The sequence below is a fragment of the Kitasatospora sp. NPDC004615 genome (assembly GCF_042873545.1).
Taxonomy (GTDB): domain Bacteria; phylum Actinomycetota; class Actinomycetes; order Streptomycetales; family Streptomycetaceae; genus Kitasatospora.
This window is the reverse complement of sequence record NZ_JBIALQ010000013.1, coordinates 1-181,863: the sequence shown is the minus strand read 5'-3', so window position 1 is coordinate 181,863 and position 181,863 is coordinate 1. Positions and strand designations below refer to the sequence as shown.

Sequence of the window (181,863 nt, the reverse complement as noted above, 5' to 3'; positions counted from 1 at the left end):
CTGTACGTCGCGGCGGGCATCTCCGGCGCGATCCAGCACCGCGCCGGCATGCAGACCTCGAAGACCATCGTCGCGGTCAACAAGGACCCCGAGGCGCCGATCTTCGAACTCGTCGACTACGGCGTCGTCGGCGACCTGTTCGCCGTCCTGCCCCAGCTCACCGCCGAGGTCAAGGCCCGCAAGGGCTGACCTGTCGAGGCTGAACTGCGGCGCGGCCCCCGGGAGTTGATCCCGGGGGCCGCGCCCTTTTCGGGTGGGGCCGGGTGTCAGCGGCCGGCGAGGGTGCGCACGAAGCGGTTGGCGTCGATGGTGCCGAGGCCGGACGCCAGGTCGTAGCCCTTGACGGCCTTGTAACCGGTCACGCCGTTCCAGGAGTTGTCGCTCTCGGAGACGTCGGTGATGCCGCTCCACTGCGGGGGCAGCGCGGCCATCGCGTACAGGCGCGGGTTGAGCTGGCCGAGGCGGTGCCCGGCGAGCTGGTTGGCGAGCGCCACGATGCCCGAGAAGATCGGGGTGGCCTCGCTGGTGCCGCCGGTCAGGTGCCAGCCGACCCGGGTCGGGTCGTAGGACTCGTACGTCCAGGCGGCGCCGTCCACGGCCGCGCTCATCGAGATGTCCGGGGTGCCGCGGTGGTTGCCGGTCACGTTCGCCACGCCCGCCTGGTACCAGGGGCGGTCGAAGACGCCGGAGGCGCCGCCGCCGGCCGCGCCGTAGTCGTCGTGCCAGACCTTGTCCGGGGCGGTGCGGTTGCCGTTGTTGTCCAGGGTCAGCTGGGTGCCGCCGATCGAGGTGATCAGCGGGTCCGAGGACGGCCAGGAGTTGACCCGGTACGGGTACAGGTCGGTGCCGTTCTCCATCGCGTCGGTGGCGCCGTTGTCGCCGGAGGCGCCCAGGACGGTGACGCCCTTCGCGGCGGCGAACTTGAAGGCGTACCGCAGGCTCTCGATGGACTTGAAGTCGCCCTTGTCGAAGCCCGGGAAGGTGTTCTCGGTGGCGCCGAAGCTCTGCGAGATCACGTCCACGTCGCGGTGCTGCATGATCGACTTCTCGGCGTCCATCATCTCCGGCAGGCCGGTGACGCCCTCGGTCTCCGCGACGCCGGTCTCCACCAGCACGATGTGCGCGTCCGGGGCGACGGCGTGCGCGTACTCGACGTCCAGGGTGGTCTCACCGGCCCAGCCGGTGTGGTCCGGGTTGGACGGGTCGAACACCGGGACGTTGCCCCACTTGACCACCTCGACCTGGGTGTCCGGGATGCCCCACTGCTTGTCGAACACCTCCAGGTCGTGCTGGATGGTCGGCGAGCCGAACGAGTCGACGATCACGATGGTGCGGCCCTTGCCCGTGACGCCCTGCTGGTACAGCGGGTTCAGGTTGTAGGCCTGGCGGTACTGGAGCGGCGAGTAGCAGTGGATGCCGATCTGCGACACGCAGTCCGACGTCGATATCGGCGCGGTCCGGCCGACCGCGTCGATGTGCCCGGCCGAGGCGGGGCGCAGGTGGAAGGCGGCCGGAAGGTGCAGGTCGGCCGCCGTCCGGGCGGTCGCGGTGGCGCCGGTCAGGGCGGTGGCCCCGACGGCGAGCAGCGCGGCGGCACGCAGCGCGTTCGAGCGTCGGGGACCCGCGGTGGCGGGGTGCATGCCCAAGGAGACTCCTCGAAGAGACGGTTCCCGGCCGTACCGGTCGGGGCGACCCCTATCCCACCGGGCCCGGCGGGGCCGGGCCATAGTCCGAGACGGGCGGTCGGGATGGTTCCGATCGGCCACCGGATTCGGTAAAGGAAGTGGAGAGAATCGGTAACGCCCCAGCTCAGCACGGGCGATGACGCGCCGCCAGGCGAACGGCGCCGCAGGTGTACTCCGGCGGCCCCGGCTCGTAGAGTCGGGCGGCATGGGACAGCTGAAGGCACTGGGCGATGTGTACGGGGTGACGGCATGGGGCTGCTGACGGCGCTGGACGGCGGGTACGGCGACCGCGCGGACGCGGTGGTGGTGGACGGGCGGGCGCTGTCCCGGGAGGAACTGCTGGGTGCTGCCGGGGCGGTCGCCGAACGGGTCGCCGGGGCACCCGCGCTGGCCGTGCTCGCCCGGCCCGAGGCGGAGACGGTGGTGGCCGTGGTCGGCGGACTGCTGGCCGGCGTCCCCGTGGTGCCGCTGCCGCCCGACTCCGGGCCGCTGGAACGCGCCCACATCCTGCGCGACAGCGCCGCCACCCTGCTGGCGGGCACCCGGCTGCCCGAGGACACCGAAGGGCTGACGGCCCTTCCGGTCCGGCTCGACGACCGGCCGGGCGGGACGTGGCGGCCCGCCGCCGACGACCCCGACCGGACCGCGTTCGTGCTCTACACCTCCGGCACCACCGGCGCCCCCAAGGGCGCGCTGATCCCGCACCGCGCCGTCGCCGCCGGACTCGACGGACTCGCCGACGCCTGGCAGTGGAACGCCGACGACACCCTCGTCCACGGCCTGCCGCTGTTCCACGTGCACGGCCTGGTGCTCGGCGTGCTCGGCGCACTGCGCACCGGCAGCCGCCTGGTGCACACCGGCCGGCCCACCCCCGCCGGGTATGCCGCCGCCCGCGGCAGCCTCTACTTCGGCGTCCCCACCGTCTGGTCGCGGATCGCCGCCGACACCGGCGCCGCCCGCGAGCTGGCCGCCGCCCGGCTGCTGGTCTCCGGCAGCGCCCCCCTGCCCGTCCCCGTCTTCGAACAGCTGCGGCGGCTCACCGGCCAGGCCCCCGCCGAGCGGTACGGCATGACCGAGACGCTGATCACCGTCGCCACCCGCGCCGACGGCGAACGGCGGCCCGGCGCGGTCGGCGTGCCCCTGCCCGGCGTCCGCACCCGCCTGATCGGCGAGGGCGGGCAGCCGCTGCCGCACGACGGCGAGAGCGTCGGCGACCTCCAGATCCAGGGCCCCACGCTGTTCGACGGGTATCTCGGACGGCCGGAGGCGACGGCCGAGGCGTGGACCGCCGACGGCTGGTTCCACACCGGCGACGTCGCCGTGGTCGAACCCGACGGCTTCCACCGGATCGTCGGCCGCGCCTCCGTCGACCTGATCAAGAGCGGCGGCTACCGGATCGGCGCGGGCGAGGTGGAAGCCGCGCTGCGCGACCACCCCGGCGTCGCGGACGCCGCCGTGGTGGGCGCCCCCGACGAGGACCTCGGGCAGGTGGTGGTCGCGTACGTGGTCGCCGGGCGGACCGACCTGGCGGAGGGCGAGCTGGTCGACTTCGTGGCGCGGCGGCTGTCCGTGCACAAGCGCCCCCGGCGCGTGGTGCTGGTCGACGACCTGCCGCGCAACGCCATGGGCAAGGTGCTGAAGAAGCGGCTGCTCGAACCGGACGCGTAGGGCCTGTCCGGCCGGTCCTTTCAGGGCGGCGGGGAGTGGGTACCACTGGGATGGCGTGGGGGCCCGGGCCCCGCGCTGCCCGGCGGACCGGCCGGGCGGCCACGGAGGGGCAGGGATACTGTGATCGTCTGGGTCAATGGGGCATTCGGTGCGGGCAAGACCACCGCCTGCCGGGAGCTGACCGGGCTGCTGCCCGGAAGCGTGCTGTTCGAGCCGGACACCGTCGGGACGCTGCTGCGCGCCACCCTGCCGCCCGGCCGCCTTGCCGAGGTGACCGACCCGCAGGAGCTGCCCGCGTGGCGGCGACTGGTCGCCGAGACCGCCGCCGCGCTGGCCGAGGAGGCGACCGGCCCCGTACTCGTCCCGATGACGCTGCTGCGCCAGGAACACCGCGACGAGATCTTCGGCTCGCTGGCCGGGCGCGGCCTCCCCGTCCACCACGTCGTCCTCGACCCCGTCGAAACGATTCTGCGGGCCCGGATCGGCACCGGGGACGCGGCTCTTCGGGTGCGCAGCCGGGAGGCGCTGCCCGCGTACCTGATCGCGCGGGGCTGGCTGGCCGGGGACGCACGGATGATCGACAACAGCCTGCTGACACCGCAACAGACCGCCGAGCGGATCGCCGAAGTGGTGCGCAGCGGCGCCGCGCGCTGTCCGATCGTGCGCACCGAGGGCGGGAGCGGAGACACCGTCGCCGCCGCCGTCCTGCTGTTCGACGACCGGGACCGGGTGCTGCTGGTCGACCCCGCGTACAAACCGCACTGGGAGTTCCCCGGCGGCGTCGTCGAACGCGGCGAATCACCGACCGCGGCAGCCGTTCGGGAGGCGGCGGAGGAACTCGGCCTGCGACTGCGCCCCGAGGAACTGCTCCTGCTCGCCGTCGACTGGGAACCCGGGGCGGGCGGCGGCCGCGGCGGCCTGCGGCTGGTCTACGACGGCGGGCGGCTCGGTCCGTCCGAGGTGCTGCGGCTGCGCCTGCCGACCGGGGAGCTCCGGGACTGGCACTTCGCCACACTGCGGGAAGCCGCGGAGATGCTGCCGGCCACTCGGCTGCGCCGGCTCGTTGCCGCGCTGGAGGCGCGCGCGGAAGGCGAGTTGCGGTACCTGGAGGGCGGGCGGCGGGCGGCGACGGGGGCTGCGCCCGCGCGATGAGAGGCCTCGCGGGGCGGCTGCCGGCGGGTTCGGCGGGCGCTCGGGGGGCGGAGGCCGGGACTGCGCGTTGACGGGTCGGGCAGGGGTGGGGGCTGGGAGGATGCGGGCATGCCGTTCACGTTGAGTCATGTCGCGGCCGTGCTGCCCGGGTTGCGGAGTGCCCGTCGGAAGGGGGCGCTGGTGGCGGCCGGGCTGGTGGCCGGGGCGATGGCGCCCGATGTGCCGTTCTTCGCCGAGTCGGTGCTGCCCGGGGTGTACCGGCACGGCGATCTGACGCACCGGTGGTGGGCCGCCGGGACGCTCGATGTGGCGATCGGGGCCGGGCTGGTCGCCGCCTGGTACGGGGCATGGCGGGGCCCGGTCGGCGAGGCCGTTCCCGGGGCGTGGACGGACGTCGTGCCCGAGGGGCGCCCGGCGGCGGGCGAACTCGCGCTCGCCGCCGGGGCGGTGGCGGCCGGCGCGGTCAGCCACCTGGTCTGGGACGCGTTCACCCACCACGGCCGGGCCGGCGTCCGGGTGCTGCCCGTGCTGGAACGGCGGGTCGGCGGCGTTCCGCTGTACACCGGCCTGCAGTACGGGACTTCACTGCTCGGCCTCGCCCTGCTGGCCCGGCACGCCGGGCCCTGGCGCTCCGCCGACCGCCGCACCGCCGGGCTGCTCACCGCCGCGACGCTGCTGGGTGCGATCGAGCGGGTGCGGCGTGGCGAGCGCGGCGTCGTGGACGAGGCGTGCTTCGGTGGCGGCGCGGGGCTGGCGGTCGGGGCGGCGCTGTTGGGTGCGGCGCGGGGCTGCGAGGTGGCGGGCAGGGGCGTGCAAGTACCGTGACTGCGCATGACCGAAGCCGAGATCGAGATCAACGAGGGCCTGGTTCGCGAGCTGCTGCGGGAGCAGCATCCGGATCTTGCCGGGTTGCCCATTCGTGAGGTGGCGGGTGGGTGGGGCAATCAGATGTGGCGGCTCGGGGGTGAGTTGGCGGTTCGGGTGCAGCGGATGGACAGCGGTCCGGAGTCGCAGCTGAAGGAGCGGCGGTGGTTGCCGGGTCTCGCCGCGCGGTTGCCGTTGCCGATTCCGGTGCCTGTGCGGGACGGGGTGCCGTCGGGGCGGTTTCCGAAGATCTGGACCGTCATGACGTGGGTGGAGGGCACGCCGCTGGATCACGGCGTGATTACCCGGGGCGATCACGCGGCTGATGCGCTGGCGGGCTTCCTGAAGGCGTTGCACGTGGCGGCGCCGGCGGAGGCGCCGGGGTCGTCGGACCGTGGGGGGCACCCGGCGGAGTGCACGCAGGGGTTCGAGTACTTCCTGGGGGCGGTGGATCTCGGCGGCCGGTTCGCCGAGGGCGAGGTCCGGGCGGTGTGGGAGGACGCGGTTGCGGCTCCGGGGTGGGACGGGCCGCGGGTGTGGGTGCACGGTGATCTGCATCCGGCGAACGTCGTTGTCGCGGACGGGACGCTGGCGGGCGTCGTCGACTTCGGGGATGTCTTCGCGGGGGATCCGGCCTGGGACCTCGCGGCGGCCTGGCTGTTGCTTCCGGAGGGTGGGGCTTCGCGGTTCTTCGACAGGTACGGGCAGGCGGACGAGGGGTCGGTCCGGCGGGCGCGTGGGCTGGCCGCGATGAAGAGTCTGTTCCTGATGCTGATGGGGCAGAACGGGGATCGCGGCCTGCCCGGCGGGAAGTCGAACTGGGGGCCGGCGGGGCGGGCGGCGCTCGACCGTGTCCTGCGGGGGCTTTGACGCCGGCACAGGTCGATGGACGGGGGCCGAACTGGAGCGGTCCCTCGGCAAGTTGTGAGGTGGGCCGCCGCCCGGGTGGGCCGCCGCCCGGGAGGGTGTCCGGGCGGCGGGGGAGGGGTTATTCGCCGGGCTGGGGGAGGTAGCCGTGGTCGGAGAGGTGGGCGCCGATCATGCGGTACGTCTCGGGGTCGTCGGGGGTGAGGGCGGCGAGGCCGTCGACGTACCGGTTGTACATGCAGAACGCGGCGGCGATCAGCACGGTGTCGTGGATGGTCGCGTCGTCCGCGCCGACGGCCCGGGCGGCGGCGATGTCCTGCTCGGTGACGGACAGTCCGCTCTCGGCGACCTTGCCGGCGAGCTGGAGAAGCGCCCGCATCAGGTCGGAGACGGGGGCGGTGGCCAGGTCGTTCTGGACGGCGTCGACCAGGGCGTAGTCGCCGTCCAGGCGGTGCGCGGCGGTGGCGCCGTGGGCGGCCGCGCAGTAGCGGGTGCAGTTGAGCGAGGAGACGTAGGCGGCGATCAGTTCGCGTTCGCCGACGGACAGCGGGGATTCGCCGCGCAGGATCTGTTCGGCGAGCTCGCTCAGGCGGAGGCCGGACGCGGGGTTGAAGGAGAGCAGGCCCCGGATTCCGGGGTGGGGGGCGGGGAGCTCGATATGCGGCATGGCCCTTACTGAACCGGTTCGGGAGGTCCTTGGCAAGCCCTTGACCTGCGGTTGTGCCGTCACAGCGGGTAGGCGGCGGGCCGGTTGGGGGCGCGTCCTCCGGCCGTCGTCCGGCTGTCTTCCAGCTGCTGTTCGGCCGGTGTTCGGCAAGGGCGGGTCCTGGCCGGAGAGCCGGGTGGGCAGATTAGGATGGGCGACCGTGACTGACACCGGTAGCACCCAGGACCTGGACCCCGTCGAGCCGGTCGCGGCCCTTGCCGACGACGCCGGTGACGGACCGTTGGACGCCGTGGCGGACGAGCCGTCGGAGCCGTCGGACGAGCCGTCGGATTCGTCGGACGAGGCGTTGGACGTTGCGTCGGCGGAGAGCGTGAGCACCGACGCGGAGGCGGACGCCGAGAAGACGGCGCTGCTCGACGAGGTGTGGGACGTGGTCGTGGTCGGCGCCGGACCGGCCGGATCGTCGGCGGCGTACGCGGCCGCGACCCGGGGCCGGCGGGTGCTGCTGCTCGACAAGGCCGAGCACCCCCGTTACAAGACCTGCGGCGGCGGCATCATCGGCCCGTCCCGGGACTCGCTGCCGCCGGACTTCAAGCTCCCGCTGCAGGACCGGATCTCGGCCGTCACCTTCGCGCTGAACGGCAAGTGGACCCGCACCCGGCGCTCGAAGCGGATGCTGTTCGGCGTGGTCAACCGCGACGAGTTCGACCTGCGCCTGGTGCAGGCCGCCGAGCAGGCCGGCGCGGTGCTGCTCACCGGCGTCACCGCGACCGGCGTCGAGCAGCAGGGCGGCGACAGCCGCACCGTGTTCGTGACGCTGGCCGACGGCCGTCGGGTGGAGGCCCGCGCGGTGGTCGGCGCGGACGGCTCCGCCAGCCGGATCGGCCGTCACGTCGGCGTCAGCTTCGACCAGATCGACCTGGGCCTGGAGGCGGAGATCCCCGTCCCCGACGCGGTCTCCCGCGAGTGGGCCGGCCGGATCCACCTGGACTGGGGCCCGCTGCCCGGCTCGTACGGGTGGGTGTTCCCGAAGACCGACTCCGGAACGCTGACGGTCGGCGTGATCTCGGCGCGCGGGCAGGGCGAGCAGACCAAGCAGTACCTGGCGGACTACATCCGGCGGCTCGGCCTGTCCGGGTTCAAGCCGCTGGTGGAGTCCGGGCACCTGACGCGCTGCCGGGCCGAGGACTCGCCGCTGTCCCGCGGCCGGGTGCTGGTGGCCGGCGACGCCGCCGGGCTGCTGGAGCCGTGGACCCGCGAGGGCATCTCGTACGCGCTGCGCTCGGGCCGGCTGGCCGGTGAGTGGGCCGTGCAGGTCGCCGAGGCGAACGGGGCGGCGGACGTGCGGCGGCAGGCGCTCAACTACTCGTTCGCGATCAAGGCGGGCCTGGGCGTGGAGATGCGGGCCGGCAAGATCATGCTGGACTCGTTCGAGAAGCGGCCGCACATGTTCCACCTGGCGGTCTCGCTGATCAACCCGGCCTGGCGGGCGTTCGCGCGGACCACGCAGGGTCACACGACGTTCGCGCAGATCATGCGGGACCACCGGGCGGCGCGGAAGTTGGCGTCGGTCGCGGGACGTTGAGGACACGCGTCCGCAGATTGACGTGGTCCTGGGTCCGCCCGGGGAGGGGAGAGCCCTTCCTCGGGCGGATCTTTCTGTCGGGCGCCTTCCGTTTCGCGCAGTTCCCCGCGCCCCTGGCGGGGCGCGGGGGGTCGGGGACGGGGCGAAGCCTCAGGAAGCGAAGAGGTCGGCGCGGTCCTCGCCGAGGTGGGCCCGCAGGGTAGCCAGGGCGCGCATGCTCTGGGTCTTCACCACGGAGTTGCTGACCCCCACCATCTCGGCGGTGGCTTCGACGGTGTGGTCCTCCCAGTAGCGCAGCAGCACGATCGCCCGGTCCCTGGGGGTGAGCAGCGCGAGAGCGTCGATCAGGGTGAGCCGGATGTCCGCCGAGGCGCCGTGGTGGCCGGTGTCGGGGGCCCGGTCGGGGATCTGATCGACGGCCACCTCGCCGGTGCTGCGCAGGCGCTTGTGGTCGAGCAGGCTGTTGAGCAGGACCTTGCGTGCGTAGCCGAACGGGTCGAGGTCCCGGCGGGTGATCCGCGGCCAGGCGAGGTACATCTTGGTCAGCGTCGTCTGGGTGAGGTCCTGTGCCAGGTGCCAGTCGCGGCACATCAGGTAGGCGATCTGGCGCAGCCTGACCGCCCCGGCCTCGGCGAACGCGGTGAACTCTGCTTCTTTCCGCACCAGTGATGCTCCCCGATCGTGCGTGCGATGGATTCCCGGCAGGGAGTGCGGCCCCGGAGGCCCGGGGCCGCACTGGGGCAGGTCAGCCGATCTGCGGGAGTGCCGGGAAGCGGGCGGCCGCGGCCGCGCCCTGGGCGGGGGTCATCATGTTGTGGAAAGCGGGGTTTCCGGCCAGTTCGGCGGCGGCCTCCTCGGTGAGCGGGACGACCCCGGGCAGGTTCGCCTTGCCGTCCCAGGCCAGGCAGCTGGCCATCTGCACGGTGACGGCGGTGCCGTCGGCGTGGCGGACGGTGACCACGGTGTTCTGGATGCAGTTGTCGTCCACGTGCTGGACCCGGACCTGCTGGCCGTACTTGTCCCGGTGGCAGCCGTCGCTGGTCGAGCACTTGGCGTCGGGGGACGCGGTGCCGACGAAGACCCGCATCATGCCCAGGCCCTTGGGAGTCCGGACGTTGACCTGGGCGAGCGGGACGTCGGCGGCGTACTTGTCGTGCGCCTCGGTGGCGTCATTCGCCGCGTATCCGCTGGTCTCCAGGCCGGCGGGCAGCGAGTCCAGCACCGTCGAGAGCACGGCCGCGCCGCTCACCCGGACCAGGGCGCCGGACGCCGCCGGCGACGGGGTCGAGGCCGCGGAGGCGGCCAGGGCGGGCGCGCCGCCGGCCGCCGGGCCGACCAGCCCGTTCCCGCCACCGGCGCCGTGCAACTGGCCGCCGACCAGCACGGCGACGGCCGCCATCGCCAGCGCCGACCCGGCCACCTGCCCGACCGTCCGCACCCGGCGGGCACGGCGGCCCTTCCTGGTCGCCTCCGCCACCACGTCACCCAGGGGCGGCGGCGTCAGCGCGGTCAGTTCGTCACTCAGGTCCGTACGGAAGTCCTTCATTCTCTGACTCACCTTCTGTCGTCATCTGCGCACGCCGGCCATGCGGACCCGCTCGAACGCGGCTCTGAGCTCTACACGGGTGCGGGGATGCGCGCGGTCACACGAAGGAGCTGCCGTTACCCAACCGTGATGTACCGGAAGGGAGTTGACGACGGGATCCGCCGGTTGTCGGTGCCGGCTGGCAGCATCCTCGGCATGGGACTCGACGTGATGGTGGGGGCGCTGGTCGGCGCCGAGGACGACGTGGCGGAGTGGTTCCGCGCGGAGTGCGTGACGATCCGCGCCGTGCTGGAGCGCGAGGGCCTGCCGACCTGGCAGGAGCCGGAGGCGGGGCCGCGGTTCAGCGACCGCGTGTGGGGGTACTCGGGGCTGCACACGCTGCGCCGCGTCGCGGCCCACCTGGCCGCGAAGGGGCAGCTGCCCGAGCCGCTGGCGGAGGACGAACGCGCCACCGACGACCGGGAGTTGGAGGAGGCGTACTACGACATCCCGGACGACCCGGCCGGCCCGTTCGACCACCTGATCCACCACTCCGACTGCGAGGGCTACTACGTGCCCGTCGACTTCGGGCCGGTGCTGATCGACGAGGAGCTGTCCGGCGGGATGCTCGGGTCCTCGGTGCGGCTGCTGGCGGAGCTGAAGGTGGTGGCCGCTGCGCTCGGTCTGCCCGAGGAGCTCGACCCGCACTCGGACGAGGTCACCGCCGTGCTCGACGGCGAGGACCCGGCGCCCGAGGGCTGGAGGCGCTACGGCACCGAGTCGTTCATCTGCCTCCTGCTGATGCGGGCGGCCCGGCACTCGGTGGAGACCGGCGCGGTCATGGCGTTCTGCTGACGAGGTCTCAGGGCCCGAGGAGCTGTTCGGCGAGCGGGCTGCGCGCGTACAGCACCCGGCGGCCGTGCCGGGCGCGGGTGACCAGGCGGGTGGCGTGCAGGACGGAGAGGTGCTGGCTGACGGCGCCCGGGGTGACGCCCAGCCGGACGGCCAACTCGGTGGTGGCGGTGGGTTCTTGGAGCAGCGTGAGCAGGCGGGCCTTGGGCGTGCCGAGCAGCTGTTCCAGGGCCTGCGGCGCGGGCGGCGGGTCGGCGGGGCCGGTCAGGTTGCCCTGGCCGCGCGCCAGGTAGCTGATCGACGGAGTGAGGTCGGGGCCGATCGCGGTGATCGCGCCGCGCGCGAAGCAGGTCGGCAGCAGGGCCAGGCCGCGCCGGTCCACCACGATGTCCAGGTCGCCGTAGCCCCAGTTCCGGTCGATGGTCAGCACCCCGTCCGTCCAGTGCAGCCGGTGGTCGAGGTCGGCGAACAGGCCGGCCGCGCCGCGTTCGGCCAGCACCCGGGCGCGGTGCACGATGTCGGCGTGCAGCACCGAGCGGGCGCGCGGCCACCAGTTGGGCTCCAGCACCCGCGTCCAGTACTGCTCCAGGGCGTCCGCGATCAGTTGGATCAGCTCCGCCGGGCGGTCGTCGTAGGCGGCCAGCAGCGGCGGTATAGCGCGGTCGTGCGGCAGGAAGGTGATCTCCAACTCGCGCCGCAGCCGGGCCGGTTCGAAGGAGCGGACGACGGCCAGCTCGGCCGCGAAGTCCGGGAACGGGACGCTCGGGCGGGGCGTCATGAAGTCCGGCACGTACTTGTTGCTCGCCACCAGGGCGCGCAGCAGCGGCGCCGCCGGCAGTGCCTCGAAGGCCGGGCGCATCGCCTCGAACGCGGCCCCGTGCGGGTACTGGCCCGGGTGCGTCCACATCCGCAGGCTGAGCACCGTCTCCTGGAGCGGCGAGCAGGTGAAGTACGTGCCGGCCAGATCGGCCAGGCCCAGCCGGAACCGCAACGTCATGGTGTGCCCCCGTCCGGGCCGTGGATTCAGACCCGGGCTAAATCAATACCATGAGCGCTCCGTACCCGGTCTGATCGGATCATGACCGCCACTGAAGTCGCGGCCGACGAGGCCGCGTTGCCCAGCCATGCCCCCAGCCGGTTCGCCCGGCTGCTGCCCCAGGACCCGGTGCTGCGCCGGCTGTCCGTGATCACCCTGATCAACACGGCCGGCAACGGCCTGTCGATGACCCTGTCGGTGCTGTTCTTCACCCGCATCCTCGGGTTCGGGGTCGCGCAGGTCGGCGTGGTGCTGACCGTCGCCGGGGCGTTCGGGCTGGCGGCGGGCATGCCGGCGGGCTGGCTGTCCGACCGGTTCGGGCCCAAGCCCGTGCTGGTGGTGCTGCTGGTGGCGCAGGGGGTGTGCTCGGTCGGGTACGTGCTGGTGCACGACCTGGCGGTGTTCGCGGTGCTGGCCTGCCTGGTGGCCGCCACCGACCGGGGCGGCATGGCAGTGCGCGGCGCGCTGTTCGCCGAGGTGCTGCCGCAGGACGGCCGGGTGGCGGGCCGGGCGTACCTGCGCTCGGTCACCAACATCGGCATCGGGCTGGGCACCGTCGCCGCCGCTGCGGTGCTCCAACTCGACAGCCGGGGCGCGTACTTGACGGCGCTGCTGTTCGACGGCGTGACGTACGGCGTGATCGCGGTGATGTACCTGCTGATGGTGCCCGTCCCGCGGCGCAGCGCCGAGCAGGCCGCGCAGGCGAAGGCCGAGGGCGGGATGCTGGCGGTGCTGCGGGACGGGCGCTACCTGGCGGCGACCGGCCTGAACGCGGTGATCACGCTGCAGTTCGTGATGATCGAGGTCGGCGTGCCGCTGTGGGTGGTGCGGGAGACCGACGCGCCGCGCTGGATGGCGGCCGGCGCGCTGCTGGTCAACACCGTGCTGGTGATCGCCCTTCAGGTGCGGGCCACCCGGGGCACCGAGGAGATCGGCGCGGCCGCCCGGGTCTTCCGGCGCGGCGCGCTGCTGGTGGCCGGCTCCTGCGCGGTGCTGGCGCTGGCCGCGGGCCTGCCCGGCTGGGTGGCGGCGCTGGTGATCTCGGCCGGCGTCGGACTCCAGGCGCTCGGCGAGGTGTACAGCCAGGCCGGTGCGTGGGCGCTGGGCTACGACCTGGCGAAGGAGCACTCGCAGGGCGCCTACCAGGGCGTGTTCAACACCGGCATGTCGGGCGCGATGATGTTCGGCCCGGTGCTGATCACCTCGGTGGTGATCGCCAACGGGACGGTCGGCTGGCTGCTGCTGGGCGCGCTGTTCGCCGCGGCGGGCTTCGGGATGACGCTGGTGGTGCGGCGGCGCTGAGTTCTTTCCGGGGCTGCGGCGGCGCGGGTGACGGTTCGTCGAGGAACGTCACCCGCGCCGTTCGTCGTCCTAGCAGCTCAGGTTGGAGCCGGTCGGGACGCCGAGGATGGCGGAGAAGCTGGTGTAGGCGTTGATCCGGCTCTGCACCTGCGCGGGGTTGCCGCCGTTGCACTCCAGCGAGCCGTTGATGGAGCGGATGGTCTCGCCGAAGCCCTTGCCGTTGACCATGGCGTTGTGCGCGGTCATGGTGCCCGGGCCGTTCTGCGTCATCCAGTACCAGATGCCGGTCTTCCAGGCGACGGCCGCGTCGGTCTGCACCAGGTTCGGGTTGTTCAGCAGGTCGATGCCGAGCGCGTCGCCCGCCGCCTTGTAGTTGAAGTTCCAGCTCAGCTGGATCGGCCCGCGCCCGTAGTAGGCGGCCTGGCCGGCCGGGCAGCCGTAGGGCTGGGTGGTGTCGCAGTAGTGCGGGTAGTTGGCGGTGTTCTGCTCGACGACGTACACCAGCCCGCCGGTCTCGTGGCTGATGTTGGCGAGGAAGGCCGCCGCCTCCTGCTTCTTCACGGTGTCGGAGCCGGTGCCCGCGAACGCCGGGTAGGCGCTCAGCGCCGCGACCAGCCCGCTGTACGTGTAGAACGGGTTCCGGCTCGGGAACATCTGGTTGAACTGGGCCTCGGAGACCACGAACCCGCCCGGGTTGGGCGTCGTCGTGGTCGGGCTCGGGGACGGCGTGTCGGTGGCGCAGTTGGACGGGCTCCAGTACCAGGTGGAGATCGTCGGGTCGTAGCCCGGGTTGTCGTGGGTGGCGACGTAGAACTGGCCGTTGGGCACGTACTTGACCACCGTGCCGGTGGTGTACTGGGTGCCCGCGACCCAGATCTGGAAGGCGCAGACCGTGCCGGTGGGGTTCGGGCTCGGGCTCGCGGTGCCGCCGGTCTGGCTCTGGCTCGGGCTCGGCGTGGTGCCGCCGCCGGTGCCGCAGGCGCCCTGGTCGGCCCAGACTCCGCTGCCGGCGGTGCTCGGGGTCTCGCCCTGGGTCCACCACTTGGCGTTCCAGTTGTGGCCGTTGTACGAGGCGGTCATGCCACCGGTGTACACCTGCGAGGCCGCGTACGGGGTGGCGCAGGCGGTGGCCGCGGTGGAGGAGGCGGGCACCATGACGGCGAGTCCGGTGGCGGCCAGGGCGCCGGTCAGCAGGGCGGCGATCCGGCCGCGGGTGTTGCGCGGGCGGCGGCGGTGAAAGACGGTTCGGGTGGTTCGGATGGGGGACATCGGCCACTCCTTGTGGGGGGAACGAGCGGTGTGCCGAGCACTCAACCCAGGTTGACGGTTAACAGTCAATAGGTCTAGACCTTAAGAGAGTTGAGGGTGTGTACGCACCTGATACTGGCCAGCGGGGGCGCTGTCGTGCCAGGGTGCAGGCGGATACCGTCCGACCCACCCTCAGCCGGAAGGCAGACCAGCCCAGATGACCAGCGAAGCGCCCCTCCTGCGCCGCAGCACCGCCGACGCCGTCGCCACCCTCGAACTCGACTCCCCGCACAACCGCAACGCGCTCTCCACCCGGCTGATGGCCGAACTCACCCAGGGCCTCGCCGACGCCGCCGCCGACCCCGACGTCCGCGCCGTCGTCCTCGGCCACACCGGGCGGGTGTTCTGCGCCGGCGCCGACCTCTCCGAGGCCACCGGCGACGACCCCACCGTCGGACCGCGCGGCCTGGTCGCCCTGCAGCGCGCCATCGTCGACTGCCCCAAGCCCGTCATCGCCCGCCTCGACGGCCACGTCCGGGCCGGCGGACTCGGCCTGGTCGGCGCCTGCGACCTCGCCGTCGCCGGACCCGACTGCACCTTCGCCTTCACCGAGGCCCGCCTCGGCCTCGCCCCCGCCGTCATCTCGCTGCCGCTGCGCCCGAAGCTGGAGCCGCGCGCCGCCGCCCGCTACTACCTCACCGGCGAGACCTTCGACTCCGCCGAGGCCGCCAGGATCGGCCTGGTCACCGAGGCCACCGACGACACCGGCGCCGCGCTGAAGACCATCCTGGACGCGCTGCGGCTGTGCTCGCCGCAGGGCCTCGCGGAGTCCAAGTACCTTGCCAACGCCGCCGTCCGGGAGTCCTTCGAGCGGCACACCGAGGAGCTGGTCGCCCAGTCCGCGCGGCTGTTCGGCTCCGAGGAGGCGCAGGAGGGCATGCGGGCGTTCCTGGAGAAGCGGCCGGCGCGCTGGGTGCGCTGAGCCTTCTGGTCGGGCCGAGTCGGCCGGGTGCGCTGAGCTGGCGGTACGTCGGAAGTTACCGGCCGGTGTGAGTTTGGTCCCGTTGCCCGTCGCGGGCCGCCACCGGCCGATACGGTGAGCGCATGTCGATCGTCCGCGCGCTGCTGGGGTCCGTCCGCGAGAGGTCGCGCCGGGCGGCCGGGCGCGCGGTGCACCGCGGCTGGCGCTGGGTGCAGGACGCCGGCGCCGTCAGCAACCGCAACCCCGGGCCGTACCGGTTCGGGGAGCTCGGTGACGGCACCAAGCTGGCGTTCCCGCTCGGCACGGTGTTCAACGAACAGTGGATCACCATCGGCCCGTTCTCCATCATCGGCGAACGCGTCACCATCTCGGCCGGCTTCCTGCCCGGGCTCGACCTCGGCCCCGAGCCGATCGTCCGGATCGGCGGCGGCTGCGTGATCGGCCGCGGCAGCCACATCGTCGGGCACCAGCAGATCGTGCTCGGTGACGACGTGTGGACCGGCCCGAACGTCTACATCACCGACCAGGCGCACGAGTACCGCGACACCGAACTGCCGATCGGCAAGCAGTGGCCGCGCAACGAGCCCGTCTCGATCGGCGCCGGCTCCTGGATCGGCACCGGCGCGGTGATCCTGCCCGGCGCCCGGCTCGGCCGCAACGTGGTGGTCGCCGCCAACTCCGTGGTCTCCGGCGAGGTCCCCGACTTCGCGGTGGTGGCCGGCGCCCCCGCCCGCCAGGTCCGCACCTGGGACCCGGAAGCCGGCTGGCAGCCCCCCCTCCGCCACGAGGCCCCCCGCCCCGTCCCCGACGGCGTCACCGCCGAACAGCTCCGCGCCCTGGTCGGCTGGGACCTCCGCCTGCCCGGCGAGAGCGCCGCCCCCGAGGCATAACCGTCGGATGTGAACGGGCGGGCCGGGGCCGGGAGCTGACTCCGGTGGGTGGCACGGGCTGCAACGACTGTCACAGGTGGACAACACCGGCAACCGGCAGGGCCGGATCGGTGTGGTGAGTGCTGTCGAGTGGGGCAGGATGCTCCCTCGTGGATCTTGGGTCGCTGCCACGGCAACCAGTACGTGGTGAAGCTCGACCCGAAGGGCGCGCTGCAGAGCGTCGCGCAAGCTCTACAAGCCCTGACCGGAGGCCAATTGACGGGACGGCGGTCCGTGCGCGTGGGGGCGTGCGGGCCGCCTGTCCACTTCTCCCGCAGGTGCGGGCCCAGTACGGTGATGGGTGGCTTCGAGCGGAAGGACGGCCATGCCCGACACCGGTGCCCCAGCGGCATGCCGAGGCCTGATCCTGGACTTCGTGGGCGTGCTGACACCCGACCCGGCGCCGATGCTCCGCCGGTGGAGCCTGAGCCAGGGGCTGGACGCGGACGCCTGGCGCCGGACGCTCACCACCCACCCGGTGGTGAAGGAGCTGTACGCCGAACTCGAGGTCGGCCGGCTGAGCCAGTCCGAGTGGAACCGGCTGACCGCACCGATCCTGGGACTCACCGAGCACGAGAACCTCATGGGCCGGGCCTGGGAACGTGTCTCGCCGGCCACCGAGATGATCGAACTGGCTGCGGCGGCCCGGGAGGCCGGCCGCACCGTGGCGATGCTGTCCAACAGCTTCGGCCTCGACCCGTTCGACCCCTACGCGGCGTGCGGGGTCCGGGACTTGTTCGACGTGACCGTGATCTCCGAACTCGAAGGCCTCGCCAAACCCGACCCCGCCATCTACCGGCTGGTGCTCGACCGGATGGGCCTGCCCGCCGAGAGCTGCGTCTTCGTCGACGACCACCCGGCGAACCTGCCGCCGGCGCAGGAGCTGGGCATCGCCACCGTGCTGGCCGACGGCCGACCGGACACCCTCGCACGGATCTCGGAACTGCTGGGCCTCGCCGCCGCGGCCTGTTAATACGAGAGGGACGGCGGCCGCCCGCTCGTCGAGTTCCCGAGCCGCCGGAACCGACTCCGCGCTGTCCGGCTCAGGCCCCAGGGTGCCCAGCACCCCGTCGTGCGGTGGCGACGGCATGCAGGTTGCGTACGAGGAGAGCAGCCGGGCGGGAACCGTCTTCGAAGATACCCAGGACATTGTTGAGCGTCGGGAACTCTACGATCTGCTCAGGGCCCAGGCATTGTCTTCGGCGACGTCTGAGGCCGTGAGCGACAGAGGGCCCCCTCGTGGGGGCTGTGTCGCGGAGGTGTTCAGCGGCGGCCGAGGGCGTGGAAGGACCAGCCGGCCGTCCGCCAGCGGTTCGCGTCGAGGGTGCCGCGGGCGTCGAGGACGGTGGCTACCGCGATGTGCTTGATGACGTCGGACGGGTTTTGGGCGGCGTACTGGGGCCAGTCGGTCAGGTGGAGCAGCAGGTCGGCGTCGGTGAGGGCGTGGACCGGGTCGTCGGTGCAGGCGAGTTGGGGGTGGGCGCGGCGGGCGTTCTCGAGGGCGGCCGGGTCGTGGATGGTGATTTCGGCGCCGGCTCGCTGGAGGGCGTCGGCGACGGCGAGGGCGGGGGAGTCGCGGGTGTCGTCGGTGCCGGGTTTGAACGAGGCTCCCCAGATGGCGATCCGTCGGCCGGTCACGGTGCCGTCGAGGAGTTCGTGGGCGAGTGCGACGGTGCGTTCGCGGCGGTGCTGGTTGATGGAGGCGACCTCGCGGAGCAGGCCGGTGTCGGTGCCGAGTTCTTCGGCGCGGTGGGTGAATCCGGCGAGATCCTTGGGTAGGCAGCCGCCGCCGTAGCCGAGGCCGGGGCGCATGCCCGCGGGGCCGATCCGGGGGTCGTGGCCGAGGGCGTGGGCCAGGTGGCGGACGTCGGCGCCGGTGTGTTCGCAGAGTTCTGCCATCAGGTTGATGAAGGAGATCTTGGTGGCGAGGAAGGCGTTGGCGGCGCCTTTGATCAGTTCGGCGGTGGGCAGGTCGGTGACGACAAGTGGCGTTCCGGTGGCCAGGATGTCGGCGTGGACGGCGCGGAAGCGGGCTTCGCCGGTGGTGTCGCCGTCCTCGAGGCCGAGGACGATGCGGTCCGGCCGGAGGGTGTCCTGGACGGCGCGGGATTCGCGCAGGAACTCCGGTGACCAGGCCAGGCGGGCCCGGACCCCGTCGCGGAGGTGCTCGTCCAGGAGGTGCCGGAGCTGCGTGGCGGTGCCGACGGGGACGGTGGACCGGCCGATGATCAGTGCGCCGTCGTCGAGCAGGGGGGCCAGGTGGCGGACGGCGGTGCGGAGTTGGGTGAGGTCGTAGGCGCTGCTGCCGGTCTGCTGCGGGGTGCCGACGTCCAGGAAGTGGAGGTCGGCGAAGGCGGCGGCCTCGGTGCAGGAGGTGGTGAAGCGGAGGTTGCCGGCGGCGGTGTGTTTGGTGAGCAGGTCGTTCAGGCCGGGTTCGACGAACGGGGCCCGGCCCTGGTTCAGGGCGGCGACCTTGGCGGGGTCGGTGTCCATGCCGAGGACCTGGTGGCCGAGTTCGGCCAGTGCGGCCGCGTGGGTCGCGCCGAGGTAGCCGCAGCCGATCACGGTGAGCTTCATGGAGGTGTCCTTCCGGGAGGGCGGGACACCAGGCAAGCGCGGTGGCGGCGGGTTCGGGGAGGGCTCGCAAGGGGGCTCACAACTCGCGGAAGCGGCCCACCGTGAGCGGGACGGAACTACCCTCGGTGGATCCGGCGTCGGGTACCGGGTGTACGAACTCCCGTACTTGGCCAGGTGCGACGTCCGCGCCGAGCCGCACTGGACGAAGGGGATGCCGTGGCGTCGACCACCCGCCGGGCCAAGCCGCCCAACGACGCGCTGGCCCGGATGATCGGCGAGTGCGCGGGGGCCAGCAACAAGTCGCTGGCCCACCGGGTGAACCAGCTCGCTCTCGAGGCCGGGATGGCCACCAGCTACACGCACACCTCGGTCGCGAACTGGTGCCGTCGCGGGATGGTCCCCGACTGGCCGGTGCCCAGGCTGCTGGCCCAGGCGATCGGCGAACGGCTCGGCCGGCCCGTGGAGTTGGCGGAGATCGGGATGGCGGGGGCGCAGACACCGGACGTCTCGGTGGGGTTGGATTTCCGGCGAGAGCCCGCCGAGGCCGTCCGCGCCGCCGTCCTGTTCTGGAGTTCCGTGAACCGCCGTGACTTCCTCGCCGGAACGGGCTTCGCCGTCTCCGCGTTCACCACCCCGGTCACCCGCTGGCTGGTCACCCCCGCCGACGAGGACGCGGCGCACCGCGGCCGCGGCCGGGTCGGGGTCGCCGACCTCGCGGAACTGCGGGAGGCCGCCGCCGACGCCCGACGGTGGGACTCCCGGTACGGCGGCGGGAGTTGGAAGGCCAACTCCGTCACCGCCTGCCTGCGGGAACGGGCCGTCCCGCTGCTGAACGGCTCGTTCGATGACCAGGTCGGCCGTCAACTGTTCGCGGTGACGGCCGAGTTGTCCCGGCTGGCCGGCTGGACCGCGTTCGACACCGGGCAGCACGACGCGGCCCAGCGGCACTTCATCCAGGCCCTCCGCCTGGCCCGGGCCGGCGGTGACGTCCAGCTCGGCTGCTACGTCCTCACCACGATGGCGATGCAGACACTGCTGCGGGGCTTCGCCGGCGAGGCCATCGACATGACCCAGGGCGCCTACCAGCGGGCCAAGGGCACGGCCGCCCCCAGGGTGCTGGCGTTCACCAAGCTGATCGAGGCCAGGGCCCATGCCCGCGAGAACGACGCCAAGGCCGCCTCGGCCGCCCTGGCCGCGTCCGAGAACCTGCTCGACCGGGCGCGCGACGGTGCCGAGGAGCCCGACTGGATCGACTTCTACCAGCACGCCCGGCTCTCGGCCGACGCCGTGGAAGTGTTCCGGGACCTGCGCAACCCCCGGGCCGCGCTGGCCTGGAACGACCGGGCCGCCGCCATGCCGACCGGGACGTTCACTCGCTCCGTCGGCATGCGCCTGGCGATCGTCGGGACCGCGCACCTCCAGGCCAGGGACGTCGACCAGGGCCTCGCCCTCGGCCACCGCGCCGTCGACGTCCTCGGCGCGGTGCGATCCGCCCGGGCCCTGGACTACGTCCGCGAGTTCAACGCCGCCCTCGGCCCCTGGCAGCGGGAGCCCGCTGTCAGGGACTTTCTGCGACGGAGCCGCTCCGAGCTGGGTGTGGCGGCCTGATGCGGCGGGCCGTCAGGGGGTGCGGTGGTGGCGGGTTGTGAGGGAGAGGAGGCCGGCGACGGCGGAGGTGGTGGCGACGGTGAGGAGGGCGAGGGGGAGGGAGGTGGCGTCGGCGAGGAAGCCGATGACCGGGGGGCCGAGGAGCATGCCGGCGTAGCCGAGGGTGGATGCGGTGGCGACGCCCTGGGGGCCGGCCGCGGCGCCGGCCCGGGCGATGGCGAGGGGGAAGATGTTGGCCAGGCCGAGGCCGACCAGGACGAAGCCGGCCAGGGCGGCGGGGACGGACGGGGCGAGGGCGGCGGTGGTCATGCCCGCGCCGGCGGCGAGGCCGCCGAAGAGGACGACCCGGGTGGGGCCGAGGCGTTCGGTGAGCCAGGTGCCGGAGAGGCGGCCCGCCGTCATGGCGAAGGCGAAGGCCGCGTAGCCGGCGGCGGCCAGGGCGGCGCTCGCGTGGACGTCGTCGGTGAGGTGGAGGGTGGCCCAGTCGGCGAGTGCGCCCTCGCCGTACGCGTCGCACAGGGCGGTGAGGCCGAGGAGCAGGACGAGCAGGCGAGCACGGCCGAGCTGACGGGAGGGGGAGGCGGAAGGGGCGGAGGCGGGGCGCGGGCGGGCGGCCGGGGCGCGGAGCAGGGCGGTGCCGGCGATGGCGGTGACGGCCAGGCCGAGGGCGCCGGCCAGGGCGAGCGACCAGGCGGTGCTCACGGAGCCGGCGAGCAGGCCGCCGGCTCCGGCGCCGAGCAGTCCGCCGAGGCTGTAGCCGGCGTGGAAGCTCGGCATGACGGGCCGTCGGAGTTCGGTGACCAGGTCGACGGCGGCGCTGTTCATCGCCACGTTGGCGGCGCCGTATCCGGCGCCGAACAGCAGCAGGACGGCGCCGAGGGCGAGCACCGAGTGGGTGTGCGCGGGCAGGGCGACGGCGAGGGAGAGGACACCGAGGGAGGCGACGGTGACGGGGCGGGAGCCGAAGCGCAGGCAGAGCCGGCCGACCAGGGCCATGGTGGCGACCGCGCCGGCCGAGATGCAGAGCAGGGCGAGGCCCAGTGCGCTGTGGGTGGCGGAGACCTGGGCGCGGATGTCGGGGATGCGGACCACCCAGGCGGCGAACAGGAAGCCGTCGACGGCGAAGAAGGCGGTGAGGGCGAGGCGTGCCGCCGACCAGGTCGAGCTGCGGCCGGACGGAGAGCCAAGGGAGGAGGAGCGGGCTTCTGTTTTGTTCAGTAGCGGCACAAAGTCAGAATAGGGGAGTGCCGCACACACCTTCAAGCCCGAACCGGAGCCCCGCCGTGAGCACCCCGCGCCGCACCGCCCCCGACCGCGGCCGTACCCTGCTCGGCCCGGCGCTGCGCCTGATCCACACCGGCCAGGCCCCCACCCGCTCCGCGCTCACCGGCGCCCTCGACGTCACCCGCGCCACCGCAGGCGCGGTCACCGCCGAACTCGAGGCGCTCGGCCTGATCAGCGTCGACTCCCGCCCGGCCGGCGGCGGCCGCGGCCGCCCCTCGCACCGGCTCGCGATCGCCGACCCCGGCCCCGCCGTGCTCGCCGCCCAGCTGCACGCCGACGGCGTCTCCGCCGCGCTCGCGGGCCTCGGCGGCCGGCTGCTGGAGGCCGTCCACCTGCCGCTGCCCGCCGACACCTCGCCCGCCCGTCTGCTCGGTGCGGCCGCCGAGGCGGGCGCGCGGCTCGCCCGGGGCAGCCGCCGCCGGGTCCTCGGCTTCGCCCTCGCGCTGCCCAACCCCGTCACCGAGCCCGACGGCACCGCGTTGGCCGCGCTGCACTTCGACTGGCCGTCCGGCACCCCCGTCGCCGAGCTGTTCGCCGAACAGGTGGCCGGCGCGGACCTCGGGCCGCGCGCCCGTACCGCGCTCCCGACCGCCGTCGCCAATGACGCCAACCTGGCCGCGCTCGCCGAACACCGGCACGGCGCCGGCCAGGGCGCCCGGCACCTGCTGCTGGTCACCTCCGGGCACCGCGGCGTCGGCGGCGCGCTGGTCCTCGACGGCCGCCTGCACACCGGCAGTTCGGGCCTCGCCCTGGAGGTCGGCCACCTCACCGTCGACCCGCTCGGCCGGCCCTGCCCGTGCGGCAACCGCGGCTGCCTGAACGCCGAGACCGACACCGACGCGCTGTTCGCCGCCGCCAAGCGCCGCCCCGACCCGGGCAGGCCGCTGCTCGCGCAGGCCCGCGAACTGGCCCACGACCCGGAGGCCGCCGATGCCGTCGACCACCTGGTGGAGCGCCTCGGCCTGGGCCTGGCCGGGCTGGTCAACATCCTCAACCCCGACCGGATCGTGCTCAGCGGCCTGCACCAGGAGCTGCTGGCGGCCGCCCCCGACCGGCTCGCCGCCGTGGTCGCCGAACGCTGCCTGTGGGGGCGCAGCGGACGGGTGCCGATCGTCCCCGCGCAGGTCGTGCACGCCGGGCTGGTCGGGGCCGCCGAACTCGCCTGGGAGCCCTACCTGGAGGACCCGCAGGCCGTGGCAACCCCCTGAAGGCATCCGGAAACGCGAACGGCGCGGGCTGACGGAGAGTCAACCCGCGCCGTCCGGCGCACTACTGGGACGTCACTTGCCGAAGCGGAGCTTCCAAGGGGCGACGGCCGATTCCAGCTGCACGCCCAGGCTCATCTTCGACATGCCCTCGACCCGCTCCTCGAAGCGGATCGGCACCTCGGCGATGCGCATGCCGCGCTGGACCACGCGGTAGTTCATCTCGACCTGGAACGAGTAGCCGTTGGAACGCACGGACTGCAGGTCGACCTTGCGCAGCGCCTGCGCCTCCCAGGCCTTGAAGCCCGCGGTGGCGTCCTTGACCTTCAGACGCAGGATCGCGTTGACGTAGAAGTTCGCCCAGGCGGACAGCGCCTTGCGGTGCCACGGCCACTCGGACGCGGTGGAGCCGCCGGGGACGTAGCGCGAGCCCAGCACGACGGAGGCGTCGGTGGTGGTGAGCTTCTCCACCATCGCGGGGATCGCGGTGTGCGGGTGCGACAGGTCGGCGTCCATCTGGATCACGATGTCGGCGCCGTTCTCCAGCGCCTGCGTCATGCCCGCGATGTAGGCCCGGCCCAGGCCGTCCTTGTCGGTGCGGTGCAGCACGGTGAGCGTGCCGCCCGACTCGGCGCCCAGCTTGTCCGCGACGTCGCCGGTGCCGTCGGGGGAATTGTCGTCCACTACCAGAACGTGCAGGTTCGGCATGCCGAGCTCGCCCAACCGACCTACCAGGATCGGGAGGTTCTCCCGCTCGTTGTACGTCGGAACAACCACAACAACCTTCGGGTGGGCCTCAGCCATGTTTCTTCTATCCTCGATACGGTTATGAGAGCCGGATGCGGCAGTCTAGCGTTGATCCCCGCACGTACGTTCCGGGGGGCCGGTCCGGCCAGCGCCCGGGAGCCGCACGGGAATCGCGCACGGTGACCGCCTCCGGGAATCGGTGCGCCCGCTCGCCCGTTCACGGGGCATGAGCGACAACACCCAGGCCGATCCCGCCGAACCGCTGCGCTACGCCGCCTTCACCGCCGACCCCGCCGGCGGCAACCCCGCCGGTGTGGTGCTGGACGCCTCCGCGCTGAGCGATGAGCGGCAACTGGCCCTCGCCGCGGAGCTGGGCTACTCCGAGACGGCGTTCCTCACCGAGGTGCCCGACCAGCCGCGCACCCGCACCGTCCGCTACTTCAGTCCGCTGACGGAGGTGCCGTTCTGCGGGCACGCCACCATCGCCGCGGCGGTGGCGCTGGGTGAACGGATCGGCCCCGGCGAGCTGTTGTTCGAGACCAAGGCCGGTCCGGTGCCGGTCGAGGTGGCGCGCACCGGGTCCGGAGAGTTCACGGCGACGTTGACGAGTGTTCCGCCGCACGTCGAGGAGGTCGCCCCGGAGGACGTTCTGGAGGCGCTCGACGCGCTCGGCTGGCAGGCCGAGGAGCTGGATGAGAAGCTGCCGCCGATGATCGCGTACGCCGGCGCCCGGCACCTGGTGCTGGCCGCCGCGACCAGGGCCCGGCTGGCCGACCTCGACTACGACTTCGACGCGCTGGCCGCGCTGATGCGCCGGCTCGACCTGGTGACCCTTCAGCTGGTCTGGGAGCAGGACGCCACCACCTTCCACGTCCGCGACCCGTTCCCGGTCGGCGGCATCGTGGAGGACCCGGCGACCGGCGCGGCCGCCGCCGCGTTCGGCGCCTACCTGCGCCACCTGCGGCAGTTGGGCGCCGCCCGGCTGACGCTGCACCAGGGCGAGGACCTCGGCCGGCCCGGCCTGCTGACCGTCGAACTGGCCGCCGGGGACACCCGGGTGCGGGTCACCGGCCGGGCGGTGCGCATCCCCTGAAAGTCCCTCGCCCCGGCGGTGGTTCAGCCGGCGTCGGGGCCGAGGTGGGTGCGGGCCAGGTCGAGCAGCGGCGGGCCGTAGTCCGGGTGCGCGAGGGCGTGCGCGAACTGGGCGAGCAGATAGGCGTGCGGGTTGCCGGTGTCGTACCAGCGGCCCTCGATGACCTGGCCGTACACGGCGCGGCGGGACGCGTACGCGTTCAGCGCGTCGGTGAGGTACAGCTCGCCGACCGGGTCGGCCCGGAACCGCCGGTGCTGCTCGCGCAGTTCGTCCACCACACCGGGCGTCAGCACGTAGCCGCCGATCGCCGCGTAGTGCGACGGGGCGACGGCCGGGTCGGGCTTCTCCACCAGGCCGGTGATCCGCAGCGCGCCGTCGCCCAGGTCCTCCTTGACCACCGGGACGCCGTAGCGGTGCGACTCGGCCGGGTTCATCGGCATCAGCGCGAGCACCGGGGCGCTGGTCTTCTCGTGCGCGGCCATCAACTGGCGGGCGCGCGGCACCGGGGACACGAACACGTCGTCCGGCCACAGCACCAGGAACGGCTCGTCGCCGAAGTCGCGGGCCGCGTTCAGCACCGGGGTGCCGTTGCCGTATGGGCCGTGTTGGAACAGGTAGGTGATGTGGCCGCGCCGGGACAGGTCCGCGACGTCCTCCACCGCGTCGGCGTACGCGTCCTTGCCGGCCGCGCGCAGCTGGGCGACCAGCGACGGGTTGGGGCGGAAGTGGTCCTGGATCAGCGACTTGTCGCCGGACACCACGATGGTGATGTCGGTGATGCCGGAGTCGATCAACTCCCGCACCGTGTGCTCGATCACCGGCCGGTCGCCGACCGGCAGCATCTCCTTCGGGGTGGCCTTGGTGAGCGGGAGCAGCCGGGAGCCGAGGCCGGCCGCGGGGATGACGGCTCGGCGGAGGGTGGCACGCATGAGGCCTCTTCTCGTTCCTGTGCGGTCGCGGACGGCACCGACCGTACCAACGCAGTCGCGCTGGGTGACGGCCCCGTACTGCGGCGGGAGTAGGTGTGTCTGCTCCGCGGGGCCGATGGTGCAGGCCGGAGGCGCCGCTAGCCTTCCGGTATGGGAGAAGTTCGGCAGCCGTGGGTGCCCGTCTGGGTGCGGGCCGGCAAGGCGGGATGGCCGGTGGCGGCCGCCGTCGTGGTGACGGTGGTCCAGGTGGCCGGGACGACGGTCGCCGCCCGGCACCAGAGCGCGCGGCTGCCGCTGGACACCTGGGGATACCTGCTGCTGGCGCTCGGCCCGGCGCTGCTGGTACTGCGGGCGCGGTACCCGGCGTTCACCGTCGCCGCCGTGGCGGCCGTGACCGCGGCCTACCTGTGGGCCGGATACCCGTACGGGCCGGCCTTCGTGGCGCTGGTGGTGGCGTTCTTCTCGGCCGTGCAGCGCGGCCGGCGACGGGCCGCCTGGCTGAGCGCCGGCGCGTTCTACCTGCTGCACCTGCTGCTGAGCTACGTCGTACCGGCGTCCTGGCTGCGGGCGCCGGCCCGCGAGGCGGTGGGCTGGCAGGAGCTCGGCGTCACCGCCTGGCTGCTGCTGGTCTTCGTCGGCGCCGAACTGGCCCGGTTCCGGCGCGAGCAGATCGCCGCCGTGCGGGCCGCCGAGGAGGAGGCCAGGGCGCGCCGCAGCGACGAGGAACGGCTGCGGATGGCACGGGAGTTGCACGACATCCTGGCGCACTCGATCTCGCTGATCCACCTCCAGGCGGGCGTCGCCCTGGAACTGCTGGACGCCCGCCCCGAGCAGGCCAGGGACGCGCTCACCACCATCAAGGCGACCAGCAAGGAGGCGCTCGGCGAAGTCCGCCAGGTGCTCGGCACGCTGCGCACCCCCGGGGCCGCCGCGCCGCGCACCCCCGCCCCCGGCCTGGAACGGCTGGACGAACTGGTCGCGCAGGCCGGCCACGCGGGCCTCGCCGTCACCGTCCGCACCGAAGGCCGGGCCGCTTCGCTCGGCGCGGGCCTCGGACTCGCCGCGTTCCGGATCGTCCAGGAGGCGCTGACCAACGTGCTGCGGCACTCCACCGCCCGCACCGCCGATGTTCAACTCTCCTGGAAGCCGGACGGGTTGGAGCTGACCGTCACCGACCCCGGACCGCCCGGCGGCGGCGACGCGGGCGGCAGCGGCACCGGCCTGATCGGCATGCGCGAACGCGCCGCCGCGTTCGGCGGCACCGTGGACGCCGGCCCGCACGGCACCGGCGGCTGGCAGGTCCGGGCCCGGCTGCCGCTCGTCACGAACGGAGTCGAAGCGTGATCAAGGTGCTGCTCGCCGACGACCAGCGGCTGGTCCGGGCCGGATTCCGGGCCCTGCTGGACGCCCAGGACGACCTCGAGGTGGTCGGCGAGGCCGACGACGGCGAACAGGCCGTCGCCCGGGCCGCCGAACTGCGCCCCGACGTCGTCCTGATGGACATCCGGATGCCCCGGCTGGACGGCCTCGCCGCGACCCGCCGGATCTGCGCCGACCCCGAACTGGCGGCCGTGCGGGTGGTCGTGCTGACCACCTTCGAACTCGACGAGTACGTCTTCGAGGCGCTGCGGGCCGGCGCCGCGGGCTTCCTGGTCAAGGACACCGAACCCGGCGAACTGCTGCGCGCCGTCCGGGTCGCCGCGTCCGGCGACGCGCTGCTCTCCCCGGGCGTCACCCGCCGCCTGATCGGCGAGTTCGCCGCCCGCTCCAAGGAACCGTCCACCGCCCGCCTCGACGTCCTCACCGAACGCGAACGCGAAGTGCTCGCCCTGGTCGGACTCGGCCTCACCAACGAGGACATCGCCCGCCGCCTGGTGGTCAGCCCGCTTACCGCGAAGACCCACGTCAGCCGCACCATGGTCAAACTCGGCGTCCGCGACCGCGCCCAACTCGTCGTCGCCGCCTACGAATCGGGCCTGGTCCGGCCCGGCTGGCTGGGGTAGTCCCCCGGGAGTAGCGGGGGTGCCGCCCGGTGGGGGACGCGGCGGGGGTGGCCGCGGCGGGACGGTGGAGGGGTGGCCGGGGATCCCGGCCCGCTCTCCAGGAGGTGAGTTCCGATGGTCGGACTGCTGGCCGATGGATACGGGCACTGGCCCGGGCCGTGGGTGCTGGTGTTCCCGTTCTTCTGGCTGCTGGTCGTGGTGCTCGTGGTGCTGGCGCTGCGCCGGGTGGTGTGGCGGCGCCGCGGCTGGTGGGGCGGCGGCTCCTTCGAGCACGCCCCGCTCGCGGTGCTCGGACGGCGCTACGCGCAGGGCGAGATCGACGCCGAGGAGTACCGGGAGCGCCGCGCCGTCCTGACCGAGGGGCAGGACACGCCGGGGGTGAAGCGATGAGCGGGGGTGAAGCGACGGGCGCCGCCGCCCGGGTCGAGCAGGCCGTGAAGGAGTACGGCGCGGGGGAGACCCGGGTGCGGGCCCTGGACGGGGTGAGCGTCGAGTTTGCCGCCGCCCGGTTCACCGCCGTGATGGGCCCCTCCGGCTCCGGCAAATCGACACTCATGCACTGCGCGGCCGGGCTGGACACGCTCAGCGGCGGCCGCGCCTGGCTCGGCGACACCGAACTGTCCGCGCTCGGCGACCGGGAACTGACACTGCTGCGCCGGGAACGGATCGGCTTCGTCTTCCAGGCGTTCAATCTGGTGCCGACCCTGACCGTGCGGGAGAACATCACCCTGCCGCTCGACCTCGGCGCCACCGCGCCCGACCCCGACTGGCTGGACACCCTGATCGAGGTGGTCGGCCTCGGCGACCGCCTGCACCACCGCCCCAGCCAGCTCTCCGGCGGCCAGCAGCAGCGCGTCGCCGTCGCCCGGGCGCTCGCCGGACGCCCGCAGGTGGTGTTCGCCGACGAGCCCACCGGCAACCTGGACTCCCGCAGCGGCGGCGAAGTCCTCGGCCTGCTGCGCTCCGCCGTCGACACCATGCACCAGTCGGTGGTGATGGTCACCCACGACCCGGCCGCCGCCGCGTACGCCGACACCGTGCTGTTCCTCGCCGACGGCCGCCTCGTCGACACCATGCGACAGCCCAGCGCCGAACGGGTCCTGGACCGGATGAAGGCCTTCGACGGCCGCCGGGCCGAGGCGGGCGCCCGGTGAACGCGAGCGTCCGACTTGGCGCGCGCTCACTGCTCGCCCACCGCCGTCGCCTGGTCGGCACCGTGCTGTCGATCGTCCTCGGCGTCGCCTTCCTGACCGGCACGATGGTCCTCGGCGACACCCTGCGCGCCAACTTCGACACCCTGTTCGCCGACGCCAACGCCGGCACCGACGCCGTCGTCCGCAGCGCCGACTCGCTCGACGCCACCGGCGTCCCCGGCGGCGTCCGCGCCCCCCTCGACGACTCGCTGACGGCCAAGCTGCGCGCCATTCCGGGTGTGAGCGCCGCCGAAGGGTCCGTCCAGGGCGCCGGCCAGCTCATCGGCGCCGACGGCAAACCGATCGGCGGCCAGGGCCCGCCCACCTGGGCCGGCAACTGGATCGCCGACCCGAAACTCAACCCCTACCGGCTCGCCGAAGGCCGCGCCCCCGCAGCCCCCGGCGAAGCCGTGATCAACCGGGGCGCCGCCAAGGCCGGCCACCTGCACGTCGGCGACACCACCGTGCTGCGCACCCCCGACCCGGTGCGGATCACCGTGGTCGGCATCGCCACCTTCGGCGCCGACGCCGACGGCATGGGCCCCAGCACCTTCACCGCGCTCACCCTCGCCGACGCCCAGGCCCACCTGACACCCAAGGGCAGCGGCCAGGTCTCCAGCATCCGGCTCCGGTCCGACAGCCTGAGCCAGCGCCAACTGGTGGACCGGGTAAGGCCGTTGCTGCCCGGCGGCGTCGAGGCGCTGACCGGCGCGGACGCCACCGCGCAGTCAACGGCGGACGTCTCCGGACGCTTCCTCGGACTGTTCACCACCCTGCTACTGGTATTCGCCGGCATCGCCCTGCTGGTCGCCACCTTCACCATCCACAACACCTTCGCCATCGTCACCGCCCAGCGCACCCGCGAGAACGCCCTGCTGCGCGCCCTCGGCGCGAGCCGGCGACAGGTGCTCGGCACCACCCTCGGCGAAGCGCTCGCGATCGGACTGCTGGCCTCCGCACTCGGCCTGCTCGGCGGCTTCGGCGTCGCCGCCGGCCTCAAGGCGCTGTTCGCGGCGATCGGCTTCACCCTGCCCACCGGCGGCACCGTCATCAAGGCCGCCACCATCGTCCTGCCGCTGCTGGTCGGCACCCTGGTCGCGGCCGGCTCCGCACTCGCCCCCGCCCTGCGGGCCGCCCGCACCGCCCCGCTCGCCGCGCTGCGCGACACCGCCGTGGACGAGGCCGCCACCGGCCGAAGTGCCCTGGTGCGTGTGGTTGTCGGTGCGCTGCTGGTGGCCGGCGGACTGCCCGCGCTGATCCTCGGCGCGACCCGCGGACCGTCGCTGGCGCTGACCGTCGGCGGCGCGCTCGCCCTGCTGCTGGGCACCGTGGTGCTCGGCCCCGTTGCCGCCGCGTTCGCCGTCCGGGTGCTCGGCGCGCCGCTGGCCCGGCTGCGCGGCGTCACCGGCGCGCTGGCCCGCCGCAACGCCGCCCGCAACCCCAAGCGGACCGCCGCCACCGCCAGCGCGCTGATGGTCGGGGTCGCCGTGGTCACCCTGTTCACGGTGTTCGGCGCCTCCGTACAGGCCACCCTGGACGACACCGTCTCCCGGTCCTTCGCCGGCGACCTCGCCGTCACCGCCCCCGCCGCCGGGGCCGGCGGCAGCGGCGTCTCCCCGAAGCTGGCGCCGGCGCTGGCCGCCCTGCCGGAGGTCCGCGCGGCCGCCGGCCTCGGCCAGGGCGTGGCCCAAGTCGACGGCCACGGCAAGCAGTTGGACGTCGCCGACCCCGCCCAGCTGACGCAGGTCACCGACCTCGGACGGATCGACGGCTCGCTCGCCGACCTCGGCACCGACGGCCTCGCCGTCTCCCGCACCGAGGCCGCCGCCCGCGGCTGGCAGCTCGGCACCGTCGTCCCGATGCGGTTCGCCGACGGCCCCGCCACCTTCACCGTCCGCGCCCTGTACCGCGGCGGGGGCGTCACCGGCGACTACCTGATCAGCCGCGCGGCCTGGCAGCCGCACCGCGTCCAGGACTCCGACAGCCTGGTCGCCGTCGCGCTGAAGCCCGGCGTGAGCCTGGACGCCGGAAAGGCCGCGATCGCCCGGGTGGCCGACTCCTACGGCAACCCGCAGGTGCAGACCCGCGCCGAGTACGCCGCGAGCTCCGCGTCCGGCGTCGACATGATGCTCTCCGTGGTCTACGCCCTGCTCGCGCTCGCCGTGCTGATCGCCCTGCTCGGCATCGCCAACACGCTCACCCTGGCCGTCCACGAACGCATCCGCGAACTCGGCCTGCTGAGGGCCGTCGGCCAGACCCGGGCGCAGCTGCGGGCCATGGTGCGCTGGGAGTCGGTGCTGGTCGCCGCGTTCGGCACGGCCGGCGGGCTGGGGCTGGGCGCGCTGCTCGGCTGGGCGCTCACCCGGGCCGCGGACAGCGCCGGCACCGGCTCGTTCGCGCTGCCCGCCGGGCGGCTCGCGATCGTCGCGCTGGTCGGCCTGGCGGCCGGGGCCCTGGCCGGACTGCGGCCCGCCGCCCGGGCCGCCCGGTTGGACATTCTGGGGGCGGTGGCCGCCTCATGACCCGTCGCCGGCTTCGGAGTTGATCGTTTCGTACGCGGCGGCCCCGGTTTCCCCATAAGTGGAAGCTGGGGCCGCCGTAATCGTCACTTATCGTAGTCGCCTGTTACAGTTAGTGGGTATCCGGCGGATGCGAGGAGAGTGCGATGACCGCGACGAGTGTTCCCACTCTGGATGTGGACCGGTCCGACCCCGAGTACCGGGCCTGGCTGAAGGAGGCGGTCCGCCGCGTCCAGGCCGACGCCAACCGCTCCGCCGACACCCACCTGCTGCGCTTCCCGCTGCCCGCCGAGTGGGGCATCGACCTGTACCTGAAGGACGAGTCCACCCACCCCACCGGCAGCCTCAAGCACCGCCTCGCCCGCTCGCTGTTCCTGTACGCCCTGTGCAACGGCTGGATCCGCCCCGGCAAGCCCGTCATCGAGGCGTCCAGCGGCTCCACCGCCGTCTCCGAGGCGTACTTCGCGCAGCTGATCGGCGTCCCGTTCATCGCCGTGATGGCCCGCTCCACCAGCCGCGCCAAGATCGAACTGATCGAGTTCCACGGCGGCCGCTGCCACCTGGTCGACAACGCCTGCGAGGTGTACGAGGCCGCCGCCGGCCTCGCCGCCGAGACCGGCGGCCACTACATCGACCAGTTCACCTACGCCGAGCGGGCCACCGACTGGCGCGGCAACAACAACATCGCCGAATCCGTCTTCGCCCAGCTCCGGATGGAACCGCACCCCGAACCCGCCTGGATCGTCGCCACCGCCGGCACCGGCGGCACCTCCGCCACCATCGCCCGGTACGTGCACTACATGCAGTACGACACCCGGATCTGCGTCGCCGACCCGGAGAACTCCTGCTTCTTCGACGGCTGGGTGCACCGCGACCCCGACGCCACCGTCTCCACCTCCTCCCGGATCGAGGGCATCGGCCGCCCCCGGATGGAACCGTCCTTCGTGCCCGGCGCGATCGACCGGATGATGCGCGTCCCCGACGCCGCGTCCGTCGCCGCCATCCACCTGCTGGAGGCCGTCCTCGGCAAGAAGGCCGGCGCCTCCACCGGCACCGGCCTGTACAGCGCGCTCAAAATCGTCGCCGAGATGCGCGCCGACGGCCGCACCGGCAGCGTCGTCACCCTGATCTGCGACCCCGGCGACCGCTACCTCGACAAGTACTACTCCGCCCAGTGGCTCGCCGCCGAACGCATCGACCCCGGGCCGCACCGCGCCGCCCTGGAGGCGTTCCTCGCGGGCGGCGACTGGGCGGACGGCTGAGGGTTCGTCACTTGGTTTTGCGCTCGGTCAGGACCAGGGCGGCGACGGCGATCATGACCGCGGCCGTCGCGAAGTGGATCGTGAACGCGGTCAGGGCGCTGCCGTGGTGGGTCAGGATGGTGGTCGCGTCGCCGATCGGGACGAGCGCCGTGACCAGCATCGCCCAGCCCGAGGCCCGGCGCTGCCCGAGCAGCAGCAGCGCCAGCGGGACGAGGCCGGAGACCACGTCGCGGATGCCCTTGGTGATCAGGAACATCGCCGCGTCGCCGTGCGGCCACGCCGGGAGGCCGAAGCTCGGGGCGGTGGACTCCGGGGCGAGGATGTAGCTGAGGCCGAACCAGAGCGGGAACAGGCCGAGCAGCACCGTGCCGACGGTGGCGACGTGGACCCTCGTGCTGATGGTGGTTGCGGACATGGCGGTTCCCCCTGGCTTTGCTCGTGAAGTGGGCTGCGCTGCCTGCCTGTTAGCGGCGCTAGCGATGTGAACAACGCTAGACCGGCGGTCCGTCAGTTGTCTAGCGCTGCTAGGATTTCGGGCATGGCTATCAAGGAACGCAGGGCGCGCGAACGCGCCGAACGCGAACAGCTGATCGTCCGGGCCGCCCGCGAACTCGCCGAAACCGAAGGCTGGGACGCCGTCACCACCCGCCGCCTCGCCGAACGCATCGAATACAGCCAGCCCGTCCTGTACAGCCACTTCGCCGGCAAGGACGCGATCGTCGCCGCCGTCGCCGTCGAAGGCTGCGCCGAACTCGCCGTCCAACTCCGCGCCGCAGCAGCCGACTTGGACGACCCCCGGGCCGCGTTCGCCGCCGTCGCCCGCGCGTACCTGGCGTTCGCCGCCGCCAACCCCGCGCTCTACGACGCCATCTTCACCATGGCCAACCCCCTGCCCTTCGGCACCCCCGACGCACCCGCCGCCCTGCACGAAGCCTTCGCCGCCATCGCCGACCCCGCCACCGCGAGCGCCACCGCCGCCGGCCTCGACCCCGCCGGCTACACCGAACTCGCCTGGTCCACCCTCCACGGCATGGCCACCCTCGCCCGCGGCGGCCGACTCCGCCCCGAACTCGACGACAGCCGGATGGCCGCCTTCACCGCCGTCTTCTGACCTTCCGCCGGGTGCAACCGCCCCGCCGCGCAGCCCGTCCGTCCTGGCGGGCGGGCGCGACGGGCGCGGCCCCGAGAGGGAGACACGCCGTGAACCTGCTGGGACGCCCCGCCACCGCCACCCTGGGCACGGCCCTCGCCGCCGCCACCACGGTGGTCACCGTCCGCACCATCGCCCACAACTGGATGGGCTGCACCACCCACCTCGACCCCGGCAGCCGCACCACCCTCCTGCTCTTCACCCCCCTCTGCTTCGCCCTCCTGACCGCCGCCGGCGCCGTCACCGGCCTCCTCTCCCGCGGCATCCGCCGCCACCTCGAAGACCCCGAACTCCTCCGCCTCGCCGCCGTCACCCTCGGCATCGCCGCCACCGCCCTCGCCATCGCCACCCTGCTGACGGGCGCGGGCACGAACGGCTGCTTCCCGGCGCCGTAGGCATGACGGACCGACCAAGCGAATGGCACGCGCAGGCATCGTGTGCTGACGGACAGTCAGCGATAGGGTGATGGGTCGGTGTTGTGTCAGCGGAGGAGACAAGCATGAGCAACGCATGGCACGTTGACCTGTCCGCACCGTTCGCCAGGCGGCTGGGGAAGTCGGCCGCAGAGCTGGGCTCCTCCGACGGCCGCGACGAATGCCCGGACATCTGGCAACTCGCCAACGGCGACATCGCCGTCATCGGGGCGGACGTGACCGAGGCCTACCGCGCCAGGCTGCCCGAAGGCGTCCTGGTCGGCGAGGGCGAACGCCTGGTCGTCATCCCCGGTGCGATGCTCGCTGCCGCGAAGCCGGACATCCCGGATGCCTGAGCTTCGCGCCCCGGCGCTGAACCCCGAGAACGGGTGCCGGCTCACCAGGGAGGAGTATCGGCGAGACTTCCGGGAGCGGGATGCGGAGATCCGGGGGCGGGACTCCTGGAAGCTCGAACGGCGCCAGTACTTCGAGGAGCAGAACAGCCCGAGCCGGGACGCGCTGCGGCGTGGCGACTGGGCGGGCGCGCTGCGGCTGTTGGAGGAGCGGCGCGGCGCGCTGGAGGCGATCGGGCGGGAGGACGAGGAGCGCGGATCGTTCTTCCACCGGGTCCGAGTGGTCGAGCGGCCGCTGACCGGCTACCTGCAATGGGAGCTGCACTCGCTGCGGATGCGCGCCGAGTGCGGGGAGCGCGTGCGTATCGTGCCGGCCGAGGAGTTGGCGGAGGACTCCGGCCCGCTGCCCGAGATCGTCGTGCTCGGCGGCCGCACCCTGTACCAGGTGCTGTACACGGCAATGGGCGGGCCGGACGGCGCGATCCGCTGGGTCGCGCCCGAACTCGTCGGCGAATGGCAGGAGTTCATCCGGACGCTGTACCGCCAGGGGGAAGATGTTGCGTCCTGGTTCGCCCGCGAAGTGGCACCCCTGGCGCCGCCTCGCGCGGAGGAGGTGTAGACGATCGACGGGCACAGCGGCGGCGGGCCGCGCAACGAGCTGTCGGGGAACGCGCACCAGGCCGTCCAGGTGGGGACGGTGAGCGGTGGCATTCACCTGCACGGCGGTCCGGAGCCCGAGCATGCTGCCCCCACGCCACGCCAACTCCCGGCGGACGTCCGGGGATTCGTCAACCGGACCGCGGAACTGCGCGAGCTGGACGCGGTATTGGCCGGCCACGACGCACCGGTGTGTGTCATCGCGGGTACCGCCGGGGCCGGGAAGACCTCGCTCGCGCTGCGCTGGGCGCACCGGGCGCGGGACCGGTTCCCGGACGGGCAGCTGTACGTCAATCTGCGCGGCTACGACCCCGGACGGCCCCTCACCGCCCGGGAGGCGCTGGACCGGTTCCTGGTCTCGCTCGGCGTCCCTGGCGCGTCCGTCCCGCCGGACCAGGACGCGGCTGCCGCGCTCTACCGGTCCCTGCTGGCCGAACGCCGGGTGCTGGTGGTGCTGGACAATGCCGCCACCGTCGCCCAGGTCCGGCCGTTGCTGCCCGGCAGTGCGGGCTGCCTGGTGATCGTCACCAGCCGCAGCCGACTGTCCGGGCTCGCCGTGCGCGACGGCGCGTGCCGCCTCACCCTGGGCACCTTTCCCGAGCCGGAGGCGGTCGCGCTGCTGCGTGCCGTCACCGCCGACCACCGGCCGGCGGACGACCCCGCCGAACTCGCCGAGCTCGCCCGGCTGTGCGCCCAACTCCCGCTCGCCCTGCGGATCGCGGCCGAGCGCGCCGCCAGCCTGCCGCATCTGGGGCTGGACGACCTGATCGCCGACCTGCGGGACGAATCCGCGCTGTGGGACGTCCTGAGCGTCGGCGACGAGGAGGACAGCGACGCCGTCCGCACCGTCTTCGCCTGGTCCTACCGCGCCCTGCCCGAGCCGACTGCCCGGCTGTTTCGGCGGCTGGGCCTGCACCCGGGGCCGGAGTTCGGGCTGCACGCCGCCGCCGCGCTGGCTGAACTGACCACCGCTCGGGCCCGGCAGCTCCTGGACACCCTGGTCGGCGCGCACCTCGTCGAACAGACCGCCCCTGACCGGTACCAGTTCCACGACCTGCTGCGCGCCTACGCCACCGACCAGGCCCAGCAGGAGGAGTCGCCCGCGCAGCGACAGGACGCGCTCCGGCGGGTGCTCGACTGGTACCTGCACACCGCCGACGCGGCCCAGCAGTGGCTGAGCCCGGCCGAGGCCCGGCTCCCGCTCGATCCGCCGGCGGACGGTGTGCAGCCGCTGACCTTCGCCGACCACAACGCCGCCGCGGACTGGGCCGAGCGGGACCGGACCAACCTCCTGCACGCCGTCCGCACTGCCGCCGCGGCCGGATTCGACCGCCGCACCTGGCAGTTGGCCGCCGCACTCTTCAACGCGCCCGCCCCCTCCGCGCCGGGCGCCGACTGGATTCCGGCCGGCCGCCTCGGCCTGGCAGCGGCCGACCGATTGCAGGACCGGTCCGCGAAGGCCCTGCTGCTCATCGACCTCGGGATAGCCCACACCCGGGTCAACCGCCTCGACGCCGCCGAGGCGCACCACCGTGACGCCCTCGCGCTCTTCCGCGAGCTGGGCGACCGCGGCAACGAGGCCCACGCCCTCAACCTGCTCGGCCTGGGCCACCTGCGGCGGCGTCAACTCGACGAAGCGGCCGCCCACTTCGACCAGGCCATCGCCGCGTTCCGGCAGCTCGGCGAGACCCACTGGGAGACCACCGCCCTCGCCAACCTGGCCGGCACCCACCACCACGCCGGGCGGCCCGAACTGGCCCGGGCCGCCGCCGAACAAGCCCTCGCCGCACACCGCGCCTCGGGCGACCGACGCGCGGAGGGAAACGCCCTGCGCCTGCTCGGCGAGATCCTGCGCGAACAGGGCGCCCTGGCCGCCTCGTTGACGGCGGCCCAGGGCGCGGTCGAGATCGCACTTGTCCTGCGCAACCACCGGCTGGAGGCGTTCTGGCTGATCACCCTCGGAGACAGCCAACAGGCCGTCGGCCAGTACGCCGAAGCGCTCGACTCCTACCACCGCTCCGCCGTCCTGTACCGCCGTCTCGGCGACCGCAGCCGTGAGGCCCTCGCCTGGCATGGCGCCGGACAGACCAAACTCCACCTCGACCGCCCCGACGAGGCCGCCGCCTTCTTCCGCCGCGCCGCCACCACCCACCACGAACTCGGCGACCCCTGGCACGAATCCCGCAGCCTCGACGGACTGGCCCACGCCCTGCACGGCCTCGACGCGGAAGCCGCTCGCCGCCACTGGACCGCCGCGCTCGCTCTGCTGGCCGGCTACCGCGACCCGCGAGCGGTACGGCAGCGGGAGCGGATCGAACGCGCCCTCGCGAGCTGAGGGCCGGTCCGGTGGGTCAGTGGTTCTACTGACCGGAGCCGTCAGGTGAGCCGGACTCGGCGATGGTCCGCAGTTGTGCCTTGGCCTCTTCGGCCTGGCGGGTCTTTCGGCGGTTCCAGGCGCGCTTGGCGACGGCTCCGCCGGCTATCAGGACGGCCACTGCCACGGTGCCGACGGCGCCATCTTTGACGCCCTTCGCGTGGCTCTTGCCGGCAGCGTTCTTCTCGATGATCTCGATCAACTTGTCGACGCCGCCCGCGCGCTTCGCCTCCATCACGATGTCCTGATATTTGCCCAGGTTGCTCATTGCGCATCCTTCCGAAGCCGCTTTCGTCGCCTGCCCGTTGCGTCGGTGCGTCCGGGAGGTGACAGCAATCATGCCGGGCGCGGTGCCAGGCCGACGTGGGTGGCCAGGGTTTCGGTGAAGGTGGTGGTGAGGCGGTCGGGGCGGGTGCGGGTGTAGGCGGCGAGGGGGCGGTGGATCGGGGGGTGGGGGCGGAGGACGGCGGCGTCGAGGGTGGGGGGGAGGATGGTGGCGGGGACGAGGGCGGGGCCTAGGCCGGCGGCGGCGAGCATGGGGGCGGCGGCGGTCTGTTCGGTGCGGACGGCGGGGTGGGGGAGGAAGCCGGCGCGGGCGCAGGACTGGTCGAGGAGTTCGGCGAGGCCGTGGCCGGGGGCGTAGTGGACCCAGGCGCGGTCGGCGAGGGCGGCGAGGGGGAGGGTGCCGTCCGGGGGGTTGGCGAGCGGGTCGTCGGTGGGGAGGACGAGGGCGAACTCCTCGATGCCCAACTCCCGTACGGGGCCGTCCCAGTCGGTGGGTACCGGGCCGATGGCGAGGTCCGCGCCGCCGGCGGCCATCGCGGCGCGCAGCAGGTCGGCGTGCGGGTATTCGCGCAGGCGGATGCGGACGGTGGGGTGCTGGCGGCGCCAGGCGCGCAGGACCGGCGGGAGGATGCCGAGGGCGATCGAGTGGACGGTGGCGACCTCGAGTTCGCCGTCCTCCAGGCCGGCGGTGCGGCGGGCCGCGGCGTGCAGGCGCTGGGCGTCGGCGAGGACGGCGCGGGCGTGCGGCAGGACGGACCGGCCGAGTGGGGTGGGGCGGACGGCGCGCGGGAGTCGTTCGAGGAGGGGGCCGCCGAGGGCGGATTCCAGGGCCCGGACCTGATGGGAGAGGGCGGGCTGGGTGACGTGGAGGTGTTCGGCGGCTCGGGTGAAGGAGCCGGTGTCGACCACGGTGACCAGGTATTCGAGCTGCCGGAGCGTTGCTGCCATGCACGCAGTTTATGGGTGGGGTGAAGAACAAGCCTTGGACCTATCGGCGCAGGTCCGGGAGGGTGAAGGAGTCCCAACCGAGCTGATAGGAGCTCCGCACATGTCTGAAGGTCTTACTGGTCGTCGCGTCGTCGTGGTCGGTGCCGGTTCGCGCACCGGCCGGCTGCTCGCGCACGCCGCCTCCGCCGCCGGGGCGGAACTCGTGCTCGCCGGGCCCGATCCGCGGAAGCTGGAGTGGACGGCGGGTGAGCTGGCCGGCCCGTCCACCGTGGTGCCCGTCGATCTGGCGGACGAGGCGTCGATCGAGGCGCTGGCGGCCCGGGCCGGGCGGGTCGACCACCTGGTGTCCACGGCCGCGATGCCCGCCAACGGGCCCCTCGAAGAGCTCGAACTCGCGGACATCCGGCGGGCGTTCGACGCGAAGGTGATCGGTCCGATGCTGCTGGCCAAGCACCTGGCGGGGCAGTTCGCCGAGGACGGGTCGCTGACGTTCTTCTCCGGTGTCGCCGCCTGGCGTCCCGCGCCCGCCCGGACGGTGATGGCCACCACCAACGGGGCGCTGGCGTTCCTGGTGCAGGCCCTCGCGGTGGAGCTCGCCCCGGTGCGGGTGAACGCCGTCTCGCCGGGCATCGTCGACAGCGGCTCCTGGGACGGTCTCGGGGCGGGGAAGGAGGACTTCCTGAAGGGAGTTGCCACCCGTAACCCGGCCCGCCGGGTCGGCACCCCGGAGGACCTGGTCAAGGCCGTGCTGTACGCCATCGACAGCCCGTACGTCACCGGCACCGTCCTGCACGTGGACGGCGGCGGCCGGCTGGTCTGAACGCCTGGGCGGAGAACTCAGGACGGGAGGTCGGCGGGGACCAGGAGTTGCAGGTCCTCGGTGGTGGGGTCGGTGAGGTGGGCGACCCGGGAGGCGTGGCGTTCGATCATGCTCTCGAAGACCTGGCGGGCGGTGCGGCCGTTGCCGAAACCGACGCCGCGGTCGAGGGTGGTGAAGTGGGCGTGCAGGGCGGCCTCGGTGGCCGCGTCGAGGTGGTACTCGTGCTCGGTGGCCTGGGCGCGGGCGATGTCGAGGAGCTCGTCGGCGGTGTAGTCGGGGAAGGTGACGGTGCGGGAGAAACGGGACGACAGGCCGGGGTTGGCGGCGAGGAAGCGCTCCATCTCGGCGGTGTAGCCCGCCACGATGATCACCACCTCGTCGCGGTGGTCCTCCATCAGCTTCACCAGGGTGTCGATCGCCTCCCGGCCGAAGTCCCGCCCGCCGTCCTCGGGGGCCAGCGCGTACGCCTCGTCGATGAACAGCACCCCGCCGCGCGCCTTGTCGAACGCGGCGGCGGTGCGGATCGCGGTGGAGCCGATGTGCTCGCCGACCAGGTCGAGGCGGGCCACCTCCACCAGGTGGCCGCGCTGGAGGACGCCGAGTGATGCCAGGATCTCGCCGTACAGGCGGGCGACGGTGGTCTTGCCGGTGCCGGGGGAGCCCGTGAAGACCAGGTGCCGGCGCGGCGACGGGGCCTTCAGGCCCGCGCGCTGCCGGGCCCGGCCGACCGAGATCATGTCGATCAGGGTCCGCACCTCCTGCTTGACCGTCGCCAGGCCGACCAGGGAGTCCAGTTCGGCCAGCGCCTCCTCGGCCGGACGGCAGTCCGGGATGGGGGCGATCACGGCGAGGGCGGGGCCAACGGACGAGGACGAGGTCAGGACGGCGGGCGCCAGCGTCGCCAGCGGGGGAGCGGCCGGTTCGGCGGGGCGCGGGGCGGGCAGTGGCGCGGCGTCGTCCGAGGTGCAGCCCTCGGCGACCGGGCCGGGCTCGGAGAACTCGAAGCCGGCCCGGGCGTTGCGCTCCGCCCGGCAGCGCACCAGCTTCGTCCGGCAGCCGTCGATCACGTGGAAGCCGAACCCGCCGCCCTGCGACACCCGCACGGTGTCGAACTCGCCGCGCCCCTGCGCCGACACGTACACCCCGGCCTCGCTCGCGCCGCGCACGGTGCACTCGCGCAGCACCGGGTCCGCGCCCTTGGTGACGATCACACCGGTGGCGACGTCCGCGATCTCGCAGTCCGTCAGCAGGCCGCCCGAGCCGTGGTCGCGGAACCACAGGCCGGTGCCCGCGCCCTGGATCCGGCAGCCCGACAGGTCCGCGCTCGCCCCGCCCGAGACCGAGACCGCCGAGGAGCGGATCGCCGTGAACGAGCAGTCGCGGGCCGAGGCGGACGAACCCTGGTCGAGGACGAACAGCGCGTCCGGCAGATCGTCGAGGGAGCAGTCGGCGAGCTCCAGGGCCGCGCCGTCGCTCACCCACAGCGCCGGGTAGTCGCCCTGCGCGGAGTGGAAGCGGCTGCTCTCCGCGAGCACCTTCGTCCCGCCGTCCCACACCGACAGCGCGCCCCGCCCGAACGCGTGCACCGTCACCTGCCGCAACGTCAGCTTGGCGCCGCCGCGCAGGTCCGCCGCGTTCTCCGGCACCTCGTGCACCCGGCAGGACGTCAGCTCCAGCTCCGCACCGGTGTCCAGGCTCAGCCCGTTGCCGGACACCCGCTGCACCGTGCAGTCCGTCAGCCGCCCCACCGCCTGCGCCTCGGCCTGCACGCCCGAACCGCGCACCTCGTACACCTGGCAGCCGATCAGCTCCGCCAGCGACCCCGGGTCGGCCAGCAGCACACCCGCGCCGCCCGTGTGGTGCACCCGCAGCCGCTCCGCGCGCAGCTTCGAACCCGACAGCACCGCCAGACCGCTCTGGCCCGCCGCCGAGATCTCGCAGTCCACCAAGTCCGCATCGGCCTGCGCACGCAGCCGGACACCCAGACCGGACGGGTTCTCCACCGTGCAGTTGACCAACTGCGCGCGGGCGCCGTCGGCGAGCTCCACGCCCACCGCGGAGGACGTCTCGATCCGGCAGTCCGCCAGCACCGCGCCGTCCGCGCGGGCCAGCAGCACCGCCGGGATCGAACGGTCGGAACCCTCGATGGTCAGGCCGCGGATCGTCGCGCCCGCCGTCACCGTCAACGCCGTGCCGCCGCGCACCGCGCTCTCCGGCGGCGAGATCCGCACACTGCCGGGACCATGCTCGGCGACCAGCGTCACCGGCTTGTCGACCAGCACCGCCTCGCGGAAGGTCCCCGCCCGCACCGTCAGGGTGTCACCCGGCTCGGCCACTTCCAGGGCCTCGCGGAGCGTCGCGTACTCCCCGCTGCGCCGCCGCCACCGGGAGGCGCTGTCCTGCGTGACCCGGACCCTGAGCTCACCCATGACGATCTGTCATCCCCGCCTTCGTCGAGTGCGTGCGAGACGCTGCGCGATCACCCCCACCGTAGCGCGAGAGGCCGACCGGGCCGTCGCCCGGTTCAACGAATGAGCCGGGGGGTGGTTCCGGGTGCCCGTCAGCGGCGGTCCGGCAGCGGGGCCTCCACCGCCTCCAGGACCTCCACCTCGTCGCCGACCGTCAGCGTTCCCAGCACCTCGGCGGTCTCTGCGGCGGGGGTGGGGCGGACCGGGATCAGGTTCTGGCCGAACACCAGCTTCTGGCCGAACCGGTGGTGCCGGCCCAGCGCGCGCAGCGGCTCCGGGCCGCGACGCTCACCCGACTCCTGGTCGGTGGTGGTCACCACGCAGCGGGCGCACGGCTTCGCCACCCGGAACTCCAGGCCGCCGACCCGGACCCGGCGCCAGCCGTCCTCCGCCCACGGCTCGGTGCCGGACACCACCAGGTTCGGCCGGAACCGTTCCATCGGCAGCGCCGCGCCCTTCCGTTCGTCGCCCGGGTGGTCCTCGGCGATCCGGGCGTTCAGCTCGGCCAGCGAGGCGCTGGTGGTCAGCAGCAGCGGGTAGCCGTCCGCCATCGACACCGTCTCGTCCGGCCCCGCGTACTTCGGGTTGATCGGACGGGACACCTCCGGGCGGTCCAGGTGCACCAGCCGCACCTCGCCGAGCTTCGCGGGCAGGTGCTCGGCCAGCCAGGCGGACGTCTCCTTCGCGGCGGTGGCGGCGGAGAAACGGGTGCCGAAGACCTCGACGGTCGCCTCGGGTGCACCAGTGCTGAGGGACGGCGCGAGGAGAGTGTGGGCGTCACCGTCCGGGGCGGTCAGGGTGAGTGACGTGCCATCAGCGGACGGGACGGGGCGGAACTGGCCGATCGACGGCTCGTCGCGCTGGGTGAGGGCGACGCCCTCCGCGTCCACGAGCATCCAGCGACGGTCACCGGCCAGACCCCAGGGCTGCACCTCGGCGGAGGACGGGCTGAGGCGGTACATGGACTTGACGGGGTACACGTGGAGGGACGCGAGGGTTGGCATGCGGCCCATCCTGCCAGAGGCCGTCCGGGGAGCGAGGGCCGGTCGGTGGACGGACCTGACCGGCGTTCCCGTCCCCCTTCGCGCAGTTCCCCGCGCCCTTGACGGGACGCGGGGAACGAGTGCGATTCGTCCGGCCCTCGAGGGCGCGGGGATTCAGTAAGAACTACTTGCTATGAGACCTTGCCCCTGTGGGGAGGGGTGTTGCCCGTCAGCCTGCCTGGGGGTACTGGCGGTACTGGGGGTACTGCTGCGGCGGGTTGGGCTGGGCCGGGCGCAGGGTGTTGCCGCCGAACGACTGGTCGCCGAAGCTCTGCTGCTGGGCGACCGGCTGGGCGCCGAACTGCTGCTGGCTGCCGAACTGCGAGGGGGCGAACTGCTGGCCGCCGCCGAACTGCTGGGCCTGGCCGCCGAACTGCTGCTGGGGGGCGAAGCTCTGCGGCGCGGTGGCGAAGGTGTTCGCCGGGGCCGGCTGCGGGTAGGCCGGGGCGGCCGGGCGCTGGCTGGGCATGAACGGCTGCGGCGGCACGGGCGCGGCCGCGTACCCGGGCTGCACCGGGATGTGCGGGGCGGGCACCGGGCTGCTGCTCGGGCCGGGGCCGAGGGCGAGGCGGGCCGGGGGCAGAGCGGGCAGGTTCGACGCGGGGGAGTCGAAGCCGCTGCCGAGCCCGCCGGTGAAGCCGGCGCCGTAGGCGGTGGACCAGGTGGGGGCCGCGTTGGCCGGGGGCACGTTGATGGGTGCGATCTGCGGGATGCCACGCTCTGCGACCAGGCTGTCGTAGATGGGCGTGCCGGAGGAGGAGGAGAAGGACGGAGAGGGGTAGCCGACTCCGTCGTAGGAGCGGGGCGAGGTCATGGGGCCTACCGTAAGCCCACAACATGCCTGCTGAGGAGAGCGGGAGGGCCCGGAGTTCACATGTTTACGGACTCTTCGCGAGCCGAAATCGGACAATCCCGGAGCTAGTCGGGCGAACGGGTTCGGCTCATTTCGGCCATCCCAGACGTATGGTCCGTGCGCGATCTCATCGGGCGGCGCGGGGGCGGAGGGGTCGGGTACCGGTGAGCTTCTGCCAGCGGCCGCAGGCTGCTTCGAATGCCTGTTCGGCTTCGGTGATGGCGGGGTCGGCGTCCTGCTCGGCGCGGATCTCGTCCAGCCGCTCGCGGGCCCGGTCCACCTCGGCGGTGTCGGCGCGGACCTCGGTCAGGGCGGCCTCGGCGGCGGGAAGTTGCGCCTCGCGTTCCAGCCGGGCGGTCTTCGCGCGGGCCACGCCGTCGCGTGCGGCGATGACGAAGGCGCGGATCTTCTCCTCGGCGAACTCGCTGTGTGCGAACGGCAGTTCGCGTTGGGCGCCGTCGGGGAGCACCAGGTGGAGGTGGCTGGCGCCGGCCGTGTGGTCGGCGTGCAGCAGGACGGCGTCGAGGGCGTGATCGGCGGTGCAGCCGTTGGTGGTCAGCACCAGCTTGTGCTCGAACAGGCGCAGCGAGCCGAGCGTTTTCGCCCTCGGTGCCGCGGCCGGGGTCGCGCAGCCGGTCGACCTCGGCCTGGGCCGCGACGACCCGGGAGCGGTGCGTGGCGGCGGCCCGGGCGGCGCCGTCGCGGGCGGTGGAGACGGTGCGGCGGGAGGCGCGCCGGACCGCGCAGAGATGGCTGCGGTGGGTGCCGAGATCGCGCCGGTGGTCGGCGTATCGCGCCTCGAACGCGTAGCGCCACGCGCCCGGGTACTGGAGCCAGCGCCACAGCACGGCCGCGGCCGCCACCGCCGCGATCACGAGCAGCCAGCCGAGTGTGCCCATCGAGCCCTCCCCGTACGGTGGTTGACGCCCCCGACTGCCACGGGGACGACGGGGATCACTATCGGCACCGGGCCGGGGCAGTCAAACGGCGAGGGGGCGGGGCGGCGGGTTCCGGACAGGCTTCGGCCCGGGCGGCGGGTGTGCCGCCCGGGCCGGGTGGTGCGGGGGTGTGCGGGGGCGTGCGTGGCTCAGCGGGCGACCTTCGCGGCGGTGGCCTGGACGGGGAAGCCCGGGCGGCCGGTCAGTTCGCTGGTGCAGTGCGCGCAGCGGGTGGCGGCGGCCGGGACGGTGCTGAGGCACTCGGGGCAGTCGGCCTTGGCCACCGGGGCGTCCTTGACCGGGTTGAACCGGTTCTGGAGCTTGGCGACGGGCAGCACGACGGCGAAGTAGATGACGGCGGCGACCAGCACGAAGCTGATCATCGCCTGGAGGAAGGCGCCGTACGGGAAGGTGACGTCGGCGACGGTGAACGCCTCCTTGCTGAAGTCGCCGACCGCGCCGGAGGCGACACCGACCAGCGGGGTCAGGAAGGCTGCGACGAAACCGGTGACGACGGCGGTGAACGCGGCGCCGATGACGATGCCGACCGCGAGGTCGACCACGTTGCCGCGCAGCAGGAAGCTGCGGAATCCCTTGAACATGCCTGCCATCCTGGCGGGCCAACCTCCGGGCGGTCCAACCGAGTTCACCTGATCCGACGAATCCGCCGAACCGGCTTGCGAGACCCGCTCAGGTGTTGCCCGGCGATGCGCGGACGCCGCACGGCGATGCGCCGACGCCGCACGGCGGAGCTCAGACGCCGCCCAGTGCCGCCCGGACCTCCGGTGCGAAGGACTGCACCCGCACCACCGCGTCGGCGACCCGGCGGACGGTGGCGGCGCTCATGTGCGACCACAGCGGGACGGTCAGCACCGAGTCGGCGAGCCGGTCGGTGCGCGGCAGTTCCTCCGCCTGGCCGAGGTGGGCGTAGGCGCGCTGCCGGTGGACGGGCGGGTGGAAGTAGCGGCGGGTGTCGATGCCCTCGGCCTTCAGCGCGGCGGCCAGCTCACGGCTGTTCAAACCGAACGCACCGGCGTCGAGGATCAGCGTGAGGTCCTTGAAGGTGGAGGTGTCGCCGTCCTCCGGCAGGGCGAGCCGCAGGCCGGGCAGGCCGGCGGTGGCGCGGGCGAACTCGGCGACCAGCGTGCCGCGGTGGGCGACCCGGGCGGGCAGGCCGGCCAGCCAGGTCAGGCCGACGGCGGCGTGCAGTTCGCTCATCCGGGCGTTCAGGCCGGGGAACAGGGTGTCGTAGTCGCCGGGGTTGCCGTAGTCGCGGGCGGTGCGCAGGGTGGCGGCGAGTGCCGCGTCGCGGGTGGCGACCAGGCCGCCCTCGCCGGCCACCGCGACCTTGGTCGGGCTCATCGAGAACACCTCGGCCAGGCCGAAGTTGCCGACCGGCACGCCGCGCCGGGCCGAGCCGAGGCCGTGCGCGGCGTCGTACACCAGCGGGACGCCGGCCGTGTCGGCGATCCGTTGCAGCTCCTCGGTCTGGCAGGGCGTCCCGTACACGTGGGTGGCCATCATCGCGGCGGGCGCGTCGGCGGCCTTCAGCCGGGCCTCGGCGTCCGCCGGGTCGAGGGTGATGTCCTGCTCGCGGGCCTCGGCGAACAGCGGGGTGCCGCCCGCCCAGTGCGCGGCGTGCGCGGTGGCGGAGAAGGTGAAGCCGGGCATCAGTACCGGGCGGTGGCCGCCGACCCCGGCGGCCTGCAGGACGAGCATCAGGCCGGCCGTGCAGTTCGACACCGCCACCACGTGCGGTACGCCCAGCAACTCGGCCACCTGCTCCTCCAGTTGGCGGACGGTGGGCCCGTTGGTGAGCATCCCCGAGTCGAGCACCTCGGCGAGCTTGCCGAGCAGCCGTTCACGGTCGGGCACCCGGACGCGGGTCAGCGGCAGGCCGTCGGGGAAGGCCGGGGCACCGTCGAGGACGGCGGGGCGCAGTTGGTCGGTGGTCATGTGGTCGATCCCCCCTGGGTTCGGTACGGGTCCGGTGCGCCGACGGCGACCGGAGGTTCGGGCCCCGGGCCGCAGCCCCACTGGCCTGGCTGCACCCGCCACACCGGCGGGCGCCGTCTGCGCGCCACCCGGCCGGAGCCGGCCGGCCGCGGGATCGCCAGCAGCACCAGGACCAGCGGCAGCACCTGCACCCGCTCGCGGGACAGGATGCCCATGTTGTTGATGGTGGAGAACGCCCAGCAGAACAGCAGGGTGTACACCACCGCGAAGGCGACGTACGAGCGCTGGACGAACAGCTTCGGGATCCGGGCGAGTTGCGGCCAGGCCCGGACGAACATCACCAGCAGCGCGAAGCACTCCACCGACTGGATCAGGTTCTGGATGTTCGACGCCTCGAACGGGAACGGCCGGAACAGCACGCTGATCACCGACATCGGCAGCCGCGCCGGGTTCAGGCTGAACGCGGGTGCCGGGTCCTCCGCCGTCGCGGCGTTGATCACCGAGGACCCCTGCGAGGTGCGCCGCGAGGTCTCCGACAGCACCTGGTTGACGGCGTCCCCGCCGGTGCCGCTGGTGCCGAAGAACGTCGACACCTGTTGCAGCATCAGCATCACGCCGACGCCCAGCACCGCCACCGTCAGCACCGTGCGCAGCGGCCCCAGCGCGGACACCTGCTGCGGCCGCTTGCGCAGCACGTACGCGACGGTGAGCCCGGCGCCCGCCAGCACCGTGACGTGCGGGCGGACCATCGCGGTGCCCAGCGAGCCCAGCGCGATGCACACGAACGCGCCGAAACGGCGGTCCAGCAGGCGGGCCACGCCGTACGTGGTCAGGCCCAGGCAGAACATCATCCAGGCGTCCTTGCCGATGCTGGACGGCCAGAACAGCAGCGAGGGCAGGAAGAACACCAGCTTCGCGTAGCGCCGCGAATCGGCCTCCGGGAAGGCGATCTGCAACGCCCGCCAGAAGAACAGCAGCCCCCAGAAGCCCAGCCAGGAGAACACCAGGAACCCGCCGACCAGGGTCGGGCCGGTGATCGCGTAGACCACCCCGGTGACGATGATGACGAAGCCGGTGCCCGCGACCTTCATGCCCAGGTCGTAGTGCAGCCCGCCGAGCAGGTCGGTGGTGGTCAGGTACTGGGCGAGGTCCGAGCCCTTCTGGTCGTACATCTTGGCGTCCGCCGCGCCGCCGTACAGCACGAACGCCATCAGGTAGCGCGGGAACGCGCAGGCCAGCTTGGCGCCCATCGCGATGATCAGCAGCTTGAAGACGCCGCGTTCGGGATTGTTCGCCGCGATCCGGGCCAGGATCGGGGTGCCGATCGCCATCAGCGCCGGCGCGACCAGCAGCGCCCCCCAGGTGTCGTACGTGGTGTGCACCATCGCCAGCACGAACACCGTCACGTAGCCCATCACCAGCGCCCAGGCGAGCGCCGTGAGCCGACCGCGCCGCACCGCGTCGCGCAGCCGGAGGAGCGGCCGGGGAGGGCCGACGGGGGGCGGCGCGGGCATCAGAAGACCTCCAGGTCGCCGAGGCTGAACCGCCAGTCGGCGAGGGTGCGTTCGGCGGGCAGCGGCCCGGTCGGGGTGCGGGCGGCCAGCACCATGCCGGTGCGCGGCGCCGTCAGGCAGCCCGCCCGCAGGCCCGCCTCCGCCGCCTCGGTGCCCGGCGCCAGGTGGGTCGCCGCGTGGTCGCAGCCGGACGCGGCGGCGGCGCGCAGCAGCCCGGCGGCCGCCGCCCGGTCGCCGGGGCGGACGATCAGCTCGGCGAGGGTGAACTCAGCCAGCGGGCCGCGCCGCCGGGGCCGGCCGAACGCCAGCCCGACCAGCTCGCCTCCGCGCTCCACCGTCACCACCCGGTAGTCCAGGCCCGGCGCGGCCCCGTACCGCCAGGCCAGGTACCGGGCGGTGCGCGCCGTGCGCAGCCGCGGCTCGGCGGCGTCCGCCAGCTCCCGTTCCGCCAGCAGCTCCGGCAGCCGCGGGTCCGGGAACGCGAACCAGTCGGCGGCGGTGGGCAGTTCGCAGCGCGGCGGCCCCGACGGGCCCGGGCGGCGGGCCAGTGCCGCCCGCGCGCCCCGGGCGAACGACAGCGGCCGGGCCACCCGCAGCGCCACCGGCACCCGGCCCAGCTCCCGCCAGCCCATCCGCAGGTAGCCCGGCAGGCTGTTGGCGTTCGGCGTGTTGAACACCAACTCGGCCTCACCGGCGACCTGTTCGAGCAGCTCCATGGTCAGCCGGCGGAAGATCCCGCGCTTCTGGAAGTCCGGATGCGTCGCGGTGTCCACCGGCCGTACCGCCGCCACCTCGCGGCCCCGCGCACCCCGCCACGACCAGCGCAGGAACAGCCGCACGCCCACGATCCGCCCGTCCGGTGCGACGGCCACCAGCCCCGGACTCGGCCCGAACGGGTTCGCCCGGTGCTTCCAGTCGAAGAACTCGGCGCTGCGCCGCCCCGTCGGGCCGCCCGCCAGCGAAGCCGTCAGCAGCTCCAGGACCATCGGCACATCCGCCGACTCCAGCCCGCGGTACGTCAGTTCACCGCTCACGTCGTGCTCGTCCCCTCCGGACTCAGCGGGCCAGCACCCGTGCGTAGACCCGCTCGATCGCCCGCTGCGCGCCCGCCACGTCGAAGGACTTCGACCGCTCCCGGGCGGCTGCGCCCATTCGCGCCCGCAGCCCGGGATCGGCCGCCAACTCCTTTAAAGCAGTGGCCAGTTCGGCCGGGTCGCCGGGCGGCACCAGGCGGCCCTCGACGCCGTCGTCCAGCACCTCCGGCATGCCGCCGACCCTGGTCACCACCGACGGCAGGCCGCTGGTCATCGCCTCCATCAGCGCCACCGGCAGGCCCTCCTGCCGCGAGCTCAGGCAGAACACGTCCAAGCCCGGCAGCAGCGCCGGCACGTCCCCCCGGGAGCCCGCGAACAGCACGCCCTCGCCCGCCCGTTCGCGCAGCTGCGCCTCCAGCGGGCCCGAACCGACCAGCACCAGCCGGGAGTTCGGGTGCTCGCGGCGCAGCAGGGCGAACGCGGCCAGCAGTGTGGCCTGGTCCTTCTTCGCCGTCAGGTTGCCGACCGTGCCGATCACCAACGCGTCCTCGGGCAGGCCGAGTCCGGCCCGGGCCGCGCGGCGGGCGGCCGGGCCCGACGGGGCGTCGCCGAGGTCCGGGCCGTGGTGCACCACCGTCAGCCAGTCGCCCGGGCGTCGGCGCTCGATGCCCGCCGCCACCGCGTGCGAGACGGCGATCACCGCGTCGTTGCGCCCGTACGTGAGCGCGTTCGCCCAGCGGGTCGGCAGCCGGTAGCGCTCCCACAGGTTGTGCTCGGTGTGGACGAGCTTCCGACGGCCCGGCAGCAGCCGGGCCGCGACCGCCGGCACCGGCATATGGGTGTGCACCAGGTCGTACCGGCGCTCCGCGAGCAGCGCCCGCAGCCGCAGTGGCCAGCGCCGGGCCGGCGCCGCGCCCAGGCAGTGCACCGGGACGCCGGCCGCCGCCAGCGCGGGCACCAGCGCGTCCTTGTGCGGCAGCACGTACGCCACCTCGATCGCGTAGCGCGAACGGTCCGCGTGGCGCGCGCAGTTGACCAGCAGCTGCTCCGCGCCGCCCCGGCCCAGGCCCTTGGCCAGCCAGAGCACCCGGGCCGGCCGCCCCGTCACCGCTCCTCGCCCAGGCGCAGCTGCAGGGTGGTCTCCACCGGTTCCTCCGGCGGCAGTTCGGCCGGCCGGCGGCCCCAACTCGTCGCGCCGTCCCGGCGGTCCGGGCCCTCGCCGTACACCGGCGCGCCCGGACGCGGGTCGGCGGGCCGCTGGTGCTCGCCCGCGCGGCGCTGCGGCTCCACCCGGGGCGGCGGTTCGGCGCGGCGCTGCTGCTCGGGGACGGGCGGGGCGGTCTTCGCTGCGGCCTTCCCAGTGGCCTTCCCGGCGGTCTTTTCCGCGGGCGCGGCCTTCGTGGCGGGCCGGCCCGGCCTCGGGGTGCGCTTGCGCCGCCCTGTGGTGCCCTCGGCGCCCAGCAGTGCCACGCCCGCCACCGGCACGCCCGTGCGGGCCAGCAGCTCGGAGACCCGGTCCGCCTCCTCCGGGCGGACGTTGCCCGCCATCACCGTCACCAGCACGGTGTCCGCGTGCTGCACCAGGTCGTAGGCGTCGTTGGCGTGCAGCAGCGGCGAGGAGTCGATCAGCACCACGTCCGCGTGCCGGCGGGCCAGCTTCAGCACCTCCCCGGCGCGCAGCACCAGCGCCGCCGGGTACGCGGTGGTGTTGCCGCCGGTGATCAGCGCCACGCCCGACACGTTGGTGCGGCGGATCAGGTCCACCAGGTTCGGCAGCTGCTCGCCCGACAGCAGCTCGGCCATGCCGGGGCCCTCGTCCGCCCCGAACTGGCCGCGCAGGCCCGGCTGGCGGAAGTCGCAGTCCAGCACCAGGACTTGGCGTCCGGTCTCGGCGAGCGTCGCCGCCAGATTGGCCACCGTGGTGGTCCGCCCGTCCCCGGAGCGCCCCGACATCACCAGCACCACCGGCGCCGGGCCGGTGGCCTGCCGGGCCCGCCGGTCGTCCGGGTCCAGACCGCCCTGGCCGAGCTGCACCGACAGTTCACGCGGGCCGGTCAGCAGCAGGGTGGAGCGCAGCGAGCGGTACGCCTCGGTCGCCGGATCCTCCGGTCGGGCCGTCACCAGCGGCTCGCGCAGCCGGCGCAGGCGCCGCGACAGCCGGGGGATCTCGCCGATCACCGGCAGGTTGAACGCCTCCTCGACGCCGTCGCGGGTGCGCAGCCGGGTGTCCATCCGGGACAGCATCAGCGCCGCCACCACGCCGAGCGCCAGGCCCAGCACCACCGCCAGGACGAGGCGGACGCTGCGGGTCGGCGAGGTCAGCAGGTTGCCGCCGAGCTCCTTCGCGTCGATCGACCCCCACTGCTGGATCGCGTCGGTCTGGCTGTAGTTCTGCAGGTCGGCGATCGCGCCCAGGGTCTTGGTCAGCGCCGCCGTCGCGGTGGACAGCTGCGGCTGAAGCTTGGCCTGATCGGTCGCATTCGCACGGCTGAACTGCTTCTGCAGATCGTCGAGTTGCTGCTGCTGGGCGTCGGCCTGGGCGCGCAGCCGCTTGATCGACTCGTCGGCGCTCTTCTTCGACTCCTGGCCGTAGCCGGTGATGGTGGCCTCCGACAGCGCCGCCGCCAGGTCCGCGCAGGACTGCTGGGTCGGGCCGGTGGTGGTGAACACCAGCATCTGGGTGGACGCGGCCGCCACCGTACGGCGCGCCGACAGGCCCGCGACGTCCGTGATGTGCAGCTTCTGCGCCGCCGCCGTGGTCACTGCCGAGCCCTGCGCGTACGACAGCACCTGGTCGGCCCGGACGGTGTCCGCCGCGCCCGCGACGGGAGTTATCGCCACCTTGCACTGCCACTTGCCGTTGTCCACCGTGTCACCGGTCGGCGTCAGCACGAATCCCACGATCAGCGCGGCGACCGTACAGCCGGCCAGCAGCCGCCAGTACCGCCGCAGAACGGTGAACAGATTTGCCGGTTCCACCGGTTGGTTCCCCTCGCCTCGTCCCGACGCCCGCGCCCCCGCCCGACGGGCGGTCCATGCGGCTGCGGCCGCGCACAGTTGGACGGTCCCCCCAGACCACATCCCCTGGCGAACGATGCTTCCCGGCCCGGACCTGCGGCGCAAGCACTTTGGCGATTCCGGTGCCAAGCTGTGGACGTATTCCGGACGCCCGCAGGCGAGGTGACGAATCGTCAGATTCGGTGAAGGGTTGGTGGGGGAGCGAACCGTCCGCCCCGCGTCAGGTCAGTGCGCGTTCGTAGAACTCGACCATCCGGGCGGAGACCTGCTGGAGCGTGAACCTGGTCAGGAAACGCGCCCGGGCCGCCTTCGCCCGCACCAGCGCCTCGCCGCGCCCGTCCAGCGTCCGCAGCAGCGCGGCCGCCAGCTCGCCGGGCCGCTGCGGGGGCACCAGCAGCGCGTAGTCCTCCGAGCCGACCGTCTCGCGCAGCGCCGGGACGTCCGCGCACACCAGCGGCACCCCGACGCCCATCGCCTCCATCGCCGCGCTGCCCAGCCCCTCCCAGCGCGAGGGCACCGCGCACGCGTCCGCCGCGGCCATCAGGTCGAACACGTCGTCCCGCGGCCCCAGGAACCGCACCCCCGACGTCCGGGCGGCCAGCTCCTCCAGCCGGGCCGTCTCGGCACCCCGGCTGCCGGCCAGCAGCAGCACCGCGTCCGCGCGTGCCGCGCGCACCGCGGGCCAGGCGGAGAGCAGTACGTCCAGGCCCTTCTGGTACTGCTGCCGGGCCGCCGCCAGCACCACCGGCACCTCCTCGTCCAGCCCCAACTCCGCCCGCACCGCCGCCCGCCGCTGCGGCGTCACCGAGCCGAGCAGCAGCGGGTCGCGGCCGCGCGGCACCACGTCGATCCGGCGGCGCGGCACCAGCAGGCGGGCCGCCATCGCGTCCGCGACGTGATCGGTCAGCGCGTGGAAGCGGCGCACGCCCTGCGCGGTCAGCGCGTCCACGCCCTGCGCGGCCCGCACCTTCCACGGGCTCAGACCGCGGGCCCGCAGATGCTCCGGCCCGTACGCCGAGTTCACCAGGCTGGAGACCACCGGCACCCGCGCCGCGAGCGCCGCCGGGCGGCCCAGCACGTCCGACTCGTACAGCGTGGTGTGCACCAGGTCCGGCCGGCGGCGGCGGAACTCGGCGCGCAGCGCGGCCAGTCGGGCCGGACGCGAGCCGCGCAGCACCGGCACCGGTTCGGCGCCCGCCGCCCGCAGCTCGGCCTGGAACCCGCCCGGCGACTCCTTCAGGAACGCCACCTGCAACTCCACGCCCGCCCGCACCAGCAACGGGGCCATCGCCGCCAGGCCCTGCTCGGCGCCACCCACCCGGCTCACACTGTCGATCACGTACACCACGCGCACCGCAGCAACCCCCTCGCCAAGGCCACCCCCTGACCGCCGCTCAGCATCCCAGCCCAGCCGGGCCCGCGTCCGCGAAACCGGTCAGCTGGCCGCCGGCGGGGCGGTGGTGGGCATGCCGGTCAGGGCGAGGCCGAGCAGGCGGCCGGCCTGTTCCGGGGTGCCGTGCTCGCGCCTCCACGCGGCGGCGCTCCGGTGGACGAGTTCCTCGCCGGCAACCTTCCGGCGCTGCGCGAGCTCGCCGACGGCCGGTCTGTGTGAGCCCCCCGCGAGCTGCGCCGTCGTGCTGGTGTGCATACTTACCGGACGATTATTCGTACGTAGAGGTGATGGTGCGGTGAAACTGGCTGAAGCGCTCGCACAGCGCGCGGCTGCGGTGCGGCAGGTGGAGCAGTTGCGGGCCCGAGTCGTCGGCAGCGCCCGCTACCAGGAGGGCGAGGAGCCGGCCGAGAACGCCGCCGAGATCCTGGCCCAGGCCGCAGAGGTGCTGGACGAACTGGAGCTGCTGATCCGCCGGATCAACCGCACCAACGCCACCGTGATCGTCGAAGGCGGCGGCACCCTCACCGACGCCCTCGCCCGCCGCGACGTCCTGCGCCTGCGCCACTCGGTCCTCACCTCCGCCGCCGACGCCGCCTCCGGCCGCGACCAGCGCGGAGCCGTCCGGCAGCTGCGGTCCGAACTCCGGATCCTGTCCGCCCTCCCGGTCGCCGAACTCCGCGCCCAGGCAGACCTGCTGGCCAAGGAGATCCGCGAGGTGGACACCTTGATCCAGCGCACCAACTGGGAGATCGACCTGATCGAGGACTGACCTCCCCACAGACCGGGTGTGGGAAGCAGGTAGTCGTGGAGGCGTGCACACACCGCGGCCGGCGGTTCATCCGGCCCTGGCGCGCGAAGAGCAGCGCAGGGGTTCGATTCCTCACCAACACCGCAGCTCAGCAACGCGCACAAGTGACAGAGCACACCGAACAGCTCACCACCACCGTGCAGATCCACGACGAGGGCGGGACCGGGGCGCCCCACACCCAGAACGAGGGCCGTGCCGCACCGTGGCACGGCCCTCGCGCACTGACCAACTCACATCAGGTGGCGCGCAGTTGGGTGAACTCGGCCCGCCGGCCCGAGGCGTCTCGGTAGGGTCGGGCGCATGGCCGAGCCGCGCGTTCTGCACGTGATCACCGATCCGCGCGCCCGGGGCGCGCAGCGTCTCGCCCGCGATCTGCATGCCGAACTGGTGCGTCGCGGCCAGGCGTCCGAGTTGGTCGCGCTGCACCCGCACCCGGACGCCGGCCCCGCCGACCCCGTCGCCGTGCTGGGGCCGTCCCGCCACCACCCGGCCACCTTGCGTGCGCTGCGGCGGGCCGCCCGCCGGGCCGACGTGGTGGTGGCGCACGGGTCGTCCACCCTGCAGGCGTGTGCGCTCGGGCTGCTGGCCGCCCGCACCCCGTTCGTCTACGTCAACATCGGCGACCCCCGGCACTGGACGTCAACTCCGGCCCGCCGTCTGCGAGTCGGCGCGTTCCTGCACCGGGCCGCCGCCGTCGCCGCGATCTCCCCGCATGCCGTGGAGCTGTTGCGCACCCGCTTCCGGCTGTCCGCCAACCGGCTGCACGTGCTGCCCAACGCCCGACCCGCCGACCGGTTCCCGCCCCCGGCCGGCCCGGCCGAGAAGGCCGCCGCCCGCGAGGCCCTCGGGCTGCCCGCCGGTGGCCCGCTGATCGCCTGGGTCGGCGCCCTCAGCCCGGAGAAGCGCCCGGACCTCGCCCTCGCCGCCCACGCCCAACTCCCCGAGGACGTCCACCTCGCGCTCGCCGGCGAAGGCCCGCTCCGCGAACGCCTCACCGCCGAAGCCGGCCCCCGAACCCACCTGCTCGGCCCGCTCGCCGACCCCGCCCCGCTCTACCGGGCCGCCGACCTGCTGCTGCTCACCAGCGACTCCGAGGGCGTCCCGGGCGTCCTGATCGAAGCCGCCCTCGCCGCCCTCCCGGCCGTCGCCACCGACGTCGGCTGGGTCTCCGACATCGTCCGCGACGGCCGGACCGGCCTGCTCACACCCCCGAACGACCCGTCCGCCACCGCCGAAGCCCTCCGCACCCTCCTCGCCACCGACCGCACCCCGTACGGCCAGGCCGCCCGCGAACACGCCCTCACCCACTTCGACCTCACGACCGTCGCCACCCGCTGGCAGCACCTCCTGCGCCAAGTCGCCGACGGTGCCTGACGATCGGGTGTCTCCGGCCGCGGCTACGCTGCCGACCGGCAGGATTCCGATGGAGGGAGTACGTTCGATGGTCCGCACCAGCCCGTCCCGTCCGCTCGATGTCGAGGCGCTGTTCCCCGAGGTGGCGCCGCTGCGGCGAGAGGCGGTGCGGCTGCATCCCAGGCGCGGGGAGCCGGGGCCGTGGGAGAGTTCGCTGGGCGGCCCGGTGCGGTGGCCGCGTGCCGAGCCGTGGCCGCACTGCACGGATGAGCACCCGCGTACCGCGTACGCGCCGCCGCGCGGTGCGGGGCCCGTTCCGCTGGTGCCGGTGGTGCAACTGCTCGCCGCCGACGTGCCCGAACTGCCGTTCCCGGACGGCACGGACGTGCTCCAGGTGCTGTGGTGCCCGTTCGACCACGAGGAGGGCTACGCGCCGCGGCCACAGGTGTACTGGTGGGACGGCTCACGCGCCGACCTCGAACCCGCCGACCCGCCCCGGCCCGACGGCGCTCCCCACAGCTACCTGCCCGACCCGTGCGTGCTGCACCCCGAACGCATCACCGAGTACCCCTCCTGGGACCTGCCGGAACACCTCCACGACGCACTGGAGGAGCGGTTCGAGCAGGTCGAGGAGGAGACCGGCTGGTCGTACGAGTACCACCTGTCGGTGCCTGACGGGACCAAGGCCGGCGGCTACCCCACCTGGAGCCAGGACCCGGACTGGCCGCACTGCCCCAGCTGCGAGCGCCGGATGGACCACCTGCTGTCCGTAGGCAGCGCCGAGTTCGACGGCGAGAGCTGGCGCACCTGGCTCGCGGTCGAGGACACCCCGGCCGCCGGAACCGTCTGGGAACTGCCGTACGACGAACGGCGGTTGATCCAGAGCGCCGCCGACCTGCTGCTCGGCGACATGGGCAGCCTGCACCTGTTCGCCTGCCCGCACTGCCCCGACCGCCCGTACGCCCACCGGGCCAGCGCGTAGACCTCGCGAACGGCGCCCACCGCGCCCACCCGGCCTACGCGTCGGCCCTGCGGTGGGCCTTGGCCCGGTCGAGCCGGTAGTAGAGCGGGTACTCCTCGGGACGGATCCACGCGAACTCGCCGACCTTGCGCGCCATGCCCGAGGCTGCAAGTGCGGCGGCCACCACGGCGACCGGGGTGCCGAACAGCACCGGGAGGAAGAACGCGGGGCCGTGGGTGAGGCCCATCACGAGCGCGTTCTCCAGGAAGAACACAGCCCCCGCCACCAGGGACGCCCGCACCGCCCACCGCCTGGTGCGCGCACCCTTTCGGCTCGCGGCAAGCGACACCCCGCCCACCAGCCCCGGCAACGCCCCCGTGACCAGCCCGAACGCAACGGTCGCGAGCCCGAATCGGAGCCCGAAATACCTTCCGAAGAACATGCCGATGAACACGTAGGGCACAACGCCCACCGCCGCACCCAGCCCGGTGGCCTGCCAGACAACCGTCGACCTGCGAAGCACGCCGCCCACCCCCTTCGACGGTGGACTGTATACGAAACACCTGACGGCCGGTAAGGGGGTCCCCGGGACGGCGGGACAGGAGTTCGGAGGGCGACCGGCGTCAACCGGCAGGCCCGGCCGCGCAGTTCCTCGGGGCCCGGGGCCGAACGCGCACGACCGCTGACGACCGGCGCCCCGCCGCCCATACTGGGCACAGGCCGAGGGGCGGGGGAGGATCCGATGGCGGGGCTGATCGTCGCGGGGCTGGTGGTGCTGCTGCTGGCGCGGCTGAGTGTGAAGCGGGTGGGGGCGAACGAGCGCGGGGTGGTGTTCCGGCTCGGCAAGGTGCGTGAGCGGACGTTGCGGCCGGGGCTGACTCTGCTGGTGCCGTTCGCCGACCAGTTGCAGCGCGTCGATGTGTCCGACACCTGCGTGGCGGTGCCGTTCCAGGGGCGGACCAAGGACGGCCAACGGGCGAGCGTCGAGGCGGCGTTGACCTTCCGGGTGGCGGATCCGGTGGCGGCGATCGTCGAGGTGCGGAACTACGGCGTGGCGATCTGCCACCTCGCGCTGGTGGTGCTGCGCACCGAGGCCGAGCAGCGCACCTTCGACGAACTGGCCACCGCGCGCGAGGAGCTGCGACTCGCGCTGCTGCGTGAGGTCAAGCCCGCCGCGGCCGGTTGGGGCGTGGAGCTGGACCGCGTCGAGGTAAAAAGTGTCACGCACGCGAAGCCTTCTGCACCCGAACCGACCTTGCCCTGAGCGGAGTTCACCCCTGCCGGAAAGCGCCGCTGTGTAACAGCGGTGTAAGCGGACGGAAACCGGAGGAACCGTCCGACAACCGGACGCGTGGTGACGCATGCCCGCCCACCGGCGGACCGCGCACCACGCCCCCACAGGAGCCTCCGATGAACCTTCACAAGCCCGCTGCCCTCGCTCTGTTGGCCTGCTCCGTCCTCGCCCTGACGGCCTGTGACCCGGACACCACCGCCAACCCGGCGCCCGCCACCAGCTCCGCCGCGAGCAACCCGGCCGGCCAGCCGTCCGCCACCGCCTCGGGCTCCACCGAAGGCTCCGGCGGCAAGTCCTCCGCCCCGGGCGCCAAGCCGGCCGCCGACATCCGCATCTGCGGCAACTCCGAGAAGGAGAGCGACGTCAAGGCGGAGCTGACCCTCGACCGGAGCGCCGACCCGCGGATCACCGGCGTCATCAAGCTCACCAACACCACCGGCACGGAGTGCGTCGTCTACGGCAAGCCCGATCTGCGCACCGACCACACCGCGCAGTTCCAGAAGCTCGCCAGCGGCGTCCTCGGCTCCGGCACCTTCGCCACCGACAAGGCCAACGGCACCGTGCTGCACCCCAACGTGCCGATCTACCAGGCCGTCACCTGGCTCGCCTCGCCGCCCGTCGCCCCGAACGCGTCCTGCACCACCGGCTCGCTGTTGGTGCTGGTCCGCAACGAGGGCGTGCTCAGCCTCCCCATGCCGGTCAAGGACGCCCGGTACTGCCCGATGAAGGAGGAGGGCTCCGACCAGGTCCAGATCGGCGTCCCGCAGACCTCCGAGGCCGACGCCAAGGCCCAGCTGCGCGCCCTCGGCAAGTGACCCGGGGCCGCCAGTAGCCGGGTTCCGGTGGGCGGGTGTGCGGGGGCGCCGCCCGCCCGCCGGGAACCGGCCGGTCTCCCCGGCGCCCGTCTCTCCAGCGTCCGTCGCCCAGCGTCCGTCTCCCCAACGTTCGTCTCTGCGACGCCAGTTCGAGCGGCGCTGCTCCGTTCCGGCGAATTCGGCCGACCGGCGCCGGATCGCCTGGCCCGTGCCCGGGTGGGCTGCCACGCTGCCCTGGTGAAGCCGCTGTTGAGAACCACCGTCCTGATCGCCGTCGCCGGGGGCCTGGTCGCCGCCCCGGCCGCCGCCGCCCACGCCGTGTCCGCCTATCCGGCCACACCGTACGGCCTGACCGGGAAGCAGCTGATGGCACCCGGTCAGTACCTCGCCGCCGCCCAGCAGCCAAGGCCGGCCAACCACCACGGGGCACCCCCGGCCGCCCGACCGGACGCGCCCGCGCAGCAGCAGGCCCCGGCCAGCGGGCCGCAAGCCAGCGGGCCGAAGGCCGCCCGTACTCACGAGGCCGTCGAGTTCTTCTGGTACAACTGCTCGCACTCCGCCCGGCTGGAGTCCCCGCTCACCAACTGGGCCGCCAGGCATCAGTCGGACGTGAAGCTGCGCCGCGTCCCGGCGATCTGGGTGGGCAGCCCGGACGAGGCCGAACAGCGCGCCCACGCACGGCTGTTCTACACCCTGGACCGGCTCGGCGAGGTGGACCGCCAGCAGGCCGCCGTGTTCCGCGCCGTCCGCGACGAGCACGCCGATCTGACCACCGAGCAGCGCGCCACTCAGTGGGCGGCCGCGCACGGCATGGACGCTGCCAAGTTCCGTTCGGCCTATCACTCCCCCGAGGTGGACCGGGCCGTGGAGCAGGCGCCCAAGCTGTTCTCCGACTACCAGGTCAACGAACTGCCCACTGTGGTGGTCGACGGCAACGGCCGCACGTCGCCCGCCCGGGCCGGCGGCGTGGAGAACGTACCCGCCGCGCTCGACCAACTGGTCGCCGACGGGAACGCCGGCCACTGACCGACCGGAACCCCGGCCACTGACCGACCGGAGCCCCGGCCACTGATCGAGGTGAACTCCGCTGCCCAGCAGGGAAGTTCGGCCCGAAACCATCGACAACCCGTCGACAACCCGTCGACAACCGGCCTGAGCTGGCGCAATCTTCACGGAACCCGCCCGCCGCCCCCACACTGTGTGCCATGGTGGTCGCCGGGCCGCCCGGACCGTCTCGTCCGCCCGGCTCCGACACAGTCGACACAGACACCGGGCGCGGCCGCACCGCGCCCGGAGAGGGCGGGAGTCCGTGGGGGGACAGCGCGCACAGGTCATCGACGACCGCGAGGGCGAACCGGCACCTCCCGGCGTCGCGATCCCGGCCGGGCCACCGCCCGAACTGGTCTTCAAACGCCGGCTGCGCCCCGTCCAGGTCGCCCACGAGCTGTGGGCGGCAAGGGAGTTGGTGCGCGCGCTGGCCGAACGCGACCTGCGGGCCCGGTACAAGCAGGCGGTGCTCGGCTTCGCCTGGGCGGTGCTCACCCCGCTCGCGCTGTGCGCCATCTTCACCCTGGTGTTCCACCGTGCCGTCAAGATCGAGACCGGCGCCGCCCCGTACACGCTGTTCGCCTATGTCGGCCTGATCGTCTGGCAGTTCTTTAGCAACACGATGAACCAGGGCGCGCTCAGCCTGGCCAACAACCTCAGCCTGCTGAACAAGGTGTACTGCCCGCGCGAGGTGTTCCCGCTCGCCACCATGCTGGTCGCCACGGTGGACATGGTGATCGGCGTCGGCGTGCTCGCGCTGATGTTCCTGGTGTTCTGGACCGCCCCCGCCGCGACCTTCCTGTGGGCGCTGCCGCTGCTGCTGATCCAGTTCGCGTTCACCTACGGCATCGCGCTGATCCTCTCGGTGGCCGTGGTATACCTGCGCGACGTCCGCCACCTGCTGCCGATCATCACCCAGATGGGAGTGTTCGCCACCCCCGTCGCCTACCCGCTGGCCAAGATCCCGCACCGGCTGCAGGAGATCTACGTCGGCGTCAACCCGCTCGGCGCGGTCATCGAGGGCTACCGGAAGGCACTGCTGTACGGCGAGGCACCGGACGCCCGGATGACGCTGATCGCGGCGGTCAGTTCGCTGGTGTTCCTGGTCGGCGGGTACCTGTTCTTCAAGAAGCTGGAAACGGGGATCGCCGATGTCGCGTGACTACCCACTGGGCACCATCCGCACCGAACAGGTCTGGAAGCGCTTCCGCGCCGACCAGCAGCGGATGCTGCTGCGCGACCGGGTCGAACAGGCCGCCCGCCGGCTGCGCGGCGACCGTGGCGAGGACTGGCGCTGGGCGCTGCGCGACATCAACCTGCACATCGAACCCGGCGAGTCCGTCGGCCTGATCGGCTCCAACGGGTCAGGAAAGTCAACCCTGTTGAAGATGCTCACCCGGGTCATGTACCCGTACGCGGGCGTCATCGACGTGCGCGGCCGGATCGGCGCCCTGATCGAGATCCGGGCCGGCATCCACCCCGACCTGACGGGCCGGGAGAACATCTACCTGTTCGGCGCGCTGCTCGGCCTCAAGCGCCGCGAGGTCGCCGGACGCTTCGACGACATCGTCGAGTTCGCCCGGCTCGGCGGTGCCATCGACCGGCAGGTGAAGTTCTACTCGTCGGGCATGCAGATGCGCCTCGGCTTCGCGGTCGCCGCGTACCTGGAGCCGCACGTCCTGCTGGTCGACGAAGTCCTCGCCGTCGGCGACGCCGTCTTCCAGCAGCGCTGCCTGGACCGGATGCGTGAAGTCGCCGAACAGGGCACCACCATCGTCTTCGTCTCGCACGACCTCCCCGCCGTCCAGTCGATCTGCCGGCGCGGCGTCTGGCTGGAACAGGGCACCGTCCGGGTGGACGCCGGCATCAAGGACGCGCTGGCCGGCTACCGCGACTCCATCGAGGCCCAGTCCGAGGCCACCGCCCGGGTCGGTGAGCCGCTGCAGCTGCTGAAGTACGAGGTGCGCGGCGAGGACGGCGAGGAGAACCTGCACACCGACGAGCCCGTCACCGTCGAACTCACCCTCGGCGGCGACTACCGCGGCGACGCCACCCTGCACCTCGGCGTCAGCGAGGGCACCTCCAGCCCGATCTTCCAGATCAGCCACGAGATCCGGCTGGCCGGCGGCGACCACCGGGTGGCCTGCGTCATCCCCCGGCTGCCGCTGCCGCGCGGCCGCTACACCCTGTGGACCGGCGTCTACTCGATCGGCAAGACCGACGGGGGCACCCTGATGAGCTGGCACTCCGCCGGCCAGTTCGACGTGTTCGGCCCGATGCTGGACACCCCGCCGCGCGCGGTCGTGCTCGCCGCGCCGGTCTTCGTACCGCACCAGTGGGAGGAGTGACCGTGCGTTCGGTCCGTGTCCTGGTCCACCTCAACAACCTGGCCCTCGGCGGAGCCCAGCTCAACGCCGTCGACATCGCCCGCACCCTGCGCGACCGCGGCCACCAACCCGTCCTGTTCGCCCAGGGAGTCGACGGCCCCGCGCCACTCGTCGAACTCGCGGCCGAACACGACCTCGACCTCGTCGTCGCCGGTGATCCCGACACCCCGCACGCGGTCATCCGCGCCCGCCTGAGCCGCCTCGCCGACGAACACGGCTCCCAACTCGTCCACGCCTGGGAGGTCCGGGCCGCCCGCAACGCCTACTTCGGCCCCGGCCGACAGGGGCGCCTGCCGATCGTCACCACCTTCTACGGCATCCGGATGCTCCGCGGCATGCCCCGCCACCAGCCCCTGGTCCTCGGCCTCGGTGCACTGATGGGCGACGCGCGGGCCTTCGGGCACCGCGACCTGCGACTCATCGAACCCCCCGTCAACACCGTCCTCGACGCCCCCGGATCCGTCCCCGGCTCCCCCTTCCGCGCCGAAGTCGGCGCCGGGGACGGCCAGTTGCTGCTGTGCATCGTCACCCGCCTGGTCTCCGGCCTGGAGAAGGACGCCGGCGTCCGCCGCACCATGGCCGCCGTCCGCCTGCTCGACGACCCGTCCCTCGTCCTCGCCGTCGTCGGCGGCGGCCCCAGCGAGGAGCCGCTGCGCGCCGAAGCCGCCCGCCTCAACACCGAACTCGGCCGCGAGGCCATCGTCTTCACCGGCCAGCGCTCCGACCCCCGCCCCGCCTACGAGGCCGCCGACCTCGTCCTCGGCATGGGCGGCTCCGCGCTGCGCGGCCTGGCCTTCGCCAAGCCCGTCATCGTCCACGGCGCGAACGGCTACACCGCCATCCACGAACCCGGCCCCCTGGTCGAACCCCACGCCTCCCGCTGCATGTACGGCCACGGCGACGGCCCCGCCGACTCCAAGGCCCTCGCCGCCCAGATCCGCGTCCTGGCCGACTCCCCGGATCGCCGCGCCGAGCTCGGCAGTTGGGGCCGCGACTGGGTGGTCGGCCGGTTCTCCCTCGACCACGTCTCCACCGCCTTCGAGGAGATCTACCGCGAACTCCTCCGCCAACCCCCCGGCCGCACCCCCTGGCTCCGTGACCTCGAGCAGATGACCCGCTACGAGTACGTGAAGCCGACGGCCCGGCGGTTGCTCACGCGGTAACGTCCGGCCGCAGCAGGAGGGTGACGAAGCCGAAGCCGTCGCGGTACTCGGTCAGCCACTGGTGGCGGTGGCGGGTGGCGGCGGCGAGGGCCTGGTCGCGGTCGGGGCCCGGGGGTTGGTCGAGGGCCCAGTCGGTGAGGGAGCCGGTCCAGGACCATTCGTAGGTGTCGAGCTCTTCGCGGGTGGAGGTGTGTCCGGCGATCGGCCACCAGCCGGCGGTGCGGAGGGTGGCGAGGACGCCGGACAGGTCGGTGAGGTCGTCGCCGAAGAACTCGCGTGCGTGGTCGGTAGGTTGGCCGTCCTCCCAGTAGCACTCGCCGAGCAGCAGGGTGCCGCCCGGGGCGAGCAGCGGGCGGACGGCTTCGAGGGTCGGCAGCAGGCCGCCGAAGGCGTACGTCGCGCCGACCGAGAGGACGGCGTCGAAGGAATCGGCGGCCTCGAACTCCCGTACGTCGGCGTGGTGCAGGGCGAGACGGCCCTCGACGCCCGCGCGTTCGGCGGCCCGCCGGCCGTCGTCGAGGGCGGCCGGGTCGGTGTCCACGCCGATGGCCTGCAGGTTGGGGTGCATGGTCAACGCCCGTACCAGCCAAGCGGCTTCGCCGCAGCCGAGGTCGAGGGCCGAGCTGTTCGGGCAGCGCCGCAGCTGGCGTTCCAGCAGGCGGTGCACCGACGCGTCCGACAGCGGGGCGGCCACGGGGTGGTCGCGGTGGGCGATGCGTCCGATCTCCTGACGTTCCATCAGTCCATCCTGCCCTCGGCGCGCTGCGGGTGCGGGTACGTCCGGCCCTTCCAGGCCGCGCCGCGTCCGCGCCAGTGCTGGACGGCGGAGTCGACCGTCATCAGCAGGTACAGCAGCGCGGTGAACGGCAGCAGTGGGGCCTCCGTCACCGGACGGCCGTAGTAGCGCAGCATCGGCGCGTACGTGCCCGCCATCACCGCCCACGCGGCGAACCCGGCGCCGGCCGTCCACCGGAAGCCCGCGAGCAGGCCGGTCACGGCGGCGACCGGCGGCACCAGGTAGATCAGCGTCAGGCCGAGCACCGTGCCGAGCAACAGCAGTGGGGAGTAACGGAGTTGGGCGTACGCGCTGCGGGAGACCATCCGCCACAGCGGCGACAGCCCGGGGTAGGGGCGGACGGAGTCGACCCGGTCGGCGAGCCCCAGCCAGGTGCGGCCGCCGGTGCGCTTGACCGCGCGGGCGAGCGACACGTCGTCGATCACCGCGCCCCGGATCGCCGCCACCCCGCCCGCCCGTTCGAGCGCCCGGCGGCGCACCAGCGAACAGCCGCCGGCCGCGGCGGCGGTGCGGGAGGCGGGGCGGTTGGAGCGGCGGAACGGGTACAGCTGCGCGAAGAAGTACACGAACGCCGGGACGATCAGCCGCTCCCAGCCGGACGCCACCCGCAGGCGGGCCATCTGCGACACCAGGTCCAGGCCGTGCCCCTCGCCCGCCGCGACCAGCGCCCGCAGGGAGCCGGGCCGGTGCGCGATGTCGGCGTCCGTCAGCAGTAGCCACTCGGCGTGGCCCGCGTGCTCGACGCCGTGCCGCAACGCCCACAACTTGCCCGTCCAGCCCTCGGGGAGAGGTGGGGGAGTGGTCACCTCCAGCGCGAGCCCCGGACCGGCCGCCGCCAGCGCGAGCGCCAACTCGGCCGTGCCGTCGGTGCTGTGGTCATTCACGAGGACCACCCGGGCCCGGCCTGGGTACTGCTGCGCCAGCAGCGTCGGAAGGGAGAGCGGCAGCACGCCGGCCTCGTCGCGGGCCGGCACCACGGCCACCACGTCAGGCCACCGCGACGGCTCCGGACCCCCGGGCGGCAACCGCTGATCGGTCCGCCAGAACCCGCCGTGACACACCGCCAGCCACACCCACGCCGCCAGCGCCACCACCGACACCCACCACAGGACGGTCACCCCGGCAGTCTGCCCCACCAGCGGCGGGGCGACCCCGAGGCGCGACGGGCTGCGACGGGCTGCCGCGAGGCCGCGGGGCGCGGGCAGGTGGGTGTCCCGGCGGGGTGTTGCGGGGATCGGCGGGTGGCAGCCGGTCGGCGACAGGGGGGCGGTGCGGTCGAGGGTCCGACCGGGCAGCGATCGGCGCGGGCGCCGTCGTGGCCGGGGGCAGGGCCGGCAGCGCGATCGGTCGGTGGTGCGCGACGCCCGGAGGGTCAGACGCGGGCGCCGATCAGGATCTCGCCCTGCGGGTAGTTGAGGGCGGCGGTCTGCAACGCGGCCGGGCGGCCGGAGTGCAGGACGGTGAGGGTGCCGGCGCCCGGGGCACCGGGTGAGACGCGGCGCAGCGCCTGGGCGGCGACGGCGTCGGCGGAGCCGTGGAAGCGGGCGGGGGCGGCCAGCGCGGAGGCGATGCGGTCGTCGACGAGCTCGTAGTGGGTGCAGCCGAGGACGACGTCGGTGGTCGAGGCGGGGGTGCGGGCCGCGGCGTAGGCGATCGCGGCGGCAATGGCGTCCTCGTCGGCGTGCTCGACGGCCTCGGCCAGGCCGGGGCAGGCCACCTCGTGGACCTCGGTGGCGTCGCCGCCGAATTCGGCGATCAGGCCGCGCTGGTAGGCGCTGCCGGTGGTGGCGGGGGTGGCCCAGATGGCGACCACGCCGCCCGCCGCGGTGGCCGGCTTGATCGCGGGGACGGTGCCGATCACCGGCAGTTCGGGCTCGAACTCGGCGCGCAGCCGGGCGAGCGCGTGCACGGTCGCGGTGTTGCAGGCGACCACCAGCGCGTCGGGCCGGTGGGCGACGGCGGCGCGGGCGCAGGCGAGGGCGTGCTCGGTGATGTCCTCGGGGGTGCGGGGGCCCCACGGCATGCCATCGGGGTCGCAGGAGATGACCAGGTCCGCGTCGGGCCGCAGGCGGCGCAGCGCGGCGGTGGCGGCGAGCAGTCCGATTCCGGAGTCCACGAGGGCGATCTTCACGAGCAACGACTCTACTCCCTGACCGGCACGGACCCCGGCCCGGCCAGTGGGGGGCCACCTGCATCGCGCACAGGGGCCGAGGCCCGCCCGCCGCCCGCGTTTGCGGCAGGCCGGAACCCGTCTGCACGATGGCCCGGCAGAGGAGGAGTGCGCCATGAGCAGCGAATCCGAGACCGGTGCCATCCCGGCCTACGTGTACGCCACCTACATCCGGGCCACCCCGGAGCAGGTGTGGAAAGCGCTTACCGACCCCGAGCTGACGGCCCGCTTCTGGGGCCACGCCAACGTCTCCGACTGGCAGGCCGGATCCACCTGGGAGCACCGCCGCACCGACGGCTCCGGTACGGCCGACGTCACGGGCCATGTGCTGGTGGCCGAGCCGCCGACCCGGCTGGTGCTCACCTTCGAGGACCGGCCGGACCTGTTCATCGACCAGGCCGCCACCGTCACCTTCCTGATCGAGCCGGGCCGGGACATCGTCCGGCTGACCGTCACCCACGAGAAGCTGCGCGACCGCACCGCGCTGCGGGCGATCTCGCACGGCTGGCCGGCTGTCCTGGCGAACCTGAAGTCGCTGCTGGAGACGGGAGAGCCCCTGCCGCAGGAGCCGTGGGAGATGGCCCCGGGCGGGAGCTGACCCCGGATCTGCTCCGTCCGGCTGACGTGCGGGGCGGCGCGGCCGGGTCGGGTTCTCGCCGGATGCACCGTGCTCGCCGCGCTGCTGCTGCGCGACCGCGCGTGACGGCCCGGTCGGTACCGAGGCGAACCGTTACGCCTGGGCGCCCAGCAGGCGCTGAACTGCCGGCTCCAGGCCCGACAGGATGGTGTCGAAACGGCGGGTCGAGGTGGTGGAGTCCACCTGGAGACGGCTGATCCGCAGCGGGTGGGCCGGCAGCCGGGGGCCCAGGCGGTGGTCGGACAGGAAGCCCAGCCGGTAGCCGAGCTGGCGCAGCACCGCGTCCGCCCGCTCGTCGAATCCGCCGTCCGGGTAAGCGAACGCCGACGGGGCCTCGCCCAGCCAGTGGGTCAGCGCCCGGTGCGCGCCCGCGATCTCCGCGTGCACCGTGGCCTCGTCGCAGCGCCGCAGCGACGGGTGCCCGAGGGTGTGGTTGCCCACCGTGACGTCCGCCTCGCGCAGCGCCCGCAGGTCCTCCGGGTGCAGCTGCTCCTGGGCCGGCGGGCGGCGGGACGCGGAGACCCGCAGCTCGGCCAGGCTGCGGCGGCGATCCGGGTCGGGCAGCGCCTTGAGCAGCGCCAGCACCCGCGCCGGGTCCCCGCCGCGGGGCAGCAGCCGGGCCCGGCCGCCGTGCCGGGCCAGGAACGCCGCCTCGTGCCACCAGAACGGCTGCTCGGTGCCGACCACCTCGGCGATCACGAACGCGGCCGCCGGGATCCGGCGCGCCACCAGCTCCGGCAGGGCGTGCCGCAGCACGGTGCGGTCCGGGTCGTCGAAGGTCACCAGCACCGAGCGCGGTGGCAGCGGCCGGCACTCGGCCAGCGAACGCTCCACGTCCTGCACCGACACCGGGGTGGCCAGCCGTCGGAGCCGGTCGAGCTGGGCGCCGAACGACCGTGGATCGGTGATGCCGTGATAGGCGAGCACGGCCAGCCGCTGCGCGGCCCTGGCCCGGAACAACGGCTGGGCCGGGCTGAACCGCAGCCAGCTGCTCCGGTCCCGGGGCTGGTCCGGCGCGGCGGCGGGCGCGGCGACGGCGGGTACGGCGGCAGGCTGGGGCTGGTCCGGCGCGGCGGCGGGCGCAGCGACGGCGGGTACGGCGGCAGGCTGGGGCGGGGCGCAGACGGCGGCGGCGGTGGTGGCGGTGGCGGTGGCGGTGGCGGTGGCGTACGGCACGGTTCCCCCCTCGGTCGCCGGCATGCGGCGTGGCGGTACCGTCGGCAGGCGGAGCCCGGCCTCCGACCCCGGGAACGGCGGCTCCGCTCCCGAGTGATCTAGCCCGCGGCGGGTACTCCCAATCCCGCTCGTCGGACGGCTCCTGGATCGCTCAATGTAGTGGAGACCACCGAAGTGGCGGGATGGTTGTACGGCGGACGGCGAGATTTCGCGGGCGCCCCGGAACGGCCGACCGGAACCGTCCGAACGGCAGCGCGGAACCGTTCGGACGGCGGACGGGGGAGTCGGCCCGTCGACCCTTGCGGGACCGGGCCGTGCCCCCTGACCAGGGCCCAAAGGCCGTGGCCCGGTGTGCGGGGCCGGGTTACCGTGGAGGGCATGGCAGACACCCCAAGTGATCGCGCCGCTACGCGCTGGTCCACCGTGTTCGGCGGCTGCGCCCTGCGCCGCCACCAGTTGCTGCTGTCCCTGGTCGGCGCGGGCTGCGTGGTGCTCGGCATCCTGGTCGCCGTGCTGGTCCCGGAGAGCGACGGCCCCGGCTGGGTGATGGCGGTGGCCGGCTGCCTGGCCACCGGGGTGCTGCTGCTCGCCCGGGTCGGCCTGGCGCTGCTGCGGCCCGGCCGCGACGCCGCGTCCTGACGCCCCGCGCCGCGTGCTGACACCCCACACCGGGTGCTGACACCCCGCGCCTGACCCCCCGGCGACCGGCTCCCGGAAGGGGCGAACCGGCCGGGCGACCGGAAAGTGTCGGCCAAACGGACAGTGCCGGTCAGATCGACTGATTTTCGGCTTACCTACGCACTTCTTTCACGTTTCCCCAGCAGTGACACCACACTTCCCCCTACTGTGAAACGCATCGCCCGCGCAAGCCGCGGGCCGGGGGAGTTTCACCAGGGGTCGGTGCGGGGGCACCGCGAGGGGGGACGTCATGGCGAGCACCGCCGGCGACGCCACAGGCATCAGGACGAAGGTCAAACAGCAGCTGGCCCGCGCGGCCGGCCGCGCTCCCGGCGAGGGCGCCACCGTCCTCATCTACCACCGGATCGGCGGCGGCACCACCGACGAGCTCGACCTCGCCACCGCCGACTTCACCGCCCAGGCCGACCTGCTCGCCGAGCTCCCGCCCGGCCGCGTGGTCCCGCTGGACACCGCCGCCGACCGGCTCGACGCCGGCCTGCGCACCCCCAGCACCGTCCTCACCTTCGACGACGGCTTCGCCGACACCTACGACACCGCCTGGCCGATCCTTCGGGAACGCGGCCTGCCGTTCACCGTCTACCTGGCCAGCGGCATGGTCGGAGGCCCGATGCGCTGGGAGGGCTCCACCGCCAAAGGCGCCCCCGCCACCGGGCTGAGCTGGGAGCAACTGCGCGAGATGGCCGCGTCCGGGCTGTGCACCGTCGCCAACCACACCCGCAGCCACGCCCGTCCCGCGCTGCTCACCACCAGCGAACTCGACGCCTGCGGCGACGACGTCGAGGAACACCTCGGCACCCGCCCGCGCCACTTCGCCTACACCTGGGGCACGCCCGTCCCGCACATGGAGGCCGCGCTGCGGGCCCGGTTCCGCACCAGCGCCACCGGCCGGGTCGGGCGCAACCTGCCCGGGGGCGACCCGGTCCGCTTCCACCGCGTCCCGGTCCGCCGCACCGACCCGATCGACTTCTTCCGGGCCAAGCTCTACGGCCGGCTGGTCCCCGAACGGGCCTACGCCCGGATCGTCGCCACCGCGAAGGCGGTGGGCGTCCGTGCCTGAGCCCTTGTGGCTACGGGGCGAGGGCGGGCGGCCGCTGCGGGTCGCCCACCTCACCACCGTCGACATGTCGCTGCACCTGCTGCTGGCCACCGAACTGGCTGTCGACGTCGAACACGGCCTGGCGACGTACGGCCTCAGCGCCCCCGGCCCCTACCGGCAGCGGGTCGAGCAACTCGGCGTCCACTACCGGCCGTTGCCCTCGCTCACCCGCGCCTGGCAGCCCGCCGCCGACCTCGCCGCCGCCCGCGAACTGCTCGCCGCGCTGCGCGAGATCCGGCCCGACGTGCTGCACACCCACAACCCGAAGACCGGCGTCCTCGGCCGCGTCCTCGGGCGGCTCGCCCGGGTGCCGGTCGTCGTCAACACCTGCCACGGACTCTGGGCGCAGGCCCACGACCCGCTCGCCAAGCGGTTGCTGGTGCTCGGCGCCGAAGCGTTCGCCGCCCGGTTCTCGCACGCCGAGCTGTACCAGAACGCCGAGGACCACCGCACCCTCGCCCGCTGGGGCGTCCCCGCCCGGCGCGCCCGGGTGGTCGGCAACGGCGTCGACCTCGACCGCTTCCCCGCGCCCGGGCCGGAACGGGACGTGCTGCGCGCAGCGGTAAGGGAGCAGCTGGGCGTACGGGACGACGAACTGCTGGTCGGCGGAGTCGGCCGGCGGGTCGCCGAGAAGGGCATCCGCGAATACGCCGAAGCCGCCCGGGCACTGGCCGGCAAGGCCCGCTTCGTGTGGATCGGACCGGACGACCCCGACAAGCCCGACGCGCTGCGCGCCGCCGAAGCCGGACTCGAATTCCTCGGCAGCCGCGACGACATGCCCGCCGTGTACGCCGCGCTCGACGTCTTCGTCCTCCCCTCCTACCGGGAAGGGTTCTCCCGCTCCGGCATGGAAGCCGCCGCCAGCGGCCTGCCCATGGTGCTCAGCGACATCCGCGGCTGCCGCGAGATCGGCACCCACGACCAGCACCTGCTGCTCGCCCCCGCCGCCGACGCCGCCGCCCTCACCGACGCGCTCGACCGGCTCCTCACCGAGCCGCACCTGCGGACCCGCCTGGGCACGGCGGCCCGCCGCCGCGCCCTCGAACAGTTCGACCAGCGCACCGTCGCCCGGATCTCCCTGGAGACCTACGCCGCCGTCGCCCACCGGCGCGGCCTGCCCTGGACCACTGACTGACCCGGCGCCACCCGCACCACGTTCACCGCCTTGCCCCGAGCGCCACCGTCACGCGCGCCAGCAGCCCGGCGCGCCCACCACCAGCCCCGGCAGGGGCCCACCACACCACCACGCAGCAACCCACTGGGGGAGAAATGAAGCGAGGGGGGGACCTCGCGGTCACCGCACTGGCCGGGATCATCGCCGTCCCGCTCGGCCTGGTGATCGCCCTCCTGATCCGCGCCACCATGGGCGGACCGGTGATCTTCCGGCAGACCCGCTCCGGCCGCCACGGCCAGGAGTTCCGCATCCTCAAGTTCCGCACCATGCGCGACAAGCGCCACCCGGACGAGCCCGATGCCCCGCGCATCACCCGCCTCGGCGCGCTGCTGCGGAAGACCAGCCTCGACGAACTCCCACAACTGTGGAACGTCGTCCGCGGCGACATGGGCGTCATCGGCCCCCGCCCCACCCTGCCCGAACAGGTCGTCCACTACTCACCCCGGCAACGCGGCCGTCTCGCGCTGCGCCCCGGCCTCACCGGCTGGGCGCAGATCCGCGGCCGCAACTCGATCAGCTGGCCCGAACGGATCGAACTCGACCTCTGGTACATCGAACACCGCACCCTGCTGCTCGACCTGCGCATCCTGGTCGGCACCGCCAGGATGCTGCTGCGTCCCACCGGCATCACCGCGGCCGGCGGCGTCAACCCGGGCTTCCCGATCCCCGCCGAGGCGCCTGCCCCGGCCGCGCCGCGGGTGGTGCTGCCGCGACAGGCCACCGCGGCCGCGCCCCGGCTGGCCCGGGAGGAGCTGCGCGGCTGACAAAAACGATTCGGCGTGTGCGGCCGGGCGGCAGCGGCTCACCCCGCGGCCGTCCGGTCTGCCGTATGGTCCGGGGCAGTCGGTGCGAGTGGAAGCGGGGCGGGATGCTGTGGATCGCGGGTGCGGGTGGGGTCGGCCGGGAGGCGCTGGACGTCGCGATCGCGGCGGGTGTGCCCGTCGCCGGGTTCCTGGACGACCGGCTGGCGGGTGAGCGGGTGCGCGGGCTGCCCGTTCGCAAGCCCGGTGAACTCCCCTCCGGGGCACCGTACTTGATCGGGATCGCCGATCCGGCGGTGCGGGCCCGGCTGGCCCTGCTGCTGGACGCGGCGGGCGGCAGCCCGGCCACCCTGGTGCACCCGCGGGCGATCGTCGCGCCGGAGACCGAACTCGCCGCCGGCTGCCTGGTGATGGGCGGCGCGCACGTCTCCAGCAGCGTCGTCCTCGGCGCGCACAGCCAGGTCCACTACAACGCCACCGTCGGCCACGACGCCCGCCTCGGTGCCCGCGTCACCGTCTACCCGGGCGCGAACGTCTCCGGCGCCGTCCTGCTGCACGACGACGCCACCGTCGGCTCGGGCGCCGTCGTCCTCCAGGGCCACGCCGTCGGCCCCGCCGCGTTCGTCGGCGCGGGGGCCGTCGTCACCCGCGACGTGCCGGCGCGCACCACCGTGATCGGCGCCCCGGCCCGGCCGATGCCCTGATCGGCGCCGGTTAGGCTCCTGGGCATGGGAATTCCTGTGTTTCTGGCCGAGCTGCGCGAACTGGTGGGCCACCGGCCGCTGTGGCTGTCCGGGGTCGGTGTGGTGCCGGTGGACGAGGACGGGCGGGTGCTGCTCGGGCGGCGGGCGGACAACGGGGAGTGGTCGCTGGTCGGGGGGATCGTCGATCCGGGGGAGCAGCCCGCGGACGCGGCGGTGCGGGAGTGCCTGGAGGAGACGGGCGTGACGGTGCTGCCGGAGGCGCTGACCTCGGTGACCGTCTCGCCGGTGATCCAGTATCCGAACGGGGACCACGCCCAGTACCTGGAACTGACCTTCCGCTGCCGCCCGTTGGCGGGGGAGGCGCGGGTGAACGACGACGAATCGCTCGAGGTCGGCTGGTTCCACCCGGACGCGCTGCCCGAGCTGGACGCGTCCGCACGCAAACGGATCGAGCTGGCGCTGGCCGGAAACAGCACGGCGTACTTCGAACTGGGCGAATCCTGACCGGCTGACCGCCGTGCCCCCGGAGCGCGCAACGGCGCACCCCGGGGCGGCAGTTCGCGCCGGGCGGCGGCTCAGGGCGTCCGGAACCAGGCCGCGGTGCGGTGCAGGCCCTCCGACAGCGGGACGGGCCGTATGTCGGGGAACAGCTCACGCAGGCGGGAGTTGTCGGCCTGGGAATCCCGGACGTCCCCCGGCCGGGGATCGACGTGCTCGGCGGCGACCGGCTCGCCCAGCGCCTCACCGAGCAGGGCAATCAGCTCCAGCAGGGTGGTGCGGGTGCCGAACGCCAGGTTGACCGGATCGGCGCTGACCACCCGGCGTAGCACCGCCTCGGCGAGCACCTGCGCGACCGTGCCGACATAGGTGAAGTCGCGGCTCTGCATACCGTCCCCGTGGACCGTCACCGGCCGGCCGCGCAGCGCCGCGTCGAGGAAGGCCGGGACGACGGCGGCGTACGCGTGGCCGGCGGGCTGGAGCGGGCCGAAGACGTTGAAGAAACGCAGCGGGAGCACGCCCAGGCCGTAGCAGTGGTGGTAGGCCCCGAGATACGCCTCGGTGGCGAGCTTGGAGACCGCGTAGGGGCTCATCGGCGCGGTGCGCATCGACTCGCGCTTGGGCAACTCGCGGTTGGCGCCGTACACCGAGGACGAGGACGCCGCCGCCACGTACAGCCCGCCGGCCCGGCGGGCCGCCTCCAGCACCTCCAGCGTGCCGGTGGCATTGGCGTGGTGGCTGGCCAGCGGCGCCGCCACCGAGCGCGGCACCGAGGGCAGCGCCGCCAGGTGCACCACCGCGTCCGCCCCCGTGAACGCCGCGTCCAGCAGCGCCGGATCGAGGATGGTGCCCTCGAACAGCGTGACGTCCACCCCCGCCAGGTTGGCCTTGCTGCCGGTGGACAGGTCGTCCACCACCCGGACCTCCGACACCTCCGGACGGGCCGTCAACTCCCGGGCCAGATTGGCCCCGATGAACCCGGCCCCGCCGGTGATCACCACTCGCATCGCCGCACACCACCCCTCCGCCGGGCCCCGGGGATCCCCCCACCGGGCCGATGCGCCGACTCTAGCCGCGCGTCCGGGCCCACCGGGCCGAAAACCCGGTCACTCGTACCCAAACCGTCCCATCGGCCACAATCCCGTACGACGACCGGCCGAGAACGGGCAGCCGCACGGCGGGTTTCAGCGCTTCGGGCGCCGCCCGGCCTCCTCCGCCGCGTTCAGCACCGCCGCCAGATCGCCGCCGGCCGTCGCGGTCGCCACCGCCGCCACCGCGCCCTCCACGAACGGCGCGTCCGCGAACCGCACCGGGAACGGCAGGAGGTGCTCGTCGGCCTCGCTCAGCAGCGCCAGCACCGTGTCGACCGCGCTCTCCAGGTCGCACAGCACCACCACGCCGTGGCCCTGGTCGACCCGCCGGGCCGCCGTCGCCACCAGCACCGCGCTGGTGCCCAGACCGTCCGCGATCGAGCCGCCGGTCGCCACCACCGGCGCCGGATCGCCCGACTCCGCCACCGCCAGGGCCAGCGCCCGCACCGCGTCCGCCACCTCGTGGCTGTGCGAGACCAGCACCACGCCGACCCGCCCGTGCCCGGCCGGCCGCGACGGCCGCGGCACCGTGGGCGTCGGGGCGGGCAGCGTGCCGGTCGCGGTGCCCGCCGCCGGGGCGGACGGCGCGGTGGTGATCGGGATGACGTCGGCGCGGCTGCCGTCCCGCTGGTCCATCGGCTGCTCCCCGGTGTGTGGCTGACTGATCGCCACTCATCCCTACCTCGAACGGGCCCCCGTGGCCTGCCTTTAGCACAGGTGTCGGCCGGACACGGCCGGATCGGACCATCTCGACCACCCGCGGGGCAGACCCGGAGCGATCCGCCGAACCCGCCGCCCGCGATGGCTAGGCTGGCCGCTCGAACACCGACAGAGACCGACACGGGTCGGCTGTCGGCACAGATCGGCAAGGGCCGGTACGGCAGCGGAGGGAGCACCACCATGGCGGCACGGGCGGCGGACCGGCGCAAGATCGAGCTGGATGTGAGCGGAGCCGAGTGGCAGTCCGCGAACGACGACCCGAACGGTGTGCAGATCGCCTTCGTCGACGGCTACATCGCGATGCGCAACGGCGCGGAGCCGGACGGCCCGGCGCTGATCTTCACCCCCGCCGAATGGCGGGCCTTCGTCCTCGGCGCGCGGGACGGCGAATTCGACCCCAACCGGCAGACCCAGGGCTGACGGCGGCCGACGAGGGCGCCGGCACCCCGCGCGGTGGCCGAACTCGGCGCCCACCGGGCCGAATTCGGCCCCCCCGGTGTCGAATTCGGCCGCACGCGGGCAGATTTCGGCCGTTTCGGAGGTGACCGGTACGCCCGGACTGCCCTGATCCGCACCCGTCGAAACCGCTCGCGAAGGTGACGAGCGGGCATACTCCGATGTTACAAAAGAGTTCTGATGGGCCGAAACTTGTTGACTGTCCGACAAGCCTGCCAGAGAGTAAGAGCAGGCAGACGCCGTGCCGACCGCCCCCACGCGGTCTGGCACGGCGCCCGCTTGTGCTGCCCGTCACCGGCGCCGATGACGGGCCCTCCCACCCAGAACCGCACAGAGTGCGGCAGCCGTCGCGACGGGAGCGAGCCCGACCGGGAAGAGCTACTCCCCGGCAGGGCCAAAACCCGGATTCCGCACGCCCCCACGCGGCGGTGATCCGGGCAAGGTCCGCGAACGCGACGGCGGGAGGGCCCCCGCGGACCTGGCTCGGTGTTTCCTATGGCTTTTGTGTGCCGCTTCCCCCGGTCCGTCCGCCGCTCCGACGCTTGCCGCGTCGCGCAGGCTCCCCGCAGCGGCGAAGAGTTGGAAGACCGATTGAATCAGCAAATGGTGCTTGTGAGTTCACACGACTGACGTTCACACGACCGCGTGCGCAGTGAGGGAATGCGCGCAAGGCACGCTGCGACAAGCCGCACCCTGTGGATCTCGCCCGGGGCGGCCGTCGTGCTGAACCGAACGTAGCCCGGACGGTTGCTCAGAGTCAACATTGGTCCCTGAGCGTAGATCCCGGCCTGATCGCGGACCCACTCACCTGCCCCCGCCCACCGGGCACGTACGATGGGCCCATGTCATTTCTCCGCCGTCGCTCCGGACAGCCCGCCGGCCCGGACTTCGACGTCCTGGCGATGGACCCGGGCGACTGGCCCGGCCTGTTCGGGGCCATGATCATGGCCGGTCCGGACGGATCCTGCCAAGGCATTTTCCTGCGCTACGACCTGCTCGGTGGCCGCGGCCCCGCGATGCTGATCGGCAACGTCCCGCAGGGGTCACCCGCCCGCGAGAGCGAGGACGGCGTGCCCTTCGAGGTCCGGCAGCTGCTCGCCGCCCTGGAGAACGACGAGCCGGTGGACTTCGTCTCCGCCGAGGACTTCCCGGTCATGCTCGGCGACGACCTGCTGATCGTCCGGAAGGTCAAGGTCAGCGAAGGGCGCCTGTACTGCTCCCAGTTCGGGCGCAGCGACGACGTCCAGGTCACCATCGCCTCCTGGGACCGGCCGATTTCGGACGACCTCTACCAGCTCCTGAAGCCGCTTCCGGCGGAGATGTTCCAGCAGGACTAGGCGCGCGATGCCCCGGCCACTGCTGCTCACCCGCCGCCTGCACGTGGACCTCCGGCGCACCGCCGGCGCGGCCTGTCCGGCGTCCTGACCCTTCCCGAGTCCAGGACCGCCCGACCGACCACGCCCGCCCGGAGGACCGCCGCCATGCCCCGCACCCCCGCGCACACCCCCGCCGTCGCCGCCGGAAGCCCGACCGACGCCGCACGCGGAACCGATTCTGCGAACAGCCGGGACGAGACCGCCCTCGAACGGGCCCTCGGCCGGCTGCCCCGGGTGGTCGACCTGCTCGCCGCCCGCGCCGCCGAACACGACCGCGACGGCACCTTCCCGTACCAGGGCATCGAAGCCGTCCACGAAGCCGGGCTGCTCACCCTGACCGTCGGCCACCGCTACGGCGGACCCGGCGCCGGACTCGCCGACACCGTACGGGTGTTGGCCCGGCTCGGCCGAGGCGACGCGTCCGTCGCGCTGCTCACCGCGCACACCCTGCTGCACCACGCCGAACAGGCCGCGGGCGCGCCCTGGCCCGCCGCGCTCTACCGGCGGCTGCTCACCGAATCCCGCCGCGGCCCCGCCCTGGTCGGCACCCTGCGCGCCGCCCCCGGCCGGCCGCCCGCCGTCACCGCCCACTGGCACGGCGACGCCTGGCGACTCAGCGGCCGCGCCGCGCAGTGTCCCGGCGCCGAAGCGCTCGCCTGGCTCGCCGTCGAAGCCCGCACCGAGGAACAGCGGCCCCGCACCGGCCTGTTCCTGATCCGCGCCGACAGCCCCGGACTCGAGATAGACCCCGCCGCCGACCAGCTCGGCCTGCGCGCCGCCGCCGGCCACGACGTCCTGCTGGACGGCGCCCGGGTCGGCACCGACGCCGTCCTGCTGCCCCGCACCCCCGCCCCGGCCGGCCACCCGCCGGCCGCCGCCCGGCGTCAACTGGCCCTCGCCGCGGTCCTGCTGGGCACCGCCCGGGCCGCCCTCGACTGGTCCGCCGGACACCTGCGCGGCAGCGCCGCCCACCGCCGCCCGATCGGCGAACTCGACGCCCGGCTCACCGGCGCCGAGGAACTCGTGTACGGCCTCGCCACCCGCATCGACGCCGACCCGGCCGCCGCCGGGCGCGCCCCCGCCGTCCAGCTGCTGGCGGCCCGCACCGCCGCCGACACCGCCCAGCAGGCACTCGCCCTCACCGGCAGCGCCGGCCTCGACCGCCGCCACCCGCTGGAGCGCCACCTGCGCGACACCCTCGGCCTGCGCACCCAACTGCCCGCCGAGGACGCCGTCCTCGACGCCCTCGGCGAAGCCCTGTTGGGGACGGCTTAGCGGGTACCGACCGCCGCGCGGACCGCGCGGCGGGCCAGGGACGCGTCGTCGTAGAGCCGGCGGATCATGATCCGCTGCTCCTCGCCCGCGCCCGGGAGGTCGTGCATCCGGAGCTCCCGCATCAGTACCAGCGTCAGGTTGACCAGGAACGCGTCCCGGGCCAGCGTGCCGCCGGACTGGGCGAGTTGGCTGATCTGGCGGCGGGCCGCGGTGTCGCCCGACAGGACGCTCCACAGCACCGCCAGGTCGTAGCCCGGCAGGTACCAGCCGGCCTGTTCCCAGTCGAGCAGGACCGGGCCGGACGGGGCCAGCAGCACGTTGCCCAGCAGCGCGTCGCCGTGGCAGAGCTGGCGCGGGACGGAGGACAGCCCGTGCAGCAGGCCGCGCAGGTCGCCCGCGTCGCGGTCGGTCAGCAGGCCGAGCGAGTGGAAGCGGGCGATCTCCGTCTGGTAGTCCAGCGGCTGGTCGAACACGTCCGTCGGCGGCCGCCACAGGTTCAGCGTGCGTACCGCGCCGAGCACCGCGCGCACCTCGCCCGGCGTCGGCGCGTTCGCCGGGTGCCGCTCGCGGGCCGCCGGACGGCCCGGGACCCGCTCCAGCACCAGTACGCAGCGGTCGTGGTCGGCCGCCACCAGGCGCGGCAGCCGGACCGGCGGGCGGTGTCGCACGAACGCCCGGTACACCGCCACCTCGTGGTGGAACCGGTCCATCAGCTGTGCCGCCTGCGGGCCGCGCAGCGCCCCCGGCGCCAGGCACTTGGCCACCACCGGGGCCCGGCCGATGGTGCCCGCGACCAGGATGTGCCGGCTGCCCTCCCGCAGCACCTGCCGGGGCAGGAACGCGGGACATATCCGCGCGACGTTGGCGAGCACCGCACGCACCGCCGGGGTCTGCAGCGCGGCCGGATCCACCCGGTCCACGAACGCCTCGACGCCCCGCCCGGGCATCGGACGGCCGAGCCGGCCCGTCTGCTCCGGCATCGGACGGGTCACCAGGGTGGTGCGCCCGCGCGGGTCGCGCAGCTCCACGGTGCGCGGCACGGGACGGCCCGCACCGGCGGTCGGGGGGCGCAGACCGGAGCGTGGCGGGCGCGCGGCCGCGCCGTCCACCCCGATCGGGGCGGTCGGTCGAGTACCGGTGCTGGCTGTGGAGTACATGGGCGGGTGAGGGTCCTTCCTTGACCGGCGGCAAAGCTTCACGGGGCCCGGACACGACTGCGGTCGGGCCGCCGGGTGGGGAGCGGGCGCCGGGCACGGAGCCGGACCCGGCGAACCGTCCGCACCCTGGGGAAATGCGTCCGATCCGACCGTCCGTGCCATGCCCGGTGCCCCCGCGCCACCCGGTTGCGCCACCCCCTGAACCACGCGGCTGGGACCGGCTCCTGACCGGCCGTCGGGTCGACATCCGGGCCGGTCGGGGGCCGTTCCGACGCGAAGTCGGGGTGGCGCATACCTACCTGACACCCGATCGGCACTGGCACGCCACATAGCGGACCCTGGCGAACCCTGGCGAATGGTCGCTTGGCATGTGACAGAGCCACTAGGGTCGTGAGCCAGCCGATGAACCTGGGGGCTCATTTGAGCAGGGGGCCGAACAGCAGACTGGCCGACCACTTCGCACTGACCGGCTGGTCGAAGGGCGAACTGGCACGGTTGGTCAACCGGCGGGGTGCCGCACTGGGCGAGCAGCAGCTGTCCACCGACACCTCCCGGGTCCGGCGCTGGATCGAGCAGGGCGAAATCCCGCGCGACCCGGTGCCGAGGGTGCTGGCGGCAGTGTTCACCGAGCGGCTCGGCCGTGTCGTCACCACTGAGGACTTAGGTCTCGAACGGCACCGATCCGCCAGGTCCGGCAGCACGGCACCACCGCCGACGGAACCCGGGGCACCGGATCGGACGGCCGCGGTCCTCACCGAGTTCACGGGAATGGACCTCATGCTGAACAGACGCGGACTGGTCGGCGCCTCCGCAGCCCTCGCGGCGGGCGCGGTCATCGCCGACAACCTGCACGACTGGCTCACCGGCGGCGCGGCCGCCGAAGCCGCCAGCGGCCCCCGCACCCGGAGCCCCGGCCCCGTGGCCGACGTCTACGAAGCCGGCCCGGTCGGCGAGGAGGAAGTCACCGCCCTCGAACGCTCGGTCGAGGTGTTCCGCGCCTGGGACGCCTCCCGCGGCGGCGGACTCCAGCGCAAGGCCGTGGTCGGCCAGCTCAACGAAGTCGGCGGCCTGCTCACCCACGGCCACCCCGCCGCCCTGGAACGCCGGCTCTGGACGGTCGCCGCCAACCTCGCCGTACTGGCCGGCTGGATGTCCCACGACGTCGGACTCGAACCCACCGCCCAGCGCTACTTCGTGATCGCCGCCCAGGCCGCCCGGGAGGCCGAAGACCGCCCCCGGGCCGCCGAGGCCGTCTCCCGCGCCGCCCGCCAGATGCTCCACCTCGGACGCGCCGACGAGGCACTCGAACTCATGCAGCTCGCCCGGGCCGGCACCCGCCCCGCCGACGGCGCACTGCCCCGCACCCGCGCCATGCTGTGCACCGTCGAAGCCTGGGCGCACGCCTCGCTCGGCCGCTCCGACGCCACCCGCCGGACCCTCGGCGAGGCCGAACACCTCTTCGTCCAGGAGGCCGACCGGCCCGCCCCCGGCTGGATGCAGCTGTTCGACGAGGCCGAAATGCACGGCATGCAGGCGCTCGTTCACCGCACCCTCGCCGAACACGACGCAGGCGCCGTCCCGTTGGCCGTCCACCACGCGCAAGAGGCCGTCCGGCTGCGGCAGAAGACCGGCCGGGAACGCTCCGCGCTGCTCGACCGGATCACGCTGGCCTCCGCGCACTGGATCGCCGGCGAACCCGAGGCGGCCGTGACGCAGGCGAACAGCGTCCTCGACGGGATCGACCAGACCTCCTCCAAGCGCACCTGGGACCGCCTCCGCGAGATGGACCGGCTCGCCGAACGCCATCAGGGCCTGCCGGCCGTCGCCGAACTGCGCGAACGGATCCGCGACGCACTGCCCGCGCCCCGGGACCCCCGGCCGATCTGAGCCGCCGGTGCGTGACGGGCGCGTGACAAGTGCGTGGCACGCGCCCGGCGCGCGGACCCCACGTCCGGAACCGGTCGATCCGGTACGGACGGAACCGGCTCGGACTGGCCGTACCTGCGGAAATCCGTTGCCCTGTGTGCGGATCGTCCCCCCAGGCGGTAACCTTCGGTGATTCCGGCGCCCGGGCGCCTGAGCTGTGCCAACCGACCCCGGCGACGGAAATCCCGTTGCCTTGACGACCGCCGCAACGGATGCTGACCTCATGTTCGAGCCAGTGATAGCGCCCAGCGCCAGCCTCCTCGGCCTCCTCCAGAGAGGCCGCGGGGACGGGCAGCTGCATGCGTTGGCCGCAGACCGCGACGAGGCGATCACCGCCGTCGAGAGCTGCGTGACCAACGACCCCCGCGCCGACTGGCAGGTCGAGAACCGCTCCTTGTACTACGCGCGGCTCTACATGGAGTTGGAGGCCCCCCTCACCGGCCTCGAACTCCACCTCACCTCCCCCGAGGACGCCACCGACACCGACGAGGCCCGCACCGGCCTCGCCCTGGCCGTACTCGGCCACCTCGCCGGCTACGGCCGCCGCGACGCCCTCGACCTGCTGCGCGCCTACACCACCACCGGGACCAACTGGGCCTGGGCCCTCGACGAACTCGCCCTGCGCGACACCGACGAGGCGCTGCTCGCCCTGGCTCCCGCCGTCCTGCGCCGCTTCCCGGCCGGTCCGGAGGGCGACGCCGAACTGCGCGAAGCCATCCGCGCCGCGTACGAGCCACGGGTCTGGCGGCTGTGGGCCGTCCACCACCCGCGGATCGCCACCGCGAGCGAGCAGTCCCCCTTCGACCTGTGGCAGCGGCAACTCAACCGCCCCGGCGTCACGCCCGGTTGGTCCACCGCCGACGTCCTCGCCTGGGCCGACCAGGGCGAAGGCCGCGAACCCGGCGCCCTCGCCCGGCGCGCCGCCGCGGCCGCCCGCTGCCTCACCGCCGTCGTCCGACCCGAGGACGCGGCACTGCTGCACGAGGCCGCCGCCGGTGGCCCCGCCGGCGCCCGCTGCGCCGCCCTCCGGCACCTGGTCGAACAACGCGACCCGGCCGCCGCCGAATACATCGAGACCGCCGCCGCCGACCTGGACCACCGGATCGTCGCCACCTCGCTGGAACTGCTCGGGCGGATGCGAGGTCCCGAGGCGCTCAAGCACGCCCGCCGCTGGGCCGACCCGGCGACCGGCAGTGCCGACAGCGCCCTCGGCCAGGCCGCCGTCCGCCTCCTCGCCGACGCCGGCGAAGCGTGCGACGCACCGCTGGTGGTCGCCGCACTCCACCAATGGATCTCGCTGAACGGTGTCACCGGCACCGCCCTCGGCAGCCTCGTCGACGGCATCGGCCGACTGCGCGCCGCCGCCGCCGTGCCGGCCCTGCGGCACGTCTACGGCGAAGCGGCCTCCTCCGAACTGCGCGGCCGGGCCGCCCAGGCACTCGCCGTCACCGACCCGTACTTCGGGGAGGGCCCGGCCGTCGAATGCCTGTGGGACTGCGAGGAATCCACCCGGGAGCTCGCCGCCACCCACGTCACCACCACCGGTGACGCCCGCGTCCTCGAACGTCTGCGCCGACTCGCCGCCGACCCCGCCGAGGAAGCCGAGGTCCATGCCGCCGTTCGCGGCCGTCTGACGGCCCGCGACCGGTAGAGTCACGCCCATGCAGCGACCGCGAGCTCCGCGCCACGCCCTGACCGCCCTCCTCACCGCAGGGATGCTCCTCGGGGCGGCCGGCGGCGCCGCCGCCCACGTCGAGGTCAACACCTCGACCGCGCAGGCGCTCAGCGTCGATGCCACCGTCACCTTCTCCGCCGAGGGCGAGTCCTCCACGGCGGGCATCACCGACCTCAAGGTCACGCTGCCCGCCGGGCTCGCCCCCGCCGACATCACCTCCGTCAAGACCCCCGACGGCTGGGCATTCACCCCCACCGCCGACGGCTGGACGGTCGCCGGGCCGGCCCTCGCGCCCGGCGCGGCCGCGGAGTTCTCCGTGAAGGTGCGTCAACTCCCCGCCGCCACTTCGGTGGTGTTCAAGACCCTGGTCGACTACTCCGACGGTCACACCGACCGGTGGATCGAACTCCCGCAGGGCGACAGCAAGCCGGAACACCCGGCCCCCGTCCTCGCCCTCCGCCCGGCCGCCGCCGGAGCCACCCCGCTTCCGGCTGCCGCGACGCCTTCGGCCGCTGCCAGCGACTCCGCCGCGCCGTCCGCCACTGCGCCGTCCGCCACCGCGCCGTCCTCTGCCGCGCCGTCGGTGTCCGTCACCGCCTCGGGCACGCCCGTCGCGTCCGAGAAGGACACCGAGAGCATCACCACGATCGTCCTCGGCGGCCTCGCCGCGGTCGTGGTGCTCGGCACGCTGATCGCCTTCGCGGTGCGCCGCAGGTCCTCCCGCCGCGACAAGTAGCTGTCGCGCACGGCCGCACTGATGGACTGGTCACTGCTCACCGACGCCTGCGGACCGGCGGACCACCTACCGGCGCTACTCGAACGCTTCGCCGCCGACCCGGCCGCCCGCTGGCCGGAGTTGATGGACCACCTGTGCCCGCAGCTGGACACCGCGTACCCGGCGAGCTGGGCGGCGCTGCCCCGCCTGGCGCAGATCGCGGCCGCCCACGACGGGACGACGCATGCGGTGCCGGTACTGTCGGCGGCCGGGGCGATCGCCTCCTGCGCGCCCGGGCCCGGGACGGTCGGCGGCCCGCTGGACGAATTCGCCACCCCGCTGGGCGAGTTGCACCGGCTCGCCACCGGAGCGCTGAGCCGGGCCGCCGACCAGGAGCAGTACGTGCTGCTGCTCTCCTGCCTGCTCTCCTTCGAGGGCGTGGAGGTCTGGGACCGATGCCTGGACGGCCTGCACACCGGTGAGTACGAGGCCTGCTGTCCCTGGTGCGGCCTGCTGCTGGAGGTGGAGCTCGGGACGGATCTCCCGTACTGCGCCGACGCCGAGTACTCGCTGCCCGGAGAGCCCGAGCGGGTGCCGCTGCGGCCGGCCGGGCCGGACCGACTCGGCGTCCCGGCCGCCCAGTTGTATGCGCGGGCGGTCGCGGACGGCTGGGTGGAGGTGGCGCGGGCGGTGCTGCGGTTGTTCGGGAGCTCGGCCTGTCCGGACTGTGGGACGGAGTTCGTGGTGGCGGTGCAGGTGGCGGCTGCGCGGGGGTTCGGGGTTGTGGTCAGGCCGGTTTGAGGTGGGGGAGGGTGCGGACGTGGGGGGAGAGGAGGGGGAGGAGGGTCAGGGTGGCCTGGGTGAGGGCGGCTGTGGTGGCTAGCAGGTGGGGGCTGTAGTGGGTGGCGAGGGGGCCGCAGGCGAGCTGGCCGAGGGGGATGGCGAGGTAGGAGAAGACGTCGGCGTGGGAGGAGACGCGGGACAGGAGGTCGGGTGGGAGGTGTTCCTGGAGTGAGGTGTCCCAGGCGGTGGTGGCGAGGGCGCTGCCGAGGCCGGCGGTGAGGGCGGCGGCGAGGAACCAGGGGGTGGGGGCGTGCAGGCCGAGGGCGAGGAGGGGCAACGGGAGGGTCAGGCCGGCGAGTTGGCCGGCGGCGAGCAGGCGGGGGAGGGCGAGCCGGTAGAGGGCGGCGCCCGCCAGCAGGAGGCCGGTGCCACGGGCGGCGAGCAGGGTGCCCCAGAGGGCGGGGCCGGAGAGCTGTGGGCCGAGGATCTGCCACGGGCCGGTGAGCAGCAGGTTGGTCGCGCAGTAGGACCAGGTCGTCCACCAGATCCAGCGGGTGCGCCGGAAGGCCGTCCAGCCTTCGCGCAACTCCGGTAGCAGGGATGCCCGTTGGGCGCGGATCCGGCCGGCCGGGAGGCGGGCGAGGCAGAGCGCGGCGGGCAGGTAGCTGAGGGCGTCGCCCGCCACCGCCCAGCCGGCGCCCACGCCCGCCACGAGGAGTCCGGCCAGTGCCGGGCCGAGTACCTTGCTGCCGTTGGCGGCGATGCCCAATAGGGCGTTCGCGGGCCGCAGTTGCTCACGTGGGACGAGTTCGGGCAGCACGCCGACCAGCGCGGGCGAGGTGAACGCGGTGAGCAGGCCGTTGAGGAACTCGAGGGTGGCGATCGGGCCGAGCGCGTAGTGGCCGGTCAGCAGCAGTGCCGCGACCAGGCCCTGGGTGAGGCCGGCCCCGAGGTGGGTGGCGAGTAGGACGGTGCGGCGCGGGAGGCGGTCGGCGATCGCGCCGCCCAGCAGCAGGAACGCCAGCAGGGGGAGCGTCCGCAGCGCGAGGACGATGCCCAGATCGGTGGCTCGGCCGGAGCCGTCGAGCACCGCGAACGCCAGTGCCACCGGCGCCATCGCGCTGCCGAGCAGGGAGATCGCGCGGCCCGCGAAGAACCAGCGGAAACCGGGGTGGTGAAGGAGTGGTGGAAGCACCCGCAGAGTGTGCGAGGCCGCACCGCCGGGCCTCTATCGTTTCGGCGACCGACGAAAGCTGAGGAAGGGGCGGACGTTCGCCATGGTGATGCTGCGACTGGACTCGCTGGCGCTGTCACGTTCCCGGTTCGCGCTGTCGCCGTTCGCCGAGACGCTCGCCGCGATCGTCCAACTCGCCCGCCCCGCAGCGGATTCGTGGCATCCGGAGTGGCACGCCCGGCATCGCGTCGAGTTCCACGCCCGGCTGCGGGCGGACCCGTACGCGCGGGGGCTGGTCGGGCTGATCTCGGCCACGAAGTGGCTTCCCGAGCATCTGGTGGTGCCGCCCGGCGGCGGGATGGAGACCACCCTGGAGTCCGAACTCGCCGAGGCGGCGCGGGTGCCGGACGAGGCGGTGCGGGAGAGCCTGCGGCTGTCGCTGGCGCACAGCTGGGAGAGCGACCGGCACCTGGACTGGCTCACCGGACGCCAACACGGCGCGCGGGTCGCCGAGTTGTTCCGCGCGGTCTGGGACACCCACCTCGCCGCCGAGTGGCCGGCCCGCCGGGCCGTCCTGCAGCGCGACGTCACCCACCGGGCCGGACTGCTCGCCGCGCACGGCTGGCCGCGCGCCCTGCACCTGATGAGCCGACGCACCGCGTGGGTCGGCGCCGACGCCATCCGGTTCAGCGACCGGCCCGGCCCGGACCAGGTGGTCGGGCCGGACGGGATGCTGTTCGTCCCGGTCAGCTCCCGCAGCAGCTCCTGGCTGTGCCATGCACCCGGCCGCCCGCACGCCCTGGTCTACCCCGCCCGCGGAACGGGCGTACCCGGCCCCGCCGCCGCCGGTGACCAGGCCCTCGCCCGGCTGGTCGGCGCCGGCCGCGCGGCGATCCTCCGCCACCTCGACATTCCCGCCACCACCAGCGAACTCGCCACCCTGATGGGCCAGTCCGTCGGCACCGTCGGCGGCCACCTCGCCGTCCTGCGCGACACCGCCCTGGTCGACCGCACCCGCCTCGGCCGCCGCGTCCTCTACCACCGCACCCCGCTCGGCGACCACCTCGCGGACGGGCAGCCGGGACTGTGACGGGCCGTCAGGGCGTCTGTGCCCGATCCAGCCTGGCCAGGTGGGCCACCAGCAGGTGTTCCTTGCGGAGCAGCCGTTCGCGCTCCTCGGCGGGAAGGCCGGCGAGCGCATCGGTCAGCACGCGCCCGCGCGGGACGAAGACCAGCGCGGTGGAGTACACCCGGCAACCGGCACACCAGCCGAGCCGGACGCAGCGCTCGTAGCCGGACGACTCGGGCGGGTGGAGCCGGTACAGGTACGAGCGGACGGGGGCGTCGCAGTCACCGCACAGGTAGCGGTCCCCGTCGCGGCGGGGCTCCCAGGGGTGGACCTTCAGCCAGTACGGGCGGCGGCCGGGCGCTCTTCAAGTCGTCGTCATGGCGGGCATCTTCGCACAGCGCGAGGATGCCCGTCCGTGCCGGCGGGCCGCACCAGGAGCGGGGTGGCGGGACGTCAGGCGACGCAGAACTCGTTGCCCTCGGGGTCGAGCATGATCCACCAGTGGCCGACCGGGCCCTGGTCGTGTTCCTTGACGCGCTTGGCGCCGAGGGACTCCAGGCGCTCGACCGTGGGTTCGAGTCGGCCGTCGGAGTGGATGTCGAGGTGGAGGCGGTTCTTGGTGGACTTGGCTTCGGGGACGTCCTGGAAGAGGATGCGCCGGCCCTTGCCGATGCCGCTGACGGGGTCGTGCGGGTCGTCGGGGTGGCGGACGGCGGAGAAGCCGCGGAACTGCTTGCGGCCGTCCGGGAGTTCGAGCACGGCGGCGGCGGGGAGGCGGCCGGCGGCGAGCAGGGAGTCGATCAGCGCGGTGGGGTCCTCGACCTCGTACTCGAGGGCGGCGGCCCAGAACTCGGCGATGGCGGAGGCGTCGGCGCTGTCAACGACCAGTTTCCAAGCGAGTGTCATGGCACCGCATCAAATCGCACACCTGATCGAACCACAAGTAATGCAGGTGGCGGCGGCGTGTCGGGCGGGCAGTGTGCGCTGCTCAGGTGAATTGCCTGGCCGATCAGGGCGACGCGGATCGCGGCGGGCGCGAACCGGTGGTGCGCGCTCTAGCTTCGCGACTGGGCGGACGGGCCCGGTCCGGGCCCCAGGTGTCCGCGAACAGCTCGGACAAGGAGAGGCAGTGCACATCACCAGGAAGGCCGCCGCCACCCTCGCGGCGGCGGTCTCACTCGCAGGCGTCGTCGTCCTCGGAGGCGGTCCGGCGAGGGCCGAGGGCGAGTCGTTCAGCAAGTCCGTCCAGGCCGCGAGCGACGGCACCAACCTGGACGAGTACCTCGGAGCCGCCTTCTTGACCCGGGACTCCGAACTCGGCTACCAGGACTGGACGTTCACCAAGGTCGCCGAGACGTCCGACGGCCTGGGCGTCTACACCATCAAGGGCGGCCACTACGGGAAGTGCATCGCGGACGCAGGCGACGGGAACTCCGTGACCCAACTGGTCTGCGACCCGGACGACGAGTACCAGAAGTGGGTGGTCGACACCGACCGGGAGCGCAGCACCATCGCCAGCAACGAGGACCCGGAGATGGTCCTTCAGGCCAACGGGGAGGACCAGTCCGTGACCATCGCGCCGGCCGACGGCCGACTGCACCAGTGGTGGATGCTCTACGACAAGTAGCGCGCACGGACGCGCACGGAAAAGGGGCGGGCCGCCCGGTTGTTCCGGGGCCCGCCCCTTCCGGGGTGGTGGCAGGTCAGTGCACCGAGCCCGCGTCCGGGGCGAGGACGCCCGCGGTGACCAGGCCGATGATGGTGATGCCGAGCAGGACGCGGTAGATCACGAACGGCATGAAGCTGTTGTGCGAGATGTACTTCAGGAACCAGGAGATCGCCGCGTAGCCGACCGCGAAGGCGATCACGGTGGCCAGAATGGTCGGCCCCCAGGCAGGTGCCGGGCCCTCGCCGATCTTGAAGAGTTCGAGCGTGCCGGAGGCCAGCACCGCCGGGATGGCCAGCAGGAACGAGTACCGGGCGGCCGCCTCGCGGCTGTAGCCGAGGAACAGGCCGGCGCTGATCGTGCCGCCCGAGCGGGAGACGCCCGGGATCAGCGCCAGCGACTGCGCGGCGCCGTACATCAGCGCGTGCGGGAAGGTCAGCGAGCTGATCGGGCGGGCGTTGCGGACCGCGCGCGAGCGGTCGGCGACGGCGAGGATCAGACCGAACACGATCAGCGTGGTGCCGATCAGCCGCAGGTCGCGCAGCGTGGTCTCGATGGTGTCCTGGAACAGCTTGCCGATGATGCCGATCGGCAGCGTGCCGACGATCACGTACCAGCCGAGCTTCGCGTTCTGGTCCCGCCGCCACTCGGCCCGGAACAGCGACAGCGTCCACGCCTTGATGATCGCGCCGATGTCGCGGCGGAAGTAGATCAGCACCGCGGACTCGGTACCCAGCTGCGTCACCGCCGTGAACGCCGCGCCCGGGTCGTCCCAGCCCGCGAGGGCCGAGAACACCCGCAGGTGCGCGCTGGAGGAGACCGGCAGGAACTCGGTCAGACCCTGTACGAGACCGAGCACGGCCCCGTGGAACCAGTCGATCACCGGACAAACCCCGCGGATATCGATCGGTGGTTCAGCATGGCGTCAGTCCTGTTCGCTCGTGAGATGGCCCGGCGGCGGCTCGGGGGCTCGGACCGGTGTGGCCCGGACAATAGGGGCTCCAGGTGTCGCGGACCTTTCCTCCGGGTGTCTGGAGGGGTTCGACGCTCGGCGGGTGAGGACGGGCGGGGGGGCGTCGTGGTGCCCAAACCTCCGGGTGCGGCAGCAGAGTTCGAGGCCGGCGCATTTGATGGGGACTCATGCCGGGGGCAGAATGCTCCGAAACACGGGGGGATCGAATGGTCCGGACAACGCGCCGCAGCCTGGGCATCGCCCTGGCCGCGCTGCTGCTCACCGGCTCGACCGGCTGCACGCCGAAGTGGACGGGAACGCACCGTCTGACCATTCTCTTCGACGACCGGAGAGCGCTTGCCGACCGGCCCGTGCAGCTGGTGGTGGCCGGACTGTCGTCGGGCCAGGCAGTGACCGTCACCGCAGAGGCCGAGGACCAGGCCGGCATCGGCTGGCGGTCCACCGCCGTCTACCTCGCCGACGGCCGGGGCGAGGTCCACCTCGAGGGCGACGCGCCCATCAGGGGCTCCTACCACCATGCCGACGGGATGGGCCTGTTCTGGTCGATGCTGCCGACCAACGGCAGCGCCAACACCGTGTTCAGCCCGCCGGCACCCGCCGCCGACGACGCGGCCGCCCTCCCGGTCCGGATCACCGCCGTCGCCGACGACGGAGTCACCGGCGAATTCACCGTGCTCCGCCGTTGGACCGCCGACGGCGTCACCCGCACCGAACTGAACCCCGCCACCGACCACGTGGCCGGCACCCTCTACCTGCCGCCCGCCGGAACGCCCGCCAAATCCCCCGTCCTGCTGCTCGGCGGCTCCGAGGGCGGCAACTCGGGCGTCGCCGCCGCCGCGCTGCTCGCCTCGCACGGCCACCCCGCGCTGGCCGTCGCCTACTTCGGCCTGCCCGGACTGCCGGACACCCTGCAGAACATCCCCGTCGAGTACGCCGTCGGCGCCGCCCGGCTGCTGGCCGAGCGGGCCGGCAGCCGCGACATCACGGTGGAGGGCAACTCGCGCGGCAGCGAGCTCGCGCTGCTGGTGGCCGGCCAACTGCCCGACCTGGTACGGCGGGTGATGGTGTACGCGCCGTCCGCCGAGGTCAACGCCGGGCTGCCGGACGGGGCGGCCTGGACGCTGAACGGGGCGCCCGTTCCGGCCGGCCCGATCGCGCTGGACCGGACCCCCGCGTCCATCCTGGCCGTTGCCGGCGAGCGCGACCGGCTCTGGCCGTCGCCCCGGTGGGCGCTCCAGCTCGGCACCCCGACCGCCGCCGCGCCGAACCGGCAGGCCGTGCTCCACGCCGGTGCCGGACACGCGGTCGCCGGCATCCCGTACCTGCCCACCGGGAGCACCGTGGCCCCCGTCGTCGGTTCGCCGATCGACCTCGGGGGCGACGCTGCCGCGAACCAGGCTGCGCACATGCAGGCCTGGCCGAACTTCCTGGCGTTCCTGGACTCCTGACGCCCGCCCGGTCAGGCCGGGTGGCTCGCCGCCCAGTCGGCGCGGGTCAGCTCGTAGACCACGTCGCCGTGCTCGCTGCCCGGGATCGGGTCCGGCCAGTCCTCGAAGAACGTGCGGACGTGGCGCAGTCCGGCCCGCTCAAGTACCCGGCGGGACGCGGAGTTCACCGCCATGGTGGTGCCCACCACCCGTTCCGCCTTCAGCTCGGTGAACGCTGCGCGCACCAGGGCGACGGCCGCCTCCGTCGCGTACCCCCGGCCCCAGGCGGCGGGCAGCAGGCGGTAGCCGATCTCCAGTCCGCCGGACGGGCCGGTCTCCAGCCCCACCGAGTGGGCCGGGCGCAGGGCGGCCCAGCCGAGGAAGCTCTCCGTTCCGGTGGCCAGCGCCCAGCAGCCGAGGCCGGCCGGCAGTCGGTCGTACTCGTCGAGCACCGCCGGGAGTACCTGCTCGGCGACCTGCGCCGCGGGCATCGGGCGGCCGTCCTCCAGGTGCCGCATCACCTCCGGGTCGCCGCACAGCGCGGTGACGGCGGGGAGGTCGGCGGGGGAGAGGCGACGGAGAGTCAGCCGGTCGGTGCGCAGGCGGATGTCCATCGGGCGAGCAGATCACCCGGGCGCGGGCGCGGCAAACGCTTTTCCGGGTGCGGGCGGGAACAGTCGAGCGAAGCAGACCAACCCACCGATCGACCGGACTGTCCCTGACCACCATCGACCTGCTCGCCTGGCCCACGATCCACCGCTGACGTCATCAGCCCGGCTCTCGGCCGAACCCAACTGAAAGGCGGAGGCCGGTTCGTAGATTACGCCAGCGACCGAAGGGACCCGACGCAGCCAATTTTGTGCGCACGAAGAACACTTCGAAGGCGCTGCCGGACAATCATCGTTTACACGAACCCGTAAATTCTTCGCGTAAAGGACCTGTCCGCAGCCGGCGGCCCACAAGTTGTATCAAGGGAGTGAGTCATGAGTACTCAGGTGAAGGCATTCGGGTTCGGCATGCCGTGGGAATCGTTGTACGGATACAGTCAGGCCACTCAGGTCGGTGACACGGTTTATGTGTCGGGGCAGCTGTCCCATGACCGTCACGGCACTTTCGTGGGTGCCGACGACTTCGAACTGCAGGTCCGCACCACGCTGGAGAATCTGGACCTGGTACTGAAGCAGTTCGGGGCCGAGCGCAGCCAGATAGTAGAGACCACGGTTCTGGTGCGAAACCTGCGCGAGAACTTCGACACGACAGCACGCCTCCACGCCGAGTACTTCGGGGAGCACCGTCCCACCAGCACGGTCATGGGCGTTTCCGACTTGGCGCTGCCGGACCAACTCGTGGAGATCGGCGCGCTCGTGCGTCTCGATGTGAAGCCGTAGGTGAGGAGTCCGGCTCGATTCATTCGGTGAGCTCTTGTCATCCTGACTGCTGAACACGAATGAGTGATGCCGGGGAGCGGTGAGCGTGGCGCCCCGGCTCGAAGGCGACTTCGCAACTCGCTGCATGGCGACCGGGGTGTGGAAGCACTCATCAGTTCGAATCTCGTATCCTCCGCCTTCGCCCGCCAGGGCAAACGAAAGGCCCCGACTCAGTGGTCGGGGCCTTCTTCGTGTTCCGGGCTCAGCTCGCAGTGGCGTGCTCGGGTTCGCCCACGGCCTGCAGCCTTCGTGCCCGCTTGGCCGCGGGGATGGAGGCGAGCAGTGCGGTGACGGTCAGGAACCAGAAGGTGCTGGTGTAGCCGTTGTCGCGGGGGAACGGGTGGGTGGCCGTGATCCCGGAGGACAGGATGCCGGCCGCGACCGCGCTGCCGATCGCGCCGCCGATGGTGCGGATGTTGGCGTTCAAGCCGCTGGCCGCGCCGGTCTGGACACCGTTCACCTGCCCGAGGGCCTCACCGCCCGTCCGCTGACAGACCCCGTCCCGCTCTACCCCTGGCACGCCGTCTGGAACACCACCACCACGAACCCCGCCGTCAACCAGGCCCTGGAACTCACCCACACCTACGCCCGAACCCACCACTGGCACCGCCCCCCGGCCACCGACTGGTGGCTCCCGCAGCCGGACTGCAACGCACTGCGAGCCACCGGCTGACCAGCAGTGGCTCCACAGCCCCCTTGGGCGGAGTGCCTGAATGACTCAGCCTGCGACAGGCCGTTCGCCGCCGACCGTCGCCGAATTCGTCCAGCGCCTTCTGGAGTTCGGTGAGACGGTGGCGGATGCGCAGGGCGTCCGGCCAGGGAGACGAGGGCGGCGTCGGCGGTGCACGGTCCCGGGTCAGGGTGAGGGAGAAGAGCGATGAGGCGAACGGGCAGGTCGCGGTGATGACCGGGGGACAGAAGGCTGGTCGGCGTCGGGGCCGCGGTGCCGCGCTGACGTTCGTGGAGCACGTGGGCCCGAACGGGGTGCTCGTCCGCCGGGGATCGCGGCGCCACCGCAAGCACCAGGGGCCGGCCGCCGGATCGACGTGGTGGGCGCCCGCGGCGCGCGGATGGTGGATCGCCGTCCTGTTCGCCGTCGGGTCGCTGCTGTTCGCGGTCGGCTCGATCCCGGGGTACGCCAATGCGTTCGGGTCGTCGCGCGGCGACGCGATCACCTACTTCGTCGGTTCGCTGTTCTTCACCACGGCTTCGTTCCTCTGTTACCGGGAGGCAGTCGACGCCTCGTTACCGGCGCAGAATCCTCGCCGCCGACGCTTCTTCGTCGTCCAGCCCGGCCGGATCGACTGGTGGGCCACCGCGGTCCAACTTCTCGGGACCGTCTACTTCAACGTCAGCACCGCGCTCGCCATGGCCAACAACCTCTCCGCGCAGGCGGCACACCGGCATGTGTGGCGGCCCGACGCGATCGGCTCGGTCTGCTTCCTGGTGGCCAGCGCGCTCGCCTGGTACGAGGCCTGCCACGGGTGGCTGGCCTGGCGCCCCCGAACCTGGGCCTGGTGGATCACGCTGGTCAATCTGATCGGCTCCATCGCGTTCGGAGTCTCCGCCGTGGCCGGCTGGGTCAGCCCGGTGACCGGCCAGGTTCACAACCTCGACCGGGCGAACACGCAGACACTGATCGGCGCGGTGTGCTTCTTGATCGGCGCGGTGCTGCTGTTGCCCGAGCGCACCGAGGAAGCCGCCTGAGTGTCCGTACCCGTCTCAGGGTTGAACCATCTGGGGGCGCACGAGTAACAGCGCCGGGTGAACAGGACCTCGTCACGGACGGCCCGGCGGGCCGCCGCACGGCAACGCCGAGAGGATCGAACAATGCGCCTGAAGTGACGTGAACGGTGAAATGCCGCGAGAGAGAGGGTGTCCATGACCGGTACCAGCAGTCGAGCCGGACAGCCGGCCCGCCGGAGGATCACGAGTGGGCTCTCGAAAGTGTTCGCACTCAACCCGGCGGGCCTGAACTGGCCGCGGGCGGTGATGTTCCTCGATGTCGCGCTGGTGCCGCTGGTCGTCTTCTGGGCGATCGGGTACGAGCAGTACTTGCTCAGCGCGGTTTTCGGCCTGTTGCTCGCAGCGCTGGACGACCCGGGCGGCAGTTACCGGGGCCGGGTGTCGCACATCGCCGTCTTCGCCCTGATCGGTGCGGGGGTGACCGCGCTCGGGTTCGGCATCGGCGGGGACGCCTGGGGCTGGCTGGTGCTCGCGGCCTTCGTGGTCACCCTCGTGGCCGGCCTGGCGGTCGCGTACGGGACGCGAAGGTTCGTCACCGCCATGCTCCTCAACCTCTGGTTCATCATCACCCTCGGCGCCGCCTCCAGCTTCCATCAGCACGCGCGCATCACCAGCTACACCTGGGCCCAGACGGTTGCCTGGGCAGGTGGCTCGGCGTTGTGGATCGTCGTCACGTTCGCCGGATGGTTGATTCAGGGACGCGTGGACAGGCCCCAGCCGGTGACGGAATTCCCGGGCGACACCTCGCGCCGGAAACTGACGCGGCCGCTGATCATGTTCGCGGTGATCCGCGCCCTGGCCATCGCCGGCACTGTCGCGCTCGCCTTCGGGCTGGACCTGTCGCACGGCTACTGGATGCCGATCGCTGCCATGGTCGCGATGAAGCCGAATCTGGAGCAGGCCACGCTGGTCTCTGCGCAGCGGCTGACCGGCGCGTCGATCGGCGCGGTCGCGGCTGCGCTGCTGCTGTTGATTCCCACCAGCGAGCACGGGCTGCGATTCTTCGCCGTCCTACGCGGACTCGAAGTGGTCGCACTCGTACTGCTGGTGCACGGCGCGGCGATTCGCTTCTGGAACTACGCGCTCTACTGCGCGGCCATCGCCGCGGGCGTTCTCGTTCTGGTGGACCTCCCGCAGCCCTCCGACTACGCCGCCGAGGGCTACCGGGTGCTGTGGACGTTCTGCGGCGTCGGAATCAGCCTGCTCGTCATGCTGCTCGCGGGCCTGCTGGCCAAACGCACCCACAGAGCGACGTCCCGGTCGGCCGGTTGACGGGCGGCCGGGCGTGAAGGATCAAGGCGACTCGGCCGCCCTGAGCACAGGTGGTGGTGCGGCCGCCGCGCGGTTGAACAGGTAGGCGCAGAGGAAGACGCCGGTCACGACCAGCAGGGCGCCGGTGAGTTCGTAGAAGCCGGGCAGGCGGTGCTGCCACAGGAGGTTGAACACCACGCCGAAGACGGCCTCCATTCCGATGATCGGGCCCATGATCGTCGTGGGCAGGCGTTTCGTTGCCGCGCTCCAGAACCAGGTGGCGCACCAGGAGCCGAGGAGCGCCAGCGCGGCGCACCAGCCCAGGTACGGCCAGAAGGTGCCGGGGTCGGCGAATGGCGAGGGGCCGCTGCCGGATCGGGCCAGCGGGATCAGGAGGGTGGATCCGCAGAACGCACCGAGGCCGATGCTGGCGGTCCACACCGCGTTGTCGACGGGCACCTTGGCGCGCTTGAGGATGATTCCGTTGACGATGACGAAGTAGGCCCAGGCCAGGCAGGCCGCGAAGCCGAGGGCGATCCCGATCAGGATGTGGTTCGCGGAGCCGCCGGCCCGGTCGGCCGCGGAGCCGCGGTCGACCAGGAGCAGACCGCCGGAGACGATGAGGGTCGGCAGCAGGAGCCGTCGCCAACTCAGCGCCTTCTCGAAGACATTGGAGGCCAGGGCGACCATCGCGGGGATCAGGCCCGTCAGGGTGGACGCGAGGACTCCGCCGCCGATCGTGGCGGACAGGGACAGCAGCAGGTAGAAGCCGATGTATCCGACCACGCCCAGGTGCATGGCCTTCAGGAAGCTCCGCGCCCCCATCCTCCGTGCCTTGCCGAGGTTGAGCGCCAGGACGGCCATCGACATCAGGCCGAAGACCGCGTACCTGCCCACCACCAGGTAGTAGATGTTGACCGGGGCGATGGCGGCGGGCCCGAGGAAGGTGAATCCCCACAGGGCGGTCGCGGCCAGTGCCGCCGGGAGGCCGATCGAGTAGTTGGGTGCCTTAACGGGAATCACCTGCGGGGGCCTTCGGCGAACGGTCGGTGAGCTGGTCGCCGATCGCCTGGATCCGGTCGACCAGGAATTCGATGTCGGCCACTGTCGTCCTGTGGTTGTTGTTGGCGACTCGGATGACGAACTTCCCGTCGATGACGGTGTGCGAGGGCATCGCCAAGCCACCGACCTGGAGCCGTGACAGTATCTCCCGGTTGACCCGGTCGAGTTGGTCCGCCTCGGCGTCCGGCCAGACGTAGCGCAGGCAGGCGATGTTCAGCAGGCTGCGGGAGACGACCTCCAAACTGCTTGAGGCGTCGGCCAGCTGCGTCAGGTGGGAGATCTGCTCGATGTTGCCCGAGATCGCCTCGGCAAAGGCGTCGAGGCCGTGTGTCCTGAGCGCGAACCAGACCTTCAGTGCCCGGAAACGCCTGGACTGCTCGATGCTCCGGTCGGAGAACGCGACTTCGTACGCCGCGGGGCCGCGGTCGGTCCGGCTGATGTAGTCCGCGTTCGAGCTGAAGGCCGCTTCGAGGCCGTCCGGCCGGTTGACCAGGACGCAGCTGGCGTCGAACGGCAGATAGAGCCACTTGTGGAGATCGAAGACGAGCGAGTCCGCCTGGTTCAGGCATGCCAGCAGCCGTCGGTGGGTCGGCAGCAGATAGGCGAACGCGCCGAAGGCGCCGTCGAGATGGAGCCAGAGCCCCTCCTCGCGGGTGACGGCCACCAACTCTTCCAGGGGGTCGATGGCACCGGTGTTGACGGTGCCGACGTTTCCGACCACGCACAGCGGATGGAACCCCGCCTCGCGGTCGCGCCGGATCGCGTCGCGCAGCGCGGCCGGGTCGATCCTGAAGTCCCGGTCGACCGGAATCTGGCGGAAGAACTCCCGTCCGATTCCCAGGAGTTCGGCCGCCTTCTCGAACGAGTGGTGCGTCTCGACGGATCCGTAGACGGTGAGCTGCGGACCGCCGAGGTTGCCGTGGCGACGGATGTCCCAACTCCCGCCGGCCTGGCGCGCGGCGGCGAGGGCGATGATCTGACCCATCGAACAGCCGCTGGTCAGCACCCCGGAGGCTTCGGCGGGCCAGTCGAAGGCCTGCTTGAGCCATTCGATCACCTGCCGCTCGACCAGCATCGCCGCGTTCTCGCCCGAACCGAGCGTGCAGTTGATGACGGAGGCGAGCAGATCGGCGTAGGCGGCGATGGGCACGCCGGAGCCGTTGGCCCAGCCCCAGAAGCGCGGATGGATGTTGCCGCGTGGATACGGCAGGATCGACTCGCAGAACTCCTCGTACACGGTGGCCATCGGCGTACCGCTGCGCGGCAGTTCGGTGTCGAGGGCCGTGCGGACCTTGTCGGGCACGGGCTGCCAGACCGGGCGGTCACGGACACCCTCGAGGTAGTCGGCCATGTCGTCGATCATCCGCTTGCCGAGGTCCCGGAACTCCTGCCAGTCGGCGGGATCGAGGTTGCCCATCAGTGGTTTCCTCCCTCGATGAAGGCAGTGAAGCGTTCCGGGTGGTAGAGCGCGTGCATCGGGTGCGGCTCGCCGCGGAGCGAGGCGAGGACGGCGCGGCCGATCGCGGGCGCCTGGGCGAAACCGCCGGTGTTGTGGCCGCCGTTGATGATGAACAGGCGCTCGCTCACCGTGGTTTCGGCGTGGTAGAGGCCGAGCGAGGTCGCGGTCCAGGGGCGGACGCAGAACTTGAAAGCGTAGTTCTCGGCCGGGTCGGAGGATTCCGGCAGTTCGGCCCGGTCGGGGAACAGCCGCTCGATGGTGTCGCGGATGCCCTCCCGCATCGCCGCGAGCTGCCGTTCGTCGATGCCGTCCGTCGTGGTGCCGACGTACCCGTAGCCGGAGCCGACGATCAGGATCTCCTGGCCGTCGCTGTCCACGGCGACCGTGACGTTGGCGTCCTCGGTCACGTGTCCCTTGCGGGCGACCTTGAGCGAGTGCGTCAGGTCGATGCCCTTGTTGCTGATCCGGATCCAACCGCCCAGCACACCGTGGATCCGCCCCTCGCACGGAGATCCGGCGAGCAGTTCCTGTCCCTCGAATCCCGGCGAGGCCACGACGTGTGCGGTCTCGGGAACGGGCCGGTCGCAGGCGAATCCGGTGAGCCGCCCGGCGTCGTCCCGCCGTACGCCGCGGACCGGGGTGTTCCAGTGGAAGACGGCGCCCCGGGCTTCGAGCTGCGCGATGATCTTCCCGGCGAACTTGTGGACGTTCACCGTGAATCCGGGTACCAGCAGGCCACCGGCCAGCTCCCCGTCCTGGACGGGCCGGGCCAGACCGGGGAAGTCACGGGCGACCTCGGCAGGCGTCAACTCGCGGCGCACGGCGCCGATCCGGCGGTGGCGGGCCAGCGCGGCCTCGAGCCCGCGCGGGTCGGAGTAGAGCCGCAGGATGTCCTCGGCGAACACCGCGTCCTCGAAGAGGTCGGGGTGGTCGCCGCGTAACCGGTTCCAGCCGTGGAAGGCCTCCGCGGTGAAGGCGAAGATGTCCTCGTTGTAGGCCCGCGCGAGCCAGGCGGGAACGCGCTGGAACTCCTCGATCCAGGCCCGTTCCGAAGTCGGCAGGGCGGAGCCGCTCTTGGCCAGCCAGCCGTTCTCGGTGACCGGTGCCCGGAACCAGGACGGGGCGCTGCCGTGGAAGTCCTGGTTGTTGTAGCTGTCCATCTCGGTGAAGGTGAACATCCGGGCATCGTCGCCCGCGTGGGTGCAGCCGTACTGCCGCCAGTCCTTGCTTCCGGGTGACGGGGACTTGTCGAGCACGGTGACGTGGTAGCCGTTGTCGGTCAGCTCCAGCGCGGTGACCAGGTTGACGATCCCGGCGCCGATCAGGACGACCTCACGGTTCTGCGGATCGCCGCCGACGGAAGGCCGGCCGAGGGCGAACTGCTGCTCGCAGCGTCGCAGAGCCGTGGCCAGGGCGTCCAAGTCGGTGTCGTTCTGCTGGAATTCGGTGATGCCGGGCAGCCGGGTCGCTCCCGGTATGCCGATCACATAGGAGAGGAACTTGGGGCCGGGAACGGACTCCGACCACAGGCGCAGTGCCGAGTCATCGGGCCGTCGAGGTGTGATCAGGGCATCGGCACCGTGCTGGATGGCGCAGTCGACCACCCGTTCGTCCGACGCGAGCGACAACTCCGGTGCGTGGACGATGTTTCCGGACTTCAGGAAGTCCGAACCCTCGAGCCCTGAAGTGACTGTGGCCATCAGGACCTTGGTCACGAGAAGAACCTTTCGTCGTTGGAGGGAAGAGACCACTTCTGCATGACAAGTCGGGGCCCGGAGTCGTCGATCGTGATGCCGGTGCCGATCCACCCGTCCTGGAAGGCGAGTTCCAGCTCTGTGGTGGACGCCAGAGCGACGGCCTGCGCCGGACCGGCGGCCTCGGGCCAGCCGGCCGGGGTGGACCGGTAGAACAGGAACCTGAGTTTTCCGCCGAACTTCTCCACCAGCCGGATCGGCCGGAAGCCCGTCTCGATCAGCGAACGGATCCCGTGCGGGTTGCGCGGTGAGCTGGTGGCGAAGAGATGGCGGACGTCGGTGGCCACCAGATCGGCCAGGGCCCGGGTGTTCAGCAGCCGGGCCAGTCGGTGTCCGCGCCAGTCGGGCAGGACGGCGATGGTGTCCCAGTGCGCGACCCGGTCGTACTCGGTGGCCGGGAGCGCGGTGTCCTTGGCGAGGTTGAACTCGCGATCACGCGGAAAATAGACCATCCGGTACGCGACCGTTTCGCCGTCGTGGGAGACGCCGTAGCAATGGCCGCCGTCCGCGAGGCAGTAGGAGATGAACTCCTCCGTACTGGGCTGGAAAATCGTCTGGTCGGCCAGGCCCGCGCGGATGCGTTCCTGCAGATCGAGGATGAGCCCGAGATCCCCGGGGCCGAGCCGGTGGACCTCAAACATTGCGGCGCCCCGCAGCGGAGACGAAGGCGGAGATCAACGGGTCCGCACCGCCGGCCGGGTCCGGTGCCGCGGGCAGCTCCGGATGCCAGAGCACGCCCACCACCCAGCTGTCGCCCGTGAACTCGATGGCCTCGACGAGCGAGTCGTCGGAATGCGCGGTCGCCCGCCACCGCGGATCGGCCCGCTCGGGCATCGCCAGCCCTTGATGGTGGTAGGAGGTGACCAGCAGGGAGCGCTCCCCGTACGCCCGCGCCACCTCACCGCCGGCGACGAGCTCGACCCGGTGCCGCGAGGATTCGGCGACCGAGAGCCGGTGGGAGACGCTGCCGTCGGTCTCGTCGGGGATGTGCGGGATCAGCCGGTTCCCGGCCGCGACATGGAGGACCTGGCAGCCGCGGCAGATCCCGAGCGTCGGCATCCCGGCGTCGAGGGCCAACTCGACCAGCCGGAGCTCGAACGCGTCGCGCTCGGGGTGGTAGTCGTACCCCTCCTGCCGGGGCGTTCCGGCAGCGTGGGCGGGATCGATGTCCTCGCCGCCGGTGAGCAGCAGACCGTCCAGCGCGGACAGGATCGGTTCGCACAGCTTCTCGTCGCCGAACGGGATGATGATCGGCACACCGCCTGCGCGCGCGACCTGTTCGACGTATGCCTGGTGGACAGCGTGGCTCTGTACCGACCTGCGTAAGCGCGCGGTGATGCCGATTCTGGGTCGCACGACCCGCCCCCATGAGCTCGCATAAATGACTGAACACGGTCACGGGGGATGCTAGCTGACGCCGACTCGGCCGCACCAGATCAACCGGACGTCTCCCGGTGCCGGCCGCGCATCCCGCCCGGGACGTCCGGCGGAAGGGTACTCAACCCGCCGTCCGGCCCGACGCGACGAAGCAGCGCAGTGCGCTCGGTGACGTCTGCGGCTCCGCCCGGGTCAGCTGCCGCCGCCCAGTCGCCGGGCCAGCACCCGGCCGCGTTCGGCCTGCACTGCTCCGGCCTTCCCGGCCGCGTAGCGGAGCAGGCCGAACGGGGCGTGCAGCCGCAGTCGATCGAGCACCAGGGAGCCGTCGGCGCCTCGGGCGGTGACGGCGAAGCGGTAGTCCATCCGCACACCACCCGGGCTGACCACCTCGCCGCTGACCGTCGCCTCGTCCGGCAGCCCGGCGTCGTCGATGCGCAGGGTGACCCGGATGACGTTGTCGTGCTGGATCAGTCCGAGGAACCGGAAGCGTTCAACGGCCACGTAGTGCGTGACCCCGTCCTCGTGCTGCACGTCCCGCACGTCCACGAGCAGCGGGGAGAGCCCGATGTAGTTCTTGGGATCCGCCAGATGGGCAAGCACGGCGGCGGGCGGCGCCGCGATGTCGTAGCTGTGGCTCAGTTCGGTGCTGGGCACGTCCACCCCCGTCCGGTCCGGGTCCGATGTTTCCGAGTCCGGCTCGTGGACCGGGAACGATCGGGCTCGGCAGTGTGCGATGCCGTGCAGGTTGTCACAGGCGTCGCGGCGGTCTCCGACAGGGAGCACCCGCCCCACGATCATCCTCGACCGCGTACGCGACATGCCAGTCGCGGTCCGGAGGCACCGCCCCGGGACAAGCCAACGGGCCGACGGCAGGCGCGCGTTCATTGGTGAGCCCTGATGTCAGGGCTTGGTGCCGACCGCTCCCGCCAGGGTGACCATGAGCTCGACCGCCTCGTGGTCGGTGAGTCCTTGCTCGCGGCACAGGGAGCGCCAGGTCGAGAACGCCGCGGCGTGGCCGATCACCGCCCGGCGGGTCGGATTCCCGGTTTCCGGCCAGGCGGCGGCCAGGACCTCGACGTAGTGCCTGGTGGTTTCCGCCCGGGCCTCGCGAGGGCTTCCTCGGCTCCATCGGCGTCGCCTTCAAATTGTGGGGCGCCGACACCGGAGGGGCTGTCTCCGTGGTCGAGCACCCGTTCCCGGTCGGGGCGCTGGTGCCGCCGCACCTGCACACCCGGGAGGACGAGTACTCGATCGTCCTCGAGGGCGAGATCGGCTTCCGTTCCGGCGACCGCGAAGCCGTCCTGGGCTCCGGCGGCTACATCACCAAGCCGCGCGGGGAACTCCACACGATGTGGAACGCCGGCCCCGTCCCGGCCCGAATGATCGAGATCATCAGTCCGGCCGGATTCGAGCACTTCTTCCGCGAGCTGGCCGAAATGTTCGCCGACGGGCCGCCGCGGACGGAGGACGCGATCCCGGCGCTCGCCGCCAAGTACGGGCTCCGGTTCGGGCGGCCCGACTGGCTGCCCGACGTCATCTCGCGCTTCGGCCTGACGCCGCCGCCCGGCGTCTGACTCGTTCCGGCGTCTGACTCGTTCCGGCGTCTGACACGTTCCGGCGTCGCCGAGCCGGGCGCCGTCGATCGGGCGTCAGTCGGAGTGGCTCCAGGTCGCCATCTGGTCCCGGAAGGTCGGGCAGCTGACGATGTCCGACTGGCCGCACTGGAGGGCATGGGTCAGGAGTTGGTGGGCGTGGTCGAGATCGATCATGCGCTGCTCGATCTCGGCGACCTTGGCGCGGATCATCGCCTGCCGCCGCGGCTGGTCCTGCTGGAACTCTCTGACCTCGGCCAGGCTCAGGCCGGCTTGCTGGAACTTGCGCAGCAGCGTGATTCGCTCTGCGGCCTGTGGCGGATAGCGTCGCTGCCCGCTCTGGCGTTCGGGTGCGGGCAGCAGGCCGTGGCGTTCCCAGAACCGGATGGCCGACGCGGGGACACCGGTGATCTCGGCAAGTTGACCGATCGTCATGCGCATGCTCCGCCGATCCTCTCTCTCCGCCGTCGCGCCGGTCCGGCGCTTGACTTGAACCTTAGTTCAAGTCGCAGAGTGGCCGGCACGTGCAGCGGTGGCGAACCGGACACCGCCGAAAGGGAATTGGGAGATGGAGAGAGATGGCAGACACGGCAGAGATGAAGGGCCGGGCTCACCAGCTCATTGAGGCTGCTCGGCAGCTCTTCGTGGCGGGGGTGATGTCGTACTCCGGGCACGCCAACCTGAGCGTCAGGCTCGACGCCGACCGCTTTCTGCTGACCCCCGGCTTCGTCCGCGACCTGGAGCCCCACCAGTTGGCGACCGTCGGTCTCGACGGGCAGGTCCTGGAGGGAGAACTGCGGTCCGTCAGCGCCGAGATCATCACCATGCACAGCGTCGTCTACCGCGCTCGTCCGCAGGTGGGCGCGATCATCCACACCCACTCGCCCGCCGCGACGGCCTTCGCGGTGGCCCACCGGCCGCTGCCGTGCCGCACCGAACCGATGCTGCGCTTCGGACAGCCCGAGGACGTACCGGTGGTGCCCTGGGGACCGCGCGGGTCGGACGTGTCGGTCCGGGGTATTGCCGAGGTCCTGGAACGGCGGCCGACGACAGCCGCAGTCCTGCTGGCCAACCACGGGCTGCTGGTGTTCGGCCCGGACGCGGTGGCGGCCGGCCACCTTGTGGTGGCGATCGAGGAGAGCGCACAGGCCGAGATCGCCGCGGCGGCGATCGGCGGGGCCGTGGACTTCCCCGAGGGCGCCCTGGAGGCTGTCCGGGCCTCGATCGCACGGGTCTCGTCATGACCGACCACACCTTCGCCGAGCGTTCCGAAGCCCTGCGTGCTCGTTACCGCACGACGCTCGGAGCCGTCCCGCGCGCAGTGGAGGACCGTCTGCGGGTGGCCCAGGCCTTCGGCCGGCTGACGACGGAGGAGGCGTTCACGACCCTGCGCCACATCGTCCTGGCCGACAGTCCTCTCGGCGGTCGTGTGCAACAGCTGGTCCACTTCGGGCAGTTGCTGGCTCTCGGCCGACCCGAACCGGCCCGGATCCACGCCCGGGGAGCACTCCACGCGGGCGCCGGAATCGCCGACCTCATCGGAGTCGCCGAGACCGCGCTCATCACCTCGGGCACGCCGGCCTACGCGCTCGGTATCGAGATCGTCGTCGAACTCTTGCAGGAGGAGGGCGAGGGCGAGGGCGGCCAGGTCGTGCCGGGCCTCGTCTGATTTGCTAGTACCTCTCTGAACGGAGCACCACCACATGACACTTGTGCACCTGCACCCCGCCGTCGCCGAGGCCTTTCCCGGCGCTCGGATCGCGCTCATCACCGCGCGCGGCATTCGTGGGACGGAGCCGTGGCCCGGCACCGTCGCTGCGCTGGAGAGGTTGGAGGGTGAACTCGCCGGTGGCGACTGGCAGCCGGCCGGTGAGGGGGATGCGCGGATCGACGTCTGGCATGCCGCGTACCGGGCGTTCGGGACCAATCCGCGGCGGATTCGGCCGAGTGTGGATGCGCTGGGGCGGCGGATGGCCAAGCAGGGGGTGCTGCCTCGGATCAACCCCGCCGTGGACTCGTACAACGTGGTGTCCGTCCGGCACGGGCTGCCGGCGGGGGCGTTCGACCTGGCGGCGGTGGAGGGCGAGGTGGTGATCGGATTCGCCGACGGGAGCGAGGAGTTCACGCCGCTCGGGGAGCCGGAGACGGTGGAGCGGCCGAAGGCCGGTGAGGTGATCTACCGGGATGCGGCGGGCGTCCTCACGCGCCACTGGAACCACCGCGACGCGCACCGCACCCGGGTCACGGAGCACGCGGTCGACGCGGTGTTCATGCTGGAGACGCTGCAGCCGGACGGGGAGCAGTTGGTGCTGGCGGCAACGGAGTTGGAGGAGCTGCTGGCGGCGCACAGTGCGGCGGTGACGGTGCGGTACCTCGACCCGGGGGTGGCCCGGGTCGAGGTCTGAGGCGTCGGCAGGCGGCGTCAGCGGGCGGTCAAGGCGGCTGCCCGCTCCGGGTGTTGGTCCCGCCAGGTCTCCAGGGCGTGCTGGACGGCTTCGGCGACGCAGGTTCGGACCGGGGTGTTGCCGAGGACGTCGCGGCAGGCGTCTTCGAACTCGGGGGTGTCCAGCTTCACCGAGACGATCGCTGTCAGCCGGGCGTCGGCGCCGAGTACGGCCGTCACGGCGTCGCGGAAGCCCTCCAGGTGGGTGCCGCCGCGGGTGCGACGGGAGTTGGCGAACTGCGCGATCCGCGGCTCGCCGTCACCGGCCGGGGCGAGGGCGATCTCCATCGACCCGCCCATGCGGTCGTCCTCGCGTTCGACGACGATCGCCTCGGCCGGGTCGGCGCCGAGGTGGGCGAGGAACTCCCGGGCGCCGTCCGGGGCGTGGAAGCGTTCGGTGTGCGGTGCGTCGCCGCGTTCGTCGGTCAGGACCAGGTCCAAGGCACGGTTCACTGCCGCGAGTTCGCGGAATCGCGCGGCCAGGGCGGAGCGGTCGAACACCACCGTCTCGAAGATCGTCGGGTCGGGCCGGAGGGTGATGGTGGTGGAGGCGCCCTCGGCCTGGCCGGTCGGGTGGGGCGGGGTGGTCTGCTCGCCGCAGGCGTACTCCTGGTGGATCGTCACCCCGTCGCGCTGTTCCTCCGCCATCAGCCGGTCGCTGAGCGCGTTGACCACGAACAGGCCGACTCCGAACGAGCCGGCGAGGCAACCGGTCCAGTTCCGGGGAGCAAGTGCCATCGTCGTCAACTGCCGTTCCAAGCTTGACGCGTAGCCGCCGTCGTGGGTGACCCGCACGCTTCCGTCGGCCAGCAGGACGACCTCCACCCGGTGTGCGTTCCCTCGCAGTACCTCGTCGATGGCCAACCCCACCACTTCGTGCACCAGGTTGTGCAGGCCCCGTTCGCCGGTCGAGCCGATGTACATCCCGGGCCGTTTCCGGACGGCCTCCACGCCCTCCAGCACCACGATCTGACTGGCGTCGTACGCATGCGTCACGGTGTCCCCTCCGATGTGCTCAGGCAGTGCCCCAACTCTAGGGGAAATCCGGGAAAACACCAGGTCAGGGCTGGTGTGGCGAAGCCTCGCAAGCAGCGCTGAAGGGGGGTTCGGCGGGGCCCCGCCGCCACGGTCGCGGGTGGGGGCGGGAGGGGCGTGCGGGTGTCGCGGAGGGCGGGGAAGGGGTGTTTTCGGGCGGGCGCGGCGCGGCGAATTCGAGGAATTTTTCGGCGGCGCCGGGCCGTCAGGTGAAGGCCTCCACCCGGACGCCCGCCGTGGCGAGCGCGCCCCTTACCCGCCAGGCGAGTTGTGCGGCGCCGGGGGTGTCGCCGTGGACGCAGAGCGAGCGGGCCTGGACGGCGATGGGCTCGCCGCCGACGGCGGTGACGGTGCCGTCGCGGGCGATGCCGACGGCGCGGGAGATGACGGCCTCGGGGTCGTGGACGACGGCGTCGGGGTCGCGGCGCGGGACGAGGGTGCCGGCCCAGGTGTAGGCGCGGTCGGCGAACGCCTCGGTGACGACGGGGAGGCCCACGCCCTCGGCGACGGCCAGCAGGCGGGAGCCGGGCAGGCCGAGCAGCGGCAGCGGGCCGTCGCAGATCGCGCCGGACCGCAGGACGCCCGAAACCACGGCCTCCGCCTGCTCGTTGTCGTGGACGACCCGGTTGTAGAGGGCGCCGTGCGGCTTGACGTACGACACCCGGGAGCCGGCTGCGCGGGCGAACACCTGGAGGGCGCCGATCTGGTACGCGATCTCGTCGGCGAGTTCCTCCGGCGGGACGTCCATCGCGCGGCGGCCGAACCCGGCGAGGTCGCGGTAGGAGACCTGGGCGCCGATCCGCACCCCGCGTTCGGCGGCCAGGGCGCAGACCCGGCGCATGGTGGACGGGTCACCGGCGTGGAAGCCGCAGGCGACGTTGGCGCTGGTGACCACGGACAGCAGGGCCTCGTCGTCGGTGAGGCTCCAGCGGCCGAAGCCCTCGCCGAGGTCCGCATTGAGATCGATCGCCGTTTCGGCCACTTCGCCTCGTCCGCCCTTTCCCGCACGGTCCGACCCGGGGCCCCGGGTGTCCGCTCCTGGGGGTGATCGTAGGGCCTGACCGTTTCGGCGGTGGTGGCTGCCGGGCTTCGGGTGACAGGTTTTACCCGGCAGTTCCCGGGCCGTGCCGCGCTCGCCACCCACTCGGGTGCAACGCGGTCGGGGGAGCGTTCGGCGGCGCGAATTGACGCCCGGGTCGGCAGAACGAACAGAGCCGGAGCGTCAGTCGCGCGGCCAGGGGCGGCCCTGGATCTTCTCGATGTCGCGGTTGAAGCGTTCCAGTACCTCGGCGAACTCGGCGAGGTCCTCGGCCGTCCACTCGTCGACCACCTTGGCCAGCCCTCGGATGGTCCAGTCGCGGTCGCGGTGGAGGCGGCGCAGCCCCTCCTCGGTGATGCGCAGCTTGCGGGCCATCCCGCCGTCCGGGTCGGGGATCCGGTCGACCAGGCCGGAGCGCAGCATCGCGGCGGTCTGCCGGTTGACGGTCGAAGTGTCCAGGCCGAACGCCTCGGCGAGCTGGCCGATGGTGAGCGGGCCCTCGGTCTCGATCCGGCTGAGCAGGGTGTACGCGCTGCGGTCGAGGCTGTCCGGGCTGCCGGAGGTGCGGGTGGTGGCGAGCACCTGGTGGCGGTTGAGCAGCATCATTTCCCGCTCGATCAGGGCGAGTTCCTTGGTGTGCGGCATGCTCCTCCGTCCGGTGCGTCGCTCTTTGGCAGCATATCCCGCATGGGTTCTATGTGTATGGTACACATGATGTGCATCATGCATATGAAGCAGTCGGAGTAACCGAAGAGATGAGAAGAACCCCATGAGTCAGGCACGCACCGGCCCCGTCGTCGGAGTGCTCGCCGGCGCGGGCATCGTGGTCTCGCTGATGCAGACCCTGGTCGTCCCGCTGATCCCCCAACTGCCGGACCTGCTCCACACCTCCGCCGCCAACGCGTCCTGGGCGATCACCGCCACCCTGCTGGCCGGTGCCGTCGCCACCCCGGTGCTCGGCCGACTCGGCGACATGTACGGCAAGCGCAAGGTGCTGCTGATCAGCCTCACCCTGCTCGTCATCGGCTCGCTGATCTGCGGCTTCAGCAACGCGCTCGCGCCGATGGTGATCGGCCGCGCCCTGCAGGGCATCGGCGCGGGCGTCATCCCGCTCGGCATCAGCATCATGCGCGACGAACTGCCGCCGCAGAAGCTCGGCTCGTCCATGGCGCTGATGAGCTCCTCGCTCGGCATCGGCGGCGCGTTCGGCCTGCCGCTGTCCGCCGTCATCGCCCAGCACGCCAGCTGGCACGCCCTGTTCTGGATCTCCGCCGCGCTCGGCGTGCTGATCGCCGGCGCCGTCGTCGCGCTCGTCCCCGAATCCCCGGTGCGCTCCGGTGGACGCTTCGACGTGGTCGGCACGATCGGCCTCGCCATCGGCCTGGTCGCCCTGCTGCTCGCCGTCTCCAAGGGCAGCGACTGGGGCTGGGCGTCCGGCACCACCCTCGGCATGTTCGCCGTCGCGGCCGTCGTGCTCCCCGTCTGGGGCTGGTGGGAACTGCGCACCGAACAGCCGCTGGTCGACCTGCGCACCAGCGCCCGCCGCCAGGTGCTGATGACCAACCTCGCCTCCGTGGTGATCGGCTTCGCGATGTACGCGATGAGCCTGGTCTCCCCGCAGCTGCTTCAGCTGCCCACCAGCACCGGCTACGGCCTCGGCCAGTCGATGGTCGCCGCCGGCCTGTGGATGGCGCCCGCCGGCCTGGTGATGATGCTGCTGTCGCCGATCTCCGCGAAGCTCTCGCGGGCCAAGGGGCCCAAGGTCTCGCTGCTGGTCGGCGCCGTGATCATCACCGCGGGTTACCTCGCCGCGCTCGGACTGATGGGCCACGCCTGGGGCGTCCTGGTGTTCTCCTGCCTGATCAGCGGCGGCATCGCGTTCGCATACGCGGCCATGCCCGCGCTGATCATGGGGGCCGTGCCGGCCTCGGAGACCGCCGCCGCGAACGGGCTCAACGCACTGATGCGGTCGATCGGTACGTCCACGTCGTCCGCCGTCATCGGTGTGGTGCTGGCGCACATGACGACCAACTTCCACGGGCGCACGCTGCCGTCGGAGGGTGGCTTCCGGACCGCGTTCCTGATCGGCGCCGGGGCGGCCGTGCTGGCCGCGCTGGTCACCCTCGCCATCCCGGGCATGCGCAAGGCGGCGACGCTGAGGGCCGTACCTGCGGAGCCGGCCGTCGCGGAGGGTGCCACGAAGTAGGCGCGAAGCGCGACAGGCGTACGCTCCGTCCGCAAGGCCGTGATCGGGTGCAGGTCACTGCCCTGCGTCGCGGCCTTGCGATTGGGCGGAGCTTCTCGACGCCTCTGGAAACCCCAAACCCCGCCGCCCGGAATCCTGAGCTGCGGGGCTTCGTGGCGCGCGGGCGGTCACACGTTGCCGAAGTGGCCGGTCCTGACGGCGTCGATGAAGGACGACCAGGTGTCGGCCGGGAGACCAGGGCGGGGCCCTTTGCTGTTTCTGGGATCTTCCGGCGTGCTGATCGACCGCGCAGTCGGGTTGCCGGAGCCAGGCCCCCGATGCCAACGGCCGGGCGCGCCCCGGGAGTTGCTCGCAATCGCCGCATCGGAAAAGCGAAGCCCCCGGCGAGCTTGTCGGGGGCTCAACTGCGGTGTGGGTTCGACAAGTTGGTGTCAGGCGATTCCGAACTTCCCGCTTCCCGCCGCTTCAGCGAAAGCAGCCCAGGCAGTGGGGGAGACAGTGAGAACGGGCCCGTTCGGGTCCTTGCTGTCCCGGACGAGAACCACGCCGTGCGACTCTGCCAGGTTGATGGCGGGTTGGACGCAGTCCCCGCCGTTGCTGTCGCTGTATGACGCGCTCTTGAAGTAGGCGAGGCGACGAAGCGATGGAGCGCCAGTTCGCTGCATGGGATTGACCAGTCCTTCCATGACGCTACGGATCAGGGCGGCCGAGTCGGCAACGGAGAGTGCACTGCCGCGAAGCCGATCATAGGCCCGTGAGAAGCGGTTGATTTTCCCTGGGATCGGTGGTGAAGTGCCCGCTGTTCAGGCTCTCCGAGTAGAGGTGTCGCTCGCCGTCCGACATGGTGAGGAGCGTGAACGACGAAGCGGCCGGAGTGCGTTCTCCGAGTTCGAGCGGAGCAATCTGAACGACAATGTTCGGGCGGCGCATCAGGTCCCGCAGATGTGCGAGCTGCCGGTGCATCACCTGTGGCCCGCCGACTGTCCTGCGGATCGCGGCCTCGTCCAGGATCATCACCAGGCGTGGCCCGTCATCGGCGAGGAACCGCTCTTGACGGGTCAGTCGCGCCGCCACCTTCTCCGCTATGACGGTGGGGTCGGGATCGACTTCCCCGCGCCGGAACAGGGCCTCCGCGTAGTCGCGGTGCTGGCCCGGACCTGGGACCAGCGCAATCGAGTACTTCAGCACTTCCACCGCCAGGCGCTCGCGTCCGGCGTACACCCGGAACCACTTGGGATGGATCTCTCCCTCCTGGTACCAGCTCACCCGGTGGTACGCGTCGATCAACAGGCCGTCGGTGCCGAGCAGCTGGCTGAGTCGCTCAACCATGTCGATGCTCGGTACGCGCTCGCCCTTCTCGAAGCGGGATACGAGTGACGCGTCACAGTTCACCTTCCGCGACAACTCCGCGATGCTCAGGCCGGCCTTGGCGCGGAAGTGCTCCAGGAGCCATCCGAAGCCGGCTTGGGTCATGTTGGGCTGGGGCGTGCTGGTGCTGCGCTCGAATGCCCGTCTGGCCAACTCGCTTCTCTTCCTCTGCTCCTGACAGTGCATCACTGTCACGGGTCCCACCCTGTTCACCGTACCTGTTCCTGTCGATGCTGGTTACACACCGACGACAGGACGGAGACAGGCGGTGACCATCATGCATACCTACAGGCTCGCGCTTGTCCCCAACCTGGCGATGCGGGAGCTGCGAGGCGACCTCTCGCCGAGGGAGTTCGCCACGAAGATTCGCAGGGCCGGTCGGGAGATCGGCGAGCAGGTGTCGTGCGACGCGCGCTACGTCGGGCGGTTGGAGGCCGGTGAGATCCGCTGTCCCTACTACGTCTACCGGCGGGTGTTCCGGCACATGTGGCCGGACAGGTCGCTGGCGGACCTCGGGTTCGTCCCGCGCGGGGCGGCTCGCCGCCGTCCGCCGGTGAAGCCGGAGCCGGAGCCTCCTGTGACCCGGCCCCCTGTACAGCCCGCCCCAGCGCCCGCGCCACGGAGCTGAGGCGGGCGACCAGCCCACCCGATGAGTCGCCCGGGTGCCCGTCGCCGACCACTCCCGGGTGCGCAGCGATGGGGCCGCTCACCCGGCTCGCTCCCGGGTGGGCGGCTGTGGAACGGTCGGCTGTCCGCGTGGTGCCCGTCCGTGCTGAGGGGCACGGGGCGACACGGCAGGAGCGGGCGTCCCGCACTTCTCGCCCGCCCACCGCGACCTGGTATGGCGGGCGATCCGGCCCGATCCGGACGGCATCCTGGTCCCAGCCGGCGTGCTCATCGCCGAATCGACGGATGGCGTGGTCCTGACCGTGGCCGACGACCACCGGAACCGCGTGCTCGTGCTCGACCCGGACCACTGGGCCGACCTGTGCGACGCCGTCAAGTCCGGCCTGCTGGACGGGGTGCTCGGGGGCCGCATCATGTGCGAGGACCCGAACCGCCCCCTGAACCCCGCGACGGCGGCGCCCGTGAGCGGCCCTGCCATCAGCACGTCCGCCCTCGGGCTGCTCAGTGCCTGACACCGAGCAACCCGGGGCGCGGTTGCCCCAGTTGGGTGGGTCCGTCCCTGGTCGTGCTCTCACCGTGGCAGTAGGGTGCGCGGATGGTGACCCATGAGCGTGAGATCAAGGAACCCGTCGATCTGTGCCTGCCCGGCGGGGAGCTCAATCCCGCTGCGGTCGGGTGGTCCCGGACCCCGCTGCACCGGGGCAACTTGCGTGGGTGGGGGCGTACGAAGCGGTTCGAGTACTGGTGCGTCACCACGTCGACGCATCTGGTCGCGCTGACCGTCAGCGACCTCGACTTCCTGACGCTCGATGCCGTGCACTTCCTGGCCTGGGACGAGCACGGTGTGCTGGAGGACCACGAACGCACCGCGCTCGCCCCCGGGTTGCCGCTGCGGCGGACTGCCATGCCCGAGGGGATCGCCGGGGCCGGGGGTCCGTACGGTGCGGACCTGACGGTCGGGCCGGAGCGGCCCAGCCGGCGCCAGGTCCGAGTGGCGATCCGTCACGAGGCGAGCGGCACCCGATTGTCGGCCCGGGTGCTCACCGCCGACCTGCGGACGCTCGAAGTGGACCTGCTGGTCGCGCTGCCCGACGGTCACGAGACGATGTCCGTGGTCGTTCCGTGGGACGGAAAGCGCTTCCAGTACACGTCCAAGCACACTGCCCGTCCCGCCACCGGCACCGTCCGGCTGGGCGGTCGCACATACGCGTTCGACGAGGACGCCTGGGGTGTGCTCGACCACGGGCGGGGCCGCTGGCCGCGTTCGCTCGGCTGGAACTGGGGCGCCGCGTCCGGCCGTACGGACGGGCATGTGGTCGGCCTCCAGTTCGGCGGGCAGTGGACGGCGGGGACGGGCTCCACCGAGAACGCGCTGTGCGTGGACGGCCGGCTCAGCAAGATCGGCACCGAACTCGACTGGCAGTACGACCCGGCGGACCTGCTCGCGCCCTGGCGGATCAGCACCCCCGGCAGCGACCAGGTGGAGCTGACCTTCACGCCCTTCCATGACCGGCGGGTCCGCACCGAGGCCGGTCTGCTCGCCAACCGCACCGACCAGTGCTTCGGCCACTACAACGGCAGCATCCGCACCGACGACGGCCAACGAGTCGCGGTGGACGGCCTGTTGGGGTGGGCGGAGGACGTCCGGATGCGCTGGTGACGGCCGCGCCGCCGGGAAAACCACTGTTCGGCGGGCCGGCACGGGTGATAGACAACCGCGCGTGGAAAACAATCCTGACTTCGCCGGTCCCGCCTTCGCCGATGTGCTGCGCCTGATCGACGACCGCTCGGCGGCCTTCCGCGCCGCGATCGCCGCCGCGCCGTCCCTCGACGCGCCGGTGCCCTCCTGCCCGGGGTGGACGCTGCGCGACCTCGTCCAGCACATCGGTGAGGGCCGCCGCGCCTGGGCCGCGACGATCGCGGCCGGGCCGGCGGCCACCGCGAAGCTGGCGCCGCTCGGCGAGGCGACGGCGCCCGAGGAGCGCGAGGCACTGGTCGGCTGGCTCGCCGAGTCCACCGAGCTGCTGCTGGACGCGCTGCGCGAGGCCGGCCCCGGCCGGGTCTGCTGGGGTTGGTGGGGCAAGTCGCAGACCCCGCTGACCAGCCGTGCCGTGGCCCGGCGCCAGCTGCACGAGATCACCGTGCACACCTGGGACGCGCAGTTCACCATCGGCGCGGCCGAGCCGCTGCCCGCCGAGGTCGCGGTCGACACGGTGGAGGAGTTCCTCTCCACCGTGTGCACCACGACGGAGGCCTGGCCGCACGAGCCCGCCACCGCCGACTACCACGCCACCGAGGGCCGCTCCTGGCGCAACCAGGTCTCCGCCGACGGCGCCGTGCTCGTGCCCGTCCCGGCGGACGCCACGGGCACCGCCACCGCCGAGGGCCCGGCGAGCGACATGGCGCTCATGCTCTACGGCCGCCTCCCGCTGGAGAGTGTGAAGCTCGGCGGCGAACGCCGGGTCTTCGACCAGCTGGTGGAGTGGGACCCGGAGCGCTGATGCCCGACGGCCCGCCCCCCACGTCACGCGGAGGGCGGGCCGACGGTTGCCTGACGCGGCACTAGTCGCGGAGGGCGGCCCAGCCCGTGTCCGGGGCGGTGTCGAGCAGGGTCTCGCGGTGGATCGTTGCCATGAACGGGTGCTCCTCGCAGCGGAGTTGGTGGTCAGCTCGCGGCGGGGACCAGGCAGAACGGGTGGCCCTCGGGGTCGGTGAGGACCACCCATTCGCCGTCGCCGGGCTGGAACTCGGGGCGGGCGGCGCCGAGTTCGAGCAGTTCGGTGACGGCGCGGTCGAGGCCGGTGACGGTGAAGTCGAGGTGCAGGTACTTGGCGCCCTCGGGCCATTCCGGGGCGTGGTAGCCCGGGACGTGGACGAAGGCCAGTCCGGGACCGTCGGGGCCGGCCGAGAGGGCGGCGAACTCCGGGCCGTTGTCGGTGAGTTCCCAGCCGGTGGCGTGGCGGTAGAAGGCGGCGAGCGCCATCGGGTCGGCGCAGTCGATCGAGATGGTGGCGAGCTTGGTAAGGGCGGACATCGGGAGACTCCTCGGGGAAGGGACGAAGCCACTGCGGCTCCGGTGACGAGCCTCGCCCACCCCGTCCGTCCGAGTCTTGAAGATCCTTGCGGGCGACGGTCGTTGTCAGTACCGGCGGGTACGGTGCGGCAGTGCTCTCCCTCCAACCCGTCGCGGCCGGGCCCGACTTCGACATCAGCGCCGTCGCCTGCCGCAGCGACCACACCAGGTGGTCGCCGCCCGAGGTGCACGGCGGGCACCGGGTGGTGCTGGTCCGGCGCGGCCGGTTCCGGCGCCGGACCGACGGGACGGGCGCCGACCTCGACCCGAGCCTCGGCTACCTGGGCGTCCCCGGCGAGGAGGAGTCGTTCGCGCACCCGGCGGGCGGCGACGACTGCACGGCGATCAGCGTCACCCCCACGCTCTGGCACGCAACGGCGGGGGAGACCCGCGCGGGCGCGTTCTACGTAGACCCGCCGCTCGACCTCGCGCACCGCCGGGTGCTGCTCGCCGCCCGCTCGGGTGACGTCGACTTCGCCGTCACCGAACAGCTGCTCGCCCTGCTGGCGAACGCCGTCACCCGGACGGCGACCGGGCCGGCGCCCTGCACGGACAGCCGGCCGGCCGCCGCGAAGGACCGGGCGCTGGTCGCGGCCGCCCGGGAGGCGATCGCCGCCGACCACCCGGCGTCCGGCACGCTGCTCGGACTGGCCGAGCTGCTCGGCGCGTCCCCGTACCGGCTGAGCCGGGCGTTCCCGCGCGAGCTCGGCGTCACCGTCACCCACTACCGCCACCGGGTCCGCCTGGCCCGCGCGCTCGACCGCCTGGAGGCCGGCGAGACCAGCCTCGGCACCCTCGCCGCCGACCTCGGCTACGCCGACCAGGCACACCTCACCCGCACCGCCCGCCACCACCTCGGCCACACCCCGACCGCGCTGCGCCGCCTGCTGGCGGCGCCGCGTACGGGCTAGGCCTGGTCGGTGTCGTCCGGGTACAGGGCGATGTGGTCCGCGGCGAGGTCGGCGGCGACCCGGTGTTCCATGCCGAGGGCGGCGAGGAACTTGGCGGGCAGCTGGACGCGGCCGGTGCGGTCGAGCATGACGTATTCGCGTTCGCTGACGGTCTCCTGGCCGTGCTCGTCGGTGACGGTGCGGCGGAGGACTTCGCTGCTGGTGCGGCCGTCGCGGATGGCGACCGTGCGGCGGACTTCGCCGGCGACCATCGGGTCGTGGGTGACGACGACGACGGTGGTGCCGAGTTCGCGGTTGACGGTGCGGAACGCTTCGAAGATGCCGACGGCGGTCTCGGAGTCGAGTTCGCCGGTGGGTTCGTCGGCGAGCAGCACGGCGGGGTCGTTGGCGAGTGCGACGGCGATGGCGACGCGCTGCTGCTGGCCGCCGGAGAGTTCGGCGGGGCGGCGGTGGCCCAGTTCGGCGATGTCCAGGGCCTCCAGGAGTTCGGTGACGCGGCCGCGCCGGCGTTTGGCGGCGCGGTGGCCGGAGCGGAGCTCCATCGGCAGGGCGACGTTCTGGGCGGCGGTGAGGAAGGGCAGCAGGTTGCGTGCGGTCTGCTGCCAGATGAAGCCGACCACCTCGCGGCGGTAGCTCAGCCGGTCCTTGGGGGTCATGGTGAGGAGGTCGCGGCCGGCGACGGTGGCGTTGCCCGCGGTGGGGGTGTCCAGTCCGGCGAGCACGTTCAGCAGGGTGGATTTGCCGCTGCCGGAGGCGCCGACGAGGGCTACGAGGTCGCCCTGGTCGACGGTGAGGTCGAGGCCTTGGAGGGCTTGGACCTCGATGCCGTCGGTGCTGAAGATCCGGACCAGTCGTTCGCAGTTGATCGCGACGTCGGTTCGGACGGTCCGGGGTGCGGAGGCGGCCAGGGCCTTGGTGCGGAGCTCGTCCAGGCTCGGGGGCGGAGTGCTCATTGGGTGTCTCCCGCTCGTAGCTCGGTGGTGATCTGGCGGCGGGCGGTGACGGCGGCCTCGGCCAGCACCGCGAGGGCGGCCAGCAGGGCCAGCCCGACGGCCTGTTGAAGGATCGGTGCGGCGGTGAGCCGCAGCCCGGTGGGGGTGTCGGCGCCGACGAGTGGGGCGAGGTCGACGGCGGGGCCGAGCAGCAGGACGCCGCACACCGCCGTGAGTGCCCCGCCGAGGGCGGCGACCAGGGACTGCGGCAGTGCCTCGGTGAGGATCAGCGCCAGCCCCTGCCGGGGCCGCAGGCCCATGGTGCGCAGCCGGGCCAGGGTCGCGGCCCGTTCGGGTCCGGCGCGGAACAGCGTGAGCAGGACGGAGAGCACCGCGAACAGGGCGGTGGCGGCGACCGAGACCCAGAACATCCGCTCGGCGGAGGCCTGCAGCGGGTCGCCGCCGAGCTCCGCGATCTCGGCGGTGCGGGTCCGCACCGTGTGGCCCGGCTGGTCGCCGGCGGCCGGCGGCCCGAGATACTGGGCGGCCAGGGCGCGCACCGCCGCGTCGTCGATGTTTCCGATCGCCAGCCACTTCCTCGGGGCACCGAACCGGGGCAGCAGGTCCTTGGCCCGGTCGAGCGGCAGCACCACGGTGGTGTTCTCGGCGCCGTTGAAGGCGGGGGTGCCGTCGGCGACGGCGACGGTGTGGATCGTGACCGCCTCGCCGCCCGCCAGCCGGAGGTTGAAGGTGCCGTTCGGCAGGTCGCTGCTGACCAGGGCGGGCATCGAATTGTCCGGTTGGTCGGTGAAGATCGCCGGGTCGAACCGGCCCCGCCCGGCGACGTCGGCGAGTTTCGCGTACCGGACGGGGTCGGCCACCACCACGTTGACCCGGACCAAACCGCCGTTGCCGAAGGTCAGCGTCACGTCGTCGTCGGTCCAGACCGGCAGCGAGACGTCCACGCCGGGCAGCCGGTCGGCGGCGGAGAGGAAGGCGTCCGACAGTCCGGCGAGCGTCCCGGCACCGACCGAGACGTCACCGCCGATGCTGTACCGGGCGACCTCGGCGCGCTTGGTGGCCATCGAGGTCAGCACGGTGGCGCCGATCGCGCCGCAGGTCACCGCCAGCACCAGGGCGAGCAGCGGCAGTGCCGAGGGGCGCGATCGGCCGTTGCCGCGGGCGGCGCGGGCCAGGCCGAGGAAGGCGATCGCGCCGGGCCGCCGCCCGGCCCAGCGGGCCAGCAGTCCGATCATGGCGGGCTGGATCCGGGCCAGCAGCAGCGCGCCGGTCAGCGCGAGCAGCAGCGGCGCGGCCACCAGCAGCAGGTCCACCCCTTCGCCGGCCGGGGCCACCCCGCGCCGGACGACCTGGGTGACGGCGGCCGCGGTGGTGGCCAGCACGGCGAGTTCGGCCATCAGGCGGCGGCGTCCGGAGAAGCCGCTGCCGGCCTTGTCGCGGAGCAGCAGCGCCGCCCGGACCGGGAAGGCCAGCAGGGCGAGCAGGGTCACCGAGCCGGCCGCGACGGCGGCGGGCAGCCAGCGCGGGGTGGGCAGCAGGGTGAAGGCGAGCAGCGCGCCGAGTGCGGCGGCGGGCAGCACGGTCAGCGAGCCTTCGCCGAGCAGCCGCCGGCACGTGCCGCGGATCGAGGCGCCGCGGGCCCGCAGCAGCCGCAGTTCCGCGGTGCGCCGTTCGGCGGTCAGCGCCGCCGCGAGGCAGAGCACCACGGCGGCGACCCCGGCCGCGCCGGCGGGGCCGACCTCGGTGAGCGAGTCGATGGCGCGCTGCCGCCCCCAGGCGTTGTCGATCATGGTGCGCAGCGGGCTGGTGACGCGGAGGTTGATCCGTCCGAGGCCGTTGGTCAGCTTGATGGAGACCGGGCCCTGGGTGACGGAGGCGAGGTCGAAGGAGGTCTGCTGGAGCCGGTCGGCCCGCAGCGCGTCCACCCGCACGGGCAGCCGCCAGTAGTCCTCGCTGCCGTGGCCCCACTCGCCGATCCGGGACATGTTCTCCGAACCGGTCAGCGCGACGGCGTACCAGTACTTCTCCGGGGGCTGGCCGGGGCCGCCGGGGGTGTAGTTCGTGCAGGCCGCGACCGCGCAGCCGAACCGGTCCCAGAACGGGTCAGACGGGTTGTCGACGGTGTAGAAGCCGACCACCCGGATCTGTGACGCGTTCGGCGGCACGGAGATGCGGTCCGTGATCGACTTGGTGCCGTCGAGCACCATGCCGAGCTTGACCCCGACGGTCTCGGCGGCGGACGCCGACAGCGCGACCGGGATCGGCCCGCCGTCCGGCGGGCTGTCCGGCCACTGGCCCGCGGTCAGCTTCAGGTGCTCGCGCGCCCCGTGCTGGTACTGCAGGGCGAACTCCGGCGGGACGCCCTCGGGGCGGATCAGCGCGGGGTCGGGCAGCCTGCGCGGCTGGGCGCCCCGGCGTCCGTACACCGGGCCGCTCGGGTCGAGCGGGAGCACCGGGCCGATGGCGGCGGCGATCTGCTCCGCGGTGGAGTCCAGCAGCTGCGGGGTGTCGCCGCTGTTCGGGACGGCGGCGGTGACCTGCACGCTGGTGGCGGTCGGGCCGACCGTGCGCAGGTAGCTCTGCAGCGCGCCGTCCGCCCCGCGGTCCTGCGCCCGGGGCAGGGCCGCGGACAGGAAGACCACGGTGAACGCCAGGGCGGCGGTGAGCAGGGCGCCCAGGGGCGCGGCGCGCAGCCGGGTACGGATCCAGGGGGCCGGGGTGCTCATTTGTCCTCCACGAACCGGAGCCGGGCGGCCATGTCGCGACGGCTGCCGACCAGGAAGGCGGACAGCAGCGGCAGGGCGGCGGTCCCGGCCGCCAGGGCGAGCACCTGGCCGAGCGGCAGCCCGACCAGGACTTCGGGCATTGGGGGGCGGGCCGCGGGGGTGAGGACCACCAGCGGCACCACCAGGTGGGCCAGCGCGGCTCCGAGCAGCAGCCCGACGCCGGTGCCGATGCCGACCAGGACGACCTGTTCGGCGGCGGCGGTCCGGCGCAGCAGCCGCGGCGGCGTGCCGAGGGCCATCAGCACCGCCGACTCGCCGGCCCGTTCGCTCGCCGAGGCGGCCGCGGCGGCGACGAAGCCGATGGTGGCGAGGACGGCGGCGGCCAGCGCCAGCGCTGCCAGCGCGCTCTGCGGGGCGGCGCTCAGCGGGTCGCCGGAGCGGGCGGCGGCGTCCTCCTCGCGGAGGGTCAGCTGCTGGGCGGTCGGTCCGGCGCGCAGGGCGGCGGCGGCCTCGGCGGGGGTACGGTCGCCGGGGCCGGTGGCGGGCAGCCACCACTCGGAGACGGGCGGGACCTCGGCGCCGTGGTCGGTCAGCCAGCGGTGGGTGCCGGCCAGGTCGAGCAGCAGGCCGGTGTCGCCGTACACGGGCAGCGCCTCGACCTGGCCGGTGATCCGCACCGGCATGCTGGTGCTGCCGAGCTGGACCTTGATCAGGTCGCCGACCTTGGCGCCGGAGTCCGTCAGGTACGTGCGGGTGGCCAGGGCCTTGACCTCCGGGCCGGACGGGGTGGCGCCGGGGGCGAGCACCAGGGCGCGCTTGCTTTCGTTCACGCCCTCGCCCCGGACCGGGGTGTACGCGACGGTCACCAGCCGGTCCTCGGCGCCGTCGCCGGTCACCGTCACCGGGGTGCCGGTGCCGCTCCAGGTGCCGGGGGGCGTAGGAACGGGCGTGGCCGGTCCGGTCGCGGTGTCGGAGACGGCCAGCCGGCGGATCGTCACCTCGCTGGCGGAGTCCTTGCTGTTGGTGCCGTACGTCAGCTCGAAGCCGGTCAGGCTGAGCGGCGCGGCGGCTGAGCCGAGCGGGGCGGCGGTCAGCGCGTCCAGGTCGACCGAGAAGGACTTTTCGCCCTGGGCCGGGAGCTGCGGCACCAGGACGCGGTACTGCGCGCCGAAGGCGTCCCGCAGGTGGAGCCAGAGATCGGGTGCCGTCACCTCCGGCTGTGCCCAACCGGGTGGGTAGATCCCCGTGGGGCGGTCGGCGACGTGGACGGCCATGGTCAGGTCGATCCGGGCCGGCTTTCCGGGCAGCTTGAGGCCGGCCGGCTGCGGTTCGGCCAGCGGCGCGAACAGCTCGGTGGCGGGCCGGCCGCCGAACAGGTCGGGCCGGACGTGCAGTTCGGTGGCGGCGCGGGCGGTGTCGGTGAGCAGCACCCGGCCCCGCTTGTCGCCCGGCAGCCACTGGTCGAACTCGGCGACCGGCAGCAGCCGGTCGCCGCCGGGCAGCGCCGAATACCGGCCGCCCTGGCCGAACGCGGGCAGCGCCGAGCCCTGGATCCGCAGGCCGCCCGCCGAGGCGAAGTCGGCCTGGTCGCGCTGCGAGTCGCGCCAGGCGGCGTGCTGACCGAGCGCCAGCACACCGGTCGCGACGGCCAGCACCAGCAGCAGCACCGGGCCGTTCGCCCGGCCGGGGCGGCGGGCCAGCTGCCAGCCGCCGAGCGCCGCGCCGAGGCCTCGGCCCCGGGCGGCCAGCCGGGCCCCGAGCCGGGCCGCGAACGGCAGCACCCGCAGCACCAGCAGCGTTCCCGCGCACAGCGCCAGGGTGGGCGCCGCGACCAGCACCGGGTCGATGCCCAGCTGCCCGGCGGCGTCCACCGAGAGGCCGCCGGTGCGGGCGGCCAGCTGCTGGTAGGTGATCACGGCCAGCGCCAGCAGCGTCAGGTCGGCGCCGGAGCGGGCCACGGTGCTGACCACCGCCTGTCGGCGCGACACCACCCGGTCGGCGTCGCGCCGCAGCACGGGCGGCAGCGCGACCAGCACGACACAGGCCAGCGCGCACAGCGCGGCCACCGGCCAGCGCACGGCGGAGTCGGTGTGCTCCAGCGGCATCCCCGTCAGCGGGCCGTAGGAGGTCAGCAGCCGCAGCAGCGGCCCGGTCAGCAGCGGGGCGAGCACGGCGGCGGGCAGCGCCAGCAGCAGTGCCTCGACCGCCGTCCAGGCGGCCAGCCGCCGCCGGGTCGCGCCGCGCGAGGTGAGCAGGGCGTTCTCCCGGGACTGCCGGTCCGCCACCAGGTGCACCACCAGCAGCAGCGCGGCCCCGGCCAGCACCGCCAGCTGGAGCGCCCCGATCAGCAGGCTGGAACGGGCGACCAGCGTCGCCGAGTGCAACTCGCCGAGCAGGGCGGGCAGTTCGGTGCGCGCCTGGAGGCCCGGGGAGTGCTGCTTGACGAGGTCGTTCAGCTTGTCGGCGCGGGAGCGGATCCGGTCGATCCGCTCCGGGGCGGCGGTGGAGAAGTCGGCGGTCAGCTGAAGGTTCCGGCTGCCCTGGGTCAGCACGCCGGAGGTGAACACGCCGTCGTCCACCATCAGCGGACCGTATGTGGTGAAGCCCTTGACCTGGATCTCGCGGCCGCCGAGCGGGTCGAGCCGCCAGTAGGGGGCGTCCCGGTCGGCGACCTGGTAGACGCCGGTGACCTCGACGGTGAGCGGGCTGCCGCCGTACCGGTCGGCCAGCGTGACCTTGGCGGGCAGCGCGTTCTCGGTCAGGCCCAGCCGGAGCAGGGCGCTCCTCGGCACGACCGTCTGCACCGTGCCGCCGGCGGCCGGCCACTGACCGGCGGTCAGCTTCAGCCGGCTGCGGTCCAGCGCGGCCAGCACCGTCAGGTCCACCTCGCGGCCGGCGGCGCTCGACAGGGCGGGCAGCCCGTACGCGCGGCTGAGGGCGAGCGACTGCGTGGTGACCGGCAGCCCGTCGAACAGCTGGGTGCCGAGCGCGGCGGCCTTCGCGTCGTCCGCCGCCCGGGTGTCCGCCGCGTGGTCGGCGCCCAGCTGCAGGACGGCCCGGCTGCCGCCGTCCAGGTTCCGGCGCAGGCCGGCCTCGGCGGCGGTGCGGTTGAAGGCCACCAGGGTGGTCAGCACCGTGGTGGTGATGAGCACCGTGAACAGCACGGCGGCAGCCAGCGGCAGCCGCCCGCGAAGTCGGCGCAGCACAAAGCCCAACATTTGTTCCCCGTACCCCCGTTCCGGTTCAGCGTGTACCGGATGGCGGACGACTCTGTCAGATGGGATCAAGCAGCGGAAGGGGCTTGCGCGAACCGTTGTCAGAGTGAGCAGAATCGTGCACCTTCACACCCAACAGCCAACGGGGGAGACCGAGATGACCGAACCGCAGGAGCCCATGGTCGTGGTCGAGGAGCTGTGGCGCAGCTTCGGTACCGGGGCCCGCACCGTGCACGCGCTGCGCGGCGTCTCCTTCACCGCGGCCCGCGGCGAACTCACCGCCCTCAAGGGCCGCTCCGGCTCCGGCAAGACCACCCTGCTCAACCTGGTCGGCGGCCTCGACACCCCGACCAGCGGCCGGATCTCGCTCGACGGCACCGACCTGTCCGGCCTCGACGAGGCGGGGCGGCTGGCGCTGCGCCGGGACCGGATCGGCTTCGTCTTCCAGTCCTTCGGCCTGCTGCCGACGCTCACCGCCGCCGAGAACGTCGGCGTCCCGATGCGGCTGCGCCGGCTCCCCGCCGCCGAGCGCGAGGAGCGGGCGCGCACCCTGCTGGCCCTGGTCGGGCTGGCCGAGCACGCCGGGCAGCGGCCGACCGAACTGTCCGGCGGCCAGCAGCAGCGGGTGGCGATCGCCCGGGCGCTGGCCAACGACCCGGTGCTGATCATCGCGGACGAGCCGACCGGCCAGCTCGACTCCGAGACCGGCCTGGCCGTGATGGAGCTGCTGCGCGCGGTGGTCCACTCGCAGGGCGTCACCGCCCTGGTGGCCACCCACGACCCGGCCCTGATGGAGCAGGCCGACCGGGTCGTGGAGCTGCACGACGGCACCGTGACCCTGCCGGAGGCCACTGCCGCGTAACCACTGCCGCGTCATACGGGGAACGGTCAGGGGGAGGGGATGACCCTGGCGAAGTCGTGGTGGGTGCGGACCGCCTGATTCCATTCCAGGGTGCGGATCAGGCGGTGCACGACCAGCAGCGGAATGACGCCGAAGACACCGAACGACATGTCGACGAATTGCCAGAACAGCGGGATGCCGCGCAGCGGGCCGCAGATCAGCGCGAGCGGGATGACGGCGCCGCAGGCCAGCATCGCCCAGCGGATCACCCACAGGTTGCGGACCGGATCCCGCAGCGGACCCCAGAACGCGGCCGCGATCACCAGGTGCGCGAACGCCAGCCAGTCGGTGCCGTAGGCGAGGAACGGGTGGTTGCCGTAGCCGTCGGCGACGCCGTCTCGGACCCGGTGCACCCAGGCGTCGAGGGCGGGGAGCGCGGAGTCGAGTCCGCTCGCGTCCAGGGCCCGGACCAGCAGGTCGGTCTCGATCTGCAGCGGGAACGCGGTCACTCCGCTGAGTACCAGGCAGACGATGAACAGCCACAGCCAGCGCCTGATCCGGCGTCGGACGAGTGCGGTGTCGGTGACGGTGGCGGGGCCGGGGCCGGCGGTGGTGGAACCGGTTGGGGCGGTGGCGATGTCGGACATGGGGATTCCCCCCTCCATGACGCGGGTGCCGGAAACGGCACGCGGTGTCGCGAGAGGGACTCTAGACCTGAAATTGAACACGTTCAACATGCCGGAACAGCCCACCCAAAGGGGACGTTTCGGACCTGTCCACGGAAAGCCCTAATCTTGTCCCCCGTGACCGCCATCGCAGACCAGCCCACCAGGCCCGCCCCCGGACCGGCCGCCGACGAGGGACTCGCCCGCCGGCTCAAGGCGCTCGCCTGCACCGCGCCGCTGCACGACCTCGACAGCCGCAAGGTCAACCTGGCCGGCGAGTACGCCTCGTACACGATGGCCGAGATCGGCCTCGCCGCCATCGACCTGGTCACCCTCAACATGGACTTCGACACCGGCGCCGACCGCGACATAGTCCTCAGCCGGCTCCACCCCCGGATCGCCGCCCAGAACCCCGGCCGCGCCGCCACCGAGCACGAACGCGTCGCCCGCTGGGTCCTGGAATCGCTGATCAACGTCGGCAGCGTCGACCGCGGCTTCCGCGCCGTCTACGGCACCTTCGGCCCCGACGGCGAATACACCCGCCGCGACTACGACTTCAAACTGATCGAGGAAGTCCCCGGCCAGGACGGCGGCGTCTACCTGCGCACCACCGACGAGGCCGTCAACGTCCTGGTCGGCGCGCTGGACACCGACGTGACGAGCGCTCAGATCGCCGCCGAGGTCAAACTCGAGGTGCTGATCCGCCGCGGCCGCCTCGCCGACGCCCAACTCGCCGCCGAACAGGCCCGCTACCGCACCGTCCAGTACGCCGAAACGCTGCGCCGCGCCCTCGAGGCCACCCGCCGCAACGTCCGCGCCGTCGACTGGATGGAGACCGTCCCCGACCTGATCGACGAGGCGCTCGACCACATCGCCGACCGGTACCGGCACGAGAACGCGATCCTCACCAACATCCGCAAGGCCCGCGACGAGAGCACCGACGCCGAGCACAAGCGGCGCGCCGCCGAACTCGTCGACATCGTCAAGGACTGCATCCGCCGGCACACCCAGCTCCAGACCCGCCTGCTGGAAGCCGGCCCGCTGTTCCGCGCCGAACAGGACCGGCAGGCGTTCTCCGCACCCACCGCGCGCACCGGCATCGACCTCTACGGTCAACTCCTCGCCCCGGTTCTCACCCTCCCGCTCGCGGACGCCACCCGGCCCACCGACGCGTTCTTCGCCCGCGGCACCGGCCTGCGCACCCCCGTCTCGGTCCGGGTCAGCGACCTCGTCGACCTGCTGCTCACCCCGCCGGTCGAACGCGAACACCTCGGCGCCGAACTGCCCGAACCCGACCTGGTCGCCACCCCCGACGACAGCCGGTTCTCCGAGGCCCAACTGGAAGCCGCGCTCGACCTGCTCGACCTGCCCGCCGACGCGCCCCGCCGCCTGTCCGGCCTGCTCGCCGACGCCCGCGCCCGCGGCACCGACGACGGCGAGGACGGCGAAGAACTCGCCTACCTGGTCGCCCTGCTGGCCGTGCACGCCGCCAGCCCGCCGGTCGGCACCGCGTACCGGCAGGGCGAGGAGCGCCTGCTGTTCGCCGTGGACGACGGCACCCGCCTGGACGACCCGGGCTTCGGCGGCGCGGACCTGATCGTCGGCAGCGCCCTGCTGGACGCCGCCGGGATGGCCGCCGACCGCCGGGACGCGAAGTGACGAGCCGCTCTTCCAGCACCACTTGCACCGCCCGCACCACTTGCACCGCCCGCACCACTTGCACCGCCCGCACCACTTGCACCGCCCGCACCGAAGGAGCACCCGCATGACCACCAGCACCGAGGCGTGGGCGCCGCAGGACGCCGAGCCGGCCGCCGCTGCCGCCCACCCGGCGATCAGCCCGGCGGACGTCGCCGAGGCCGCCCGCCTGGTGTCCTTCGGCCTGCAGGCCAAGCTGCTGCCGTCCCGGGACGCGGAGTACGCCGAGCTGGTGCGCCGCTACCGCGACGACCCGCAGTTCGGGCGCCTCGCCGACGCCGTCGCCACCGGCATGGGCCTGGTGGTGCTGGAGGTCTCGCCGCGGGCCGGGATGGCCGTCGCCGCCGCCGAGGAGTCGGTGTTCGCCGTCCGGATGGGCGACTACTCGCGCCGCGCCGCCTCCGAGTCCACCGACCGCTTCCTGCACGGCCTCGCACACCTCGCGGTCGCCGCGCTCGCCTTCCCCCGCCCCGAGGACCTCGCCGACGACGGCTACCTCGGCCGGGTCAGCGTCAACGGCGTGGACGCGTTCGTCCGGCAGGCCTGCCGCCGCCTCGAGGAACGCGCCGCGGCCGAGGGCAGCAACACCGACCCGGCGAGCTCCGCCCCCGCCCTGGAGGCGGCCTGGCGGGTGTGGGCCCGCCGCTCCGCGACCGGCGCCACCAAGGACGCCCGCCGGCTGTCCGGCTCCACCACCGGCATCGTCTCCAAGGCGGTGTCCTTCCTGGTCGACTCCGGCTTCCTGCAGAAGACCTCCGACGACGCCGGCGGCACCTACCGCACCACCGCCCGCTACCAGTTGCAGGTCCGCGACCTGGCCGGCAGCGCCGCCATGGGCGAACTGCTCGACCTGGGCGTCGTCCCGGTCAGCGACGGCACGGCCACCCTGCTGCCGCCCGACGACAGCGACGAACTCGTCGCCGACACGGGCCTGCCCTTCCACGCACTCTGACACTCCGTCAACTGTCCAGCGCCACCCTGCAACTGCCGCTCCAGGAGAACCACCGCACATGTACGAGCTGAACCGGGTCCGCCTGTACTCGATCGGACCGGCGGGCGCCCGCTACGCCGACACGGTGCTCGACCTGCGCGGAGTCGGCGATCCGGTCCCCGAACCGCAGCCGCAGCAGATCGGCCTGTTCGGGGAGGAGCCGGAAGGCCCGCAGCGCCGCCCCGCGCCCGCCGGCGTGCTGTTCCTGGAGAACGGCGGCGGCAAGTCCGTGCTGCTCAAGCTGATCTTCTCGGTGATGCTGCCCGGCCACCGCAACACCCTGGGCGGCGCCTCCTCCGGCGTGCTGCGCAAGTTCCTGCTGGCCGACGACTGCGGCCACGTCGCCCTCGAGTGGCAGCACACCGTCACCGGCGAACTCGTCGTGGTCGGCAAGGTCAGCGAGTGGCGCGGCCGCCAGGTCTCCTCCGACCCGCGGAAGTTCGCCGAACTCTGGTACTCCTTCCGGCCCGGCCCCGGCCTCACCCTGGACGCGCTGCCGGTCGCCGAACGGCCCAGCCTGGCCGGCGACCAGAAGGCCCGCGGCCGCCGCCGCACCATGAAGGGCTTCCGCGACACCCTCACCGAGGCCGCCAAGGCCCACCCGCACCTCGACGTCACCTTCGAGGAGATCCACGACCGCTGGATCGAGCACCTCGGCGCACTCGGCCTCGACCCCGAACTCTTCCGCTACCAGCGCGAGATGAACGCCGACGAGGGCGAGGCCGCCGGCCTGTTCGCGGTCCGCAACGACGCCGACTTCACCGACCTGCTGCTGCGCGCCGTCACCGACACCCGCGACACCGACGGCCTCGCCGACCTGGTGCACGGCTTCGCCGCCAAGCTCGGCCGCCGCGCCGAACTCACCGCCGAACGCGACTTCACCGCCGGCTCCGTCGACCTGCTCCAGCGCATCGTCGACGCCACCGCCGGCCGGGAGACCGTCCGCGAGGGCCACCGCGCCGCCGAACGCCGCACCCGCAAGCTCGCGTCCTCGCTGTCCGCCCGCTCCGCCGTCGAACGCGACCGGATGCACGACCTCTCCGTCGAGGTCGCCGCCGCCGCGAGCGCCGTCACCGCCGCCGAGACCGACCGCACCCGGCACGCCCTGATCGTCTCCGAACTCGGCTACCGGCACGCCACCCTCGGCCTGGAGGCCGCGACCGCCGAAGCCGGCCGCCTGCGCCGCGAACTCACCGACGCCCGCGCCCAGTTCACCGCCTGGCAGGCCGCCGAAGCGGTGCTGCGGCACCGCGCCGCCGCCGACCGCGCCAGCCGGGTCGCCGCCGCCATCCGGGAAGCCGAACTCGACGCCGCGCCCGCCCTCGCCGCCCGCGACCGCGCCGCCGGCGCCCTCGCCCGCGCCCTCGAATCCGCCGCGCTGAACGCCGAGACCCGCGCCGACCAGGAGGAGCTGCGCGCAGGCGAATTGCAGCAGGACGGCTCCGCCGCCCAGGCCGAAGCCACCGCCGCCGCCACCGCCGCGCAGAAGGCCCGCTCCGAGGCCGAACACCTGCGCCAGCGCCTCACCGAGGTCGAGCAGGAGACCGCCGCCGCCGTCGAAGCCGGCTGGATCGACGACTCCGGCGCCGAACCCGACCCCGCCCGCGCCGCCCTGCACGCCGCCGACGCCGAACGCGCCGCCACCGAAGAGCTCGAACTCGCGCGCACCGCCGCCGAATCCGCCGCCGTCCGGGCCCGCGAATCCGCCGCCGCCGAGGCCCGCGCCGAACTCGCCGCCGCCCGCGCCACCGACGCCCGCACCGCCGCCGAACGCACCCTCGCCGCCGAACAGCGCACCGCCGCCCAGCTCGCCGCCGAACCCCGGCTCGCCGAACTGCTCTCGCTGACGCCCTACCAGGACGGCGCCGAGGAGACCGAAGGCTTCCTGACGCCCCGTCAACTCGACGCGTCCGCCGAGGACTTGCGCGAACTGCTCGACCAGTCCGTGGCGGGCGCCGAACGCACCCTGTTCGACCTGCGCACCGCCGCCGCCGACGACTCCCGGATCCTCGCCGCCCTCGGCGACGGCGGCCTGCTGCCGCCCGGCCCCGATGTCCTCGCCACCGTCGAATACCTCGGCGAACAGGGCATCCCCGCGCTGCCCGGCTGGCGCTACCTCGCCCAGTCCGTCGACCCCGCCGACCACGACGCCATCCTCGCCGCCCGCCCCGAACTCGTCGACGGCGTCGTCGTCACCGACCCCAGCTCGCTCGACCGGGCCCGCGAAGCGCTCGCCGCCGCCGCCCTGCTGCCCCGCTCCACCGTCGCCGTCGGCACCGCCGCCGCCCTCACCGCCCCGATCGAAGCCGAGCCCGCGTTCTTCCTGGTGCCGCCGAACCCGGCCATGCACAACGAGACCGCCGCCGACGACGAACGCCGCGAACTGCGCGCCCGCGCCACCGCCCGCGAGGAACACATCCGCGAACTCGCCGCCCGCCTCGGCGGCGACCGCGCCCTCGCCGCCCGCCTCGCCTCCTGGCACGCCAGCTGCCCGCCCGGCACCCTCGCCGAACTCGCCGAAGCCGCCGCAGCGGCAGCCGAACACGCCGAAGCCACCGCCGCCGAACTCGCCACCCTGCGCGCCGACCACACCGAAGCCGACGCCGACCACCAGGCCGCCGCCGCCCGCCACGAGGAATGCCGGGAAACCGCCCAGCGCACCCGCCGCCGCGCCGACGCCCTGGCCGGCCTCGCCTTCCGCCTCCGCGAACGCGCCAACTGGACCCGCCGCCAGCGCGAACTCGCCGACGACGCCACCGAATGCGAACGCCGCCAGGCCCTGTGCACCGAACGCGCCCGCACCTGCGACGAGGACCGCCGCGCCGCCCAGCGCGCCGCCGACGACGCCCGCCGCACCGCACGCACCCTGCGCGGCGAACGCGCCGAGATCGCCGCCGCCGACACCAGCATCGAACTCGACGAGACCGCCACCCCCACCTCGCTGCCCGCCCTCCGCGAGGCCTACCGTGCGGCAGCCCAGCTGTACGAAAAGGTCGGCGTCGGCGCCGACCTGCGCGCCGAACAGGCCCGCGCCGAAGGCGACGAAGCCGCCGCCGCAGCCGAACTCGACCGCCTCAGCAACAAGGTCAAGGCCCGCGCCGAGGAACTCCTCGCCAGCCCCGACGGCGCCGACGGCCCCGCCCGGCAGGCCGCCGCCGCCCGCGCCGAAGAACTCGTCACCATCATCGAAGCCCGCTCCGGCGCCGCCGCCGAAGAAGTCGGGCGCCTGCGCGGCGACGCCGAACGCTCCGCCCCCGTCAACGGCGAAGCCCACACCGAACTCCCCGACGACCTCCTCCCCGCCGACCCCGAACACGCCCAGGCGCTGCTCCGCACCGCCACCGCGCTGCTCGCCGAACGCCGCGAACGAGTCGACACCGCGCGCACCGAACACGCCGACCTCCAGCGCACCCTGGACCAGGCACAGGCCGCCGCCACCGACTTCGAGGAACTCGCCGGCCAGCTCCGCGACTCGCTGCGCGACAACGGCGAGGAGACCGAGGCCGCCGACGCCTACCTCGGCGGCCTCGCCGCGGCCCGCGCCGCCGTCGCCGACACCCGGCGCGCCATGCGCACCGCCGCCGGCGAACTCACCGGCGCCGAACTCGCCGTCCGGGACGCCTCCGACGCCCTCGTCCGGCACGCCAACGCCGCCCGCTACGAAGCCGTCCGCACCCCCGCCCGCCAGCAGATCCGCGAGCTGCCCGCCGCCGCCCTGCCCGACCACGCCGCCGCCTGGGCCGCCGCGTTCGCCCCCCGGCTGCGCGTCCTCACCGACGAACTCACCCAGCTGGAACGCAACCGCGCCTCCATCGTCGACCGCCTGCGCGGCCTGGTCGAGTCCTCGCTCGCCACCCTGCGCGCCGCGCAGCGGCTCTCCCGCCTGCCCGAAGGCCTCGGCGAATGGTCGGGCCAGGAGTTCCTGCGCATCCGCTTCGAGGACCCCGACCACGCCGTCCTGGTCGAACGACTCGGCGAAGTCATCGACGACGCCACCCAGTCCGCCGTCAAGAAGAACTCCGACCTGCGCCGCGACGGCATGTCCCTGCTGCTGCGCGGCGTCGCCGCCGCGATCGGGCCCAAGGGCGTCTCGGTCGAAATCCTCAAGCCCGACGCCGTCCTGCGCGCCGAACGGGTCTCCGTCGGCCAGATGTCGGACGTCTTCTCCGGCGGCCAGCTGCTCACCGCCGCGATCGCCCTCTACTGCACGATGGCCGCCCTCCGCGCCAACGACCGCGGCCAGTCACAGCTCCGCCACGCCGGCACGCTCTTCCTCGACAACCCGATCGGCCGCGCCAACGCGACGTACCTGCTGGAACTCCAGCGCGCTGTCGCCGACGCGCTCGGCGTCCAACTCATCTACACCACCGGCCTGTTCGACACCACCGCACTGGCCGAGTTCCCCCTCGTCATCCGCCTCCGCAACGACGCGGACCTCCGGGCCGGCCTGAAGTACATCTCGGTCGAGGAACACCTCCGCCCCGGCCTCCCGGCGGCGCAGGACCCGGACGGGCCGACGATTCACGGGGAGATCACGGCCACCCGGATGTTCCGCAAGCCTGAGTAGCGGCTGCGAGCGGGTGGGCGCGAAAACAGGGGCGCGGGGAACTGCGCGAAGCGGAAGGCACCCGTCAGCAAGATCGCGACGCAGGACAATGACCTGCACTTGATCGCGACCTTGCGGACTGGTTGGCGCTTGTCGCGCAGTTCCCCGCGCCCCTGATGGTTAACCTCGTGTCGAAACGGTGACCGAGGCGACCTTCATCGGGTGGCCCGGTTCGGTGGCCGGCGTCGGGGAACTGCCGTAGGCGGTAGGCAGGTTGCCGCCGATGGCGACGTTCAGGATCAGGAAGATGCCGTGGTGCACCGCCTGGTCCCAGGCGGTCGGGTCGACCTGGTCGGAGGTGACCTTGAAGTACTCCTGGCCGTCGCGCAGCCAGCGGACCTTCTCGACCGGGGCGGTGCGGTCCACCTCGACCGTCCAGGTGTGGAACGTGCCCAAGCAGTCCGCGCAGGACTGTTCACCGGAGCCCAGGCCGGCAGGCTCCTTGCAGGGGCCGCCCGGCGTGGTGCCGCAGTGCATGGTGCCGAAGACGCCGCGTCCGCCGACCGATTCGAGGATGTCGAGTTCGCCGACGCCCGGCCAACCGGTGTACCCGTCACGGAGTTTCCCGCCGAGCGCCCAGAACGCGGGCCAGTAGCCGGACGCGGCAGGCCCCTTGACGTCCGGCAGGGCCAACTTGGCTTCCACGCGCAGCACTCCGCCCGTAGGTGCGGTGAAGTCCGCGCGCTTGGACTCGATGCGGCCCGAGGACCAGTGGCCGCTCGCGTCCCGGGTGGGCACGATCTCCAGTGAACCCTGCCCGTCCAGGCGGACGTTCGCGGTGGAGTCGGTCATGGTCTCGACCTCGCCGGTGCCCCACTGGGCGGCGGGGCAGCCGGGGTAGCAGGTGCCCAGGTCGTACTGCCAGTTCGCGGGGTCGGGCTTCGCGCCGGCGGGGCCGTCGAACTCGTCGTGCAGCAGGGTGGTCCAGCCGTTGCCGAACAAGCCTGCCTCGATGAGGAGTTGGTCGAGCCGCGCGGTGAGGACGACGGCCGCGGCATTGGTCAGGTGCGAGTCGTCGCGGTACAGCAGGACGTGTTCCAGGACGGCGGGGCACATCCGGCCCTCGCCGGGGCACAGCACCTGGTTGACGCCGATGGTGCGCACGCCGGGGACGCGGCCCGCGGCGATCTCCTCGGCCAGCGGGTCGGCCCACAGGCCCTCGCTGCGCGGGAAGTCGCAGGCGGAGGTGGTGTCGGGGTGCCCGGAGACGCAGGCCGGGACGTCCCGGCCGGGGTTCGGCGTGTCCTGCAGGTAGACGATCGGGACGCCCAACTCCCGCAGCGGGGTGAGGGTTTGCTCCCAGCCGTGCAGCAGCGCGTCGCGGTCGGCGGTGTAGCGGTTCAGCGTGGAGACGACGATCAGTTTGGGCTTGGGTCCGTCCCCCAGCCGGCGCAGCGTGTTCGCCCGCCAGGTGTCGCACTCGTGGTAGGTGCGCCCCAACTGGGGGTTGGTGACGGTGAGTTCGGGCAGCGGGCAGCCCTGCTTGACGAGTTCCTCGACGGACAGGTGGTGCTGGGCGGCGATGCCGAGCAGCGCGGAGAACCACTGGCCGGCGTGCGAGTCGCCGAGCAGCACGATCCGGTCGTCGCCGGTGCCGAAGCGGCAGGGCGGGCTGGTGGTGTCGGCGGGGTTGACCTCGCAGGCGCCGTCCGGCGGGAAGTCCCCCCGGGCCTGGAGGGGGTTCGGCACGGTCGGGGCGTGTGCGGGCGGGGCGGCGGCGAGCAGGGTGCGGCCGTCGCGGGCGCCCGGCGGCAGGCCGGACGGGTCCGGGGGAGTGGCGGGGCCGAGCATCCGGATCGTGCCGGTGCCGACGACCAGCGCCAGCACCACCGGCAGCACCACCGCGGTGAGGCCCAACGACAGTCCGCGGCGCGGGATTTCACCGAGCACCCGGCTGCGGCGCAGCGGCTGCTCCAGCCAGTTGAGGGCGGCGAGCGCGGGCAGCGCGGCGGCCGCCGTCAGCGCGACCTTGACGCCCCAGTGCAGGCTGCCCCACTGGGCTTCGGCGAGCACCAGCACCGGCCAGTGCCACAGGTACAGGTTGTAGGAGAGCCGGCCGATCGCGCGCGGCGCGCCGAGCGACAGCAGCCGTCCCACCAGGTGCGGCCCGGTGCCGGCCAGGATGATCGCGGCGGTGCCGACGGTCGGCACCAGCGCGGCGTAGCCGGGGTAGGGGGTGCGGGCGTCGAAGAGCAGGACGGCGGCGAGCACCGCGGCCATGCCGCCGAGGCCCAGCAACTCCCGTACCAGGCGCGGTATTCGGCGGATCGGCAGCAGCGCGATGATCGCGCCGGCCGCGAACTGCCAGGCCCGGGTGGGCGTGGAGAGGTACGCGCCGGCGCTCCAGTGCAGGGAGAGCCAGAACGAGCCGGCGCCGAGCAGCACGGTCAGGCCGAGCAGCGTGCGCCGCTTCCAGACCCAGCGGGCGGCGAGCGCCATCAGCGGGGCCCACAGCAGGTAGAACTGTTCCTCGACGGCGAGCGACCAGAAGTGCAGCAGCGCGCTCGGGTCGCGGCCGGCCGCCAGGTAGTCGGTCTGTTCGGCGATGAAGCGCCAGTTGGCGACGGACAGCGCGGAGGCGAGGACGTCGCGCTCCAGGTCGGCGCGGCGCAGCGGCGCGGTGAGCAGGGCGCCGAGGACGGCGACCACGGCGAGCACCACGGCGGCGGAGGGCAGTAGGCGGCGGGCGCGCCGGGAGTAGAACTCGGCGAGCCGGACCTTGCCGGTGGCGGCGCTCTCGCTGCGCAGCAGTCCGGTGATGAGGTAGCCGGAGATGACGAAGAACACGTCAACGCCGACGAAGCCGCCGGCCAGGCCGGGGACGGCCGCGTGGAAGGCGAGCACGGCGAGCACGGCGACGGCCCGCAGTCCTTCGATGTCCGGTCTGAACTTCGGTCGCTCGACGGGTGGTTGCCCGAGACCGACGGTGAGCGGGGCGGTGCTGGTGGACACGGGAGGTGGACCTTTCAGCCCAGCCAGGGCAGCATCGGCGCTACCCAGCCGGAGGCGAGCAGGGCGATCAGGGCGAGCGTGCTCGTGACGGCGAGGGCCTCGGGCCAGCGCCTGGGCCGCATCGCCGGGCGGGCCCCGGATTCGGTGTTCTGGGTGGGGTGCGGCCGCAGCTCGGCGTACAGGTCGCGGACCAGCGGGACGCCGGCGTGCAGCTGCACGGTGAGGTACAGGGCCAGGCCCCAGGTGTAGTGCCAGCCGTACATGGCGGTGGCGACGGTGACGCCGACGGCGGTGGCGACCAGCGTGCCGGCCGTCCACAGCAGCGAGACCAGCAGCACCTTGCGGGCCATGCCGCCGGAGGCGCCGGGCTTGGCGACGCCGGTGGGCACCCAGGCGGCGCTGCGGCCGCGCAGGGTGTGCCAGTAGGCGGTGGCGGCGGCGAAGCTCATCAGCACGTTGGCGCGCAGCACTTCGGTGCGCCAGCGGGTGCGGCTGACCCGGGGCAGCAGCACGTGCCACAGCCACAGCAGGGAGAGCATCGGCAGCACGTACCAGGCGCGGACCTCGCCGGGGAAGGCGAACAGCATGACCAGCGGCGGCAGCGGTGCGGTGAGCACGTTCACGGCGGCGGCCAGGTAGCCGACGATGCCCTCGTCGAAGCAGCGCCGCATCCGCCAGGTCATGGCCTTGCGGGCGGGCCGGTCGCCGATCAGGTGAAGGTTGCCCATCGCCCAGCGGTACTGCTGGTTGACGAAGCTGGTGGTGGACTCGGGCGAGGTGCCCTTGGCGACCAGCACCGGCACGTACCGGGTGCTGAATCCCTGCTGGTGCAGGGCGAGTCCGGTGTACATGTCCTCGCTGTGGTCGAGCCGGGCGAAGCCGCCGGCGGCGTCGATCGCGGAGCGCCGGTAGACGGCGTTGGAGCCGCAGCAGATGGCCGCGTCGGAGGCGTCCCGGCTGGGCTGCACCCAGCGGAAGAACCACTCCTGGGCGGCGCCGGCGGCGCGCTGCACCCAGCCCATCGAGGCGTCGGTGTCGAAGCACTGCGGGCTCTGCACGATGCCGACCTTCGGGTCGCCGAAGTACGGCAGCAGGTGCTGCAGCAGGTCGGCACGCGGCGCGAAGTCGGCGTCCAGGATGGCGATGTACTCGCCTTTGCTCAGGGTGAGCGCGTGGTTGAGGTTGCCGGCCTTCTTGAACTCGCCGCGGTTCGGCCGCACCACGTAGTGGTACCCGAACTCGGCTGCCAGCGAGGCGACTTCGGGCCGGTCGCCGTCGTCCAGCACCCACACGTCGAGCGTGCCGGGGTGGTCCATCCGGGCCACCGCGCGGTAGGCGTTGGCGAGGATGTCGAGCGGTTCGCCGCAGGTCGGCAGGTACAGGTCGACGGACGGCGGGTCGGCGGGCTGCCAGGCGGCGACCAGCAGTTCGTGGCCGGCCCGGGTGAAGCGGCGGCGGCGGAGCCCGTTGACGCAGGTCAGGGCGAGAGCCACCACGTTGATGCCGAGCACGGCCAGGAACGGCCAGAGCACGGGATTGCGGAGCGAAAAGCTGAACATCGTGGCCGCGCTGAACACGAAGGCGAGCGCGGAGAGCAGCGGGACCCAGCGGCGCTGAGGTCCGAAGTACCAGTAGAGCTCCTGATCGGAGGGTGGCGACGGAAGGTGATTGACAGTCATAAGGCCCCCCACGGCCGGTCATTGACACCTGTCGACGGTCAGATTACCTGATTGGTATAGACCAAATGACCACGCTCGATGAACGCTGGGGCAACTTCGGTGAAGCCTGCGTGACAAGGCATGACCGCGCCAGAAATTACCCCTCGGCTGTGCCAGGAGGGGTTGCTGCGGCGGTTGACGTACGGCGTTGTCCGAGTGGTTGCGAATGCGGTTGGCGAAGCGCCGCCGAAGTCCATGGCGGGGACTCGCCACGAGAATTGACGGGCCGTCAGGCTCGTGGCCTGCGGTTCGGTCGAAAGGTCAGCGGGCAGCCGGCTTCGGGGTGTGGAGGCACGGCTCGGCGGCGGCCAGCACCGCGTCCAGCAGACCGGGAAAGCGCTCGCCGAGATCGGCCGAGCGCAGTGTGTTCATCTTAGAAGTGCCGCGCCGATGCTGACGAATCAGTCCCGCATCGCGGAGAACCCGAAAGTGATGTGTCAATGTCGACTTGGTGACTGGAAGCTCGAATGCGAGGCAATTCAGCTCGTCGCCCCCCGCTTCCGCCAGTTCGGCGACGATCCGCAACCGGGTCGGATCGGAGAGTGCGTGCAGCACGGCCTCCAGCCGCAGCTCGGCGACGGCCGGCTCGGGCAGCAGCTTCTGGCACTCCGGGTCGCCGGCGCAGTCCTGGTCGATGGTCACCCCGCCATAGTACGAGAGTCCTCGTAGTTTGACAGATCTCGTAGTACGGCAGCTATCGTACGAAGCGAAGAGACCGTCGCTGTCGGGACCACAGGAAGGACGGGCCGTCGTGAGCGCCCTGTTCGAGCCGATCACCCTCCGTACGCTGACCATCCCCAACCGGATCTGGCTCAGCCCGATGTGCATGTACTCGGCCGCCGCCGAAGGCCCCGAGACCGGCGTCGCCACCGACTTCCACCTCGCCCACCTCGGCGCCCGCGCCGCCGGCGGCGCCGGCCTGGTCATGGTCGAGGCCACCGGCGTCCGCCCCGACGCCCGGATCTCCCCCTGGGACCTCGGCCTGTGGAACGACCAGCAGCAGGACGCGCTGGCGCGGATCGCCGCGCTGATCCGTTCGCACGGCTCCGTGCCCGCCATTCAGCTCGCCCATGCCGGCCGCAAGGCCTCGACGGCGAAGGCGAGTTCGGGTGGCGGGCCGCTCGCCGCGGAGGACGGCGGCTTCCCCGTCGTCGGCGCCTCGCCGATCCCGTTCAGCGACGGCTACCCGGCGCCTGCCGAACTGACGGAAGGTCAGATCGCCGAACTGGTCGAGGACTTCGCGTCCGCCGCCCGCCGCGCCCTGGCCGCCGGCTTCCAGGTGGTCGAGGTGCACGGCGCCCACGGCTACCTGATCCACCAGTTCCTCTCCCCGCTCACCAACCACCGCACCGACGGCTACGGCGGCGACTTCGCCGGCCGCAGCCGCCTCGCCCGCGAAATCGCCACCGCGGTGCGGGCCGTCTGGCCCGCGGACCTCCCAGTCCTGTTCCGCGTCTCCGCCACGGACTGGGTCCCCGAGCAGCCCAGCTGGACGGTCGAGGAGAGCGTCCTGCTCGCCAAGGAACTCCAGGCCATCGGCATCGACCTGATCGACGTCTCCTCCGGCGGCCTCGTCCCGGACGCGAAGATCACCGTCGGGCCCGGCTACCAGGTCCCGTTCGCTTCCCAGATCCGCGAGCAGGCCGGCGTGGCGGTCAGCACGGTCGGAATGATCTCGGAGCCGGCCCAGGCGGAAGCCGTCCTGACGGAAGGCCGCGCGGACGTCGTCATGCTCGGCCGCGAGCTGCTCCGCGACCCGTACTGGCCGCTGCGCGCGGCGAAGGCGCTGGGCGCGGAGCGGAACTGGCCGGTGCAGTACGGCTACGCGATCGGCACGCGAGGTTGAGAAGTCAGGGGCGCGGGGAACGGCGCGGCCAGCCGAGGACCGTCAGTCAGATCGCGATGCAGGGCAATGAGTTGCACTGTCTCGCGACCTGGCTGTCGGGGTGCCTTCCGCTGCGCGCAGTTCCCAGCGCCCCTGTTTACGCACCCGTCAGCAATGTCGCGCGATAGTGCAACTCACCATCCTGCGCGGCGATCTGGCTGAGGGTGCACGGCTGGCCGCGCCGTTCCCCGCGCCCCCGGTTTCGCCCCTGCCATCGGACTGGCCGAGTGCGGAGCGCGCCTGCGGCTTGCCGCAACCTGGCGGGAGACCACGATGTCTATCAGGCACCACGCCAGGATGAAGACGCCCATCGCCATCGTCGCCAGCGCGGGCACGATCAGCGTGGTGTGCGACCAGGACGCCAGGACGGCGACGATCACCGTCACCACCGTGAACGCGAACGCCAGGCCCGCCCGGACCGCGGCTGCCCGCACTTCGTCCGGCAGCCGACTGCGCCGACGACGCGCCATCGCCACCCCCTGTCGGATGCGCACCCGTCCGGTGCTTCCCAGACTGCCCCAATAAGGGTGAAGGTATGCGGCCACCCGGTGGAATTCCACTCAAACCGGGCGTGTCGTGCCGGCGGACCGTCAACCCCCCCTGTCGGGAATCGTATTCAGGTCCGCAAGAGGGTCAGTCGGGCAGGGTGGCGTCCAGCTCTTCCACCGCGCCGACCACGATGGTGCGCATGGCCCGTTCGGCCAGTTCCGGTTCGCCGGCGCAGATCGCCTCGGCGACGTCCCGGTGGAGTTGCACCGCGTACTCGCGGGGGCGGTGCGGCATCAGCCGGTGTTCGGTGCGGCCGGTGAGGACGGCGCCGACGGTGTCCTTCAGGTGCGCGAACATCTCGTTGCCGGAGGCCCGCAGCACCGCCGCGTGGAAGGCGATGTCGTGCGCGAGGAAGGACTCGAGGTCCGCGGCCCGGGCGGTGACGGTCAGTTCGACGGCCAGCGCGCTGAGTTCCCGCCGGTCGTCGTCGCTGGCGTTCCGGGCGGCGAGGGCCGCCGCGGCAGGTTCGACCGCGACCCGCAGTGAGCCGAGCGAGCGCAGCTGCGCGGAGCGGCCCGCGCCGGCGAGGCGCCAGCGGATCACCAGCGGGTCGAACACGTCCCAGTCGCTCTGCGGCCGCACCGTGATCCCGACCCGGCGGCGCGGCTCGACCAGTCGCATCGACTCCAGGACGCGCACCGCCTCCCGCACCACCGTGCGGGACACCCCGTGCTGCTCCTCCAGCTCCTCGGTGCGCAGCACGGTGCCCGCGGGCAGCTCGCCGGAGGCGATCGCCGGACCGAGGTGGGCAAGCAGGCGGCCGGGCAGGCCCTGGATCTCCATTCGGCCAGCCTATCGGCGAGGTCACGGGAGATCGGGGGGAGGGGGATCGGTGGAGGCCTCCCACCTGCGGCGATGCATATACGTATGACGATTGGGTTTCGGTGGCTTGAATAAGTCATACCTTTGGGCTTACCTTGCCCGTGACCAGGCAAGGACAGGAGCACCACCCATGGCTCTCAGCGTCGAGAACCAGCAGCCGCCCGTCATCGTGGTGATGGGCGTCTCCGGAGTCGGGAAGACCACCGTCGCCCGACTGCTCGCCCACCGCCTCGGCCTCCCGTACGCCGAGGCCGACGACTTCCACCCCGCCGCCAACATCGCCAAGATGAGCGCCGGGATCCCGCTGGACGACCAGGACCGGCAACCCTGGCTGCGCGCCCTCGGCACGTGGCTCGGCGAACGGGCCGCGGCCGGTACCGGTGGCGTCGTCACCTGCTCCGCCCTCAAGCGCGCCTACCGCGACACCCTGCGGGACGCCTGCCCCGAGGCGCAGTTCCTGCACCTGACCGGCAGCCACGCCCTGGTCGGCGACCGACTGGCCCACCGCACGGGCCACTTCATGCCGACCTCGCTGCTGGACTCCCAGTACGCCACCCTCGAACCGCTCCAGGCGGACGAGCGCGGCACCGTGCTGGATGTCGACGCCGACCCCGACACCCTCGTCGAACGCGCCGTCGCCGCCCTGCCGGCCTGACCCCCGGCTCGGAAACCCCCCGCCCCACCCCGTCACACCCCGCCACCGCCCACCGGACCCCCGGGCGGTGCCGGCTCGTCAATGGAGACTCGCGTGACCCCCACCCTGCTGGCCGCCGCCGCGCCGGCGCTCCCCCACACGGACAGCAACGGACAGCTGCTGCTCGCGGTGCTGCTCAGCATCGGCACGATCGTGCTGCTGATCACCAAGTTCAAGCTGCACCCGTTCCTGGCGCTGACCCTCGGCTCGGGCCTGCTCGCGGCCGTCGCCGGCGCGCCGTTCGACAAGCTGCTCAGCAGCTTCTCCACCGGCTTCGGCTCCACCGTCGCCTCGGTCGGCCTGCTGATCGGCCTCGGCGCGATGCTCGGCAAGCTGCTCGCGGACTCCGGCGGCGCCAACATCATCGCGGACACGGTGCTGGCCCGGACCGGCCCGAAGATGCTGCCCTGGGCGATGGCGCTGATCGCCGCCGTGCTCGGCCTGCCGCTGTTCTTCGAGGTCGGCGTCGTCCTGCTGATCCCGATCGTGCTGCTGGTCGCCCGCCGCGGCAACGTCCCGCTGATGCGGATCGGCATCCCCGCGCTGGCCGGCCTGTCCGTGCTGCACGGCCTGGTCCCGCCGCACCCGGGCCCGCTGGTCGCCGTCGACGCCCTGAAGGCCGACCTCGGCGTCACCCTGGCGCTCGGCCTGCTGATCGCCGTCCCCACCCTGATCGTGGCCGGCCCGCTGTTCGCCCGGTTCGCCCAGCGCTGGGTCGGCCCGCTGGAGATACCCGCGGACACCACGCCCGCCGAGACCGTCAAGAACGAGAAGACCCCGCGGTTCGGCGCCGTCCTCGCGACCATCCTGCTGCCGGTCGTGCTGATGCTCGGCAAGGCCCTCGCCGACGTGGCGATCGACGACCCGAAGAACACCGTTCAGCGGTTCTTCGACTTCATCGGCTCCCCGCTGATCGCGCTGCTCGCCGCCACCCTGCTGGCCATGGTCACCCTCGGCAAGGCCGCCGGGTTCGACAAGACGAAGATCTCCGCGACGGTCGGCAACTCGCTCGGCCCGATCGCCGGCATCGTGTTCATCGTCGGCGCCGGCGGTGGCTTCAAGCAGACCCTGATCGACGTCGGCGTCGGCCAGGCCGTCAGCGAGTGGTCCGGCAAGTGGCACATCTCCGCGCTGCTGCTCGGCTGGCTGATCGCCGTGCTGATCCGCCTCGCCACCGGCTCCGCCACGGTCGCCACCATCACCGCCGCCGGCATCGTCGGCCCGCTGGCCGCCGACATGTCGACCACTCACGCCGCGCTCATGGTGCTCGCCATCGGCGCCGGGTCGCTGTTCCTGTCGCACGTCAACGACGCCGGCTTCTGGCTGGTGAAGGAGTACTTCGGGATGAGCGTCGGCCAGACGCTGAAGTCCTGGTCGGTGATGGAGACGGTGATCTCGGTGGTCGCGATCGCCCTGATCCTGCCGCTGAGCCTGATCATCTAGCGATCAGCACCCCACATACCGCGACGCCCTCCGGATCCCGCTTCTCTCTCCCGGAGGGCGTCGTCGCGTTCTTATCGGGCCAGCAGCTCCGCGGTCCGCTTGCGGACCTCCTCGGTGTCCAGCCCGCGCACCGTCAGCGTGGTGCGCCGCCGCAGCACGTCGTCCACCGTGTACGCCCACTCCTGCTCGGCCGCGTACACCACCTGCGCCCACACGTCCGGCCCGTCCGGGTGCACCCGCTCGCCCAGCTCGGGGCGTTCGGCGATCATGCGGGCGATCTCGAACGACAGCGTGCCGTAGTGAGTGGCCAGGTGGCGGGCCACCAGCGGGTCCATCCGGGAGCCCGGCTCGCGGTCCATCAGCAGGCGGTGCGCGACGGCCTGCGGGGCGCCGATGCCGGGCAGCGGCACGGTCGACGGGATGGGCGAGATGTCCTCGGCCAGGCCGACGCCGCGCGCGTTCTTCAGCTTCTCCAGCACCACCCGGCCGATGTGCCGGTAGGTGGTCCACTTGCCGCCCGCCACCGACAGCATCCCGGCGCGGCCCTCGGTGACCACCGTCTCCCGCTTGGCCGCCGCCGTCGCCCCCGGACCGCCCGGCAGCACCCGCAGGCCCGCGAACGCGTAGGTGATGTCCTCGCGCCGCAGGTGCTCGTCGCGCACCGCGTGGCCCGCCTCGGACAGGATCTGGTCGATGTCGGCGTCGGTGGCCCGCACGTCCAGCGGGTCGCCGGTGTACTCCTCGTCGGTGGTGCCCAGCAGGACGTGGTCCTCCCACGGGATGGCGAAGGACACCCGGTACTGGTCGATCGGAATGGTCAGCGCGGCCCGCCACGGCGCCTGCCGGCGCAGCACCACGTGCGCGCCCTTCGACAGCCGGATCGACGGCTCGGCGCCCGGGAACTCCATCCGCCGCAGGTGGTCCACCCACGGGCCGGTGGCGTTCAGCACCAGGCGCGCGTCGATGCCGAACTCGGTGCCGTCGAGGCGGTCGCGGACCTCCGCGCCGCTGACCCGGCCGCGGGTGAAGCGCAGCCCCGTCACCTCGGCGTGGTTGAGCACCACCGCGCCCGCGTCCACCGCCGCCCGCACCGTCATCACGGCCATCCGGGCATCGTTCATCTGGTGGTCGCCGTACACCGCGACCCGCCGCAGGCCCTCGGTGCGCAGCCCCGGCACCGCGCGGGCCGCCTGGGCGGGGGAGACCACCCGGCCCAGGCCGTCGCGGAACGCCGACAGCGCCGAGTACAGGAACACGCCCGCGCCCAGCTTGGGCGCCGAGTGCGGGCCGCCCTCGTAGACCGGGACGAAGAAGGTCAGCGGGTTGACCAGGTGCGGGGCCACGTCGGTGGCCAGCGCCCGGCGCTCCTTGTGGTTCTCCGCGACCAGTTTGACCGCGCCGGTCTGCAGGTAGCGCAGGCCGCCGTGGACCAGCTTCGAGGACGCGGAGGAGGTGGCGTTCGCGAAGTCCCCGGCGTCCACCATCGCCACCTTCAGCCCGGCCTGGGCGGCCGTCCAGGCGGTGGCGGTGCCGAGGATGCCGCCGCCGATGACCAGCAGGTCGTAGCGGGCCCGGCCGAGCAGGTCGCGGGTGGCGGCGCGGGAGGCGACGCGGCCGGCGGCGCGCTCGGCGCCCAGGGTCGGGATGCTTGCCATGGTGTGTGCGGCGGGCCCGGTTCGCGGCCGGTCCGCGTCTCCTTCCGATCGGTGATGCGGGCTCTGACGGAGGTGTCAGAGCTGCGGCTGCTCGTCGTCCTGCTCGATCCAGCCCATGGTGCGCTCCACCGCTTTCAGCCAGTTGCGGTGCTCGCGCTCGCGGGTCGCGCCGTCCATCCGGGGCGTCCACTCGGCGGCCCGGTGCCAGTTGGCGCGCAGCGTGTCCAGCCCGTCCCAGAAGCCGACCGCGAGACCGGCCGCGTAGGCCGCGCCGAGAGCGGTGGTCTCGGCGACGTACGGGCGCTCCACCGGGACGTCCAGCACGTCCGCGATGTTCTGCATCAGCAGGTTGTTGGAGGTCATGCCGCCGTCGACCTTCAGCGCGGTCAGCGTGACGCCGGAGTCCTTCTGCATGGCGTCCACCACCTCGCGGGTCTGCCAGGCCGTCGCCTCCAGCACCGCCCGGGCCAGGTGGCCCTTGGTGACGTACCTGGTCAGGCCGGTGATCACACCGCGCGCGTCGGAACGCCAGTACGGGGCGAACAGGCCGGAGAACGCGGGCACGAAGTACGCGCCGCCGTTGTCCTCGACGGTGCCCGCCAGGGTCTCGATCTCCGCCGCCGTGGAGATGATGCCGAGCTGGTCGCGCAGCCACTGCACCAGCGAGCCGGTGACCGCGATCGACCCCTCCAGCGCGTACACCGGCGGCTGGTCGCCGATCCGGTAGCCGACCGTGGTGAGCAGCCCGTGGTAGGAGTTGACGATCCGCTCACCGGTGTTCAGCAGCAGGAACGTTCCGGTGCCGTACGTCGACTTCGCCTCGCCCACGTCGAAGCAGGTCTGGCCGAACAGCGCGGCCTGCTGGTCGCCCAGCGCCGCCGCCACCGGCACACCCGCCAGCACCCCGACCGCCTCGCCGTACACCTCGGCGGAGGAACGGATCTGCGGCAGCATCGCCATCGGCACGCCGATCGACTCGGCGATCCGCTCGTCCCACTCCAGCGTGTGCAGGTTCATCAGCAGCGTGCGGGACGCGTTGGTGACGTCCGTGACGTGCCGGCCGCCGTTCGCGCCGCCGGTCAGGTTCCAGATCACCCAGGTGTCCATGGTGCCGAACAGGATGTCCCCCGCCTCGGCGCGCTCACGCAGCCCCTCGACGTTGTCCAGCAGCCAGCGGATCTTCGGCCCCGCGAAGTAGCTCGCCAGCGGCAGCCCCGTCTCCCGGCGGAAACGGTCCTGCCCGACATTGCGGCCCAGCTCCCGGCAGAGCGCCTCGGTACGGGTGTCCTGCCAGACGATCGCGTTGTACACCGGCTCACCGGTGTGCCGGTCCCAAAGCACCGTGGTCTCACGCTGGTTGGTGATGCCGACCGCCCGGATGTCCTCCCGGGTCAGCCCCGCCTTCTCCAGCGCAACCCGCACCACCGCCTGCACCCGCGTCCAGATCTCCGCCGCGTCGTGCTCCACCCAGCCCGGCTGCGGGAACAGCTGCGCGTGCTCCTGCTGCTCGACGGCGACGATCCGGCCGTCCGCCCCGAACAGGATGCACCGGCTGGACGTGGTGCCCTGGTCGATCGCGGCGATGTAGCTGGCAGTCATGCGGTTCCTCGGCTCGGCTCGGGGACGTCAACGGGCTCGGGGTGACTCTTCGTCAGTCCCCGTGCGCGCGGGTCCAGCAAACCACGCGGGCGGCGCGGAACGCCCCGGACCCTCCAGCCGTCGTTCGACAATGTCGACCGACGTTTGGAAGCCAACAGCAGCCGGACGCCCGACGTCAAGGCGTTGTGACCCGCGACGCCCCGACGACCACGCGCCGCCGCCGAACGATCACCCACTGCCCACAAGGCCCACGCAGAAGGCCTCTCAGAAGCGGTGCGCCCACTCAGAAGCGGTGCGCCTACTCAGAAGCGGTGCGCCCCGAGATCGCGGGAGATCGCCCGCGCCGCCGTCCGCACCGACGCCACCAGCGACGGCCGCACCACCCCGTCCTCGCACACCGTCTCCACCGCACCGCTCACGCACACCGCGCCCACCGGGTTGCGCCGACGGTCCTGGATCAGCGCCGCCACCGACGCCACGCCCTCCCAGGTCTCCTCCACCGCGTCCGCCCAGCCCCGCTCCCGCACCAGCGCGCACTGCGCGTCCAGCGCCGCCGGCTCGGTCACCGTCCGCGGCGTGAACGCCTCCCACGGACCGTCGCCCAACTCGCCGCGCGCCACCGGGTCGTACGCCAGCAGCACCTTGCCCAGCGCCGTCGCGTGCAGCGGCTGCATCGAACCGACCTCCAGCACCTGCCGCGAATCGTCCGGCCGGAACACGTGATGCACCACCAGCACCCCCCGCTGGTGCAGCACCCCCAGGTACACCGTCTCGCCCGCCGCCCGCGCCAGATCGTCCGCCCATACCAGGGCCCGGGCCCGCAACTCGTGCACGTCCAGGTAGCTCTGGCCGAGCCGCAACAGCTCCGCCCCCAACTGGTACTTGCCGCTGTCCGGGTCCTGCTCGACGAACCCTTCCTGCTGCAACGTCCGCAGAATGCCGTGCGCCGTACCCTTCGCCAGCCCCAGCCCCGTCGCCACCTCCGACAGGCCGAGCCGCCGCTCCCCACCCGCCAACAGGCGCAGGATCGCGGCCGCCCGCGACAGCGACTGGATCGCACCGGACACCGGCCCACCTCCACAGACCACCGGTCGGCCATGCCGACCCCACCTACCGTGCTCCGACCGTACTACCCCAACGACCACCCCCGGACGCCCGGCACCGAAACCCGCACCTCGGGCGCCCGGCCCGGACAGCGCCGAACCCGTGCGGGCCTGGGCTTCGCCACGTCCGGCGCGTGGCCGGGCTACGCCGGGCCCCGTGCCGTTCCCCTGGCGGGAGCAGGCGCGCCGTCCTCAGGCCTACGGTGCCGGCTGCGCCGCGCAGCCTGCCGCTCGCGTCGGCCCCGGCGTCTGTGGTGCGGCAGCGTCGAGGCCTTCCGCGAGCTCCGCCGCGGCCTCGGGGGTGGGGTCCCGTCTGCGGCCCATGGCCAGTGCCGTGCGGCGCGCCGTGCAAAGCCGGGCTGCGTCGGGCCCCGTGCCGTTCCCCTTGCGGGAGCAGGCGCGCCGTCCTCAGGACTACGGTGCCGGCTGCGCCGCGCAGCCTGCCGTTCGCGCCAGCCCAGGCGCCTGTGGTGCGGCAGCGTCGAGGCCTTTCGCGAGCTCCGCCGCGGCTCCGAGTGCGGGGTCCCGTCTGCGGCCCGCTGCCAGTGCCGTGCAACGCGCGGCGCCGGGCCCCGTGCCGTCCCCCTGCGGGAGCAGGCTCGCGTCCTCAGGACCGTGGCGCCGGCTCCGTCACCCAGCCCGCCATCAGCACCAGGCCCGAGGTGCGGTGCACCGCCAGGAACGCGAACGGCCGGTCGAAGCGGGCCGTCGCGTGGCGGACCCGGAACCGGCGGAGCGGGGTCATCGCGGCGGACCTGACCATCGTCATCGCCGTCACCGCGCCCGCCTCGAAACCCTCCGCCGAGAATTCCGCCATCGCGACCTGCCGGGCCTGCGACACCTTCAGCGGGGTGCTCCGGCTGATGCCCCGGAACCAGTCGCCGTCCTGCGCGGCCGTCCGCAGGCCGAACAGGTCCGCGCTCCGCAGCAGGTCGTGCTCGGACCGGACGAGGAAACCGGCCGTCAGCAGCGCACCGACGTTGCCCGGCGACGCCGACTCCACCGTGGTCAACTCCAGGCCCGGCCACGGCTCCCCGTCCGGGCGGTCGGCCAGCGGCAGCCGCCGCGACTCGCCCGACACCAGCTCGAACCCGGCCGCCACCACCGCACCCGGCGCGGCGCCGCTCTCGCCCAGCACCAGGTGGACGTCCACCTCGCCGTCCCCGGCCACCCGGACCTCCGTCACCCGGCCCGCCGAGGTCTCCGCCACCGAGATCCGCTCGAACAGCTCGGGCCCGGTCCGCTCCAGCTTCTCGAACTCCCGCCCCGCCCAAGGGCCTTCGGTCACTGGGAACCAGCCCGGCTTGAACGGCACCACCCAGCTGGTCCGCACCGTCACCGCAGACGCCAGCACCAGCTCGGCCTCGGTCGGTTCCACCGGCATCCGCTTCAGCAGGCCACCGGTCTGCTTCGCCGCCCACTGGTCCAGCACCTTCCGATCCTTCGCCGGATCACCCGTCAACCGCCCCCACAGCGACGCACCCAGCTGCTTCACCCAGTCGGGCTCCACCTCGACGTGCTCCGCCGTCCACAGCCCGAGCGCCGCCGCACAGCCCGGCGTCCGTAGAGCACCAGGCCAGCGCCGACCAGCTCGCCGGAGGTGTCGAACCAGCCGAGGCTCCTGGCGCGCCACTCCGCCTTGACGTCCGCCCAGGAGGGCACCTGGCCGCACCGACTCCAGCAACTCCCTGGCCGCCCCCGGCGCTTCCTCGGCCGGCACCCCCAGCGCCCGCTCCAACTCGCCCCGCACCGGATCGCCCGCCCCCGCCGCCAGCGCCGCGAGCAGCGGCCACACCCCCACCGCCGTCCACACCTGCCCGGAGCCGAACGCCAACTCCCGCCCCCAGCGCGCCCCGAGACCGTTCACCACACTGACCGCCCGCACCGCGACCCCTCTCCGTCCACGGACATCCTCCCTCCCCGGGCCGGTCCGGCGCGCGGCAGCACAACGGGGGAGGCAGCGGACAGCCGCTGCCTCCCCCGAGCGTGTCACGGTTACTGCGGGTTGTTGTCCGCGATGGAGTCGGCCGGCAGGGCGGGCGCGCAGTCCGGGCCCGGGATGTCGGTCAGGCCGCCCATGATGACGCTGGTGCCGTGGGCCGGGTCGGTCTTCGCCAGCGGGAAGACGATCTGCACCTGCTTGTCCGCCGGGATCCGAGCGGGGTTGAGGATCAGGACGAGCTTGCCGTTCTCCCGGCCGAGGGTCCAGCTCTGGTCACTGGGCCCGGACGCGGGGCTCAGGGAGGGGACCGGGGCGTCCGCGGAGGGGGACGGGGCGCCCGCGGAGGCGGACGGCGAGCTCGAGGGCGCGGAGCTGGCGGAAGTGGACGGCAGAGGCGCCGGGGCCTGGCAGTTGGGATCGCCGGCGTAGACGCGGGCGCGGACGCCGAGCCGATCGAGTTCGCGCTGCACCTTGGCGAGGTCGATCTTCCCCGCCGGGTTGACGACGGTGAGCTTCACGGTGCCGTTGTCGGCGGTCTGCAGGGTGTACGCGGCCGCGGTCTGGGCCGGCAGCGCGGCCACGACGACACCGGCCGCGGCGGCCACCAGACCGGCCGGCAGCGCGATTCGCACGCCGAGACGCCGACGCTTCGTGTTCGCGTTCCGCCGCTCGTCGTCGTGACGGGACGTGGTCAGCAAGCTGCTCATCAGATGTTCCTCACGTTGGTGCCCACGGCCGGCGGGAAAGTCGCGTTCGGCAGGCACCGGCAGCATCCGACGCAGCGTCCGCAGGTCGTCGTCCTGGTACCCGGTCATCACGCGTTCCCCTTCTTCGGCCCGACCGCTTCGGTGCGGTCATCTGTTACCTGCCGTCCTGTGGCCGGCGGTTCCACCCGCAGGCCGAGATTTTTTTGTGCGAGCCGGTCCAAGCGGCGGCGGGCCCGGGACAGCCGGGAACGGACCGTGCCCACCGGTACCCCCAGCGCGTGCGCGGCCGCCGCATAGTCCAGCCCCGCCCACACGCACAGCGCCAGCACCTCGCGGTCGGAGCGGGAGAGACGTTCGAGAACCTCCTGCACCGCCGCGATGCGTTCCTGGTCCTCCAGCCGCCCGACCAACTCGTCCGCGAAGTCGGGCAACAGCTCCGGCTCGGGCATCCGTTCCATCAGCGCACGGTGCCGGCGCGCCACCCTGCGACGGCGGTGCACCACGAACGTCGCGATTCCCAGCAGCCACGGCAGCAGACTCCCGCCGGTCGGCTCGGCCTTCTCCCGCAGCCGCCACGCCTCGAGGAACACCAGCGAGGCGCAGTCCTCCGCCCCCGACCAGTCGCCGGTCAGCCGAAAGCAGTGGTTGTACACCGCCTTACCGTGCTCACGGAACAGCACCCCGAAGGCGCCCTCGTCACCCGCCCGTATCCGGGCCCGAAATCCTGGATCCATACCTTTCTCCGCCGACCACGGGCACACGGGTTCCACGTGAGGTGAACCACACCGCGACCGGGCGTTGCCTGCTACGGGGACCTCACTGCCGCCCGCGGTTGCGCACGGCGTCCGCCACCGCCGCGATCCGGTCCGGCCCGCGCCCACCTGTCGCGAGACGCTCCCGGGCTGTCCGGGCAGGCGTTACAGCGTTCCGGCGTCCGGCCAGTGGGACCAGTGGGTGTTCGCGGGGAGCGTCGGCCGGTACCGGGCCGGGTCGCCGGAATCCAGTACCTCGGCGATCATCCGGAAGGTCTCGTGCCCGCTCGGCATGACGGCCCCGAGGTCCTCCGGCTGGTGCCACTCGTCGAGCCGCAGCAGCTCGGGCAGGTCGGCGGGGATGCGGGCGCGCAGCTCCGTACCGTCGGCCATCAGGAGGTCCCTGTTGGCCGGGGCTAGCAGGCGGAACACGTCCTGCAGCGGGGTGCCCGCCGGGGCGTCGACCGTCAGTGCGGTGCCGCGGACGACGACCGGGACTCCGCCCGCGTAAACCTCTTCGCCGTCGGGGTCGATCTCCGACATGTTGTCCACCCGGTCCAGGAAGTCGCCGAACCCGGGCTCACCGCGCGTCAGGCAGTTGCCGAAGCAGTGCACGACGTCGATGAGGTTGCCGCCGCGCGTGGTGTAGCCCAGCAGCTCGGCGACCACGGCCCAGCGGGTGTCGTCGCCGAACAGGTGGATCCGCGCATCGACCGGGTAGTAGTAGCCGTTGTCCTGGTCAGGGAACTCCGCCCGGTCCGCACAGAGATCGAACTGTCCGAGAATCGACGAGGTTGTCATCACGGCCTCAGGCTACGGGCCGTCGGCGTCGGCGTCGCCGTCGGCCCGGAGTCGGCCGGCGGTCACCCGCCCAGTGCCGCCGCCACCGCCGCGATCCGGTCCGGACCCACCCGGCAGCAGCCGCCCACCAGTTGGGCCCCAGCCGCCACCCAGCCCGGCGCCTCGCCCGGGTCGAACGTCGCTGCGCCCGCCCAGTCATGGGCTCTCGCGTTCCAGCCCTCGCCGCTGTTCGGGTACGCCACCGCCGGCCGGCCCGTCACCTCCACCGCCAGCCGCACCGCCGACGAAACCTCCTGCGGCGCACAGCAGTTGACGCCCACCGCCACCACCTCCGGCACGTCCGCCACCAGCGCGAACGCCTCCGCGAGCGGCTCCCCGCCCCGGGTCAGGCCGTCCGCCGCGCCGAACGAGAACCACACCGGCACGCCCAACCCCCGTACGCACTCCGCCAGAACGGACGCCTCCAGCAGATCCGGCACCGTCTCCACCGCCAGCACATCCGGCCCCGCCGCCGCCAGCACCTCCAGGCGCGGACGGTGGAAGGCGGTCAACTCCCGGGCGGAGAACCCGTAATGACCCCGGTACTCGGAGCCGTCCGCCAGCACCGCCCCGTACGGACCCACCGACGCCGCCACCCAGCGCGCCCGCCCGTCGCCCAGCCGCGAAGACGTCTCCTCGGCCGCCAGCCGCGCCAACTCCACGCTCAACGCCAGCAGTCGGTCCGCCTTGGCTGCGCCCGCGCCCCGCCCCGCGAAACCCGCCCGGCTCGCCTGGTAGCTCGCGGAGGTGGCGACCTGCGCCCCCGCCTCGAAGAACGCCCGGTGCGCCGCCACCAGTTGGCCGGGATCGTCCAGCAGCAACCGTGCCGACCACAGCGCGCCGGACAAATCGCAGCCCTGCGCGGCAAGTTGGGCGGACAGCCCGCCGTCCAGCACCACCGGCCCCGCCGCCAGCGCCGCCGCGAACCCGCCGGGGTCCTTGCGCACCGTTGTCATCCCTCCAGCCTGCCGCACGACCCGCCACCGGGCTAACCGGTGCGCGCGGGCGGGACGGTCAGCCCTCGGTGGCCGGCACCGGCCGGGAGGTGACCGCGATCCGGTTGTACGCGTTCACCACCGTCGCCGCCCACGCCACGAACGCCGCCTCGGCGTCGGACAGCACCGCGCGCGCCGCACGCTGCGCCCGTGCGCCCTCCGCGTGGTCCGGAAGGCGGGTGACCGCCTCCGCGAGGGCCAGCGCGGCCCGCTCGCGGGACGTGAACAGCGCGCCGGACTCGCGCCAGGCCGCCAGCCGGCCCAGCCGCTCGTCCGACTCGCCGGCCTTCCGGGCGGCTGCGGTGTGCAGGTCCACGCAGTACGTGCAGCCGTTCAGCTGCGAGCAGCGCAGCCGCACCAGTTCGAGCAGCAGCGGTTCCAGCCCGGCTGCCGCCGCGGCCTGCTCGACGGCGGCGTGCAGGGCGTGCACGGCGGCGAAGGCCTGCGGGGCGAGTTCGATCAGCGGGAGCGCGGGGAGCGTGGGGAGCGTCGCGGAGGTGTCGGTCGTGGAGGTGTCGGTCGTGGAGGTCTCGGTCACGGAGCGAGGTTAGGGGCCCGGAGCGCGCCCTCCGCCAGCGAACCGGACGACGTTCACCCGCTCGTGAGGCCGGTCGCGAAACCGTTGACGGAGTCCCCAAAACGTGGCTGGAGGCCTGGAGTTCAAGGGGTGTGGGCCTCGCGTTCGGTCAATGCGGGGGCGCCGTCACCCAGTTGGCGGTACGTCGGCGAACCGGAGTGTGTCACGCCGGTACTGTGACGTTCCGTGTCCGACCGCACCGATTGTGTGATGGCCGACTCCTCGAAATGATCCGCCCGCTCAGACTCAAGCTCAGACTCAATCTGGAGACCCGAGATGACCATTTCCGTGCAGGCCGACCGTACCCAGAAGCGCTTCGACCTCTGGGACGTGAACGGTGACGGCCAGATCGACCGGTCCGACTGGGACGCCGAGGCCAAGCGCATCCTGCAGGCCTTCGGCGAGGACCCGACCTCCCCGGCCGCTCGTCAGCTGACCGACGCCTACCTCGGCATGTGGAGCTTCTTCGCCGACAAGGTCGGCATCGACGAGCAGACCGGTGCGCTCACCCCCGAGCAGTTCAACCACGTCGCCGAGGAGCACGTGCTGGAGAACGGCGGCGCCGGCTTCGCCCGCGTCGTCAAGCCGACCATCCAGGCCATGGTCGAGCTGGTCGACGTGGACGGCGACGGCCAGGTCAACCCGGCCGAGTTCAAGACCTGGCTGGACGCCATCGGTGTCGAGGGCATCGAGCCGGCCGAGGCGTTCCGCCAGATCGACGCCAACGGCGACGGCCAGCTGTCCGTCGAGGAGCTGGTCCAGGCCGTCCGCGCCTACCACATGGGCGAGTTGGACGTTCCGCTGCTGGGCCGCTGAGCCCCGCCGCGCGGCCGGCGACGGCCTGACGCACCCGGGCCCGGAGCGGGGGAGGCGCCTCCCGCTCCGGGCCTTCGTTCGTTGTTCGGGCCGCCTCGGGCTCCGACAGGCGTCAGGATTCGGTGGCCGCCGGGACGAACCGCACCGGCAACTCCGGCCGCAGGTCCAGCTTTTCGCCGGTCAGCAGGTGGTCGGCCGCGATCAGCACGTTGTAGTGGTTGGGGAAGTGGCAGGCGTCGAAGCCCAGCACCGTCCCCACTCGGTGCTCGCCGACGAACACCTCGTCGCCCCGGTCCAGCACCCCCGCCGCCGCGATCTCCGCGAAGCCGAGGAACCCCACCCGGTCGATCCGTGCGCCCGCCGCCGTGTCCCGCTGGTCGGTGGTCACCAACTCGTGCACCTCGCCGGCCCGGACGCACCGGCTGGCGAACGGCTCCAGGCTCATCCCGCGATCCGTCCGGCTGTGCAGCAGCACCTTCACCAGCGTGCCCGTCACCGTTCGCTTCGGCCCGTTCTCCCGTACCGGGGCCGCGAGTTGGGCCCGGTCCTCGCGCTGCCGGATCATCCGCGCACCCCCGCCCGCTCGGCCCGGTACGCCGCCTCGACCACCCGCAGCGCGTCCACGCCGTCCGGGCCCCGGAAGCCCCGGAAGTTGTTGCCGCCGCCCGCGCCGCCGCCGGCCAGGAGGTCGGCGAAGTCGGTGACGATGCCGACGTACTCGTGCCACAGCGACTGCTTGAACCCGTCGTGCCCGGCCAGCAGGTCGGCCCGCAGCACCGAGCCGTCCGCCAACTCCACGGCCACGTCCTTCAGTTCGCCGGGGTACGACCAGTCCAGCTCGATCCGGCCGCGCACCCCGCGCGGACCCGACAGCTCCAGCAGCGCGTACCGGTCCACCCCGCCCTCGTCGCGCACCACCTTCGCGGCCTCCACCCGCATCGGGCCGGCCAGCAGGCGCAGCAGGTCGTACGCGTTCGGGCCGTTGTCGGCGATGCAGCCGCCGCCGCAGCGCTCCGGGTCCAAGTACCACCGGTCCCGGCCGACATGCTCCTCGATCCGCTCGAAGTACCGCGCCGTCACCGACCGCACCGGCGCCGCGCCCTCCAGCGTTCGGCACAGCTCCCGCACCGCCGCGTTGTACCGCCGGTGGAACGCCGTGAACAGCGGCACCCGGCGCTCGACCGCCAGCGACGCCAACTCCGCACCCTCCGTTGCCCGCAGTGCCAGCGGCTTCTCCACGCACACCGGCAGGCCCGCCCGCAGCGCGTCCCGGCAGATCGTCAGGTGCAGGTCGTTCGGGACGGTCACCACGACGGCGTCCAGGCCGCCCGTGGCCAGCAGCTCCCGGTGGTCCGTGAAGCACCCCACCCGGCCCTCGAACTCGCGCAGCAGTTCCGCGTCCCGGTCGCACACCGCCGCCAGTCGCACCCCCGGGACCTGCTCCAGCGCGGCCAGGTAGAACCGCGAGATCACCCCGAGCCCGATCACTCCCACCCGCAGGCCGCTCACTCCGCCACCTCCACCGGTCGCACTCCGAACTTGCCTGCCACAGAAGCGAGTTCGGCCAGCAGCGAGGCGGCCAGTGGCACGCCGTCACGGTGCGCCGCAGCGGTCCGCCGGGCCTCGTGCCAGCCGGGGTAGACGACCGGACCGGCCTGCCCGGCGGCGGGCGGGCAGGCCAGCACCGTGGAGAACAACGTCCTCGCGTCCGCGGCGACTTGCTCCGGATCGCGGAGCGCCGCCGGGGCGATCGCCAGCGCGAACAGGCCGATGTCGTCGTCCCGGCCGGTCGGACCGCCGTCCCCGTCCAGCGCCGCCGGTTCCGGGCCGAGACCCGCACCGGGCAGCATCGCCGCCAGCACCTCCACCATCAGCCCGAGCCCGAACCCCTTGAACCCGGCGCTCGAACCCGAGCCCAGCCAGAGCAGATGCGCCTCGCCCCGGTCGAATGCCGCCGGATCCGTCACCGGCCGCCCGTCCTCGTCGGCCAGCCACCCCTCCGGGATGGTCCGCCCCGCCCGCGCCGCCGCCCGCACCCGTCCCGTCGGAACCGCCGTGGTGCTCATGTCCAGGACGTACGGGGGGAGTTCACCCGCCGGCGCGGCCACGCTCCACGGGTTGGTGCCGAGCAGCGCGACCGCGCCACCCGGCGGGCGGGCGATCCGCTGCCGTCCGCAGTTCGACGCCAGCAGCCCGATCATGCCGCGTCCGGTCACCCGCGCCGCATGGTGCCCCGCACACCCGAAGTGCGTCGCCCGCCGCACCGAGACCAGCCCGATGCCGAGCCGCTCCGCCCGGTCCGCCGCCAACTCCATGGCCGCGCCCGCCTGCCACAGCCCGAGCGCGTTCCGCGCGTCCACCAGCACCGCCGCCCCCCGGTCGGCCACCACCTCCGGTTCGGCCAGCGGATCGGCCCGGCCCTCCGCCAACAGCGGCAGATACAGCCGGGACAGGTTCACCAACCCGTGCGAGTCCATCCCCGCCGCGTCCCCGTAGCACAACGCCTCGGCCGCCAACCCGGCTCGCCCGGGCGGCAGTTGGTTGGCGACGAAGACCTCGGTGGTGAACCGGATCAGCTCGGCGTACGGAACGTGAACGGTACGGGCGGCGGCGGACGTTGGCGAGGACGCCATGGTGGTCATGGGCAACAGCCTCCGGACAGTGGTGAAGTCTTGGGGTGGGGAACGGAGTTGGTGAACGCCCTGCCGGGCATCTCCCGGCGGGTCGGTGGTCGGTGGTCGGTGGTCGGCGGTCGGCGGTCGGCCCGGTCAGCGGCGGTGCGTTCGGTGACGGGCGAAGGCCACCAGCAGGCGGGCCACCGCCGCGGCGAAGCCGTCGAGTTGGGTGAGGTCGGCGAACTCGCCCTCCGCGTGCGCCCGGTTGGCGCCCAGGTCGCCGGGGCCGAGCACCACGGTGAACGCGTCCGGCAGGCCCGCCGTCCAGATCGCGTCGCAGGTGAACGCCGGTTCGCCGTCCGGGAGTCGGGGGATGCCGGCGTGCCGCGCCAGCAGCTCCTCGAACGCGGGATGCCGGTTGTCCAGGACGGGCAGGCCGCGCTTGAGCCAGTCCAGCCGGGTGATCCGCGCGCAGTCGGCGGCGGTCCGGGCGAACTCCGGCAGCCCGGCGAACTCCCGCCGGAACGCGACCAGTCCGGCCTCGACCGCCGCCAGCACCGACGCCTCCGCCCGGCGCCCCGAACTCGCGTCCCGGTAGGGGAGGTTGAGCAGCAGCTCGCCGGTTCCGTACACCCGGTTGTGCAGCGGACCGGTGCTCAGACCCGCCACGCACACCGGGTCGCGCGGAGCGGCCACGGTGCCCAACTCCCTCGCCAGGTACTGCGCGAGGAAGCCGAGCAGGACGGTCGCGTTGTGGCCCGCGCCCGGGCAGTCGTCGATCGCGTCCTCGCCGCGCACCCGCAGCCGGGCGGTGGCGGCGGCGGTGGCCCGGGGCAGATAGCGCAGGCCGGTCGGCTCGCAGAACACGTTCAGCGCGCCCACGTACCCGGCCTCCACCAGCGGACGAGTGCCGAACACGCCCATCGCGCCGCCCTCTTCACCCGACACGGCCTGCACCAGCACCCTGACCGAACTGCCCACGCCGGGCTCAGCCGCGACCGCCGCCCGGATCCCCGCCAGCAACGCCACCGCCGGGCCCTTGGCGTCGATCGAGCCCCGCCCCGTGAACCGCTGCCCGTCGAAGCCGACCGGCTCCGGGCCGGCCACCGTGTCCAGGTGCACGTTGAACATCACCGTCGCCGACCGGGGCAGCTCCGGGCCGAGCCGCAGCACCAGGCTCGGCTGGGACGCCAAGAAGCCTTCCTCGCAGGCCCGTTCGCGAACATTCAGCGGCACGTCCGGACGGTCGAGATCCTCCGCCCGGGGCGCGCCGCGATACACCTCGGCCAGGCCGATCGCCCCCGCCGCCCGGGCGTACACCCCGAGCGCCTCGGCAAGCAGCGGACGCGGCGCGCCCGGGCCGGTCTCCAACGGGCCGGCGGTCGGCAGCCGGAGGAGGTCGAGCAGCAACTCCTGGTCGCCAGGGCCGAGTCGGGCGTCCATCGGTGCTGGCGTTGGCGCTGCCGTCGGCGCTGGCTTTGGTGCTGCCCTCGGCGTTGGCGTCGGCGCTGGCTTTGGCGTCGGGTGGGCGCCGGTTTCGGCACCGAGGGCTGTGGTGTCACCGCGCACGCGACACCCCCGCCGCGTGCTCCAGCCCGCCGGGCGCCGGGCGCCAACCGGCCGCGGACGGCAGGATCTCGCGCTCCACCAGCGCGCTCAACGCCCGTCCGGCCGCGACGAACCCGCTCGCGGCGGTGCCGTCCGCCGCCAGGCCCTGGTGCGGGCGGGTGGCGAGATGGGGCTCCAGTGACCATCCGCCGCTCCAGCCCCGGTCCACCAGGAAGCGCAGGCTCTCCGCGAGCCGCGCCGCCCCGTCGCCCGGCAGCACGTACTCGGTACGGTCGCCGCCGCCCACCGCGTCCTTGATGTGCACGTGCGCGACGTGGTCGGCGATCTGACGGAGCGTCAGGTACCCGTCGTAGCCGTGCGGGACTCCATTGCCGGCGTCGAACAGCAGGCGCAGCGCCGGGCTGTCGACGGTGGTCACCAGGTCGAGTTGGCGTTCGGCGGCGGTGCCGGCCCAGCCACTGCAGTTCTCGTGCAGCAGGGTCAGGCCGTCCTGGCCGGCCAGCTCGGCCAAGCGGGCCAGCCGCTCCAGCACCCGCCGGCGCCAATCGGCCTCCGACAGGCCCGCGTTGGGGTAGGACATGACCCGGATCCGGTCGGTTCCCAGCAGCGCGGCGCGGGGGGCGAGTGCGGCGAGTTCCGTCAGGTCGCGGTCGAAGTCGGCGGTGATCCGGCTGTCCCAGTTGCCGATCCGGGAGGCGAGGCAGGTCACCCGGACGCCCCGGGAGGCGAGCGTCTCGGCGATCCGGCCGACCCGGTCGAGCGGCAGCTCGGCGATCCAGCTGCCGTCCACGGTCCGCAACTCGAGGTCGCGCCAGCCGAGCTCGTCCAGCGCGTCGAGCTGGCCGGGCAGGTCCGGGGCGGCCTCGTCGCCGATGCCGCCGAAGCTGATCGTGGGGGCGGCTTCGCCCGACGTGGTGACGGCGGTGCCGGTGGCACGCGGGGCGGGGGCGGCGGTCATCGGGCCGCCGTCGCGCGGCGCTGCACGTCATGCGGCTGCGCGTCACGGACCTGCGCGTCAAGGACCTGCGCGTCACGGACCTGGGCCTGGGCCTCACGCGCCTGCGTCTCACGTGCCTGCGCGGCGATCGTCTTGGCCTGGTCGAGCAGCCGCACCACCTGGGCGTTGACCGCCAGGTCGGGGTGCGGGTGATGAACGCCGCCCGCCGCGCCGCCCGACACGCCGCCCGCCGCGCCGCCCGACACGCCGCCCGCCGCGAAGTAGGCGTAGACGCGGTGCAGGAAGGTGCTCAGCGAGTCGTCGTGGAGCAGTTCGGTGCTCTCGCCGTCGTGATCGATGACGGTCAGCCGGGCGTAGGCGTCGGCCTCGCTGCCGGGGAAGTGGCCGATCAGGGTGCCGTGGGCGAGTTCCAGGGTGACCCGGCGCTCCCGGACGGGGGAGGTGAGGTCGGAGCGGATCCGGGTCCACGCGCCGCTCTCGTGCTGGAGGTTGAGCCAGGCGGTGCCGAGCCGGGGCAGCACCCGCCCGCCGACCACCATGTCGGTGCCGCCCGCGCCGGTGACCCGGCCCGGCCCGGCGAGCGAGAGGCAGAGGCCGAGGGAGTGCGGGAGTTCGATGTCGAACGCGGTGGGGTGGCCGTCGCCGGCCAGCGAGCGGGAGAAGCGCGGCTTGCGCTGCACCACGTGGATGGTCCGCAGGGGGCCGTACGCCCCGCTCGTCAGTGCGGCGCGCAGCCGGTCGGTCAGCCGGCTGCCCAGCCACTGGGCGACCACCACCAGGTCCAGCCCGTGACGCTCGCGCAGCGCGAGCAGTTCGTCCAGCCCGGCCGCGTCGGCGGCGAACGGCTTCTCCAGCAGGATGCGCCGGTAGCCGAGGCGGCCCAAGGTGTCCAGGGCGGCGACCCGTTCGGTCGGCGGGGTGCAGAGATGGACGACGGTGTCGGCCGGGTCGGCCAGCCGGGGTGCCTCCGCGAGGCTGACCGGCCGCAGATCGACGGCTGCCCCGGGACGGCGGTGCGGGTCGACCGCGAGTATCGGTGCGGGGGCGAACAGGTGCGCGGAATCGGCGGCGGTGCGCAACCGGCGCAGCACCGGCAGATGGAGTCCGCTGCCCGCCCGTCCCATTCCGACCAGTAAGGTCCCGAGTCCGTTCGACATGGCGAGCCGTCCTTCCGTCCGATTCGCGGGGATCGCTTCGCCGGGTATTCAACCAGCACTTCCGGCCATGACCGCGTGGACGTCAACTCGCTTGTCCTGCAAGCCATTCGAAAGAGTGAAGTCGCCATTCTCGCGCGGTGGACGGCGGTGGTGGCGGCATAGATTCAGCGGGGTGCACCCGGCTGCCGTGCGGACGATTCACCTGCTCCGGAAGGCCGGTACCGAATCCAACCGGAAAACGCTTTCCCGTTCCCTGTGGCGGTGTTCGGAAAGCGTTTTCCGGTTGCCTCCGAACCGGCGGCGCCGCCTTCGCGCAACGTCGGCATGCCCCCTACCGCCCCACCGTCCATCACCGCCCCACAACCGATGAGAGTTCCATGGGTGCCTCCTCCGGCGTCTCCTTCTTCAGCCAGGCCGAGACCTTCGAATCCCTCTGGCCCACCACCCGGCGCCACCTCGACGAACTGATGGACCGCGGCAAGTACTCGCACGGCCCCAAGGTCGCCGAACTCGAAGCCGCCCTCGCCGCCTGGACCGGCGCCCGCCACGTCGTCGGCGTCAACAGCGGCACCGACGCGCTGGTCCTGCTGCTGCGCGCGGCCGGCCTGCAACCGGGCGACGAGGTGATCGTCCCGACGTACAGCTTCGTCGCCTCCGCCACCGCCGTGGTGCTGGCCGGCGGCCGCCCGGTCTTCGCCGACATCGACCCGCTCAGCTACAGCATCGACCCGGCCAGTGCGGAAGCCGTCCGCACCGAGCGCACCTGCATGATCATGCCGGTCCACCTGTTCCACCAACTCGCCGACCTGCGCGCCCTGCTGGACTTCGCCGACCGCCACCGCCTGACCGTGGTCGAGGACAGCGCCGAGGCGTTCGGCATGCGCTGGGACGGCGTCCACGCCGGACTGCACGGCACCGGCGGCGTACTGTCCTTCTTCCCCACCAAGACGCTCGGCGCGATCGGTGACGCCGGCGCCGTCCTCACCGACGACCCCGCCATCGCTGACGCCGTCGCCGCGATGCGCCACCACGGCCGCACCGGCCGCACCGTCGACGACTTCCCCACCATCAACCGGCCCACCGAACTCCTCGGCACCAACAGCAAGATGGACGACATCCAGGCCGCCGTCCTGCTCGCCAAGCTCACCCGCGCCGACCAGTGCATCGCTCGCCGCGCCGAGCTCGCCGCCCGCTACACCGAGCGCCTGTCCGGCACCCCCGGCCTGACCCTGCCCACCGTCGTCCCGCGGGAAGCCGCCACCAACCCCGTCTGGTACGTCTACCTGATCGAGTCCGACCACCGCGACGAGCTCGCCGCCCACCTCGCCCGGCACGGAGTCCAGACCGAGACCTACTACCCGACGCCGCTGCACCTCCAGCCCTGCTTCGCCCAACTCGGCCACCGGCGAGGCGAGTTCCCGCAGGCCGAGGCCGCCTGCGAACGCGCCCTCGCGCTGCCGCTCTACCCCGACCTCGCAGACCACGACCTGGACCTGGTCAGCGACCTGGTCCGCGGCTTCCAGCACGGAAAGCACGGGACTCACCGATGACCACCACCGCACCCCTGCCGATCCCGTTCTTCCCGCCCGACCTCTTCGAGGACGACCGCGACCTGCTGCTGGACGTCGTCCACGAGGTCGCCACCGACCCCGCCCAACGCTTCATCCTCGGCGAACGAACCGCCCGCCTCGAGGAGTTGCTGCGTGCCGACCTCGGCGTCGCCGACGTCATCGCCTGCGGCAGCGGCACCACCGCACTCACCCTCATCCTGCGCGCCATGGGCATCACCGCCGGAGACGAGGTGATCGTCCCCGCGTTCGGCTGCGCCCCACTCGCCAACACCGTCCTCGGCGTCGGCGCCACCCCCGTGTTCGCCGACATCGACCCGCACACCCTGGTCATCGACCCGGACGCCGCCGAGGCCCTGATCACCGCCCGCACCAAGGCGTTGACGCCCGCCCACATGTTCTCCGTGATGGCCGACATGCCGCGCCTGCGCGCCCTCGCCACCCGCTACGGCCTCCGCCTGATCGAGGACTCCGCCGTCGCCCAGGGCGCCGTCCTGGACGGCCGACCCGCCGGCACCTGGGGCGACGCCGGCCTGTTCTCGTTCGTCCAGGTGAAGTCCTTCGGCGGCCCCGGCGAAGGCGGCGTCGTGGTCACCGACGACCCCGAACTCGCCCGCGCCGTAAGGATGCTGCGCAACCACGGCCAGGACGGCGTGCACCGCTTCCGGCACCACCTGATCGGCATGAACAGCCGGTTCGACGAAATCCTTGCCGCGTTCCAGCTGCGCCGCCACCCCGGCCTGGCCCGCCGCCTGGCCCGCCGCGCCGAGATCGCCGCCCACTACACCGAACGGTTCACCCCGCTCGCCGACCACGGCATCACGCCGCCACCGCCCGGCACCAACGGCCGCTGCTACTACGTCTATTCACTGCTCGCCGAGCACCGCGACCAGCTCAGGAAGCACCTCGCCATCCACGGCATCGACAGCCACGTCTACTACCCGAGCCCGCTGCCCCACCAGCCCGCGTTCGCCTCCGCCGTCCCCGACGGCGGCCACTGGCCGAACGCCGAACGCGCTGCCCGCCAGTGCCTCTCCATCCCGGTCTACCCCCACCTGACGGACACCCAGGTCGAGCGGATCGCCGCCGCAGTGCTCTCCTTCGCCGACGCGCCCGCCCCCGTCGGCTGACCCGCCACGCATCGCCGGGGCCCACCCAGCAGCTGTGGTGGGCCCCGGCCGTCACGCGTCTCAACTCACGGCAACCACCTGTCCCTGCCCACGGGTTGCCGCGGCCGCCAACTCCGTCAGCACCAAACGGTCCGGCTTCCCGGACGCGCCCAGTGGCAGCCGCTCCAGCAGCACCAGCCGCTCCGGCCACTTGTACTTCTCCAGCCCGCACAACTGGCCCAGATAGTCAGTCAGTTCAACGAGCGCCAACCCGCCCGCCGGCTCGCGCGGCACCGCGCAGACACACATCCGCTCGCCGAGATCCGGATCCGGCACCGGCACGCACACCGCCTCCACCAGCCCGGGGTGGCCCTCCAGCAGACGCTCCACCTCCGACAGGCCGATCGACACCCCGCCCCGGTTCACCATCTGCTTGATCCGCGCCACCACCCGCAGCGACCCGTCCGCCTCCAGCACCCCCCGATCGCCGGACCGCACCCACCCGCCGTCCACCCGCAGCCGGGCGTCCAACTCCGGTTCCCCGACGTGACACAGCGGACTCATCGGCCCCCGCGCCTGCACCTCACCCGCCATCCCCACCGGCACCGGAAGCCCGTCCGGCCCGCACACCCGGAACTCCGCCACCGCCGGATCCGGATGCCCCACCCGCAGCACATCGACGTCCGAACTCGTCCACCGCGCATGACAGTTCACCCCGTCACTGGCCCCGTACACATTCACCACCGGGCACCCGAACCGCCGCAACGCCGCCCCCAGCACGGCGGACGACAGCATCGCCGAACTCGACACCACCGCCTGCAAGGACGACAAGTCCTCACCCGCCACCGGAAGTTGATCCGCGAGACGGCGCAGCATCGTCGGCACCGCCGCCAGATGCGTCGGCCGCCAACGCCCCACCGCCGCCAGCGCATCCGCCGGATCGAACCGCTCCCGCAACACCACCGTCGCCCCGCACCGCACCAACGACACCACCGTCAACGAGCCGTACGCCGTCGCCGGATGCACCAACAGCAACACCCGCGGCGGCGCCCCGTCCACCGTCTCCAACACCCGCTCCACGTACCGCCCGCGGCCCCCCGCCAGCGCATTGTGCGAATACGCGATCAACTTCGGCGCGCCCTCCGACCCCGACGACACCAGAATCCGCGCCGGCGCCTCCGCATCCACCACCGCGGGCTCCCACCCCACCCGCTCCGGCCACGGCTCCGCCCCCAACACCACCACCTCGTGCAGCCAAGGCAGTTCGGGCCGCAACCCGTCCACCAGCGCCTTCCACTCCGGCACCGTCACCACCGCATCCGCCCGCGACGCCCCCAACAACGCCAGCAGATCCCGCCGCCCATGCCCCGGCACACACGGCAACACCACCGCCCCCAGCGCCGCCACCGCCAGATCCACCGCCACCGCCCGCCAATCCGCCGGCACCTTCGTCGCCACCACCGACCCCGGCCCCACCCCCCGCGCCGCCAGCCCCGCCGCCAACCCCCGCACCCGCCCCGCCAGTTCCGCGAACGTCACCTCACCCCCGTCATCCACCACAGCCACCCGCCCCCCATCAACCCCCACCCGCCCCACAAACAACTCGTACAACCCCCGCCCCGGACACCACCCCCGAGCCACCCACTCCTCCCGCAACCCCCGCCCCACTTGATCCGGAAACTCCACCCCAGCCACCGAGACCCACATACCGCCCACAACCACCACTCCCATCACTGATCGATCCCACACCGAAACCCCCACCAACACCCCTCGCTCAACACGCCAACTCCCCGCCCACCCCACGCCATTGCCGCCCGCCTCCGCCCGCACCGCCGACACCCCTTGCCCCGACACGCCGCCGACGGCGGGGCCGACACGGGCGCCCCAGGCGCAACGCCGCAGTGCCGCCCGGCCGAACCCACCGGGCCGCGTAGCGTCCGGGCCGCCACCAACGCACCTGCGGTAGGGGCGGTCGGTATTTGTCGCTGCCGAAACGCCAGGTGCCACCGGCTCTGATTCGCTCTACAGCCGCAGTCGCGTCTGCCCGACGCCGATGCGTTCGCGGGGTTACGCCGCCCGGCAACACTGCCTGGCGTGCAGGCGGGGCGAGTTGGTCGTCGCTGAGTTGCGCGGCGTTCAGCGTCACCGGCCTTCCAGGGCCGGGCCGTCGGTGACCTGCCGCGCCGCCCGCCGGCACCCCGCGGCGGTTCCGCCAGTGCGCGTGTTCCTGGCGCGGCGGGGTGAGCCGGCAGATGTGGACCCGTCCCATCGAGACAACGGCGTTCACCTGCCAGGCCTGCCGCAGCGCCGTAACGCCGCCCGGCCACGTTCGTCGAGACACCTTGCCGTCCGCAGGCCGAGGGCGGCGCACCACCGAGCGCCCCCGCCTGCCGTCGACCGCCTGAGGCCGGGCAGTTGGTCGGCAGCGCATGAATGGTCGATCGCCAGATCCGCATGACCGGACGCCGCTTCGCCGGCCTGCATCGTCTGAGTGGGCAGCGCCGACTTCCGGAGCCTGGCCGGCTCCACAGCCCCAGCCGTGTCTGCCCGCCGCCGATGCGTTCACGGCGTCGCACCGCCCGGCGGCGGTGCCTGGCGTGCAGGCGTGGCGTGTCTGTCGTAGCCGAGAGGTGCGCCGTTCGGTGTCAATGTCTCTACAAGGCGCGGTCGTTGACGGTCTCCCAGCTCGCATACCGGCGCCCGGTGGCTGCCCTGCCGGTCCAGGAGCGGGGCGAGCCGGCAGCTGCGGACCCGTCCCACTGGGGCCACTGCGTTCACCTGCTGGGGCAGCTGCGGTGCCGCAAGGACACCCAACCGCATCCGCCGCAACGCAGCGCCATCCATTCGCTCCGCCATGCAGAGGGCGGCACCTCGGCGAGCGCCCCAACATGCCGTCGGCCGCCTGGACCGGGGTGGTTGTTCGGCAGCGCGCGTGTGGTCGATCGCCAGATCCGCGTGACCGGGCCCCATTCCGCGGGTCCGCGTCGCCTGCGGGGGCGCTACCGGTCACTGGAGCCTGGGCAGCACCGAAGCCCCGGCCGCGCCTGCCTGTCACCGACGCCTTCGCGCTGCCGTGCCGCCGGTCTCCGGGGTCGGATGCGCAAGTACGGTGCTTCGGTCGCGGCCAGTGCCTGCGGCGTGACGAGTCGCGCCGCCCGCAGATCTCCTGCGGAGTCCCGGCGGGGGTGGGCATGAGTGGCGTGGCGGGAGTTCTACCGAGACAGCGACCCCCACCCGCCAAGCCCGCCGCACCGCCGCAACGCCACCCGACCGCACCTGCCGGGACGCCGCTTCGCCCCTCCGCCGCAGCAGGCAGAGCGCGGCACCTTCGAGCGCACCCCCACCTGACATCGGCCGCCCGGCGCAGGGTCGTTGCTGGGCAGCGGGAGTCTGGTCGGCTGCCAGGTGTACGTGACCAGCGCCTGCACCAGCGGACCAACCCAGCCGAGTGGGCGTCGCCGACCCCGGGGGCATGCGCAGCTCCGCAGGCCCACTTGCCGCCGCGTGTCACGGCGTCGCGCCGCCCGGCGGCGGCGCCGCGCGTACACACGCCGCGCTTCGATCGTGGCCGAAGCGTGTGGCCTGAACCGCCACCACCCGGGCAGAACAAGGACGTTGGCGACGCGACACGCTGTCCACAGCCACCCCGCAGAGTCCCGGCCGGCCCGACACAGCGACCCCCACCCACCAAGCCCGCCGCACTGCCGCAATGCCACCCGACCGCACCTGCCGGGACGCCGTTTCGCCCCTCCGCCGCAGCAGGCAGAGCGCGGCACCTTCGAGCGCACCCCCACCTGGCATCGGCCGCCCGGCGCAGGGTCGTTGCTGGGCAGCGGGAGTGTGGTCGGCTGCCAGGTGTGCGTGACCAGTGCCTGCACCAGCGGACCATTCCAGCCGAGTGGGCGTCGCCGACCCCGGGGGCGTGCGCAGCTCCGCGGGCCCACTTGCCGCCGCGTGTCACGGCGCCGCGCGTACACACGCCGCGCTTCGATCGCGGCCGAAGCGTGTGGCCTGAACCGCCACCACCCGGGCAGGACAAGGACGTTGGCGACGCGACACGCTGTCCACAGCCGCCCCGCAGAGTCCCGGCCGGACCGAAACAACGGCCTTCACCCGCCGAGCCTGTCGAGCCCGCCGCACCGCCGCAACGCCACCCGACCGCGCCCGTCGAAGCCCCACGCCGCCCCTCCACCCCAACACCCGGAGCGTGGCACCTCCGCGAACCTTCCCACCCGCCGTCGGCCACCCGGAGCAGGGCCGTTGCTCGACAGCGCGCGGATGGCCGACCGCCGGGCGAACGCGTCCAGGGCCCGCAGCGTCGAACCGCGCCGCCACCGCCAACCGTCGAACCGCGAACAACTCCCCGGCCGCGCCGCCCTCTGCCCGCCACCAACCCGCTTCCGGCGCCGCACCACCCCGCCCCCGCCCCGGGCGTCAGCGCACGACACACCCGCCGTCGCCGAAGCCCACCACAGGCCGCACGGCCACCCCGCCGCGAACCGGCACTTGCCGAGCCGCCCGCGGGCCCGCACCTGGTGCGCCGTAGACCCGCAGGCGCAGCCGTGCCCGCCACACCACGACGAACGCCTCCGTGCCGGCCCACCCCAGCCGAGCCCACGCCGCTCCTCGCCGCCGACGCCGGGCCACCCGCCCGCCAACGCCGCCCCGCCGCGCACGCCCCCCGCCCGCCCGAACCACCAGACCCCAGCGCGCCACCCCGCCGCCCACCGCCGTCAGCCGTCCACCCACCCGTCGTCGCCGGCCACTCGTCACTGCGCCCAGGCCCGCACCCGCCCCCCTGCCCTCCGTCCGAAACGCCCTCGGACGGAGGGCAGCACCGACCCCACCGCCCGTACGCGCAGCGCCTGCGGCCCCGCCCGGCGAGGCCCCTGCGGCGTGACGCCCGCTGTCCTGAGCGTCCGCACAGCGGTCGCGGGCGCCGCTCGCGCCACCGCCACCCGCTCACGCCCGGAACTCCCAGGGCGCGCGCACGATGGCGCACCCCGAACTGTCCAGCGCCTCGGCGAACCGCGGATCCCCGGCCAGCGCCGCCAGATCCGTGCACACCCCGCTCCCGCTCCCGCTCCCGCTCCCGCTCCCGCTCCCGCTCCCGCTCCCGCTCCCGCTCCCGCTCCCGCTCCCGCTCCCGCTCCCGCTCCCGACCTCAACCCCACACCGACCGGGCGCACTTACCGCGCCACACAACAGCCGCGCCGCCGACAACAGCGACGACTCCACCCGCTGCGCCCGCCCCGTCCGCGCCTGCGCCGCCAGCCCGGCGACGGCCGCCGTCGCGCAGACCAGTCCGCCCAGCACGTCGCAGACCGTCAGTAGCGTCGGTTGCGGCGGCAACCCGGGCGGGACCAGGAGCGCGGCGAGACCGGAGTGCGCCTGCACGGGGAAGTCGGTGTTCAACCCGGGCGCGCCCCCGGACGCCTGTGCGTAGACCAGGCCAGGCCGGACCGCGTCCAAGGTCCCGGCGTCCAGGCCCAGGCAGACCACCTTCGACGGTGCGAGACTGTGCAGCAGCACATCCGCACCCCGCACCAACTCCCTTACAGCAGACCGTCCTTCCGCCGACCGAAGGTCCGCCTCCCGCACCTCCTTGCCACGGTTGAGCGCAGCGAACCGCGCCGACACCGGCTCCCCGTCGATCCCGGTCATCGGCGGCACGCCCCGCAACGGGTCCCCGCCGGGCGGCTCGACCCGCACCACCCGCGCACCCAGCAGGCTCAACACCCGTCCAGCCATGGGGCCTTGTACGCGCCGCGCCACCTCGACGACCGTCACGCCGTCCAGCGGGCCGCGCCCACCCGCCGGAGCAACGCACCGCGAGGCCCCTGCCGACCCCTCCCACAACTGCCACGGCACCCCACCTGCCGCCATCGGCCGCGCCTCCACCGGCGTCGCGGTGACGTCACACCGCTCCGCCGACGCGACCACCTCCGGGAACGTCAACCGACCAGCCGCAACGAAGAGTTCGTCCGGCAACGGGCACGTCGCCGTCCCGTACCGCGCCTGGAACGGGAGCCACGAACGGCCCACCACCCGCCGCTCGACGCCGAGTTCGGTCCAGAACCGCAACCAGCTGTCGGCGGCCAGGGCTTCCAGCTCGAACCGGACACCGTCCGACGATCGGAACGGCGGACCACCCGCCCCCGCCGGCTCCGGGCACGGCTCCGCCGTCGCCGCCGCCAGGTACTGCGACACGCCGAGCAGCGCGGCCTGCGCCACCGAGACCTCCACCTCCCGGTGCGGCACGCCCAACTCCCGTGCCCGCAAGGCCGCGAGAGTGCCACCGGCGGCCAGCACCCCGGCCGCAACCGACGCGAAGTCCACCCCCAGCAGGCGCGGGCCACCGTACCTGCGCCCGTGGACGTGCATCACCCCGCACGCCGCCTGCACGTCCGCCTCGCTTCGCAACGGGAGCGCCACCGGCCCCGCCCACGTCAACCGGCAGGTCAAGGCCCCGCCGACCTCCAGCGCCCCGCCCGCCGCCGTCACCTTCGCCCCGGCCGCCCGTAGCAGGTCGGCTGCTACCCGAGAAGCGACCGACGGCAATGCGTCCTGCGCCTCTCTGACCAACGCCCCTTCATCGCACAGCACTTGCTTGACAGCCATCCGAACCTCCCAGACACGTCACGGGCCAGCCGCACCACCCCGCCCCGCCTCACCGAGAGGCCGCCACGTCACACCCGGCCGAACCGCTCGCCCACCCCGACCGGTGAGCGAGAACAGACACCTCCACCACCGTCACGGCTTGCGGCCGTGCACCGCGTACACCACGTTCGAGCAGGCCCGGAACGCCGGATCGGCGAACAAGGCCCGTAGCTCGGCGAGTTCGTCGTCCGTGAGGCCCTCACGCAGCAGGGCCTCACGAAGATGCCAGGTGTTGTGCACCTGCATCTCCAACTGCGGCGTGCCGGGCGCGAGCGTGTCGAGGTACGGCGACGCCTCCACCCCGACGAACCCGGCGCGCACCATGGCGGCGGCGCACTTCCGCCCCCAGCCCTGATCCGAACCGCGCGCGCGGAAGGCCCGCAACTTAGCCTGCTGGTAACGCTCGTAGAGATCACGGGCCCGCTCGCCCGGGACGGTCAGCACGGGCGCGTACTCGGCATCGAACTCCAACAGGTGCAGCACACCGCCCGGCCGTAACGCCGCGAACAGGCGCGCCAACACGGCCTCCCGCTCCGGCAGATGGGACAACACCAGCCGCACATGCACCAGATCGAACGACGCTTCCGGCAACGCGTCCCGCACCACATCGTGTCGCCGCACCGCCAACGCACGCCGGTCGGCCATCGGCAGCGGCGCCACATCCGTGGCCAACACCGCGCCCTCGGGCCCGACTTGGTCCGCGAGCCAGACCGCGATACTCCCCGCCCCGGCCCCTACATCCAGACAACTCATCCCGGGCCGCACCCCGACCCGGCTCAGCGCCCCGATGCTGATTCGGTCCAACCACCCCGCCAGACACCGATGTTGACCACCGGCATGCGCACTGGCGTTGTCGAACAGATACGAACTCCCACCACTCCCGAACGCCAACTCCCGCACCACCCCACCCATCAGGCCACCTCGGCCGTCTCAGCCGCCCCACCGGCCCGCCCACCCGGAGCATCCGCCTCAGCATCCGACCGCACCGCACCCGGCTCCACACCACCCGGAGCATCGGCCTCAGCATCCGACCGCACCACACCCGGCTCCACACCATCCGGTTCAGTCGCACGAGGCGCCGGCACCGCCACCGCCACCGCATCCTTGGGCGCCGCGACATCCGACCGCACCGCGTCCGTCCCCGCGACCTCCGCTTCCACACCATCCGGCTCAGCAACGCGAGGCGCCGGCACCGAAACCGCCACCGCCCCGCACGCCCCTACCCCGGACACCCTGGACGCCCCCACCACCCCGGACCGCTCCGCCGCGAAGGCAAGCACCCGCTCGGCCGCCAACTTGCCCGAACGGACGGCACCTTCACTGCTCGGCCGGAGCATCACCCAGTCACCGGCGTACTCCACCGCCCGGGCCGGCCGGGCCAGGAACGCGGCCCGTTCCCGCACCGCCGCCGGCGAACCCTGCGGCAGGCCCAGCCGGAAACGGTGCACCAGCGTGCGGACGGTGGCGTCCCGCAGGCCCGGCAGGAAGCGTTCGGCCTCCGTGCAAACCGTCTCCACCACCCGCTCGTCGGGCTCGTCCATCAACTCGGGGGAGATCCACGGCGACGCGAAGACACTCGCCAGCCCCTGCCCCTCGGGGGCCCGGCCCTCCGCCTTCAGATGGTCCAGGATCACGCCGGTACACACCCGGCTCTCACTCTCCGGCACCGACATCGCATAACTGGGGGAGCGGGTCGGACTCGGCAGCGGACGGTCCAGCAGGCACGCCACCTTGAGCATCGGCGTGAACGTACTCGCCGCGAGGTACGGCCGCGCGTCCTCCGCCGCTGTGCCGTGCAACTCCAGGGCCAACGGCGCAGGCACCGCCAGCACCACCTGCCGGGCCACCACCTCCGCACCGTCGGCGAACTCCAGCCGCACGCCGGCCCCACCGGGCTGCTCCTGGACTGCCGTGACCCGCGAGCCCAGCTCCACCCGGAGGCGCTCCGCAAGCCGTCGGGCCAGGGTGTCCATGCCGTCCCGGTACGTCATCCAGCGGGCACCGGCCCCACCGACCGACATCAGCGTCGCCACCATCGGTGCCACCGCGGAACTCTCCGGCCGCCAGCCGAAACAGTGACTGGACAGCGGTTGCAGCATCGCCGCCAGCAACTCCTCCCGCCCGGCCGAACCGGCACAGAACTCGCTGAGCGTCAGATCCCGGCTGGGCGCGGTCTCCGGCCGATCCGGGTCGAAACCGCGCCAGGACGTGGCCAGCTCCATCGCGAACCGCACCCACGCCGCCCGGCCCCGCCAGGACAGTCCCGCACCCGTCAACAGGCCCTTCGGGCGGCCCAGATGAGCATGCGCCCGACCGCCCCGCCACAGCGCGAAGCCCGGCTCGATCACCGGCACCTCCGACTCCGGGATGCCGACCGCGCGAATCAACTCCCAGGTCGCCTCGTACCCGGCCCCTGCGATGGTCTCCGCACCCTCGTCCAGCAACCACCCGTCCACCCTGGTGGACGCCATCCGCCCACCCACCCGCTCCGCACCCTCGAAGACCCGCACCTCACGCCCGGCGGCCGCCAGGTGGTGAGCGGCAGACAGCCCCGCAATCCCCGCACCGACCACCGCAACATCGAGCTCGTCCATGTCCAACTCCTCCGTCCGTTCCCACATCCGCCAGCCGACCCGTTGCAACCCCGCCCGTGACCCAACCGGCCCTACCGCCGGACTCGAGGGCCGTTTAGTCCCTGCGTAGACAATCTCCGACGCGTGATCGCTGCTGACCGAAAATGATCAGCACCCCCGGGCGAGTTGGTCTACGCGTAGACAATCCCCGACGTGCGTACGACCGCTGATCGAAAATGACCAGCGCCCCCGCGGCGAGTTGATCTATGCGTAGACAATCTCCAGCGCGTGACCACCCCGCCGAGAACCACGGCCCCAGAGCTACCCGACCCGGCGCCCACTCACCGGCCGCTGGCCCACCTCCATCGGCCACCCCCGCCGGCCCAGGCTCACCGCCCACTCGCCACCAACTCACGTCCACCGCCCAGTCCCGATCGGTGAGCTCCCCGCCAGCACCTGCTCACGCAACTCGTGCCGCCGCACCTTCCCGGTGGCCGTGCGCGGCACCGCGTCCCAGGGGACGATCAACGGCTCGGCCAGTGGCGGCAGATCACGCACCGCGTCCTGCCAACGCTGCGGGTCGAGTTCGCCGGCCGCGGTGACCAGCACCGGCTGCGGGTGTCCGTCCGCCACCGACAGAAGCACGGCCTCCTCGACGTCCGGCAGGCGCTCGTGCAGCACGTCCTCGATCTCGACGCAGCTCAGCCCGGGAACCATGTCCACTTCCCGGTCCAGCACGAAGACCCGACCGTCGCGGGTGTGCACCCCGAGGTCGCCGGTGTTGAACCACGGGCCGTCGACCTTCTGCGCCCACCGTTCCGGCTCGCCGAGGTAGCCGAGGCACAGCGCCCCGGTGCGGGCGTACAGCATGCCCGTCTCGCCACGCCGCACCGCCCGCCCGGGCTGCTCGGGATCGGCCACCTTCACCCGCACCCACCCGGGCACCGGACGTCCCAGGTCGCGCGTGGTCGGATGCCGCCCAGTGGGTGCGGAAAGCGTTTTCCGAGTCAGGAACCGAAAGCTCAACGGACCGGTCTCGCTCTGCCCCCACCCCTGCATCCACAACGGCCGCCTCCGCTGGCTCGCCCGCAGGAAGGCCCGCACCGTCGGCGGATGCATCGCGTCGAACGTCGAGATGAACAGCCGCACGTCCCGGAACGGATTCGCCGCCGCAGCCGCCCCGGCAGGCCCAAGAGACCCAGCAGCCCCCTCGGCACCCACCCCCGCACCCACCCCCGCACCCACCCTCTCCCCTCCGCCTGCCAGTTGCTGCCACCGCACATAGCTGGACGGCATCGCCTCCAGCACGGTCGGTGGGTGGCTGCGCAGCAGCGCGGCAGCGGTCGAAACGTCGGAGTCCGGCAGCAGTGCGACAGTTCGCGGCGCACGCCAGAACGCGCTGACGGTCCAGGTCAGAGCCCGCCCGTGGGCGAACGAGATGGCGCTGGCAACGGTGTCGTCGCCACGCACCGACAGCACCGGCCAGGGCCGCGCCTCGAACGCGGACAGCCGCCGGATCAGCGTCCGGGTGGAGTGCACCACCAGCTTGGGCACCCCGGTGGTGCCCGAGGTGTGAATGATCGCCAGCGGCTCGTCGTCCCCGCGCGTATGCACCGCCGGAACCGCCCCGCCGCGCAGGTCGTCCGGCGTCAACGTGCCTTCCGCCGGCCCGTCCAGGCACACCGTCCGGACGGCCAGCCGGTCCAGGTCGTGCCCGGCCGCCCGGGCGCCGACGAGGACGTCCCGCTGGGTGACCAGCACGTCCGGGCGCAGCCGGTGCAGCAGCGCGACCAGCCCGTCCGGCGCGACCCGGTCGGAGAGCAGTGCCGGTACTGCACCGAGCCGCGCCGCCGCGCACGCCAGCAGCACGTAGTCCCAGTGGTTGCGCTTCACGATCGCCACCGACGACCCCGGACGTGCACCCGCCGCCGCCAGCCACGCCGCCGTCTCCTGCACCAACCGGGCCAGCCCGGCGGTGTCCCAGCAGGTGCCGCGGTCCGGCGCCAGGTCCAGCGGGCGCCCCAACCGGACGTCCACCGAAGGACGTTGCGACGCCAGTGTGTCGAAGAACGGGCCCAGGTCCAGCGGCAGCCGCCGCACCACGGACGCGAGGCCGCCGCGCCGGTTCGTCCGGCCCGGCGCCGTCACAGCCCGCCGCCGAACGCCGCCACTGCCAGGTCCACGCCCACCAGCAGCGCACAGCACAGCCGGTGCAGGTGGATGCCCAGCCGACGCGCCAGCAGAATGTCGCCCTGGACGAACCCGAGCACCCACTGCCGGGTCCGCAACGCCATCACGGGAGCCATCACCAGCGGGAACCACCACGGCGCGATCCCGGCGACCGCCGAACCCACCAGCAGCGCCGCCTCCAGCGCCGAACACCCGGCCACGAACGCGGCGTTGCCGCGCGGCGAGGCCAGTACCGCGACGGTCTTGCGGCCCACCGCCCGGTCGCCCGGAATGTCATTGGTGTTGGAGTACACGCCGAACAGCAGCGGCCCCAGGCCGAACACCAGCGCCTGCACCGCGACGAAGCCGTCGAACCGGCCGGTCAGCAGCCCGTACAGGGGCAGCACGAAGAGCCAGCCGAGTGCGGCGAGGAAGAACTCCTGGAAGCCGTTGTAGCTGATCCGCAGCCACCACGAGTACTGGAAGCCGCACACCGCCAGCGCGACCACCCCGGCCATCGCCCACGCCGGCCGGGCCGGTGCCAGCGCGACCGCGGCAAGCCAGCACACCACGCACGCCGCGACCGTCGCCCAGCCGAACCGGATCGCCTGCGGCTCGGTCAACGTGCCTGCCACCAAAGGCTTTCGGGCCAGTCGACGGGCCGGCGCGTCCGGCCCGTAGTTCACCGCGTCGCTGCCGTCCCGGTACCCGGTCACGTCGTCGAAGGTGCACATCGCCGCACTCATCGCGACCTCGCCGCCGAGGAACAGCACCAGCACCGCCAGCGCACCGCCGACACTCGCCCCCGAGCCCGACCCGGTCGCTACCACCATCGCGGCCACCAGCGGGACGCTCAAGTAGTAGTCGTAGATGTCGAGTTTGGCCAGCCTGGCGTACGCCCGCCAGGAGGCCGGGGTCGCCTCGCGGGTGGCGACCGTCGCCTCCAATGCGGCTTGCTCTGGGGCGACGGACACAGCGACGTGCTCCACGGGACGCAGTCCTCTCAATGGCGGCCGCAACCCGGGTACGCCACTGCGCCGGGGGGCCTCAGGCAAGGAGCCGACCGCGCTGATGGTGCGCCAATTCGCCACGACGGGCGAGAAGTCGGCGATCACTATGATGACACAGAGCCACCGGTTGGATGCATTTCTGTGATAACCATAAAAGCGGGCGGACGCCCATTTCTTCGTCCGCCCACCCGAATTCCCGAACCGTCGGTCAGGCGGAGAAGCTCCCCGCGCCACCCGGCACGTGCGTCCCGTACCCGGGCTGCACCGTCACCGACGGGCCGAGGCAGAGCGGGTTGCCGTACACCCGCACGGGAGCGTCCGTCTGGTTGCTCAACACGTGTGCAGCAGTGGGAAGTTGCTGGCAGCCGGACGGGTTGCTGTAAACATCCAGCGGCTGCAGCTCGGTGGAGAACACCACGACCTGGCCGTTTGCCGACCGCGTCGCCGCAGGCGCGGGAGCCGCCAGGCCGAGCACCGATGCCGCAGCCACCAGGGAAACCAGAATTGCTCGCACAATCATCCTTAAGCACATTCAAAGCCCATGTCTGTCACGGGCTCACTCATCGCTATCGCGCACGCACTCCCGAATTCCAACGGCAAACTCCGTATTCACCCGCCTGGCCGGTCCTCAACGCCGTCCGGCCGCCCCGCCCGCACCCCCCGTGCGCTCCCAACGCATGACATCCGCGGCCGCCCGCCCGGCGCCACCACCCCCGCCGCCGGCTTCCCGCTTCCCGCCCGGCCCGTCACCCGATCGAACTACCATCCATCCATGACGACCCAGCCGTCCGCCCGCCCCACCCTCTTCGGCCCCAACACGCACTGCCACTGGTGCGGAACGCCGTACCCGGCCGGCACCATGACCTGGCCGCGCAGTTGCCCCGGCTGCCACGAGATCAGCTACCGCAACCCGCTCCCGGTCACCGTCAGCCTTCTCCCGGTCCACCACCCCGACGGCGACACCCGGCTCACCGTCATCCGTCGCACCATCGAACCCGGCAACGGCCAACTCGCCCTCCCCGGCGGCTACGTCGACTACGGCGAGAGCTGGGAGCAGGCCGCAGCCCGCGAACTGCGCGAGGAGACCGGCATCCTGGCGGACCCCGCCGACGCCCGCCTGGTCTCCACCGACTCCGACACCCGCGGCGGCTTCCTCTGCCTGTTTGCCCTGTTCCCCGCCCGCAACCTCGCCGACCTCCCCCCGTCCGTCCCCACCGACGAGACCGAGGGCTGGCAACTCGCGACCGCCGACACCCCGTTGGCCTTCCCCTTCCACACCCGCGTCGCCCACTCCTGGTTCAGCGGCGAGTTCACCCGCCACTGACGTCGCGGCGACGGGGGAGCGGGCTGAGCGAGTGCCGGAAAGCGCTTACCGTGCACCGACCCCGGGATCGCCCAAACCAACGGGTAAGCGCTTTCCGGCTGCCTAGCCCGGACTGCCGCCACCCACTCGGTAAGCGCTTTCCCCCGCCCCACCCCGCCCCGCCACCCCGCCGGCACCACCCGCCCCGCCCCACCCCACCCCGCCCCGCCGCCGGCACCACCCACCCCCGCTGCGCCCCTACCTCCCCAGCACCGCCATCGCCGCGTTGTGCCCCGGAATCCCGCTGACCCCACCACCCCGCACCGCCCCGGCCCCGCACAACAGGACCCGCGCTTCGGCAGTCTCCACACCCCACCGGCCGGACTCCACCACCGGAACCCCAACACCGCCGCTCCCGACGCCGCCCTCCTCCCGGAACGGGAACGCCAGGTCCCGGTGGAAGATGTTGCCGCCCGGCAGCCGAAGATCGGCCTCCAGGTCCAACGGGCTGCGCACCTCCATACAAGGCCGACCGTCACCATCAGCCGCCAGGCACTCCGCGAGCGGCTCCGCCAGCACCCCGTCGAGCGCGGCCAGGACACCCGCCAGCGCGGCCTGCCGCACACCCTCCGGATCCCCGGACCCGGCGAACAGCCGTGCCGGCAACTGCAGACCGAACAAGGTGAGCGTGTGCCAACCGGCCGGCACCTCGGGGCCCAGGATCGAGCGATCCGCCAGCGAGTGGCAGTAGATCTCGGACGGCGCGGGGGAGGGGAGCCGACCCGCCGCAGCCGCCCGGTAAGCGCTCTCCAACTCCCGGTACGACTCCGCGATATGGAACGTGCCCCCGAACGCGTCCCGCACATCCACCGCCCCGTCCCACAGCCGGGGAAGCCGACGAAGCAACATGTTGACTTTCAACTGCGCCCCCTCCGGCGCATCCTCACCACCCACCCCCTCATCACCACCCACCCCCTCATCACCAACCGTCCCAGCAGCCGCCGTTCCCGCCCCGCCGCCCGCACCCAGCAGCCGCGCCAACTCCACCGGCGCCGCGTTGCACAGCACCCACCGCGCCCCGACCCGCCGCTCCACCCCGTCCGCGTCCAGGTACCCGACCTCGGCCGGCCGCCCTCGCCCGCCCGGATCCACCGCGACGACCTCGCACCCCGTCAGGAACTCGGCCCCACCCGCCCTGGCCGCCTCCGCCAGCGCACCGGTCACCGCGCCCATGCCGCCCACCGGCACGTCCCAGTCACCTGTCCCGCCGCCGATCACGTGGTAGAGGAAGCACCGGTTCTGCCGCAGCGACGGATCGTGCGCATGCGTGAACGTCCCGATCAGGCCGTCCGTCAGCACGACACCCCGCACCACGTCGTCCGCGAATCGCCGCTCCAGCGCCTCACCCAACGGCCGCTCGAACAACTCCGCCCAGGCCACCGGATCGTCCACCAGCGCCCGCAGCTCCGCCCGCGACGGCAGCGGCTCCGTCAACGACGGGAACACCCGCCGCGCCACCCGCCCGGTCATCCCGTAGAACTCCCGCCAGGCCGCGAACTCGGCGTCCCCACCGGTCAGTTCACGGAACGATTCGGTCGTCCGCCGCTCGTCCGAGGCATCCACCAGCAGCCCGCCGGCCCGCCCGTCCCGCTCCCACGGTGTGTACGAGGAGATCCGCCGACGCCGCAGCTCCACCCGCACGCCCAGGTCCGCGAGGATCCGTCGCGGCAGCAGGCTCACCAGATACGAGTAGCGCGACAGCCGCGCGTCCACCCCGGGGAACGCCCGCTCCGAGACCGCCGCCCCGCCCACGTGCCCGAGCCGCTCCAGCACCAGCACCCGCAACCCGGCACGTCCCAAATACCCGGCCGCCACCAGCCCGTTGTGCCCGCCACCCACGATCACCACGTCATAAGCCGCTGTCATCCCGCCGTCCTACCACCCCCCACCACCGCCCACCACCCCCCGCGCACCCGCTGACCTCCGCGAAGCCGCACCCCACGCCGCCCACCACCCCCCGCCCACACACCACGCACCACCCACAACATGACCACTCCAACCCCCTTCCCGGGCCGCCCCAACCCCCACACTGTCCACCACCAGGACGAACCCTGGACCCCCGGACGATCACGTGGCATGGTCAGCACCGTCAGCACCCACGGACGGCCTGCCACAAGCCCATCCGTCCCCACCACGGCCTGGAGACCACCACGTGAGCACCCCTCCGACCCCCCAGGACCAGCAGCACCCGCACCCCGAGCCGCTCTGGCGCCCGGACCCCGCCCGCGCCGCCGCCAGCCGCCTGGTCGCCTTCCAGCGCTGGGCCGCCGACCACCACGGAGCCCCGGCCGCCCCGCTCGCGCCGGTCACCACCGACACCGAGGCCGCCACCCGCTACGCGGACCTCCACCGCTGGTCCACCGAGGACCTCCCGCGCTTCTGGACCGCCGTCACCGAGTACTTCGACGTGCGCTTCCACACCCCGCCCACCGCAGTCCTCGCCGAGCCGGCCACCATGCCGGGCGCGAGCTGGTTCCCGGGCGCCACCCTCAACTACGCCGAGCACGCCCTGCGCGCCGCCGAGGACCCGGCCAACGCCGACCGCCCGGCGATCCTCCACCTCGACGAGCGCACGGCCGAGCCGGTCGCCACCAGCTGGTCCGAACTGCGCCGCCAGGTCGGCTCGTTGGCCGCCGCGCTGCGCGCCAACGGGGTCCGCCCGGGCGACCGGGTAAGCGCTTACCTGCCGAACATCCCGCAGGCCGCCGTCGCCCTCCTCGCCACCGCCGCCGTCGGCGCGACCTGGACCAGCTGCGCCCCCGACTTCGGCGCCCGCAGCGTCCTCGACCGCCTCCAGCAGATCGAGCCCACCGTCCTGTTCGCCGTCGACGGCTACCACTACGGCGGCAAGAACCACGACCGCACCGAGGTGGTCGCCGAACTCCGCCGCGAACTTCCCACCCTCCGCACGGTCATCCACGTCCCGCTGCTCGACACCCCCGCCCCCGAGGGCACCCTGCACTACGACGACCTGGTCGCCGACGCCACCGAGCCGGTCTTCGAGCCCGTCCCCTTCGACCACCCGCTCTGGGTGCTCTACTCCTCCGGTACCACCGGCCTCCCCAAGGCCATCGTGCAGAGCCAGGGCGGCATCCTCGTCGAGCACCTCAAGCAGGCGGCCCTCCACCTCGACCTCGGCCCGGACGACCGCTTCCTCTGGTACACCTCCACCGGCTGGATGATGTGGAACTTCCTCCTCGCCGGCCTGCTCACCGGAACCACGATCGTCACCTACGACGGCAGCCCGGGACACCCCGACACCGGCGCCCTCTGGTCGGTCGCCGCCCGCACCCGCGCCACCGTCCTCGGCACCTCCGCCGCCTACGTGATCGCCAGCCGCAAGGCCGAGCTGCACCCCGGCCGCGACCTCGACCTGTCCGCCGTCCGCTGCCTCGGCACCACCGGCTCCCCGCTCCCGCCCGACGGCTTCCAGTGGATCTACGACGAGGTCAAGCCGGACGTCTGGCTCGCCTCCGTCAGCGGCGGCACCGACGTCTGCTCCTGCTTCGTCGGCGGCGTCCCCACCCTCCCCGTGTACCTCGGCGAGATCCAGGCCCCCTGCCTCGGCGCCGCCGTCGAATCCTGGGACCCCAGCGGCCACCCGCTCACCGACGCGGTCGGCGAACTCGTCGTCACCAAGCCGCTCCCGTCCATGCCCACCGGCTTCTGGAACGACCCGGACGGCGTCCGCTACCACGACAGCTACTTCGACACCTACCCCGGCATCTGGCGCCATGGCGACTGGATCACCGCCACCAGCCGCGGCACCGTCGTCATTCACGGCCGATCCGACTCCACCCTCAACCGCCAGGGCGTCCGAATGGGCTCCGCCGACATCTACGAGGTCGTCGAACGCCTCCCCGAGATCGCCGAATCCCTGGTCATCGGCCTGGAGGAACCCGACGGCGGCTACTGGATGCCGCTGTTCGTGGTCCTCGCCCCCGGCGCCGTTCTGGACGACGACCTCACCGGCCGGATCCGCACCTCGCTGCGCACCGAACTCTCCCCGCGCCACGTCCCCGACGAGGTGATCACCGTCCAGGGCCTCCCGCACACCCTCACCGGCAAGCGCCTCGAAGTCCCCGTCAAGCGCCTGCTGTCCGGCACCCCCCTCACCAAGGCGGTCAACCCGGGCTCCGTCGACAACCTCGACCACCTGCGCTTCTTCGAGCAGCTCGCCACCACCCGCAAGCACTGACCGACCCCCGGCACGCCCCAGGGCCCCCAAAGGCCCCGAGGGGTCGCCGCCAACCCCCACGGTGGCAGCGACCCCTCGGGAGTCGAAGGTCCGGACGCCTACGCCCCGGACAACACCTGCCGCGCCGCCGCCCTGGCCTCCGCCGCGGACTCCGCCGCCCGCGCCGCCTCCGCGGCCTGCTGACACTGCGCCAACGTCGCCTGCGCCAACGCCGACCGCACGTACGGGATCGCCGCCGCCCCCATCGACAGACTGGTCACCCCGAGGCCCGTCAGCACGCACGCCAGCAACGGATCCGACGCCGCCTCCCCGCACACCCCGCAGCTCTTCCCGGCCGCCTTCGCCGCCCCCGCGGCCGACGCGATCAGATCCAGCAGCGCCGGCTGCCACGGATCCTGCAGCCGCGCCAGCGAACCCACCTGCCGGTCAGCCGCGAACGTGTACTGCGCCAGGTCGTTCGTCCCCAAGGACAGGAACTCCACCTCACGCAGCAGCGACCCGGCCCGCAGAGCGGCCGACGGAATCTCCACCATCGCCCCGTACTTGGCGTCCAGCCCCGCCTCCCGACACGCCTCCGCGAACGCCCGCGCATCCTCGCGGTCCGCCACCATCGGGGCCATCACCTCGAGCCGCGCCGACACCCCCTCGGCCGCCCGCGCCAACGCCCGCAACTGCGACCGCAACACCTCCGGGTGCTCCAACAGCGACCGCAGCCCCCGCACCCCGAGCGCCGGATTCGGCTCGTCCACCGGCGTCAGGAACTCCAGCGGCTTGTCCGCCCCCGCATCCAGCACCCGCACCACCACCCGGCCGTCCGGGAACGCTTCCAACACCTGCCGGTACGCCCGCACCTGCTTGTCCTCGGTCGGCGCCTTCGCCGAGTCGTCCAGGAACAGGAACTCCGTCCGGAACAGCCCGACGCCCTCCGCCCCGTGCTCCAACGCCGCCGGCAGATCCGCCGGACCACCCACGTTCGCCAGCAACGGCACCATGAACCCGTCCGACGTCCGCCCCGGCCCCGAGGAAGCCGCCAGCGCCGCCTCCTGCTCCGCCGCCGCTCGGCGCAACTCCTCCTGCCGCTCCGCAGACGGCTCCACCAGCACCTCACCGGTCGTCCCGTCGACCGCGACCACCGCCCCCTCCGCCACCTCCGTCGCCCGCGGCAGCGCCACCACCGCCGGCACCCCCATCGCCCGCGCCAGAATCGCGCTGTGCGAGGTCGGCCCACCCTCCTCGGTCACGAACCCCAGCACCAGCGACGGGTCCAGCAACGCCGTGTCCGCCGGCGCCAGGTCCCGCGCCAACAGGACATACGGCTCGTCGCTGTCCGGCACCCCCGGCATCGGCACTCCCAACAGCCGCGCCACGATCCGGTTCCGCACGTCGTCCAGGTCCGCGACCCGCCCCGCCAGATACTCGCCCGCCGCGGCCAACAGAGCCCGGTACGCCGCGAACGCGTCGTACACCCCCCGCTCCGCGCTGTTTCCCTCCGCGATCCGCCGATTCACGTCCGCCAGCAGCTCCGGGTCCTGCGCCATCAGCGCCTGCGCCTCCAGCACCGCCTGCGCCTCACCGCCGGCCAGATTCCCGCGCGCGATCAGATCCGCCGCCACCGCCTCCACCGCAGCCTGCGCCCGGGCCTGCTCACGCGGCGCCTCCGCAGCCGAGACCTGAGCCGACGGTGGCTCCAGCACCGCCGTCCCCATGTGACGCACCGGCCCAATGGCAACCCCGTGACTCACGCCCACACCGCGCAGCGTCCGCTCCATGGTCCGAACCCCTTCGCCCGTCGTCGCTGTCAGTTCCAGACGAACAGCTCGCCGCCGGCCGTGACCTCACCGGACTCCGCAACCCCACTCAGCTGCTCCGCCGACGCCTCCAGCGCCACGATCGGCGAGATCGGCGACTTCCCCGCGGCCTCCACCGCCGCCGGATTCCACTTGATCACCGGCTGCCCCCGCTTCACCCTGTCCCCTTTATGTACGAGCAGCTCGAACCCCTCCCCATTGAGCTGCACGGTGTCGATCCCCAGATGCGTCAGCACCCCACGCCCGTTCTCGTCCATCACCACAAACGCGTGCGGGTGCATCGACACCACCTGCCCATCCACCGGCGACACCGCCTCGATCGGCTCCCGCACCGGATCGATCGCCGTCCCGGGCCCGACCATCGCTCCCGCGAACACCGGGTCGGGCACATTGGCAAGGCCGACGGCACGCCCGGCGAGCGGCGAGGTGACAGTGGTCATGGTGGAGCCTCCCAGGTACGGAGTACATCGCGTGCGGCCGCAGGGCAACGGTCCGCTGATCGACTGGACCCAAATTACGTCAACTCGGACATTTCATGACGTAACCCTCACGAGTCGCCCGAGTGAAGATCGATCCCAACGTCCACCCCGCCGCGCACGAACCGACCTCCGCGCACCCTCTCCTCCGAACCCGTCACCCTCAAGTGGTCTAGTCCTCTTGGCGGACGCGCCGCACTCTACGGCATCCCGCTACACCCCTCTCGGCCCTGCCCGTACGGGTCGAACGCCGCCGTCCGAGTGATCCGTCCGGCCTCGATTAGGTGCTCGGCCGCCAACCCGCTATCGTTGCTCAGGTCGCCGCGCAACAGCGGTAAACAGAGCAAGTCGAGAACGTAAACCCTCGGTCAACACCGAGAAAACGATCTGATAAGCTCGAAACACGAAAGAACGAAGCGCCCGGAGGGCCTGCTGGAAGGCAGACCGAAGGAAGTGTCCGTTCCTTGAGAACTCAACAGCGTGCCAAAAGTCAAC

163 protein-coding genes and 2 pseudogenes are annotated in these 181,863 nt (G+C 73.1%); 79 read left to right on the top strand and 86 right to left on the bottom strand.

Annotation, left to right across the window (positions count from 1 at the left end; genetic code table 11):
* A pseudogene (locus ACFYS8_RS33725) lies at positions 1-189 on the top strand (electron transfer flavoprotein subunit alpha/FixB family protein); the annotation flags it as partial.
* 77 nt (positions 190-266) lie between these two features.
* Here ACFYS8_RS33725 and ACFYS8_RS33720 read toward each other — a convergent pair.
* Positions 267-1,640, bottom strand: a complete 1,374-nt coding sequence (locus ACFYS8_RS33720; protein WP_387648653.1) for a S8 family serine peptidase — start codon at positions 1,638-1,640, stop codon at positions 267-269.
* 294 nt (positions 1,641-1,934) lie between these two features.
* Here ACFYS8_RS33720 and ACFYS8_RS33715 point away from each other — a divergent pair, with 294 nt between their 5' ends.
* The 4 genes from ACFYS8_RS33715 (at position 1,935) to ACFYS8_RS33700 (ending at position 6,239) form a co-directional block, all read left to right on the top strand.
* Positions 1,935-3,353, top strand: coding sequence for an acyl-CoA synthetase (locus ACFYS8_RS33715; RefSeq protein ID WP_387648650.1), 1,419 nt, complete (start codon positions 1,935-1,937; stop codon positions 3,351-3,353).
* A 120-nt stretch (positions 3,354-3,473) separates the two neighbouring features.
* Positions 3,474-4,505 carry an NUDIX domain-containing protein gene (locus ACFYS8_RS33710; protein ID WP_387648647.1) on the top strand — a complete coding sequence of 344 codons (1,032 nt, stop codon included), beginning with the start codon at positions 3,474-3,476 and terminating at the stop codon, positions 4,503-4,505.
* A gap of 108 nt (positions 4,506-4,613) precedes the next feature.
* Entirely contained in the window at positions 4,614-5,330 is a 717-nt protein-coding gene (locus tag ACFYS8_RS33705) for a DUF4184 family protein (protein WP_387648644.1), read from the top strand.
* Between the two features lie 6 nt (positions 5,331-5,336).
* Positions 5,337-6,239: an aminoglycoside phosphotransferase family protein gene (locus tag ACFYS8_RS33700; RefSeq protein ID WP_387648641.1), complete on the top strand. Its 903-nt coding sequence runs from the start codon at positions 5,337-5,339 to the stop codon at positions 6,237-6,239.
* Positions 6,240-6,357: 118 nt separating this feature from the next.
* On the opposite strand, the gene ACFYS8_RS33695 is transcribed toward ACFYS8_RS33700, so the two are convergent.
* Entirely contained in the window at positions 6,358-6,903 is a 546-nt protein-coding gene (locus tag ACFYS8_RS33695) for a carboxymuconolactone decarboxylase family protein (protein ID WP_387648638.1), read from the bottom strand.
* Between the two features lie 370 nt (positions 6,904-7,273).
* Between ACFYS8_RS33695 and ACFYS8_RS33690 the strand changes: the two genes are divergently transcribed.
* On the top strand, positions 7,274-8,488 hold the full coding sequence (locus tag ACFYS8_RS33690; RefSeq protein ID WP_387648680.1) for a geranylgeranyl reductase family protein: 1,215 nt from the start codon (positions 7,274-7,276) through the stop codon (positions 8,486-8,488).
* A 150-nt stretch (positions 8,489-8,638) separates the two neighbouring features.
* Here the strand turns inward: ACFYS8_RS33690 and ACFYS8_RS33685 are convergent, their stop codons facing one another.
* On the bottom strand, positions 8,639-9,151 hold the full coding sequence (locus ACFYS8_RS33685; RefSeq protein WP_387648635.1) for a SigE family RNA polymerase sigma factor: 513 nt from the start codon (positions 9,149-9,151) through the stop codon (positions 8,639-8,641).
* Positions 9,152-9,233: 82 nt separating this feature from the next.
* Positions 9,234-10,034 (bottom strand): hypothetical protein, encoded by an 801-nt coding sequence (locus tag ACFYS8_RS33680; RefSeq protein ID WP_387648632.1) that lies wholly within the window; start codon positions 10,032-10,034, stop codon positions 9,234-9,236.
* 195 nt (positions 10,035-10,229) lie between these two features.
* Here ACFYS8_RS33680 and ACFYS8_RS33675 point away from each other — a divergent pair, with 195 nt between their 5' ends.
* Positions 10,230-10,868, top strand: coding sequence for a hypothetical protein (locus tag ACFYS8_RS33675; protein ID WP_387648630.1), 639 nt, complete (start codon positions 10,230-10,232; stop codon positions 10,866-10,868).
* A gap of 7 nt (positions 10,869-10,875) precedes the next feature.
* On the opposite strand, the gene ACFYS8_RS33670 is transcribed toward ACFYS8_RS33675, so the two are convergent.
* Positions 10,876-11,862 carry an ArsR/SmtB family transcription factor gene (locus tag ACFYS8_RS33670; RefSeq protein ID WP_387648627.1) on the bottom strand — a complete coding sequence of 329 codons (987 nt, stop codon included), beginning with the start codon at positions 11,860-11,862 and terminating at the stop codon, positions 10,876-10,878.
* An 81-nt stretch (positions 11,863-11,943) separates the two neighbouring features.
* Between ACFYS8_RS33670 and ACFYS8_RS33665 the strand changes: the two genes are divergently transcribed.
* The gene (locus ACFYS8_RS33665) at positions 11,944-13,203 is read left to right on the top strand and encodes an MFS transporter (protein ID WP_387648624.1); all 1,260 of its coding nucleotides are present in this window, start codon (positions 11,944-11,946) and stop codon (positions 13,201-13,203) included.
* A 69-nt stretch (positions 13,204-13,272) separates the two neighbouring features.
* Here the strand turns inward: ACFYS8_RS33665 and ACFYS8_RS33660 are convergent, their stop codons facing one another.
* Positions 13,273-14,406 carry a glycoside hydrolase family 19 protein gene (locus ACFYS8_RS33660; protein WP_387648677.1) on the bottom strand — a complete coding sequence of 378 codons (1,134 nt, stop codon included), beginning with the start codon at positions 14,404-14,406 and terminating at the stop codon, positions 13,273-13,275.
* Between the two features lie 262 nt (positions 14,407-14,668).
* Here ACFYS8_RS33660 and ACFYS8_RS33655 point away from each other — a divergent pair, with 262 nt between their 5' ends.
* From ACFYS8_RS33655 to ACFYS8_RS33645, 3 genes are all read left to right on the top strand, one after another.
* Entirely contained in the window at positions 14,669-15,433 is a 765-nt protein-coding gene (locus tag ACFYS8_RS33655; RefSeq protein ID WP_387648621.1) for an enoyl-CoA hydratase family protein, read from the top strand.
* A 122-nt stretch (positions 15,434-15,555) separates the two neighbouring features.
* Positions 15,556-16,323, top strand: coding sequence for an acyltransferase (locus ACFYS8_RS33650; RefSeq protein WP_387648618.1), 768 nt, complete (start codon positions 15,556-15,558; stop codon positions 16,321-16,323).
* A gap of 364 nt (positions 16,324-16,687) precedes the next feature.
* Positions 16,688-17,335: an HAD family hydrolase gene (locus ACFYS8_RS33645; RefSeq protein ID WP_387648615.1), complete on the top strand. Its 648-nt coding sequence runs from the start codon at positions 16,688-16,690 to the stop codon at positions 17,333-17,335.
* 290 nt (positions 17,336-17,625) lie between these two features.
* On the opposite strand, the gene ACFYS8_RS33640 is transcribed toward ACFYS8_RS33645, so the two are convergent.
* Entirely contained in the window at positions 17,626-18,939 is a 1,314-nt protein-coding gene (locus tag ACFYS8_RS33640; protein ID WP_387648613.1) for a UDP-glucose dehydrogenase family protein, read from the bottom strand.
* Positions 18,940-19,155: 216 nt separating this feature from the next.
* On the opposite strand from ACFYS8_RS33640, the gene ACFYS8_RS33635 reads away from it, so the two are divergent.
* Positions 19,156-20,547, top strand: a complete 1,392-nt coding sequence (locus ACFYS8_RS33635) for a sporulation protein (protein ID WP_387648611.1) — start codon at positions 19,156-19,158, stop codon at positions 20,545-20,547.
* A gap of 12 nt (positions 20,548-20,559) precedes the next feature.
* Here the strand turns inward: ACFYS8_RS33635 and ACFYS8_RS33630 are convergent, their stop codons facing one another.
* Positions 20,560-21,774, bottom strand: a complete 1,215-nt coding sequence (locus tag ACFYS8_RS33630) for an MFS transporter (protein WP_387648608.1) — start codon at positions 21,772-21,774, stop codon at positions 20,560-20,562.
* Between the two features lie 56 nt (positions 21,775-21,830).
* Here ACFYS8_RS33630 and ACFYS8_RS33625 point away from each other — a divergent pair, with 56 nt between their 5' ends.
* On the top strand, positions 21,831-23,039 hold the full coding sequence (locus ACFYS8_RS33625; RefSeq protein ID WP_387648606.1) for an ROK family protein: 1,209 nt from the start codon (positions 21,831-21,833) through the stop codon (positions 23,037-23,039).
* A gap of 72 nt (positions 23,040-23,111) precedes the next feature.
* Here the strand turns inward: ACFYS8_RS33625 and ACFYS8_RS33620 are convergent, their stop codons facing one another.
* On the bottom strand, positions 23,112-23,840 hold the full coding sequence (locus ACFYS8_RS33620; protein WP_387648604.1) for a polyprenol monophosphomannose synthase: 729 nt from the start codon (positions 23,838-23,840) through the stop codon (positions 23,112-23,114).
* A gap of 169 nt (positions 23,841-24,009) precedes the next feature.
* Between ACFYS8_RS33620 and ACFYS8_RS33615 the strand changes: the two genes are divergently transcribed.
* Positions 24,010-24,876 carry a PhzF family phenazine biosynthesis protein gene (locus ACFYS8_RS33615; RefSeq protein ID WP_387648602.1) on the top strand — a complete coding sequence of 289 codons (867 nt, stop codon included), beginning with the start codon at positions 24,010-24,012 and terminating at the stop codon, positions 24,874-24,876.
* A 23-nt stretch (positions 24,877-24,899) separates the two neighbouring features.
* Here the strand turns inward: ACFYS8_RS33615 and ACFYS8_RS33610 are convergent, their stop codons facing one another.
* Entirely contained in the window at positions 24,900-25,805 is a 906-nt protein-coding gene (locus tag ACFYS8_RS33610) for a UTP--glucose-1-phosphate uridylyltransferase (protein ID WP_387648599.1), read from the bottom strand.
* Between the two features lie 150 nt (positions 25,806-25,955).
* Between ACFYS8_RS33610 and ACFYS8_RS33605 the strand changes: the two genes are divergently transcribed.
* From ACFYS8_RS33605 to ACFYS8_RS33580, 6 genes are all read left to right on the top strand, one after another.
* A complete protein-coding gene (locus ACFYS8_RS33605) occupies positions 25,956-27,149 on the top strand; it encodes a sensor histidine kinase (protein ID WP_387648597.1) in 1,194 nt (397 codons plus the stop codon).
* Complete coding sequence (locus tag ACFYS8_RS33600) at positions 27,146-27,808, top strand: response regulator (RefSeq protein WP_387648595.1); 663 nt, start codon at positions 27,146-27,148, stop codon at positions 27,806-27,808. The genes ACFYS8_RS33605 and ACFYS8_RS33600 overlap by 4 nt, the downstream gene beginning before the upstream one ends.
* 114 nt (positions 27,809-27,922) lie before the next feature.
* Positions 27,923-28,198: an SHOCT domain-containing protein gene (locus ACFYS8_RS33595; protein WP_387648593.1), complete on the top strand. Its 276-nt coding sequence runs from the start codon at positions 27,923-27,925 to the stop codon at positions 28,196-28,198.
* Positions 28,195-28,962 (top strand): ABC transporter ATP-binding protein, encoded by a 768-nt coding sequence (locus tag ACFYS8_RS33590; RefSeq protein ID WP_387648590.1) that lies wholly within the window; start codon positions 28,195-28,197, stop codon positions 28,960-28,962. The genes ACFYS8_RS33595 and ACFYS8_RS33590 overlap by 4 nt, the downstream gene beginning before the upstream one ends.
* Positions 28,959-31,523: an FtsX-like permease family protein gene (locus tag ACFYS8_RS33585; RefSeq protein ID WP_387648588.1), complete on the top strand. Its 2,565-nt coding sequence runs from the start codon at positions 28,959-28,961 to the stop codon at positions 31,521-31,523. The genes ACFYS8_RS33590 and ACFYS8_RS33585 overlap by 4 nt, the downstream gene beginning before the upstream one ends.
* 143 nt (positions 31,524-31,666) lie before the next feature.
* Positions 31,667-32,782 (top strand): PLP-dependent cysteine synthase family protein, encoded by a 1,116-nt coding sequence (locus ACFYS8_RS33580; RefSeq protein WP_387648585.1) that lies wholly within the window; start codon positions 31,667-31,669, stop codon positions 32,780-32,782.
* A 7-nt stretch (positions 32,783-32,789) separates the two neighbouring features.
* Here ACFYS8_RS33580 and ACFYS8_RS33575 read toward each other — a convergent pair whose 3' ends face one another.
* Positions 32,790-33,197, bottom strand: coding sequence for a DUF4267 domain-containing protein (locus tag ACFYS8_RS33575; RefSeq protein WP_387648583.1), 408 nt, complete (start codon positions 33,195-33,197; stop codon positions 32,790-32,792).
* Positions 33,198-33,320: 123 nt separating this feature from the next.
* On the opposite strand from ACFYS8_RS33575, the gene ACFYS8_RS33570 reads away from it, so the two are divergent.
* The 5 genes from ACFYS8_RS33570 (at position 33,321) to ACFYS8_RS33550 (ending at position 37,690) form a co-directional block, all read left to right on the top strand.
* A complete protein-coding gene (locus ACFYS8_RS33570; protein ID WP_387648581.1) occupies positions 33,321-33,893 on the top strand; it encodes a TetR/AcrR family transcriptional regulator in 573 nt (190 codons plus the stop codon).
* Between the two features lie 89 nt (positions 33,894-33,982).
* The gene (locus tag ACFYS8_RS33565; protein ID WP_387648578.1) at positions 33,983-34,327 is read left to right on the top strand and encodes a hypothetical protein; all 345 of its coding nucleotides are present in this window, start codon (positions 33,983-33,985) and stop codon (positions 34,325-34,327) included.
* Positions 34,328-34,431: 104 nt separating this feature from the next.
* A complete protein-coding gene (locus ACFYS8_RS33560; protein WP_387648575.1) occupies positions 34,432-34,701 on the top strand; it encodes a hypothetical protein in 270 nt (89 codons plus the stop codon).
* Complete coding sequence (locus ACFYS8_RS33555; RefSeq protein WP_387648573.1) at positions 34,694-35,317, top strand: DUF6879 family protein; 624 nt, start codon at positions 34,694-34,696, stop codon at positions 35,315-35,317. The genes ACFYS8_RS33560 and ACFYS8_RS33555 overlap by 8 nt, the downstream gene beginning before the upstream one ends.
* 78 nt (positions 35,318-35,395) lie before the next feature.
* Positions 35,396-37,690 (top strand): ATP-binding protein, encoded by a 2,295-nt coding sequence (locus ACFYS8_RS33550; protein WP_387648570.1) that lies wholly within the window; start codon positions 35,396-35,398, stop codon positions 37,688-37,690.
* Between the two features lie 25 nt (positions 37,691-37,715).
* Here ACFYS8_RS33550 and ACFYS8_RS33545 read toward each other — a convergent pair whose 3' ends face one another.
* Both ACFYS8_RS33545 and ACFYS8_RS33540 read right to left on the bottom strand, forming a co-directional pair.
* Positions 37,716-37,997 (bottom strand): hypothetical protein, encoded by a 282-nt coding sequence (locus tag ACFYS8_RS33545; RefSeq protein WP_387648567.1) that lies wholly within the window; start codon positions 37,995-37,997, stop codon positions 37,716-37,718.
* Between the two features lie 68 nt (positions 37,998-38,065).
* A complete protein-coding gene (locus tag ACFYS8_RS33540) occupies positions 38,066-38,962 on the bottom strand; it encodes a LysR substrate-binding domain-containing protein (protein WP_387648565.1) in 897 nt (298 codons plus the stop codon).
* Between the two features lie 100 nt (positions 38,963-39,062).
* Here ACFYS8_RS33540 and ACFYS8_RS33535 point away from each other — a divergent pair, with 100 nt between their 5' ends.
* Positions 39,063-39,782, top strand: a complete 720-nt coding sequence (locus tag ACFYS8_RS33535; protein WP_387648562.1) for an SDR family oxidoreductase — start codon at positions 39,063-39,065, stop codon at positions 39,780-39,782.
* A 17-nt stretch (positions 39,783-39,799) separates the two neighbouring features.
* Here ACFYS8_RS33535 and ACFYS8_RS33530 read toward each other — a convergent pair whose 3' ends face one another.
* The 12 genes from ACFYS8_RS33530 to ACFYS8_RS33475 form a co-directional block, all read right to left on the bottom strand.
* Entirely contained in the window at positions 39,800-42,211 is a 2,412-nt protein-coding gene (locus tag ACFYS8_RS33530) for a right-handed parallel beta-helix repeat-containing protein (RefSeq protein WP_387648559.1), read from the bottom strand.
* A 131-nt stretch (positions 42,212-42,342) separates the two neighbouring features.
* Positions 42,343-43,254, bottom strand: a complete 912-nt coding sequence (locus tag ACFYS8_RS33525) for an MOSC domain-containing protein (RefSeq protein WP_387648556.1) — start codon at positions 43,252-43,254, stop codon at positions 42,343-42,345.
* A 208-nt stretch (positions 43,255-43,462) separates the two neighbouring features.
* Positions 43,463-44,107: a DUF6643 family protein gene (locus ACFYS8_RS33520; RefSeq protein WP_387648553.1), complete on the bottom strand. Its 645-nt coding sequence runs from the start codon at positions 44,105-44,107 to the stop codon at positions 43,463-43,465.
* Between the two features lie 166 nt (positions 44,108-44,273).
* Positions 44,274-44,708 carry a hypothetical protein gene (locus ACFYS8_RS33515; protein ID WP_387648551.1) on the bottom strand — a complete coding sequence of 145 codons (435 nt, stop codon included), beginning with the start codon at positions 44,706-44,708 and terminating at the stop codon, positions 44,274-44,276.
* A 525-nt stretch (positions 44,709-45,233) separates the two neighbouring features.
* Positions 45,234-45,686 (bottom strand): large conductance mechanosensitive channel protein MscL, encoded by a 453-nt coding sequence (mscL, locus tag ACFYS8_RS33510; protein WP_387648548.1) that lies wholly within the window; start codon positions 45,684-45,686, stop codon positions 45,234-45,236.
* Positions 45,687-45,837: 151 nt separating this feature from the next.
* Positions 45,838-47,040: a DegT/DnrJ/EryC1/StrS family aminotransferase gene (locus tag ACFYS8_RS33505; RefSeq protein ID WP_387648545.1), complete on the bottom strand. Its 1,203-nt coding sequence runs from the start codon at positions 47,038-47,040 to the stop codon at positions 45,838-45,840.
* Complete coding sequence (locus tag ACFYS8_RS33500; RefSeq protein ID WP_387648543.1) at positions 47,037-48,554, bottom strand: hypothetical protein; 1,518 nt, start codon at positions 48,552-48,554, stop codon at positions 47,037-47,039. The genes ACFYS8_RS33505 and ACFYS8_RS33500 overlap by 4 nt, the downstream gene beginning before the upstream one ends.
* Complete coding sequence (locus tag ACFYS8_RS33495; RefSeq protein WP_387648541.1) at positions 48,554-49,588, bottom strand: GNAT family N-acetyltransferase; 1,035 nt, start codon at positions 49,586-49,588, stop codon at positions 48,554-48,556. Before ACFYS8_RS33495 ends, ACFYS8_RS33500 begins: the two co-directional genes overlap by 1 nt.
* Before the next feature lie 22 nt (positions 49,589-49,610).
* Entirely contained in the window at positions 49,611-50,696 is a 1,086-nt protein-coding gene (locus tag ACFYS8_RS33490) for a glycosyltransferase (RefSeq protein ID WP_387648538.1), read from the bottom strand.
* The gene (locus ACFYS8_RS33485) at positions 50,693-52,567 is read right to left on the bottom strand and encodes an AAA family ATPase (RefSeq protein WP_387648535.1); all 1,875 of its coding nucleotides are present in this window, start codon (positions 52,565-52,567) and stop codon (positions 50,693-50,695) included. Before ACFYS8_RS33485 ends, ACFYS8_RS33490 begins: the two co-directional genes overlap by 4 nt.
* A 259-nt stretch (positions 52,568-52,826) precedes the next feature.
* A complete protein-coding gene (locus ACFYS8_RS33480; protein WP_387648532.1) occupies positions 52,827-53,960 on the bottom strand; it encodes a glycosyltransferase family 4 protein in 1,134 nt (377 codons plus the stop codon).
* Between the two features lie 81 nt (positions 53,961-54,041).
* Positions 54,042-54,254 (bottom strand): hypothetical protein, encoded by a 213-nt coding sequence (locus ACFYS8_RS33475; protein WP_387648529.1) that lies wholly within the window; start codon positions 54,252-54,254, stop codon positions 54,042-54,044.
* Between the two features lie 40 nt (positions 54,255-54,294).
* On the opposite strand from ACFYS8_RS33475, the gene ACFYS8_RS33470 reads away from it, so the two are divergent.
* The 3 genes from ACFYS8_RS33470 to ACFYS8_RS33460 all read left to right on the top strand — a co-directional run bounded on the left by ACFYS8_RS33470 (position 54,295) and on the right by ACFYS8_RS33460 (position 57,142).
* On the top strand, positions 54,295-54,768 hold the full coding sequence (locus ACFYS8_RS33470) for a DIP1984 family protein (protein WP_387648526.1): 474 nt from the start codon (positions 54,295-54,297) through the stop codon (positions 54,766-54,768).
* A gap of 339 nt (positions 54,769-55,107) precedes the next feature.
* Positions 55,108-56,181 carry a glycosyltransferase gene (locus ACFYS8_RS33465; RefSeq protein ID WP_387648524.1) on the top strand — a complete coding sequence of 358 codons (1,074 nt, stop codon included), beginning with the start codon at positions 55,108-55,110 and terminating at the stop codon, positions 56,179-56,181.
* A 67-nt stretch (positions 56,182-56,248) separates the two neighbouring features.
* Entirely contained in the window at positions 56,249-57,142 is an 894-nt protein-coding gene (locus ACFYS8_RS33460; RefSeq protein ID WP_387648522.1) for a DUF1963 domain-containing protein, read from the top strand.
* Positions 57,143-57,176: 34 nt separating this feature from the next.
* On the opposite strand, the gene ACFYS8_RS33455 is transcribed toward ACFYS8_RS33460, so the two are convergent.
* Positions 57,177-57,653 (bottom strand): hypothetical protein, encoded by a 477-nt coding sequence (locus tag ACFYS8_RS33455; RefSeq protein ID WP_387648520.1) that lies wholly within the window; start codon positions 57,651-57,653, stop codon positions 57,177-57,179.
* A 210-nt stretch (positions 57,654-57,863) separates the two neighbouring features.
* Here ACFYS8_RS33455 and ACFYS8_RS33450 point away from each other — a divergent pair, with 210 nt between their 5' ends.
* From ACFYS8_RS33450 to ACFYS8_RS33425, 6 genes are all read left to right on the top strand, one after another.
* Positions 57,864-58,385 (top strand): SPFH domain-containing protein, encoded by a 522-nt coding sequence (locus ACFYS8_RS33450; protein ID WP_387648517.1) that lies wholly within the window; start codon positions 57,864-57,866, stop codon positions 58,383-58,385.
* A gap of 146 nt (positions 58,386-58,531) precedes the next feature.
* Complete coding sequence (locus tag ACFYS8_RS33445; protein ID WP_387648515.1) at positions 58,532-59,230, top strand: hypothetical protein; 699 nt, start codon at positions 58,532-58,534, stop codon at positions 59,228-59,230.
* Between the two features lie 237 nt (positions 59,231-59,467).
* A complete protein-coding gene (locus ACFYS8_RS33440) occupies positions 59,468-60,256 on the top strand; it encodes a thiol:disulfide interchange protein DsbA/DsbL (RefSeq protein WP_387648512.1) in 789 nt (262 codons plus the stop codon).
* A gap of 283 nt (positions 60,257-60,539) precedes the next feature.
* Positions 60,540-61,439 (top strand): ABC transporter permease, encoded by a 900-nt coding sequence (locus ACFYS8_RS33435; protein WP_387648510.1) that lies wholly within the window; start codon positions 60,540-60,542, stop codon positions 61,437-61,439.
* Positions 61,429-62,625 (top strand): polysaccharide ABC transporter ATP-binding protein, encoded by a 1,197-nt coding sequence (locus ACFYS8_RS33430; RefSeq protein ID WP_387648507.1) that lies wholly within the window; start codon positions 61,429-61,431, stop codon positions 62,623-62,625. Before ACFYS8_RS33435 ends, ACFYS8_RS33430 begins: the two co-directional genes overlap by 11 nt.
* A 2-nt stretch (positions 62,626-62,627) precedes the next feature.
* The gene (locus ACFYS8_RS33425; protein ID WP_387648505.1) at positions 62,628-63,827 is read left to right on the top strand and encodes a glycosyltransferase family 4 protein; all 1,200 of its coding nucleotides are present in this window, start codon (positions 62,628-62,630) and stop codon (positions 63,825-63,827) included.
* On the opposite strand, the gene ACFYS8_RS33420 is transcribed toward ACFYS8_RS33425, so the two are convergent.
* The 3 genes from ACFYS8_RS33420 to ACFYS8_RS33410 form a co-directional block, all read right to left on the bottom strand.
* Positions 63,817-64,566, bottom strand: coding sequence for an SAM-dependent methyltransferase (locus tag ACFYS8_RS33420; protein WP_387648502.1), 750 nt, complete (start codon positions 64,564-64,566; stop codon positions 63,817-63,819). The genes ACFYS8_RS33425 and ACFYS8_RS33420 overlap by 11 nt on opposite strands.
* The gene (locus tag ACFYS8_RS33415) at positions 64,566-65,741 is read right to left on the bottom strand and encodes a glycosyltransferase (protein WP_387648499.1); all 1,176 of its coding nucleotides are present in this window, start codon (positions 65,739-65,741) and stop codon (positions 64,566-64,568) included. Before ACFYS8_RS33415 ends, ACFYS8_RS33420 begins: the two co-directional genes overlap by 1 nt.
* A 254-nt stretch (positions 65,742-65,995) precedes the next feature.
* Positions 65,996-66,754: a glutamate racemase gene (locus tag ACFYS8_RS33410; protein ID WP_387648496.1), complete on the bottom strand. Its 759-nt coding sequence runs from the start codon at positions 66,752-66,754 to the stop codon at positions 65,996-65,998.
* 154 nt (positions 66,755-66,908) lie between these two features.
* Between ACFYS8_RS33410 and ACFYS8_RS33405 the strand changes: the two genes are divergently transcribed.
* The gene (locus ACFYS8_RS33405) at positions 66,909-67,391 is read left to right on the top strand and encodes an SRPBCC family protein (protein ID WP_387648494.1); all 483 of its coding nucleotides are present in this window, start codon (positions 66,909-66,911) and stop codon (positions 67,389-67,391) included.
* A 132-nt stretch (positions 67,392-67,523) separates the two neighbouring features.
* Here ACFYS8_RS33405 and ACFYS8_RS33400 read toward each other — a convergent pair whose 3' ends face one another.
* Positions 67,524-68,606: a polysaccharide deacetylase family protein gene (locus ACFYS8_RS33400; protein WP_387648491.1), complete on the bottom strand. Its 1,083-nt coding sequence runs from the start codon at positions 68,604-68,606 to the stop codon at positions 67,524-67,526.
* A gap of 378 nt (positions 68,607-68,984) precedes the next feature.
* On the opposite strand from ACFYS8_RS33400, the gene ACFYS8_RS33395 reads away from it, so the two are divergent.
* From ACFYS8_RS33395 to ACFYS8_RS33370, 6 genes are all read left to right on the top strand, one after another.
* On the top strand, positions 68,985-69,245 hold the full coding sequence (locus ACFYS8_RS33395; protein ID WP_387648490.1) for a hypothetical protein: 261 nt from the start codon (positions 68,985-68,987) through the stop codon (positions 69,243-69,245).
* A gap of 289 nt (positions 69,246-69,534) precedes the next feature.
* Complete coding sequence (locus ACFYS8_RS33390; protein WP_387648488.1) at positions 69,535-70,362, top strand: polysaccharide deacetylase family protein; 828 nt, start codon at positions 69,535-69,537, stop codon at positions 70,360-70,362.
* Positions 70,355-71,536, top strand: coding sequence for a glycosyltransferase (locus ACFYS8_RS33385; protein WP_387648485.1), 1,182 nt, complete (start codon positions 70,355-70,357; stop codon positions 71,534-71,536). Before ACFYS8_RS33390 ends, ACFYS8_RS33385 begins: the two co-directional genes overlap by 8 nt.
* Positions 71,537-71,670: 134 nt before the next feature.
* Entirely contained in the window at positions 71,671-72,339 is a 669-nt protein-coding gene (locus ACFYS8_RS33380; RefSeq protein WP_387648483.1) for a sugar transferase, read from the top strand.
* Between the two features lie 104 nt (positions 72,340-72,443).
* Positions 72,444-73,040: a NeuD/PglB/VioB family sugar acetyltransferase gene (locus ACFYS8_RS33375; RefSeq protein WP_387648480.1), complete on the top strand. Its 597-nt coding sequence runs from the start codon at positions 72,444-72,446 to the stop codon at positions 73,038-73,040.
* A 24-nt stretch (positions 73,041-73,064) separates the two neighbouring features.
* Positions 73,065-73,544: an NUDIX domain-containing protein gene (locus ACFYS8_RS33370; RefSeq protein ID WP_387648477.1), complete on the top strand. Its 480-nt coding sequence runs from the start codon at positions 73,065-73,067 to the stop codon at positions 73,542-73,544.
* Positions 73,545-73,615: 71 nt separating this feature from the next.
* On the opposite strand, the gene ACFYS8_RS33365 is transcribed toward ACFYS8_RS33370, so the two are convergent.
* Entirely contained in the window at positions 73,616-74,545 is a 930-nt protein-coding gene (locus ACFYS8_RS33365; RefSeq protein ID WP_387648475.1) for an NAD-dependent epimerase/dehydratase family protein, read from the bottom strand.
* 177 nt (positions 74,546-74,722) lie between these two features.
* Entirely contained in the window at positions 74,723-75,157 is a 435-nt protein-coding gene (locus tag ACFYS8_RS33360; RefSeq protein ID WP_387648674.1) for a PTS-dependent dihydroxyacetone kinase phosphotransferase subunit DhaM, read from the bottom strand.
* 372 nt (positions 75,158-75,529) lie between these two features.
* Here ACFYS8_RS33360 and ACFYS8_RS33355 point away from each other — a divergent pair, with 372 nt between their 5' ends.
* The 4 genes from ACFYS8_RS33355 (at position 75,530) to ACFYS8_RS33340 (ending at position 78,456) form a co-directional block, all read left to right on the top strand.
* Positions 75,530-75,769 carry a DUF397 domain-containing protein gene (locus tag ACFYS8_RS33355; protein WP_387648472.1) on the top strand — a complete coding sequence of 80 codons (240 nt, stop codon included), beginning with the start codon at positions 75,530-75,532 and terminating at the stop codon, positions 75,767-75,769.
* A gap of 878 nt (positions 75,770-76,647) precedes the next feature.
* Positions 76,648-77,142, top strand: coding sequence for a hypothetical protein (locus tag ACFYS8_RS33350; RefSeq protein WP_387648470.1), 495 nt, complete (start codon positions 76,648-76,650; stop codon positions 77,140-77,142).
* Between the two features lie 7 nt (positions 77,143-77,149).
* On the top strand, positions 77,150-77,230 hold the full coding sequence (locus tag ACFYS8_RS33345) for a putative leader peptide (protein ID WP_341869173.1): 81 nt from the start codon (positions 77,150-77,152) through the stop codon (positions 77,228-77,230).
* 56 nt (positions 77,231-77,286) lie between these two features.
* Positions 77,287-78,456 (top strand): acyl-CoA dehydrogenase family protein, encoded by a 1,170-nt coding sequence (locus ACFYS8_RS33340; RefSeq protein ID WP_387648468.1) that lies wholly within the window; start codon positions 77,287-77,289, stop codon positions 78,454-78,456.
* On the opposite strand, the gene ACFYS8_RS33335 is transcribed toward ACFYS8_RS33340, so the two are convergent.
* On the bottom strand, positions 78,453-79,613 hold the full coding sequence (locus ACFYS8_RS33335) for an aminoglycoside phosphotransferase family protein (RefSeq protein ID WP_387648465.1): 1,161 nt from the start codon (positions 79,611-79,613) through the stop codon (positions 78,453-78,455). The two genes, ACFYS8_RS33340 and ACFYS8_RS33335, sit on opposite strands and share 4 nt — an antisense overlap.
* A gap of 420 nt (positions 79,614-80,033) precedes the next feature.
* On the opposite strand from ACFYS8_RS33335, the gene ACFYS8_RS33330 reads away from it, so the two are divergent.
* The 4 genes from ACFYS8_RS33330 (at position 80,034) to ACFYS8_RS33315 (ending at position 84,730) form a co-directional block, all read left to right on the top strand.
* Positions 80,034-81,500 carry a hypothetical protein gene (locus tag ACFYS8_RS33330; protein WP_387648671.1) on the top strand — a complete coding sequence of 489 codons (1,467 nt, stop codon included), beginning with the start codon at positions 80,034-80,036 and terminating at the stop codon, positions 81,498-81,500.
* 262 nt (positions 81,501-81,762) lie between these two features.
* A complete protein-coding gene (locus tag ACFYS8_RS33325) occupies positions 81,763-83,190 on the top strand; it encodes a HEAT repeat domain-containing protein (protein ID WP_387648462.1) in 1,428 nt (475 codons plus the stop codon).
* Positions 83,191-83,200: 10 nt separating this feature from the next.
* Entirely contained in the window at positions 83,201-83,950 is a 750-nt protein-coding gene (locus ACFYS8_RS33320; protein WP_387648459.1) for a DUF1775 domain-containing protein, read from the top strand.
* Between the two features lie 21 nt (positions 83,951-83,971).
* A complete protein-coding gene (locus tag ACFYS8_RS33315; protein WP_387648456.1) occupies positions 83,972-84,730 on the top strand; it encodes a hypothetical protein in 759 nt (252 codons plus the stop codon).
* Here ACFYS8_RS33315 and ACFYS8_RS33310 read toward each other — a convergent pair.
* Positions 84,717-85,907, bottom strand: a complete 1,191-nt coding sequence (locus ACFYS8_RS33310) for an MFS transporter (RefSeq protein WP_387648454.1) — start codon at positions 85,905-85,907, stop codon at positions 84,717-84,719. The two genes, ACFYS8_RS33315 and ACFYS8_RS33310, sit on opposite strands and share 14 nt — an antisense overlap.
* 82 nt (positions 85,908-85,989) lie before the next feature.
* On the opposite strand from ACFYS8_RS33310, the gene ACFYS8_RS33305 reads away from it, so the two are divergent.
* Positions 85,990-86,976 carry an ArsR/SmtB family transcription factor gene (locus tag ACFYS8_RS33305; protein WP_387648452.1) on the top strand — a complete coding sequence of 329 codons (987 nt, stop codon included), beginning with the start codon at positions 85,990-85,992 and terminating at the stop codon, positions 86,974-86,976.
* Positions 86,977-86,983: 7 nt separating this feature from the next.
* Here the strand turns inward: ACFYS8_RS33305 and ACFYS8_RS33300 are convergent, their stop codons facing one another.
* Positions 86,984-87,136 (bottom strand): hypothetical protein, encoded by a 153-nt coding sequence (locus ACFYS8_RS33300; protein ID WP_387648450.1) that lies wholly within the window; start codon positions 87,134-87,136, stop codon positions 86,984-86,986.
* Positions 87,137-87,408: 272 nt separating this feature from the next.
* Positions 87,409-87,861 (bottom strand): VOC family protein, encoded by a 453-nt coding sequence (locus tag ACFYS8_RS33295; protein WP_387648447.1) that lies wholly within the window; start codon positions 87,859-87,861, stop codon positions 87,409-87,411.
* A 223-nt stretch (positions 87,862-88,084) separates the two neighbouring features.
* On the opposite strand from ACFYS8_RS33295, the gene ACFYS8_RS33290 reads away from it, so the two are divergent.
* Complete coding sequence (locus ACFYS8_RS33290) at positions 88,085-88,582, top strand: RICIN domain-containing protein (RefSeq protein WP_387648444.1); 498 nt, start codon at positions 88,085-88,087, stop codon at positions 88,580-88,582.
* Positions 88,583-88,658: 76 nt separating this feature from the next.
* Here the strand turns inward: ACFYS8_RS33290 and ACFYS8_RS33285 are convergent, their stop codons facing one another.
* A complete protein-coding gene (locus tag ACFYS8_RS33285; protein ID WP_387648668.1) occupies positions 88,659-89,501 on the bottom strand; it encodes an undecaprenyl-diphosphate phosphatase in 843 nt (280 codons plus the stop codon).
* A gap of 299 nt (positions 89,502-89,800) precedes the next feature.
* On the opposite strand from ACFYS8_RS33285, the gene ACFYS8_RS33280 reads away from it, so the two are divergent.
* Entirely contained in the window at positions 89,801-91,042 is a 1,242-nt protein-coding gene (locus tag ACFYS8_RS33280) for an acyl-CoA thioesterase/bile acid-CoA:amino acid N-acyltransferase family protein (RefSeq protein ID WP_387648442.1), read from the top strand.
* Positions 91,043-91,053: 11 nt separating this feature from the next.
* Here ACFYS8_RS33280 and ACFYS8_RS33275 read toward each other — a convergent pair whose 3' ends face one another.
* On the bottom strand, positions 91,054-91,635 hold the full coding sequence (locus ACFYS8_RS33275) for a GNAT family N-acetyltransferase (protein ID WP_387648437.1): 582 nt from the start codon (positions 91,633-91,635) through the stop codon (positions 91,054-91,056).
* Positions 91,636-92,004: 369 nt separating this feature from the next.
* Here ACFYS8_RS33275 and ACFYS8_RS33270 point away from each other — a divergent pair, with 369 nt between their 5' ends.
* On the top strand, positions 92,005-92,409 hold the full coding sequence (locus tag ACFYS8_RS33270) for a RidA family protein (protein ID WP_387648434.1): 405 nt from the start codon (positions 92,005-92,007) through the stop codon (positions 92,407-92,409).
* A gap of 241 nt (positions 92,410-92,650) precedes the next feature.
* Here ACFYS8_RS33270 and ACFYS8_RS33265 read toward each other — a convergent pair whose 3' ends face one another.
* A complete protein-coding gene (locus ACFYS8_RS33265; RefSeq protein ID WP_387648432.1) occupies positions 92,651-92,908 on the bottom strand; it encodes a hypothetical protein in 258 nt (85 codons plus the stop codon).
* A 443-nt stretch (positions 92,909-93,351) separates the two neighbouring features.
* Here ACFYS8_RS33265 and ACFYS8_RS33260 point away from each other — a divergent pair, with 443 nt between their 5' ends.
* Both ACFYS8_RS33260 and ACFYS8_RS33255 read left to right on the top strand, forming a co-directional pair.
* Complete coding sequence (locus ACFYS8_RS33260) at positions 93,352-94,155, top strand: hypothetical protein (RefSeq protein ID WP_387648429.1); 804 nt, start codon at positions 93,352-93,354, stop codon at positions 94,153-94,155.
* Positions 94,156-94,329: 174 nt separating this feature from the next.
* The gene (locus ACFYS8_RS33255; protein WP_387648426.1) at positions 94,330-95,466 is read left to right on the top strand and encodes an FUSC family protein; all 1,137 of its coding nucleotides are present in this window, start codon (positions 94,330-94,332) and stop codon (positions 95,464-95,466) included.
* Between the two features lie 21 nt (positions 95,467-95,487).
* Here ACFYS8_RS33255 and ACFYS8_RS33250 read toward each other — a convergent pair whose 3' ends face one another.
* From ACFYS8_RS33250 to ACFYS8_RS33220, 7 genes are all read right to left on the bottom strand, one after another.
* Positions 95,488-96,468, bottom strand: a complete 981-nt coding sequence (locus ACFYS8_RS33250; RefSeq protein ID WP_387648423.1) for a DMT family transporter — start codon at positions 96,466-96,468, stop codon at positions 95,488-95,490.
* The gene (locus ACFYS8_RS33245; RefSeq protein WP_387648420.1) at positions 96,455-97,924 is read right to left on the bottom strand and encodes a pyridoxal phosphate-dependent decarboxylase family protein; all 1,470 of its coding nucleotides are present in this window, start codon (positions 97,922-97,924) and stop codon (positions 96,455-96,457) included. The genes ACFYS8_RS33250 and ACFYS8_RS33245 overlap by 14 nt, the downstream gene beginning before the upstream one ends.
* Entirely contained in the window at positions 97,924-99,681 is a 1,758-nt protein-coding gene (locus ACFYS8_RS33240) for an NAD(P)/FAD-dependent oxidoreductase (RefSeq protein WP_387648417.1), read from the bottom strand. The genes ACFYS8_RS33245 and ACFYS8_RS33240 overlap by 1 nt, the downstream gene beginning before the upstream one ends.
* Entirely contained in the window at positions 99,678-100,361 is a 684-nt protein-coding gene (locus ACFYS8_RS33235; RefSeq protein WP_387648415.1) for a GNAT family N-acetyltransferase, read from the bottom strand. The genes ACFYS8_RS33240 and ACFYS8_RS33235 overlap by 4 nt, the downstream gene beginning before the upstream one ends.
* Complete coding sequence (locus ACFYS8_RS33230) at positions 100,354-101,076, bottom strand: gamma-glutamyl-gamma-aminobutyrate hydrolase family protein (protein ID WP_387648413.1); 723 nt, start codon at positions 101,074-101,076, stop codon at positions 100,354-100,356. Before ACFYS8_RS33230 ends, ACFYS8_RS33235 begins: the two co-directional genes overlap by 8 nt.
* 213 nt (positions 101,077-101,289) lie before the next feature.
* The gene (locus ACFYS8_RS33225; RefSeq protein ID WP_387648410.1) at positions 101,290-101,751 is read right to left on the bottom strand and encodes an SRPBCC family protein; all 462 of its coding nucleotides are present in this window, start codon (positions 101,749-101,751) and stop codon (positions 101,290-101,292) included.
* 246 nt (positions 101,752-101,997) lie between these two features.
* Positions 101,998-102,120: a hypothetical protein gene (locus tag ACFYS8_RS33220; RefSeq protein WP_387648408.1), complete on the bottom strand. Its 123-nt coding sequence runs from the start codon at positions 102,118-102,120 to the stop codon at positions 101,998-102,000.
* A gap of 155 nt (positions 102,121-102,275) precedes the next feature.
* On the opposite strand from ACFYS8_RS33220, the gene ACFYS8_RS33215 reads away from it, so the two are divergent.
* Positions 102,276-102,671, top strand: a complete 396-nt coding sequence (locus tag ACFYS8_RS33215) for a cupin domain-containing protein (protein ID WP_387648405.1) — start codon at positions 102,276-102,278, stop codon at positions 102,669-102,671.
* A gap of 75 nt (positions 102,672-102,746) precedes the next feature.
* Here ACFYS8_RS33215 and ACFYS8_RS33210 read toward each other — a convergent pair whose 3' ends face one another.
* Positions 102,747-103,130 (bottom strand): MerR family transcriptional regulator, encoded by a 384-nt coding sequence (locus tag ACFYS8_RS33210; protein WP_387648403.1) that lies wholly within the window; start codon positions 103,128-103,130, stop codon positions 102,747-102,749.
* 137 nt (positions 103,131-103,267) lie between these two features.
* On the opposite strand from ACFYS8_RS33210, the gene ACFYS8_RS33205 reads away from it, so the two are divergent.
* From ACFYS8_RS33205 to ACFYS8_RS33195, 3 genes are read left to right on the top strand one after another with little or no spacing between them, the layout of a single operon-like run.
* Positions 103,268-103,933, top strand: a complete 666-nt coding sequence (locus tag ACFYS8_RS33205; protein ID WP_387648400.1) for a class II aldolase/adducin family protein — start codon at positions 103,268-103,270, stop codon at positions 103,931-103,933.
* A complete protein-coding gene (locus ACFYS8_RS33200; protein ID WP_387648398.1) occupies positions 103,930-104,358 on the top strand; it encodes a carboxymuconolactone decarboxylase family protein in 429 nt (142 codons plus the stop codon). Before ACFYS8_RS33205 ends, ACFYS8_RS33200 begins: the two co-directional genes overlap by 4 nt.
* Positions 104,359-104,392: 34 nt before the next feature.
* Positions 104,393-105,094 carry a B3/4 domain-containing protein gene (locus tag ACFYS8_RS33195; RefSeq protein WP_387648396.1) on the top strand — a complete coding sequence of 234 codons (702 nt, stop codon included), beginning with the start codon at positions 104,393-104,395 and terminating at the stop codon, positions 105,092-105,094.
* Positions 105,095-105,111: 17 nt separating this feature from the next.
* On the opposite strand, the gene ACFYS8_RS33190 is transcribed toward ACFYS8_RS33195, so the two are convergent.
* The 3 genes from ACFYS8_RS33190 to ACFYS8_RS33180 all read right to left on the bottom strand — a co-directional run bounded on the left by ACFYS8_RS33190 (position 105,112) and on the right by ACFYS8_RS33180 (position 107,851).
* Positions 105,112-106,128, bottom strand: coding sequence for a DNA gyrase subunit B (locus ACFYS8_RS33190; protein ID WP_387648394.1), 1,017 nt, complete (start codon positions 106,126-106,128; stop codon positions 105,112-105,114).
* 244 nt (positions 106,129-106,372) lie between these two features.
* Positions 106,373-107,149 carry a LamB/YcsF family protein gene (locus ACFYS8_RS33185; protein WP_387648392.1) on the bottom strand — a complete coding sequence of 259 codons (777 nt, stop codon included), beginning with the start codon at positions 107,147-107,149 and terminating at the stop codon, positions 106,373-106,375.
* A gap of 240 nt (positions 107,150-107,389) precedes the next feature.
* Complete coding sequence (locus tag ACFYS8_RS33180; protein WP_387648390.1) at positions 107,390-107,851, bottom strand: MarR family winged helix-turn-helix transcriptional regulator; 462 nt, start codon at positions 107,849-107,851, stop codon at positions 107,390-107,392.
* A 124-nt stretch (positions 107,852-107,975) separates the two neighbouring features.
* Between ACFYS8_RS33180 and ACFYS8_RS33175 the strand changes: the two genes are divergently transcribed.
* Positions 107,976-109,412 carry an MFS transporter gene (locus tag ACFYS8_RS33175; protein WP_387648388.1) on the top strand — a complete coding sequence of 479 codons (1,437 nt, stop codon included), beginning with the start codon at positions 107,976-107,978 and terminating at the stop codon, positions 109,410-109,412.
* Positions 109,413-109,843: 431 nt separating this feature from the next.
* On the opposite strand, the gene ACFYS8_RS33170 is transcribed toward ACFYS8_RS33175, so the two are convergent.
* The gene (locus ACFYS8_RS33170) at positions 109,844-110,077 is read right to left on the bottom strand and encodes a DUF397 domain-containing protein (RefSeq protein ID WP_387648665.1); all 234 of its coding nucleotides are present in this window, start codon (positions 110,075-110,077) and stop codon (positions 109,844-109,846) included.
* Positions 110,078-110,156: 79 nt separating this feature from the next.
* The gene (locus tag ACFYS8_RS33165) at positions 110,157-110,966 is read right to left on the bottom strand and encodes a Scr1 family TA system antitoxin-like transcriptional regulator (protein WP_387648662.1); all 810 of its coding nucleotides are present in this window, start codon (positions 110,964-110,966) and stop codon (positions 110,157-110,159) included.
* 91 nt (positions 110,967-111,057) lie between these two features.
* Between ACFYS8_RS33165 and ACFYS8_RS33160 the strand changes: the two are divergent.
* From ACFYS8_RS33160 to ACFYS8_RS33145, 4 genes and pseudogenes are all read left to right on the top strand, one after another.
* Positions 111,058-111,328, top strand: a pseudogene (locus ACFYS8_RS33160) (tetratricopeptide repeat protein); the annotation flags it as partial.
* A gap of 342 nt (positions 111,329-111,670) precedes the next feature.
* On the top strand, positions 111,671-111,919 hold the full coding sequence (locus ACFYS8_RS33155) for a hypothetical protein (protein ID WP_387648385.1): 249 nt from the start codon (positions 111,671-111,673) through the stop codon (positions 111,917-111,919).
* 83 nt (positions 111,920-112,002) lie between these two features.
* A complete protein-coding gene (locus ACFYS8_RS33150) occupies positions 112,003-113,067 on the top strand; it encodes a DUF2804 domain-containing protein (protein ID WP_387648383.1) in 1,065 nt (354 codons plus the stop codon).
* Positions 113,068-113,128: 61 nt separating this feature from the next.
* Positions 113,129-113,908, top strand: a complete 780-nt coding sequence (locus tag ACFYS8_RS33145) for a maleylpyruvate isomerase family mycothiol-dependent enzyme (RefSeq protein WP_387648380.1) — start codon at positions 113,129-113,131, stop codon at positions 113,906-113,908.
* A 164-nt stretch (positions 113,909-114,072) separates the two neighbouring features.
* Here the strand turns inward: ACFYS8_RS33145 and ACFYS8_RS33140 are convergent, their stop codons facing one another.
* A complete protein-coding gene (locus tag ACFYS8_RS33140; RefSeq protein ID WP_387648377.1) occupies positions 114,073-114,441 on the bottom strand; it encodes a VOC family protein in 369 nt (122 codons plus the stop codon).
* Between the two features lie 131 nt (positions 114,442-114,572).
* Between ACFYS8_RS33140 and ACFYS8_RS33135 the strand changes: the two genes are divergently transcribed.
* Positions 114,573-115,391, top strand: coding sequence for a helix-turn-helix domain-containing protein (locus ACFYS8_RS33135; RefSeq protein ID WP_387648374.1), 819 nt, complete (start codon positions 114,573-114,575; stop codon positions 115,389-115,391).
* Here ACFYS8_RS33135 and ACFYS8_RS33130 read toward each other — a convergent pair.
* From ACFYS8_RS33130 to ACFYS8_RS33120, 3 genes are read right to left on the bottom strand one after another with little or no spacing between them, the layout of a single operon-like run.
* Positions 115,388-116,344 carry an ABC transporter ATP-binding protein gene (locus ACFYS8_RS33130; RefSeq protein ID WP_387648371.1) on the bottom strand — a complete coding sequence of 319 codons (957 nt, stop codon included), beginning with the start codon at positions 116,342-116,344 and terminating at the stop codon, positions 115,388-115,390. The genes ACFYS8_RS33135 and ACFYS8_RS33130 overlap by 4 nt on opposite strands.
* Positions 116,341-119,070 (bottom strand): hypothetical protein, encoded by a 2,730-nt coding sequence (locus ACFYS8_RS33125; protein ID WP_387648368.1) that lies wholly within the window; start codon positions 119,068-119,070, stop codon positions 116,341-116,343. The genes ACFYS8_RS33130 and ACFYS8_RS33125 overlap by 4 nt, the downstream gene beginning before the upstream one ends.
* Positions 119,067-122,288, bottom strand: coding sequence for an FtsX-like permease family protein (locus ACFYS8_RS33120; protein WP_387648365.1), 3,222 nt, complete (start codon positions 122,286-122,288; stop codon positions 119,067-119,069). Before ACFYS8_RS33120 ends, ACFYS8_RS33125 begins: the two co-directional genes overlap by 4 nt.
* Before the next feature lie 154 nt (positions 122,289-122,442).
* Between ACFYS8_RS33120 and ACFYS8_RS33115 the strand changes: the two genes are divergently transcribed.
* Positions 122,443-123,147 carry an ABC transporter ATP-binding protein gene (locus tag ACFYS8_RS33115; protein ID WP_387648363.1) on the top strand — a complete coding sequence of 235 codons (705 nt, stop codon included), beginning with the start codon at positions 122,443-122,445 and terminating at the stop codon, positions 123,145-123,147.
* A 26-nt stretch (positions 123,148-123,173) separates the two neighbouring features.
* On the opposite strand, the gene ACFYS8_RS33110 is transcribed toward ACFYS8_RS33115, so the two are convergent.
* A complete protein-coding gene (locus tag ACFYS8_RS33110; protein WP_387648360.1) occupies positions 123,174-123,773 on the bottom strand; it encodes a hypothetical protein in 600 nt (199 codons plus the stop codon).
* 156 nt (positions 123,774-123,929) lie between these two features.
* Between ACFYS8_RS33110 and ACFYS8_RS33105 the strand changes: the two genes are divergently transcribed.
* From ACFYS8_RS33105 to ACFYS8_RS33095, 3 genes are all read left to right on the top strand, one after another.
* Positions 123,930-125,450, top strand: coding sequence for a hypothetical protein (locus ACFYS8_RS33105; protein WP_387648357.1), 1,521 nt, complete (start codon positions 123,930-123,932; stop codon positions 125,448-125,450).
* Positions 125,451-125,556: 106 nt separating this feature from the next.
* Positions 125,557-126,441, top strand: coding sequence for a hypothetical protein (locus ACFYS8_RS33100; RefSeq protein WP_387648354.1), 885 nt, complete (start codon positions 125,557-125,559; stop codon positions 126,439-126,441).
* Positions 126,442-126,499: 58 nt separating this feature from the next.
* On the top strand, positions 126,500-131,047 hold the full coding sequence (locus ACFYS8_RS33095) for a hypothetical protein (RefSeq protein ID WP_387648353.1): 4,548 nt from the start codon (positions 126,500-126,502) through the stop codon (positions 131,045-131,047).
* A 159-nt stretch (positions 131,048-131,206) separates the two neighbouring features.
* Here ACFYS8_RS33095 and ACFYS8_RS33090 read toward each other — a convergent pair whose 3' ends face one another.
* The 3 genes from ACFYS8_RS33090 to ACFYS8_RS33080 form a co-directional block, all read right to left on the bottom strand.
* Positions 131,207-134,038, bottom strand: a complete 2,832-nt coding sequence (locus ACFYS8_RS33090) for an acyltransferase family protein (protein ID WP_387648351.1) — start codon at positions 134,036-134,038, stop codon at positions 131,207-131,209.
* Between the two features lie 14 nt (positions 134,039-134,052).
* On the bottom strand, positions 134,053-135,717 hold the full coding sequence (locus ACFYS8_RS33085) for a glycosyltransferase family 2 protein (protein ID WP_387648348.1): 1,665 nt from the start codon (positions 135,715-135,717) through the stop codon (positions 134,053-134,055).
* Between the two features lie 300 nt (positions 135,718-136,017).
* Positions 136,018-136,398 (bottom strand): ArsR/SmtB family transcription factor, encoded by a 381-nt coding sequence (locus ACFYS8_RS33080; RefSeq protein ID WP_387648346.1) that lies wholly within the window; start codon positions 136,396-136,398, stop codon positions 136,018-136,020.
* A gap of 109 nt (positions 136,399-136,507) precedes the next feature.
* Here ACFYS8_RS33080 and ACFYS8_RS33075 point away from each other — a divergent pair, with 109 nt between their 5' ends.
* Together ACFYS8_RS33075 and ACFYS8_RS33070 are read left to right on the top strand one after the other, a co-directional pair.
* On the top strand, positions 136,508-137,602 hold the full coding sequence (locus ACFYS8_RS33075; RefSeq protein WP_387648343.1) for an NADH:flavin oxidoreductase/NADH oxidase: 1,095 nt from the start codon (positions 136,508-136,510) through the stop codon (positions 137,600-137,602).
* A 312-nt stretch (positions 137,603-137,914) separates the two neighbouring features.
* Positions 137,915-138,166 carry a hypothetical protein gene (locus ACFYS8_RS33070; RefSeq protein ID WP_387648340.1) on the top strand — a complete coding sequence of 84 codons (252 nt, stop codon included), beginning with the start codon at positions 137,915-137,917 and terminating at the stop codon, positions 138,164-138,166.
* Positions 138,167-138,274: 108 nt separating this feature from the next.
* Here the strand turns inward: ACFYS8_RS33070 and ACFYS8_RS33065 are convergent, their stop codons facing one another.
* Positions 138,275-138,973, bottom strand: a complete 699-nt coding sequence (locus ACFYS8_RS33065; protein ID WP_387648337.1) for a FadR/GntR family transcriptional regulator — start codon at positions 138,971-138,973, stop codon at positions 138,275-138,277.
* 169 nt (positions 138,974-139,142) lie between these two features.
* Between ACFYS8_RS33065 and ACFYS8_RS33060 the strand changes: the two genes are divergently transcribed.
* Positions 139,143-139,667 carry a gluconokinase gene (locus tag ACFYS8_RS33060; protein ID WP_387648335.1) on the top strand — a complete coding sequence of 175 codons (525 nt, stop codon included), beginning with the start codon at positions 139,143-139,145 and terminating at the stop codon, positions 139,665-139,667.
* An 81-nt stretch (positions 139,668-139,748) separates the two neighbouring features.
* Positions 139,749-141,149, top strand: a complete 1,401-nt coding sequence (locus tag ACFYS8_RS33055; protein ID WP_387648332.1) for a gluconate:H+ symporter — start codon at positions 139,749-139,751, stop codon at positions 141,147-141,149.
* A gap of 71 nt (positions 141,150-141,220) precedes the next feature.
* On the opposite strand, the gene ACFYS8_RS33050 is transcribed toward ACFYS8_RS33055, so the two are convergent.
* From ACFYS8_RS33050 to ACFYS8_RS33010, 9 genes are all read right to left on the bottom strand, one after another.
* The gene (locus tag ACFYS8_RS33050; RefSeq protein ID WP_387648329.1) at positions 141,221-142,804 is read right to left on the bottom strand and encodes a glycerol-3-phosphate dehydrogenase/oxidase; all 1,584 of its coding nucleotides are present in this window, start codon (positions 142,802-142,804) and stop codon (positions 141,221-141,223) included.
* A gap of 75 nt (positions 142,805-142,879) precedes the next feature.
* Positions 142,880-144,403: a glycerol kinase GlpK gene (glpK, locus tag ACFYS8_RS33045; RefSeq protein ID WP_387648326.1), complete on the bottom strand. Its 1,524-nt coding sequence runs from the start codon at positions 144,401-144,403 to the stop codon at positions 142,880-142,882.
* Positions 144,404-144,705: 302 nt separating this feature from the next.
* The gene (locus ACFYS8_RS33040; RefSeq protein WP_387648324.1) at positions 144,706-145,470 is read right to left on the bottom strand and encodes an IclR family transcriptional regulator; all 765 of its coding nucleotides are present in this window, start codon (positions 145,468-145,470) and stop codon (positions 144,706-144,708) included.
* A gap of 643 nt (positions 145,471-146,113) precedes the next feature.
* Positions 146,114-146,890, bottom strand: a complete 777-nt coding sequence (locus tag ACFYS8_RS33035; protein WP_387648659.1) for a serpin family protein — start codon at positions 146,888-146,890, stop codon at positions 146,114-146,116.
* Positions 146,891-147,501: 611 nt separating this feature from the next.
* Complete coding sequence (locus ACFYS8_RS33030; protein WP_387648322.1) at positions 147,502-148,155, bottom strand: hypothetical protein; 654 nt, start codon at positions 148,153-148,155, stop codon at positions 147,502-147,504.
* 107 nt (positions 148,156-148,262) lie between these two features.
* Positions 148,263-148,889, bottom strand: a complete 627-nt coding sequence (locus tag ACFYS8_RS33025) for an RNA polymerase sigma factor (RefSeq protein WP_387648319.1) — start codon at positions 148,887-148,889, stop codon at positions 148,263-148,265.
* Between the two features lie 183 nt (positions 148,890-149,072).
* Positions 149,073-149,708, bottom strand: coding sequence for a DUF7003 family protein (locus ACFYS8_RS33020; RefSeq protein WP_387648656.1), 636 nt, complete (start codon positions 149,706-149,708; stop codon positions 149,073-149,075).
* A gap of 62 nt (positions 149,709-149,770) precedes the next feature.
* Positions 149,771-150,703, bottom strand: a complete 933-nt coding sequence (mmuM, locus tag ACFYS8_RS33015) for a homocysteine S-methyltransferase (RefSeq protein WP_387648316.1) — start codon at positions 150,701-150,703, stop codon at positions 149,771-149,773.
* A gap of 58 nt (positions 150,704-150,761) precedes the next feature.
* Positions 150,762-151,280, bottom strand: a complete 519-nt coding sequence (locus ACFYS8_RS33010; protein WP_387648315.1) for a carboxymuconolactone decarboxylase family protein — start codon at positions 151,278-151,280, stop codon at positions 150,762-150,764.
* A gap of 315 nt (positions 151,281-151,595) precedes the next feature.
* Here ACFYS8_RS33010 and ACFYS8_RS33005 point away from each other — a divergent pair, with 315 nt between their 5' ends.
* Positions 151,596-152,135 (top strand): EF-hand domain-containing protein, encoded by a 540-nt coding sequence (locus tag ACFYS8_RS33005; RefSeq protein WP_387648312.1) that lies wholly within the window; start codon positions 151,596-151,598, stop codon positions 152,133-152,135.
* Positions 152,136-152,247: 112 nt separating this feature from the next.
* On the opposite strand, the gene ACFYS8_RS33000 is transcribed toward ACFYS8_RS33005, so the two are convergent.
* The 6 genes from ACFYS8_RS33000 to ACFYS8_RS32975 all read right to left on the bottom strand — a co-directional run bounded on the left by ACFYS8_RS33000 (position 152,248) and on the right by ACFYS8_RS32975 (position 158,434).
* Positions 152,248-152,700: a DUF6917 domain-containing protein gene (locus tag ACFYS8_RS33000; RefSeq protein ID WP_387648309.1), complete on the bottom strand. Its 453-nt coding sequence runs from the start codon at positions 152,698-152,700 to the stop codon at positions 152,248-152,250.
* Positions 152,697-153,644 carry a Gfo/Idh/MocA family protein gene (locus ACFYS8_RS32995; protein WP_387648306.1) on the bottom strand — a complete coding sequence of 316 codons (948 nt, stop codon included), beginning with the start codon at positions 153,642-153,644 and terminating at the stop codon, positions 152,697-152,699. Before ACFYS8_RS32995 ends, ACFYS8_RS33000 begins: the two co-directional genes overlap by 4 nt.
* Entirely contained in the window at positions 153,641-154,777 is a 1,137-nt protein-coding gene (locus tag ACFYS8_RS32990) for an Ldh family oxidoreductase (RefSeq protein WP_387648303.1), read from the bottom strand. The genes ACFYS8_RS32995 and ACFYS8_RS32990 overlap by 4 nt, the downstream gene beginning before the upstream one ends.
* A gap of 126 nt (positions 154,778-154,903) precedes the next feature.
* Positions 154,904-156,193 (bottom strand): M20/M25/M40 family metallo-hydrolase, encoded by a 1,290-nt coding sequence (locus tag ACFYS8_RS32985; protein ID WP_387648300.1) that lies wholly within the window; start codon positions 156,191-156,193, stop codon positions 154,904-154,906.
* A gap of 115 nt (positions 156,194-156,308) precedes the next feature.
* Positions 156,309-157,277 carry a sugar phosphate isomerase/epimerase family protein gene (locus ACFYS8_RS32980; protein ID WP_387648297.1) on the bottom strand — a complete coding sequence of 323 codons (969 nt, stop codon included), beginning with the start codon at positions 157,275-157,277 and terminating at the stop codon, positions 156,309-156,311.
* The gene (locus ACFYS8_RS32975; RefSeq protein ID WP_387648294.1) at positions 157,274-158,434 is read right to left on the bottom strand and encodes a hypothetical protein; all 1,161 of its coding nucleotides are present in this window, start codon (positions 158,432-158,434) and stop codon (positions 157,274-157,276) included. Before ACFYS8_RS32975 ends, ACFYS8_RS32980 begins: the two co-directional genes overlap by 4 nt.
* 377 nt (positions 158,435-158,811) lie before the next feature.
* Here ACFYS8_RS32975 and ACFYS8_RS32970 point away from each other — a divergent pair, with 377 nt between their 5' ends.
* A complete protein-coding gene (locus ACFYS8_RS32970; protein ID WP_387648291.1) occupies positions 158,812-159,984 on the top strand; it encodes a DegT/DnrJ/EryC1/StrS family aminotransferase in 1,173 nt (390 codons plus the stop codon).
* Positions 159,981-161,132 carry a DegT/DnrJ/EryC1/StrS family aminotransferase gene (locus ACFYS8_RS32965; protein WP_387648289.1) on the top strand — a complete coding sequence of 384 codons (1,152 nt, stop codon included), beginning with the start codon at positions 159,981-159,983 and terminating at the stop codon, positions 161,130-161,132. Before ACFYS8_RS32970 ends, ACFYS8_RS32965 begins: the two co-directional genes overlap by 4 nt.
* Before the next feature lie 60 nt (positions 161,133-161,192).
* Here the strand turns inward: ACFYS8_RS32965 and ACFYS8_RS32960 are convergent, their stop codons facing one another.
* The 7 genes from ACFYS8_RS32960 to ACFYS8_RS32930 form a co-directional block, all read right to left on the bottom strand.
* Entirely contained in the window at positions 161,193-162,842 is a 1,650-nt protein-coding gene (locus ACFYS8_RS32960) for a class I adenylate-forming enzyme family protein (protein ID WP_387648286.1), read from the bottom strand.
* 3,231 nt (positions 162,843-166,073) lie between these two features.
* Positions 166,074-167,732, bottom strand: coding sequence for a CoA transferase (locus ACFYS8_RS32955; RefSeq protein ID WP_387648283.1), 1,659 nt, complete (start codon positions 167,730-167,732; stop codon positions 166,074-166,076).
* Between the two features lie 132 nt (positions 167,733-167,864).
* Positions 167,865-168,683, bottom strand: coding sequence for a class I SAM-dependent methyltransferase (locus ACFYS8_RS32950; protein ID WP_387648280.1), 819 nt, complete (start codon positions 168,681-168,683; stop codon positions 167,865-167,867).
* Positions 168,683-170,365: a protoporphyrinogen/coproporphyrinogen oxidase gene (locus ACFYS8_RS32945; RefSeq protein ID WP_387648278.1), complete on the bottom strand. Its 1,683-nt coding sequence runs from the start codon at positions 170,363-170,365 to the stop codon at positions 168,683-168,685. The genes ACFYS8_RS32950 and ACFYS8_RS32945 overlap by 1 nt, the downstream gene beginning before the upstream one ends.
* Positions 170,366-170,755: 390 nt before the next feature.
* Positions 170,756-172,492 (bottom strand): AMP-binding protein, encoded by a 1,737-nt coding sequence (locus tag ACFYS8_RS32940; protein ID WP_387648275.1) that lies wholly within the window; start codon positions 172,490-172,492, stop codon positions 170,756-170,758.
* Positions 172,489-173,487: a UbiA family prenyltransferase gene (locus ACFYS8_RS32935; RefSeq protein ID WP_387648272.1), complete on the bottom strand. Its 999-nt coding sequence runs from the start codon at positions 173,485-173,487 to the stop codon at positions 172,489-172,491. The genes ACFYS8_RS32940 and ACFYS8_RS32935 overlap by 4 nt, the downstream gene beginning before the upstream one ends.
* A gap of 244 nt (positions 173,488-173,731) precedes the next feature.
* Positions 173,732-174,013, bottom strand: coding sequence for a hypothetical protein (locus tag ACFYS8_RS32930; RefSeq protein WP_387648269.1), 282 nt, complete (start codon positions 174,011-174,013; stop codon positions 173,732-173,734).
* Between the two features lie 282 nt (positions 174,014-174,295).
* On the opposite strand from ACFYS8_RS32930, the gene ACFYS8_RS32925 reads away from it, so the two are divergent.
* Positions 174,296-174,847 (top strand): NUDIX domain-containing protein, encoded by a 552-nt coding sequence (locus ACFYS8_RS32925; protein ID WP_387648267.1) that lies wholly within the window; start codon positions 174,296-174,298, stop codon positions 174,845-174,847.
* Positions 174,848-175,084: 237 nt separating this feature from the next.
* Here ACFYS8_RS32925 and ACFYS8_RS32920 read toward each other — a convergent pair whose 3' ends face one another.
* Positions 175,085-176,752 carry a phytoene desaturase family protein gene (locus tag ACFYS8_RS32920; RefSeq protein WP_387648264.1) on the bottom strand — a complete coding sequence of 556 codons (1,668 nt, stop codon included), beginning with the start codon at positions 176,750-176,752 and terminating at the stop codon, positions 175,085-175,087.
* Between the two features lie 286 nt (positions 176,753-177,038).
* Here ACFYS8_RS32920 and ACFYS8_RS32915 point away from each other — a divergent pair, with 286 nt between their 5' ends.
* Entirely contained in the window at positions 177,039-179,084 is a 2,046-nt protein-coding gene (locus tag ACFYS8_RS32915) for an acetoacetate--CoA ligase (protein WP_387648261.1), read from the top strand.
* A 98-nt stretch (positions 179,085-179,182) separates the two neighbouring features.
* On the opposite strand, the gene ptsP is transcribed toward ACFYS8_RS32915, so the two are convergent.
* Positions 179,183-180,853 carry a phosphoenolpyruvate--protein phosphotransferase gene (gene ptsP / locus ACFYS8_RS32910; protein ID WP_387648259.1) on the bottom strand — a complete coding sequence of 557 codons (1,671 nt, stop codon included), beginning with the start codon at positions 180,851-180,853 and terminating at the stop codon, positions 179,183-179,185.
* Positions 180,854-180,882: 29 nt separating this feature from the next.
* On the bottom strand, positions 180,883-181,332 hold the full coding sequence (locus ACFYS8_RS32905) for a PTS glucose transporter subunit IIA (RefSeq protein WP_387648256.1): 450 nt from the start codon (positions 181,330-181,332) through the stop codon (positions 180,883-180,885).
* Between the last annotated feature and the right edge of the window lie 531 nt (positions 181,333-181,863).

What these genes read in the sequence shown, in the direction of transcription:
- ACFYS8_RS33595 (WP_387648593.1), top strand. Translation starts at nt 27,923, where the DNA reads ATGGTCGGACTGCTGGCCGATGGATACGGGCACTGGCCCGGGCCGTGG.
- ACFYS8_RS33370 (WP_387648477.1), top strand. Translation starts at nt 73,065, where the DNA reads ATGGGAATTCCTGTGTTTCTGGCCGAGCTGCGCGAACTGGTGGGCCAC.
- ACFYS8_RS33705 (WP_387648644.1), top strand. Translation starts at nt 4,614, where the DNA reads ATGCCGTTCACGTTGAGTCATGTCGCGGCCGTGCTGCCCGGGTTGCGG.
- ACFYS8_RS33350 (WP_387648470.1), top strand. Translation starts at nt 76,648, where the DNA reads ATGTCATTTCTCCGCCGTCGCTCCGGACAGCCCGCCGGCCCGGACTTC.
- ACFYS8_RS33095 (WP_387648353.1), top strand. Translation starts at nt 126,500, where the DNA reads ATGTACGAGCTGAACCGGGTCCGCCTGTACTCGATCGGACCGGCGGGC.
- ACFYS8_RS33165 (WP_387648662.1), bottom strand. Translation starts at nt 110,966, where the DNA reads ATGCACTGTCAGGAGCAGAGGAAGAGAAGCGAGTTGGCCAGACGGGCA.
- ACFYS8_RS33640 (WP_387648613.1), bottom strand. Translation starts at nt 18,939, where the DNA reads ATGAAGCTCACCGTGATCGGCTGCGGCTACCTCGGCGCGACCCACGCG.
- ACFYS8_RS32955 (WP_387648283.1), bottom strand. Translation starts at nt 167,732, where the DNA reads ATGGCTGTCAAGCAAGTGCTGTGCGATGAAGGGGCGTTGGTCAGAGAG.
- ACFYS8_RS33590 (WP_387648590.1), top strand. Translation starts at nt 28,195, where the DNA reads ATGAGCGGGGGTGAAGCGACGGGCGCCGCCGCCCGGGTCGAGCAGGCC.
- ACFYS8_RS33120 (WP_387648365.1), bottom strand. Translation starts at nt 122,288, where the DNA reads ATGTTGGGCTTTGTGCTGCGCCGACTTCGCGGGCGGCTGCCGCTGGCT.
- ACFYS8_RS33465 (WP_387648524.1), top strand. Translation starts at nt 55,108, where the DNA reads ATGGCCGAGCCGCGCGTTCTGCACGTGATCACCGATCCGCGCGCCCGG.
- ACFYS8_RS33065 (WP_387648337.1), bottom strand. Translation starts at nt 138,973, where the DNA reads ATGGAGATCCAGGGCCTGCCCGGCCGCCTGCTTGCCCACCTCGGTCCG.
- ACFYS8_RS33055 (WP_387648332.1), top strand. Translation starts at nt 139,749, where the DNA reads ATGGAGACTCGCGTGACCCCCACCCTGCTGGCCGCCGCCGCGCCGGCG.
- ACFYS8_RS32990 (WP_387648303.1), bottom strand. Translation starts at nt 154,777, where the DNA reads ATGACCACCATGGCGTCCTCGCCAACGTCCGCCGCCGCCCGTACCGTT.
- ACFYS8_RS33130 (WP_387648371.1), bottom strand. Translation starts at nt 116,344, where the DNA reads ATGAGCACTCCGCCCCCGAGCCTGGACGAGCTCCGCACCAAGGCCCTG.
- ACFYS8_RS33150 (WP_387648383.1), top strand. Translation starts at nt 112,003, where the DNA reads ATGGTGACCCATGAGCGTGAGATCAAGGAACCCGTCGATCTGTGCCTG.
- ACFYS8_RS33720 (WP_387648653.1), bottom strand. Translation starts at nt 1,640, where the DNA reads ATGCACCCCGCCACCGCGGGTCCCCGACGCTCGAACGCGCTGCGTGCC.
- glpK (WP_387648326.1), bottom strand. Translation starts at nt 144,403, where the DNA reads ATGACTGCCAGCTACATCGCCGCGATCGACCAGGGCACCACGTCCAGC.
- ACFYS8_RS33200 (WP_387648398.1), top strand. Translation starts at nt 103,930, where the DNA reads ATGACCGACCACACCTTCGCCGAGCGTTCCGAAGCCCTGCGTGCTCGT.
- ACFYS8_RS33005 (WP_387648312.1), top strand. Translation starts at nt 151,596, where the DNA reads ATGACCATTTCCGTGCAGGCCGACCGTACCCAGAAGCGCTTCGACCTC.
- ACFYS8_RS32950 (WP_387648280.1), bottom strand. Translation starts at nt 168,683, where the DNA reads ATGGGTGGGGTGGTGCGGGAGTTGGCGTTCGGGAGTGGTGGGAGTTCG.
- ACFYS8_RS33695 (WP_387648638.1), bottom strand. Translation starts at nt 6,903, where the DNA reads ATGCCGCATATCGAGCTCCCCGCCCCCCACCCCGGAATCCGGGGCCTG.
- ACFYS8_RS33255 (WP_387648426.1), top strand. Translation starts at nt 94,330, where the DNA reads ATGACCGGTACCAGCAGTCGAGCCGGACAGCCGGCCCGCCGGAGGATC.
- ACFYS8_RS33245 (WP_387648420.1), bottom strand. Translation starts at nt 97,924, where the DNA reads ATGGGCAACCTCGATCCCGCCGACTGGCAGGAGTTCCGGGACCTCGGC.
- ACFYS8_RS33060 (WP_387648335.1), top strand. Translation starts at nt 139,143, where the DNA reads ATGGCTCTCAGCGTCGAGAACCAGCAGCCGCCCGTCATCGTGGTGATG.
- ACFYS8_RS33195 (WP_387648396.1), top strand. Translation starts at nt 104,393, where the DNA reads ATGACACTTGTGCACCTGCACCCCGCCGTCGCCGAGGCCTTTCCCGGC.
- ACFYS8_RS33475 (WP_387648529.1), bottom strand. Translation starts at nt 54,254, where the DNA reads ATGCACACCAGCACGACGGCGCAGCTCGCGGGGGGCTCACACAGACCG.
- ptsP (WP_387648259.1), bottom strand. Translation starts at nt 180,853, where the DNA reads ATGGAGCGGACGCTGCGCGGTGTGGGCGTGAGTCACGGGGTTGCCATT.
- mscL (WP_387648548.1), bottom strand. Translation starts at nt 45,686, where the DNA reads ATGTTCAAGGGATTCCGCAGCTTCCTGCTGCGCGGCAACGTGGTCGAC.
- ACFYS8_RS33460 (WP_387648522.1), top strand. Translation starts at nt 56,249, where the DNA reads ATGGTCCGCACCAGCCCGTCCCGTCCGCTCGATGTCGAGGCGCTGTTC.
- ACFYS8_RS33405 (WP_387648494.1), top strand. Translation starts at nt 66,909, where the DNA reads ATGAGCAGCGAATCCGAGACCGGTGCCATCCCGGCCTACGTGTACGCC.
- ACFYS8_RS33650 (WP_387648618.1), top strand. Translation starts at nt 15,556, where the DNA reads ATGTCGATCGTCCGCGCGCTGCTGGGGTCCGTCCGCGAGAGGTCGCGC.
- ACFYS8_RS33170 (WP_387648665.1), bottom strand. Translation starts at nt 110,077, where the DNA reads ATGCAGCGAACTGGCGCTCCATCGCTTCGTCGCCTCGCCTACTTCAAG.
- ACFYS8_RS33680 (WP_387648632.1), bottom strand. Translation starts at nt 10,034, where the DNA reads ATGAAGGACTTCCGTACGGACCTGAGTGACGAACTGACCGCGCTGACG.
- ACFYS8_RS33610 (WP_387648599.1), bottom strand. Translation starts at nt 25,805, where the DNA reads ATGCGTGCCACCCTCCGCCGAGCCGTCATCCCCGCGGCCGGCCTCGGC.
- ACFYS8_RS33100 (WP_387648354.1), top strand. Translation starts at nt 125,557, where the DNA reads ATGACCACCAGCACCGAGGCGTGGGCGCCGCAGGACGCCGAGCCGGCC.
- ACFYS8_RS33390 (WP_387648488.1), top strand. Translation starts at nt 69,535, where the DNA reads ATGGCGAGCACCGCCGGCGACGCCACAGGCATCAGGACGAAGGTCAAA.
- ACFYS8_RS33575 (WP_387648583.1), bottom strand. Translation starts at nt 33,197, where the DNA reads ATGTCCGCAACCACCATCAGCACGAGGGTCCACGTCGCCACCGTCGGC.
- ACFYS8_RS33085 (WP_387648348.1), bottom strand. Translation starts at nt 135,717, where the DNA reads ATGACTGTCAATCACCTTCCGTCGCCACCCTCCGATCAGGAGCTCTAC.
- ACFYS8_RS33560 (WP_387648575.1), top strand. Translation starts at nt 34,432, where the DNA reads ATGAGCAACGCATGGCACGTTGACCTGTCCGCACCGTTCGCCAGGCGG.
- ACFYS8_RS33365 (WP_387648475.1), bottom strand. Translation starts at nt 74,545, where the DNA reads ATGCGAGTGGTGATCACCGGCGGGGCCGGGTTCATCGGGGCCAATCTG.
- ACFYS8_RS33555 (WP_387648573.1), top strand. Translation starts at nt 34,694, where the DNA reads ATGCCTGAGCTTCGCGCCCCGGCGCTGAACCCCGAGAACGGGTGCCGG.
- ACFYS8_RS33340 (WP_387648468.1), top strand. Translation starts at nt 77,287, where the DNA reads ATGCCCCGCACCCCCGCGCACACCCCCGCCGTCGCCGCCGGAAGCCCG.
- ACFYS8_RS33070 (WP_387648340.1), top strand. Translation starts at nt 137,915, where the DNA reads ATGTCTATCAGGCACCACGCCAGGATGAAGACGCCCATCGCCATCGTC.
- ACFYS8_RS33140 (WP_387648377.1), bottom strand. Translation starts at nt 114,441, where the DNA reads ATGTCCGCCCTTACCAAGCTCGCCACCATCTCGATCGACTGCGCCGAC.
- ACFYS8_RS33020 (WP_387648656.1), bottom strand. Translation starts at nt 149,708, where the DNA reads ATGACAACCTCGTCGATTCTCGGACAGTTCGATCTCTGTGCGGACCGG.
- ACFYS8_RS33675 (WP_387648630.1), top strand. Translation starts at nt 10,230, where the DNA reads ATGGGACTCGACGTGATGGTGGGGGCGCTGGTCGGCGCCGAGGACGAC.
- ACFYS8_RS32980 (WP_387648297.1), bottom strand. Translation starts at nt 157,277, where the DNA reads ATGACCGCCGCCCCCGCCCCGCGTGCCACCGGCACCGCCGTCACCACG.
- ACFYS8_RS33670 (WP_387648627.1), bottom strand. Translation starts at nt 11,862, where the DNA reads ATGACGTTGCGGTTCCGGCTGGGCCTGGCCGATCTGGCCGGCACGTAC.
- ACFYS8_RS32985 (WP_387648300.1), bottom strand. Translation starts at nt 156,193, where the DNA reads ATGGACGCCCGACTCGGCCCTGGCGACCAGGAGTTGCTGCTCGACCTC.
- ACFYS8_RS33260 (WP_387648429.1), top strand. Translation starts at nt 93,352, where the DNA reads ATGACCGGGGGACAGAAGGCTGGTCGGCGTCGGGGCCGCGGTGCCGCG.
- ACFYS8_RS33570 (WP_387648581.1), top strand. Translation starts at nt 33,321, where the DNA reads ATGGCTATCAAGGAACGCAGGGCGCGCGAACGCGCCGAACGCGAACAG.
- ACFYS8_RS33645 (WP_387648615.1), top strand. Translation starts at nt 16,688, where the DNA reads ATGCCCGACACCGGTGCCCCAGCGGCATGCCGAGGCCTGATCCTGGAC.
- ACFYS8_RS33235 (WP_387648415.1), bottom strand. Translation starts at nt 100,361, where the DNA reads ATGTTTGAGGTCCACCGGCTCGGCCCCGGGGATCTCGGGCTCATCCTC.
- ACFYS8_RS33700 (WP_387648641.1), top strand. Translation starts at nt 5,337, where the DNA reads ATGACCGAAGCCGAGATCGAGATCAACGAGGGCCTGGTTCGCGAGCTG.
- ACFYS8_RS33615 (WP_387648602.1), top strand. Translation starts at nt 24,010, where the DNA reads ATGAGCGACAACACCCAGGCCGATCCCGCCGAACCGCTGCGCTACGCC.
- ACFYS8_RS33325 (WP_387648462.1), top strand. Translation starts at nt 81,763, where the DNA reads ATGTTCGAGCCAGTGATAGCGCCCAGCGCCAGCCTCCTCGGCCTCCTC.
- ACFYS8_RS32975 (WP_387648294.1), bottom strand. Translation starts at nt 158,434, where the DNA reads ATGTCGAACGGACTCGGGACCTTACTGGTCGGAATGGGACGGGCGGGC.
- ACFYS8_RS33580 (WP_387648585.1), top strand. Translation starts at nt 31,667, where the DNA reads ATGACCGCGACGAGTGTTCCCACTCTGGATGTGGACCGGTCCGACCCC.
- ACFYS8_RS33280 (WP_387648442.1), top strand. Translation starts at nt 89,801, where the DNA reads ATGGTCCGGACAACGCGCCGCAGCCTGGGCATCGCCCTGGCCGCGCTG.
- ACFYS8_RS33395 (WP_387648490.1), top strand. Translation starts at nt 68,985, where the DNA reads ATGGCAGACACCCCAAGTGATCGCGCCGCTACGCGCTGGTCCACCGTG.
- ACFYS8_RS32925 (WP_387648267.1), top strand. Translation starts at nt 174,296, where the DNA reads ATGACGACCCAGCCGTCCGCCCGCCCCACCCTCTTCGGCCCCAACACG.
- ACFYS8_RS33025 (WP_387648319.1), bottom strand. Translation starts at nt 148,889, where the DNA reads ATGGATCCAGGATTTCGGGCCCGGATACGGGCGGGTGACGAGGGCGCC.
- mmuM (WP_387648316.1), bottom strand. Translation starts at nt 150,703, where the DNA reads ATGACAACGGTGCGCAAGGACCCCGGCGGGTTCGCGGCGGCGCTGGCG.
- ACFYS8_RS33665 (WP_387648624.1), top strand. Translation starts at nt 11,944, where the DNA reads ATGACCGCCACTGAAGTCGCGGCCGACGAGGCCGCGTTGCCCAGCCAT.
- ACFYS8_RS33380 (WP_387648483.1), top strand. Translation starts at nt 71,671, where the DNA reads ATGAAGCGAGGGGGGGACCTCGCGGTCACCGCACTGGCCGGGATCATC.
- ACFYS8_RS33110 (WP_387648360.1), bottom strand. Translation starts at nt 123,773, where the DNA reads ATGTCCGACATCGCCACCGCCCCAACCGGTTCCACCACCGCCGGCCCC.
- ACFYS8_RS32970 (WP_387648291.1), top strand. Translation starts at nt 158,812, where the DNA reads ATGGGTGCCTCCTCCGGCGTCTCCTTCTTCAGCCAGGCCGAGACCTTC.
- ACFYS8_RS33420 (WP_387648502.1), bottom strand. Translation starts at nt 64,566, where the DNA reads ATGGAACGTCAGGAGATCGGACGCATCGCCCACCGCGACCACCCCGTG.
- ACFYS8_RS33035 (WP_387648659.1), bottom strand. Translation starts at nt 146,890, where the DNA reads ATGCCGGTGGAACCGACCGAGGCCGAGCTGGTGCTGGCGTCTGCGGTG.
- ACFYS8_RS33445 (WP_387648515.1), top strand. Translation starts at nt 58,532, where the DNA reads ATGAACCTTCACAAGCCCGCTGCCCTCGCTCTGTTGGCCTGCTCCGTC.
- ACFYS8_RS33430 (WP_387648507.1), top strand. Translation starts at nt 61,429, where the DNA reads ATGTCGCGTGACTACCCACTGGGCACCATCCGCACCGAACAGGTCTGG.
- ACFYS8_RS33335 (WP_387648465.1), bottom strand. Translation starts at nt 79,613, where the DNA reads ATGTACTCCACAGCCAGCACCGGTACTCGACCGACCGCCCCGATCGGG.
- ACFYS8_RS33355 (WP_387648472.1), top strand. Translation starts at nt 75,530, where the DNA reads ATGGCGGCACGGGCGGCGGACCGGCGCAAGATCGAGCTGGATGTGAGC.
- ACFYS8_RS33305 (WP_387648452.1), top strand. Translation starts at nt 85,990, where the DNA reads ATGGTGATGCTGCGACTGGACTCGCTGGCGCTGTCACGTTCCCGGTTC.
- ACFYS8_RS33655 (WP_387648621.1), top strand. Translation starts at nt 14,669, where the DNA reads ATGACCAGCGAAGCGCCCCTCCTGCGCCGCAGCACCGCCGACGCCGTC.
- ACFYS8_RS33530 (WP_387648559.1), bottom strand. Translation starts at nt 42,211, where the DNA reads ATGGGTGAGCTCAGGGTCCGGGTCACGCAGGACAGCGCCTCCCGGTGG.
- ACFYS8_RS33520 (WP_387648553.1), bottom strand. Translation starts at nt 44,107, where the DNA reads ATGACCTCGCCCCGCTCCTACGACGGAGTCGGCTACCCCTCTCCGTCC.
- ACFYS8_RS33050 (WP_387648329.1), bottom strand. Translation starts at nt 142,804, where the DNA reads ATGGCAAGCATCCCGACCCTGGGCGCCGAGCGCGCCGCCGGCCGCGTC.
- ACFYS8_RS33620 (WP_387648604.1), bottom strand. Translation starts at nt 23,840, where the DNA reads ATGGCTGAGGCCCACCCGAAGGTTGTTGTGGTTGTTCCGACGTACAAC.
- ACFYS8_RS33715 (WP_387648650.1), top strand. Translation starts at nt 1,935, where the DNA reads ATGGGGCTGCTGACGGCGCTGGACGGCGGGTACGGCGACCGCGCGGAC.
- ACFYS8_RS32920 (WP_387648264.1), bottom strand. Translation starts at nt 176,752, where the DNA reads ATGACAGCGGCTTATGACGTGGTGATCGTGGGTGGCGGGCACAACGGG.
- ACFYS8_RS33375 (WP_387648480.1), top strand. Translation starts at nt 72,444, where the DNA reads ATGCTGTGGATCGCGGGTGCGGGTGGGGTCGGCCGGGAGGCGCTGGAC.
- ACFYS8_RS33525 (WP_387648556.1), bottom strand. Translation starts at nt 43,254, where the DNA reads ATGCCAACCCTCGCGTCCCTCCACGTGTACCCCGTCAAGTCCATGTAC.
- ACFYS8_RS33450 (WP_387648517.1), top strand. Translation starts at nt 57,864, where the DNA reads ATGGCGGGGCTGATCGTCGCGGGGCTGGTGGTGCTGCTGCTGGCGCGG.
- ACFYS8_RS33535 (WP_387648562.1), top strand. Translation starts at nt 39,063, where the DNA reads ATGTCTGAAGGTCTTACTGGTCGTCGCGTCGTCGTGGTCGGTGCCGGT.
- ACFYS8_RS33275 (WP_387648437.1), bottom strand. Translation starts at nt 91,635, where the DNA reads ATGGACATCCGCCTGCGCACCGACCGGCTGACTCTCCGTCGCCTCTCC.
- ACFYS8_RS33545 (WP_387648567.1), bottom strand. Translation starts at nt 37,997, where the DNA reads ATGAGCAACCTGGGCAAATATCAGGACATCGTGATGGAGGCGAAGCGC.
- ACFYS8_RS33605 (WP_387648597.1), top strand. Translation starts at nt 25,956, where the DNA reads ATGGGAGAAGTTCGGCAGCCGTGGGTGCCCGTCTGGGTGCGGGCCGGC.
- ACFYS8_RS33320 (WP_387648459.1), top strand. Translation starts at nt 83,201, where the DNA reads ATGCAGCGACCGCGAGCTCCGCGCCACGCCCTGACCGCCCTCCTCACC.
- ACFYS8_RS33345 (WP_341869173.1), top strand. Translation starts at nt 77,150, where the DNA reads ATGCCCCGGCCACTGCTGCTCACCCGCCGCCTGCACGTGGACCTCCGG.
- ACFYS8_RS32960 (WP_387648286.1), bottom strand. Translation starts at nt 162,842, where the DNA reads ATGGGAGTGGTGGTTGTGGGCGGTATGTGGGTCTCGGTGGCTGGGGTG.
- ACFYS8_RS32945 (WP_387648278.1), bottom strand. Translation starts at nt 170,365, where the DNA reads ATGGACGAGCTCGATGTTGCGGTGGTCGGTGCGGGGATTGCGGGGCTG.
- ACFYS8_RS32965 (WP_387648289.1), top strand. Translation starts at nt 159,981, where the DNA reads ATGACCACCACCGCACCCCTGCCGATCCCGTTCTTCCCGCCCGACCTC.
- ACFYS8_RS33210 (WP_387648403.1), bottom strand. Translation starts at nt 103,130, where the DNA reads ATGCGCATGACGATCGGTCAACTTGCCGAGATCACCGGTGTCCCCGCG.
- ACFYS8_RS33205 (WP_387648400.1), top strand. Translation starts at nt 103,268, where the DNA reads ATGGCAGACACGGCAGAGATGAAGGGCCGGGCTCACCAGCTCATTGAG.
- ACFYS8_RS33125 (WP_387648368.1), bottom strand. Translation starts at nt 119,070, where the DNA reads ATGAGCACCCCGGCCCCCTGGATCCGTACCCGGCTGCGCGCCGCGCCC.
- ACFYS8_RS33175 (WP_387648388.1), top strand. Translation starts at nt 107,976, where the DNA reads ATGAGTCAGGCACGCACCGGCCCCGTCGTCGGAGTGCTCGCCGGCGCG.
- ACFYS8_RS33505 (WP_387648545.1), bottom strand. Translation starts at nt 47,040, where the DNA reads ATGACCACCGACCAACTGCGCCCCGCCGTCCTCGACGGTGCCCCGGCC.
- ACFYS8_RS33180 (WP_387648390.1), bottom strand. Translation starts at nt 107,851, where the DNA reads ATGCCGCACACCAAGGAACTCGCCCTGATCGAGCGGGAAATGATGCTG.
- ACFYS8_RS33115 (WP_387648363.1), top strand. Translation starts at nt 122,443, where the DNA reads ATGACCGAACCGCAGGAGCCCATGGTCGTGGTCGAGGAGCTGTGGCGC.
- ACFYS8_RS33295 (WP_387648447.1), bottom strand. Translation starts at nt 87,861, where the DNA reads ATGACACTCGCTTGGAAACTGGTCGTTGACAGCGCCGACGCCTCCGCC.
- ACFYS8_RS33500 (WP_387648543.1), bottom strand. Translation starts at nt 48,554, where the DNA reads ATGCCCGCGCCGCCCCCCGTCGGCCCTCCCCGGCCGCTCCTCCGGCTG.
- ACFYS8_RS33000 (WP_387648309.1), bottom strand. Translation starts at nt 152,700, where the DNA reads ATGATCCGGCAGCGCGAGGACCGGGCCCAACTCGCGGCCCCGGTACGG.
- ACFYS8_RS33030 (WP_387648322.1), bottom strand. Translation starts at nt 148,155, where the DNA reads ATGAGCAGCTTGCTGACCACGTCCCGTCACGACGACGAGCGGCGGAAC.
- ACFYS8_RS33540 (WP_387648565.1), bottom strand. Translation starts at nt 38,962, where the DNA reads ATGGCAGCAACGCTCCGGCAGCTCGAATACCTGGTCACCGTGGTCGAC.
- ACFYS8_RS32905 (WP_387648256.1), bottom strand. Translation starts at nt 181,332, where the DNA reads ATGACCACTGTCACCTCGCCGCTCGCCGGGCGTGCCGTCGGCCTTGCC.
- ACFYS8_RS33315 (WP_387648456.1), top strand. Translation starts at nt 83,972, where the DNA reads ATGGACTGGTCACTGCTCACCGACGCCTGCGGACCGGCGGACCACCTA.
- ACFYS8_RS33270 (WP_387648434.1), top strand. Translation starts at nt 92,005, where the DNA reads ATGAGTACTCAGGTGAAGGCATTCGGGTTCGGCATGCCGTGGGAATCG.